The organism is Devosia rhizoryzae (assembly GCF_016698665.1).
GTDB lineage: Bacteria > Pseudomonadota > Alphaproteobacteria > Rhizobiales > Devosiaceae > Devosia > Devosia rhizoryzae.
Map to the genome: position 1 here is coordinate 1,961,940 of NZ_CP068046.1, position 225,644 is coordinate 2,187,583.

Here is a 225,644-nt window from a genome sequence, read left to right on the forward strand (position 1 = left end):
ACTACGCTCGCCTGCCCCATCAGCTTTCGGGCGGACAACGCCAGCGCGTCTCGATCGCCCGCGCACTGATCCTCAAGCCGCGCATGCTTGTTTGCGACGAGCCCGTTTCCGCCCTCGATGTCTCGGTGCAGGCACAGGTGCTCAACCTCCTGCTCGATCTGCAAGAGCAGATGAACCTCACCATGGTGTTCATCAGCCACGACATCCGGGTCGTCGGCCACATGTCCCACGCCATCGCAGTCATGCAGGCGGGCCGTATCGTCGAGCAGGGCGCTGCCGAAACCGTTCTGGCCAACCCGCGCCACGAGTATAGCCGAACACTTTTCGCCGCCGTGCCGGGGCGCGTAACCGTCGCAAAGCCTGCCCGGCTTCTGGAGTCCGCATTGTGATCCGCACCCTTTTCGCCAATCTGGCCCGCGGCCTCCTCGCTATTATTCTCACCGTGACCTTCGTCTTCGTCATCCTGCGCGTCGCTGGTGATCCGATGACCATGATCCTGCCGCTCGAGGCCAGTCCCGAGCAGATAGAGGCCACCCGCATCGAGTGGGGATTGGATCAGCCGCTCCATGTCCAATACGGCAACTACGTCGCCAAGCTCCTGCAAGGCGATTTCGGGCGCTCCAATGCCGATGGCCGCCCCGCCCTTGCCGTTGTCATGGAAAAAGCTCCGGCCACCATGCTGCTGATGTTGACGGGGATGAGCCTCGCCTTGGTCCTGGGCATCAGCATGGGCATTCTTGCCGCTTTCTTTCGCGGCGGCATCGTGGATCGGGCGGTGATGGGTGGCGCGGTGCTCGTGCATGCCATGCCAGGATTTTTGCTCTGCATCTTCGCCGTGCTGCTGTTTGCGGTGCAACTGGGCTGGTTGCCGAGCGGCGGCGGCAGTTCGCCGCTGCATCTGATCATGCCATCGCTGGTCATCGGCCTGTCCGCCGCCGGCGTCATCGCGCGCTTCGTTCGCTCCAGCGCGCTCGAAGTCCTGGGGCAGAACTACATCCGAGTTGCTTCCATCAAGCCCTTGCCGCGCTGGTATCTGTTCGCCTTTCACGTCATGCCCAACGCTTCCCTGCCCTTGCTGACGCTGGTGGGCTTTCTGCTCGGCGGCATGATCGGTGGCGCCGCAATCGTTGAATCGGTCTTTGCCTGGCCCGGCATCGGCCGCTTCCTTGTCACCGCCGTGACCAAGCGGGATCTGGCGACTGTCCAGGCCATCGTGATCCTGGTTTCGGTGACAATGGTCACCGCGAACCTCCTCGCCGACATCCTTTACACCGTCGTCGATCCACGCCTGCGCAACCGCCGGGAGGCTTGAGTCATGACCATTCTTGCGCCCCCTGCCCTTCCCGTCCGCAGCCGCCCCGGCTGGATCGCCCGGCAAGGCTGGCCGGTCGTCCTCGCCATGGCCGTGATCGCCCTCTACATCGTGGTCGCCATTGGTGCGCCATGGCTAGCGCCCTATGATTTCGCGGGCATCGACCTGGTCGCGCGCAATGCGCCGCCGGTTGGCTTCGGCGGCACCTGGGCACACCCCATGGGCACCGACGATCTGGGCCGCGATGTGCTCAGCCGCACCATGAGTTCGGTGCGCACCAGCCTGTCGGTGGCGCTGATCGCCAGCATGGTGAGCCTGGTGATCGGCGTTGGCCTCGGGCTCCTGTCCGCCCGCCGCCGCGGCTTTGCCGATGGTGCCATTCGCGTTGCCGTCGACGTCAATGCCGCCCTGCCCTTCATGATCCTTGCGCTCTCGGTTCTGGCCTTTTTCGGCAAAAACATGGTGCTGTTCGTCTGCCTTCTCGGCCTTTACGGCTTGGAGCGATACACCCGCCTCGTGCGGGCAGTCGCCATGGCGGAATACGAGAAGGGCTATGTCGCAGCGCTTCGCCGGATCGGAGCGTCCGAGCGCCGCATCGCCCTCAGCCATGTGCTGCGCAATGTGTTGCCGGTGGTCATCGTCAACTGGACGATATCGCTCCCCGAAGTGATCCTGCTCGAATCGAGCCTCAGCTTTCTCGGTCTCGGCATCCAGCCGCCCAATGCCAGCCTTGGCAATATGGTGGGGCTGGGACGAGACTCGGTGGTCACCGCCTGGTGGATCGCTACCATGCCCGGCATCACCATTTTCATCCTCACCTTTGCCGTCAGCGTCCTCGGGGACTGGCTGCGCGACTATACCGATCCCAGCCTTTCCAAAGGAAATTGACCATGACCCCTCCCCAAATCGTTGCTCACCGCGGCAGCGCGACCGATCGTCCCGAGAATGCGCTCTCCTCGTTTATTGCTGCGGCAGGAAGTGGCGTGGAGCAGATCGAGCTCGACGTGCATATGAGTTCGGATGGCCAGCTCGTGGTCATGCATGACGCCATGCTGGAGCAGACCAGTCTCGGCCATGGCGCGATCGCTTCTCACACCCTGGCCGAACTGCAGCAGATTAAGCTGCGCGGCATGGACGAGACCATTCCCACGCTCGCCCAGGTGCTCGACGCCGTTGGCCAATCGATCCACACCCGCATCGAGATCAAGAAGGGCCCGGTCGAATATGCCGGACTGACGGAAGCGATCATGGAGGCCGTCGAAAGCCGCTCGCTCAAGGACCGCGTCACCATCATGTGCTTCCAGCTCGCCTCGATCCAGCCATTTGCCAAGGCCGGATACGAGACCAGTCTCTCCTTTTCCAAGAGCTTTGGGTCCGAACGAGACCTATCAACCCTCGTCAAGCGCCTAGCCGACGATGGCGTCGCCGATATCGGCTATTTCTTTCACGAGCTCGACGCGGAAGCGATCGAGACGATCACGGCTGCAGGCCTCACCGTCGGCGCCTGGACCGTCAATGGAATGCCGCGGCTCGATTACTGGCTGCGCCAGCCGATCAGCTACATCCTCACCGATCAGGCTGACCTCGCCCTCTCTATCCGCGCCGGCCTCTGACGCCAAGAAAAGCCCTTCATGACCGAGACCACATCCAGCGCCGTGGCGGAACGTGCCACGGTGGCAACCCGAATTATCCGCGATGCCGGCCAGCTCGCCCTGGCCTACTTCCGGCGCTATCGGAGCCTTGCCGTCGAGACCAAATCGGGTCAGCAGGACATAGTCAGCGAGGCCGACCGGCAGGTCGAGACGCTGATCCGGGAAGCCCTGATCACCAGTTTCCCCGAGGACGGGCTCGTCGGCGAAGAGCACGGCGTCCAGAAGGGCACTTCCGGTTTCACCTGGCTGATCGATCCGATCGATGGCACTTCGCCCTTTCTTCACGGCCTTCGGACCTGGTGCGTGGTGCTCGCCTTGATTGAGAAGAATCGCCCCGTCGCCGGATTGATCTATGATCCGTCCGCAGACGAGCTCTTTGTCGCCGTACTGGGGCAAGGCGCTACCATGAATGGAGCTCCGATCACGGTCGACCAAAGCTCCACGCTGCAGCAGGGGCTGACGGCGATCAGCGCTGTGGTGGAGGTGCCGGGGGCACAGATCGCCGGCATGATCGAACGCCTGCACGATCTTGGTGGCGCCTATATTCGCCTGGGATCCGCCGCTCTCACCCTCGCCTATGTCGCGGCCGGGCGCCTTGTCGGCTATTTCGAGCGCCAACTGCATTCCTGGGATTGCGTTGCCGGCCTGCTTATCGTCAAGGAGGCTGGGGGCACCGTCTCGGTGTTCCCGCTCGCCGATGGTCCCCTGGAGATCGGCCCAGCCTATGCCGCCAGTCCCACTGTTCACAATCCCCTGGCCAATTTGATCCAGGCACAAGTGTTCGAACTGGCCCCTTTGGAGGTTAGCTCAAGCGGGTATTAATCGGCGTGAAGCGGGAGAGTTGAACAATCTGGCGCGCCAGTGTTCTTGGGGCGAATGGATTTCATGCTATTCGCCTTTGCCGTCGACCTCGCGCTCTGGACGTTTGCCGGTTACGGCGCCTTTCGCCTTGCCCGGCGGCTCTGGCCCAACCGCGCCTTTGATCCGCAACTCATCATGCTGGGCTTTTTCATCGTGGGCGCCCTGGTCATCATGGCGACCTTCACCCACTGGCTGATCTACAAGTAAGAAAAGTCCAGCCGATCGAAATGACCGGCTGGACTTTGCGCTCTAGCGAAGGACGTAGACGATCTGGCGGGTGCCTGGGTCGACAAGAACCGGCTGACCGTTGATGTAGACGTACTGGTATTGATAATCGGGAATGGCCTGGAGCGTCACGTTGTCGGGCACACCGGCGCCGATCACCACTTCCCCGTCGAGGTAAACGGGGTCGATCGGGTTGGCTGTGACATAGGTGCGGGCCACTTCAGGCGGATCGATCACGGCGCCCGTGGTGGCGCCCGTGCCAGCACCGATAGCGCCGCCGACGACAGCGCCGATCGGCCCGCCGACCAGGGCACCCACGACCGCCCCGGTGGCAGCACCGGCTGCGCCGCCCGCAGCAGCGCCGCTCTCATCATAGGTCACGGTGGCGAGGCCAACATCGGGGTAGCGTTCGGTCAAGACCACCACCTCGCCGGAAAGGTCGGCAGTGAGGTAGTCGGAATAGGCCCAGCCGCTGACACCGTTATACTCGACGCGGCACCACTTGCTGCCCTGAAGGCAACCGTCCACATCGGCGGAATCGCCCACGGCGATGAAGCCGATCGAGGAATATTGCGGGCCCGGGCCGGAACGGATGTTGAGATCGGCAGTGGCCGTAGCCGAGGCGCTCTGGGCAAAAGCCGAGCCCACAAGAGCGGTGGATGCCAGTGCGGCAACAGCGGTGAAAGTCAGAAGCTTGTTCATGATGGTCTCCTGGTGAAGGCGTTCGGCTATGCCGGAGGCGCTACCCTGTCTGGTGTTCTTGGGATCAGTCGGTGACGGTGACAGCCGGCAGATCGACATTGACCGCATCGCCGTTGCTGGTGATGCCGCCGTTCACGACCCACATGATAAGAAGCACGGCGACGATCACGGCGATGATCACGCCGATGATGCCGAATGGGCTGCCACCGCTCACCACGGTGGTTTCCGAGGGGGCCGGGCGTTCGATAATGGTTTCTCGCTCGATTGGCATTCTCGCCTCCAGATTGTGTGATGGAAAGAACGCGCTGCCCGGCGATTGTTTCCCCTAACTATCTGATTTTATTATTATATTTAGCTTACGTGAGCCGTAAGCTTTGCGTCAGTCGGCGTGTGTTACCGAACACTGCTTCGGAGCCCGCTGATGCGCCTAGACACCAGAACCAGCCTTATCTTTTCGACTCTTGCCGCAGCTTTCGTGACTGCGGTGCCGCAGTCGCTTGCTCAGGAAGCGCCGGATCAAAGCGTCTTTTTCTTTGGCGGGCGCTACAGCAGCGACTACTTCGAGTTCGCGCTGAACCCGTTCACCACTACGTACGAAAACAATTTCGTGGGCGGGGTGGGCTATCAAAGCTTCTTCTGGGGAGAGGACGGGGGCTTCAAGCTCGGTGCCGAAGCCGGTGCGGCCTTTCGCACTGGCAACCAGTCATCGGCCGAGCTTTGGGGTGGCGCCGTGGCGCGGGCCGATCGCTTCATCCAAACCGACCAATTCGCCGTTTCGGCCAGTCTGACCCTGGGCCTGTCGGTCACCACCGACACGATCGGCATCGAGGCACAGCGCGAACGGGACGAAGGCGGCAACAGCACCCTTCTCTACTACTTGGGCCCGGAGATCAGCCTATCCTTGCCCGGCGCATCGAACACTGAAGTGTTCTGGCGTCTCCACCACCGCTCCGGCGGGTGGAAGACTCTTGGCAATATGCGCGATGGAGCCAACGCAACAGCGATCGGCATTCGCTGGTCGTTCTGAGCGCGTCTCGAAAAGACCCCGGCGCAGAGCCGGGGCAAGTTTCTCAGTCCCTGCCGCTTAGCAGGGACCGCCATAGCGCGCGTTGCCGCGTGATGAGTCAACTCCCCTCTTGCCGGACGCGGCACGGGGCCAAGGTATAGGTCGCGAGGATCAGAGGCTGGGCTGCGCAGTGAGCGTGGCAACAAAGCGCTTGGTGCGCTCGTCCCGCGGCGTGCGAAACACTTCGCTTGCCGGCCCGGACTCGACCACGTGGCCGCCTTCCAAAAACACCACGTTGGTGGCGATGGTCGCGGCAAGACGCAGGTCGTGCGTGGCCATCAGCATGGTCGTGCCTTCGCGGGCGAGCTGGGCCAGAACCTCCACCACTTCGATTGCGAGTTGTGGATCGAGCGCCGAAGTCGGCTCGTCGCAGAGCAGCACCTTTGGCGCCGGCGCCAGCGCCCGCGCGATGGCCACGCGTTGCTGCTGGCCGCCGGAAAGGCTCGAGGGCCAGGCATCGGCCTTTTCGCGCATGCCGACCTTGTCGAGCAGTTCGAGCGCCCTGCCCCGAGCCCGCTCGCGATCCCATCCAAGGACCGTCACGAGGCCTTCCATGACGTTCTCCAGCGCCGTCTGGTGCGGAAAAAGCTGGAAGTTCTGGAACACCATGCCAGTCTTGCGGCGCAGCGCCAGCACCGCGTCCTGCCGCGGCTTGCTGCCGGGTGAAAGATGCACATGGGCATCGTCGATGCGCACATCGCCCGATTGCGGTGTTTCGAGCAGGTTGACGCAGCGCAACAGCGTGCTCTTGCCGCTGCCCGAAGCCCCGATCAGCGCGGTGACGCCGCCCTCCGGCACCTCGATGCTGACGCCCCTCAGCACATGGTTGGCGCCGAAACTCTTCTCGATCTTGTCCAGCCGGATCATGACGCGGCCTCGATGCTGCCGCCGTAGCGGGACAGGCGTTTTTCGAGGCGCCCCTGCAGGCTCGACAGGACGGAGCTCAGCACCAGGTAAATCAGCGCCACCTCGACATAAAGGATCAGCGGCTCATAGCTCGTGGCAACGATGCGCTGCCCCGCACGGAAGAGCTCCGGCACCGTGATGGCGGCGGCAAGCGAAGTGTCCTTCACGAGCGAAATGAAGGTGTTGGAGAGCGGCGGCACGGCGATGCGGGTGGCCTGCGGCAGGATGGTGCGGCGCATGGCTTGCGACCAGGTCATGCCGATCGAAAATGCCGCCTCCCACTGGCCCTTGGGTACGGCGAGCAAAACGGCCCGGATGATTTCGGACGTATAGGCGCCGACATTGAGGGTGAAGCCGATCAGCGCGGCGGGGAAAGCATCAAGCGTGACGCCGACGCTGGGCAAGCCGTAAAAGATCAAAAAGAGCTGCACCAGAAGCGGCGTGCCGCGGATGATCCAGACATAGAAACGAACGATCCAGGCGATCGGCGCCGGGGCGAAAAGGCGGAGCACCGCCGCAAAGAAGCCGACCGTCAAACCGAACACGAAGCTCAGCAAGGTCAGCGGCACGGTGAACAACACGCCAGCCCACAAGAGCGAGGGCAGCGAGTCGAGCATCAGGGACAGCCAATGCGGCATGGGCACTTTCCACGAAAAAAGGGACCGGCCGATTCTCAGCCGATCCCCAAGGATGTTATCCGGTTAAGCCGCTTACTGCGACACGTTCTCGCCGAAGTACTTTTCGGAGATCTCGGCATAGGTGCCGTCGGCCTTGATGGCTTCCAGCGCTTCGTTGATCGCCGCCAGGAGTTCCGGCTTGTTCTTGGCAAGGATAACGCCCGAATAGTCGGCGTCCTCGGCCGTGGCCACGACCTTGACCGGCGCATCGGGCTGCTGCGTCTTGAAGTCGAAAAAGGAGAGGCTGTCGTTGATTGTGGCGTCGGCGCGGCCCTGGATCACCAGGGCGATCGACTGGTCGAAGCCTTCGGTGCCGACGAGTTCGGCACCATAGCTCTGGGCGAGCTTGCCGAAGTTGGAGGTCAGCGACTGGGCCGAGGTCTTGCCGGACAGCGATTCAAAGCTCGTGATGTCGGTATTGTCGTCCTTGACCACGAGCGCAGCCTTGGAGGCGATATAGGGCTCGGAGAAATCGTACTTGGCTTGGCGCTCTTCATTGATGCCGACCTGGTTGATGACGACGTCATAGCGGTTGGCGTCGATGCCGGCGATCAAGCCGTCCCATGGCCCTTCGACGAACTGGGCTTCGACGCCCAGCTGTTCGGCGATAGCACGGCCGATCTCGACGTCGAAGCCGACCAGTTCACCGCTGGCATCATGGAAGGTGAAGGGCGCATAGGTGCCTTCGGTGCCGATGCGCAGGGCGCCGGCGGACTGAACCTGTTCAAGCGCGGTCTGAGCGAATGCGGGAGTCGAGAGGGCCATCAAACCGACGGCAAAAAGCACTTTCGAAAGTTTCATTTTCAATTCTCCAGGAGCCGGATCATCGCTGAGGGCCGGCGCTTCTGGCGGGAAGATGCCCCCGCCAGCAGGCGGTTTCAACAGGTTGGACGGATGTTTTTCTTCTGCACTCGCACGTAAAGAGACATGCTCACAAGAACGACAGTCGGAGCCGATTGTTGCGCGTTTGTGCAACGCAGGAGTTGATCAACCGGGATCACCCCGACACCGCCTTCAGCATCTTTGCCGTAAGCTTTTGCTTGAGCTTGAAATAGTCGGGCCAGGCATTGTCGCCCTGCGCCCGTTCGGCAGCGGCTTCGAGCGAAAAGATGTTGGCGCCCTTGAGCCTTGGCACCTCGTCCCAGGTCACCGGCACGGCCACCGGCGCGCCTTCGCGGGAGCGTACCGACCAGGGCGCGATGGCGGTCGAGCCGCGCTCGTTGCGCAGATAGTCGATGAACAGCCGTCCCTTGCGCTTGGCTTTGCTGAGGTTAGCTGTGAACCGATCGGGTTCATCACTTTCGAGCTTCTTTGCAAAGTCGCGGCAGAAGGTCTTGGCCTCGGCCCAATCCATTTCCGGCTTGAGCGGCACGATGACGTGCACACCCTTGCCGCCCGACACCATGGGCACGCTCTTGAGGCCCAGATCGGCGAGCCGGTCGCGAATGTCTGTTGCGGCGCTGATGATGTGGGAGAAGTCGAGCCCTTCATCGGGGTCGATATCGAAAACCAGGCGATCTGGCTTGTCGACGTCGTCGAAATGGCTGCCCCAGATATGCCATTCGAGCACGTTCATCTGCGTGCCCGCAACGAGGCCGGCCAAGTCCTTGATGAAGAAGTAGTTCTGCCTGTCGCCGTCTTTTTCGGTGATGGTCTGCGAATAAATCTGCTCGGGGAAGCTGCCGGTATCGTGCTTCTGGAAGAAGCAGTGCTTGGCCCTGCCCTGCGGACACCGCACCAGGCTCAGCGGCCTATTGGCGATGTGGGGCAGCATGGCTTCGGCGACTTCGGAATAATAGTCGACCAGCTGCGCCTTGGTCGTGCCCTGGTCGGGGTAGACGACGCGATGCGGCGAGGTCAGCCGAACGCCAAGCCGCTCGGCGACTTCCTCGCCCTCTTCGTCCTTGAGCTCGATGCCCTGGGGTGGCTCGAAGGCGTCGAGAGCCTGCGCCTTTTCCATATGCACTTCCTCCGCTGCCTTATCGCCGCGCAGGGCAATAAAGCTCGGGTGGCGCAGGATGTCTTCGCTGGTCAGTTCGGTATAGGCGATCTCGGCCACGAGCTGCGGCTCGACCCAGTGAACGCCGCGGGCACGCTCGCGCGGCACAGCCTCAAAGGGATTGTCCTTGCGCGCCAGCTTGGCCAGTTTCTCATCCATTTGCCCCAGGAGCTCCTGGCTGAAGCCCGTGCCGACTCGCCCGCGATAGAGCAGCTTGCCGTTTTCCCAGGTGCCCAGCAGCAGCGAAGCAAAACCCTTGCGCTTGGTGGAAGGCGACCAGCCGCCGATGACGAATTCCTGGCGCTTGAGACATTTGATTTTGAGCCAGGATTTGGTGCGGTCGCCGCGATAGGGCGCCTTGGCGCTTTTGGCGATGACGCCTTCATGGCCATCTCGGCACAGCGCATCGAGGACCTTTTGCCCGTGTCCGGCGACATGCGACGAATATTGGATCGGCGAGCCCTTGGCCAATTTGCCCAACATCTTTTCCAGACGTTCCTTGCGCTCGATCAGCGGTAGCTTGGTGACGTCTTCACCATCTGCCTCCAGCAGGTCGAAGGCGAAGAACTCGAGCCGTCTGCCTTCGGACAGCACCTTCTGCAGCGTCGAAAAGTCGGTGCGGCCCTTGTCGTCGAAGGCGCAGATTTCTCCGTCGATCAGCGCCGAGCCGATCTTAAGCTTCTGCAACGGCTCAACGAGAGCCGCAAACTTGTCAGTCCAGTCGAGCCCAGAGCGGGTGTAAAGCTGCACGCTGTTGCCAGCCACCGCGGCGAGGCACCGGTAGCCGTCATATTTCATCTCGAAGAGCCAGTCCTCGCCGGACGGCACGGTATCCACCAGGGTTGCGAGCTGCACCGGGCGGAAGCCGGGCCCCTCGCCCTTTTTGGCACTGGCCAGAATGCGCGTGGTCTGGTCCGCCTGCTCGGCCTCGTCGGCATCGGAATGCCAGACGGCGTCGGCCTTGACCTTGCTGGTCTTGATCGGCTTGGCGCCCGCCGCGATCTGTTTGAGATCACGCCCGGTGTCGACCGAGCGGGTGAAGCGGGTGGTCAGCGTGTCCTTGTCGCGCGCGTAAGCATCCTTATGCTTGATCAGCAGCCAATTTTCACGCGGCGGGCCGGACTTCCGCTTTGTGTCGCGGCCCTTCATGTGGACCAGCACCCACTCGCCCTTGAGCCGTTCGCCATAAAGGCGGAATTTGAGGTCACCCTTTTCCAGGCCCTCATGCGGATCGCCCACCGGCTCCCAGGTGCCGCGGTCCCACAGCATCACCGTGCCGCCGCCATACTCGCCTTCTGGGATGGTGCCCTCGAAGCCGCCATATTCGAGCGGGTGATCTTCCACATGGACGGCCAGCCGCTTGTCACCGGGGAAATTGGATGGCCCCTTTGCCACCGCCCAGCTTAACAGCACACCATCGAGCTCGAGGCGGAAGTCATAGTGGAGACGAGTCGCATCGTGCTTTTGCACCACGAACGAGCCCCTGCCCTCCTTGCTGACCGGCTCGGCGCCGGCCGGCTCCTGGGTTTTGGCGAAGTCGCGCTTGGCCTTATACTCCTTGAGGAGATCGGCCCCCGATGCTCGAGCCATGGCCTAGCTCGCTTTCTTTCGCGTTGTGGCGGTCGATTTCGCTGCCGTCTTCGAAGGCGCCTTGGCAGCCGTCGTCTTAGCGGCAGCTGTCTTGGCCGCCGGCTTGCGTGCCGTGCTGCGGCGAGCGGGCGGCGCTTCGTCATTGGCCGCTGCAGGCTTTTTGGCAGATGGAGTCGGCTTCTTGCTGCTGCCGCCTTCGAGGCTTTCCTTGAGCGCTGCCATCAGGTCGACGACGTTGGCCCCGCTCGGGCGCGCCGGACCGTCATCCTTGTCCGCCGTGATCTTCTTGCCCTTGGACTTGACCTTGCGCGCGATCAGCTCGTGCAGTGCATTCTGGTAATGATCCTTGAAGACCCCGGCATCGAATGGCGCGGTCTTTTTCTCGATCAGCGCCGTGGCGACCTCGAGCAGGTCAGGCTCGGCCTTTTTGCTCGAAATGGTCGAAAAGAAGCTGTCCGATTTGCGGATCTCGTCTTCATAATGGAGCGTCTCGAGCATCAGCCCGGTGCCGCTCGGCTTGATGGCCGCAAGGTATTCCTTGCCGCGCATCGAGAGCTGGCCCAGCCCCACTTTTTGGCTGTTGCGCAACGCGTCACGGATGACGCGGAAAGCGTCTTCCGCCAGCTCGTCGGTTGGCACGACGAAATAGGATTTGTCGAAATAGATCGGGTCGATCTCGCAGGCGCCAACGAACTGCGTCAGCTCCATGGTCTTGCGCGTTTCGAGCCGCACGGCGTCGATTTCGTCATCGGTAAGAAGGACGTACTCGCCCTTTTCATATTCGAACCCCTTGATGATCTCGTCGGCATCGACCGGACCGACGCCTTCGACCACTTTCTCATAGTGGACGCGCTTGCCGGTCGGCTCGTGGATCTGGTTGAAGCTCGGCTTGGCGCCGGTTTTGGCAGCGCTGAACAACTCGACGGGGATGGACACCAGCGACAGGCGGAGCTGGCCTTTCCAGATGGGACGCGAAGCAGGCATGGCCGATCCTCAGGGGTGCGGAATTTGCGACTCAACGCCGGATGTTCGCCCGCGTTCCGAGTCACGTTTTCGAGGTTGAGGAACGCTTGGCGCCGCCAATCATTCTGCGCCCGAATGAGGCTCATGCCATGAGATTTGCGCACCAGGTGTTTGATCGTATGCGGGCCGACGAAATTGGTCCTGCCCCAACCCTTGCCTTTTCCTCCGACGACAGCCCCGGCTGGCATCGGGTCAAGCGCGGCAAAGGGGTGAGCTATGTCGATGAAGACGGCAACAAGCCCGAAGAGCATGATCTTGCCCGCATCCGGGCCCTCGCCATTCCCCCCGCCTGGTCCGACGTCTGGATCTGCAAGGATCAGTGCGGGCATATCCAGGCCACCGGCCGCGATGAAAAAGGCCGCAAGCAGTACCGCTACCATGCCGAATGGACGCAGCTGCGCTCGACCAACAAGTTCGAGACGCTGCCCGCCTTCGCCAAGGTGCTGCCGAGCCTCCGCGCCCAGGTCGAGAGCGACCTCCGCCGCCGCAGCCTCTGCTTCGAACGCGTCGTCGCCTCGGTGGTCTGGCTGCTCGATCATAGCTTGATCCGCGTCGGCAACGCCGCCTATGCCCGGCAGAACAAGAGCTTTGGCCTAACGACCCTGCGCACCAAGCATGTCGACATCACCGGCCACAAGCTGCACTTCCAGTTCAAGGGCAAGTCGGGCAAGCAGTGGAACCTCCATCTTGCCGATCGCCGCATTGCCAATACGCTGAAGTCGCTGCAGGACATTCCGGGCCAGCACCTTTTCACCTACGAATGCGACACCGGCTACTCGACGATCTCTTCGCGCGACGTCAACGACTACCTTGCCGCCTTTGCCGGCCCCGACTTTACGGCCAAGCATTTCCGCACCTGGGCGGGCACGGTGCGCGCCTTCGGGCTTTTTGCCGATACCGGGGTGCCGGAGACCAAGACGGCGCAGAACCGCGCGATGAACGCCATCATCGACCAGGTGGCGGCGCGGCTTGGCAATACGAGAGCAGTGTGCCGCTCGGCCTATATTCACCCGGCGCTTGGCGAGACCTGGCTCAAGGGCGAGCTGCACCGATCCGGCCGGTTGAAGCCGATCGAGGGTCTCGACGAAGACGAAGTCGAAACCGCCGCCTTCCTGCGCAAGCTCGACAAATAGGCAAAAGAAAAAGGCCGGTGTTTCCACCGGCCTTTGTTTGTTAGCGAGGCGAAGCTTAGCGCTTCAGCGCAGCCCAGAGACCGGTCACGGTCAGCGTGGCGAACGCCATCTTGAGCGCATCCCAGACCAGGAATGGCTGCACGGCTTTGGAGAAGGCGGAGGCGACGATATTGGTCTGGTCGACCCATGCGGCCTGGCCGGCCATGGCCACGAGCCAGGCAAAGCCGAAGGCGTAAAGCACGGCGGTCGCAACCAGCATGGCGCCGAACAGAGTAAATGGACGCCCCAGCGCGCCGCGATCGGCGGCATAGCCGGTGATGGCGGCCTGGGCGAGGAAGCCGAGGAGGAAGCCACCGGTCGGGCCGACAAGGTAGGCCGCGCCGCCACCCGCTGCAAAGACCGGCAGGCCCATCGCGCCTTCAAGAAGATAAGCGGCAACAGTCGCCACAGCCATGCGCATGCCGAAGGCCGCGGCAATCGCCGCAATGGCAAAGCTCTGCAGCGTGACAGGGACCGGCCATACCGGCACGTTGATCTTGGCGGCAGCGGTGATGAGCAGCGTGCCCAGCAAAACGGTTGCGGCATTGATCGCCAGCTTGGCGGCGTCGCCCTTGGGCTGGAACACGCCGAGCAGCGTGTTGGGCGTGGTCAAAGTGACGGCCATTTCATAACCTTCCATGCGAAAGATGCTCCGGCTCCCATCGGCGCCGGTTCGGTTCATCACGTTCATACTTTCTCGTTATCGTCGGCGCAATGGCAAGCACTCTCCAGTTCAACACGAGCTTCGATCCGCAAACTGGAACCCCGGTCCCCGTCGCGCCAGGCCTCGTCCGCATCACCGCCCCCAACGCGTCGCCCTATACTTTCACCGGCACCAACAGTTTCCTCCTCGGCCACGAGCGCCTGGCTCTGCTCGATCCGGGGCCCTCGGACCCTGCGCACATGTCGGCCCTTCTCGCCGCAATCGGCGGACGTGACGTTGCCGCCGTGATCCTCACCCACACCCATCGCGACCACTCGGCATCCGCCGCGGCGTGGAGCAAGGCGCTCAAGGCCCCGCTCTGGTTCGGCGGCCAGCATCGCCTCTCGCGACCCTTGCGCCGATTCGAAATCAACCCGATCCGCAGGTCCTGCGAGTGGGATCTGATCCCCGATCGCGTGCTGCTCGACGGTGAAACCTTTAAGGCTGGCGACCTCACCCTCACCGCCCACACGACGCCCGGCCACTGTGCCAATCACCTCGCCTTCGGCCTCACCGGCACCGATTTGTTGCTCACTGGCGACCATGTCATGGGCTGGAACTCCACGCTTGTTCCGGTGCCGGACGGCTCGATGGCCGATTACCTTGCCTCCCTGGACAAAGTCATCGCCCTCCCCTACCGCCGCTACGTGCCCGCACATGGAGGCGAGATCGAAGACGGGGTGGACTATGCCCAGGCGCTCAAGGCGCATCGGGAGTTGCGAAACCGGCAAGTGGTGGAAGCCGTAAGGGGCGGCGCCCGAACCATCGGCGCCGTGGTCAAGGCGATCTATCCGACGCAACCGCCGAAGGTCAGGATGGCAGCGCGCATGACCATCGCCGCGCATGTCGAGTATTTGGAAGAGCTGGGTAGTCTGCGGGTAAAGCGCGGTCTCCTGGGCACGCGACTGGAGCTCGTGTGATGCACCCACCTCTCCCTCTGGGGGAGAGGTCGACGCGCAGCGGCGGGTGAGGGGGCCTACCTGCACTACGGGGCTTCTAAAGGCCCCCTCACCCGTCTTGCTGCGCAAGCCGACCTCTCCCCCGAGGGAGAGGTGAAGAACTCAGTTCCGCTGGAACCCCACCCCACCCTCGCGCCCCGTCTGCCCTCTATGCCGCAGCATATGATCCGCCAAAACCAGCGCCATCATCGCCTCGCCAACCGGCACGGCCCTGATCCCAACGCACGGATCATGCCGTCCCTTGGTGATGATATCGGTATCCTCGTTGGCGCTGGTGACAGTCTGCCGCGAGGTCAGGATCGAGCTCGTCGGCTTGACCGCAAAGCGGCAAACGATGGGGTCGCCATTGGACACCCCGCCCAGAATACCGCCCGCATGGTTGGAGAGGAAATACGGCCGCTCCCCCCCCGCCCGCATCTGGTCGGCATTTTCGACGCCGGTGAGGCTCGCCGCTTCGAAACCCGTGCCAATCTCGACGCCCTTGACCGCATTGATGCTCATCATCGCCGAAGCCAAATCGGCGCTGAGCTTGCCATAGATCGGTGCGCCCCAGCCTGCCGGCACCCCTTCCGCCACCACCTCGATCACCGCGCCGACCGAATTGCCGTCTTTGCGCAGACCATCCAGATAATCGGCCCAAAGCTCGGCCGCCTTCGGGTCGGCGCAGAACATCGGGTTCTGGTCGACCTGGTCCCAGTCGAAATTATTGTAGTCGATCTTGTGCGGCCCCATCTGCACGAGGCTGGCGCGGATGTTCACGCCGGCCAGCACCTGCCGCGCCACAGCCCCCGCCGCCACGCGTGCCGCCGTTTCGCGCGCCGAGGTGCGGCCGCCGCCGCGATAATCGCGAATGCCGTATTTCTGGTCATAGGTGTAGTCGGCATGGCCGGGGCGATACTTGTCGCGAATATCGCCATAGTCTTTGGAGCGCTGATCGGTGTTCTCGATCATCAGCGAGATCGGCGTACCCGTCGTGCGCGGCCCGCCGGTGCGCTCGTCCTCGAAGACGCCGGAAAGAATCTTGACCTCGTCGGCCTCGCGGCGCTGCGTCGTATATCTGCTCTGGCCCGGCTTGCGGCGATCGAGGTCGCGCTGGATCATTTCGGGCGTCAGCAGGAGGCCCGGCGGGCAACCATCGACGACGACGCCCAGCGCGGGCCCATGACTTTCGCCCCAGGTGGTGAAGCGGAAAAGATGCCCGAACGTATTGAAAGACATGGCGCGGCCCCAGTTATGCGGCGGTTTTAGGGGGCCCGCCAATCGGGGTCAATGTTCCCTCACATTGATGTTTGGCAGGCGGCGCAACCTGACTAGGCCAATTCCATTAGCCGCAGCAGGAGGAACGCCATGACCGTCCAAATCGCCCTGCCGGACAGCGCTCTGGCATCGAGCCACGAAGGTGGCGGAGCAGCGCACGAAGTCACCCCCGACCTTGCCTACTTGCGCACCATGCTCGTCAACGTCGTCTTTCTAGGCGTGCGCAATGCCGGCCCCGGTGCCTGGGTGCTGATCGATGCCGGCATTATCGGCTCAGCCGGCGCCATCCGCAGCGCTGCGGAAGCGCGCTTCGGCAAGCATGCACCACCCGCTGCTATCTTCATGACGCATGGGCACTTCGATCATGTCGGCGCCTTGGAAGAGCTCAGCGACTATTGGGACGTACCGATCTACGCCCATGCCCTCGAGGCGCCTTATCTTACCGGCAAGGCCTCATACCCGCCCCCGGACACCAAGGCCGATGGCGGCATCATGCCAAAGCTTGCGCCGCTCTTTCCGCGCACGCCGATCGACGTTTCCGCGCGCCTGCGCGAACTGCCGCTGGACCACAGCCTGCCCTATGTGTCGGATTGGAAGTGGGTGCACACGCCGGGTCACACGCCGGGCCATGTGTCCTTCTGGAACGAGCGAACGCGCTGCATGATCGTGGGCGATGCCTTCATCACCACCGGCCAGGAATCGGCCTATGAAGTGGCGCGGCAGACGCTCGAAATGCACGGTCCCCCGCGCTATTTCACGCCCAACTGGCAGGCGGCAGCCCTGTCGGTGCGAACGCTCGCCGCTCTGCAGCCGGATCTCGTGATCACCGGCCATGGGCGTCCCGCGGCTGGGCCGCAGATGCGGACCGCACTTGAGCAGCTCGCAACCGAGTTCGAGACGATCGCGCTGCCCGAGCATCTGCAAGCTACCGAGTAGACCTCATCCTGAGCCCGTCGAAGCACGAGGTCGTGGCACGAATTAGGTGCCCGACCTCGTGGCACCACCAGTTCTCTAAAGTAGCTCGTCCCAAGTATTGGTCGCCGAGTGCAGCGTCATGCGGCCGCGGGTGAAATGCGCGATCACGCCCTGCGGCGGCGGCCAGTTGAGGACGTCGCCGCGCGGCGCGCCTTCCACCAGGTGCCGCAAGACGCGCAACACGCCGCCATGCGCGACAACCACGGAGTGGAGGGTGAGGACGCGCGCAAAGTCGATCAGGCGCTCTGACACATCCTCGTAATTCTCGCCGCCATCCGGGCGAAAACCCCAATAGCTCTCGTCGCGCTGACCCGGTGCCAGAGCCTGCGCATGCACCTCGGAATGGAGCTTGCCTTCGAGCGCGCCGAACGAAATCTCGATCAGCCGCTTGTCATGGATCACCGGCGGCAGTTCGACATCGAAGGCGGCCCGCATGCGATCCATGGTTTCGCTTGCGCGGCTCAGAGGCGACGCAAACCAGTTCAGCGAGCGGGGATCGACGCCATCGCGCTCCAGCAGATCGCGCAGCAGCACGCCGTTCGCATCGGCTTGCAGCTGCCCGGTGCGGTTGAGCGGAATGTCGCGGCTGCCCTGGTAGCGCTGTTCGCGGTTCCAGTCGGTCTCGCCGTGCCGGGCGAAATAGAAGTCCGGCCACTCGATGGCAGTCATATGCTCTAAAACCTTATTCGGAGGCGTCGCCGGTGTTGTCGAGCAGCTTCATGCCGACGACGTTGAAGCCGGCGTCGACATAGTGGATTTCGCCGGTCACCCCGCCCGCTAAGGGCGAGAGCAGGTAAGTGGCGGCGCCGCCGACATCGTCGATATCGACATTCTTGCGCATGGCCGAATTGGCTTCCTGCCAATGGAGCATGTCACGCAGGCCGGAAATGCCCGACGCGGCCAGCGTCTTGATGGCGCCGGCGGAGATGGCGTTGACGCGGATGCCCTTCTTGCCGAGGTCGACGGCGAGATAGCGCACCGACGCTTCGAGCGCGGCCTTGGCGACGCCCATGACATTGTAGTTCGGCACGTATTTGACGGCGCCATAATAGGTCAGCGTCAGGAGCGCCCCGCCTTCGTTCATCAGCGGCTCGGCGCGCTTGGCGACGGCGGTGAAGGAATAAACGGAGATATCCATGGTCAGCGCGAAGTTGTCGCGGCTGGTGTCGAGGTAGCGGCCTTCGAGCTCGTCCTTGTTGGAGAAGCCGATGGCGTGGACTACGAAATCGAGCGAGCCCCACTTGTCCTTGATCTGGCGGAAGGTTTCATCCATCGCCGCTTCGTCGGACACGTCGCATTCGACCAGGAAGTCGGAGCCGACTTCGGCCGCCAGCGGTTCGACGCGGCGCTTCAGCGCTTCGCCCTGATAGGAGAAGGCCAGCTCGGCGCCCTGCTCGCGCAATTGCTTGGCAATGCCCCAGGCGATCGAACGATTGTTGGCGAGGCCCATGATCAGCCCGCGCTTGCCTTGCATCAATCCAGTGGCCATTCTTCTTATCCGTTGCTGGAGTCGTTTCGCCGGTTGTGGCATATGGCGGGCCTGTCGGGCAAGTTCGCCGCCCCGTAAGAGGCAGCCAAACTCTGGTTTTCCCATGACCCTTTCCGCCGCCGAGATCGTCACCCAGCTTTCGAGCCTCGTCGGCGCCAATGCCGTCATCGGCGAGCCAAGCCGCATGACCACCTATCTCAGCGAACCACGCAAGCGCTTCACCACGGGCGCCGCCGCCATCGTCACCCCCGGCTCGGTAGCCGAGGTGCAGGCCGTGCTGCGCTGGGCCAATACCAACGATGTCGGGATCATTCCGCAGGGCGGCAATACCGGTCTCGTCGGCGGCCAGGTGCCCCGCCGTGGCGACGAGGTCATCCTCAGCCTCGCCCGCCTCGATAAGATCCGCGGCATTGACACCGCATCGGGCACTATGACCGTCGAGTCGGGCGTCATCCTCTCCAAGGCCCATGATGCGGCCGAAGCCGAGGGCGTGATCCTGCCGCTCTGGCTCGCCTCGCAGGGCTCGGCCCGCATCGGCGGCGTTCTTTCCACCAATGCCGGCGGCGTCAACGTCCTCGCCTATGGCAATGCCCGCGACCTCACCATGGGCATCGAGGCGGTGCTCGCCGACGGGCGGCTGTACCAGGGCCTCAATTCACTTAAGAAAGACAATACCGGCTACGACCTTAAAAACCTGCTGGTCGGCGCCGAAGGCACGCTCGGGATCATCACCGCGGCAACGCTCAAGGTCTTCCCCAAGCCCGAGGACTACGAAACCGCCATCGTCAGCCTCCGCGATCTCGATTGCGCCCTCGCCTTTTTCGATCTGCTGCGCTCCCGCGCCCGCCGCCGCCTCAGCGCCTATGAAATCGTGCCCCAGCTTGGCCTAGACCTCCAGCTCAAGCACGGCATGCTCGATCGCGACCCCACGCCCGGCCCCTCCCCCTGGTATGCGCTGGTCGAGGTCTCGCGCCTCTCCAAAGGCGCCTCAGACACGCTTATCCGCGCCGTCGAAGCGGCCTTCGGCGAAGGCCTCCTCGACAATGCCGTCTTTGCCGAGTCCCTCGCCGACCGCACCCGCATGTGGGCCTTCCGCGAACAGATGAGCGAAGTGCAGTCGCGCGAAGGCGCCTCGATCAAGCACGACGTTTCCGTGCCGATCCACGCCGTGCCGCAACTCATCACCGAAGGCATTGCCGCGGCCGAACGCGTCGCCCCCGGTATCCGCGCTGTGCCCTTCGGCCATCTCGGCGACGGCAACATTCACTTCAACTTCAGCCAGCCCGTCGGCGCCGATCCCAAGAGCTTCATGGCCGATTACGAAGACAAGGTGCACGAAGCGATCTACGAGGTCGTCCTGCGCCTTGGGGGCTCCGTTTCCGCCGAACACGGCATCGGCCAGCTCAAGGTCGACCTCCTGCGCCAGGTCAAGGACCCGATCGCGCTTGAAATGATGCGCGCCATCAAAACCGCCCTCGATCCCAAGGGCATCCTCAACCCGGGCAAGATGCTGGGCTGATCGACACGGCGGCAAGAAGGTCACCCCCATGTGCCTTCTTGATCCTCGCACGCCCCCAACCCATCTACCGCCCATGCTGCTCAAAGACATTCAGTTCTTCGACGACGCCACGCGTCCGCCGATCCCCGCCCTGCCCGGTATCACCGAAAGGCAGAAGCTGCCTGGTCAGCACCTCAAGATGATCCACGATCATCTGCGCGACAACATGGTGACGCTTGGCCGCCTGATCGAACGGGCCGCCGAGGGCAAGGCCAGTGCGGAAGAGGTCAAGGCCGAGACCGCCGACCTCGTCATGGTCACCAATTACCGCCGCTTCGGCACGCTCTGCGGGCAATATTGCCAGTTTGTCCACGGCCATCATTCGATCGAAGACCAGGCGCTGTTTCCCTCCATTCGCGCGCAAAGCCCGGCCTTCAAGGCCATTGCCGACCGGCTTGAGGCCGAACACGTGGTCGTGCATCAGCTGCTCGAACGGCTGATCGACACGCTGATCGCGCTTGCCGACGCGCCCTCGCGCCCAAAGTTCGACGATGCGGTGGAAGTCTATCGCGCCCTCGAGCGCGTGCTTCTCAGTCACCTCGGCTATGAAGAAGAAGCCATCGGCGACGCGCTCGGATACTTTGACATTGGAGTCTAGCTCCAAAGTTGATGTGTTAACCTTAGCAACCGGTGCAATACTTGCTCGTTGGCTCCCCTGGGCAGATGCCCGTGAGAAGAGGAGTCTCAGATGAACGCGAAAATTTTGGCCACGTCGCTGGCCGCCCTTGGCCTGGCGATCGCCAGCCCGAGCTTTGCCCAGGACTATACGCTGAACGGCACCGCCGTGCCGGAGGACCAGGTTGCCCGTATCCAGGCCCATTGCGATACGCTGGGCGGTTCCGATAGCGACATGAACGCCAATGCCGAACCGGGCGCACCGACCGCCGACGCCACCGGAACGGAAGAAGCAGCGCAAGCAGAAGCCAATATGGAAGCGGCCGGTGCGGCCACCACCGAAGCCGGCGCGGCTGCTGGCGGTGACGCCGGCAACATGGCTGCCGGTGCTGGCGCTGCCGCTGGCGCAGAAGCCGCGGCAACTGGCACGGACATGTCGACCGACAGCACCGCAGGTGCAGGCGCAACGGGTGGCGCTGCCGGCACCATCGATTTCGCGACGCTGGACGTCAACAACATCGATCAAGCAGCCTGCGCGGCGGGCGGCTTCATGGTTGATGGCGCGGTTGGTGCCGGAGCGAACGGCGCCGCCACGACGGGTACCGACGCTGGTGCAACGACCGGCACCGACGCCGGCGCAACCACTGGCACGGATGCCGGTGCCGGGGCGACCAGCACCACCACGACCACAACCACGAACTAATGCGCCTCGGCATCCGCCTTTCCGGGCGGATGCCGGCTCATCTCAAAACAAGTCCAGTTGTCCGCCGCCGCCAGCGGCCTTTTTCATTTTGACCGGCACTGGCTCGGACGGCTCCAGCGCCACCGGCTCGATCAGCCCCTCGTCATCGTCTCGCGCCGAATTGACCCGCATCGAGACGGGGTGAAATTTCAGCACGCCATCCTCGAGCGGCAGCGCCATCTGCGCCGCTTCCTTTGCCCGAACCTCGCGCACATTCAGCCAATTGTCCTGCGCCTCTTCATCCATCAGGATCGCCGGCATGCGGTCATGGATCACCGATAGCTGCGGATTGGCCGCCACGGTAATGGTGGCAAGGCTATCGACTTCTTCCCCGTTCGGCCCCGACCAGGTGGCATAAAGCCCCGCCAGCGCCATCGGCTTTTCGTCGGCGCGGGTAATATAATAGGGCTGCTTCCGCTTGTCCGGTCCGGTGTGCCATTCGTAATAGCCACTTGCCGGAACGATGCAGCGCCCGTGCTTGAGAGCGTCGCGAAAAGCCGGTTTGCTTTCCATGCCCTCGGCGCGCGCATTGACCAGAAGCGGGAACTCGCGCGGATCCTTGACCCAGCCGGGCACCAGGCCCCAGCGCGCAAAATGCGGTTCGCGCCTGCCCTCGGATTCCCATATGCCGACCACCGGCTGCGTTGGCGCAATGTTGAAGCGCGGCACGACGTCGATGCTCTTCAAGAGCTTGAAGAGCTCAACCATCATTTCGGGCGGCAATGTCGAGGCGTAGCGGCCGCACATGGCATGTCTCCTTCACTCTTGGACAGGTAATGTCTTGAGACACGAATCGCAAATCGGCGCCCCAATGACCGACCTCCCCAATGCTGCCAGCGTCGGCCTCGTCCGCGAGGGCAAGATCCTGCTGATCAAGCGGGCCTTTGCGCCCTACCAGAACCTCTGGACATTTCCGGGCGGGCGGCTGGAGCCGGGCGAAACCATCGAGCAATGCGCCACGCGCGAACTCCAGGAAGAGCTCGCGATCACGATCCGCAATCCAAAGCTCGTCATGCAGCAGGCGCTCGGCCGAGACGGCGAATACCGCCTCGCCGTCTTCGTCAGCACCGATTTTTCCGGCGTCATGCGTCCATCCGAGGAGATCTCCGCCCATATGTGGGCCGATCCGGGCATGGTCCACGCCCTGCGCACCACCTCCCGCCTCGACGACGTGATCAGAGAATGCTTCAAGGTTCTGGGCCAAAGCTGGTAGAGAGCGGGTCATGAAATTTCCTCGACCCCTCTTGCCCAAAGACTTGATTCTCGGCTCCTGCGCCTCCCTCCCCCTTGAGGGGAGGGACCGAGGGTGGGGGTCCCTCGGCGATACACCGGACTACCCCCCACCCCAACCCTCCCCCTCAAGGGGGGAGGGAGCAAAAAGAGCGCACGGCTGGAAACAGTCCTTCACCGCTCTTGCCGTAGCGCTCTCCCTCACAGCCCCCACCCTTGCCATCGACCCGCCCTACCAGCGGCAGATGGAGCGGCTCGCCGAGATTATGGGCAGCCTTTATTACCTGCAGCCGCTTTGCGAAGCGGGCGACGAGGACTGGCGCGAACAGATGAGCGAACTCATTGCCCTCGACGAGCCCGACGACGATCGCCGTCAACGCCTGGCCGGAGCTTTCAACGGCGGCTATACGGCCTTTGCCCGCTTTCACAAGCAGTGCACCCCAGCTTCGCGCGAAGCGCTAACCCGTCTTTTGGGCGAAGCACAAAAGTTGGCGCGGGACATCCACACCCGTTTCGCAGAATAGCCGCAATTGCTGATGCGGCATTAACCTTCGGGTTACTTCTCGCGCGCGGCGGCCATTATCCCATGTTATGCCCTTCCCATGAGCACGACCAAATCCCTCTTCTCGCCAGCCTCCGGGCAAGGACCGCTTGATCTCGGCCAGGCCGAGCGCCAGCTAGCGCTCGAATACCTCGCCGAAGCCTGGAACGAAGCCGAAGAAGACGGCGTCGAAACCGCAGCGCTCGCCCACGCCTCGCTTTTTGTCGCCCTCGCCACCTTCGTGCGCCAGCACGGCGACGAAGCAACGGCCGACCTCGTCGCCCAACTCCCCGACCGCATCCGCAGCGGGGAATACAACCTCGACCGGATTTTGCAGTAGGCCCCCTCATCCGCCCTTCGGGCACCTTCTCCCGCGAAGGGGAGAAGGGGGCAGGGCGTTCGTTTAGCCACCGCACCTACCCTTCTCCCCTCGCGGGAGAAGGTGGCTCGCGCAACGCGCGAGACGGATGAGGGGTCTTCCTAAGCCAATGCCTCCAAAAACCGCATCGGCTGCCCCTGCCCCGCCGTCACCAACTCCCCCTGCCACATCACCGTCTTGCCACGCACCACCGTGCCCACCGGCCAGCCGGTAACCGTCACCCCATCATAGGGCGTCCACCCTGCCCGGCTCTTGATCCACTCAGTGGTGATCGTCTCCCGGCGTTTTAGATCCACCACCGTCAAATCAGCATCATAGCCCACTGCGATCCGCCCCTTGCCGGCAATGCCGAACAGCCGGTTGGGCCCCGCACTGGTCATATCCACGAACCGCTGCAGCGACAGCCGCCCGGCGTTGACGTGGTCCAGCATGGTCGGCACCAGCGTCTGCACGCCCGTCATGCCCGAATGGCTCTGCGGATAGGGATGGTCCTTTTCCTCGCGCGTATGCGGCGCGTGGTCGGACCCCAGAATGTCGGCAACGCCATTGGCGACGCCCTTCCAGATGCCTTCGCGATGCGCCTTGTCGCGCACCGGCGGGTTCATCTGCGCATAGGTGCCGAGCCGCGTATATGCCGTTTCGTCGAGCGTCAGATGGTGCGGCGTCACCTCGACGCTCGCCACATCCTTGTGGTCGGCGAGGTAGACCATCTCTTCCTTGGTCGAGATATGGAGCACATGGATGCGCTTGCCGGTCTTGCGGGCAAGGTTGACGAGCCGAGTCGTGCAACTCATCGCCACTTCCGGCGAGCGCCAGACCGGATGGCTGGACGGATCGCCCGGCACGCGCAGTCCTTTACGTTCCTCCAGCATATACTCGTCTTCCGAGTGGAAGGCGGCGCGGCGGGAGATCGCGCGCAGGATGGCTTCCACCCCTTCATCGTCCTGCACCAGGAGCGACCCGGTGGACGAGCCCATGAACACCTTAACCCCGGCACAGCCCGGTAGCTTTTCAAGCGTCGCCAGTTCGCCGACATTTTCATGCGTGCCGCCGATATAGAAGGCGAAGTCGCAATGCATGCGGTTGGTGCCTGCCGCGATCTTGGCCTCGAACGTCTCGCGCGTCGTGGTCAGAGGATTGGTGTTGGGCATCTCGAAGACACCGGTCACCCCGCCCATCACCGCGCCGAGTGAACCAGACTCGAGGTCTTCCTTGTGCGTCAGCCCCGGTTCGCGAAAATGCACCTGCGTGTCGATGACGCCAGGCAGGATATGCAGCCCCTTGCAGTCCACCACCTCGGCGGCCGAACCCTCGATCGTGCCCAGCGCCGCAATCTTGCCGCCACGTACGGCGATGTCCGCCAGCCCCTCGCCGTCCTGGTTGACCACGGTGGCGTTCTTGAAAATGGTGTCGTACTGCGCCATGTCTCGTGACCCTGTTGCGTGATGTAGCGTTTTGTAGTGTGCCGCACGCAACAAACGCAACAAGGGCATTGAGGCAAGCCATGACCACCTATCTTCGCGCCGACCGCGCCGTGTTCCGCTTCTCCGGCGAGGACGCGCACCGCCTCATCAACGATGTTGTCACGGGCCAGATCCCCACCGAGGCCGGCACTGCCGCGTGGTGGGCGCTGCTGTCGCCGCAGGGCAAGATCCTTGCCGAAGGTCTCGCCAGCTTTGCCGACGGCGCGCTCTGGCTCGACGTCCACCAATCCGTCGCCGACGACTTCTTCAAGCGCATGCGCATGTACAAGCTTCGCGCCAAAGTCGAGATCGAAGACCTCCGCGCCACCCACCGCGTCGGCTTCTCGACCGATGCCGGGGACCGCGATCGTGATCTCGGCTTCCGTGTCATCGCTCCGGTCGAGCAAACAGCCGATTGGGTCGCCGACGACACGCCCTATCAAAAGGCCCGCATCGCCGCCGGCATCCTCCATCAGGGCAATGACTTCCCGGCCAACGACACTTTCGCCCACGATATCGGCATGGACATCCTGGGCGGCATCGACTTCGCCAAGGGCTGCTATGTCGGCCAGGAAGTCGTGTCCCGCATGAAGCATCGCGGCACTGCGCGGCGGCGCCCGGTGATGGTCAGCAGCATCGATGCTCCAGCCGGCTCGCCTGTCTTGGCCAACGGACGTGAGGCCGGCACGGTGGGTCAGGTCGTCGATGGTGGCGCCGTTGCGATCATCCGCCTCGACCGCATCACTGGCCCGAGTACCGTCACTGTCGACGGCAAACCCGTCAAAATCGCCCTCCCGGCCTGGGCGACCTACCACTTCGGCGACACTGTCGCAGAAGAATAGCACCTCGTTCCAGAATCGACCGCATTTGCTAATGTCGGCGCTCACGGCGATCTGGCACATCTGGCTCACATGACACGTCAAAGCTCCCGTGCCTGGCAGCGCATGCTGTCGGGCCGCCGCCTCGATATCCTGAACCCCTCGCCGGTCGATGTGGAGCTCTCCGACATCGCCCACGGCCTGGCCCGCGTCGCCCGCTGGAACGGCCAGACCTCGGGCGATTATCCCTTTTCCGTCGCCCAGCACTCCGTCCTCGTGCTCGAACTCTTCCGCGCCGCCAACCCGGAAGCCGGCCCAGAGGCGCAACTGCAATGCCTCCTCCACGACGCGCCGGAATATGTCGTCGGCGACATGATCTCGCCCTTCAAGGCGGTGATCGGCGGCAGCTACAAGGAGGTCGAAAAAGGTTTGCTGGCGGCCATTTACCTCCGGTTTTCGCTTCCCGCGACGATGCCGGGTCCTGTCAGCAAACTCGTCAAGAAAGCTGATCAGGAAGCCGCCTTCTTCGAGGCCACCAACCTTGCCGGCTTTGAAGCCCCCGAGGCCCGTCGGCTCTTCGGCACCCCGGCCCAGGAAGCCTTCGAGGTCGATGATTTCGACCGGCTGATCCGCCCCTGGCCAACCCGTCAGGCTCATGACTGCTTTATCGAAGCCTTCGATGGGATTGGCGCCCTGATCCCTGCCTCTTAAGCCGGTGCACATTAACCTTGCGCTAACTTAATCGTCGCCTGTCCCAAACTTGATGGTTACTGATCCGTTAAGGCCGCGTGCCGAAGTGGAACAGTTTGGGGACACCGCGATGAACCTGCCGACCCGCCACATGCTCTTGGGAATGACGCTGGGCGCCGCTTGCGCCACGGCGTTGGCTGCCTTTGGGCCAGGCTATGTTCTTGAAACTTTCGCCGACGAAATGCCGGCGGGGTTCGACACCGACAAGCTGGTCAAGTTCGACGACCGTTATTACGAAGTCGACTATGACCCCTCCGTCTCGACCGATCCGATTTCCACCGTCACGGTCAAGAAGATCGAGGCCGGACGTGTCAGCCATGTGCAGATTTCATCAACCGCAACGGGCACTTACTCGACCGACGCCTTGACCTCGCCGCATGTCCAATATCCGGGCATCGAGGTCGAACCCGCCGCCAAGACGGCGTTCTTTTTCTCGTCCTACTCACGCGGCAAGTGGACCGCCTTTGGCTCCTACAACGGCAATTCCTTTGTCAGCATCGGCCGCTGGCGCTAGCCGAACAGCCAGCCGGTCTTGAACTTGTAGAAGACGTGCAGCCCGACCTGCGTGACCTTGGTCATGCGCCGCGCCCATGGTGGCGACACGTAGGTGGCGTGGTAGTGCGTCGCTTCGCCGACCTCGGTGAGATAGAGCTCGCCACTCGTCACCTTCTGCGCGATTTCTTCGGCTTGGGCCCACGGGCCGCGTTCGGTGACGGCCTCGGGAATGCCGTCGCAGGCAAAGCTGAACTGGCAGGCATTGCGCTTGTTCTGGTTCTGGAACACCACGCCGCAGATCGTATTGGGGTAGCGGTGATCCTTGACACGGTTGAGCACCACCTGTGCCACGGCCACCTGGCCGCGATAGGTTTCGCCGCGCGCTTCAAAATAGATCGCCGTTGCGAGGCACCACATTTCCTTGTCGGAAAGGTTGGCCATCGGCTCACCCTGCAGCTCGAACACCGTCGCGGGCGCGGTGGCGCGAGCATAGGCAAGCTGTTCGGGCATCGATTGCGGCATGGTGACGTCGGAGGTGATGCTGCCGGTTGTCGGAGCGATGCCGGCAATGGCGTCGAGCGCTGCCGCCGCACCCGGATGCAGCGCCGCGGACGACATGCGCGGTCCCTCTTCTGCCTGTCCGTCGGCAGCGGCAAAGCCGGATTGCCCGAACACTGCCGGATCGGCAGGTCCACGCAGGGCTGCGAGCTTGGTGCGGATTTCGGAAAAGCTGCGCGAAATGGCGAGAGGGTCGGCGGCAGGCCGGATGCGGTCGGTTTTTTCCGCACGGTTCGGGCCGGTAAAGCTGGCGCTGGCAAAAAGGTGGTCGACGGAGCCGTTTATGGTCGGGGCCGCGCCGGAGAAGTTGATGGTCGCTTTGGCAACAACCGGTTCGGCTGTCAGCTTGGCAACGGCGGCACTGTCCGAGCCTGGGCCAAAGGCGCCGCTAGCGAGGCCGAGATAGGCGAGGGAGACTGCAACACTCGCCGTCAGGGTTCTGACGGCCAGAAGTCTCCAGCTAACCGCTCTGACCGGGCGCGACGGCACCGGCCGGTGGGAAAGGGCCATAAGTTCTACTCAACGCTACGCTACACAACACAAGCCGGGCAAAAGTGTCACAATTGCCGACGAGGTTGATCATCTGCGATTAGGGTTAGCGCGAGGTAAATGGCGTTGCAGGCAGCGAAAGGGCGCTGATGTGGCAGCGATGCGGCAAACGAATTTGTCGCAGCCGACACCTGGAACTATTGGGCGCAAGACTCAACCACAGGCGCGACGACCTGATCGAAGTCGGCCACGTTGAAGCGGACATTAAGCGAGCGGGTCGACGCCGGCGTCACCCGGACCGTCAGGTTGGTTGCGCCTTCCAGCGCATTGAGGAAGGCAACCGCATCGCTGTTGTTGTTGAGCAGGATCGCCGTGTTCTCGGCATTGACGGGAAGCGTGCTCGAGCGGGCGCGCTGCAGGTCATACTGCAAGGTCAGGCCCGTATCATTGCCCTGGATCGACATGGTGTTGCCGGCAAAGCCGAACGCCACCTGTAAACCACTGGCTTCACAGGAAACGGTGATCGTCGCCGGGGCCCGGCCACTCGGCCGAGCCGGGATCAACTGCTCGGATTCAAGCGTCACCGCAGCACCCGCCGCAGCAACTTCGGTGTTGCGAAAGAGCCCGTCATAGCAAGCCAGCCGTTCCGTATCCTCTTCAAGAACGGCGCATTGCGCCCCACCCGTCTGTGCAAAAACGGGCATCGGAAACGACATCAGCATTGGCAATGCCAAAACGGTTAGAACTCTCTTCACAGGCAACTTGCCCCTTTCCTCCATGCCGGCCGTTTGCCGGTCGTGCCTTTTATATAGGTGCGTTCAGTCGAATTTTTAGGTCGAGGTTTGCGCCAAGGTCAGTCTCGCCACTGGAACACGATAGGGTGAACAGCTGACATAATCGACGCCAAGCCCTGAAAAGAACTGCAGCGAAGCCGGATCGCCGGCATGCTCGCCGCAGATGCCGATCTTGAGCTTTGGGTTGGCGGCCCTGCCCCGCTGAATGGCGATCTGGATCAACTCGCCCACCCCTTTTACGTCCAGCGAAACGAATGGATCACGCTCGTAAACGCCCTTGCGCTGGTAGGCGGCCAGGAAGGCTGGCGCATCGTCGCGCGAAATGCCGAAGGTCGTTTGCGTCAGATCGTTGGTGCCGAAGGAAATGAAATCGACCATGTGAGCGATGTCGCCGGTACGCAGGCACGCCCGCGGCAGCTCGATCATGGTGCCGAAGGAAAATTTAACCCGCTCCGATCGGCTGAGCCCGGCATTTTCCACAATGGCCATCGCCCGCTCGCGCACCCAGGAGACTTCGGTCGCGGTCGACACAAACGGCACCATCATTTCGACAATGACGGGCTCGTTCTGCGTCTCACTCGCTGCCCGTGCGCCCGCCAGCATGGCCTGCATCTGCATTTGCAGGATTTCGGGATAGGTGATCGCGAGGCGAACACCGCGATGCCCGAGCATCGGGTTGATCTCGGCAATGCGCTCCAGCCGCAGCCGCAGCGCGCGCACCGCGACGCCCAGAGACGCTGCGGTTTCCTCGATTTCTTCGTCGGTGCGCGGCAAAAATTCATGCAGCGGCGGATCGAAAAGGCGCACCGTCACCGGCAGGCCCTTCATCGCCGAAAACAGCGCCGAATAGTCTCCGGTCTGGTAGTCGACGAGCCCCGCCAAGGCGCGGGAGCGTGCGTCCTCGTCTTCCGAAAGGATCATGCGGCGCAGCGCCACCATGCGCTCGGTTGAAAAAAACATGTGCTCGGACCGCGCCAGGCCAATGCCCTCGGCCCCAAAGCTCAGCGCCGTCCTCGCAGAATCCACCGTCTCCACATTGGTGCGCACCGAGATGGAGCGGCTGGCGTCCGACCAGCCCAGAAGCTTGCCGATCGAGCCCCCGATCTGGGGCTGGGTTAGTGGCAGCGAACCGAGATAGACCGAGCCGTCAGTTCCATCGATGGTTAGCCTTTCTCCGGCTCGGAATTCGCGATCGCCGATGCGGCAGACCATTTCGACGGCATCGACCGACAAGGTGCGCACGCCCGCGACACAAGGCTTGCCAGTGATGCGGGCGATGACGCCGGCATGGCTCGACATGCCGCCGCGGGCGGTCAGGATGCCAGTCGCGGCGCGCATGCCCTCGATATCGGCCGGGCCGGTCTCGTTGACCACCAGAATGCAGTGCTGCCCCCGCGCCCGTAGCCGTGCCGCGTCTTCGGGGTTGAACACGATGATGCCGGTCGCGGCACCCGGCGACACGCCGAGCCCTACCGCGATCGGCGCCACCCCTTCCGGAGACTTCAACCGCGGATGCAGCATCAGCGCCAAACGATTGGCATCGACGCGGCTGACGGCGCTTTGCGGCGTCCACACCTTGCGATCGACCCGGTCTACCGCAGCATTGAGCTCTGCGCCCGGGGTCGCCTGCACAGGCCGCGCCGAGATAAAGCGCAACGTGCCTTTTTCAACGGAGACCAGGCAGGCCATGTGCCGCCCAGCCTTGGCGTCGAGGAGAGCGATCAGCGCATTGACGCTGTCGGGCATGCGCGGCAGCGGGCTGCCATCGAGCGGCGCCGGCCCCAGCGCGCCCGTCGTCGCATTGCGCGTCAGAAACTGCTCGTCATCGCCACCCGCCATGGCCTGGACCAGGACGATCTGGCGGCTGCGATCTTCTTCGCGCCCGGTCCAGGTGCGATCCGAAAAGCCATAGCTTTCAAATGCCTGCTTGATTGCCCGCGCCAGAGGCCGGTTCGGGTCCACCGCGTCTTCGGGCAGATCGGGTGCGGGAATGCCGATGCGCGCCGGCATCAACCCGCCATTGTGGGCCGAGGCCGAGGTGCGCACCACAAGCTTTGGCGGCACGCCGTCCTTGTCCACCAGCTTGAACAGGCAGGCGACCCAATGGGTGCGCAGCCTTTTGTCCTTGCGGCCGCGCTCGGCCTGCAGTTCGTCCCAGGCAGCACGGGTAATGGCGATGGTCGGGACCGTTGGGAAACCCGCATCGGCGACGCGGAAAATCCAGCGCGCTTTGCCCGTCAGAAGCTTGAGCTGACTGGCGCTGAGGTTCGCTTTCGCCATTGCCGGGGCAATCGCAAACATTTCCTGCGCCAAACTCACTGTGCGGCTTCCTTGCCCATCGACCTGCTCATATTGCCCATGCCCTCAGCGACCGCAACAGCACTTGACTTGCGGGCAGCACGAAAGCATCTGATCTGGCATGGAAAAAAGGCCGCACCTCGACATTCTGCTCTGTGCGCCGCGCGGATTTTGCGCTGGCGTCGATCGCGCCATCCAGATCGTGGAACTGGCGCTCGAAAAGTATGGCGCCCCGGTCTATGTGCGACACGCCATCGTTCACAACAAATATGTCGTCGACGGCCTCAAAGCCAAGGGCGCCGTGTTTGTCGAGGAACTTTCCGAGATCCCCGATAGCGCCGCACCAGTGGTTTTTTCCGCCCACGGCGTGCCCAAAAGCGTTCCTGCCGACGCCAGGACGCGCAACATGTTCTTCCTCGATGCCACCTGCCCGCTGGTCAGCAAGGTGCATGTGGAGGCGTCGCGCCATTTCGAGGAAGGTCACGAGATCGTCCTGATCGGCCACGCGGGTCACCCTGAAGTGATCGGCACGATGGGCCAGTTGCCCGAGGGCGCCGTGACGCTGATCGAGACCGTCGCGGATGCCAATGCCTTCACCCCGCGCGATCCGAACACCCTCGCCTTCGTCACGCAGACGACGCTTTCGGTCGACGACACGCGCGAGATCGTTGAAGCGCTCAAGGCGCGCTTTCCCGCCATCAACGGTCCGCACAAGGAAGATATCTGCTACGCGACCACCAATCGCCAGGAGGCCATCAAGGCCGTGGCGCCGCTGGTCGATGCCATGATCGTCGTGGGGTCCAAGAACTCGTCCAATTCGCTTCGCCTCGTCGAAGTGGCGCTGCGCTCCGGCTGCAAGGTTGCAACGCTTGTCGACCGCGCCGAAGACATCGACTGGTCGCTTTATTCGGGCCTTTCTTCGCTGGGCGTCAGCGCCGGCGCCTCGGCGCCCGAAAAGCTGGTTGAGGAGGTCATCGACGCCTTCGCCCTGCGCTACGACGTTCGGGTCGAAACCAAGGTCACGGCCGAAGAAAACATCGCCTTCAACATTCCCCGCGTGCTGCGTACCATGGAAGTGGCCGTCGGCCGATGAGCGATCGCGTGGTGATCCACACGGACGGGGCCTGTTCAGGCAATCCCGGCCCTGGCGGCTGGGGTGCGATCCTGCAGTTCGGCGCCCACCGCAAAGAGCTCAAGGGCGGCGAAGCTCTCACCACCAACAATCGCATGGAGCTCAAGGCCGCAATCGAAGCGCTTACGGCCCTCACAAGGCCCTGCAACATCGATCTTCATACCGATAGCCAATACGTCAAGAATGGCGTCCAGAGCTGGGTGCATGGCTGGAAGCGCAATGGCTGGCGCACCGCCGACAAGAAGCCGGTCAAAAATGTCGAGCTCTGGCAGGCGCTCGAAGAAGCGACGCAGCGCCACGAGATCGAGTGGCACTGGGTAAAGGGTCACGCTGGCGACGAGCTCAACGAACGCGCCGACGAACTCGCCCGCGAAGGCATGGCGCCGTTCAAGCAGAAAAAAGCCGTCCCGCTTACGCCGCCGGTTTAGGGAAACCCCTCACCCGTCTCGGCCTTTGGCCGATCCACCCTCTCCCGCAAGGGGAGAGGGGAAGTTGGAGTGTAGCGCGCTCCCCTTCTCCCCTCGCGGGAGAAGGTGCCCGAAGGGCGGATGAGGGGGCTAATGCTAAGCCGTGGCCCGCTTCGGCAGCATGCCCTTTACCGCCCGCCAGGCCGGCGCAATGACATAGCCGGCCACCGGGATCAGAAGCGCGCCGATCAGAATGCCGAAGACGAAGTCAACCGCAGCCGTCGCCAGCCACCCCGCAAAGCCAGCAATGGCCGGGAACGTCGCCTCTGCCCAATGGGCTGCAGTTTCGATGATGTGCTCGGGCCAGGCCAGGCCAAACTCATAAAGCCCATGCACGACGATGCTGCCGCCGACCCAGGTCATGGCGGCGGTGCCGATGATGCTGAGGATGCGCATGAAGTGCGGCATGGCCACCACGATGCCGCGGCCAATCGCGCGGCCGCCGCCGGTGCGGCCGTTCTTGGCCAGAAACAGGCCGAAATCGTCGCCCTTCACAATGAGCGCCACGACGCCATAGACGGCAAAGGTAATGCCGATCCCGGCCACGGCCAGGATGGCCGCGCGCGTCCAGAAGTCCGGCGTTTCGATCGCGGCGAGGATGATGGTCATGATCTCGGCCGATAGAATGAAATCGGTCTTGATCGCGCCGCCGACCTTCTGGTCTTCAAGCGTCTGCGGGTCGATCGCCGCCGGCTCGAGCGACGCCTCATGATGCTCGGCCTCGTGCGGCATCAGCGCGTGGAAGATCTTTTCGGCGCCTTCATAGCAAAGATAGGCGCCACCGATCATGAGCAGCGGCGTGATCAGCCAGGGCGCGAAAAGGCTCAGCAGCAGCGCCGCGGGCAACAGGAACAAAAGCTTGTTCTTGATCGAACCCCAGGCGATCTTGCCGACGATGGGCAATTCGCGATCGGCCTTGAACCCCTGCACATAGTTGGGGGTCACCGCGGCGTCGTCGATCACCGCGCCGGCGGCTTTTACGCCTGCCTTGGCAGCTTGCCCGGCAATGTCATCCAGCGAGGCGGCAGCGATCTTGACGATGCCCGCAATGTCGTCGAGCAGAGCTAAAAGACCGACTGCCATCAAGAATCTCCGTTAGCCAGCGACCTTCGAAAAGTCCGCCACAAGGTGCATGGTAACGCGAAGGCGAGCCAAGAGGTTCAAGCGATTAATGCGCACGGCCGGATCGGCGTCGTTGACCAGAACGGCCGTGAAGAATGCGTCGACCGGCGCCCGCAACGTCGCAAGTTCCGCCATGGCGCCCTTGTAGTCGTCCTTGGCGACATGCCCGGCCACGGCGGCGTGCACGCCATCAACGGCAAAAGCGAGCGCTTCTTCCTCGGGCAAGCGGAACGCAGCCTGGTCCACCGGACCATCATAGCGCGTGCCGTCCTTCTTTTCCTCGGCCGCAAGAATATTCGCGGCGCGCTTATAACCGGCCAGCAGGTTTGCACCATCATCAGTCGCCAGCAGCGTCGACAGCGCCTCGGCGCGCGGGGTGATCTGCAGGATGTCGTTGCTGTCCGAAGACAGAACCGCATCGACCAGGTCATGCCGTGCCCCGGCATCGCGCAGCGTGACCTTGAGCCGATCATGGAAGAAGGCGAGGAGATCGGCGTCGACCTTGAGCGGAAATCGCAGGTTGTTCTCGGAAATGATGCGGATGACGCCCAGCGCTGCTCGGCGCAGCGCGAAGGGGTCGCGTGAGCCGGTCGGCTTTTCATCGATCGACCAGAAGCTCGTCAGTACATTGAGCTTGTCGGCCAGCGCCACGGCGATCGACACCGGTTCGGTCGGCACGCGATCGGAGGGGCCAACGGGCTTGTAGTGCATTTCGACAGCGTTCGCGATTTCCGCCGGCTCGCCTTGCGCGGTCGCGTAGTAGCGCCCCATCAGGCCCTGCAGCTCCGGAAATTCTCCCACCATGCCGGTGACCAGATCGGCCTTGGCGAGCATCGCCGCACGCTTGGTCTTTTCCACATCGGCACCGACCTGCGGCGAGATCTCCGCCGCCAGCGCCACCAGCTTTTCCACCATGGCGAACTGCGTGCCGAGCTTGGCGTGGAACACCATGTCCTCGAGCTTCGGCAGCCCGTGCTCGAGCGGAATTGCAAGGTCGCCCTGATAGAAGAAGGCCGCGTCTGAGAGGCGGGCGCGAATGACGCGCTCATTTCCCGCCACGACGATCGCGCCGCCATCGGCGGGAATGGTGTTGCTGGTGATGATAAAATTCGGCGCCAGCTTGCCGGACGCATCGCGCAGGCAGAAGCATTTCTGGTTTGCGCGGATGGTGGCGATGATCACCTCTTCGGGAAGTTTGAGGAAGTCCGGATCAAACGAGCCCATCATCACATTGGGCCATTCGACGAGGCCCGCGACTTCCTCGAGCAGGCCTTCATCCTGAATAACCGTCAGCCCCTGCGCAAAGGCCAGGTGATCGGCATCGGTGCGAATGATTTCCTTGCGCCGATCGGCATCCAGCACCACCTTGGCGCGCTCCAGCGCCACCACATAGTCGTCGAAGCGCTTGACGCGGATGGCGTCCGGCGAAAGGAAGCGATGGCCGAAGGTCGTCTGCCCCGACTGCAGGGTAAAGGCGGTGAACGGCACCACGACCGGCTCGTCATTCTCGGTGCCAAAGGTTGCCGTCACGGCGCGTAGCGGCCGAACCCAGGTGGCCGTGCCCGAGCCCCAGCGCATGGATTTCGGCCACGGAAAGTCAGCCAGGATTTTGGGCAGGATTCCCGAAAGCAGGTCGACGGCATCGGCGCCGGGCTTGTCGATCCGGGCAACATAGAAATCGCCCTTCTTGGGATCGCTCTCGACCTTGGCCTCTTCGATCGAGCTCAAGCCAGAAGCGCGTAGAAAACCATCGATCGCCGGCTGCGGCGCCCCAACCTTGGGGCCCTTCTTTTCCTCGCGCGTCTCGGGCGAGCGCACCGGCAAGCCCGACACTGCCAGCGCCAGCCGCCGCGGCGTCGCAAAAGCCTTGGCGCCCTCATAAACCAGACCTGCATCGACCAGGGCATTGGTCACGGCCTTCTTCAGGTCCTCCGCCGCGCGACGCTGAAAGCGGGCGGGAATTTCCTCGGAAAAAAGTTCAAGCAGCAGTTCAGGCATGGCGGCAACCGGGTAGGTGAAGGCACAGGGTGCTTAGCGCGAGGGCGCGGTTCTGTCGATGGCCTACCAACCGCCCCCGCCGCCACCGCCCCCGCCTCCGCCGGAGAAACCGCCGCCGCTTGAGCCGGAGGAACTTGCCTGTACCGGTTGGGCGGCGACCATGGCTGCGGCCATGCCGGAGCTTGCGGCGGCGACGCCGCGCGACAGGCCGCCATTGCTCCAGCCGCCGTTGCGGCCCGAATACCAGAGTGGAGAATAGCTGCCTTGCGGCTGGGCGTTGCGGGCGAGTTCGGCCTCAAAGTGGTAGGACCAGGGCTTTTCGACATCCAGCGCGATGGCATAAGGCAGGATGCGCTCGAAGCGCTCCACCGTCAAAGGCGGCTCGTTGTTGATGTTGAGCCGGTTCTTTTCGGCCGTGTCGAGATAAAGCCGGAAGCCTTCGATCTCGTCCATGATCTTGCGGCCCTGCACCGTCGGCGCACGCATCAGCACGGCAAAGATCACCGTCATCACCACGATCGACCCCGCGGCTATCGCTGCGGTGTTGATGGTCACGGTGGTAAGAACAGCAAGCGCCGCACTGGCAAAGTTGAATAGGAAGATGCCCACGAAGACGATCAGGATGATGCGCTGCACCACGTGGCCGGATTTCATGACGTTAAAGAGAACGCTGCCGATCACGCCGACGAAGATGCCGCCGAAAACCGCAGCGACCAGCCAGACCGGATCGAGCGCGTCGAGCGCCACCATGCCGACCAGAGCCAGGATGGCGAGAACGACGCTGAGGACGGCAAAGCCCCAATTGTTGTTGAACCAGATCTTGCGGTTTTCCGCTTCGATGGCGCCGGTAAACTCGCTGCGCTTGGTGCCCAGTTCAACGCCATTGGTCTTGTCGAAGCTGACCGAACCGCGCTTGGAAAAATAGTCGAACAGCACCTTTTCGCCCGTCGGCAGCTTTTCCCCTGGCTGCTTGCCGGTGGCGGAAACCGTCAGCGTCTTGGCGGTGTTGTCGATGGTCACCAGCCCCTTGACCCCGAGGTCGAAAATCGCTGCCGTCATCGCTGTCCAGCCGGAGTTTGCAAAACCCCATTTGTGCACATAGTGCACCAGCGCCGGCGAAAAGCCCTTTGGCGGGTGAAAGAGCGGGATCACCGTGCCCTTGGGCGGGTCGCGGCCGATGCGGGACCAGGTGGTGAAATTGAAGGCGAAGAGTGCAATGACCGCCAGGATCGGCAGCCAGATTTCGCGGGTGTCGGAAGCCGTTTGGAGCAGGGCATCGGCACCTTTAGGGTAGGCGACGATGCCCGCCGGAAAAGAAACGGCAAAACTCATCCCTTCCCCGGGTCCGAGTTCCCGCTCGGTACGGAATATGGCCGTCGTGTCGCTCTCGCGCGTGATGGCGACTGCGGTTTCGGTCGACCCGGCCGCGCCGGTATATGCAGCCAGGTTCTGGATGGTCGCGCCCTCGGGCAGGGTCACCCGAGCGACGGACTGGATTATCGGAAAGTCCCAATAATTGCCCGTGGCATTCCAATAGAGCTCGTCGCCATCGGCGCTGGGCCGTGCCATGCGGTCCATGCTGTAGCGGATCGTGTAGCGGTGCATGCCATCGCTCAGCAACGCATCAGGATTGCCGATCCAGATGCGCTGGAAATCGCCCATGCGCTCGACCCGGAACAGTTCGGGGCGCCCCGCGCGCGATACCGCCTCCACATCGAGATCGATGCGGATCTTGGTGCCCGATGCGCTGAGCATCGTCACCGGGATATCGCGATAGATACCACGCCTTATGTCGATGCCCTCGGCATTGACGTCGATCGTCTCGAGCACCGCCACGGACCCGTCGGTGCGCAGCGTCACGTCGGATGCGAAGGAGCGGATCTCCTCGCGCGCCAAGGTCGGCAGCGTGAGCGCGAGGAGAACAGCCAGGGTGGCGAGTAGACGCGACAGCATGATCTTCATCCCGGGAGACATGCCACACTCGATGTCATCCCTGCGAAGGCGGGGATCCATCCTGAAATCTCAAGATGGGCCCCGGCTCGAGGCCGGGGTGACAGCCGGTGGGTGTGGCCATACAGGTCTAAAACTTCACCGATGGCACGGCGCGCTCGGCTTCGTTTTCGAGCTCGAAATATTCCGCCTGCCGGAAGCCAAAACTGTTGGCGATGATGTTGGACGGAACGCTCTCGACCTGGATGTTGAGGTTGCGCACGGCGCCATTGTAGTAGCGGCGCGAGAGCTGGATTTCGTCCTCGACACCTTGGAGCGCCGTCTGGAATTCCAGGAAGGTCGTATTTGCCTTGAGGTCCGGATAGGCCTCTGCCACGGCGATGAGACGGCCCAGCGCCGTCGACAGCTCGCCTTCCGCCTTGGCGCGGGTTTCCGGGCTTGCCGATTGCGCGCTGGTCGCCTTGGCGCGGGCGCTCACCACGGCGTCGAGCGTTTCGCGCTCATGGGCCATATAGCCCTTCACCGTTTCCATGAGGTTGGGAATAAGGTCGGTGCGGCGCTTGAGCTGGACATCGATGCCCGACCAGCCTTCCTTGACCATCTGCCGATTGGACACGAGGCTGTTGTAGATGACGATCGCGTAGCCGATGAGGCCGACCACGATCGCTAAGATGACCCATTCCATAGACGCTAGACTCCCCCAAGCAACGGACGGGACACTGGCAGTTTGGGCTTATGGATGCAACGCCCCTGAGACCTCATCCTGAGCTTGTCGAAGCCTCATCCTGAGCTTGTCGAAGGACGAGGTCGGGCACACGCAGGTCGGTGGCTGCGCCCTCGTGGTTCGGCAGGCTCACCATGAGGTCTCGGAGAGGTAGGCGCTATTCCGCGCCGCCGCCGGCGGTCTGCAGCCAGGCCTCGCCGCAGGCCTTGGCCAGCTCGCGAATGCGCAGGATATAGCTCTGCCGCTCGGTTACGGAAATGACGCCTCGCGCGTCCAGCATGTTGAAATTGTGCGAGGCCTTGACGACCTGCTCATAGGCCGGAATGGCCATGGTCTGCCGGTTGGCTTCGGCACCCTTGGCAAGGATGGCGCGGCATTCGCGCTCGGCATCCTCGAAGTGGCGGAACAGGATCTCGGTGTCCGAGGCTTCGAAATTGTACTTGGACTGCTCCTGCTCGTTCTGCAGGAACACGTCGCCATAGGTGACCTTATCGGCGCCGGTGCGCCCGTTGAAGTTGAGGTCGTAGACGTTTTCGACGCCCTGCACATACATGGCGAGGCGCTCGAGCCCATAGGTGATTTCACCGGGCACCGGCGAGCATTCAAAGCCCGCGACCTGCTGGAAATAGGTGAACTGGGAAACTTCCATGCCGTCGCACCAGCATTCCCAGCCGAGCCCCCAGGCACCGAGCGTGGGGCTTTCCCAATCGTCCTCGACGAAGCGGACGTCATGAACCGACTGGTCGAGCCCGATCGCAGCCAGCGAGTCGAGATAGAGCTGCTGAATGTTGTCCGGCGATGGCTTCAGGATCACCTGGAACTGGTAATAGTGCTGCAGCCGGTTGGGGTTCTCGCCATAGCGGCCGTCCTTGGGCCGGCGCGAAGGCTGCACATAGGCGGCTTTCCAGGGCTTTGGCCCCAGGGCGCGTAGCGTCGTTGCCGTGTGGAATGTACCGGCGCCCATCTGCATGTCATAGGGCTGGAGAATGACGCAGCCCTGCTCGGCCCAAAAATTCTGCAGGGTCAGAATCAGGCCCTGGAACGAGTTCCGTGGGTCCATATGGGCGGGGCGGTCGGTCATCACAAAGTCCCTTGATTGCGGGACAATGCTCTAGTTTGACGCCCCCGAGCGGTCAATGCCGCTTGTCGTCGTTGGGGCGATAGGTGCCATCGTCGTCGCGCTTGAGGTCAATGACATCGGGCCGCTGCCGCTCGGCTAGGTCGCGCTCGCGCCGCAGGCGCTTGGCTTCCGCCGCATCGGCGTTAAACTTGCCCGACCAATCCATCCAGATGCGCCGCACGCCGAGATAGATGACGACGGCGATGAAGACGAAGAGCAGGATGCGCAGCAGCATAGCGGTCCGATCTTGAAACGTGCACCCTGATGTAAGCGGAGCCTGCCGCGATTACCAGTCGAGCGCGGCCTCGCCACGAAAGATCGCGTCAAAATGCGGCACGAATCCATTGCCCTCCGGGCCATGGAGGGCGCGGCTCGCCAAAAGCGTCAGCGGCGCTCGCGAGCCCTTGCTGCCGCGCAGCAGGATGCGGGTCGCCGGAGCGTCCGGCCGGGGAGAAAGGGGCAAGACCGTCAGACCTCCGAAGCGGCCATCGAGGGCTCCAAGCAGAGCGCTCAGCACTTCCGCCGGATAGATGAAGATCGCCGTTCCTCCGGCTCGGGCACTGGCCGCGGCGCAGCGGCCCCACAGATCGAGCGCATCGGGCTCCATATGCCTCGCATCGGCGCGAGTCAGATCGGGGGCCAGCGTCCCCTGCCCCGCAGCAAAGAATGGCGGATTGGCGATCACGGCGTCATAGCCGTTGTCGGCCCACCCCGCCGCCCGCCGCGCATCTGCCATCGTCAGATCCGCCTCGATCACCTTGGCACGTGCTTCCAGCCCATTCCCCGCAACATTGTCCCGCGCCAGCGCCGCTGTCGCCGCATCGCGCTCCAGAAGATCGGCCCGTTCCGCTCGCCCCAGGCTCAGCGCAACGAGGCCCGCGGTCCCCACCCCAGCCCCCAGATCCAGCAGCCTGCCCGTTCCGACCGGCACTGCGGCGCCCAGCAAGACGCTGTCGAGCCCGGCGCGAAAGCCGTTGCGCGGCTGCGACAGAGTGAGCCGTCCGCCCAAAAAGGCGTCGCGCGTCACCGTTTGGTGTTTTACAAAATCTGTTGTCTGGTCTAGGGACATCGCATGCTTTAGGCGGGGTTTGGCGGGACCATATACGGGTCCGCCCGTTTGCCACCAGTGCCCGCATGGCAACAAGGACCTTTAGGCGGTGTCAGTTCTGCCCCAAATCAATCCAACGCCAGCAATGAACCCGGTGGAGCGCCTGATGGCCGCAACCGCCGCGGACATGACGCGCGTCAACGAACTGATCCTTGCGCGCGCCCATAGCCATGTCGACATGGTGCCCGAGCTTGCGCGCTACCTCATCGACAGCGGCGGCAAGCGCCTGCGCCCGATGCTGACCGTCGCCGCCGCCATCCTCTTCGGCCGTGGCACGGGCAATGCCGTCAATTTCGCGGCGGCCGTCGAATTCATGCACAATGCCACGCTGCTGCACGACGATGTCGTCGACGAAAGCGACATGCGCCGCGGCAAGCCCGCGGCCCGCATGGTCTGGGGCAACAAGGCCTCGATCCTTGTCGGCGATTTTCTTCTCGGCCAGGCCTTCATGATGATGGTCGAGACCGGCGACATCCGGTCCCTGGGCGTCCTCTCCGCCGCCTCGGCCGTCATGGCCGAGGGCGAAGTGTTCCAGCTCGCCAAGACCGGCGACCTCCAGACCTCGTCGGAGGATTATGCCGAGGTCATCCGCGCCAAGACCGCCGTTCTCTTCGAAGCCGCCTGTGAAGTGGGCGCCATCTCCGGCGGTGCCGACGAAGCCGGCTGCAAGGCGCTGGCGCTTTATGGGCTCGAACTCGGCAATGCCTTCCAGCTGGTCGATGACGCGCTCGACTATGGCGGGCAGTCCGGCACGCTGGGCAAGAATGTCGGCGATGACCTGCGCGAAGGCAAGATGACGCTGCCGGTGATCCTGGCGCTGCAATCGGCCAGCGACAGCGAGCGTGCCATCATCGCCAATGCCCTGGGCAATGCCGAGGCCAGCGATCTTGAAGTGCACCAGGTGGTTGCGATCTTCACGCGTTACGACACCCTCAAGCGCACCTTCAGCAGGGCTCAGGAGCATGCCGCCGCAGCGGTAGCCGCGCTCGACGGTCTTCCCGAGAGCGAAATGAAGTCGATCCTCATCGACGTCGTCGAGCACAGCGTCAGCCGCGCCAGCTAAGCCCTAGCGCCAAGGAGCGGCGCGGCGGCGACCCAATAGTCAGGATGAAGCTTGCGGATTTCGTTCGCCGCCTCATGCGCCGGGCCCTCGGCGCCGAAAAGCCCGAAGACCGTGGCCCCCGATCCCGACATGCGCGCCAGCATGCAGCCAGAGGTCTCCGACAGTTCCTCGATCAAAACGCCAATTTCCGGTACGAGCTTGACCGCTGGCGGCTGCAGATCATTGCGGGTTTCCCCGAGCCACAGACCCAGCTGCGCTGGCCGCGTCATGGGCGATGGCAGTGCCGGCAGCGGATAGTTGTCGTGTGCCCTGAGGCGACGAAACACATCGGGCGTCGAAACCGCGATCATCGGATTGATCAGCGTGATGTAGAGAGTGGGAAATTCCGGCAAAGGCGACAAGATCTCGCCCACCCCGCGCGCAACAAGCGGCCGGGACAGGAGGCAAGCGGGCACGTCGGCCCCCAGCTTTGCAGCCAGGTCTGATAGGTCTTGAACAGGCACCGGCTCCGCGGAAAGACTAGCCATGGTGCGGAGCGCCGCAGCAGCGTCCGCCGAACCGCCACCAATCCCGGCCGCAACCGGCAGGTTCTTGGTCAGGTGCATGCGCAAGCCACCCGGCGCCAGGTCGGGCCAGCGCTCGCGGAACGCCGCTGTCGCGCGCAACACCAGATTGTTCGGTCCCGTGCCCAGCGCCCGCCCGAACGGCCCGGAGATCGTGAGGCTGTCGGTCTCCGCCTCTTCCGCGCTCAGCTCATCCCCAAGATTGGCAAAGACGATCAGGCTCTCGAGGTCGTGATAGCCGTCCTCCCGCCGCCGCGTTACATGCAGCGCCAGGTTCACCTTGGCCGGTGCCGACTCCAGAACAGAAGCGGGCATCAAAGCCTATTCGGTTTCAGTCTGCGGCGTCAGACCATCGGCCAGCTTTGGTGCCGCACGAGCCGCGACCTTGCCTTCCTTGTCCACGGAGGTGGCAATGTTCCACTGGAAGCGAGCCTCGCGCTTGCGGCCGGCCTTCCAGTAAGCGTCGCCCAGATGATCGTTGATCTCGGGATCGTTGGGCAGGATCGATACCGCGCGCTCGAGCGTCTCGACCGCTTCATCGATCCGGTCGAGCTTATAAAAGGCCCAGCCCAGCGAATCGATGATGTAGGCGTCTTCCGGCTGTGCTTCGACGGCCTTCTCGATCATGCCCAGGGCCTGGTCCAGATGCATGTCCTGGTCGATCCAGCTATAGCCCAGATAGTTCAGCACCGCAGGTTGATCCGGGTTCAGCTCCAGCGCTTTCTTGAAATCCGCCTCGGCCTTCTCCCACTGGCCACCCCGCTCGTAGGCGATGCCCCGAACATAGTGAAGCCCCCAATCGGAGGCGGCTTCGCCGCCCGAAATTCGGAGAGCGTCGCTATAGGCCTCGGCTGCTTCAAGCCAGTTCTCATTGGCCGAAAGCATATCGCCCAGCGAAGACACCGCCTGCAGGTCGTCGGGGTTAAGGGCCACGATATTGCGCAGACGCCGAATGCCTTCTTCGCGATTGTCGCCGGCGTCGAGGTTTTGCGCGATGCGAATGACCGCTGTCGGCTTCATCGGAGAGGTCGCGGGGATCGCATCGTAAAGCGCATTAGCGCTTTCATGCTGACCGGCAAGGTCCAGCAATTCGCCCACCGACATCGGGATCACGTCGGCTTGCGGGTCGAGATACATGGCAAGGCGAAGGAAGACCAGCGCCAGGTCGGCACTGCCGTCGCGGGAGAGGGCAATGCCAACCCCATGGAACATTTCGGCTGCACCGACCTGAACACTGGCAGCAAACGCTTCCGGCCGCTTGCCCGCTTCGAGCGTCTCACGCAGTGCCGTCGTAGTCGGGTGCTTGATGCCCTGCGCTTCGAATTCGTCGATGACGTTGAGCGCCGCATCCTGCTGACCATCTGCGGCCAGCATCTTGGCATAGGCTTCGACGATGCGGGGCACATAGGGCTCGGCTTCAAAGGCACGTTCGGCATAGCGAAGCGCCCCTTTGGTATCGCCTGAAACCTGCGCCATCAGGGCACGGTGGAAGACCAGAAAATCTTCAAGGCCTTCGGCGCCCAGCTTGGCGATCAGCGCATCGGCTTCTTCGCCGCGCCCGTCACCCACGAGTGCCCAGCCGCGCAGAATGCCCGCCGTGATGCCGGCAAAGCTGTCCTGGCCCACATCGGCGAGTTGCCGTTCGACGGCACCATAGCGGCGCTGCTTGAGCGCTTCGGTGGCGACCACCAATTGCGCCAGTTCGGACACTGGCTGCAACTCGATCAGATGCTTGGCCGTGTTGGCCGCTTCGGCAACGCGCCCGTCAGCTGCGAGTGCCACGAAGGCGCGGTCCAGCAAGATCGGATTGTCCCAATCGGCCTGTGCTGCTGCATTGAAAGTGCGCGCCGCTTCATCGGTGCGCAGATCCTTCATGGCCTGCTGCCCGGCCAAAAAGCCGCCGGACACGCTGGGACGGAACATGCGCAAGAGGTCCTGCGCCGCAGTATTGATGTCGAAAATGCTGGTCTGGGCCGCAACAGGCGAGACCATCAGCGCCAGGAAACCGGCCGCTGCGACGCGCAGGGCACGACGGGAAAAGTTGAGATTCACGAGGCTTGGGTCTCCCTATGCCGTTGCCGGCAGCTTTCGGGGCAAAGATTGGCGGTTTTGGGACCGCGCCGCAAGGCTGGTCGCCAAATCGGCGGTCACATTCCGATGTAGTTGGGTCCGCTGCCGCCTTCGGGTGGCACCCAGGTGATGTTCTGGGCCGGATCCTTGATGTCGCAAGTCTTGCAATGAACGCAGTTGGCGGCATGGATGCGGAACACGGGCGCTCCACCCTCTTCCGCTACCTCATAGACCCCCGCAGGGCAGTAAAGCGGCGCCGGCTCGCCATAGCGCGGCAGGTTCTCGCGGATGGGGATGGCCGGATCGGCAAGCTTGAGATGCACCGGCTGGTCTTCGTCATGCGCCAGATTGGCGAGATAGACCGAAGCCCCGCGGTTAAAGGTCAGCTTGCCATCCGGCTTGGCATAGTTGCGCGGCGTGACATCCGCGATCGGCTTGAGCTTGGCATAGTCTTCGCCGCCATGCGATCGCAGATTAAGCGGCGAGAAGTTGAAGATTGCCCGCCACCAGAGCTCGGCGCCGATGGCCAGCGACCCCGCCATCGTGCCCAGCCGGGACCAAAGCGGCTTGGCATTGGCCACCTCCCGCAGCTCCTGGGCAATGCCGGTGCGCATGATCGACGGCCCGAAATCGGCAATGAGGTCGTGCTGACGGCCCTCGGCCAGCGCATCACCCACTGCATCGGCAGCGCCGATGCCGGAGAGGATCGCGTTGTGAATGGCCTTAAGCCGCGGCGCATTCATGAAGCCTGCGGCGCAACCGATCAGCCCACCGCCCGGAAAGGCCAGCGTCGGCACCGACTGCCAGCCACCGGCGGTCAGCGCCCGTGCGCCATAGCTGATGCAGGTGCCACCCTCCAGCAGCTTGGCCACCGACGGATGCGTCTTGAAGCGCTGGAATTCGTCGAAGGGCGAAAGCGTCGGATCGCGGTAATCGAGATAGGTGACGAGCCCGACATAGAGCTTGCGCTCCTCGGCATGATAAACGAAGCCGCCGCCCGCCGTGTCGTTGCCCAGCGGAAACCCAAGATAGTGGTCGACTTGGCCCGGATGGTGCCGATCTGCCGGCACTTCCCAGATTTCCTTGATGCCGAGCCCATATTTTTGCGGTTCGCGATCAAGGCTGAAGTCGCTCTTGATACGCTTTGCCAACGATCCCCGCGCGCCCTCGGCGATCAGCGTATACTTGGCCTCGAGCGCAATCCCCTCGGCAAAGCTCGACTTGGGATTGCCATCATGGTCGCGACCGAGGTCGCCGGTGATAATGCCGCGCACCGGTCCGTCGCCGGTCCTGAGCACATCCACCGCTGCCGTCATCGGGAAGACGTCGATGCCCAGCTCCATCGCCTGTTCGCCCAGCCACTGCACCAGCCGGCCAAGGCTGACGATAACGCCATTGGGCGTTTTCATCTGCGGCGGCACCAGGGCGTGAGGCAGCGCGAAGTCGCCCGTGGCCGTTAGGAAATGATACGTGTCCTTGGTGACATCCGGCCCCACCGGCGCGCCCTTCAGCCGCCAGTCCGGGATCAGCGCATCGAGCCCCACGGGGTCCATGACGGCGCCGCTCAAAATATGCCCGCCAATCTCGGCCGACTTTTCCACCACCGTCACCGCAAGTTCGGGATGGCGCTGTTTCAGCCGAATTGCCGCAGCCAGGCCCGATGGGCCGGCGCCGACGATCAGGACATCCGTATTCAGCGTTTCGCGAGTGCCGGCTTCTGCCATTGAACAAGTCTCTTCGAGGGCCAGGGCGCGACTGGTCGCACCGAACGCGGTGTGACATAAGGAGCCCGATGTCTCAAGATCGACCGCCGCTCAACAACGCCGAATTGCTTTCGGTGCTCGATTGGTATCGGGCCGCCGGGGTCGACATGGCCGTGGGCGAGGACCCGGTCGACCGCTTCGCCCAACGCGCCCCCGCCGCAACGCCGCAGGCAAAAGCTGTGCCCGCTGCTGCCGCGCCGCAACCCGCCGGCCCCGTCGGGGGCGACCCGACCCAAGCGCGACAGCTCGCCGCTTCGGCGCAATCGCTCGATCAGTTGCGCACCATCCTCGACGCCTATGACGGCTGCGGCCTCAAATTCCGCGCCACCCAGCTGGTCTTCGCCGACGGCAATCCGGACGCCGAGATCATGCTGATTGGCGAAGCGCCGGGCGCCGAAGAAGACCTCCAGGGCAAGCCCTTTGTCGGCCGCGCCGGCCAACTGCTCGATCGCATGCTTGGCGCCATTGGCCTCAACCGCACCAAGGTCTTTATCGTCAACACCGTCCCCTGGCGCCCCCCCGGCAATCGCGCCCCGACGCCTGAAGAAATCGAACTCTGCCTGCCCTTCCTCCAGCGTCAGGTTGAACTGGTCGCGCCCAAGCTTGTGCTGACGCTTGGCGGTCCGGCCATGCAGACCGTGTTCAAGAGCAAGAACGGTATCATCAAGATGCGCGGCAAGTGGGAAATGCTCTCCATTGGGAGCCATAAGGTCGACACTTTGCCGACACTCCACCCCGCCTATCTGCTCCGCAACCCACCCGCCAAGCAGCAAGCCTGGCGCGATCTTCTGGCGCTTAAGACAAAAATGGTGGAGCTAGGGCTGGCTTGAACGCAGCGCACTGCGGGACTAGATTGAGGCTTGGAGAAAGCCATGTCCCAAGTCGCCAAGCGCTACACCAAGGCCGAAGAGGCCGCTATGAGAGCCGCAGGCCTGCGTCCGGTTACCATCTGGGTGCCTGATGTCACCCGCCCCGGCTTTGCGGAAGAATCCGCGCGACAGTCCCGCTTAGCTGCCGAGGCTGACCGGCAAGATCCCACAATAGACAGCTTCCTTGAGGCTGCATGGCGCGAAATGGATGAGGAAATCAGCAGGTCTGAGACTTGAGGCGTGGCGACCTTGTTGTTGTGGTACTGTCCGGTAATCTCGGCAAACCACGTCCAGCCCTCGTGATTCAATCTGATCTTTATGCCGAAACGGCCGGCGTAATGGTTGTTCCTTTCACATCGCATATTGATGCCGAAATTGCATTCAGGATCATCATTGAACCCAGCGCTTCCAATGGTCTTCGCGAGAGGTCCCAACTCATGGTGGACAAGGTGACTACTCTGCCCAGGGACAAGGTCGGTAAGATAATCGGCATCCTCGACAACGCTGCTATCCAGCAAACAAGCGCGCAACTGTCCTTGTTGCTTGGTCTGGTGAGTTAGGCGCTTCCCTTCCGGAACAGCCTTGCTATCGTCACGTTCAGGTGATTTGAGGCCACAACCCTCCAACGAAGGCCGATAGCGTCATGGCTTCCGTCATCAAAATCTATGCCCTCTTCCTTGGCTCCGCGCTTCTAATGTTCGGCGGCGGCCTGCAGGGTCTGTTGCTCTCCGTGCGCGGTGCCGAAGAAAACTTTTCCCTGCTGGCGCTGGGCCTTATCGGCACCGGCTGGTCCGTCGGCTTCGTCGCCGGGTCGCTGCTGGTGCCGCAGATCGTGCGCAATGTCGGCCATATCCGCGCCTTTTCGGTGATGGCGGCGATCGGCACGATCACGATCCTCCTCAACCTCCTGTGGATCAACGATATCGGCTGGATTCTTCTCCGCGCGCTGTCCGGCTTCTGCTTTGCGGGTGCGGCGATGATCGTTGAAAGCTGGCTCAACGAGGTCGCCGATAACAAGAGCCGCGGCACGATCTTTTCAGTCTATGTCACCATCAACATGGCCGCTTCGACGCTAGGGCAGATCGCCATGTCGATCACCGGTACCGCCGGCTACATTCCCTTCGTCATCGGCGCCATCAGCTTCATCTGCGCCGTGCTGCCGACCGCTCTTACCTCGAGCCCGCAGCCGAAGCCCCTAAGCAATGCCCGCATCGACGTGCGGCTGCTTTACAAAACCTCGCCCGTCGCCGCCATCGCCGCCTTCTCGGTCGGCATGGCCAATGGCGCCTTCGGCACGCTGGCACCGGTCTATGGCTATGAACGGGGGCTCGACGCCAGCGGCATCGCCCTTCTTTTTGCCGTCGCCGCAATCCTCGGCGCCATCGCGCAGGTGCCCTTTGGGCGCCTCTCCGACCGTATCGATCGTCGTCTCGTCCTGATCGGATTGTCGAGCTTTGCAGCGCTTGCCGGCGCGCTCACCGTCATCATCAATCCCGAGGCGGGCTGGGGCATGTATCTGCTTTTTGCCGCCTACGGCTTTGCCGCCAACCCGATCTATGCCGTCGCTGTCGCTCATGCCAACGACTTCGCCAAGGACGGCGATTTCGCCAAGATCGCCGGCGGCATGCTCCTTATCTTGGGCATCGGCTTGGCAATCGGCCCTGCCGTGGCCTCGATGTTCATGGGCGCCTGGAGCCCGGTTGGCCTCTTCGTGGTGACAGCCGTGTTCCATGCGGCCCTGGCCCTGGCAGCATACCTCCGCATGCGCGTCCGCCGCAGCGTCGATGCGGCCGATCGCGCGCCGTTCCAGCCGATGAGCGATCGCAATGCGACGCCGGAAAGTTTTGTGCTGGACCCGCGCACCGATAATGATACGGACGTTTCTCCCATGCATCGCGAAGCCGCGGTGCCCGAAGAGCTGATCGAAACAATGGAGCCCGGAAGCGATGTTCAAGACGGCAAAGTTTGAGGATCGCGCCTTCAAGCCCCTCCGGATCGCCGTCATTGCCGTTTCCGATACGCGCACGCTCGAGACCGATACCGGGGGCGCACTGCTGAAGTCGCTGCTCGAGGCGGATGGCCACGAATGCTTCGGGCGGCAAGTGGTGCGCGACGACATTCAGCTGATCCGAGCCGCCGTCCAGGCCCTTGTGGCCAACCCTGATGTGGACGTGATCCTCACCACGGGCGGCACGGGCTTTACCGGTCGCGACATCACGCCCGAAGCCATCGAGCCGCTGTTCGACAAGCGCATGGAAGGCTTTTCCGTGCTGTTCCACCAGTATTCGGCGACCACCGTCGGCACATCGTCGCTGCAATCGCGCGCCACGGCAGGCCTGATCGGCGAGACCTTCGTCTTTTGCCTGCCCGGCTCACGCGGCGCCTGCCGCGATGCCTGGGAAGGCATCCTGAGCCACCAACTCGATTACCGTCACGCGCCCTGCAATTTCGTCGAGATCATCCCGCGGCTCAGCGAGCGCTAGTCGCGGGGACGACCCGCAGGCTAGCAACATAGCTTTCACCTGCGTCGATCATCACGCGGTTGCGGCCATTCGCCTTGGCAGAGTAGAGCGCCCGGTCCGCACGGGCCAAGGCATCGTGCAACGACGCGTCCTCCGGGTTCACCCCGGCGAGGCCAATGCAGAGCGTTATCTGCCGGTCGACGCCTGCGGGACGCCAGTCGCGTGCAGAAAAATCCGCGCGGATCGATTGTGCCAGGGCGCCGCTGCTCGCCAGCGGAACATCGCGCAGCAAAACCACGAACTCTTCGCCGCCGAAGCGCGCGACCAGCGAACCGGCTGGCATGCGCGAAACCAGGAGATCGGCCAAGCCGCTGAGCACCGCGTCGCCCGCGGCGTGACCAAAGCTGTCATTGACCGTCTTGAAGTGGTCGATGTCGCAGGTCATCACCACGCCGCGCTGCCGGTCGGCTGGCGAAAGCAAGGCGGCCGCCACGTCGAAGCCGCGACGGTTTAAAAGACCGGTCAGCGGGTCGCGTTCAGCGGCATCACGATAGCCCGCGAGCATCCGGTCCACCACCGATGCCATGGCGGCCAGTGCAAAGCTGACGCTCAACACGCCAACGCTTGCCTGCATATAGAAGGTGTAGGTCGAGCCAGCGAAATCGGCCAGCGCGGGGCTGAGACCGACAAGCACGCTGAAGATGAAAAGGCGCGCCACGATGTCCACGACGACGACCGTTGCAACCGCCACCAGCGCTCGCTCCGCCAGCGTCTGCGCCCGCCAGAAGACGAGACACACGGGCACGCCGAGCAGCACCGCGGATGCCAGATCGGCAATCGTGAGCTCCATCGGCAGGCTCTCGAAGCCTTCCACGGCAACGATGATCGCGGCATAAACCAAAAGGGCGAAGACTATGCGGACGGTGACGAGACGAGGCGCCCTGAAGTGGGTCAGGAGCGCTTCGCCGTAATAGAAGAACGACACCAGAAACACGGCATTGGCCAGAAGCGACTGCAGCTTGATCGGCAGCGGCAGGATCGGCGCTGTAAAGCCGATGGCGCCGAAGGCGAAGGCCAGACCCCAGGCGAACGCAACCCGCTGGCCGGTAGCGCCAACGATCAGGAAGGTGACGCCGAACAGCGCCATGGTCACCGGAAGCAGGAAGGCGAAGTTGTCCATGGCAGCGCGTCTCTCACGCCGACACTCGTGTTCGGCCCTAAAGCTTTAGAGAGCGCCCGTTAACAAAGCTTCGCGGCGGTTTGCCAATTTGCCCAAACAAGAACGGCGCCCCTTGAGGCGCCGTTCTGTTTTCAGTGGCCGTGGCTCATGCCGCTGGGCGCGTTTGGTGGCCGGCGCACGAAAAACGCTGCGGCCACCATCCCGAGCGAGATCACTGCGCCGCAAAGGAACCCTGCCCGGATACCGGCCGCCAATGCATCGACGCCCGACAGCCCCTCTGCCGCGCGCGCTGCCGTGGTGAGGCTCATCACTGCAACAAACAAGGCGATACCGGCAGCACCGGCCACCTGCTGCACCGAGCCAAGGATGGCACTGGCATGGGAATAAAGCGGCATTGGCACCGAGCCCATGGACGAGGTGAAGAGTGGCGTAAAAGTCAGCGCCAAGCCAAAGCTCAGCGTCATGTGACCCACGACCACCGCCCAGACCGGCGTCGTCTGGCTGACCATGGTCAGCGCCCACATCACCGACGAAACCAGGATCACGCCCGGCACCAGCAAAGGCCGCGGACCGACGCGGTCATAAAGCCGGCCAACGATTGGGCCCATGAAGCCCATCAGCAACCCACCGGGCAGCAGCAACATGCCGGTCTGAAGCGTATCGAGCCCGAGCACGCTTTGCGTATAGATCGGCAGGAGGATCGAGGAGCCGAGCAGGGCAACCATGGCGATGGCCATGGTGATCAGCGCCATCGAATAGTTGCGGTGCTGCAGCGTGCGCAGGTCGAGCAAAGCCTTGTTCTCGCCCGCCAGCCGCATTTGCCGCCAGATGAACACGGCCATCGCGACAAGGCCAACCGCGATCGGTGTCCAGGCGGGGATCGGCGAAGGATGGTTGGCGCCTTCGCCAAGGCTCGACAGACCATAGACGAGGCCACCGAAAGCCAGAGCCGACAGGATGACCGAGACCACATCGAGCGGCGAATAGCGCGGCGTCGAGACATTACGGATGCGGGTCACGCCGAGGACTAGAGCACCCAGCGCGATCGGCAGGGTGAAATAGAACATGAAGCGCCAGTCGAAGTGGCCGAGGATGAAACCGCCAATAGTGGGGCCAATCGCCGGCGCCACCGACATGACGATCGAAATATTGCCCATGGTCTTGCCGCGCCCTTCGGGCGGCACCAGGGTCATCACCGTCGTCATCAACAACGGCATCATGATCGCCGTGCCCACGGCCTGAACGACGCGGCCGACGATCAGCAGCTCAATCCCTGCAGCCAGAGCGCAGATCAGGGTTCCAGCTGAAAACACCGACATGGCCAGCATGAACATTGGGCGCGTGTTGATGCGCTGAAGCAGGAAACCCGTGATCGGGATCACCACCGCCATGGTCAAAAGGAAGGCCGTGGTCAGCCACTGTGCGGCGCCGGCGGTCACGCCGAGATCGGTCATCAGGTGCGGAATGGCGACGCTCATGATGGTTTCGTTCAAAAACACCACGAAGGTCGAGACCAGCAGGATGGCGATGACCAGCCGGTTCCGTGCTGCATTGTCGGGATGGTGAGGCGCGCTTTGCGGCAGCGCATCCATGGTCGCGTCCATAGTCATCTCGTGTCCCTTTCAAGGATCGTGTCGCCCTCACGACGGAGGAGGCCATCAGCCTTCGACATCTTTTCCAAACTTCCGTGACAAGCCTTGTCAGCAAAGCCGCACGCGCCGCGCGAGCGGACGAGTGGCGAGCGGTTGATGGGCCTGGCGGAGCGCGGTTGTCTACGCTCACGAAGTCGCGACGTCCAGTCTTGTAATGCATGAGCGCTATGCCGATATGACAGTCAGGCGAGCACGCTCACATTGTAGTGTTCTTGTTTTGTTCTCAGAAAGCTGATAGCCATATCGGTGTCGCCCGTAGATGATTCATCGTCTTGGTGCGCTAGTCTGGAGAACCGAAAATGGCCCTCTATCAGGCCCCCTCTTTCGAAGCCCTGGAACGTCTGAGCCTCAGCCGCGATGCCGACCTCGCACGGCGTGAGCTACTGCAGCCCGAGCGTATTCGTGGTCGAGGCGCACAGACCAATCGCGTCGGCCGGTTCGAGACGCATCAGCGCGACAGCTTCGATGACGGCTGGGGCACGGTCGAGCCGCTGCCCATGTTCGAGACGGTGGAACATACCGAGCGCGCCAAGACCATCATTACCTCCAATGATAGCCCAGACATTGCATTCGAGCGCTCGATCAACGCTTATCGCGGGTGCGAGCATGGTTGTTCCTATTGCTTTGCCCGCCCGACCCACGCCTATCTCGGCCACTCCGCCGGGATCGACTTCGAGCGCGACATCTATGTTAAATCCAATGCCGTCGAAGCCCTGCGCGCTGAAATTGGGGCCAAGAACTATAAGCCGAAGCCCATTGCCATGGGCACCAACACCGACCCCTACCAACCAGCCGAGCGCAAGCACAAGCTGACACGGGGCATTCTGGAAGTGATGCTCGAAACCAAGCATCCGGTCATGATCGTCACCAAGTCGGCGCTAATCATCCGCGACCTCGACCTGCTGACCGAACTGGCCAAGCAGGGTCTCGTCAAGGTCGCGATTTCAGTCACCTCCATGGACCACAAGCTTTCCCGCAAGATGGAGCCGCGCGCGTCCTCCCCGGCCCGTCGCCTCGAAGCCATCCGGCTCTTGAGCGAAGCCGGCGTGCCGACCGCCATCTTTGCCTCGCCAATGATCCCGGCCATCAACGACATGGAGCTCGAACGCATCCTCGATGCCGGCAAGGCGCAAGGCGCCGTCAGCGCCTCGATGGTGCTGCTGCGCCTTCCCGGCGAAGTGCGCGACGTGTTCCGCGAATGGTTGTTGCGCCACTTCCCCGATCGCGTACGCCACGTTCTTTCGCTCGTCCGCGATACCCGCAGCGGCAAGGACTACGACGCGCGCTGGGGCACCCGCATGACCGGCGAAGGTCCCTATGCCGTCCTGCTGCGCCAGCGCTTCGAAAAGGCATGCGAACGCTACGGCCTCAACACCAAGCATCCCAGCCTGCGCACCGATCTCTTCGAAGCCCCAAGGCTGGAAAGCAAGCAGATGAGCTTGTTTTAAGGCACCCCCACCCAACCTCCCCCTTTAGGAGGGGGATGAGTTGGTTCGGCGTTCAGTCGAAGTTGCCTCCCCAAGCTCGGCGCCACTCCTCCCCCGCCTTATGGGGGAGGCCGGGTGGGGGTCTCTTCGCCTACGCAAACAGCCTCGACCGAACCAACCCCAAAACACCCGCCTCCTGGTAATCCCGCACCCCGATCACCGCCCCAGCGTCGACCAGCTGCGCCGGCGTCAATCCCGTCGCCATCCCCACCGTCGCGATTCCCGCTCCGGTCGCCGATGCAATCCCTGTCCGCGAATCCTCAAACGCCACGCTGTGCGCCGCCTCCGCTCCCAGCAGTCGCAGTCCTTCGAGATACGGCAGCGGATGCGGCTTGCCATGGGCCAGCTCATCGCCGATCACCACATGCTTGAACCGGCTTCGCACGCCGATCGCATCCAGCAACAGATCGGCATTGAGCCGCGGTGCATTGGTCACCGCAACCATCGGCACGCCGTTTTCGTCGGCCCAGTCCAGCAGGTCGAAAAGGCCGTGCACCGGTTCGATGCCGGTGGCTGCCAGTTCGCGAAAGCGCGCTTCCTTGCCCATCATCACATCGCGTCGGCGCTCCATCGTCTCCCCCGGCAGAAACCGCTCCGCGATCGCCTCATTGGCAAAGCCCTGCAATTCGCGCCCGAACCGTTCGCGATCGAATTCGTGCCCCCAGGGCGCAAAGGTGTCATTGAAGGCCCGCAGGTGAAGCGGGTCACTTTCAACCAGCGTGCCATCGATATCGAACAGCAGCGCGGCGCCGGGCTTGAGAGGCATGGATTGTCCGTCAGGTCGTCAGTACTGCGCGACCTTGCGGGCATAGGTGGACATAAAGTCAAGGGAGGCCAGCACGCCCTGCAGCGACAGCCGCACCTCGGCCGGCTTTTCCACACCGATCAGGGGCACCAGAAGCGTCACCGAGGTGCGCTCTTTCATTTTGTCGATCAGTGCCTCGGCGCGCGCTGCGTCCACCACAAAATACTGGTTGATGGTGTTGTAGCGCGTCTCGAGTTCGTCGCCGACGCCGAGCTCGATATCCGGCTGACCGCCAAATCGCAGCACCATAGGACGGCTCTCGTCATAGCCACCCTCGTCCAGCGCGACGGTGATCGCCAGATCCAGCGCACCATCAAGGCGATTCCGCATCAGCGTCAGCTTGTAGGCCGGCAGGTTGGCGCCATTGAGCTGCTGGCTGCCGGTCGAGGCAAAGCAGGAAAAGCCGTAGAAGTCGGCCGCATCTTCGTTGATGGCGTCGGGACAGGCTGCCAGCCAATCACGATTATACTCCCGCCACTCGCCATAGGGATGATGAAAAGGCTCGGCGCTGGCCGGTGTTGCAAGGGCCAGCACGAGGGCACGGCAGGGCGCAAAGCGCATGTGATCGTCTCCCGGCTTTGCCCCCCGGCTCGACTCTAGTATCAGCAGGGAAATGCATCGCAAACATGACATGGTCATGCCCACGGAAACGCACAACGGTCTCACCATCTTTTTCGCCGACGCCACTGGTCCGACTCTTGGCAGCGAACAGGATGCGCTCGACCTGATCGGCGAGACCTATGGCACCGAGACCGACATGATCGCCGTGCCCGTCGCGCGCTTCGGGCCAAGCTTTTTCGACCTTTCAAGCAAGCAGGCCGGCCACTTCTTCCAGAAGATGCAGAACTACGGCATGCGCCTCGCCATCCTCGGCGACATCGGCGAGCATACCAGCCGAAGCAAGGCCCTTACCAACTTTGTCGGCGAGACCAACCGCATCGGCCACCACCGCTTCGCCGCGACTCGCGAAGACCTGATCGGAGGCCGCCCATGAAGATCGTCGTCGCCGAGCTTGTCGCCGCCGAGCCGACAGTCCCCGACTTCAGCCACGAGAAGAAGTTGCTGAAAGCCGGCGCCCGCCTTGTGGCTGGTGTCGACGAGGCCGGTCGTGGCCCGCTGGCCGGACCCGTTGTCGTCGCTGCCGTGCGGCTTGATCCGCGTCGCATCCCCGATGGCCTCAACGATTCCAAGAAGCTCACGGCCGAACAGCGCGAAGCGCTTTACGAAGAGATCGTCGCGACGGCCGATGTCGCCATCGTCAGCGCCCCGCCCAGCGACATCCTCACCCTCAACATTCGCGGCGCCACGCTTGCCGCCATGACGCGGGCCGTACGCGCCCTGCCCCGCCCCGTGGATCGCGTCCTCGTCGATGGGCGTGACATCCCGCCTGGCCTGCCCTGCGAGGGGATTGCGCTGATCGGCGGCGACGGGCGCAGCGTCTCGATCGCTGCCGCATCGATCGTCGCCAAGGTCACGCGGGATCGCATGTGCAAGATCATGGATTGCGACGCGCCCCATTTCGGCTTTGCCGGGCACAAGGGCTACTCGACCGCGGCTCACTTGACGGCCCTCAACGCCCATGGCCCCTGCCGCCACCACCGCGAGGAATTTGCTCCGGTGGCGGCGCTGCTCGTTACGCAAACGACCATCCTGGCCGCCGGTTAACCCCGCGCTAACCCCTTGCGAACGCCCTATTAACTCCATCGCGCTATAACGAGATAGTTAGTCCTTTGTTAGGGTTAAGTGTATGTTGCGTACCGCGCGTACGGCCCGTTTGGCCGATGCGGAAATGGAAGGCACGCGCCTTCCGATCGATACTATTCTTGTGGGCGATTGCATCGAGCACATGAATAGCTTGCCGGCCGGCTCCGTCGATCTGATTTTCGCCGATCCACCCTATAACCTGCAGCTCGAGCAGGCGCTGACCCGTCCTGACCAATCCAAGGTCGATGCGGTCGATGACGAGTGGGACAAGTTCGATAGCTTTGCCCATTACGACGCCTTCACCAAGGCCTGGATGACGGCAGCCCGCCGCGTCCTCAAGCCCGACGGCGCCATGTGGGTCATCGGCTCCTACCACAATATCTTCCGCGTCGGCACGGCGCTCCAGGACCTCGGCTTCTGGATGCTCAACGACGTGGTCTGGCGCAAAGCCAACCCGATGCCCAATTTCCGCGGCACGCGCTTCACCAATGCGCATGAAACGCTGATCTGGGCGGCCAAGTCGCAAAAAAGCCGCTTCACCTTCAACTACGAAGCGATGAAGCTCGCCAATGACGACACGCAGATGCGGTCCGACTGGCTCTTCCCGCTTTGCACCGGCGCCGAGCGATTAAAGAACGAAGACGACGACAAGCTTCATCCGACGCAAAAGCCCGAAGCCTTGTTGTTCCGCATTCTCAATGCCACGACCAAGCCGGGCGACATCGTGCTCGACCCGTTCTTCGGCACCGGCACCACCGGCGCCGTCGCGCGCAAGCTTGGCCGCCACTTCATCGGCATCGAGCGCGAGCAGGCCTATATCGATGGCGCGCGCACCCGCATCGCAACCATCCGTCCGGGCGTCTTCGAGGCCCTCCAATCGGTCACGCCCAAGCGCAAGGAAGCCCGCATTCCCTTTGGTTCGCTCGTTGAACAAGGTGTGATCGAACCAGGTGCGCAACTTTTCGACTTAACGAAACGTTACTTCGCCATGGTTCGTGCAGACGGCTCGCTCGTCTCCGGTCCGCACCAGGGTTCGATCCACAAGGTCGGCGCTTTGGTCCAGGGCTCGGAGGCATGCAACGGGTGGACTTTCTGGCACCACGAACAGTCTGGCCTTGTCGAGCCGATCGATAGTCTTCGGAGCGACATCCGCCAACGCCTTGAATCGCTTTCTGCCTGATCCTGACCTCCAATCATTCAGGCCTTACTAAACAACCGCCGGTTTGCCCCGGCGGTCTTTTTCTTTGTGCGCCTAGATCTGCGATAGCGCTAACGCGATCAAAAAGCCCAGCCCGATCGATAGCCCGGCCGACTGCTGGAATTGCTTTTCCTCCGCCTCGGGCAGCAATTGCGTGGTGGAAAGATAAAGCATGGCCCCAGCGCCCACGGCGAGAAGGAAGGCCAGCACTTCCTCCGGCAGGTCGCGCAGGAAAAAATAGCCGAGCAGTGCCGAGGCGATCAGCGACACGCCGACGATAATGGTCCACAACAACGTGCGACGGTTGGCGGTGTCGTCATCCTCGTCGCGGGCCAGCGCACCTAAACTCAGCGCTTCGGCAATATTGTCCACGGTGATGGCGATACCGACGACAATGGCCGTCGACAGGCTGATCGCCAAGCCGACGCCGATCGACAGACCCTCGATCAGTTCCTCGGACGCCGTCGCCGCCGCCAAGACCGTCACCTGCGTGCCCCAGGGCTTGTGGCGCCGATGATAGCGATCAACTGCGGGCTTCTGGTCGGCCTTGTCTCCCGCCATCCGCCCGCGGTTGACCGCAAAATCAAGCCCGTAGGTCGCCGCAATACCGATGATGACGGCGACGATGACCAGCCACGCGTCAAGATCCTCCAGCGCCGTCGGGATCATTTCCAAGGACAGCGTGCCGAGCAGAATGCCGGCCGCCAGCCCGGCGACCAGGGACAGCCACAGCGACGAGGCCTTGATGCGGGTTGCGAGAAAGCCCCCAAGGGGCGAAGACAGGCCTGCCGTTAGCGCGACACCCAAAACAATCCAGAAATCGGCGTCCATCCGGCACCTCGTTGCACCGGCTCGTGAACGGAGCAAAGTAAGCCGGGTTCCGGCCTTGCTTTTGGTTTAGCCCATCCCCGCCTGGGCCAGAACCTTGCGGAACAGGGTCGGCAGCGCCTCCCCCTTGAGCGCGGCAGGCTCCGACCACCAGCCCCCGTCCAGCGCCTCAGGCGAAACCGTCACGGACCAGATCTCGAGCTCGAGCCGGAAATGGGTAAAGACATGCACGACCTGCCCGCGATGGCGCCATTCTCCCGTCGCCGGATAGATCGGTTCGCCCGCATCCTCCGCCCAGATGCTGGTCGGTACCTCCGTCATGCCGCCAAGGAGGCCCTTGCCCGGCCGCGACTGCAGATACACATCGCCCGACGCATCGGTCATGACGAAGGCATGGCCGCGTCGCACCGGCTTCTCCGCCTTTTCCGGCTTGATCGGATAGCGCTCGGGCGCACCTTCCCTGGTGGCCACACAGCCCGGCTGGATCGGGCAGACGAGGCAATAGGCCGTGCGCGGCGCGCAGATCGTTGCGCCCAGATCCATCATCGCCTGGGCAAAGTCCCCGGCCCGCTCCGGCACGGCAATTTGCAGCGCACCGCGCAAGGCATCCTTGGCATCGCGCACCGGCACCGGGAGCGCATAATAGCGCGCCAGCACGCGGTCGAGATTGCCATCGAGCACGGCGATGCGCTCGTCAAAGCAGATCGCGGCGATGGCCGCGCTGGTATAAGCCCCTACTCCGGGCAGCGTCTGCAGCCCCGCCGCCGTGTCCGGAAACACCCCGCCATGATCGCGCACCACCGCCTGGGCGCAGGCATGAAGATTGCGCGCCCGTGCATAATAGCCGAGCCCCGCCCATTCCCGCAGCACCGCATCGAGCGGCGCCGCTGCCAGATCCTCGACCCGTGGCCAAAGGCTCGTGAAGCGCAGAAAATATTTCTGCACTGCAGCCACCGTCGTCTGCTGCAGCATGACTTCGCTGAGCCAGACTCGATAAGGATCGGGCCGATTGCGAGCTTTTCGGTTTTGCGGCGAAACGCGCCAGGGCAGATCGCGTGCATGGCGATCATACCATTCGAGCACAGCCTCGGCATCGAGCGGATGGGGATTGGTCAGGAGCATGGCCGAGCCTATACTTGCCCGCCTCAACCCTGTCATTCCCGCGCTTGCGGGACCCTCTCACATCCGAGCGAGAATGGCCGACGACCTGCCCACGCCCAAGCGCCGCAACAAGACCCTCTCGGTCGCCGATGCTTTGGCCGGCGCGCTCGATCCGGTGCTCAAGAAGCGCGGCTTTGCCAGCCGAGACATCATCACCCATTGGCGCTCGATCGCACCGAAACCCTTCGACAGCACGACGCAGCCCGATAAGCTCAGCTGGCCGCGCAGTGCCGATGGGGCAGAAGGCGCGGTGCTTTATTTGCGCTGCGCTCCGGGCACCGCCGTCTTCGCCCAGCATGAAGCCCCCGCCATCGCCAAAGCCGTCAACCGCTATTTCGGCTATGTGCTCGTGGGCGAAGTGCGGCTTTCGGCCGAGCCATTCACTCCCAGTTCAGCCGGCCGGGCGCAAAAAACCCAGCAGCCGAGCCAAAGCACGGTTGCCAAGGTCGACGCTTTGACGGCCCAGGTCGAGGACGATGCCTTGCGACAGTCTCTTCAGGCTCTGGGCCTTGCGCTTTCGAGCCGAAACAAGCGCTGATATTCACCCTCAAGTGATGCTTGTGCCCACTTGCCGACACCTTCGGCCCGTGTAGTGTCCCCGCATCTTAAAAAGGAGCGTCTCCAAGTGAAGTTCAATCGCCGCGAAACCATTCTTCTAGCTGCTGCCGCCTCGGCGCTGAGCCTTGCCGGCGCTGCGACCGCGCAGGCGGCCGAAGGCGATATGATCGACATTGCCAAGCTGATGGCCCCCGCCGGTGGCCTCGAAGACAAGTTCGAGGGCAGCGCCGACGCCCCCGTGACCGTCATCGAATACGCCTCGCCCACCTGCCCCCATTGCGCGACATTCCACAACACGGTCTATGAGCCGTTCAAGGAAGAGTACATCAATACGGGCAAGGTCAAGTTCGTCCTCCGCCCCTTCGCCCGCAATGCCATTGATGCGGCGATCTTCCTTCTCGCCGAAGCTGCCGGCCCGGTCGCATACCACAACGTCATCGCCACCTATTTCAAGACGCAGAACGAATGGGGCATGTCCGACAAGCCCCGCGACGCCCTCTTCACAGTGGCGCAGCAGCTTGGCTTTACTGAGGAAACCTTCAACGCCGCCTTGACGAATCAGGACGGCTTCACCGCGATTGAAGCGCAGAAAAACCAGGCTCTGGACGAGTTTGGTCTGACGGGAACGCCGACATTCTATGTCAACGGCAAGACGCTTTCGGGAGGCAAGACGCTCGAGCAGCTCGCTGCCGAGATCGACCCGCTCGTGCCCGCCGACTTCGTCCCCACCACCCCCGACGCAGCCGCAGCGGCACCCGCCGCAACCACCGAAGCTGCACCGACCAACACCATGGCTCCGGCAAACGAAACTGCTCCCGCCAACACTATGGCGCCAGCCACCGAAACGCCCGTCGCTCCTGCACAGTAAGCAATTAAGCCCCCACCCAACCTCCCCCGTAAGTCGGGGGAGGAGCCCAATCGAGCCGAGCCCACCAGCAGAGCTCCTCCCCCTCCTCAAGGGGGAGGCCGGGTGGGGGTGCTCTCCGGCACACGGATGCCGGTTATGAAATTCTCCCGCCTCCGCCTCCACGGCTTCAAGTCCTTCTCCGACGAAACCGTGCTTGTCATGGAGCCGGGCCTCACCGGCATTGTCGGGCCCAATGGCTGCGGCAAATCCAATCTGGTCGAAGCCATGCGCTGGGTCATGGGCGAAAGCTCATACAAGGCCATGCGCGCCTCGGGCATGGATGACGTCATCTTTTCCGGCTCCGGCAACCGCCCGGCCCGCAACACCGCCGAAGTCACCCTCGTCCTCGACAACGCCGATCGCACTGCCCCGGCAGCGCTCAACAGTGCCGACATCCTCGAAGTCACGCGCCGCATCGAGCGCGAAGCCGGCTCTGTCTACCGCGTCAACGGTCGCGAGGTCCGCGCCCGCGATGTGCAATTGCTGTTTGCCGATGCCTCGACCGGTGCGCATTCGCCCGCCATGGTGCGGCAGGGCCAGATCGGCGAACTGATCGCCGCCAGGCCCACCGCTCGCCGTGCCCTTCTCGAAGAAGCCGCCGGCATTTCGGGGCTTCACTCCCGCCGCCACGAGGCCGAACTGCGCCTTCGCGCTGCCGAAAGCAATCTCGAGCGCGTCGACGACATCATCGCCCAGGTGCAAACCCAGCTCGAACAGCTCAAGCGCCAGGCACGCCTTGCCACCCGCTACCGGGCCTTGTCCGGCGACATCCGCCGCGCCGAAGCCACTCTGTTTCACATCCGCTGGGTCGCCACCCGCGTCGCCGAAAAGGAAAATGAAGCGGCGCAGGCCGTCCTGATCCGCCAGCTCGCCGACGCCAACCACGCCCAGCTCACCGCGCAACGCCGTGCCGAGATCGCCGAAGCCGCGCTTGCTCCATTGCGCGAGCGCGAGGCCGTCACGGGCGCCGTGCTGCAGCGCTATACGATCCTTGCCGAGCAGCTTGCCGAAGAAACGCGGCGCCTTGCCCAGCGTCGCGCCGAACTCGAAGATCGCCTGCGCCAGATTGCCGGCGATGGTGCGCGCGAGCGCGAGCTTGTCGCCGAAAGCGAGACCACGCTGGCCTCTTACCAAGAAGAGCAGGACCGGCTCGCCGCCGAGCAAGCTGCCGCAAAGGCCGACCAGGAAAAGGCACGTGGCGACGCCCAGGCCGCTCATTCCCTCGTTGCCGACGCCGAGACTGCATTGCGCACCGCTTCGGACGCGCTCGCCCAGAACCGGGCGCGCCGCAGCCAGGCGCAGCGCAATGTGCAGGATGCCACGGCTCGCCACAGCCGCACCGCCGCCCAGCTTGCAGAAGTCGAGCGCGACATTGCCCGCGTCCTTGCAACTCTCGAAGCCGACGAAACCGTCACCCTGCGTCGCGCCGCCCTCGACGCGGCGCAAGCCACCATGGCCCATGCCGAAGCCGAAGCCCTCCAGGCCGAAGACCATGCCGCCGCAGCGCAGGCCAAGCTCGACGCCGCCCGCCCGCGTCTCGCGCAGCTCGATGCCCTGGTCGCGCGCCTCGAAGCCGAGGCATCGACACTTGCCAAGATGCTGGCGACCGGCGGGACGCTGTTCCCCGCCGTGGTCGATGAGCTTAAAGTCACGTCCGGCTATGAGACCGCCCTTGGCGCGGCTTTGGGCGATGACCTCGAAGCCAGCGGCGACGCCGGCGCACCGGTCCATTGGTCCGCTGCGCTAGACGGTCGCGACGACCCTGCCCTGCCGCAGGCGGCAGAGCCGCTTTCCCGCTATGTCAGCGGCAGCACCCTGCTCAAGCGCCGCCTCGACCAGATCGGCTTGATCGATGCGGCCGACGGCCCGGCCTTGATGCGAGCGCTGCGTCCCGGCCAGCGCCTCGTCACCCTCGACGGCGCGCTTTGGCGCTGGGACGGCTTCGTTGCCGCCGCCGATGCGCCCAGTGCTGCGGCACAGCGGCTGGCGCAGCGCAATCGCCTCGCCGAACTGGACGAGGAAATCCTCCAGGCCAAAGGCGAACGCAACAGCTGGCGCCGCGATGTCGACGCTCTCGCTTCAACTCTCGAAGCCGCCCGCCAGTCCGAACGCACTCGCCGGGACGCGTGGCGCGGTGCCCAGCACGCGATCGGCCTTGCGCAAGCCGACCTCGACAAGGCGCAGCGCGCGTTGGGCGACCTCGCGACCCGCCGCGCCGGGCTCGACGAAGCCCAATCCCGCCTCACCGCCTCGCTTCGCGAAGCCGAAACGGCGCTAAACGCCGCCCGCCAGTCCCTTGCCGAGACCGCCGACGAGGCGGCCCTTTCGGCTGAAGCGGCGACGCGTCAATCGCAGCTCGCCACCGTTCGCGACCGCGCCGATCAGGCGCGTCTTCGTCTCAGCACGATCGATTCAGCCGCAACCATGCGCGCAACCCGCCGCGATCAGCTGGCCCGCGACACCCAGTCCTGGCAGAGGCGCAGTGCGGGGGCGCGTGACCAGCTCGCAACCCTCGACCAGCGCACCGCAGAAGTGGAGGCACAGCTTGCAAGCCTCGTCGCGTCTCCCGAGGCTTTCTCGTCTCGACAGGCGCAGCTCGACGAGCAGATCGACATTGCCCGCGCCGACCACCAGACGGCCGGAGACCGCCTCAGTGCCGCGCAGACCACCTGGCGCGAAGCCGATCGCGCAATGAAATCGGCAGGCGACGCCCTTAATGCCGTGCGCATCGAGCTCACCCGCATCGAAGAGCGCGTCAAAGGCTCGATCGCCCAGCGACAGCAGATCGAACGGCAAATCGAAGAGTCCCTCGGCATCCCGGCTGCCAGGACGCTCGAAGCCTCCGGCATCCGCCCCGAAGAAGCGCTGCCCAACGAACACGCGACCGAACAAAAGCTGGAGCGCCTCAAATCCGAGCGCGAGCGCCTGGGCGGCGTCAATCTTTCCGCCGAACAGGAAGCCGTCGAAGTTCAGCAAAAACTGGACACCATGATCGCCGACCGCGACGACATCATCGATGCCATCGCCAAGCTTCGCAGCGCCATCGGCCAGCTCAACCGCGAAGGCCGCGCCCGCCTCAACGAGGCTTTTGGGCGCGTCAACGCCTTCTTCCAGGAGCTCTTCACCACCCTCTTTAGCGGAGGCACGGCGGAACTGAGCTTTGTCGAAAGCGATGACCCGCTCGAAGCAGGCCTTGAAATCATCGCCCGCCCGCCCGGCAAGAAGCCGCAGACCATGACGCTGCTCTCGGGCGGCGAACAGGCGCTCACCGCCATGTCGCTGATCTTTGCCGTCTTCCTCACCAATCCGGCGCCCATTTGCGTCCTCGACGAGGTCGACGCGCCGCTCGACGATGCCAATGTCGAACGCTTCTGCAACCTCCTCGACTCGATGCGCCAGCGCACCGACACGCGTTTCATGGTCATCACCCACAATCCCATCACCATGGCCCGCATGGATCGCCTCTTCGGCGTCACCATGGCGGAGCGCGGCGTTTCGCAGCTCGTGTCGGTCGATCTCACCACCGCCGAGAGTTTTCGCGAGGCCGTCTAGCGACAGAATCCCCCGGCCTCGCCACGACTCCGCCACGATCAAAGTGTGGACAGCATGCCGCACCCCTGCACCGCGTCGAAAACACTATACAAAACAGTATGTTACGCCGCCACAGCTCGCCTTGACACCGAAAACCCCCACCACTATGTTGCGCGCGACTTAAAAGGCGTCCCGGAAAGCCCGGGAAATGGCCGGCCACGAGGAAGCTGCGGATGACAACACCGCCGGGTGACCAAGGCCGACCGGACAGCGCCAAGGGGGTGACGAGCGATCTTGCATCGCGCATCGCCTCTGCCAAGCGGGAGCGTATCCAGGAGGACAACAGAGCCTCGCGGGAAGCTTCCCCGGAAATGAGCGGGATGGCGCGCGGTTTGCGCATCGGTACCGAATTCATCTCCGCGGTTCTGGTGGGTGCCGGCATCGGCTATCTCATCGATCTTGGCCTGGGGACCAGCCCCTGGGGCTTGCTCATCTTGTTGCTGATGGGCTTTGCCGCTGGAATCCTGAACGTCATCCGAGTGGTGGCGGAAATGAATGCCGCATCGCCTGCCCCGCCGGGGTCCGATCTTGGACCCGACGCGGACGACGAAGAGCGGAACGTATAGTGATGGCGAATAGAGGGCTTCATGGCCGGTACTGACCCGATCCACCAGTTTGTCATCTATGACATCTTCAAGCTCTTCACCGTTGGCGGTGATGCAGCCGAAGGCACCGGTACAACCCTCGCCTTCACCAATTCCTCACTGTTCATGGTGCTGACCGTCGCCGCGATCGTCGGATTCATGCTGTTCGCCACATCGGGCTCCAAGCTCGTGCCGAACCGCCTCCAGCTTTCCGCCGAGCTCCTATACGAGTTCGTGGCGGGCATGATCCGAAGCGCCGCCGGCACTGCCGGCATGAAGTTCTTCCCGCTGGTCTTCTCGCTCTTCACCTTTATCTTCGTGGCCAATATGTGGGGCATGGTTCCCTACTTCTTCACGGTCACCAGCCACATCATCGTCACCTTCGCGCTGTCGATGCTCGTGTTCCTCACCGTCATCGTCTACGGCTTCGTCAAGAACGGGCCGAAGTTCCTCAAGCTCTTCGTGCCGTCGGGCGTGCCCGGCTACATCCTTCCCATCGTGGCGCCGATCGAGGTCATCTCCTTCCTCTCGCGTCCGATCAGCCTTTCGGTCCGTTTGTTCGGCAACATTCTTGCCGGCCATATCACGCTCAAGGTCTTCACCGGCTTTGCCGTGATGATGATCGGTGGCCTTGGTGCCCTGGGCTGGGGCGCTGCCATCCTGCCCATGCTGATGGCCATCGCCCTGACCGGTCTCGAGTTTCTCGTCGGTGCAATTCAGGCTTACGTCTTCGCGCTCCTGACCTGCATGTATCTCAACGACGCGATCCACCCGTCCCACTAATCCCCATTCCCGGCGGGTGGCCCGCCGGAAACCCAAGTCGCTTGAAAGGACTACAAAATGGAAGCTGAAGCCGCAAAGTTCATCGGTGCCGGTATTGCTTGTTTCGGTATGGCTGGCGCCGCCATTGGCGTGGCCAACATTTTCGGCAACTTCCTGTCGGGTGCTCTGCGCAACCCGTCGGCTGCTCCGAGCCAGTTCGGTAACCTGATTTTCGGTTTCGCCGTGACCGAAGCTCTGGGCATCTTCTCGTTCCTGGTTGCCCTGATCCTGCTGTTCGTCGCCTAATTTCGCGACCGACGCCGATCCCGCGGCCGGGCCTCACGTCCGGCTGCGCTTCTTCCTCCGACCGCCCTGGTCGGATGAACTGCATTTAACGGGACCTCGACCAGATGGTAACGCAAGTCTTCGCTCAGGAAGCGGAAACGCCGACCGAGCAGAACCTCGATCAGGCGGTTGACGCCTCCCATGGCGAGCCGGTTCCCGGCGCAACGGGCCATGATCCCACGGCCGATACCCAGTCGACCGCGGAAGTTCATGCCGACGAGTCGCATGGCGTGTTCCCGCCCTTCGATCCGGCAACCTTCCCCAGCCAGCTGCTCTGGCTCGCCATTACCTTTGGCGCGCTTTACGTGGTGATGAGCCGGGTGGCGCTGCCGCGCCTCGGCGGGATCCTGGAAAACCGCAAGGCCCTGATCGATGCCGATCTGGCAGCGGCCGATGCCGATCGCGCCAAGACCGATGCGGCAATCGCTTCCTATGAGACCGCGCTGGCTGCCGCCAAGAGCAATGCTCAGGCGATCGCCACGCAGACCCGCGAAGCCATTAATGCGGATCTCGCCGCCAAGCGCGCTGCGGCTGAAACCGATCTTGCCAGCAAGGTCAGCGCTGCCGAAGCCCGCATTGCCGGGACCAAGGCGGAAGCCCTTACCCATGTGGACGAGATCGCGGCGGAAACGGCCCAGGCCGTGGTCGCCCAGCTCGTCGGCGATGTCTCGCCCGAGAGCGTTCGCGCGGCCGTAGCGAAGGTGAAAGGATAATGGTTATGCCAGAATGGTTGGATAACAGCTTCTTTGCCACCGTTGCCCTGGTCATCTTCCTCGGCATGATGGTCGCCTTCGGCGTGCCGCGCATTATCGGCAAGATGCTCGATGGCCGCATCCGCCAGATCGAGGACGATATCGCCGAAGCCAAGCGCCTGCGCTCGGAAGCGGCGGCCCTGCTGGTCGAATACGAACAGAAGCGTCTGTCGGCCGAGAAGGAAGCCGAAGGCATCGTCGCCGCTGCCCGCGAAGAGGCTTCCCGCCTCACCGCTGAAGCCCAGGCTTCGCTGGCCGATCTCGTCACCCGCCGCACCAAGGCCGTTGAAGACAAGATCGCCCAGGCCGAAGCCCAGGCCATCGCCGAAGTTCGCGCCCGCTCCGCAGACCTCGCCATCGAGGCCGCCCGCACCGTCCTGTCAGACGAGATGAACCGCAACGGCAACCGCGTCGTCGACGCCGCTATCGCCGATGTCGGCAATCGCTTGAACTAAACGGTTTTACATTTCGATCTTCAAAGGCGGGCAGCAATGCCCGCCTTTTTTATTGCGGGCTTTGCACAGTAGCCCTCATCCTGAGGTGCGAAACGCAGCGCAGCCTCGAAGGACCAGGGCGCAGCCCCTTCCCTTCTCCCCTTGCGGGAGAAGGTGGATCGCGCGCAGCGCGAGACGGATGAGGGGTGCCGACCCATGCCTATGCGTGCTCTTCTAGCCCCCCCACCCCTCATCCGCCCTTTCGGGCACCTTCTCCCGCAAGGGGAGAAGGAAGAGACGAGATATCCCAGTCGGGTCCTTCTCCCCTGGTGGGAGAAGGAAGTGGGAGTCTGCCAGCAATCGACCAGTAGCCCTCATCCTGAGGTGCGAAGCGCCAGCACAGCCTCGAAGGGCGAGGGCGTGGCACCCTTCCTTCTCCCCTTGCGGGAGAAGGTGGATTGCGCGCAGCGCGAGACGGATGAAGGGTGCCGGCCAATGCCTACGTCCGATCTCGTGGCTCCACACCCCTCATCCGCCCTGCGGGCACCTTCTCCCGCAAGGGGAGAAGGAAGACACGGGCGTTGACCCCGCCCTAAATCTCCCGCATGGTCCCGTCGACTGCGGGAGAGACTGGCCATCAGCGCCGGCGCCGAAGGAGCAACCGCCCCGGAAACTCTCAGGCAAACGGACCGCAGTCGGGTCAAACACTCTGGAAAGCAGGCTTAACCGCCTCTCCGAAGGAGCAACCGGCGCTCAGCTGGGAAATCTCTCAGGGCAAGGACAGAGGGGGCACGAACATTCCGCTTGATCGCGGGATTCTGTCGTGTCACCCGAACCCCGAGTTGCCCATGGCCGATAACAGCGCCGACAATCTCAAGCAGACCCCGCTCTTTGAACGACACGTTGCCGCCCTCGGCCGCATGGTGCCGTTCGGCGGCTATGCCCTGCCCGTTCAATACCCCACCGGCATCATGGCCGAGCATAAATGGACGCGCGAGCAGGCGGGCCTCTTCGACGTCAGCCATATGGGCCCCGCCTTCCTTGTGCTTGCCGATCCCAGCGGTGACACCAACGCAGACCACGCCACCCTATCGGCGATCATCGAGCCCCTGATCTGTGCCGACATTGCCGGCCTCCACCCCGGCCAGGTCCGCTACACCCTGCTCTTGAACGAGAGCGGCGGCGTCATCGACGACCTCATGGTCGCTCGGTCCCCCGCAACGCCAGGCGGGCTCTACCTTGTGGTCAATGCTGGCACCAAGGAGCACGACTTCGCTCTCATCGAACAGGCCGCGGGCGAGCGCGCGAGGCTGATCCGTGCCGACGAGGACCATGCCCTCCTTGCCCTCCAAGGTCCCGAGGCCGTCAACGTCCTCTCCGCCCTTGTGCCACAAGCCGCTGACCTCGGCTTCATGACCCACGGCGCCTTCGCCTGGGGCCAAGAAGAACTCCTCATCTCGCGCTCCGGCTATACCGGTGAGGATGGCTTTGAAATCCTGGTCAACAACAGCGGGGCCAGCGAACTCTGGGACGCGCTTCTTGCCGATGCGCGCGTACGCCCTATCGGCCTTGGCGCCCGCGACAGTCTTCGCCTCGAAGCCGGCCTGCCGCTCTATGGCCATGACCTCGACGAAACTATCTCGCCCATCGAAGCCGATCTCGGCTTTGCGGTTTCCAAGCGCCGCCGCGAGGCCGCCGACTTTCCGGGCGCCACGCGCATTCTCGCCGAACGCGAGGGCCAGCTTTCGCGCAAGCGCGTCGGCCTCCTGGTGGAGGGTGCGCCCGCGCGAGAAGGCGCCGAAATCCTTGATGGAAATGGTCAACCCGTTGGCGTCGTCACCAGCGGCGGCTTTGCGCCGTCGCTGGGCAAGGCAATCGCCCTCGGTTTCCTTCCCCCTGCCCTAGCCGCCCCCGGCACCAGGCTTCAGGTTTCCGTCCGCGGCCGCGCTCAGCCGGCCGAGGTCACCTCAACCCCCTTCGTTCCCCACCGCTATTTCCGCAAATCGCTCTGAGGCTCCCATGACCACCAAGTTCACCCAAGACCACGAATATATCCGCATCGAAGGCTCGACCGGCATCGTCGGCATCACCAACTACGCGCAGGAGCAGTTGGGCGACATCGTCTTCGTCGAATTGCCCGCCGTCGGCACCGTCCTCAAGAAGGGTGACGAGGCTGCGGTCGTGGAATCGGTCAAGGCTGCTTCCGAGATCTATGCGCCGGTCTCCGGAGAGGTTGTCGAGGTTAACAGTCTGCTAACCGATGCGCCTGGAACGCTGAATTCCGACGCCGAAAACACGGGCTGGATGTTCAAGATTGCGATTTCGGAAGCCTCCGAAATCGAGAAACTGCTCGATGCCGATGGCTATGCGGAGCTGACGCTCTAACCATGCGCTATCTCCCCCACTCCGCTGCCGAACGTGCCGAAATGCTCGGCGTTATCGGCGCGACCGATATCGACGCCCTGTTCAGCGCAGTTCCCAAATCCGCGTTGCGCGGTTTCGACCTCGACCTTCCGGCCCACAGCCCGGAATTCCTGGTCGAACGCCACATGCGGGCCCTCGCCGCCAAGAATCATGCGGCCGGCGATGGCCCCTTTTTTGTGGGCGCCGGCGCTTATCGCCACCATGTGCCTGCGACGGTCGACCACCTGATCCAGCGTTCGGAATGGCTCACCGCCTATACGCCCTACCAGCCGGAAATCTCGCAGGGCACCCTGCAGATGCTGTTCGAGTTCCAGACCCAGGTCGCCAAGATCACCGGCATGGACGTTGCCAATGCCTCGCTCTACGACGGCTCGACTGCGACGGCCGAAGCCGTGCTGATGGCGCGCCGCATCACCAAGAAGAACAAGGTCGTTCTTTCCGGCGGTCTCCATCCCCATTACCGCGACGTCGTCAAAGCCTACCTTAAGGATGATCCGGACCTTGTCTGCCTGTCCCCCTCGCCGGAAGGCCAGGGCGATATACTCAGCCAGGTGGACAACAAGACCGCGGCCATCGTCATCCAGACGCCAGACTTTTACGGCCACCTGCGCGACCTCAAAGGCGCGGCAGAGGCCGCCCATGCCCAGGGCGCCCTTCTGATCGTCGTCATCACCGAGGTGATTTCGCTTGGCCTCCTCGAAGCGCCGGGCGCCCTGGGTGCCGACATCGTCGTTGCCGAGGGCCAAAGCATCGGCAATGCGCTCAATTTCGGCGGGCCCTATCTTGGCCTCATGGCCACGCGCAAGGAGTTCATCCGGCAGATGCCGGGCCGACTGTGTGGCGAAACCGTCGATGCCGAGGGCAATCGCGGCTTCGTTCTCACGCTCTCGACCCGCGAGCAGCATATCCGCCGCGAAAAGGCGACATCCAACATCTGCACCAATTCCGGTCTCTGCGCGCTGGCTTTTTCGATCCACATGGCGCTCCTGGGGGAAGCAGGCTTCGTGCGCCTGGCGCGACTCAACCACGCCGGCGCCATCAAGCTGGCCGACGCGCTGACGGCAGTGGCCGGTGTCGAGGTTCTCAACGACACCTTCTTCAACGAGCTGACCATTCGCGTGAGCGAACCCGCGGCCCCTCTCGTCGAACGCCTCGCCCGGCGCGGCATCCTTGCCGGCGTGCCAGCCAGCCGGCTGCTGCCGGGCGACCCGGGAGTCGAAAACCTCCTGATCCTCGCCGCAACCGAACTGACCACGGACCTTGATATTGAGGCACTGACCACCGCGCTTGCGGAGGAACTGGCATGAGCATGAACACACAAGGCCGTCCCACCGGTATTGGCACCCTGGGCACCTCGGCATCCGGCTCGGCGCTCCTGCCCGACGAACCGCTGCTGTTCGAGATCGGCGACACCGAGCATTCCGGCGTCGACCTGCCCGAGGTCGACCTCGCCACCGATCGCCTTGGCGGCTTCGGTCGCAAGAGCAAGCTCGATCTGGCCGGCCTCACCGAGCCGGAAGCCATGCGCCACTATGTGCGGCTCAGCCGGCTCAATCACTCGATCGATTCGGGCATGTATCCGCTCGGCTCCTGCACGATGAAGCACAATCCGCGTCTCAACGAGAAAATGGCACGGCTCCCCGGCTTCAGCGACATTCACCCGCTGCAGCCGGTCTCGACGGTGCAAGGCGCGCTCGAACTCATGAACGAGCTCAGCCACTGGCTTCTTACTTTGACCAACACCGCTGCTGTGGCTCTCTCGCCAAAGGCCGGCGCGCATGGCGAGCTGCTCGGCATGATGGCGATCAAGGCCGCGCAGGAAGCAAAGGGCGAAGCGCATCGCACGATCGTCCTGGTTCCCGAAAGCGCTCACGGCACCAACCCGGCCACCGCAGCCTTCCTCGGCTACACGGTCACGCCGGTGCCCGCCCGCGCCGATGGCACGGTGGACGTGGAAGCGGTCAAGGCTGCGCTATCGCCCGATGTCGCTGCCATCATGCTGACCAATCCCAACACCTGTGGTCTGTTCGAACCGCAGGTCATCGAGATCGCCAAGGCAGTGCACGATGCCGGTGCCTTCTTCTACTGCGACGGCGCCAATTTCAACGCCATCATGGGCGTGGTGCGTCCGGGCGATCTGGGCATCGACGCCATGCACATCAACCTGCATAAAACCTTCTCGACCCCGCATGGCGGTGGCGGTCCGGGTGCAGGTCCGGTGGTGCTGTCGGCGGCCCTCGCGCCATTTGCTCCAGTTCCGTTCATCAAAGGGGTCCAGGACCGCTTTGAACTGATCGAGCACATCGAGGCAAATGCCCTCGGTCGCGTCACCGCCTTCCACGGCCAAATGGGCATGTATGTCCGCGCCCTCACCTATATGCTGAGCCACGGCGCCGATGGTCTGGCCCAAGCAGCGCAGGATGCGGTGCTCAACGCCAACTACATCAAGTCACGGCTGGAACACGCTTTTTCGGTGCCGTTCCCGGACTATCCGACCATGCATGAAGCCCTTTTCGACGACAGCTTCCTCAAGGACAGCGGCGTTTCCACCCTCGATTTTGCCAAGGCCATGATCGACGAAGGCTTCCATCCGATGACCATGTATTTCCCGCTGGTCGTCCACGGCGCCATGCTGGTCGAACCGACAGAAAGCGAGAGCAAACAAACACTTGATCGCTTCTGCGACGTGATGCTGGAGCTGGCCAAGGACGCCAGGGATGGCAATTCGGCGCGCTTCACCTCCGCCCCCACCAAGGCCCCACGCCGGCGGCTCGACGAAACAAGAGCCGCCCGCCAGCCGATCCTCAAGTGGGAACGGCCGGTCGATCTGCCCAAAGCTGCCGAATAAAGACAGGCCCGGAAAACCGGGCCTTTTTGTTATTTGGTGTCGAACCCGACCCAGATGGTGATGGCCTCGCCGCCGAGATAGGGGATGGTGACGTTCTCCACCACCTTGACGAACTCGGCCGTCTGCGCCGGCGGTGTGATGGGCACGGCCAGGGTGTACTTTTCCGAGAAGATCGCCTGTCCGTCGCGCTCAACTGCGAAACGGATCGGCGCATTGACGGAACTCTGAGCCCCGGCCGGTCCAAGCAGCACGCGGCCGGTCACGCCCATATTCACGGTGATCTTGCCGTTGGATACGACGCAGTTGCGCGATGTCTCGTCGATCACGCCCTGATACTGCAGCGCACGTGCATCGCCCACTCGACCGCCGCCATAGTAATACATTGCCTCGCCGCCGAGCCGAACCTTGATGGGGGGACACTCGGTGGCGATCACCGGCAGTGCACTGGTCTGTGCCTGCGCAACCGCTTGCGGACTGGCCGTGGCGTTCTGGAGGTTTGCATTGGCGGCAGAACCGCCGCCCATCATGCCGCCCATGGAGCAGCCGGCCATCAAAGCCGCCAGAGCACCAAGAGCGGAGAAGCGGAGCGCGGAGGTCAGGGTCGATGTCATGTTTAAGCGGGCTCCTGGCGATTAGGCAGCGGCTTCAAGAGCCATGAGGATGGCGGGCGCACCGGTAGCGGTAATGCCGGGCGCATCCTCGACGAAGACGGCATCGACAACGCCGTTCTTGATGATCATTGCCGCACGCGCATAGCGGACGCCCATGCCGAACTTTGCAAAGTCCTTGTCGAGGCCCAGTGCGCGCGCCAAATCGGCATTTCCGTCGGCGATGAAGTCCACGGTGTCGAGCGCATCGGAGGCCTCGGCCCAGGCCTTCATCACGTGGTGATCATTGGTCGCGACGCAGACGATGCGGCTAACACCGGCAGCCTCAAGCTTTGCCGCGTTGGAAACAAAGCTGGGCAGATGATTGACGTGGCAGGTGGGCGTAAAGGCACCAGGCACCGAAAACAGCACGACGGTCCCTTGTCCGAGAACTGCATCGCTGGTCGTGTCCTCGATCCCGGAGGCTGTGACCAGCTTGATCCCGACCGAAGGGATCGCATCGCCGCGTTCAATCATAGATGGAAATGCCCCATATACCGGCAGCACGTGCTGCCAAGCTTCGTTTCGTCCCGGCTCGTCAGCGACCGGGCTCGCCCTCGTCGTCGATCCGAACCGTATCCACCCCGTCGCCAGCCTCGATCGACCGGCTCACCATATAGGCGCCCCTGTCGGTCATGAAGGTGAGTTCCACATCCATGCCATCGAGGGCACTATTGTCGGTTTTGCCCAGGATGGGAAGGAGCACTAGATCGGCTTGCGGACTTTTTTGCGGCGCGCCGAAAAGGGTTTCGCCATTGTCCGTGGCCGCAATCAGGCTTTGGGAATCCAGCAGATCCGGCGCGACTTCTACCGCAAGTTGCTCGCCGACCATTTCGACGTCACCAACAGGCTCGCCGCTCCCGTCCCAAGCCAATGGCACCTCGGCCAGCGCCTGCCGGATGCGCAACGCGCTCGGTCGATCCGGCTTCTTGTCGAGGATAGATAACGCAAATTGGGCTTGCGCTGGGATGCAGATATCGGAGCAAACACCAAGGGTGACCGCGATGTTCAGTCTCGCCGCCGGATCGGTCACATCAATGGCGAGCGGCAGGACCGTGTGGCCGTAGTAGACGTAGTCGAGATAGCCGTTCTTGTCCTCGCGCAGCGGGTAAGGCCACAGCACCCTATGGGAGCCGATGCCCGTGGACGCGGTAAAATCGAGATCCAGGGGAAGACCGGTCTCCCCGGGCACGCGCCAATAGGTCTTGGTGTCCTCGGGCATGTCGAGCTCAAGCGCGACCAGGGTTTCGCCGCCTTCGTTGATCTCGCCGGTGCTGATGAGGCGCATCGCGACGCCCGGCGCCACTTCCTGCCACGGCGTTTCTGCGGCGCCCGCAGGGGCGACGAGAGCAAGCACGGCAATGGCAAGGACGGGTAAACGCATAGCGCGGAATTAACGCAGGAAAAGGTGAACGAACACCCACCGCAGCTTCATGCCTTCGTGAAGCCTGAGGTGCGGCCACCAAGCTTGGCACAGGGCGGCGCGGCGCCTACATTGGCAGCATGAATTCACTTGAAGGCCAATTTCTCGTCGCCATGCCGGACATGGAGGACGAGCGTTTCGCGGAAAGCGTCATCCTCGTCGTCGGGCACGGCGCCGAGGGCGCCATGGGGCTCGTGGTCAATCACGAGCTCGCCAATCTTACCTTTGCCGATATCATCGACGAGCTCGACCTCGGCGACCCGGACGCAGTCATCCGGCTCCCCGAAAACATTCGCCAGCGCGCTGTGATGCGTGGCGGTCCGGTGGAAAAAGGCCGCGGCTTTGTGCTGCACAGTGGTGATTACCACAGCGGCAACACCTATAAAGTCACCGAGGAAGTGGGGCTGACGGCAACGCTTGACGTGCTCAAGGCCATGACATTCGGTCCTGCGCCCAAGCGTTCGCTCTTTGCCTTGGGCTGCTGCGGCTGGAGCGCCGGCCAGCTCGAAAGCGAGATCACCGCCAATGGCTGGCTGACGGTGCCGTTCAACCGGGAGCTGATCTTCGACGTGCCGGTCGAGGACCGCTACGATCATGCCCTGGCCAGCCTTCACATCACTCGCGCGACGCTGAGTTCAGAAGCCGGCCACGGCTGAACATCACTTCGCGAGTTGCGCTGCCAGGTGCTTGCCGAATTCCGGTGCGGTCATGGCCGCGCCGAAGGCGAAGCCCTGCCCCAAGCGGCAATTGAGCCCCTTCAGCAGCTCGATGTCGCCCGGCGTTTCGACGCCCTCGGCAATAACCATGAGATCGAGGTCCTGCGCCAGCGTCACGATGGACTTGATGATCGGCGCCTGCGTATGCCCGAGCGATTTGTTGTCGCCCATCGAGACGAAATCGGCCGGAATCTTGATGGTGTCGAACGGGAAGCGGTGGAGGTAGCTCAGCGACGAGTGGCCGTTGCCGAAGTCGTCGAGCGCCAATCCCAGGCCCATGCCGCGCAGGGCCTCCAGCATGAAGGCGGAATGCTCGGGATTGGTCATGACCTGCGACTCGGTGAGCTCGAGCTTGAGGTGGTTGGCGATGCCAGGATTGTCGCCGATTACCGCCCTGATGTCGTTGAGGAGGCTTCGATCCGCCAGCTGGCCGGGTGAAAGGTTCACCGAAACAAAGAAGTCTTCGGGCAGGCTCTGGATCGTCGTCATCCAGTCGCGCATCTGGAATGCGGCCTGCTCGAAGGCAATGCGTCCCAGGCGCTCGATCTGGCCGGAGCGCTCGGCCAAGGTGATGAATTCACTGGGCGGGACGATGCCGCGCGTCGGGTGCAGCCAGCGCATCAGCGCCTCGGCGCCGGCGATCTTGCGGGTCGTGATATCCATCACCGGCTGGAACTGCACCTGCAACTCGCCCTGCGTCATGCCGCGCTCGAGATCTTCCTCGCTTGCCTTGTTGTAGGAGGCGATCGATCGTGCCGAGGCGCGATAGGCCTCGATGCGGTCGCCGCCAAGGCGCTTGGCGTAATACATGGCGAGTTCGGCATCACGCAGCACATCGGGCGCGCCCACCGGGTTGCTGTCATAGATGGTGACGCCGATCGATGCGGTGAGCGTCAGGTCGCGGTCGCCGAAGTTGAACGGAGCCTTCAGCGCCTTGCGGATCTGCTCGGCGGTTTCGGCGATCTTGGCGGCAGCCTGTTCGGAGGCGAGGATGACGGCGAACTGGTCGCCGGTGATCCGCGCCACAGTATCGAGCGGGCGCATGATGCGGGAAATGCGACGGGCGATCGCAAGGAGCACCGAGTCGGCCGCCGAATGACCGATCCGCTCTTCAAGCTCCATGAACCGATCGATGTCGATCAAGAACACGGCCGGCTTGGTGCCGCCCGGGGTCTTGGCGCGCACGAGGGCGCGTTCCAGCCGGTCGAGGAAGAGCTGGCGATTGGGCAGGCCGGTGAGGCTGTCATGAACCGCGTCGTGCAACAGGCGCTCGCGCGACGCCCGATCTTCGGTCACGTCTTGCAGAGTGCCGACGATGCGGTTGACCTGTCCGTCGCCACCAAGCACCGGCTTCACGCGCATGCGGAAAGAGCGATAATTGCCGTCGTGACCGGCAACGCGGATGTCGGACGAGACCTTGCCGCGTCGCAGTTCCACCAGCGTGTCGAAGGCGGTGCGGAAGCGATCTCGATCGTCGGGATGGACACGATCGAGCCAGCGCTTGATGGCGCCGCGCATGGCGCCACGTTTTTCCCCGAGGCGCGTGGTCAGCTCGTCACTGACTGTGACGCGGTCGCGCTCGATGTTCCAGTCGAAGACGAAATCGCCGGAACCGGTCAGCGCCAGAGCGCGGCGCTCGACTTCGCTCAGCGTACCGATCGTCACCTGCCCTTCCGAAAAGGCATGCTGCACCGACGTGAAGCCGAGCAACATGACGATCAGCACCAGGCCACCTGCCACCGCGGGCTGCGCCACGTCATTGGTGACCTGACCGGAAATCACGAGCCAGGCATAGAACAGAAGCGCAATATAGATGATCCAGGTCGGCACGAGGAGCACGGCGCGATCATAGCCGCGCAATGCCAGGAGCAGGATCAGGAAGAAGCCGGAAATGCCGAGCAAGGCCATGACCAGGCGGGAGATCGTCGCCGCAATGGATGGGTCGAAGAAGGCGAAGGCAAAAAGCGCTAAAAACAGCGCTCCAAGCCCAAGCGCCAGATGGATGAAGCGCAGGTGCCAGCGGTGAAGATTGAGGTAGATGAACAAGAAGCCCGCAAGCGTCGTCGCCAATCCCGCTTCGGCCGCGGCACGCAACGGCTGCATGCCGGAGGCGGATAGACCAAGGAGGCGGCCCAGCAGTCCGAAATCGATCAGCAGGTAAGCTAACACTGCCCAGGCAAAGGCCGCCGTCGCCGGGAACACGCCGCGGCCCTTGACCACGAACATGATGGTCAAGAACACGGCAGCCAGCGAAGCAACGCCCAGCACCACGCCGCGGAACAGGGTGAAGGAGTTGACATAGTCGCGATAAGCGCCTGGCTCCCAGAGATAGAGCTCGGGCAGGCGTGAGGAGGAGAGTTCGGCCACCACGGTCATGGTGGCGCCAGGGTCGAGCGTTACCTCGAAGACGTCGCTTTCGGGATCCGCGATGCGCTCCGGCCGGATGCCTGCGCTCGGGGTCACCGCAGCGATACGAACAGCGCCCAGATCGGGCTGAAAAACCCCCGAGCCCGGCAGCCGGAAAAAGGGCGCCACCAGCAGTCGCTGGATCTGCTGGTCGCTGTCATTGCGCAACGCGATCAAGGCAAAGAACGGATTGGTGTTCGGGTTTCCGGCCACTACCTCGATGCGGCGAATAATGCCATCGGCATCGGGCGCGGTCGAAAGCTGAATGCGCCCACCCTGCCCAGGCACCACTTCGATGACGTCGGAAAGATTGACGGCGTTTACATCCTCGGGGACCGAAATGACCTCGAAACCCCGGGCTGGGGCAAGGCAGAACAGCGCGAAAGCGAGGAGAAACGCGAAGACAGACAGATGACGCATCAGGTGCAGCTAATTCCTGCGCTAGGCTTCTTTGTGGCGGCGATCCCGGAAAGTGCAGCAAGCCCAAAGAGGCAAGTGGTGGCGACCTCCAGCGGCGCTAACTTGGTACGGGAGATTGTTCTGCGCCACAAGCGCCGAGCCATGTTGCGCAATGGCAACACAGGCTAGGCGACCCAACCTTGGCGCTGTGCGAAACGCCCGTTTTCCCAGCGTTCGCGATTGAGGCCCATCAGCACATGATCCTCCCAGCGGCCGTTGATCTGCAGGTAGGACTTGGCGAAGCCCTCCTCGACGAAGCCGTTCTTTTCCAGCACGCGCCGCGACGCCGTATTGGTGGGCAAAAATGCCGCATGGATGCGGTGGAGATCGAGCGTCTCGAACACAAAGGGCACGACGATCGCCACGCCCTCGGTCATCATGCCCTTGCCCGCATAGTTCTGGCCCATCCAATAGCCAAGGCTAACGAACTGGGCAGCGCGCCGGCGAATATTGGAAAGCGTGATGCCGCCGACCAGAGTATCCCCGCCATTTTCTCCGCTGAACAGGAAGAACGTATAGTCCGTCCCCTCCTCCGCCTCCTCGCGAGCGCGGCGCACGCGCATGGCAAAGACGCGGCGCTGCAAATCGAGTTCGGTCCAGCGTGGCTCAAAGGGACGAAGGAAATCCTGGCTCGCGCGGCGCAAGGCATACCATTGCGCATAGTCATGCATCTGCGGCAGCCGCAGCGACAGGCGCGGACCACGTAGGGTGATAAACGGCGCCGGGGATGACCAGGGCCACAGCATCGGAAATCAGCCGCGCAGCATTTCGCCGATGCTTTCCACATCGGCAAGGCCGCTGATCGGTCCAATCCCGGCCACGGTCGGCGATGGCGCTGAAAAGATCTGCTCGGCGACTTCGCGAACGCGGTTGGCCGTGATGCGGTTGATGCGCTCGACCGTTTCCGCCATCTGGATGGGACGGCCCCAAAGGATCTGCTGGCGCGCAAGCTGGCCGGCACGGGCCGATGGGCTTTCCAGCGACATCAAGAGACCAGCGCGAATCTGGTTTCGGACTCGGACCACTTCCTCGTCGCTGATGCTTTCAGTAGCGCGCTTCAGCTCATCGAGGATCACCGGTACCAATTCCCCAACCTCGTCTTCGCCCGTCGCCGCGGCCACGCCGAAAACACCGCTATCGGCAAAGGCCCAGTGGAAGGAATAGACCGAATAACAAAGGCCGCGCTTTTCGCGCACTTCCTGGAACAGCCGCGAGCTCATGCCGCCGCCGAGGATGGAGGCCAGAACCTGAGCGGCGTAGAACCCGTCCGAGTTGTAAGCCCTGCCCTCAAAGCCCAAAACGATGTGGGCCTGCTCGTGGTCTGAAATCAGTCGCTCCTGGCCGCCCTTGTATTCGGCGCGCTGGGGATCGGGCGCACCATTGGGCAGGAGATCGGCGTAGCGCGCACGAGCAACATCCACGAGACCCTCGTGATCGACATTGCCGGCCGCCGCGATGACCATGTGATCGCCCACATAATTGCGGCGCATATATTTGCGGATGGTCTCGGGCGAAAAGTCACGCACCGAATCCACGGTGCCCAGGATCGTGCGTCCGATCGGCTGGCTGGGATAGGCGGCCTGCTGAAACAGGTCGAAAACATGATCATCGGGATTGTCGCGCGCCGCACCGATTTCCTGGACGATCACCTGCTGTTCGCGCGCCAGTTCTTCCTCATCGAAGACCGAGTTCTGGAGAATGTCGGACAGAATGTCGGCGGCCAGCACCACATCGTCCTTGAGGACGCGGGCAAAGTAGCCGGTATGTTCGATCGAGGTCGCGGCATTGAGGTCGCCGCCGACATTCTCGATGGTTTCGGCAATCTGCAGCGCCGAGCGCGTCTTGGTGCCCTTGAAGGCCATGTGCTCGAGGAGATGGGAAATGCCGTGTTCGGCCTTGCGCTCGGAGCGGGCGCCGGCCTTCACCCAAACGCCCAGTGAAGCGCTTTCCAGATGCGGCATGTCATCGGTGAGCACCACCATGCCGTTTTCCAGGGTCGTCGATTGTACGCTCACACCAGTCCTCCTGAGCCTTCGACGCTAGCGGCCGCGGCTCGTCTATTCGTTCACGCGCGGCTGCGGGCCGCGATGAAATCTTCAATCTGGCGCTGCTCGTTGGGCAGAACCGTAAGCCGTTCGGGCCGGCCGAAAAGATCGCTCATCCAGGCGGGCAGAACCGGGTCGATGCCCGATGCTTCCTTGACCGCCGCCGGAAATTTGGCCGGATGCGCAGTGCCAAGGGTCACCATCGGCGTCCCCGAATGCGGCAGAGCCAGAGCAACGCCGAGGCCCACCGCCGTGTGCGGATCGAGCAGGTAGCCGCTCCGCTGCTGCGTTTCGGCGATTACCCGGCGCGTCGCCGTTTCGTCGGTTGTGCCGGCATCGAAATCGCGACGGATGGCGGCAATTGAATTCTCCGGCAAATCGAAGCCTCGCGACTGCTTGAGCGCAGCCATCATCTGGTTGACGGCCTGCTCATCGCGGCCGGCGCTTTCAAACAGCAGCCGTTCGAAGTTAGACGAAATCTGAATATCCATGGACGGGCTGATGGTTGGCGCAACGCCCTCCATTTCGTAGCGTCCCGATGCCAAAGTGCGGCGCAGAATGTCATTGGCATTGGTGGCGATCACCAGGCGCTCGATCGGCAGACCCATCTGCTTGGCGCAGTAGCCGGCAAAGATGTCGCCAAAATTGCCGGTCGGCACGCAAAAGCTCACCTTGCGCTTCGGTGCGCCAAGCGACACCGCCGCCGTAAAATAGTAGACGATCTGCGCAACGATCCGGCCCCAGTTGATGGAGTTGACGCCGGACAAACGCATGCGGTCGCGGAAGGCGTGATGATTGAACATCGCCTTTACTGCATCCTGGCAGTCGTCGAAGGTGCCTTCGATGGCGATGTTGTGGACGTTGTCGTCGAGCACCGTCGTCATCTGCCGGCGCTGCACTTCCGAGGTGCGGCCGCGCGGATGAAGGATGAAGATGTCGGTGGTCTGCCGGCCGCGGAAGGCTTCGATCGCCGCGGAGCCCGTGTCGCCGGACGTCGCGCCAACGATGGTCGCATGCTGCCCGCGCTCAGCCAGGATATGATCCATGATGCGGCTCAGGAACTGCATCGCCACATCCTTGAAGGCCAGGGTGGGACCGTGGAACAGCTCCAGCACAAAGTGCCCGGGCTCTAGCTCGACAAGGGGCGCGATCGAGGGATGGCGGAAGGTGGCGTAGGCGCCGTCGATGATTTCCTTGAGCTTGTCGGCCGCGATCTCGCCTTCTGTGAAGCGCGAGATGATGGCGTAGGCGACCTCAGCATAGGGTTTGCCGGCAAAGCTGGCGATCTCGTCCGAGCTGATCTGCGGCCAGCTTGCCGGCACGTAGAGCCCGCCATCGGTGGCAAGACCGGCCAGGACGGCGTCGGAGAAACCGAGCGCTGGCGCCTGGCCGCGCGTAGAAACAAACTGCATAGGGGAAAAGGGCCCTTTTAGAATTGGTGCAACCTAGTCAAAGCGGCGCGTAGCCGCAAGCTCAGGGTGCCTGCGGCGCCGGGCGACTGCGTTGCCAGAGCCAGGCCCCGACCATGACGACTGCAATAATGGCAAAGCCATACCAGGTGAGCGCATAGCCGAAATGGCTATTGGGGAAGGCGATCACGGTTTCGCCGCCCTGCGGCAGGTCGCCCTCGCCGCCGGCCAGAAGGTCGACATAAAACGGGGCAAAGGGCGCCAGCTGCGGGTCGACCATGGCGGCCAGCCGCTCGGGGTTGCGCACCCATTCGATGCGATTGGACATGTCGGCTTCAGGCGCCATCATGCCGATGGCTTCCCCGGGCCGGAACAGCCCCACAACAGTCACCGATCCGGGATCGTCGCCGTGCAGGTCTCCGAGCGCCGCCTGCTCCTGGTAGTCCTGCGGAACGAAGCCGCGATTGACGAAGACCGTGCCGCCGCCGTCGAGCTCGAAGGGCGTCACCACCCAATAGCCGGGCCCCGAGAAGCGGCCGCGCGGGGTGGAGAGGCTGGTAAAAACCGTCACCGTCTGCGTGTAGCGGTAGGTGCCGGTGAGCGTCACGGGCTGGAAGTTCCAGTCGTCCATGACGAGGTCGCCCCACTGTTCGGCTGCGGGCGCCGGGATGGGCTCGGCGGCGAGGCGGCTGTCGACGGCGGCGATCAACGCTTCCTTTTCGCCAAGCCGCTGCATCTGCCAGTTGCCCAGGAAAGCACAGACTACCGCCAGCGTCAGCATGACCACGGCAAAGAGCCAATCGGACCAGCGGAGGTTGCGCAGGGCTGTGGACGAGGACGGTGTTGACACTCTTAAAACTCCAAAGAAAAAGGGCGCAGCCTTGCCGCGCCCTCTCCGAATTTTTGTCTTGCGCTAGTGGTTTAGCGCCACGCCCCAGCTGCCCCACACATAGATGGAGGCAAAGAGGAAGAGCCAGACGACGTCCACGAAGTGCCAGTACCAGGCCGCGAATTCAAAGCCCAGGTGACGCTCGGTGGTGAACTGTCCCATTTCGGCGCGAACGAGGCACACCAGGAGGAAGATGGTACCGATCAGGACGTGGAAGCCATGGAGGCCCGTCGCCATGACGAAGGTCGAGCCATACATGTTGCCGGTGAAGGAGAAGCCGGCATGGCTGTATTCGAGGTACTGAACGCAAGTGAAGAGCGCGCCCAGAGCAACGGTCAGCACCAGGCCCCAACGCAGCCCCTGGCGGTCGCCTTCGAGGAGGGCGTGGTGCGCCCAGGTTACGGTGGTGCCGGATGTCAGAAGGATCAGCGTGTTGAAGAGCGGCAGGTGGAAGGGGTCGAAAACTTCGACGCCGGTCGGCGGCCAATGTCCGCCGGTCGCTGCGACACGGGCATATTGCTCGACGTCGTCAAGGCGGAAGAAGCCGTCAAAATAGGCCCAGAAGAAAGCCACGAACAGCATGACTTCCGAGGCGATGAACAGCATCATGCCGTAGCGATGATGCATCTGTACTACTGGCGTGTGGTCAACGCCGTTCTCGGCTTCCTTGACCACATCGGACCACCAGGCGAACATGACGTACAGGACGCCAAGGAAGCCTGCGGCAAAGAGAAGCCAAGTATCGAAGTGCAGCCAGGAGATCAGGCCGAGCATCATCACGAAGACGGCGACGGAGATCCAGAATGGCCACGGACTGGGCTCAACCATATGATAATCATGGTTTTTTTCGATGGTGGCCATGTTCAGCTTCCCTCGTTGTCTGAAGCGTAGAAGGTGTAAGAGAGCGTAATCTCTTTGACGGTTGCCAGTTCGTGGTTCTTGTCGAGATCGGGATCGACAAAGAAGACGATGGGCATTTCGACGGTTTCGCCAGGCTGAAGCGTCTGCTCGGTAAAGCAAAAGCATTCGATCTTGTTGAAGTAGACGCCGGCCTTTTCGGGAACGACGTTGAAAATTGCCTGGCCGGTGACCGGTTTGTCGGAATTGTTTGTGGCGATGTAGTTGACGGTGTCGACGCGGCCGATCTGGTCCTTGATCGGTTTAGCAGCCTGAACCGTCCATGACAGATCGGTGTCGACGTTTACGTCGAAACGTGTGGTCATTTCCCGTGCGATAACGCCTTTGGGGTTATCGGATGCGACCTGAGTGGTGCCGCCATAGCCGGTGACCTGGCAGAAGAGCTGGTAAAGCGGCACGGATGCGAAGGCGAGACCGACCATGCCGAACGCAAGGCCGCCCAGCATGATGCCGACGCGCTTGTTCTTGCGCCCACGTTCTTCGTGCATGGCGAGAAGTGCGTCCGTCATCAGAGCGACCGATCAAACAGCGCCGGGCCCATCTTGACGATGGTCAGGACGTAAAAGGTCAACGCGAAAAGCGCGAGGGCGACGGCAAGCGCCAGGGAGCGGCGGCGGCGCTGCTTGCGGAAGGCAGCGTCCTGCTCGGGGGTCAGGCCATTGGGGACAAGCTTGGCGCCGGTTTCGCTGGACATCAGATCACTCCGAGCCGAAGGGCGATGGTATCGGTGAGCAGTGCGAGGAACAGCACGAAGAGGTAGCTCAACGAATAGGTGAAAAGGGTACGCGCAGTCTTGCGCATGGTGATGCTGTCCGGTGCGCGCAGGAGACGCAGCGCCAGCCAGACAAAGCTCAGGCCCGTGACCACGGCAACGGCGCCATAGATCCAGCCGGCAAAGCCGAGCACCAGCGGCAGCATGCCGGCGGCCGCGAGGATGACCGAATAAACGAATATCTGGACCTTGGTAGACTCTTCGCCGGCGACGTTGGGCATCATCGGGATGCCGGCAGCGCCATAGTCGCCCTGCTTATAGAGCGCGAGCGCCCAGAAGTGCGGCGGCGTCCAGAGGAAGACGATCAGGAAGAGGATGACGCTTTCCCAGCCAATCGTGCCGGTAACCGCGGCCCAGCCAACCATGGGCGGGAAGGCGCCTGCTGCGCCGCCGATGACGATGTTCTGCGGGGTCGAGCGCTTGAGCCACATCGTATAGATAACGACGTAAAAGAAGATGGTGAAGGCCAGGAGCCCACCGGCCACCCAGTTGGTGGCAAGACCCAGAAGGGTCACCGAGAAAACCGAGAGGATGATGCCGAAGGCCAGAGCTTCGCCACGGGTTGCCCGGCCAGAGGGGATAGGCCGGTTCTGCGTGCGGCTCATGATGGCGTCGATGTCGGCATCATACCACATGTTGAGCGCGCCCGAGGCGCCGCCACCGATGGCGATGCAGGCAATGGCGATCAAGCCGACGATCGGGTTGATGCCGCCCGGCGCCACAAGCATGGCAACAAGAGCGGTGAAGACCACCAGCGACATGACACGGGGCTTCAGCAGCGCGAGGTAGTCCTCCACGCGTGCCCCGCCGGTCATGGCGGCAAAATCCCTGTTGTCGTCGATGGAGGTCAATGCTCTTTCCTTATCTTGCGGACCGCACTTGAGCGCGGTCCGCTAACGTACTGCTAACGTTTAGTGGGCGTCCTTGCTGTCCATCTTGGGCAGCGTCGAGAACTGGTGGAACGGCGGAGGCGAGCTCAGGGTCCATTCCAGAGTGGTCGCACCATCGCCCCACGGATTGTCACCGGCCAGGCGCTTCTTCCGAACGGCTTCCCAGGTTGCGTAGAAGAAGATGATCATCGCAACGAAGGTGATGTAGTAGCCGATCGAGGAGACGCGGTTCCAGAGAGCAAAGGCATCCGGGTAGTCGACATAGCGGCGCGGCATGCCGGCGAGGCCGAGGAAGTGCTGCGGGAAGAAGATCAGGTTCACGCCGATAAACATGACCCAGAAGTGCAGCTTGCCGAGGAACTCGTTGTACATGTAGCCGAAAATCTTCGGGAACCAGTAGTACCAGCCGGCAAAGATCGAGAACACGGCACCGAGCGAAAGCACATAGTGGAAGTGTGCGACCACATAATAGGTGTCGTGCAGGGCACGGTCCGCACCGGCATTGGCAAGCACCACACCGGTCACACCGCCGACGGTGAACAGGAAGATGAAGCCGATGGCCCAGAGCATAGGAATGCGGAAGGTGATGGAGCCGCCCCACATGGTGGCGATCCAGGAGAAGATCTTCACGCCTGTCGGCACCGCGATCACCATGGTGGCGGCAACGAAGTAGCGCTGGACGTCGAGGCTGAGGCCGGTCGTGTACATGTGGTGAGCCCACACGACGAAGCCGACGAAGCCGATGGCGACCATTGCGTAAGCCATGGCCATGTAGCCAAAGACCGGCTTGCGCGAGAAGGTTGCCACGATGTGGCTGACGATGCCGAAGCCCGGCAAGATCATGATGTACACTTCAGGGTGGCCGAAGAACCAGAACAGGTGCTGGTAAAGGACCGGATCACCGCCGCCTTCTGGGTTGAAGAAGGTGGTGCCGAAGTTGCGGTCGGTCAGCATCATGGTGATGGCGCCAGCCAGGACCGGCAGAGCTAGCAGAAGCAGGAAGGCGGTCACGAGGACGGACCAGGCAAAGAGCGGCATCTTGTGCAGCGTCATGCCCGGAGCGCGCATGTTGAGAATGGTAGTGATGAGGTTGATGGCACCAAGGATGGAGCTCACGCCGGCGACGTGCAGCGAGAAGATCACGAAGTCGGTTGCCGGGCCTGGATGACCGGAGGTCGAGAGCGGCGGATAAGCGGTCCAGCCGCCACCAAAGCCCAGGGCACCGGAGGGGCCTTCAAAGAACATGGACAGCACGGTCAGCAGCAGCGCTGGCGGCAGGAGCCAGAAAGCGACGTTGTTGATGCGCGGGAAGGCCGTGTCCGGAGCGCCGATCATCAGCGGTGCGAAATAGTTGGCAAAGCCACCCATGGTCGCGGGCATCACGGTGAAGAACACCATGATCAGCGCGTGGGCGGAAACAAACACGTTGAACATGTGCTTGCCGGCGTCGACGGCGCTGTCGCCTTCAAGGCCATAGGCCATGGCGGCCAGACCGTGGAAGATCTGGATGCCGGGTTCCTGCAGTTCCATGCGCATAGCGCCGGAGAGGAGGCCGCCGATCACGCCGGCGACGATGGAGAACACCAGGTACATGATCCCGATGTCTTTGTGGTTGGTCGAATAGACCCAACGACGCCAGCCGGTGGGGGTGTGATGATCATGCGCGTGGCTGGCATGGTCATGCCCGGTGGCATGGGCCTCGAGGTGAGCGGTATCGGTCATGTTGCTGTTCCCCTGACCCTATTATTGCAGCGGCGGCAGCGTGGCGGCTGCGGTCGCATAGTCACGGCTTTCGGTGAAAGCGGTGATGAAGGCTTGAAATTGTTCCGCACTGACGACACGGACGCCGATCGGCATGAAGGCATGGTCCTTGCCGCACAGTTCAGAGCACTGGCCATAATACATGCCTTCTTCGCGGGCATTAAACCAAGTTTCGTTGAGGCGGCCAGGCACGGCATCGATCTTGATGCCAAAGGACGGCACGGCAAAGGCGTGGATCACGCCCGAGGGACTTGCCGTAACCTGCATACGCACGGTGGTGTCGACCGGAACGATCAATTCGTTGTTCACAGCCAGAAGGCGCGGCTGGCTCGGCTTGAGCTCGGCAATTTCGGCTTCTGAGAGGATGTTGCTGTCGAAGGCAACGCCCTGGTCGACATATTCGTAGTTCCAGTACCACTGCTCGCCGGAGGCCTTGACGGTAAGCGAGGCGGCGGGAACTTCGACATCGCCGAAGGAGAAGATGTTGGCGCCAAGATACTTGCGCTCACCATCGGGAACGGTGAGCTGATCGGAGAGCACGCCGAAGGACGGAATGGCGATTACCACAAGGACCAGGATGGGAACCACGGTCCAGATGATCTCGATTGCCGTGTTGTGGGTGAAGCGCGCCGGGACCGGATTGGCCCTGGCGTTGAAGCGCACCATGATCACGACCAGGAGCACCAGGACCAGCAGCACGATCAGCGAGATGGTCCAGAGCAGCGGGCCATCATGGAACGCCACGATGGAGTCCATGATCGGGGTCACGGACTGCTGCATGTGAATCTGGCCCGGCTCAGGATGACCCCGACCGATTTCCTGGGCACCGGCGAGTGCCGGCATCAGCGCCATTGCGGCCGCCGAAAAGGCACCCATATTCTTCAAGAACTGCCCGGTCACCATATACCCCCTATCAGCATGTTCTGGCGGCGTGCACCAAAGAGGGTCAAAAAAGCGGCATAGGGAAACGCCGCTCCGACTCAACTTCGGAGCGCAAAACTCTGGTTGAGCTAAATCACATCGGCGGAGCCAAGTCTATTGCGGCCATGGCTTGTGTGACTGCGGCAAATTGCGACCGTTGCACCCTGCCCTTGCCTCACCGGCGCCGTAAATTTCTCCCAGAAGCGGCGGGAAACCGGGCTTTGGTTGACAGGCCGTGCCCCTTGCCCGAAACAAATCGGGCTATTCGAAGCGCGCCGATTCGCGGGAGATTTGATAGAGTGATGATCTGGGCAAAGCGGCTTGGTGCGCTCGGCGCGGTGGTGGCAACGCTTCTGGCGGTGCCAGCAATGGCACAGGGCACGGTTCGCGCCGAATATGGCGACTGGCAGATGAGTTGCGACACGCCCCCCGGCGCAAGCTCGGAACAATGCGCCATCATTCAGAACGTTCTGGCCGAAGATCAGCCCAATGTCGGCCTCTCGGTGATCGTTTTGCGCACTGCCGATCGCGAGGCGCGGCTGCTGCGCGTCCTCGCGCCGCTTGGCGTGCTGTTGCCGAACGGCCTGGGCCTTAATGTCGATGGCACGGATATGGGCCGCGTCGCCTTTGTGCGCTGCCTCCCCAATGGCTGCATCGCCGAAGTCGAACTCGACGACGAGATCATCGGCGTCCTGTCCGAGGGCGAAAGCGCGATCTTTGTCGTGTTCAAGACGCCCGAGGAAGGCGTGGGCATTCCCGTATCGCTTGAAGGCTTCTCTGAAGGCTTCGCGGCGCTGCCGTAATGAACGAGGATACGCGCAGCAGCCAGCGGCACCGCACGCTCAAGGGCGGCAAGATCGTGGTCAATGATGGGTTTTCGACGTTTAGCTGCACGGTGCGGAACATGTCGGAGACCGGGGCCAAGCTCCTCGTGCCCAGCGTGATCGGCATTCCGGAGCGCTTTTCGCTGGCGCTCGACGATGGCCGCAGCTTTGCCTGCGAAGTGGCGTGGAGGACCGAGACCGAACTGGGTGTCCGCTTCTCGTGAGTGGCTTATTGTAGGGCTACCCACCGGCTGTCATCCCGGCGAAGGCCGGGATCTATCTTGAGGTCTCAGGATGGGCCCCGGGTCAAGCCCGGGGTGACAATCGAGCTCTTGGCGACTCCCGCGGTCTTTATGAACCTAGAAAAAAGCCGGACGCGTGCGGGCACGGTCCGGCAAGTCTTCAGGAAACAAGGCCGGCGGCAAAACCGGCCCGGAGATGGCACGAGCACTCGTGATGTCCGTACCAACAGCGTGCGCGACCTTGCGGGCCGCGAAAGGGTTAGAACCGGGCGCTGCGGGCGCGCGCGGCGTTCAGCACCATAGAAGGGGTCCGGCCGTTGCCGACCTGCATGGCGTCGGCGATATCGCCGCGGCTGATGCCGAGGTCGCGGAGTTGGGCGGGGTCCATGTCGAGCAGACGCTGCAAGGCCAGGCGGCGGGTACGCGCGGCCTTCTGCCCGGCGAACCAGGCAGGGATCATGCGCAGGATATTGGCTGGCGAGGCGGCCGCAACTGACCGCTCGCCGGGAAGCGAGAGAGCCATTTCGAGAACTCCAAATCTTGGATGACGCCGGGGGAGACCGGCGGCGCGGTGCGCTGTTGCACCGATGCTGGCGAGATAACGCGCTAGACTTCTATTCGTCTAACAAATAGATATCATGTTCGTGATCAATTCGGGTGATGAACGATGACCGCCCCGCTCGACCTCGACCAGCTGCAGAGTTTTTGCGCCATCGCCGATTGCGGCAGCTTCACGGAAGCCGCGCGCCGGGTCAACAAGACGCAGTCGGCGGTCTCGATGCAGATCAAGCGGCTCGAGGAGCGGCTCGGCCATCCTCTTCTGTCGCGCGAAGGTCGGACGGTGACGCTGACGCATCATGGCGAGGTGCTTTACGAACGCGCCCGCAAGATGCTGCGCACCAATGCCGAAATCCTCGACCATTTCAACGATGGCGACCTCGCCGGGTCGATTCGTTTCGGCGTGCCGGACGATTATGCGGTCCGCCTCCTGCCGGTAATCCTTTCAAGCTTCCAGCGCACGCATCCGCGCATTGCCGTGGACGTGACCTGCATGCCGTCCGAGCAATTGCTGGAAGGCATGAAGGTGGGGCGCTACGACCTCATCGTCTTTACCCAGGGGACCGACCAGAATTTTGGCGAGTTGTTCCGCACCGAACGCATGTTCTGGGTCGCGAGCCATGGCGGGCGGGCGCTCGCCAATGAGCCGCTGGCCATTGCCTGCGGCCCGCAATGCTGCATCTGGCGCAAGGACGCCATGGATGCACTGGAGCGATCGAGCCTCGACTACCGGATTGCCTATACGTCCTCGAACGCCACCGCGATCAGCTCGGCGGTGCTTTCCGACCTCGCCATCGGCTTTTTGCCGGAAAGCGCGCTGCAGCCGGGAATGCGGGTGGTGGCCGAAGAGCACAAGCTGCCGCGGCTGGCCGATGCGCAGATCGCCTTGATGCGCGGCAGCCATGCCTATGGCGGAATCTACGATGCCCTGGCCACCCATATCGTACAATCCATGGGCAATCTCGAACCGCAAAGCCAGGCTGCGGCGGCCGAGTAACTTGACCCGACTCCTGGTTTGGCGCACGACGGAAGCATGTCGCAGCTCCTGACCAACGCCACTGAATTTACCGTTTCCGAGATCGCCCAGGCGGTGAAGCGCACCGTGGAGGACGAGTTCGGGCATGTGCGGGTGCGTGGCGAAATCTCGGGATTTCGCGGGCAGCATTCGTCGGGCCACTGTTATTTCACGCTCAAGGACGATGCAGCGGCGATGGACGCCGTGGTGTGGAAGGGCAGCTATGCCCGGCTGAGCTTCAAGCCGCAGGAAGGGCTCGAAGTCATCGCCACCGGGCGGCTGACGACGTTTCCGCGTTCCAGCAAATACCAGATCGTCATCGACAATATCGAGCCGGCCGGCGCCGGAGCGCTGATGGCGCTGCTCGAGGAGCGGCGCAAGAAGCTGCTTGCGGAGGGCCTCTTTGCCAAGGAGCGCAAGCGCGCCCTGCCCTATCTGCCGCGGGTGATCGGGGTGATCACCTCCCCGACCGGGGCGGTGATCCGCGATATCCTCCATCGGCTGGATGATCGTTTTCCGAGCCATGTGCTCGTCTGGCCGGTGCGGGTGCAGGGCGAGACCTGTGCGCCCGAAGTGGTCAACGCCATCGAGGGTTTTAACGCCATGCAGCCGGGCGGGCGCATTCCGCGGCCTGACCTCCTGATCGTGGCGCGCGGCGGCGGCTCCATTGAGGATCTTTGGGGGTTCAACGAGGAGGCCGTGGTGCGCGCCGTGGCCGCGTCGGGCATTCCGGTGATCTCTGCGGTCGGTCACGAGACCGATACGACGCTGGTCGATTACGCCTCCGACATGCGCGCGCCGACGCCGACAGCTGCGGCGGAAGCGGCAGTGCCGGTGCGGGCGGAGCTGATCGCCTATGTCGAGGATCAGGGCGGGCGGCAGCGGCAGGCGGCGAGGCGGGCGCTGTCTAGCCTCAAGGATCGCTTGCGCGCGGCGTCTGCCGGGCTGCCGCGGGCCACGGACCTGGTCGCAACGCAGAGACAAAGTCTCGATTACTTTTCGAGCCATCTCTCGACGGCGCTACGACATTCCGTGCAACTGCGCTCTCAAACCCTCACCAAGGTTTCGGCAAAGCTCGAACCTCGTCTCATGCAACAGCGTCACAAGGAGCTGTCGGAACGGCTCAAGACCTTGGGCAACCAGGGTTACCGCGGTCTAAGGACTAAAGTCGAGCGGGCGCGGCTGACCTTTGATCCGTGCTCCAAGAAATTGCCGCAGGCGGTGGGAACGTCCTTGGAGCGCAAGCAGAGCGCGCTGCACCGGATCGCGCCGCGGCTCAATAGAGGACCGCTTCTGGCCGAGTTGCGGCAGGCGCGCAGCGAACTGGCGCCGGTGATAGACCGCTATCTGCGATCGGGGCCGGTGATCACGGCCGGACGCACTCAAAAGCTGGAACAGCTCGGCAAGCTCATGGAAACGCTTGGCTATCGCAATGTTTTGGCGCGCGGCTATGCCATCGTCCAGGACGGCGCCGGCGCCTTGGTCAGCAGTGCCGGCCAGCTCAAACCGGGCGATGCGATCCATGTCATGCTGGCCGAGGGCGAGGTCGATGCCACCGTCAATGGCGCGCCAGCGCGGCGCAAAAGCGCGAAGCCGATACCCGACAGCGATGTGCAGGATAGCCTCTTTTGAGCTGAGCCCGCTTGGACTATATCGGGTCAATCGCCAAGGAGATGGGCATGAACATTTTCGACAAGGGCTTTGCGCCCGCCGAAGCCAGCTTGCGCTATCTCGATGGCGATTATGTCGTGCTCAAGCCCGGCACTTTCGTGCGCTGCGCCATTTCCGGCAAGCCGATCCCGCTCGATGAGCTCTTCTACTGGAGTGTCGACCGGCAGGAGGCCTATGCCGACGCCGTCACCGCAAACCTGGCCTTCGAGCGCTTCGGCCGGGGCAAGTAGGGATGAACGAGGCAGCGACGCGTCAGCGCTTCCTCATCATTTCCAACGGCCACGGCGAAGATGCGATCGCCGCACAGCTGATCGCGCAGATGCCGCCGACCGTTTCGGTGGAAGCCTATCCGATGATCGGCAGCGGCAAGGCCTATGACGGCATATGCCGCGTCGTCGGTCCCCGCGCGACGCTGGCCTCGGAGGGCTGGCGCAATGTCAAAGGCTCGCTGCGGCGCGATGTGGTCAATGGCGGCCTTGGCACTGTGCCCCCTGCCCTCCAGTTTCTGCGCTCGATCCGGGGCCGCTACGACCGGCTGATCGTGATCGGCGACATGGTTGGCGTTCTGGCCTGCCTTCTTACCGGCAATCGCGAGCTGGTTTACCTCGATGTCTACAAGACCGGTGCGGCGCGGCTCTATTCCGGGCTGGAACGCTGGGCCATCCGGCGGACCTGCGACCTCGTGTTTTGTCGCGCCGACAACCTAGCAGCGCTCTTGAGGCAAGACGGCGTCGACGCAAGGGCGCCTGGCAATCTGATGATGGATACGATCCCGCGCGGGCAGTTCGATGCGGCGTCGCGGCGGCAAAAGCCTTTAGGGGTCACGCTGTTGCCAGGGAGCCGTGCGCTAACTGGGGAAAGCTTTGCGCTCCAGATTGCGGCGCTACGGACGGTGCCGGAAGACCTGCGGCCCGATGTGTTCCTGGCGGTCGCCGGAAGCGTCCAGGTGGACGAGCTGGCAAAGGCCGCCGGCTTGCAGCGGGAAGCCATGCTCAGCAGCGAGCCGGATGATCTCGGCATACTCAGCGACAGCACCATCACCGTCCACATGGCGCGCGGCCGGGCGATGGGAAATCTGCTCGATGCCTCGGACGTGGTGCTGAGCCAGGCCGGCACGGCGAGCATCCAGTCGCTGGGCCTCGGCAAGCCGGTCATCACCTTCATCAACCCACGCGACCGCCGCTCCCGCTTTGAAGACGAGCAAAACCTCTTCGGCGCGGCGCGGGTGGTGGTCGATGCCGAAGCCGAGGCCGTCGGCGCAGCCCTCACCAGGCTCTTGCGCGATGGCGACGAGCGGGCGCGACTGGGAGATATCGGCCGCGAACGTATTGGCGGTCCGGGGGCAATGAAGGCGGTGTTTGAGGCGCTGGCGCTGGGCTGAGGCATCGTCCACCCCCTTCCGAGCGCCGCTAAGGTGCGGCGCACCTAAGCTCTGCTTGCCTTCCCCTCAAGGGGGAAGGTGAAGCCGGTGTATCTGGCCAGGATCTTGCCACGTCCCCGATGCTACCCTCCCCCTCTGAGGGGAGGGTACCGGAGCTTGGCCGAGGGCTTAGCGAAGGTAGGGAGGGGGTGCCTTGCTAAGGCTTTACGCCGCCGGCGTTTCGGGGTTCAGCAGGCGGTGCAGGTGGACGATGAAATAGCGCGTCTGGGCGCTGTCCACCGTTTGCTGCGCCTTTTGGCGCCACACGGCATAGGCAGAAGCATAGTTGGGGTAGACGCCGACGATATCGACCTGGTCGAGATCGGCAAAGGTGACGCCGTCGAGACCTGAAAGCTCGCCGCCGATGACGAGGTGGAGAAGCTGCTTTTCCGCTTGTTCAGCCATGTTTCATCCGTTCGATCTGGATTGGTCACTGACGTCGCCTGGGCAGCCGTAAACCTTGAGCAGGGCTGCGTGGACGGTGGGTTTTAGGCTCATGTCGCTGATGGCGGCAAGCGCCCCGTGGCGCACATCTCGTTTGTTGAATTGTGGGAACCCAACGCAGACATCGGCAAAGTCGAGCCCGCATTCGCTGAGGATCACGGCGGCGCCGGCAATATCCCAATCCTGCGCGCCGCGGCGGGCGACGGCGGCATCGAGCCGGCCGGTGGCGACCTGCACCATACGATAGGCCAGTGAGCCATAGGCGGGACCGCGCTCGTAATCGAGCCCGGCTGCCTGCATTTCCTGATGCACTGCCCCGGGTGCCGGGATCAGCGGCGAGGCGCCTGCGCGCCGGGAGCGCACCATGGGCTCACCATTATACTTGGCGCCACCGCCCTTGGAGGCTTCATAAAACTCGTTGCGCGCCGGGGCATAGACGACACCGGCTACGGCAACGCCATTTTCGACCACGGCGAGTGAGACCGTCCAGTAATCCTCGCCGCGCAAAAATGCCCGCGTGCCATCGATCGGATCGACGACGAAGACCCGTTCGCAATCGAGGCGGCTCGGATTGTCGGCGGTCTCTTCGCTCAGCCAGCCATAATGGGGCCGCGCCTTGAGGAGGTTTGCCGCGAGAAAACGGTCAACAAGAATATCGGCCTCGCTGACGGGCGAGTCATTTTCCTTGGACCAGGACTTTACCGGCTGGCGAAAAAAGCCCGAGGCGATGATGCCCGCCGCAACCGCGGAGGAGCGGAGCAGTTCGAGATCTTCAGCATAGGGGGGAGCAAAAGCCGGCATATTGCCTGGCCTTTTAGGCCGGGCGCCGGGCTTGGGCAAGGGAGCGCACGACCAGCTGCGGTCACAGCACGGTAAACGGGTCTGCAAGCGACGCGGTTAAGAGCCTATGACTAGGTGCAACACACCGCTAACCCTCCGGGAAAACAACATAAATTTAACCGAGCCGATTAAGGCGGCAGGTAAGGGGGCGGGGTAGATTGGCCTCACAAACGAAGAGCAAAAAAAGACGCTCTCGAAGTTACAGGAAGGCTTTGGAAATGATGCATGGCGTTGCGATGGAAGGATCGTCGGTAGTCTTGGCGTTCGGCCGCTCGGCTCTGGCTGAGCGCCGGTTTGTAGCTGCCAACGACAACGGCCCCAAGGATCCGGTGAAGACCGTGACGGTGCGCAAGCAGCTCGAACAGAGCGGCGTGGCCATCAAGATCAAGGTGCCGGTGACCGAGTTCATCGGTGTCGCCGTGGCGACCAGCATTTCGGAAGAAGGCGTTCTTACAAGCGCGATTGAGTTGGTGCATTCCGACTTCGAGCTCAACTACAAGGTCTTCGAAGAAGAGGGCAATCACAACGTCGTCGCCGAATGGCAGAACTGGGGCAAGAAACTCCGCCTGCCGCTCTTCATCAAGGCCGGCGACGGCTCCTACCTGCCCTATTCGCAGCAGGTCGATGGCGTCATGCTCGGCCAGCCCGCGCCACGCCGCAAGCTCGCCGCCGAAGCCGCCCGCCGTCCCAGGTTTCTAAACCGCCGTCAGCCTGGGCAGGCTGACACGCTCTAACTTTTTCTGCTGCCTCCAAAGCAAGTTGAAGGGGTCGACCGGTGGTGCGGTCGGCCCTTTTGGCTTTTGGTAGGATGCAACCCCCACCCCGCCTCCCCCTGCAGAAGGGGGAGGAGTTCCATTGTGCCTAAACCACCGGTCGAGCTCCTCCCCCGTCTTCCGGGGGAGGTTGGGTGGGGGTCTAGCTTACCAAACCCACTCCGCCAGCATTGCCAGCGTCAGCGCGATCCCGACATAATGGTTGTTCTTGAACCTCAGCAACGGATTGCCAGGAGCTGCCGCGTTCAGCGCCCATAATTGCCAGGCGAGCAGTCCGGCGGAGACCAGCGAAAGGGTCGAGAAAACCAACCCGCCACTGGCCATGAGCACGGCGATATTCCACAGGAGAAACGCCCCGGCATAGAGCACGGCGACGGCGGGGCGAACATTGGCGCCGAACAGGCGGGCCGTGGATTTGACGCCGACCAGGGCATCGTCCTCGACGTCCTGAAGCGCATAGATGGTGTCGTAGCCTATGACCCACAGAATGGTGCCAGCGTAAAGCAGCACCGGCGCCCAGCCCAGGCCGCCGGTCTGGCTCGACCAGCCGACCAGGGCGCCGAAGGAGAAGGCAAGGCCCAGAAAAAGCTGCGGCCACCAGGTGATGCGCTTCATGAAGGGGTAGATCGCGACCAGCACCAGCGAGGCGATAGAGGCGTAAACGGTGAAGCGGTTGAACTGGAAGAGAATGGCCGAAGCGAGGAGCGCCTGCGCCACGAGGAAATAGAGCGCCTCCATGGTGGTGACCTGGCCGGAGGGGATTGGCCGCGAGCGGGTGCGGGCCACCTGCATATCGATGTCGCGATCGACGATGTCGTTAAAGGTGCAGCCGGCGCCACGCATCAATACCGCACCGAAAAACATCAGGATCGCGGCCCACCAGCCAAATCCCAGGTCCGGAAAGGCGACGGCCGCCAAGCCTATGCCCCAGGCGCAGGGCCAGAACAGGAGCCAAAAGCCGATCGGCCGATCCCAGCGGGCGAGGCGCCCATAGGGTTTGACGCGTTCGGGGGCGTAGCGATCGAGCCAGTTGGTGGGCCGGGCGTCGGCGACGGTGGTGGTTTGCTCGGGCATGGTTGCTCTGGTGCAAGCGACCTCGTCCTTCGACAAGCTCAGGATGAGGTCTCACGAAACATCAGAGTCACGTCTACTCTAAACGCGGCAGACACAGTAGACCTCATGGTGAGCCTGTCGAACCACGAGGTCGTGGCAGTTTGCCACGGATGAAGATGCCCCGCTCCCACGCCACCCTGCCTCGCCTTTATGTGCAGCCTGATCTTTCTGCCGGCGCCGCGTTGACGCTTGAAAAGGAGCAGTCGCTCTACCTTGCCGCAGTGCTGCGAAAAAGCGTGGGCGATGAGGTGGTGCTGTTCAACGGCCGCGATGGGGCTTGGCTGTGCCGGCTGACAAGCGATGCCAAGAAGTCGGTGACGTTGGAAACGGTCGAGCAGATCGCCGCGCAGACGCCGCCATCGGACCTTTGGTATGGCTTTGCGCCGCTCAAGAACGAGCGGCTCGATTACGTGATCCAGAAAGCGGTGGAGATGGGCGCCGGCACGATCCAGCCGGTGATGACGCAGTTTACTCAGGTGCATCGGCTGAAAATCGAGCGGCTTTCGGCCAACGCCATCGAGGCGGCAGAGCAGTGCGAAGTGTTGAGCGTGCCAACCATTGCGCCGGAAGTGACGCTCGAGCGGTTGCTAGATGGCTGGGATCCAGCGCGCAAGCTGATCTTTGCCGACGAAGGCGAGGCTTCCTCATCGCCGGTTGTGGCGCTGGAAAAGCTGCGGGGCACTCCAATCGGCCTGCTGGTCGGCCCGGAGGGTGGATTTTCGGACGCGGAGCGCGCGAAACTTCATGCCTTGCCCTTCGTTGTGCCCATTAGTCTCGGACCGCGAATTTTGCGCGCCGATACGGCGGCAGTAGCTGCGTTAGCGGTGATTCAAGCCACCATCGGCGACTGGCGATAAAGGCGATTGCTTTCCGGCCCGCCCTCGCTATTTTCGCGCCAAGTTTTTCGAAGCCTGAACCAAGAGGGCCCCATGGCCGGCGCCGACACCTTTTCGCCTCCAATCGAATCGCGGGCCGACCTGATCGAGGCGATGGAGCGCGGCAGCAAGCCGGCCGAACAGTGGCGCATCGGCACTGAGCACGAAAAGCACGTGTTCCATACCAATCCGCTGCGCCCCGTGGCCTATGAAGGTCCACAGGGCATTCGTGCGCTGCTCGATGGCGTCGAGCGCGAAACCGGCTGGGTGCCGTTCTACGATCGCGAGAACCCAATCGGGCTGCGCAACAACGAGGTCGCGGGCGGGATCTCGCTCGAGCCCGGCGGGCAGTTTGAGCTCTCCGGCGCACCGATGGCCGACCTTCATGGCACCGCCGCAGAGCTCGACGAGCATTTGCGCGTGGTCAAGAAAGTCGCCGAGCCGCTCGATATCCATTTTCTGGGACTTGGTGTGACGCCGCTTTGGTCCGTGGATCAAATAGAAGCCATGCCCAAGTCGCGCTATGCGATCATGACCAAATATATGGGCGAAACGGGAACGCTCGGCACGTCGATGATGTACCGCTCCTGCACGGTGCAGACCAATCTCGACTTCTCCGACGAAGCCGACATGGTCAAGAAGCTGCGCGTTTCGGTGGCGCTGCAGCCGATCGCCACGGCGCTTTTTGCCAACTCGCCCTTTGTCGACGGGCGCGACAGCGGCTTTTTGAGCTTCCGAAGCGAAATCTGGCGCAATACCGATGCCGATCGCACCGGCATGTTGCCCTTTGCCTTCGAAAGCGGCTTCGGCTTTGAGCAATATGCAGATTATGCGCTCGACGTGCCGATGTATTTTGTTATCCGCGACGGGAAGTATGTGAACGTCGCGGGCGAGAGTTTTCGCGACTTTTTGGACGGTAAGTTGCCCCAGTTGCCGGGCGACAAGCCCACGATCAAGGATTGGGAGGATCACCTTTCGACCCTGTTCCCGGAAGTGCGGCTCAAGCAGTTCCTTGAAATGCGCGGCGCCGACATGGGCGATCGCGATCATGTCGTGGCGCTCTCGGCCTTCTGGACCGGGCTTCTCTACGACGACATCTCGCTCGAAGCGGCTTGGGAACTGGTCAAGGACTGGACCGACGAAGATCGCGATTACTTGCGCCGCGAAGTGCCGCGGCTGGGTCTGGCGACGCCGTTCGATCGCTCCACCATTTTCGACGTGGCCGCGCAGGCGGTTGGGATTTCGGAAGCAGGCCTCGTTCGCCGCAACCGGCTCGATACGCAAGGGCGCGACGAGTCGATCTTCATGAAGCCGCTTGAAGAAACGATCCGCAGCGGCAAGACCCCGGCCGAGCGTTGGCTCGAAAAGTTCAACGGATCCTGGGCGGGCGACGTGACGCCGGTGTTCCGCGAAGCGGAGATGTAGCGACGGCTTGCCACCCTGCTCGCACTGGTGCATCACGCATTGGGCAGCAGGGAGGCGACAATGCGCGTTTTGATCATCGGTTCTGGTGGGCGCGAGCATGCGCTGGCCTGGAAGATCGCGCAATCGCCGCTGGTCGAGGCCTTGTTCGTCGCGCCTGGAAATGGCGGGACCGAGAAGGTCGCGACCAACCTCCCCATCGACATCAATGACCATCAGGCGGTGATCGCTGCGGCACGCGACAACAACGTGGATTTCGTCGTCGTTGGGCCCGATGCGCAGGTGGTTGCCGGGCTTGGCGATGATGTACGGGCAGCGGGGATCGACTGTTTCTGCCCAAGCGCTGCCGCCGGGCAGCTCGAAGGCTCCAAGAGTTTCACCAAGGCCCTTTGCGACGAATACGACATCCCGACGGCGCGCTATCGGCGGTTCGAGGATGAGGCTTCGGCGCTGGCCTATATCTATGCCGAGGGCGCGCCGATCGTCATCAAGGCCGATGGCCTTGCGGCAGGCAAGGGTGTCACCGTGGCGATGAGCGTCGAAGAGGCCGAGGAAGCCGTGATCGACTGCTTTTCGGGCGCGTTCGGCACGTCCGGTGCAGCCGTCGTCATCGAGGAGTTCATGGAAGGCGAGGAAGTCTCGCTGTTCGTGCTCTGCGATGGCGAGACCATTCTGCCGCTGACCACGGCACAGGATCATAAGCGCGCCTTCGATGGCGATGTCGGGCCAAATACCGGCGGCATGGGCGCCTATTCGCCGGCACCGGTGATGCGCCGGACCGAGTTCGACGAAACGATAGCGCGGATCATAGAGCCGACGGTGCGCGGCATGGCAAAGCGCGGGACGCCGTTCCAGGGCGTGCTCTTTGCCGGTCTGATGCTGACCGACGAGGGGCCAAAGCTCGTCGAATACAATGCTCGTTTCGGCGATCCGGAATGCCAGGTGATGATGATGCGGATGGAAAGCGACGTCGTGCCGCTGCTTCACGCCGTGGCGACCGGCACGCTCAAGGGGCACGACGTCCAGTGGAAAGACGCCTTCGCCTTAACCGTGGTCATGGCCACCAAGGGCTACCCCGGCGACTACGGCAAGGGCAGCGAAATTCTGTTCCCAGATCAGTTAGATGACGAAATGCTGACAGTGTTTCATGCCGGAACAAAGCGAGACGGAAACCGTTTGATTGCCAATGGCGGACGCGTGCTCAACGTCACCGCCTTAGGGGGTTCGGTTTCCGAGGCGCAGCAGCGTGCTTACGCAGGCGTGGACAAGATTGTTTGGCCAGAAGGCTTTTGCCGCCGAGACATCGGCTGGCGGGAGCGCGCGCGGGAACAGGCCTGAACCTTTCCTCAATCTCCCTGGCCTAGGCTCGCATCAAACCGTCTTTGACTACACGCAGCCGCAACGCCCGCTAACGCCTCTGCAATTCCGCGGTAAAGCGCTCGCAGACCGGCTGCGCTCCAAGGGAACGGAGCGAGGCAGGATGAGCGTGACTGGTGGACCCAGGATCGGTGTCGCCTTGGGCGGTGGCTCAGCGCGCGGGCTGACGCACATTCCCTATATCGAAGCCATGGACGAGCTGGGGCTCAAGCCGTCGGTGATCGCCGGCACCTCGATCGGAGCGCTGATCGGGGCAGGCTGGGCCGCTGGCATGACCGGCAAAGAGCTGCGCGAATATAGTTTCGAAGTGCTGGGGACCCTGCGCACCATCGCCGGCAGGCTCTGGGCCTCGCATATGCGCCTGGGTGCCCTCCTCAAGAACGGCATTTCGATGCAGCTCGACGCCACGCATATCGTCGATGCGTTCACCCCACCGAGCTTTCCCAAGGAGTTCAGGGACCTCAAGATCCCGCTTCATGTGGTGGCGACTGACTTTCAGAGCTGGCACCAGGTGGTGTTCAATTCCGGCCTGTTGCGGCCCGCGATCGCCGGATCGATCGCCATCCCCAGCCTGTTCAAGCCCGTCGTGCACAAGAACCATGTTCTGGTGGATGGCGGCGTGGTCAATCCATTGCCGCTCGACCAGGCGGATATCGACACCGATTTTCTGATCGGCATCGACGTCGTGGGCGACCCGTCCGTGGGGCTGAACCGTACCGATCACAAGGCGCTTGATCTCTGGTTCGGCTCGGCTGCGATCATGATGCATTCGCTCACCGCCCATATGATGGCCGCCTATCCGCCCGACATCTACGTGCGGCCACATGTGGCCAATTTCGGCGCCATGGAGTTCTGGCGCGTCAAAGAAATGCTGAGCCAGTCGGAAAGCGAGAAGGATCGCTTCAAGCATCTGGTGACGCACAGGATTGAAGCATATCTGCAAAACCAGGTCAGGCCGGTGGACAGCAAGGGCCTGTGATCGCCCCCATGGTTGCCTCGCCCGCGCTCGCGTGATTCAAAGACAGCGTGGAAGCCATTGAGTCTTACGATCTGTTTTCGCCCCAGCGCCAGGAGCGGCCGACGCCGCTTGCCGTGCTGCGCGACATCTTTGGGCACAAGGAATTCCGCGGGCAGCAGCACGAGGTGATCGACCATGTCGCCGGTGGCGGCGATGCCGTGGTGCTGTTTCCGACCGGCGCCGGCAAGTCGATGTGCTACCAGATCCCGGCTATCTGCCGGCGCGGTGTCGGCATCGTCGTTTCGCCGCTGATCGCCTTGATGCGGGACCAGGTCGAGGCGCTGAAACAAGCTGGCGTCGCCGCGGCGGCGCTCAATTCCTCGCTGTCGCAGGAAGAATCGGCCGAAGTGCGAGGCAAATTGCGGCGCGGCGAGCTCGATCTTCTTTATGTCGCGCCCGAGCGGGTGGCGACGCCGGGCTTTGCCAATATGCTCTCGGGCGCCGACATTTCGCTGTTCGCCATCGACGAGGCCCATTGCGTGTCGCAATGGGGGCACGATTTCCGGCCCGAATATCGCGAGCTGATCCACCTGGTCGAGCTCTTTCCGGGGGTGCCGCGCGTTGCGCTGACGGCGACGGCCGATCCCACGACGCGCGAAGACATTATCGAGCGGCTGGGGCTCGAGCAGGCAAAGGTCTTTACCACCAGCTTTGACCGGCCCAACATTTCCTATTCCATCGTCGAGCGCGACAAGCCGCGCGAGCAGTTGCTCGACTTTCTTTCCGGCCATAAGGGCGAAAGCGGCATCGTTTATTGTCTCTCGCGCGCCAAGGTCGAGGACACGGCCGAGTGGCTTTCGGCCAAGGGTATTCCCGCCCTGCCCTACCATGCCGGCCTTCCCGCCCATGTCCGCAGCGCCAACCAGGACGCATTTCTAAAGGACGACAATATCTGCATGGTCGCGACCGTGGCCTTCGGCATGGGCATAGACAAGCCGGACGTGCGCTATGTCGCCCATATGGACCTGCCGGCCTCGATCGAAAGCTATTACCAGGAGACCGGCCGCGCCGGCCGCGACGGGCTGCCGTCGGATGCCTGGATGAGCTATGGCATGGCCGATGTCGTGCAACGCCGCCGCATGATCGACGAGGGCAATGCGCCTGATGAGGTCAAGCGCCTCGAACACGGTAAGCTCAATGCGCTGCTCGGCGTCTGCGAAACCGCTTCCTGCCGCCGCCAGGCCATACTCAGCCATTTCGGCGAGGCCTATGCCGGGGCTTGCGGCAATTGCGACACCTGCCGCTCGCCCGTGGAATCGTGGGACGGCACGGAAGCCGCGATCAAGGCCCTGGCCGCAATCTACCGGACTGGCCAGCGCTTCGGCGCGGCGCATGTGATCGATGTCCTGGTCGGCAAGGAAACCGAAAAAGTCACCCGCTTCGGGCACCAGAACCAGCCGGTCTTCGGCCAGGGCCGCGAACTCGATGCAAAAGCCTGGCAATCGGTTGTCCGGCAGATCACGGCCATGGGTCTGGTCGTCGTCGATCATGCCAATCACGGCGCGCTGACCCTGGGGGCGGATGCCCGGGCGGTGTTCAAGCGCGAGCGGCTCGTGACCTTGCGCAAGGATCGGCCGAAGAAAAGCGTCGAGGTCCGGCGATCGCTCGCCAATGCCGTCGTCGTGCCGGAGCATGCGCGGCCCTTGTTCGAAGCGCTGCGCGGCGAGCGCACCCGCATCGCCAAGGCACAGGGCGTGCCGCCCTACGTGATCTTTCACGACGCGACCCTGCGCGCCATGGCGCTGGCGGAACCGACGTATCCCCATGATATGCTGAACCTGCCCGGCGTCGGGCAAGGCAAGCTCGACCGCTATGGCGATGAATTTCTGGCCGTGGTGCGGCGGCATTTGGCGGAGGGCGCATGAGCAGGGCGACACCCCCACCCGGCCTCCCCCTGCAGAAGGGGGAGGAGTCAGAACGGTGGTGTGTCACTGATTTTTGGCTATAACTGACGTGCTCCTCCCCCTTCTTCAGGGGGAGGTTGGGTGGGGGTCTGTCGCACAGAGCCGCCAGACGAGGGGCGAAGTTTGACCGAGACCACCAATTCGAAGCGCCCGCGCCTCCTCATTGTCGACATCGCCCGCGGCGTTGCCATCATCGCCATGGCGATCTACCACCTTTCCTGGGACGTATCCTTTTACCGCTTCATCCCGGTGGATGTCGGCTTCGACCCGGGCTGGGTCCTCTTCGCGCGGACCATCCTGTCCGCCTTCATGTTCCTGGTCGGCGTTGGGCTGGTGCTGGGGCATGGCGATGGCGTGCGCTGGCCTTCCTTCTGGAAGCGCTGGGCTTTCGTGGTCGGCGGCGCGCTGATCATCACGGTTTCGACCTGGTTCACCTTCACCGAAAGCTTTGTTTATTTTGGCGTGCTGCATGCGATTGCAGCGACGAGCCTCCTCGCGCTGCCATTCCTTGTCACGCCGCTTTGGCTGACGGGGCTGGTGGCGGCCGTGATCATCGCCCTGCCCTTCTTTCTTACAGACCCGCTCTTTAACGAGCGCATCTTTTCCTGGCTCGGCTTCTGGGTCGTGCCGCCGCCCACCAACGACCTCGTGCCGCTTTTCCCCTGGCTTGGCGTCGTGCTGCTGGGCGTGCTTGCCATGCGGATTGTTCGGCAAACCGCATGGCTCGGAAAACTCGCAGCCATCCAGCCGCGCAACCGCTTGGCGGGAACCCTCGCCTGGATGGGGCGGTGGAGCCTCGTCATCTACCTTGTGCACCAGCCGCTGCTGCTCGCGATCATCATGCCGCTGTCGATGGCCATGGGCACGCAGGAGGCGGGCCGCGAGATCGACTTCCTCCGCTCCTGCCAATCGAGCTGCGAAGCCTCGGGCACGACGGCTGCGCTTTGCGCCACCTATTGCCAGTGCGGGCTTGAAGGCATCGAGCGTGACGATCTCTGGGAGCAGGTGTTTACCGGGATCGTTACGGCCGAAGATCAGGCGACGCTCGATCGCAATAATCGGCAGTGCTCACAGCTAATCTACCCCGACCTAACCGCCGACTAATCTGCGAAATAAGTCATGGCCTCCGGCGTCAGCAGGTCGCCCAGCTCGGCGAGGGGCATTGAGAAGAGGTCGCCGTTGCAGACGCCGATGACGTGCGGAAAGCCGCTGCCGGTGAAAACAACGTTTGGGCCCTCTTCGAAGCGGAAATCGAGCTGGCCGCGGATGGCGTCTTCGCTGTAGCAGGCTTCGTCGAGCTCGGGATCGTCGGTGGCGAGCTCCGGCGGCAGGTGCTCGCGCACGAAGGCGATCAGCGCGTCATCGGGCTGCCAGATGATCTCGTCGGGATTGGCGCGGGCGGTTTCGAGATCGACGACGTTGTCTTCGAAATCGACGGGGACCCAGCCCAAAAAAATGCGCGAGAAGTCGAGCAGACCGCCGGTTTGGGCATCGAAGGTGTAGCTGTCGATGTGATTGTAGGGATGGGCGCCGCCGCAAAAAAGGCTTCCCGCCTGATACCAGCTAACAAGGCGCGGGCTGGCATAGGTGAGGACGACGTTTTCTTCGTTATAGCCGCCGAGCGAAGCCTGATCGAGGCTCCATTCGTTGGCGCCGAAGCCGACATAGCCCGACGAGAGGCAATCGAGCGCCGAGATGGATAGGCCCGCATGCTCGTTACCAAGAATAGCCTCGATCGGGGCGGCATCGGCCCGGGTGACGAAGCTGAGGACATGGGGAAAGGCAAACTCGGTGCGCGGATCGATCTTCATCGAGACGACGGCATCGCCGAGCACGAAACGCCTGTCCTCGACCAAAGGTCCATCAGCCACCGCAAGTTCATATGGGACCTTGGCCGGGTCCAACGGGCCGACATCGGCAAAAAGGCTATCGTAGATGTTTTCGCGCAGGGCGATGGTTGTCGCCTCGCCGGATAAGGAACGGCGGCCGATTTCCTCCGCGGCGATGGCCTGCTCCTTGCTCTTGCCGGTGCCGCTCCGCGTGCCGGTGAGGGTCGAGCCGTCCAGCGTCAGCTGCCACTCGGCGACGGTGGGCACGCCGGTGACGGTGCCGTCGTCTGCAAAGGTGCAGATGTCAGGGGTGCAGAGCCCTTCTTCGCTTAAGAGAAAGCTCGTGTCGGTGTTCGCCTCGGACCGGAGCGGCACGGATTTGCCTTCATCCATGAAGGCGAAGCGACCAACGACGGGGCCGTCGCTCGGCTCGGTCAGTTCGATGACGACGTCGCGGCTGCCGACGGTGCCGCGATAGGTGACGGCATCGGCAAGGGCGGGCGTGGCGAGGAGGGGCAGGAGAGCAAGGGCGAGGCGCATGGATGGCTCCGGAGGACGGGCCACCCTAGCATGCCTTTGTGCGTACAATCAGAGATTGCGTCCCACCCACGATGTCATCCCCGCGCAGGCGGGGATCCATCCTGAGATCTCAAGATGGGCCCCGGCCTTCGCCGGGGTGACAGCCGGTGGTTGCGGCAAGCTAAGTGCTCGCTGCCCTGGCATTTGCCTGCGTTACGAGCTCATCGGGAATGTCGTCGAAGCTGGCGTAATTCATGTTGTAGAGGCGCGAATAAAGGCCGCCCAGTTCCATGAGCTGGTCGTGGTTACCTTCCTCGATCTTCTCGCCATTCTGCAGCACGATAATGCGGTCGGCGCCGCGAATGGTGGCAAGACGGTGGGCGATCACCATGCCGGTGCGGCCTTCGAGCAGGATTTCGAGCGCCTTCTGGATCTGCCGCTCGGTATAGCTGTCGATATTGGCGGTGGCTTCGTCGAGAACGAGGATCTTGGCGTCGGCGACGAGGGCGCGCGCAAAGCTCAGGAGCTGGCGCTGGCCGAGCGACAGGTTGGAGCCGCGCTGTTCGAGGATTGTGTCGTAGCCATTGCGGAAGCGGGAGATGAAGTCGTGCGCGCCAACCGCCTTGGCGGCGGCGATGACGTCGTCGAGCGTGGCGGACTGCTTGTTGTAGCGGATGTTCTCATAGATTGTGCCGGTGAAAAGGAACGGCTCCTGCAGCACCATGGCGACCTGTTCGCCCAGCGATTCCTGGGTGACGTTGCGCACATCGTGGCCGCCGACAAGGACGGCCCCGCCCTGCACTTCGTAGAAGCGGTGGACCAGGGACATGGCGCTGGTCTTGCCCGATCCGGTCGGACCCACCAGGGCGACGGTTTCGCCCGGATTGACGCGGAAGGACACGTTTTTCAGCACCGGGCGCGCCGGGTCATAGCCGAAGGTCACGTCGTTGAAGGCGACCGAGCCGTCCATGTCGGAGGTGAGGACAACGGCGCCGGGCTTGTCGTCGATCACCACGGGCAGGTCGAGCACTTCGGTGATGCGGCGACCCGAGGTCATCGCGCGCTGCATGATCGAATATTGCATGGTCAGCGAGCGGATCGGGTCGAAGAAACGCTGGATGTAGAAGAGGAAGGCGACGATGACGCCGACCTGCAGCGATCCATTGAGCACCAGCGAGCCGCCCACCACGATGACCGTGGCCATGGAGATGCCGGTGAGAGAGTCGACGATCGGCACCATGACCTGGGCGAACTTCGAGCCGGTCAGCTGGGTGCGGAGGTTGTCATAAGCCTTGTCGTCGTAGAGGTCGAAATTGACCTTCTGGCGATCAAGGTTCTGCACGGTGCGAACGCCATTGATGCCTTCGGCCATGGCGCCGGCGGTCAGCGAATTGGTTTCATGCGCCGCCCAGAAGGCGCGCTTGGCCGGCGGCAGCCAGAAGATGCGGATGATAAAAAGGATCGGCATGGTGATCAGCGTCAGGAGGCCAAGCCAGGGGTCGAGGCTGAGCAAGACCATGATGATGCCGAAGAGAAGGACGATGTCGCCGACCGAAACCACCGAGGTTTCGAGAAATTCCTGCATAGAATTGACGTCGCCCTGAAGCCGGCTCATCAGGCGGCCGACTTCGGTCTTGTCCATGAAGCTTAGCGAGACGCGCTGCAGCTGCGCGAACATGGCGCGGCGCATGTCGAAGAGGACGTTCTCGGCCACTTGACCAACTTGCGATTCCTGGATCCAGGATGCGGCGAAGTTGACGGTGATAACGACCGCAAAGGCGATGATGGCACGCAGCAGATTTGTGGTGTCGCCGCCCGCCACAAGAGCCGTGTCGATGGCATTGCCGATGATCAGCGGGATGGCGAGCTGGGTGGCGGTAAAGATCAGGACGGCAGCAACCGACAGGTAGATCTTATGCCGGTAGGGGTGGACGTAGGCCCAGATGCGGCGCACCGTTTGCGGATCATAGGCCTTGCCGAAGACCTCTTCCTCGATGCGGTGCGAGCCGACCGAGGCGCGCGGCGGGCGCTGACCGGGAAAGGCTGCGGCCTCGCGTTCGTCTTCTTCCATAACGCTCATTCCGCAGCCTCCAGGTCGTCGGCCGGCCGGGTCTGGAGATCGTAAAGTGCGCGGTACTTGCCGCCGCGTTCCAGAAGTTCGGCATGCGAGCCCTGTTCAACGATACGGCCGTCTTCGAGGAAGAGAATGAAATCGGCATGCATCAACGAAGAGAGGCGGTGGGCGATCACAAGCGTGACGCGGTCCTTGGCATAGCGGCGGATGGCGGAGCGGATGCGGTGCTCGGTGCCCGCGTCGATGGCAGCCGTGGAATCATCGAACACCATCACCGCCGGCTTCAGAACCAAGGAGCGGGCGATGGACAGGCGCTGGCGCTGGCCGCCGGAAAGGGAGACGCCGCGCTCGCCGACAACGGTGCTGTAATCGGCCGGCAGGCCCATGATGTAGTTATGGAGCTGGGCGCTTTCGGCAGCGCGCTCGATCTTGCGTTCCTTGGCCCAGGGGTCACCATAGGCGATGTTGTTTTCGATAGTGGTGGTGAAAAGAAACGTGTCCTGCTGCACCACGGCAACCGAGCGGCGGAGCGACTGCAGCGTGACGTCCCGCACGTCCTGCCCGTCGATGAGGATGCGCCCGGCGGTCACGTCGTAAAAGCGCGGGATCAGGTGGGCGAGGGTCGATTTGCCTGAACCCGGCGCGCCGACGATGCCGATGGTCTGGCCGGCATGGGCTTCGAAGCTGATGCCGTTGAGCGTGGGGTGCGAAGCGCCAGGATAGGTGAAGTGAACGTCTTCGAAGCGCAGCGTGCCCTCCTTGACCTTGAGTGGTGCCGCTTCCGGCTTGCTTTCGATGTCAATGGGCGCATCGAGGAAAGCGAAGAAACGGGTGCCGCAAGTGGAGGCGCGAGCGAAGGAATTGACCATGAGGCCGAGCTGGCGCACCGGCATCTGCAGGATGGTCATGAAGGTCAGGAAAGAAGCGAGCGTGCCGACGCTCATTTCACCGGCGATGACCTTGACCCCACCGAACCAGAGCACGAGGCCCATGGCGGCGAAGAAGGAGAAGGTCATCATCGAGGTGTTCTTGACGCGAACCAGCACGCGCTGATGCGCAAGTTCAAGCGCCGACTTGGAGGCCGTTTCGAATTTTTCGAGCTCATGCTTCTGGCCGGAGAAGGCACGGACGACGCGAATGCCGCCGAGATTTTCTTCCATGACGCGGGTGAGAACGGAGAGGCGTTCCTGCAGCACCAGCCAGGTCTTGCGCAGGGTCAACTGAGCGACAGAAGAGCGCCAGGCGACGAAAGGCACGAAGCTCAGGGCCAGGAGGCCGAGCAGGACATCGGTGCTCAAGAGCATATAGGCGCCAACCCCGATCAGCACCGTCAGCAGAATGGTGCGGATGAAGCCGGTCGAAAAGAACATGCGCAGGCCATCGAGATCGAGGAGGCCCAGGGTGATCAGATCGCCCGAATGCATGCGGTCGTGGTAGGAATAGGAGAGACGCTGGACCTTGTCGTAGAAGGCGAGGCGCAGTTCGTAGCCGACATGGTGGCCCACCGCTTCCGAGTAAAAGTTCTGCACCAGGGTGAAAAGACCGCGCGCGACGGAGACAATCAGCAGCGTCAGGGCGGTCCAGATCAGCGCCTGTTGTGCACCTTCTCCCGCCACGGTCAGCGTTGTCTGCGCCTGATCGACAGCGTGCCCGAGCAGGCGCGGGATCATCAGCTGCAGACCCGAGGCGATGATCGTGGCGCCGATGGCCAAGCTCGCCTGCCAGTAGTGGCGCAGCGAATAGGCGGTGATACGCCTGAGCGGGCTTTGTCCCCTGCCCCGATGGGCGGCGGCGACATGGGCAAGTGCATCGCCGCGTGAACGATCGCGGCCAGCCTTGAGCGTGATCAAGGAACTATCCAGACATAAATTGTGGAGCCCGAGGGGAAGGCGGGAGAACCGTCGGCCGGCGATCGGGCAAATCAAAACTCGCAACTGTCATAAAAGAGCGATTGCGTCTGCCATTCAAGATGAAAAGTGGGGAAAGATCGGCCTCGGCGCGTGCAACCTTTTCGGCTGTGGTGCGCCGCTCCCAGCATGGCCCCTTGCTTAAGTCGCGGTAGCGCTTTGCCCTGGCAAGGCGCATGGGAGGTCCATGATTGGTTTTGTTGTTCCGGCGCTGGTCGCCCTTGCGGTCTTCCTCACGTCCACGCTTTCCGGCGTTTTCGGCATGGCGGGAGGATTGATCCTCTTGGCGATCCTGTTGACGATTCTGCCCGTCGCGACGGCGATTGCCGTTCAGGGAGCGATCCAGATCGTCGCCAATGGATCGCGCGCGTGGTTCTCGCGCGAATTCATCGATTGGCCTGCGCTGGGCTTTATCTGCATCGGCTTGGCAGCTGCCGCGATCGCTCTGTTTATCCTGCGTTATACGCCTGATCTTGCCACGGTGTGCATCGCCATCGGGCTGATGCCGATCCTGGTCTGGATCCCCAAGCATTGGCTGTCGCTCGACGCCACCAAGCCGGTGCACGCCTTCTTCTGCGGCTTTCTCGCGGGCGGCCTCAACCTGGCGGTCGGCGTCTCGGGCCCCACGGTCGACATCTTTTTCATCCGCACCGAAATGGACCGGCGCAAGGTGATCGCCACCAAGGCTGCGACGCAGGTGATCTCGCACGGGGTCAAGGTCGTGTTCTACTCCACCCTCGCCACCGCCATGGCCTGGGGCGACTGGGTGATGGTGCTGATAGCAGCGCCCTTTGCGGTCGCTGGCACCAATCTTGGCTATCACCTCTTGCAGCGGCTGACCGATGTCGGCTTCCGCAAATGGACGCGCTGGATCGTTACGGTGATCGGCGCCTATTATCTCCTGCGCGGCTTGAGCTTGCTCGCGGGCATGCAATGAGTATGGTGCCCGAATGGCACCGTTCGACAGCGTTACTGCACGCCTGATTTTGCTTTTGGCCGAGACCGGATCGATCGGGCGGGCGGCGGAGCGTGAGGGCATCGCCTCCTCCGCGGTCAGTCGCCGCGTGTCCGACCTCGAAGCGCGTCTGGGCGTCGTTCTGTTCGACCGCTCGGCTCACGGCGTGAGATTGACAACGGCTGGCGAGGCCTATGCCGGCGGTTGCCGCACCGTGTTGCGCTCGATCGCCGATCTTGATGCCATCATGGACGATTTCGGCTCCGGGCAGCGCGGAAGCCTGCGCCTTGCCTGCACCAGTTCTGCCCTTACCGGGCGCCTGCCGGAGCTTCTGGCCAAGTTCGCCGGCAAGCATCACGGCATCGACATTGCCATCAGCGAAATGGGGGCGGCAAAGGCGCTTCTGGCGCTGGACGAAGGCCAGGCGGATGTCGCCATCGTTTCCGACAATTACGATTTCTCCCGCTTCGATATCCGCCCCTTCGAGGACGAGCGGGTATGGGTACTGGTGCCGCCCGAACATCCTTTGGCGGCTCAAATCGAGCCGCGCAAATCGTTGCCCTTCGATGCGGTGCTGCCCCATGCGATCGTGGGCATCCACCACGCCGGCTCGCTCAACCGCCTCCTCGTGGAAGCGGCGGAAAAAAGCGGCGTCGCCTTGACGGAAAGCCTGCGCGTCGAGAGCTTCCCTGCTCTGGTGCGCATGGTGGAAGCCGGGTTCGGCATCGGCTTTCTCAGGTCGACGAGTCTTCATCTCCTCGCTGGCACGGACCTTGTCTGCGCTCCCCTGGCCGAGCCCTGGGCCATGCGGCAATTGCTGGTGGCGCGCCGCAAATCGAGCCCGCTTTCGGCCGCGATGAAAAGTTTCATGGCGCTCGCCAGCGAAACTTATCTTCCGAGCGTGTAGATAACAGGACAATAGGTCTCAGCTTTTCTTTTTGACAGCCGCGTGAACGCACGGCTAGGAAAACGGACACGCGCTGTCACCATTTCGGCGCCTCCCGCAATTTCCTTAGGAGCACTCGCTTGAGCGCGCTTTTCCGCACCACCGCCCTCCTCGCCACCCTTGTCGGCGCCTTGTCTCTGACCCCGGCTTTTGCCCAGGACAAGGTGATTTCCACCCCCCAGGGTGACGTGACGATCGCCCGCGTGCCCGAAAAAGTGCTGGTCCAGGATTGGGCCGTCTTCGATGACCTCAGCGCCATGGGCGTCGCGGTCGCCGGCGTGCCCTCCTCCAATGCGCCGACTTATCTCGCCGACCAGATCCCGGCCGACGCCATCCAGATCGGCTCGCTGTTCGAGCCCGATTTCGAAGGCATCGCCGCGGCGGAAGCCGACGTCTATTTCGTTGCCGCCCGTTCGGCAGCGGCCTTCGAAACCTCCAAGGACATCGTCCCCACCATCGACCTTTCGGTCGATAACACCGATATCGTCGCCGGCGTCAAAGCCAATATGGTTAAGCTCGGCGACATCTTCGACATGGCCGACCACGCGACGGCGCTCAATGACGAACTCGATGCCAAGCTGGCCGAAGTCAAAGCCGCGGCCGAAGGTAAGGGCACTGCGCTGGTGCTGGTCACCAATGCCGGCAAGCTCGGCGTTTATGGCCCCGATTCGCGCGTCAGCTGGATCTACAACAATGTCGGCATGGCGTCGGCGCTGGCCGACGTGGCCGATGGCGACCATGGCGGCGATGCCGTCTCGTTCGAATTCCTGCTCGAAGTGAACCCGGACTGGGTCTTCGTGGTCGATCGCGACGCCGGCACCGGCGAGAATGCCGGCTCGGCCGAAGCGCTGCTCGACAACGAGCTCTTCAACCAGACCACGGCAGCCAAGGAAGGCCAGATCGTTTATCTCGATCCGCAGGCCAGCTACATTTCCATGCACGGCTACCAGGGCGTCATGCTGCTGCTGGACCAGGTTCTGGAAGGTCTGAACGGCTGATTTACAACTGCCCGCTTGCCGGGACGATTGGTCTTGCGCCTCCCTCCCCCTTGAGGGGAGGGATCGAGGGAGGGGGTCGTGTAGTGGATTACAGAACCACCCCCTCCCCACCTCCGCTACGGCCTTGGCCTAGCTTCGGTACTCTCCCCTCAAGGGGGAGGGTGGGCACGAGCCGATAGTCTGTCGGACGAGCAGGTCTATTAGGCCCCTACTTTGCCGCTTCTTCTCGCCATCCTCGTCACGGCCCTCCTCGCCCTTGTCAGCCTCTTCGTCGGCGTCAGCGATGTGTCGCTGCCTGCTCTTCTGGCGGGAACGGCGGAGCCGCGGGCGGTCGAGGTTTTTATCGTCAGCCGGGTGCCGCGGACGCTGGCATTGGTTTTGGCCGGGGCGTCGATGGCGATTGGCGGATTGGTGATGCAGATGGTCGTCCGTAATCGCTTCGTCGAGCCCTCCACCACCGGCACCAGCGAATCGGCCGCTCTTGGCTTTCTCACCGTGACGCTGCTTGCGCCGGGCTGGCCGCTGATGGCCAAAATGGCCGTTTCGGCCCTTTTCGCGCTGGGCGGCACGGCGCTTTTCTTGCGCATCCTCAAAGCTGTGCCGTTACGCGACGTGCTCCTCGTGCCGCTGGTCGGCATCATGCTGGGCGGGGTGATCGGCGCGCTGACGGCCTTTATCGCCTATCGCGTCAACCTCATGGCGTCGCTCCTTGCCTGGAACATGGGCGACTTTTCCGGCGTCATCCGCGGGCGCTACGAGCTCTTGTGGATCGGGCTCGTCTGCTGCGTCCTCGCCTATGTGGCTGCTGATCGCTTCACCGTTGCCGGCATGGGCAAGGATTTCACCACCAATCTGGGCCTCAACTACAAGCGCGTCATGACACTGGGGCTGGTGATCGTCTCGCTGGTCAGCGCCGTAGTGCTGGTTTCGGTCGGCTCGATCCCATTTCTTGGACTGATCGTGCCCAATATCGTCAGCCTCATGGTCGGCGACAACATGCGGCGCACCGTGCCCTGGGTGACCGTCGGCGGCGCGGCCATGGTCCTGGCTTGCGACATCGTCGGAAGGCTGATCCGCTTCCCCTATGAGATCCCGATCGCCGTCGTCATGGGTGTCGTGGGCGCGGCCGTTTTCCTTTATCTGCTGCTGCGGACGCCGCGCCATGCAGCATAAGTTTTCCAGTAGACCTCATCCTGAGCTTGTCGAAGGACAAGGTCGTGGCACCAAAGCCTCCACTCGCTCGACCTCGTGGTTCGACAAGCTCACCATGAGGTCTTCAAGGCCGGTGATCGTCCTCTTGGCGCTGGCCCTGTTGGCTCTCCTGTCCATCACGCTCTTTATGACCCTGGGCGCCAAAGGCAACTGGAGCTTCGTGCTCGGTTTCCGCGGCAAGAAGCTGCTCTCGCTCCTGCTCGTCGCCTATTCAGTCGCCGTGTCGACGGTGCTGTTCCAGACCGTCACCAACAACCGCATCCTGACGCCCTCGATCATGGGCTTCGATGCGCTTTATGTCCTGATCAAGACTTCGGTCGTGTTCTTCCTTGGCGTCGGCGCTCTCACCTCCATCGATAGCCAGTTGCAATTCGTGGTCGAAGTGCTGGCCATGGTCACTTTATCGGGCCTGCTTTTCCGCTGGCTGTTTCTGGGCGAAGAGCGAAGTCTCCATCTCCTCGTGCTCGTCGGCATCATCTTCGGCATCCTGTTCCGCTCGCTAAGCGCCCTGATGCAGCGCATGCTCGATCCCGGCGCCTTCAACGTCTTGCAGGACACGATGTTTGCCAGCTTTGCGACCACCGATCCGACGCTGCTAGGCATCTCCACGGTGATCGTTCTCGCCGTCAGTGTCGTGGGCTTTCGGCTGATGCACAGCTTTGACGTGCTCTCGCTCGGACGGGCGCATGCGATCAACCTCGGCGTCGACTACAAGCGCACCGTGGCCATCATTCTCGTCCTGGTGGCAATCCTTGTTTCCGTGTCGACGGCGCTGGTGGGCCCGGTCACCTTTTTCGGCCTTCTCGTCGCAACGCTGGCGCATGGCCTGATCGGACAGAGCAAGCACCGCTATGTGCTGCCTGCTGCCGTGCTGTTGGCCATCTTGGCATTGGTAGGCGGGCAGACGCTTTTGGAGCGGGTGTTCGCTTTCGACACGGCGCTGTCGATCATCATCGAGTTTTTGGGCGGCGCCGTCTTTATCTTCCTCGTCCTCAGAAGGTCCGCGCGATGATCGTCGCCAGCAATGTTTCGAAAAGCTATGGCGCCGCGTGCGTGGTCGACGGCGTGTCGCTGCAACTGCCCAAGGGCGGGATTACCTCGATCATCGGACCCAATGGCGCGGGCAAATCGACCCTCCTCTCCATGGTCAGCCGCCTCATGGCCATGGATGCGGGCACGGTGACGGTGGGCGGGCTCGATGTCAGCAAGGCGCCGAGCGACGAGCTGGCGCGGCGGCTGTCGATCCTGCGGCAGGACAATCACATGACCGCCCGGCTCACCGTGCGCGATCTCGTCTCCTTCGGGCGCTACCCCTATACCAAGGGCAGGCTGACGATCGACGACAAAAAACATATCGAGCGGGCGATTGAGTATCTCGACCTCCAAGCCCTGTCGGAGCGGTTCCTGGACGAGCTGTCCGGCGGGCAGCGGCAGCGCGCATTCGTCGCAATGGTGCTGGCGCAGGACACCGATTACGTGCTGCTCGACGAGCCGCTCAACAGCCTCGACATGAAGCATGCCAGCGCCATGATGAAGCTGATGAAGCGCGCCGCGGTGGAGCTGGGCAAAACCGTGGTTCTCGTGCTGCATGACATCAACTTTGCCGGCTGGTATTCGGACTATATCGTCGCGATGAAGGATGGACGCGTGGCGGCGCAGGGCCCGGCGGCGGAGATGATCCAGGCGCAGGTGCTTTCCGATATCTATGAAATGGAAATCGCCGTGCACGAGATCGGCGGCCAGCGGATCAGCGTTTATTACGGGTAAGCATGGAGGAGAAGGCGACGACCCGTCCCCTGCCCTCGGCCTTGGCCGCATAGCAGGCCGCGTCGGCCTCACCCATGAAACCCAGTGGTGACGCGGGGTCCCGACCGATCGTCGTAACGCCGGCGCTGGCGCCGACTCGATATTCCCGGCCAGCCCAGCTGAACAGCAAAGCCGCAATGCCGCGCGCGGCCTTCTCGGCCACGCGCATGCCATCGGCGAGGGATGTGCCCTCCAGCAAGAGCACAAATTCGTCCCCGCCGATGCGCGCGACCACGTCGTGGCTGCGGCACGTGTCGCGCAGAGTGCTCGCCACCTGCCGCAGCAGCGCGTCGCCTGCTGCATGACCCGCGGTATCGTTGACGGGCTTGAAGTGGTCGAGATCGATATAGACGAGGCAAGCCGTTCGATCCTGATGCCGACACGCGGCGATGACGCGTTCCAGCGATTGCTCGAACGATGCTCGGTTGGTCAGCCCGCTCAAGGCATCGTGGCTCGCCGAGTAGGCCAGCTGACGCTGCATCATGCGGCTCTGCGACACGTCCTGGAAGACGAGGACGGCGCCGGCCCGCGAACCGCCATCGGTGCGGACGGGAGCGGCCGTGCAGCGCACGTCCCGCACCGAACCATCGCGATTGGTAAGGATGGCGTCATCATCGACCCGCACCGGCTGATCATTCTCGAAGCACGACCAGACCGGGCAATCGATGACCTGGCCGGTCCGTTCGCTATGGATGCGGAAGACCTGGTTGACCGCCATACCGCGCGCTTGTCCAATCGTGAAGCCGGTCAGCTGCTCGGCGGCCGGGTTCATGAACTCGATATAGCCTCGCGAGTTCGCGGAGATCATGCCATCGGCAACGGATTGCAGCGTCAGGCGCAAGCGCTCTTTTTCAGCGGCAAGATCCTGCTCGACCGTCTTGAGGAGAGTAATATCGGTGTCAGTGCCGACGGTGCGCGTCGGATTGCCATGCTCGTCCCATTCGATCGGGCCGCCGCGGCTCAGGATCCAGATATAGCCGCCGTTGCGCGTTTGCTCGCGATATTCGAGCGCCTCAAAATTCTTGTCGCCCTGGTGCTGCCGGTCCGCTTCCATCACCAGACGATCGCGATCATCGGGATGCACCCGCGCCAGCCACGACGCGCGGTCGCCATCGACCTGTTCTTCGGGCGAAATGCCACGCATGATGCGCCACATGCGCGAGTAGAACATGGTATTGCGGCGAAGGTCGTGGTCCCACACACCCTGGCGCGCGCTTTCCAGCGCATTGTTCCAGCGGCTTTCCGAATAGGCGAGCGCTTCCTCGGCCCGTTTCTGGAGCTCGATGCTGGTGAGCTGCACGGTGATGTAGTCCGCACCGCTGGTCACGCCCGGGAAGCGGGAGGCGGCCAGCATCACCCAGATCGGATGCCCATCGGCATGGCAGAAGCGGTGCTCGCCCCGATAGGTCGTGACTTCGCCGCGCGCCAGGCGATCGAACTGGAGGCGGAGGCCGACTTGTTCTTCAAGAGGAACAAGGTCGATCAGTTTGCGCGGCTGCTCGGTCACCTTCTCGATCGCGAGAAGATCTTCAATTGCCCGATTGGAATAGATCAGCTCGCCCTTGGTCGTGGCGACGACCATGCCAACGGGTGCAGTGTCGAGCACGCGCGTCAGCGCCTCGACCGTGGAGGTCTGCTGCTGCTCGCCTGGTGCCGAAGATTTGGGGCGCGCCTTTGTCATGGCCGCCATCATCGGACGATCGGCCTTAATAGATCGCTTCCGCGGAGATCAAATCAGCTGATGCGGCTGCGTATAAAGTCGCGCTCTTCGGCCAATCCATGCCATTCGCTCGGGTGATCGGCGTCGAAGATCAGCGTGTACGGCCCCCTATAGCCTGCGTCTTCGGCAATCCCGACGCACTGGCCGTAGTCGGCTTCATCCAGGGCCCCGGCGGGGAAATCGGTCTTGGCGTGGCAAAGTTCGGCGCGCGGGAAGATCGAGGCGAGGCCCGCATATTTGTCGGCGCCCTTCCAGTTGCCGAAATCGGCAAGCAGGCCGACCTGCCCCTCCAGCCGGTCGAGCAGCTCGTGCACGGCCGCCGGCGTCGACAGGAGGTCGAACCAATTCTCGGTGACGAGGCGCAATTTTGAGCCGGCATTGACGGCCAGCAATTCGCGAAATCCAGCGACGGACCGGGCCAGCGCCTCGGGCGAATAAGGCTGCTTGCCGGCGATGATCCGGGCATTCTCGGCGCCGAGCTGATGCGCGACCTCGAGCCAGCCGGCGATCCAACGCGTGTCGCGCTGGCCATTGACCGGATCGGTCATATCGCCCGCGTCGATCAGCAGCGTCTGCAGCGTGACCTTCGCTGTATCGAGCTGGTTGCGCAGTTCGGCAAGGTAGACGGGATCGCGGCTGCGCAGGTGAAAGGAAACGATCTCGAGCCGGTGGTAGCCGTGGTTCGCCAGCACCGAGGGCAGGCCCAAGAGCGACTCGTCGCCCTCGCCATAGGTGTCCTCGCCATCGCTCACCGCATCGGTCGAAAGATCATGCGGATAGGTGGTGCCGAGGAGGCGGTGCAGCGACCAGGTGGAGACGGCGATGCGATTGTCGGCGGCCATTTGGTTCTCCTTGGGTCAGACCCAGTAGATGCGCTCGGCATTGCGATGAAAAAGTGCGGCCTGTTCGTCGTCGCTGGCCTTCGCCACGACCGCCCGGGCCGCATTGACCCAGTCGGTCAGCGTGCCGCCCGTCGTCGTCGCGACCGGATGGTCGGAGCCCCAGACGACGCGGTCCCAGCCAAAGCTTTCGATCATGTGCTCGATATAGGGGCGCAGCGTTTCGGCGTCCCAGCCGGGCGCGCAATGGTTGACGAGGCCCGAGACCTTACCGGCGACATTTGGCAGCGCCGCGACCTCGGCCAGCGCCGTGCGCCAGGGGTCGAGCCCCTCTCCCGCAATGTCGGGATTGCCACAATGATCGAGCACGAACTGCAACTCCGGCAAAAGCTTCGCCAGCCGCACGCCCAGATGAAGCTGGTCGGCACGGAGGCATAGATCGAAGGTCAGGTTCAGCGGAATAAGGCGCTTGAGGTTGTCGGCAAAGATCGGCGCCAGGCTAACATCGTCCGGCACTTCATGAAGAATGCGCCGCAAGCCCTTTACCTTGCCGCCCCCTGCATCGAGCGTGCGATCCAGCAGTGCGGCAAAATTCTCGCCTTCCGGGCGGCAGGCCGCGACGGCGCCGACGATGCCGGGAAGGCCTACGACAAAGGCCGTTTCTCGCTCGATATCGGCTTCGGCAACATCGACTTCCATATGGAGCGCCGATTCGATGCCCAGCGCCCTGGCCTCGGCGAAATAGGCTTCGGCGGTCCAGGGCTTGTTGAGCTTGTGGCCCGGCCCGATCCACTCATAGCTTAGCCGGTCGGGATAGATCAGGTGCAGGTGGGTATCGAGGATGCGCATCCCCTATGGCTAGTCCACCCTGCCCCGCGCCGCAACGGGGACCGTTTCGACCAGCGCGCCATCGCGGATGAGATGAACGTGGTCGAAAAGGTTGGTCACCGGGCAGCAGTGATTGGGGATGATGCGGATGACATCGCCGATCCTGGGCTTTTGCGCGCAGGCGGAAACGTCGATCGTGCCGTGTTCTTCGCTGAGACCGACAACCCTGGCGTCGGGATATTCGACGACATGGCCATGGCCGACGAGACCGAGCAGGTCGCTGGTCAGTGCCTTGGAGCCCGCATCGATGATGGCGCGGTTTTCGGTCGGCCGCGAGACGATTGTGGCGAGCACGGTCAGCGCGCAATCCTCGAAGGTGGCGGCGCCGGCGGCCACTTGCGAGCGATCCATATAGATATAGGTGCCCGGCCGGTATTCGGTGGCGGGACCGGCCTCGGCCATATGGCCGATATCCGGCGTGCCGCCCGTGGTGATGGCGGGGAGGTCGACGCCCGCCGCCTCGAACAAGGCCTTGGCGTCTGCCAACCACGCGGCCGCCTCGCGATATTTACCCGCGGCGGGATAGGTCATCAGCCCGGCAAAGTGGAGGCCGGGGTGGCTCGCTATGATGCGCGCCAGATCGAATGCCGCCTGCGCCGACTGCACACCGCAGCGCCCCATGCCGGTGTCGCATTCCACGAACACGCCCAGCTTGTGGCCGGGATCAGCGAAGGTTTCCGTCAGACCCGCAACCGTTTCGGCGCTGTCGGCAACGGTGCGGATGGTGACGCGGTCATGCAGCGCCTTGAGGCGCGCGCGCTTGGCGGCGCCGATGATGTTGAAGGTGAGAAGCAGATCGTTGAGACCGGCATCGGCCATGACCTCGGCTTCGCCCAGCTTTTGCACGGTGATGCCGACGGCGCCCAGTTCGACCTGGCGCTTGGCAAAAAGGGGAAGCTTGTGCGTCTTGATATGCGGGCGCAAGGCAATCCCTGCCGCATCGGCCGCCGCCTGTGCCTTTTTGAGATTAGCCTCGGAGCGATCGAGATCGATGAGGACGGCGGGCGTGTCTATATCGGTAAACTGGGTCATTGCGCTCTGAGCACTTCATCGACGAAGCGGAGGTTGCCGGCAAGGAGCCCGGCATCGACAGGCACGGTGACGCCGGTAATGCCGGAGGCGGCGTCGGAAGCAAGGAACAGCGTCGTATTGGCGACTTCCTCGGGGCTGACCATGCGGCCTAGGGGATAGTGCGGCAACACCTTGTCGAGGAGGCGCGGATCGCCTTCGAGCCGATGGTCCCAGGCCGGGGTGCGAACCGAGCCGGGCGCGACCACATTGGCGCGCACGCCGCGGCCGCCCAACTCCACGGCGATGGCCTTGGCATAGGCCACGAGGCCCGCCTTGGCGGCGGAATAGGCCGGATTGCCGAAATGCTGGAAGGCATTGACCGAGGAAATGAAAACGACAGTGCCGGAGCCGCGCTCGGCCATGGCCTTGCTGATCGGATCGACTAGGGCATAAGCCCCGTTGAGATTGATCGCCATTTCGCTTTGCCAAACCGCATCATCGAGCTGGCCCAGATGTTCGGCGCGGGTGAAGCCGGCATTGGCGATGACCACGTCGGGGGCGCCATGCGTCGCGATATCGGCAAGCACCGCGGCGCGCGTCGCCTCGGCATCGGACTGGTCGAAGACTAGCTCGCGGGAGGCCGATAGCTCGATGATCGGCTCGCGATCGGCCGCGATGATCCTGGCGCCAGCGGCATGAAATGCCTGCACCAGCGCGCGGCCGATGCCGCCGCCAGCGCCAGTGATCAGAACGCTTTTGCCTTCCAGCCCCAAATGCATTTACGGACCCTTATAGGCGACGCAGTCGATCTCGACCTTGCAATCGACCATCATATGGCTCTGCACGCAGGCGCGGGCCGGCGGGTGCTCGCCGAAATAGCTCTTGTAGACGGCGTTGAAGCTCCAGAAGTCGCGCGGATCGTCGAGCCAGACGCCGCAGCGGACGACATGCTCGAGGCCAAAACCGGCTTCTTCGAGAATGGCGATGACGTTTTTGATGGTGAGATGGGTCTGCTCGATAATGCCGGTGCCGACGATCTCGCCGTCCTTCATTGGCACCTGGCCTGAAACATAAAGCCAGCCACCCGCTTCGACGGCACGCGCAAAGGGAAGGTTCTGGCCACCGGCCCCGGACTTTTCTGCGCCATAGCGGATGATCGGCATGCCTGCTCCTGAAAGTAAATTTCGTTTGTTGAGCCATTGTAGAGCGAAAAGGCGTATATCTGGCAAGTGGGCATGCAAAACATGAAAATTTCTTACGTGATCGTGGCGCCGGGGTCGTGTAGCGTGCGGGCACAAGAAAAAGGTGCCCCTTGCGCATTTTCACTGCCGCCCTCGCCACTGAGACCAATACGTTTTCCCCCATTGCCGTCGACAAGCGCGCCTTCGAGGCATCGCTTCATGCCAAGCCGGGCCAGCATCCGGCGACGCCGACACTCTGCACGGCGCCGATTACGGTGGGTCGCGAAGTCTGCGCCCGAGAAGGCTGGACCTTGATCGAGGGAACAGCCAGCTGGGCCGATCCGGCGGGGCTGGTGGCGCGGGCAACCTATGAAGAGCTGCGCGACGAAATCCTGGGCCAGCTCGAAGCGGCGATGCCGGTCGATGCCGTGGTCCTCGGGCTTCATGGCGCGATGGTGGCGCAGGGCTATGACGATGCGGAGGGAGACATCCTGACACGCGTGCGCGCCCTCGTCGGGCCAGACGTGCTGGTCTGCGCGGAACTCGATCCGCATAGCCACCTTACCGGGAAGCGTGCGGCGGCCGCCGACTTCTTTGTCTACTTCAAGGAATTTCCCCATACTGATTTCGTCGATCGGGCGCGCGATCTTTGGAATATTGCGGCACGGACGCTAAGGGGCGAGGTGCGGCCGGTGATGAGCGTCTTCGATTGCCGCATGATCGATGTATTCCCGACCTCAAAGCAACCGATGCGCGGCTTTGTCGACCGGCTTTTCGCGCTCGAGCAAAGCGAGCCGGGCCTGTTGTCGCTCTCGGTCGTGCACGGTTTCATGGCCGGCGACGTGCCGGAAATGGGCACCAAGGTCATCGCCGTGACCGACAATCAGCCCGAACTTGGCGGGGCGCTCGCCGAGCGCCTCGGCCGCGAGCTTTTTGCCATGCGCGGCACGTTCATGGTCAGCCAAGTCGACGAGCAGACCGCGGTGGACGCCGCCATCGCAGCGCCGCGCGGGCCGGTGGTGATCGCCGATGTATGGGACAATCCGGGCGGTGGCACGGCGGGGGACGCGACGGTTATCCTCGGCGAGCTGATCCGGCGCGGCGTCCAGGATGTGGCGGTGGGAACGATCTGGGACCCGATCGCCGTGCAGATCTGTTTTGCGGCCGGCGTCGGCGCGCAGATCCCGTTGCGCTTCGGCGCTAAATCGGCGCCGATGACGGGCAATTCGATTGACGCCGTGGTGACGGTCAAAGCGCTGCGCAACAACGCCGAAATGCGCTTTGGCGAAAGCTTTGCGCCCTTCGGCGACGCCGCCTGGGTAAGCTTTGACGGCATCGACGTCATCCTCAATTCGACCCGGGCGCAAAGCTTCGACCCAAGCCTTTTTTCAGTGATGGGAATCGATCCCACTTTGCGCAAGGTGCTGCTGATCAAGTCGACCAATCACTTCTACGATTCGTTTTCGAGGATCGCGTCGGAGATCGTTTATTGCTCGGCTGGAAAGCCTTATCCGAACCGGCCGGCCGAAACGGATTATCGCAAAGCGCCAAGGAACATATGGCCGATGGTGGAGGATCCTTGGGCTCATTGAAGGCCCCCTCACCCGGCCTTCGGCCGACCTCTCCCCCATGGGGAGAGGTGTCGCTGCGCGACCGTTGAGCACCCACCCCTCCCTTCGGGGGAGAGGTCGCCGCGAAGCGGCGGGTGAGGGGGCCTTAGCGCAGCTTCCTGAAAAACGCCGTCAGCATCGCCTCTGCCCTGCCCGCCGAAACCCCGCCGATCACCTCCGGATGGTGGTGACAGGTCGGCTGATCAAACAGGCGGATGCCGTTCTCGACGGCGCCGGCCTTGATGTCCTCGGCGGCAAAGTAAACACGGCGCAGGCGGGCGTGGGCTATGGCTCCGGCGCACATGGCGCAGGGCTCGAGCGTCACGTAGAGGTCGCAGCCATCGAGGCGGCCGGTATTGCGTGTCGCCAAGGCAGCGCGGATCGCCAGCATTTCGGCATGCGCCGTCGGATCGCGCAGCGCCTGCATGCGGTTGCGGTCAGCGGCCAGGATGCGCGTGCCGTCCATGATCACGGCGCCGATCGGCGCCTCGCCGACATCGGCGGCCTCCTGGGCAAGGCGCAGGGCAAGGTCCATCGGGCTTTCGGTCATGGCTCACCCGCAGCATAACGTTCGGTGCCTATAGCAGCTTTCAAGGCCCCAATTTCCGCTGCCGTCCAACCCTGAGGCTGGGTCACTTCCATCCAGGCATCGATATAGTGCTCGGGCGCATAATTGTGCCCGTAGCCGAGCGGCGCGGTCTGCGCCAGCGCCGTATCGAGCGCCAGTTGCAGGAAGGTGATGAGCGGATACCAGTTGAGCGCCGGGGAGACGTCGGGCCCGCGCGGCCAATCGAGCCAGGCCGGCTTTTGCCAATCGGCGGCAAAGGAAAAAAAGACGATGGGGTCGCTGGCATATTGGAGAAACACGATACGCATCGGCCCCCACGCCACCGCGTCCCAGCCTTCGGCGCCGGATTGGTTCATGAAGCGGATGGACGACGAATTGCCGAAGCGCGGCAGCCAATAGGGCGTGCCGGGCTGGCGTCCCTCCGTCATCCGGCTCCAGACCGGACTGGAAAATGGCGGGCCTGCCCAAAGCGCACCCTGGAACGGATCGGCTAGGACATTGTAGACCGTGGTCGAGTTCTGCGACGCGAGCGCGCCGAGGCTCAAGCCATAAAGATAGAGGCGCGGGCGCGCATCGCGCGGCAGTTGCGTCCAGAAATTATAGACGGCGTTGAACAGCGCCTGCCCGGTTTCGGCGCCATATTCGGGCTCGACCAGCAGCGACAGCGCGCTGGTGAGATAGGAATATTGCACGGCAACGCTGGCGACATCGCCGCCATGCAGCAGTTCGAGCGTGTCGATGCCCGCTGGATCGACCCAGCCCGTGCCCACCGGCATGATGAGGACTAGGACGGAGCGCTCGAAGGCGCCGATGCGCTGCAGCTCCGCCAGCGCCAGCGCCGCCCGGGCTTCCGGCGTTTCGGCGGAGCGCAGGCCGACATAGGTGCGGAGCGGTTCGATCGCAGGCTTGCCCGTTAGCGCGGATATAGCCTCTGCGGTTTGGCGGGTGCGAAGGTAGGGTCGCGCGTCGCTGCCGATGGTTTCCCAATCGATCAGCGATTGGCTGCTGCCGCTTTCATACCAGAGCGAAGGCGGCTCCTGGTCGGTCGAGACCAGTTCATCGAGGCCCTGGTAAAAGGCATCGGCGGCCCGTAGGGCATTGCGCCAGAAAAGATTGTTGACCAGCGATCCGACCACGATCGCCACCAGAACCGTGGCGAGGACCGCAGCGGCACGCGGCGGCAACAATGGCGCAAGCCAGCGCCAAACCAGGCGGATCAGCGTCACCAGGAGCTTGCCCAAGACCATCAAGGCCGCAGCGATCGGCAGCGCCACGGCAGCGATCACCAAAGGCTGGAAACCATCGACCGGCGGCAGGCCCATGACGGCGCGCACGGAGTTCTGCCAAAGGCTCGAATAGCTCAATCCGAGCAGCACGAGGCCAAGCGCGAGGAGCGCAACCAGCGCCCCGAGGATGCGGGTGACCCGCCCCGGTGGCACTTTGAGGCCCAAAAAGCCCCAGAGCCAGTGGCCGAGATTGCCCGCGCCATAACCCACGGCAAAGCAGCAGCCGGACAGAATGCCTTGGACGCTTTCGGTGCGCGGCAGGAGCGAAGGCGTAAGCGACAGCGTGAATGCCACGGCGCCAAGCAAGAGACCGGGCATGGAGAAATGATGCGCCGTCACATCCCAAAGGGCATTGGCGCGGCTGGTCCAGCTCGCCTTGTGGGATGGATGGGTGACGCTCATGATTTAGCTCAAGCGGGAATCCGGGCGTGGGTCAACCACCGGAGTGGGAAGAGCGCCGCCCCTGCCCTATATTGGTGACCCAGGAGAGTCGCCCTTGCCGATACGCCAACTACCCGAGGACCTGATCAACCGCATCGCCGCCGGCGAAGTGGTGGAGCGGCCCGCCAGCGTCGTCAAGGAGCTGGTCGAGAACTCAATCGATGCCGGCGCGCGGCGCATCGTCGTCACCACCGCCAATGGCGGCATGGACCTGATCCGCATCAGCGATGACGGCCACGGCATGGATCGGCAGGATCTTTTGCTGTCGGTTGAACGGCACGCCACCTCCAAGCTCAGCATGGACGACCTCGACGATATCCGCACCCTTGGCTTCCGCGGCGAGGCGCTGGCCTCGATCGGGTCGGTCGCGCGGCTCTCGGTGGCCTCGCGAACCGCCGATGCCGAGAGCGGGTTGGTGCTGGTCGTCGACAATGGGCGCCGCTCCGGCCCCATGCCGCAGGCGATGAACCGTGGCACGGTGATCGAAGTACGCGACCTCTTCGCGCAGGTGCCGGCGCGGCGCAAATTTCTCAAATCCGCCCGGGCGGAAGGCGCCGCGATCACCGACGTGGTCAAGCGCCTCGCCATGGCCAATCCGCAGGTGCATTTCGTGCTCGAGGGCACGGACCGCACGGCGAGCAACTGGCCTTCCGTCGGCGAAGGCGCGCTACAGGCCCGGCTCGGCCAGGTCATGGGCGCCGATTTTGTCGAAAACGCCGTCGTGCTCGCAACGCAGCGGCATGGCATCGTCGTTGCCGGCATGGCGGGGCTGCCGACCTATACTCGCGCCAATTCGCTGTCGCAGTTCTATTTCGTCAACGGCCGCTCGGTCCGTGACAAGGTGCTGGTCGGCGCCGTGCGCGCGGCCTATGCCGACTACACTTTCCGCGACCGCTTTCCGGTCGTCTCGCTCTATGTCGCCATCGACCCGGCCGAGGTCGACGTCAACGTCCATCCAGCCAAGGCCGAACTGCGCTTCCGCGACCAGGGCGCCCTGCGCGGCGCGGTGATCACCGCGATCGGACAGGCCCTCGCCGCAGCAGGGTTCAAAGCTTCGACCACGGTCGCCGAAGACATAATTGAAGCCTTCAAGGCGCCGGAAATGGCCGAAACACCGGCGCGCAGCGGCTGGGAGCCACAAGCGACACCGATCGCCCGCCTGGCGCCAGGCGAACAGCTGCAGGGTTTCGCCGAACCCAGCGCCCGCGTCGAGCGCTTCGAACCAGTGGGCGACGTCCCCGACTATCCGCTCGGCACGGCCCGGGCGCAGATGTTCGACAACTACATCATCGCGCAAAATGGCGGCGGGCTCCTCCTCGTCGACCAGCACGCCGCGCATGAACGGCTGGTCTATGAGCGCTTCAAGGCCCAGATGGCGTCCGGCCCCGTCGCGAGCCAAAGGCAGCTGATCCCGGTGATCGTCGAGCTGCCCGAAGAGGATTGCGGGCGCCTCGAGGAAGCCGCGCCCGAACTCGAGCGCTTCGGGCTTTACCTCGATCGCTTCGGCCCCCGCGCCATCGCCGTGCGCGAGACACCGGCCCTCCTTGGCACGACCGACATTGCCGGCCTCGTCCGCGATCTTGCCGATGGCCTTGCCGAATGGGACAGCACCGCGGCCCTCTCCGACCGCATGGAGGCCATTATCGCCCGCATGGCCTGCCACGGCTCGGTGCGCTCGGGCCGGCGGCTTCGCGTCGACGAGATGAACGCGTTGCTCCGCGACATGGAAGCCACGCCCCATTCGGGCCAGTGCATCCACGGCCGCCCGACCTATGTCGAGCTCAAGAAGGGCGACATCGAGCGGCTGTTCGGGCGCAGCCGATGACTCTCTGGTTCACCAGCGACACGCATTTTGCCGATTCCCGTGTTCTCAAGATCGACCGCCGCCCCTTTGCCAACATGGCGGAACACGATGGGGCCCTGATCGCGAACTGGAACGCGCTCGTCGCACCCGAAGACGAGATCTGGCACCTGGGCGATTTCGCGCGCGGCACGACCGAGGAGGTCGAGGCGGTCCTGGCGCAGCTCCACGGCACCAAGCACTTGGTCATCGGCAACAACGATCCGGAGCCGACGCTTTCCGCTAAAGGCTGGGCCAGCCTGCAGCACTACCGGGAAATGCGTATCGACGGGCAACTCTTTATCCTCTGCCACTACCCATTCCGAACCTGGAACCAGATTGGCAAAAAGTCGATCAACCTCCACGGCCATTCACACGGCAAGCTGACCCCGGTCACGCGTCAATTCGACGTCGGCGTCGACCCGCAGGGACTAAGGCCGCGGCGGATCGAGGAGATCGTCGTGTCACGGAGAAAGACCAAGGCTGGCTAGCCCAGGCGAAATCCTTTGGGTAATTAGTCAAACGCCGCAAATCCTCTTGCGATGACCAGTTCCGCTACTAACCATACGTACTGGTACCCACGTATCAATTCGTGATACGTATATCACCCAATGGCCTGCGGGTTGACCGTGATCGCATCTTTCAAAGGCAAATTCGCGCAAGCCGTATCGGCGGGAGAGTGTCCGAAGGGCTTTCCTTGCGAGGTCCTTCGATCGGCTCAGCGCAAGCTGGCGGCGTTAGCGTCAGCCACTGTTTTGGCTGATCTCCGCGTACCTCCGGGTAATCGTCTGGAAGCGTTAACCGGCGACCGCTCAGGTCAACACTCCATCCGTGTAAACGACCAATGGCGCATCTGTTTCCGGTGGGCGGACGGGCGCGCGGAAGATGTCGAGATCGTGGATTATCATTGAGAGGATGTATCGATGACCATCAGGATCACACCACCAGTTCATCCCGGTGAGTATCTGCGCGAGGAACTTCTGGAGCCGCTGGGCCTGACTTCCTACGCCCTCGCTGCCCGTCTTGGTGTGCCGCGCACCCGTATCGAACGACTTGTCCGCGAAGAAACCGGCGTCACACCGGATACAGCGTTGCGGCTGGGACGGTTCTTTTCCATGACACCGGAATTCTGGATCAACATGCAGGGGCTCTACGACTTGACCGTCGCCGAGGCCGCTGCTGCAGAGGCTTTGCGTGCTATCGAGCCGATTGTCCTGCCGGCTGCTTGAAACGAACGAGACGGAAAGTCCCCCTCATCAGCCCTCCGGGCACCTTCTCCCGCGAGGGGAGAAGGGAGGTCGAGAGTGCGGGACGCTCAGTTAAAAACACTCGCCCCTCTGTCCGCAACGCCCACCAGGCTTCTGAAGCCCGCAAAGAGGTCGCGGCCCATGCCAAAGTGTTGGCTGCGGAGGTCTTCGGTGGCGGGGGTGCGGCTGAAGAATTCCTTTTCGTCGCCGAGGAAGGTCAGCGTGCCTTCATTGGCATCGAGGCGGATCAGGTCGCCGTCGCGGATCTTGCTGATCGGGCCGCCGTCGACTGCTTCGGGGGTCATGTGGATGGCGGCCGGTACCTTGCCCGAAGCGCCGGACATGCGGCCGTCGGTCAAGAGAGCCACCTTGTGGCCGCGGTCTTGGAGGACGCCGAGCGCGGGGGTCAGTTTATGCAGCTCCGGCATACCGAGCGCCTTGGGGCCGGAGAATCGGACCACGGCAATGACGTCGCCGGTCAACTCGCCTGCCTTGAACGCAGCCTGCAACCCTTCCTGGCCGTGGAACACACGGGCGCGAGCTTCGACCACGCGGTGCTCGGGCTTGACGGCCGAGACCTTGATGACCGAGCGGCCGAGATTACCGGTGAGGAGTTTGAGGCCACCGCTGGGCTGGAACGGGGTCTTGGTCGAGGTCAGGACCTTGGGCAGCGCCGACTCTGCCGGGGCCTGTTCGAAGCTCAGCTTGTCATCGAGCAGCTTGGCTTCGACCGTGTAGTTGGACAAGCCATCGCCCCAGACGGTCTTGACGTCTTCATGGAGGTGTCCGCTTTCGAGCAGCTCTTTGATCAGGAAGCCCATGCCGCCGGCGGCGTGGAAGTGGTTCACGTCGGCAACGCCATTGGGATAAACGCGGGCCAAGAGCGGCGTTGCGTCCGACAGATCGCTCATGTCATCCCAGGTGACCTGAATGCCGGCAGCGGCGGCCATGGCGATGATATGCATGGTGTGGTTGGTGGAGCCGCCGGTGGCGTGAAGCCCGACAAGGCCGTTGACGATGGCCTTTTCGTCGAGCACATGCCCGATCGGCGTATAATTGTTGCCAAGGCTGGTCAGCGACAATGCGCGCTTGGTGGCCTCGCGGGTCAGCGCATCGCGCAGCGGGGTGCCTGGATTGACGAAGCTTGCGCCAGGCAGATGGAGACCCATGATCTCCATCAGCATCTGGTTGGAATTGGCGGTGCCGTAGAAGGTGCAGGTGCCGGCCGAATGATAGGACTTCGATTCGGCTTCCAGCAGTTCGGCGCGGCCGACCTTGCCTTCCATATAGAGCTGGCGGACGCGGGACTTCTCATCATTGGGCAGGCCCGAGGGCATGGGCCCGGCGGGCACGAAGACGGCCGGCAGGTGACCGAAGGCTAGGGCGCCGATGACCAGGCCGGGCACGATCTTGTCGCAAATGCCGAGGTAAACCGCGGCGTCGAACATGTTGTGCGACAGAGCAATGGCGGTCGACATGGCAATGACGTCGCGGCTGAACAGCGACAGGTCCATGCCCGGCTGGCCTTGCGTCACGCCATCGCACATGGCCGGCACACCGCCGGCAACCTGGGCCGTGGCGCCGATCTCGCGCGCCGCTTCCTTGATGATATCGGGATAAAATTGATAGGGCTGATGAGCCGAGAGCATGTCGTTGTAGCTCGTGACGATGCCGAGGTTCAGCGTCTTGTTGCCGGCCAGCGCTGCCTTTTCGGAAGGCGAGCAGGCGGCAAATCCGTGGGCGAGGTTGCCGCAGGAGAGTGCTGCGCGATAAACGCCCTGCTCCTTGGCGATGTCGAGGCGGGTAAGGTAGTCGCGGCGCGTGTCGCGGCTGCGCGCCGCGATACGATCGGTCACGTCCTGGATGGCCTGACGGACGGTCATGGGTCACTTCTCCATAAAGGCAAGGCGCGCCAGAAGGGGGCCGCTGGCGCGGTAATCCTTGCGTCGATTGGGTGCCCAGTCAGCGGCCGGTGCGGTCGATTGGGGACCGCACCAGGAGTCTCATGGGCACCAGTAAACTGTCACCGGCGCATTTGAGCGCAGGACGGCGCGGATCGGCATGTCCGCCACCGGACCATCGCCGAGCGCGGCGTCGAGTACAGAGGCTTTTTCGTCGCCTTCGATGTGGAGGTAGAGGCCGTCGGTCTCGAGCAGCCGCGGCAGGGTGAAGGTGATGCGCGGTTCGCCGGCGCCGGGGGCCCGGATAGCAAGGGTCGGGCCCTCGGCCGTCAGCGCCTGATGAAGCGTGTCGCCGCCGGGGAAGAAGCTGGCCGTATGGCCGTCATTGCCCATGCCGAGAATGACCGCAGCAAAGGGCTTTGGCAGTTCGGCCATCAAGGCATTGGTCTTGGCGACCGCAGCGTCGGTGGGTTCATCGCCACCGGAATAGAGCGGAAAGAAGCGCGCCGTGGCGGCGGGACCCTGCAGCATCTTTTCATTGACGAGAAGGGCGTTGGACCGGTCCGAGGTCTCGTCCACCCAGCGCTCGTCGACCAGCGTGACGATGACCTTGTCCCAGTCGATGTCCTTGGTCTTGCCAAGCACCGAGAAGAACTTGCCCGGCGTCGAACCGCCGCTGACGGCGATGGCCGCGGTGCCGCGTTCGGCGATGGCGGCGCGGATGCGGTCGGCGACCGATGCAGCCAGTTCCTTGGCGAGGGTGGCCTTGTCGGCGAAGGAGCGGCGGTCGATGGTCACGTCAGACGTCCCCCTCGTACCAGGTGCGGCCGTCGCGTTCGATCAGGGCGACGGCGCCACTGGGTCCCCAGGTGCCCGCGGTATAGGTCTGCGGGGCGTCGGTCGAGCGGTCCCATGCTTCGCGGATCGGATCGACCCAGCGCCAGGCGGCTTCGAGTTCGTCGCGGCGCATGAAGAGGGTCTGCGAGCCACGGATCACGTCCATGAGGAGCCGCTCATAGGCCTCAGGCGTGCGATCGTGGAAGGTTTCTGCGAAGCTCAGGTTCAGCGGCACTTCGCGCAGGCGCATGCCGCCGGGGCCCGGGTCCTTGATCATCATCATGAGCTTGACGCCCTCGTCGGGCTGCAGGCGGATGATCAGCTTGTTGGGCTTGGGCGCGCCTTCGGCATGGTCGAAAATCGAATGCGGAATGGGCTTGAACTGGATGCAGATTTCCGAGACGCGCTCGGCCATGCGCTTGCCGGTGCGCAGGTAAAACGGCACGCCGGACCAGCGCCAGTTCTCGATTTCGGCCTTCATGGCCACAAAAGTCTCGGTGCGGCTACCCTTCTTGTCGTCGGGCAATTCGTCCTGGTAGCTGGCAACCGATGCGGTTTCAGCTTTGACGCCACGATACTGGCCCCGCACCGTCTTGCCGACCACGTCGCCATTGGTGATCGGGCGCAGCGCGCGCAGAACCTTGAGCTTTTCATCGCGCAGGGCATTGGCATCGTCCGACGCGGGCGGCTCCATGGCCACAAGGCAGAGCAGCTGCAGCATGTGGTTCTGGATCATGTCACGGAGAGCGCCGCTCTCGTCGTAATAGCCGCGCGTGCCGGCGCCGACGGACTCCGCCACAGTCAGCTGCACGTGGTCGATATGGGCCGAGTTCCAGACCGGCTCGAAGAGCGTATTGGCAAACCGAAGCGCCAGGAGGTTCTGGACCGTTTCTTTGCCCAGGTAGTGATCGATGCGGTAGACCTGATCTTCCTTGAAGATCTTGGCGACGCCGTCATTGATCTCCATCGAGGACAAGAGGTCGTGGCCAAGCGGCTTTTCGATGACGACGCGCGCGTCGCGGCGATAAAGATTGTTGGCGGCCAGGTATTCGGCGATGGGCTCGAACAGGTCGGGCGCGACGGCAAGATAAAAGGCGCGAATGATCTTGGCATCGTCGCGCAGGGCAGCGCCGAGATCGCCAGAGCCTTCGGGCTTGGAAGCATCCACCGGCACATAGGTGCAGATGCCGACGAAGCGGTCGATGGTGCCGCCGTCCTGGTAGTCCTTTTCGACGAACTGGGTCAGCGCCTCGCGCACCAGCGTCTGGAACTCGGCTTCGCTGAGCTTGGAGCGGGAGGCGCCGATAATGCGGCTCTGCTCGTCAAACTGCCCGTCCTTGAAGCGGTGATAAAGCGCCGGAATAAGCTTGCGCTTGGTCAGGTCACCGGTGGCACCGAACACCACATAGTCGAAGGGCTGGACGGGAATGATACGGCTGGACAAAAGCTAAGTCCCTAGTTCGAGGCGAAGTTCTGCCGGGCGAGGATCACCGCGCCATGCAGGGGTTCGAATTGCGGCAGGGCGACGAACTGGCCGTAGCGGTCCTGCAGTCGCGGGAAGAGGCGCTGGCCGAGGCCCCCGACGATGGCCATGACCTCGGCGCCGTGGCCTTTGAACCAGCGCACATAGGTGTCGATATAGCCCATCTGCGTTTCGAGCAGCTTTTCGGCGACCGGATCGCCCTGTTCGAGATAGTCGAACCAGAGCGGCATGAGCTTGCCGAATTCGCCCGGAGCCCGGCCGATCAGCGCATCGTCGCAGCCTTCCGTGCCGTCGCGGCTCAGAATGGTGAGGTCCATGGCGGTCGCGAAAGACCAGGTCATTACCGCCTGATTATCGCCGCCAAGCGCCGCAACCACCGCTTCGGTCAGCGGCGAGGCCTGGACCAGGCCATCGGCTGCTTCGACCGAATAACGGACCAGTTCACGGCCGAGAATGGCGCCCGACATCTGGTCGCCTATGTGAAAACCCCAGCCGCCGGCCTGGTGGCGCGTGCCGTTAACGATCGACATGGCGGCAGAGCCGGTGCCGATGATGACGACGCCCCCTTCACCACCGCCCAGCGCGCCGGCATGGGCTATGTCAATATCGTCATAGACCTTGACCCCTGCGAAAGGCCATGGACGCGCGGCAAAACTGGCACGCGCCGTATCCATGCGGCCGCCGGCCATGCCGAAGCAGGCATAGGTATTGGCAGTTTGCGCATAATCGACGCCGGCCGCGGCGAAGACATCACGCGTGCCGTCGGAGATCGCTTCATAGGCGGGTTCGCCGGCATCGATCTGCAGGTTGGAGCGGCCGTTCTTGACTTCGGCCAGCGTTTGCAGATTCTCGTCGGCGAGCCGAACCCGGCAATTGGTGCCGCCACCATCGACGCCCAGGTAATATCGCGGCACGAAAGCATTCTCCGAGGTTTTTGCGGGAAAGCAGAGCGGGCCGGAGCCGGCACTCTGCAGTGCCCACACTAGGGGGTGATTTCGGCGCGGACCATAATGCGAAAGCCGCTAAGACGAAAGTAGCATGCACGAGTTTTTGCGCCTGCCAAGAGATCGCCATGCATGCCATGTCTGCTTCAGACAAAGAGGAGGCCGATGATGACGCGACATTGTCTGGTTCTGGGCGGTGCCCGATCGGGAAAAACCGCTTTCGCCGAGCGGCTGGCGCTTCATTCCGGCTCCCGTCCCGCCTATCTCGCCACCGCCACGGTTTTGGACGTGGAAATGGCCGATCGCATCGCGAGCCACAAGTCGGGGCGCGGTGCACGCTTTGCGACTATCGAGGAGCCGATCGAACTTTCACACGCCATCATCAAGGCGGGGCAGGAGCATGACGTCGTGCTGGTCGATTGCCTGACGCTCTGGCTTACCAATCTCCTCATGGCCAACGAGGATATTTCCACCGCCGTAAGCGAGCTGTGCGCGACATTGGTGGAGTTCCGGCAGGCCAAGGTGGTGCTGGTCAGCAACGAGGTCGGCCTCGGCATCGTGCCCGACAATGCCATGGCCCGCACTTTTCGCGATCTGGCCGGCTCGACCCACCAGCGCGTCGCAGCGGTGTGCGACGACGTTTATTTCATCGCTGCCGGCTTGGCCTTGACGATGAAGGGCGAGCAGCCGGTCAGCTGACGAGCACGATCACGGCGACAAAGGTGCTCAGCGCCAGGAGCACATTCAGCGTCTGGCGATACAAACCCAATGCGCGCTCGATATCGGCAGCATTGAGCTCCGCCCTCCCCGCACCAAACGCTGGAAGATCGACCACTTCGCCATCATAGGCCCGCGGGCCGCCCAGCTTGAAGCCCAGTGCGCCCGCGAAAGCCGCCTCGGGCCAACCGGCATTGGGTGAGTCGTGCTTGCGCGCATCGCAACGCGCCGTGGCCCAGGCGGATGAGGGGCTGGCGTTCGGGGTCAAAAAGCAGGCGGCGGTGATCAGCACCGCGGACAGCCGCGCCGGGATCCAGTTCAGCACATCGTCGAGCCTGGCGGCGGCCCAGCCATAATCGCGATAGCGCGCGTTAAGATGCCCGATCATTGAATCCGCGGTGTTAACGGCCTTGTAGAGCGCGATGCCGGGAAGCCCGAAGAGTACGAGAAAGAACCAGGGCGCAACGACCCCGTCGGAAGTCGATTCGGCGAGCGTCTCCACGGCGGCCCGCGCGACCCCCGCCTCGTCCAGGACTTCTGGGTCGCGGCCGACTATATGGCTCACAGCCTCGCGGCCGGCAGCAAGCGACTGGCGCATGGCTTGAGCCACCGCGCCCACGGCCCTCCCAAGTTCCTTTTGCGCCAAAAGGCTTGTGGCGAGCAGCATTTCCACGATCCAGCCGAATGGCAGCCACGAGAGCACGGTGCGAATGCCGACGCTGACGATCAACACGGCCAGTAGCACCAGGATCAGCGCGACCACGCCCGCAAGCTTGCGCTGGGCCGGGCTTCGCGTCTCCGTATTGAGCCGCGTCTCCAAGAATCCGATCAGCGCGCCGAACCACATGACCGGATGGCCGATGCTGGCGGTGAGCCGGTCGGAATAGCCGAAGCGGCGTTCCACAAGCAGCGCCAGCGGCGCAATGAGCACGTCCATCTAGATCTCCGCAGCCAAGGCAAGCAGCGCATCGATATCGAGGTGCCGTTCAAGATGCGCCGCCAAGGCGTCGAGCGTCGTTTCGATCCCAGTCTCATAGCTGAGGTCCGGGCTCGCGGCATTGCCGAGAAACGCCCGGCGGAAGCCATCGGCGGCAAAAAGGCCATGCAGATAAGTGCCCATCACAAGTCCATCGCCGCTGACGGTGCCCTCCGGCTCGGCCCCGATCCGCGCGAACGGACGCGCGCGTCCCGCCCCGGAGGTGATGCCCATATGCATGTGGTAGCCCAACAGCTCCTGCCCTGTATTGAGGTGGATGCCACGTTCGAGTCGCAACTGCTTGGTCGGCGCCAACACCGTATCGACGTTGAGCAGTCCTAGACCCTCCGAAGTGCCAGGCGCGCCCTCTATGCCATGCGGATCGGCAATGGTCTTGCCCAGCATTTGGTAGCCGCCGCAGACGCCGAGCACGAGACCGCCGGCGCGATGGTGGGCGGCGATGTCGATATCCCAACCATTCTGGCGCAAGGCTCGGAGGTCGGCGCGGGTGGATTTGGACCCCGGCAGCAGCACCAGATCGGCGTCGCGCGGCAGCGGCGTGCCAGGCTGCACCAGTGTCACGGTAACACCCGTCTCCGCGCGCAGCGGGTCGAGATCGTCGAAATTGGCGATGCGCGGCAAGCGCGGCACGGCGATGTGGAAGCTCCCCTGCCCGGCCGAATACGCTTCTAACGCCAGGGCGTCTTCGGCTGGAAGCCGATAAGCATCGGCAAAGTGCGGCACCGGCCCGAGGCACGGCAGCCCGGTACGTTCGACAAGGAAAGCCTTGCCGCTTTCGAACAGCGCCGGATCCCCGAAGAACTTGTTGATGAGGCTGGCGCGGACAAGAGCCGCATCTTCCCTATCGATCACGGCCAGGGTGCCGACGATGGAGGCGATGACGCCGCCGCGATGGATGTCGCCGATCAGCACGACGGGCACCTGTGCGGCTTGGGCGAAACCGAAATTGGCGATGTCGCCCCGACGCAGATTAACCTCGGAAGCGCTGCCGGCGCCTTCTACCAGGATGATGTCGGAAGTGGCGGACAATTCCTCAAACGCGTTCAACACTTCGGGCAGCAATTGCGCCCGGTCGGACCAATATTGCCGGGCTGAAAGACTGGCGCGGCGCTGGCCTCGCACCACGACCTGCGAGCCGGTCTCGCCTTCGGGCTTTAACAAGACCGGGTTCATGGCAGTGACCGGCGCGCGTCGCGCCGCCCGCGCCTGCAGCGCCTGGGCGCGGCCGATCTCGCCGCCGTCTTCGGTCACGGCAGCGTTGTTGCTCATGTTCTGCGGCTTGAACGGCGCGACGCTGAGGCCCCGGTTCGCCAACGCGCGGCAGAGACCGGCGACGATCAGCGATTTGCCGACATCGGAGCCGGTGCCCATGAACATGAGAGCTTTTGTCATGGCCGCCTTATGCCGAAGCAATGACATGGGCGTAAGAGCCCATGACGCGGCCAAGCTGGGCGCCCATCGGCGGCTGGCGAATGGCTTCGGCATCGAGCGCTTCGAAGAGCGGCGGCAGGCCGGACTGTTTCGCCGAAGAATAGTGGAATTCATGCCCGTTCAACCCGGCAGGCCATGGCAAGGCGCTCTCATGCAGCAGGCGCCGATAGCCGAGGACGCGTTTGGGCCGGTCGATGCGGGTGACGGTGGGCAGGAGGCCGGACATGGCGTAACTCGCGCCCGTCTTGTCGATCAGCGCTTCGCCCAGGACCATGAGACCCCCGCACTCGCCATAGATCAGGGCATCGCGGTCTCGGGCCGCGCGCAGGCCGGCATGGAAACTGTGGGCAGAAGCAAGCTTGGCACCATGCAGTTCCGGATAGCCGCCGGGAAGAAAAACGGCGTCGGCGTCGGGCGACGGCGCCTCGTTGGCGAGCGGCGAAAAAAAGCTCAGCGCGGCGCCTTGGGCCCGCCAGCCATCAAGCAAGTGCGAATAAAGGAAAGCAAAAGCGGCATCCTGCGCGATGGCAATGTGCTGGCCCAAGGGCGGCAAGCTCGTCGGCAGCTCTGCCTGCGGTATCGGTGCAGCAAGGCTTTGCAGGGCTTCGAGGTCGATGAAGTCGCCGATGGTTTCCGCGGCCAGCTCGAGAAAGGTGTCGAACCCTGCGAGGTCGCCGGGAAGCACAAGACCGAGATGGCGCTCCGGAACCACAAGTTCAGCGCGGCGCGGGATGGCGCCGAGCAAGGGGATGCCGGTGGCCTTCAGAGCCGTCGTCAGCATGCGTTCATGCCGTGCGCTGGCAACGCGATTGAGAACGAGCCCGGCAATGCGAACGCCTGGGCGCCAGCGCGCAAAGCCGGACACGAGCGGCGCCACCGACTGGGACTGGCGATCGGCATCGACAACGAAGATCACCGGCAGCCCAAGCGCTTCGGCAAGATCGGCGGTCGAGCCCTGGCCATTGGCACTGGCGTCGAAAAGGCCCATCACCCCTTCCACCAAGAGAAGGTCCGCTCCCGTTGCCTGTTGCGCGGCAAGCGCTCGAAGCTGCTGCGGTCGCATGGCCCAAGGATCGAGATTGACCGCCTCGCGCCCGGCGGCCTGGCCGAGAAAGGCGGGGTCGATGTAGTCGGGTCCCGTCTTGGCCGGGGCAACGACTTGGCCCCGCCGGCGCAAGGCAGCGAGCAGGCCGAGCGTAACGAGGGTCTTCCCGGAGCCCGACCGCGGGGCGGCAATGACGAGACCCTTGGGTGCGACGGCATTCATCGTGTCGTGCCCCCTTGAGCCGCAAGGAGGTCGCGGGCACAGTCGGGCCCGGAGGTCGCGCGATGAAAATCTTGATCCTGGGTGGCACGGCGGAAGCGCGGCAGCTTGCCAACCAGCTGATGCAAGCGGGCCATGAGGTGATCACCTCGCTTGCCGGCCGCACGCAGGATCCGACCCTGCCCAAGGGCGGCATCCGCATGGGCGGATTTGGCGGCGTGCCGGGGCTTAGCGCTTATCTTCGTGCCGCCCATATCGAGCTTCTGGTGGATGCAACCCATCCCTATGCCGGCCTCATCTCGGTCAATGCCGTTGCCGCGGCCGAAACGAGCGGCATAACGCTGATCCGGCTCATGCGACCACCGTGGACGCCCGAGGCCGGAGAGGATTGGATCATTCTCGATTCTGCGCAAGCCGCGGCCGACGCCTTGCCCAGCGACGCGCGCGTGCTGCTGACCACCGGTCATGCCGGGCTTTCCACCTATCTCGAGCGCTATGACTGCCAGTTCTTTGTGCGGCTGATCGAGACGCCCGACTTCGCCCTGCCGCGACACGCCGAGCTCTTGCAGATGCGGCCGCCCTATACGCTGGCAAGTGAATTGGCGCTGATGCGGCGTCACGAAATTTCGCATCTGATCAGCAAGAATTCGGGCGGAGGGCAGACGTCGGCCAAGCTCGAAGCCGCACGGCAGTTGGGCGTCAAAGTGTTCATGCTGGCGCGACCGATCTACGGACCGGCACGGGAAGTGGACAGCGTCGAGGCAGCGCTGGCCGCCATCGGCAACTGACGTGACAGAGCACAGGTGACATTGGCCGAGCTTCGTTTTTCCGCGATCAGCGGCCCGGCCGTCAGCGCGGCCGCCTCGGCCACCGAAGGCAGGGCAATATGCTTGAGCACGATCGCCGAAGGCGTCGGCACTGCGTGGGCGAGTTCGTCCTCCTCGACGCCGAGCAGCGGCACGCCAAGCCGCTTGGCTGCCTCGATCAAGGCAGGATGCGTACACTTGCGGCGAAGGGTAATGCAGGCAGCGATCTGATTACGGTGGAGGTCATGCTCTGCCAGAACAGCGTCGATCAGCGCCAAGACGTCGTCCGTTGTCGCCTGCGCCCGGGCCCCGAGCCCCACGACAATGTCGGCCGTGTGAACCGGCCATAGGAGACCGGGAAAGACGTCGCTCATTCTGCCTCGCTCAGCCCCGGATCTGGTCCCCTTTCAGGTCGACCGCACCGAGCTCTGTTTCAGTTCCTCGTGGGGAACGCTGTGCTCTCTTTCGTTCTATGCGCGGCAAAGCACGTGGTCAATCAATGGCTTGCGCGAGGCTCGCACCAGCTCGGAATGCTTCTGAAAATCGTTTGCAAATACAAGGGGTTGTAGGCCGCAAAGGACGGGGCTATGGCAGGGCTCGTTCCCCGGAGGCCTCCATGACCACGACCGAAAAAACCGTTGCAATCGCAACGGCGAGCTTGGCTATCGGCCTTCTGGTGCTGGGTCTCAAGACCTGGGCCTGGTGGCTCACCGGGTCCGTAGCGCTCTATTCGGACGCACTTGAATCCATCGTCAACGTGGTGACCGCGATCGTGGCGCTGGTCGCCGTGCGCCTGGCGCAGCGCCCGGCCGACGCCGCCCTCCAATATGGCTACCACAAGGCCGAGTATTTCTCGGCCGTGGTGGTCGGCGTCATGATCATTGTCGCCGCCATCCTCATCCTGCGCGAAGCCGTGCTCGGCTTTCTCAATCCCGAATTGCCGGAGGCAGCGCTTCCGGGCCTCTTGATCAGCATGGGCGCTACCGCCATCAACGTGGTCTGGGCGCTGGTCCTGATCCGTGAGGGTCGCAAGGCACGTTCGCCGGCGCTCGAAGCCGATGGCAAGCATCTGCTGACCGATGTGATTTCCACCATCGGCGTCCTCGTCGGCCTGGTGCTTGTCTACGCCACCGGCATAGCCCAGCTCGACGCGGTTCTGGCCGCCCTCGTGGCGCTCAACATCCTATGGTCTGGCTGGGGCGTGATCCGCGACAGCGTGGGCGGTCTAATGGATGTGGCGGTGCCGCCCGACACGCAAAAGACCATTCGCGAGGTCATCGCCGCCAATGCCGACGGCGCCATCGAGGCCCATGACATCCGCACCCGCACGGCTGGCAAGCTGACCTTTATCGACTTCCACCTCGTCGTGCCCGGCGCCATGAGCGTCGAGCTTGCGCACACCATTTGCGATCAGATCGAAGGCAAGTTGCGCCAAGCGGTGGAAGACGCGCAGATCACCATCCATGTCGAGCCGGAAAACAAGGCCAAGCATTCCGGCATCGTGGTGCTCTAGCTAGAACTCGATGCCCTTCTGCGCCTTCACGCCGGCGCGGAAGTGATGCTTGATCTCCGTCATCTCGGTGACCAGATCGGCGATCTCGATCAGCTCGTCCTTGGCATTGCGGCCGGTGACGATGACATGCTTGTCGTGCGGCTTGTTGCGGAGGGTCTCTACCACTTCCTCGATGGGCAGGTAGTCGTAGCGCAGGCAGATGTTGAGTTCGTCCAACAACACCATGTCATAGCTTGGATCGGCAATCAGCGCCTTGGCCTGGTCCCAGGCTTTTCGCGCCGCAGCCAGATCGCGCTGCCGGTCGGCGACGTCCCAGGTAAAACCCTCGCCCATGGCATTGATGGTGACTTGGTCGGGAAACTTGTCGAGCACTGTGCGCTCGCCGGTGTTCCAGACGCCCTTGACGAACTGCACGACCCCGACGCGCATGCCGTTGCCCAAAGCACGGAACACCATTCCGAACGCCGCGGTCGACTTGCCCTTGCCCTTGCCGGTGTGGACGACGAGCAGTCCCTTCTCCTCCGTCTTGGTCGAGAGAATCTTGTCGCGCGCAACCTTTTTCTTGCGCATCTTTTCGGCGTGATAGGCGTCCCGCTCGGCCTCGCTCATGAGGTCCGTCTTTTTTGGTTGTTTATCGTTCATCGAAGGGGTCCAGGAGGTCATAAGCAGAATTCGACCGAGGCGACCAAAGGCCACGCTTGCGCGCCTCATCAAACTTGGCCAGCAGTTCGTCGTAACCGGCTAGGTTGTTGGTAAGGATAAAGTTTCTAACCGTCTTGTCTTCGATGAAGGCTTCAAAAGCGAGGTCGAAATGATGGGTTTTCACCGCACCTGTGGTGGCCGCGAAAGCGAACATGAAGTCTACGGTCGCAATAATCTCAAACGCCCCCCGATAGCCGTGACGCATGACGCCGGTGAGCCATTTCGGGTTCACCACGCGCGAGCGCATGACGTGGCTAACCTCTTGTTCCAGCGTGCGAATTCTCGGGGTTTCGGGACGGGAATGATCGTTGTGATAGGCCGTTGGCTTGGTGCCGGAGACAGCCTCGGCAGCGACTGAAAGCCCGCCTTCGAACTGATAATAATTGTCCGAATCCAGCAAATCGTGCTCGCGATTATCCTGGTTGTGCACGACTGCATCGATCTGCCCAAGCCTCGCGCGGAAGCGATCGCCGAGCGGGGTGCCGTGCGCCTTGGCGCCATAGGCATATTGGCCCCAGGCGAGGAATTGCTCGGCAAGATCGGCCTTGTTTTCCCAGCGTCCATTGTCGATCAGCGGCCCTAGCCCAGCGCCATAAGCCTTTGGTTTCGAACCGAAAATCCGCGCGCCAGCCTCAAGCGAAGCTTCGGTTTCCGACTTCCCTGCAGCCATCAAACCCAGTGCTTCAGACCGCATGCGGGCGGCGATGGGATTGTCGTCTTCGGGTTCATCCAAGGCACCGATGGCGCGGATGGCGCGGTCGAAGAAGGTGATCTGGGCAGGGAAGGCGTCGCGGAAGAAACCGGAAATGCGAAGGGTCACGTCGACGCGGGGGCGACCGAGCCTGGCAAGCGGAATTATCTCGTAGCCAGAGACCCTTAGCGAGCCCGGATCCCAAGTGGGACAAGCGCCGATCAGGGCCATGGCCTGGGCAATATCGTCGCCGCCGGTGCGCATGTTGGCGGTGCCCCAGACGGAAAGGGCGACGGATCGGAGGTAGTGGCCATGGTCCTGGAGGTGCCGGATGAACAGGTTTTCGGCGGATTTGCGCCCAAGCTCCCAGGCGCTCGGCGTTGGGACGGCGCGGATGTCGACGGAATAGAAGTTGCGGCCCGTGGGGAGGACGTCGAGACGGCCGCGGGAGGGCGCACCGGAGGGGCCGGGGGCGATGAACTTTCCGTCCAACGCGTCAAGGAACGCGGTCATTTCGGCGGGGCCCGAGGCGGCGAGGCGGGGCTCGATGATGGTGCGGATCGTGTCGAGGACCGCGTTGGTTGCGGGCCAGTTTTCGGGCACCGGCTCGCCCTCGACAAGGCGTGCGGCGACGGTTTCAAGGTGTTCGACGACGTCGCCGAGATTGCGCAGCGAAGCGGTCCCGGCGATGGCCGGGCCGGTCCAAGGGTCGCTCAGGGTCGCGGTGAGCGGGTCGAAGCCGAGTTTGAGGTCATCGGCCAGCGCCCGGATGATCGAATTTTCACCCGGCGCTTCGCCGCGCGGGACGCGGGCAAGGGCGACCGAAAGGTCGCGCGCCATATCTCCTTCGGGCGAGGTGCCGAAGACGTGGAGCCCGTCGCGGATCTGGGCTTCCTTGAGGTCGCAAAGGAAATTGTCGATCTTGATCAGTGCCGCCGTTTCGTCTTCGGGCAGGCCGATGTCCCGATCGAGGCGGCTGTCGCGGGTAAAGTCGAGAATGCGGCGCTTGAGATCCGCCAGACGGCGGCGGTCCATGCCGGAGGCGGCGTAATATTCGTCGAGCAGTGCTTCGAGATCTTTGAGGGGGCCATAGGTCTCGGCTCGGATCAGTGGCGGAACGAGGTGATCGATGATCACAGCCCCCGTGCGGCGCTTGGCCTGCGTGCCCTCGCCCGGATCGTTGACGATGAACGGGTAAAGGTGCGGCAGCTGCCCCCAAAGCGCATCGGGATAGCAATCGGCATCGAGCGCAGCGGACTTGCCGGGCAGCCATTCCAGCGTGCCGTGCTTGCCGTTGTGGACCATGGCGTGAGCGCCCCATTCGTAACGCAGCCAGAGGTAGGCGGCGATATAGGCGTGGGGCGGGAAGAGGGCCGGGTCGTGATAGCTGGCGGTTTCGTCGAGCTGATAGCCGCGGGCGGGCTGGAGCAGCAGGACGATGTTGCCGAAACGGTGCGCGGGGAGCTGGAATGCGTCGCCGCGGACGAAGGGGTCGGTAGCCGGCTCGCCCCAGCGCATGGCAACGGCGGTGCGGATGGCTTCGGGGAGAGCGGCGAAAAGCTCAACGTATCGGGTTAGCGAGAGGACGGCGGCGGAGGTACCGCGCTGGGGATGGGCGTTGGTGGGGCCGGCGGTGAGGAGCGTGATGAGTTCGGCGGAGGTTCTCGGATATTTTTCGGCAGAACCCGATGGCCCCCCACCCTCGGTCCCTCCCCTCAAGGGGGAGGGATGCGCTGGAGCCGAGAGGTCGTCGAGCGCGTCCGAAATCGATTGCCAAATGCCATCCAGATTGATGGCTATCTCCGAATTGGTAAAGCGCAGGACCTTGTAGCCAATGCTTTCGAGGAAGGCTGTGCGCTGCTGGTCGCGTAACGGCGCATCGCCGGTGAAGTGCGTATCGCCGTCTGCCTCGATAATGAGCTTGGGATGATGGCTCGCAAAATCAGCCACGTATTGCCCAAGCGGTACCTGGCGCCTAAATTTCACACCGCGTTCTTTGAAGCTTTTCAGCAGCGGCCAAAGGGTGCGCTCAGGCATGGTTTGGTGAGTTCGAAGCTTGCGCGCTTGTGCAACGCTCTTGGCTTGAACCATTCGCGCATTGCCGAACGCCAACAGGGTGGGCTCCCTCCCCCCTTGAGGGGGAGGGTTGGGGTGGGGGGTGGTGTCGTGGTCCACTGATGGACCCCCACCCCCAACCCCTCCCCTCAAGGGGGAGGGGAACTGACCGAGATCGTACCCCGCCCTTTCCAGTTGCATCAGCATCCTGACCGTGGACTCGGGGGCATCGTAGCCGACGCCGTTGGCGAGGCGGCCGTCGCGGATGGGGTAGTTGGCCAGGATGATCGCGATTTTTCGGTCAGCTCGGGGCGTGTGGCGGAGGCGGGTCCAGTTTTGTGCGAGGTCGACGGCGCGGCTTATGCCGCCGTGGTCCGGAGCGTAGGCGGTCAGGGGGACCTGGCAGCGTTCGTGCCAAACCCCATCGGCTTTGTGGCCGACGAGGAGGCCGGCGAGGCGGCCGTCGAGTTCGGGCATGACGAGGTACATGGCCATGTCCTTGGCGGAGAGGCCCTGCGGATCGGCTGCCCATTGCGCTTCGGAGCGACCGGACTGGATCAGCTGAATGATTGGCGCATCGGTGTGGGCGAAGGGGTTTTGCGCTGGCGGGAGGTCGGCGATGCCGAGGGCGAAGGCGGTGAGATTGAGGATGGCGGAGGGGGGGAACTGGGCAAGGTTGGCTTGAACGAAGCGGACGCTTTCGGCGTCTTTAAGGGAGGAGACGACGATGGGGACGGGGTTGAGGTCGCGGGATTCAAGTTCGGCGATCAGGGCTTCGAGCGTGGCGGTTCCGGCGCCTTCAATGGCGGCGCGGTAGAAGAGGATGGGGATGTTGGGGCGTTCGAGTGCCCGACCTCGTGGTTCGACAGGCTCACCATGAGGTCTCTCTAAGAGACCAGTCTTGGGGTGCCAGAGGCCGAAGCGGGGGAAGTGTTGAGGCTTGAAGGAACCGAGCAAGGCCCCCTCACCCGGCTGCTGCGCAGCCGACCTCTCCCCGGAGGGGCGAGGTGAAGAGGCGGCCAGTCGACGGAATGACTGGAGAATCGCGTCGGCGTTTTGGGGGCCGCCTTGGATGAAGAGCTGGTGGAGGCGGGTCCAGTCTTTGGGGTGGATGGTGGAGCGGGATTGGAGGATGGGGTCGGGGTTGCTGTCGCCGGGGAGGAGAATGAGGGGGATGCGACCGTTGGCGCAAAGGGCGGTGAGTTCGTCGACGCCATATTGCCAATAAGCCGCGCCGCCGATGAGGCGGAGGCAGACAAGGCGGGCATGGCGGACGGTCTGGTCCAGCCACATATCGACGGACAAGTTGTTCGAGAGGCGCAGCGTATTGGCGAGGCGCAGTTCGGTTTCGCGGGCGCGATCGGCGGCAGCGGCCAAGGTGGCGAGTTCGCTATCGGCGGAAGAGGCGAAGATGAAGGCGCCGGGGGTTTGGGCGAGGTGGATGGCCTCGCCTTCCTGCTGGATGGTGGCGGCCTGGGCGGAGAGGAGGTGCATCAGGACTGCTGCTCCGCATTCCCCGAAAGACCCACACCCGGCCTCCCCCTTGAGGAGGGGGAGGAGCAGGATCGCGTTTGTGGAAAGGCTGGCACGCTAGGCTGCCGCCTCAAGGCTTTGGGTGATCGCATCCCGATTAAGCGGGCTTTCACCGATGACGACGAGCGCGGTTTCGCGGGGTTCGCCGGCTTTCCAGGGGCGGTCGAAGTAGGCGGTGACGCGGGGACCGACGGCCTGGATGGCGAGGCGGGCCTGGGCGCCCGGAATGGCGGCGAAGCCTTTTAGGCGCAGCACGTCGTGGTTGCGGATGGTCTCTTCGATGGTGGCGAGCAAGTGGTCCTTGTTCTGCACGGAGGCAAGTTTGAGCGAAAAGCTGTCGAAATCGTCGTGCTCGTGGGTTTCGCCGCCGTGTTCGAGTTCGTGATGGCTTGGGCGGTTGGCGATATCGGCCTCCGAGCCGATGCCCATGCCTAAGAGCGCAGCGATATCGACATGGCCATTGGCAGCGCGAACGATGCCGACGCCGGGGCGCAGCTCGGCGCGGATGTTCTGCTCGACTTTTTCGAGCAGGGGCGCATCGACGAGATCGGTCTTGTTGAGGATGATCATGTCAGCGGCGGAGAGTTGATCTTCGAAAAGTTCGCCCAGCGGGGTTTCGTGGTCGAGCATTTCGTCCTGGCGGCGCTGCGCGTCGACGGCGGCTTCATCGGAGGCGAAACGGCCTTCGGCCAGCGCGGCGGCGTCGGCGACGGTGACGACGCCGTCAATGGTGACCTGCGCCTTGATCTCGGGCCAGTTGAAGGCGCGGATCAGGGGCTGCGGCAAGGCAAGGCCAGAGGTTTCGATGACGATGTGATCGAACTTTTCCTCGCGGGCGAGCAAGGCCTGCATGGTGGGAATGAACTCGTCGGCCACGGTGCAGCAGATGCAGCCATTGGAGAGTTCGACCATGTCCTCCTCGCGGCAGGTTTCGTCGCCACAACCGGCAAGGATGTCCTTGTCGACGCCCAGATCACCAAACTCGTTGATGATCAGCGCGATGCGCTTGCCCTTGGGGGCATGGGCGAGGAGATGGCGGACAAGCGTTGTCTTGCCGGCGCCGAGAAAGCCGGTGATCACGGTCGTTGGAATTTTGGTCATGGCAAATCCTTGAGCCCGGCGCCCGAAGGCGCCGGGGTTTGATCAGGCATAAAGGCGCGAGGTGACGAGGCCGGTCTTGCCCAGGCCACGCACCAGCTTGGCGCCGGCAAGGACAAGGAGATCGACCAGCGGCTCGAGCAGCACGACCAACATGTAGGCACCGCCGAAACTGGCGACGCTGGCGAGGTTTTCCGCGCCGAAACCTTGGCCATAGAGCGCCCAGAAGGCGACCCAGAGGACGACGCCGCCCTGATAGGTGGCGGAGAGTGCAAGCGCCTGGCTGTAGCGCAGGTCGACATAGGCGGTATCCGGGCGGATGATCCGGTCGGCCACGAATTTAATTGCAACTAGCGGGGCGACCAGCGTCGTGACATTGGCAAAATATTGCGGAAGGTCGAAAGGCGCGAAGAATAGGCCCTGCACCATAAGGCCAAGCGCGAGACCAAAGGCAGCCGGGGCGGCGCCGAACAGCAGCAGCAGGGTCGAACCCAGGATCAGGTGCACCTCGCTGACACCCACGGCATAATGGGGGAAGACTTCGAAGAAAACGAAGACCGCGGCCGTGGCGATCGCGGTGCGAGCGAGCAGCGACAGGGCGCCGCGGGTGCGCACGGTGTCAACGGCAAATTTGACGGCCATGGCACCGGCAGCAGCGGCGGTGGCGTAGGCAAGAAGCATTTTTTCGGGCGAAACGAGATCGGGTTCGATATGCATGGACATGTTCCTGAAGGGCGAAATGAAGGGTGTGCCGCGCAAGCGCGGGTATGCTATGGGGCCCTGCCCCACACGGCATCAGCCTGATGGCCTAATCATCTCGCCCCCTCCCTGTCCCACCGACAGTTGAGTGTTCCATACGGAGGCTGGCAGGTCTCCTGGCTCACGGCTCGAACGCGCTTTTCCCTCTTCCCGGCACAAGCCAGTGAGCCTTGGAAAGCACTCGCCGCTTACAGTTGCGGGGGCAGCCACGGAATCAGTCCCTAATGGGTACGCTTCACCGTGTTCCCTATTATTTCCCTTGTTCACCTGAACGCCGGAAACCAGTCTCGAGGCAGAGGGTACGCCCGCTGCCTCGACGGGTCAATCAGGGGTCTTAGTATTCGGGCTGAGGCAAGTCTTCGGGCCAGGCATAGCCCAGCGTCAGGACTTGGAGGCGCGTGTCGAGAATTTCGAGCAGGCCCTCGTCGGAGGGAACCTCCACCTCGCCGGACACCGGCGTCACGTCGATGGCGGGCGAATATTCGTCCGCAGGCGAGAAGCGCAGGGAAAGGAAGCAAGTGGCATCGTCGGCATTGGCGAGCTTGCCCTTTTCGATCTGCGCATAGCCGCCATAGTCCCACCAGAAGCCGCCGATGATGAAAGGCGTGTCGTTGAGTTTTTCGACTTCGGCCGGGGTCATGCCGATGCGGACGCCGCCGGGTGCGGTCTGGCTGGGCGAGAGCTCGACATAGGAGAGGTGAGTTAGGTTTTCCTCGTCGAACCAGCCGAATTCCATTTTGCGGTCTGGATCATCGCCAAAGACCGTGGTGGCCAGCATTTCGGTGCCCTCGGGGCCTGGAACCATGCCGGTAATCACGTTTTCGGCGCCGAAGGTTTCCTTGACCAGCTTTTCGGAACTGTCCGGACCAAAAACGCCGTCACAGGTGACCTGTTCGGGTTGGGCTGCTGGCTTGGTCTTCGCGAAGGTGGGCGTGGCGAGCGCCGCGAAGGCGATGAGAGCGACAAGGCTTAGGCGGGCAAGCATGGCGAAAACTCCCTTGAGCGGCGTCATAATGACCCAAGCGCAGCCAGGCGACAAGGAACGACTCAGCGTATGAACCCCCCAGTTTTAGCGAGGTGCGCCATGAAGCCGATCAAGTTCGACCGCGACGAGACAAAGGCGATCGTCGGGGAGATCCAGGACTATTTTCGCGAGGAGCTGGACCAGTCGATCGGGGCCATGCCGGCGGAAATGCTGATGCAGTTTTTTGCCGAGCGGATGGGCGCTTATTTCTATAATCGCGGGCTGCACGATGCACAGGCGCTGGTGCGCAAGAAGCTCGACGATGTCAGCGACGAAATCTTTGGCCTCGAGCAGCCAACCAAGGCGCGGTGATCCCCCTTTTCTGCAGCGAGGCGGCGGCGTAAGGAGAGCCGCCTTGTTCCCCAGGAGGAAGCCTTGGGCTTCAATTTCCCTTCGCTGGCGCCGATCGGCCTGTTGATCGCGTCCAACCTCTTCATGACCTTTGCCTGGTATTGGCATCTTAAATTTCACAGCCTGGCACTGTGGATGGTGGTGCTGATCAGCTGGGGCGTGGCGTTCTTCGAATACTGGCTGGCGATCCCCGCCAACAGGATCGGCAGCGCGATGTATTCGGCTGCCGAACTCAAGACTATTCAGGAGGTCATTTCTCTTAGCGTCTTCGCGCTGTTTGCAGTGACCTATCTGGGGGAAAAGCTGACCTGGAACCACGCGGCGGGTTTTGGCTTCATCGGGCTTGGGGCATTCTTTATTTTCAAGGGGCCGTTTCGGTAACGGCCCCTCGCGACACGTCTAGTGGACGGCGCCGGAACCGCCGGCGGCGACAATGGTATAGGGCGTGCCATCGACCGGGAGGTCACGGCTCGGCGTGAAGCTTTCGGCATCAATCAGGTGCACGACGCCGGCGAGTGGATCGGTGACGGCAATGTCGTTGCCGGCAACGGCTAGGCGCGGTCGCGGCAAGCTCCACTCGCCATCCATCGAATAGGGCTCGGTAACCTTTAGCGTCTTGGTAATTTCGCCCTTGACCACGTCAAGCTGATGCAGGTTGCCGTCTTCGGTGAAGATATAGGCCAGTTTTGGCCGCAGGTTATCGACCACGAAGTGGACGCGGCGGGTGGGCAGGTCGATGAGGCGGTAGGGTTCGGCTTCACTGGGATCAATCAGCACCACCTTGTCGGCCCCGTAATTGCCGAGGAAATATTGAAGGCCAATGCCGCCGATCAGCGCCGTGACCTTGCCTTCGGGCAGGCCGGCATAATCGAGTTTTTCGATCTGCGGCACGCCGGAGTTGGTGACGACGAGGAGACCATCGCCGCAACCGACGATGACGGTGTTTCCGGAGCTTGCTTCGCCATGCAGGTCCGGGCAGGCATGGGTGTCGCCGACTTTTTCGCCGGATGCGTCGAGGACGTCGAGGCCGAGGCGGGGCTTCTTTTCGTCGTCTGCATTGGCGGCGGAGACGAGCGTGAAGTCGCCCCATGGCACGGCGACGCCATGATGGGCGGTGCCACTGTTGAATTCTGTGGTGTCGAGCGTGCCGCTGGCCCAGGCGGTCGGATCGAAGCGGGTGACGAGGCCGGAGCCGTCGAAGAACATGGCGGCTTGGCCACCGTGTTCGACGAAGTGGGCGGGCTTGGCGCCGCCAAGGGTTGCTTCGATAGCGGTGGGGTCGGTGATGGCGATGTCGCCGTGGTCGCCATGGTCGTCAATGGAAATGCCGGTGGTGAAGGCGGAGACCTGGTTGCCGGCACCCTGGATGGCGAAAACGGCGTCGCCGGTGGTGTAAAGGGTGGCGGGGCTTTTGAGCTGGAAGGTGGCGACGGCGTCACCGGTCGTCCAATCGAGAGCAGTGAGCTTGGGTTCGGTGTGGTCGCCGATGAAGAGGCGATAGGCGGTGGTTTCGTCAGCGAGGGCTGGCGTGATGAAAGCCGTGGTGAGGAGCAGAGGCACGAGTTTATGCATGAAGTTTCCGATATGTTAGAACGTTACGTTTTAAGGCGGGAGTGACCCCCGCCCAAGTTTCACTGGGCGAGGAGCAAAGCACACAAGTCGTAAGGCGCTGCTCCACCCCACCCTAATTCCCTTCCCTAAGGGGAGGCAGGCAAGGGTGGAGCGGCTCGGTGGTGGCTAGCTCAGGCAGTCGACGAGGCCGGTAGCGAGATTGCGGAGCAGCTGGGAGTAAAGGTCGGGGCCTTCAGCGAGGGCGGAGCCTTCGGGGTCCAGGGTGCCGGCCTTGGCGCTGGTGCCTTCGACGATGGTCTGGACGATGGCCGGCTCGAAATTTGGTTCGGCGAAGACGCAGGTGGCGCCCAGTTCGGAGACCTTTGTGCGCAACTGATCGATGCGGGCGGCGCCTGGCATGGCCTCGGGGGAGACGGTGACGGTACCGGCCACGGCGAGGTCGAAGCGGGCTTCGAAATATTGGTAGGCATCGTGAAAGACGATGAACGGCCTGTCAGCCAAAGGCGCCAGGGTCGCGGTGAGCTCGGTTTCGAGGTCCGTCAGGGTCGCCAGTTCGGCTTCGGCATTGGCCGCGTAGGTTTCGGCATTTTCCGGATCGGCTTCCATCAGCACGCGGGCGATTTCTCCGACCATAGCCTGGGCATTGCTCGGATCGAGCCAGAAATGCATGTCGCTGTCGCCTTCGTCGTGGTCATGATCGTGGTCGTGATCATGGCCCTCGTGATCGTGGTCATGATCCTCATGTTCATGCGCTTCGAAGGCACCGCCTTCGCGGATGGGCAGGAGCGAGATGCCGGGCGCTTCGGAGAGTTCGACGACTTCGGCATTGGTGCTGAGCGTCTCGAGCGCATCGGCGAGAAAGAGCTCCATGCCATGACCGGTCCAGAAGACGATGTCGGCTGATTCGAGCGATGCGGCGTCGGATGGGCGGAGCGAATAGGTGTGTGGGGAGGCGGCGCCTTTGACGATGAGCGCTGGCCCGGCGACACCGGCCATGACGGCGGACACGAGGGAGTGGATGGGCTTGGTGGAGGCCACCACTTGCGGTGCGGCGGTGGCGAGGCTGGTGGATGCCAGGAGCGCCAGGGCGGCAAGGGTGAAGGTTTTCATGGGTCGCCTCGATCGGTGATATGTTATGTTATTACGCTTGCGGCGGTGTTATGCTATAACGTATTTGGAGACGTCAAGGAGCTTTAGGTCCGATGCTCGAAAAGCCATCGAAGGAAACGCTGATCACGCTGTCCGGTGCGGGAGTGCGCAGCGGCGGACGAACGCTTGTCGAGGGCGTGGACCTGACGATTGGTCGGGGCGAGATCGTGACGCTGATCGGGCCAAATGGATCGGGCAAGTCCACGACGGCGAAGATGGTGACGGGCGTGCTGAAGCCGAGCATGGGGACCGTTTGGCGCAAGGCCGGGCTCACCATCGGCTATGTGCCGCAAAAGCTTTCGATCGACTGGACGCTGCCGCTCACCGTGGAGCGGCTGATGACGCTGACGGGACGGCATGAAGACCGCGAGATCGGCATGGCGCTCGAGGCGGTGGGTGCGACGCGTCTGCGGCGGGCGGCGGTGCAGGAACTTTCCGGGGGCGAGTTCCAGCGCGTGCTGTTTGCGCGGGCAATGATCCGCAAGCCCGATCTTCTGGTTCTGGACGAGCCCGTGCAGGGCGTCGACTTTTCCGGGGAAGAAGCGCTCTACGCGCTGATCCGGCAGATCCGCGACACGACCCAGGCCGGCATCCTGATGATTTCCCATGACCTTCATGTGGTGATGGCGGAGACCGACACGGTGCTGTGCCTCAATGGCCATGTATGCTGCCGCGGCACGCCGGGCATGGTGAAGCAAAGCCCGGAATATCTGCGGCTGTTCGGCGCGCGGAATGGGCTCGCGATCTATGAGCATCATCACGATCACGAACATCATGCGGATGGATGCGTGGTGGGGGACGAGCATCATCGCCATAAGCATGAAGAGCACTCCCATGTTCGGTGATTTCTTTTCCCGCGCGCTGATCGCTGGCGTGGGTCTTGCGGGCGTGACGGGGCCGCTTGGCTGTTTCGTCGTCTGGCGGCGCATGGCCTATTTTGGGGATACGATGGCGCATTCGGCGCTTTTGGGCGTGGCGCTTTCGATTCTGCTGTCGGTCAACATGACGCTCGGTGTCTTTGCCGTGGCGGCGCTGGTGGCGGGGGCGCTGTTCTTGCTGCAGCGGCAGAATACGCTTTCCACCGATGCGCTGCTCGGCATTTTGAGCCATTCGAGCCTTGCCGTCGGGCTGGTCATTGTCGGCTTCCTGACGCAGGTGCGCATCGACCTCCTGGGCTTTCTGTTCGGCGACCTCCTTGCCGTGTCGGCCGAGGATATCTTTGTGATCTATGGGGGGGGGATCGCCATAATCCTGATCCTGTTCCTCAATTGGCGACCGCTGCTGGCGGCGACGGTGAGCCCGGAACTGGCGGAGGCCGAGGGGCTGAAGCCCGAAGTGAGCCGCATCATCCTCATGCTGCTGATGGCCTCGGTCATCGCCATCGCGATGAAGCTCGTCGGCGTTTTGCTGATTACGTCTCTCCTGATCATTCCGGCGGCCACGGCGCGCCGCCTGAGTGCGACGCCGGAAATGATGGCGTTGGTCGCGGCCGTGCTGGGGGCAGTGGCGGTGATCGGTGGCCTTTTCGGGTCGCTGACCTGGGACACTGCATCCGGCCCTTCGATCGTGGTGATGGCGCTGGCTGTGTTCCTGGTGTCGCTGGCGGTGCCGACGGAACGACTTTTTGGCAGGAGAGAAATCAATGGCGCATGAGCACACGATCCCTGCAGACCTGACGCGCAATCAGGGCCTGGTGCTCGCGGCGCTCAATCATGCCCCTGCCCCGCTTTCCGCCTACGACATTTTGGACCGGTTGCGCGGCGACGGCTTGCGGGCACCATTACAGGTCTATCGCGCTTTGGAGAAGTTGGTTGAGCGTGGGCTGGCGCATCGGCTGGAGTCGCTCAATGCCTTTGTCGCCTGTGCGGACGTCCATTGCCACCGCAAGGGCCTGATCGCCTTCGCCATCTGCGAAAGCTGCGGGAAGGTCGACGAGTTTGCCGATGCGGTGATCGAGGAGCGCGTCGGCGGCTGGGCGAAAGGCACCGGATTCAAGGTCGAGCAGACCACGATGGAAATCCGCGGACGGTGTGCGGAGTGCCTTAAGGCGGCCGCCTGAACCCCTCACCCGGCGCTGCGCGCCGACCTCTCCCCGGAGGGGCGAGGTAAGTCAGTCACGGATCTCTGGGAAACATCGGCACGCTGGGGATGACCGGGAGCCAGGGTTCGCGGCGGATGGCCCAGCCTTCGATTTCGGGCCTGATCTTGTTGGGTGCCTCGTCGAGCGTGCCGAGATGGATCTCGACCTGATCGTCGCTGAGATTGAATGTGTGCGACCCGCAGGTGGGGCAGAACGAGCGCCCTGCAAAGGTCTTGTACTCGCCAGTGCTGGTGAACTGATGCGGGCGCCAGTCGGCATAATGTAAGAAGGCCGAGCCTGTGACTTTGCGGCAATCGGCGCAGTGGCAGAGACCGCTTTTATAGGGTTCGCCACGCACTTCGTAGCGCAGCGCGCCGCAGAGGCAGCCGCCGGATCGTGTGATTTCTGACATGAAATTCTCCTTACAGAGGAGAACACGAGCGGGGCCGGGATGGTTCGAACACAGCGTCGTGGCCAAACGCCCCCTCATCCGTCTCGCTGCGCGAGCCACCTTCTCCCGCGAGGGGAGAAGGGAGAGCCGGTGGTTGGTCGCGCAAGGTGCCCCCTTCTCCCCTTGCGGGAGAAGGTGCCCGAAGGGCGGATGAGGGGAGCTTAACCGAAGCGCAGAAAGCGCACCGAGGCGGCACCATATTCTCGGGTGTCGTCCAGGGTGAAGCCCGGCGGCACCTCGACTTCTGCCGTGGCGGCTTCTTCCCAAACGATCGTTGCCCCGGGAGCAAGCCAGCCATTGTTCGCGAGTTCGACGAGGGCCTTTTCACCGAGCGACTGTCTGTAGGGGGGATCGAGGAAGACGAGGTCGAACTGGCCAAAGGTGCCGGGCACGCCGAGCGCGGTGGCGTCGCGGCGGAGGAGCTTGGTAATGCCGGCAGCACCAAAGGCTTCGATGTGGTCGCGGATGAGGCCCCGTGCTTCAACGCCGGTATCGACGAAGGTGACGTGCGCAGCGCCGCGAGAGAGCGCTTCGAGCCCGAGCGCACCCGTGCCGGCGAAAAGGTCGAGGACGCGGAGGCCGTCGAGATTGGGACCGAGCCGGGAGCCCAGGATGTTGAAGATGGATTCGCGGGCGCGGTCGGAGGTGGGGCGGATGCTGTCGTCCGACGGCGAGATCAGGGTCTTGCCGCGAAACTTGCCGGCGACGATGCGCATTTGTTGATCCTTCAGAGACAAGGGTCTGCTGCGGCTAACCCCACCCTAGTTTCGCTATGGCCTGCGGCCTAGCTGCACTACCCTCCCCCTTCGGGGGGAGGGAACGCACACTATTGGCTCAGCGACCGGTTGGACGGCGTGGACCCGAGGACGGGCGACCGCCTGTCGGGCGTCCACCGGGTGGACGGCCACCCTCAGGACGACCGCCGGTCGGACGACCACCTTGCGGACGCTGGCCTGTGGGGCGTGAGCCACTCGGCTTGCCGCCGAAGGGCTTGCTGCCCGGACGACCGCCAAAGGATTTGGCGCCGGGAGCGCCGTCGCGGCGCTGGGGACGATCACCATAAGGCTTGTCGGTCGGACGCGGACCGGTTCTCGGCTTGTCACCAAAGGACCGCTGCGGACGATCGCCGAAGTCGCGCTTGGGCCGATCGTTAAGACCGCCTTCGGGACGGGGACCGCGGTTGGGCCGGTCGCCGGACGGGCGCTGCGGGCGATCACCGAAGTCGCGCTTCGGGCGATCAGAAAAACCACCCTCGGGACGGGGACCACGGTTCGGTTTGTCGCCATAGGGCCGCTGCGGACGATCGCCAAAATTACCGCGCGCCGACTTGTCGCCATAGGGGCGTTGCTGGCGATCGCCATATGGGCGCTGCGGCTTGTCGCCATACGAACGCTGCGGCCGATCGCCGGTCGGACGCTGCGAACGGTCACCGAAACTGCGCTGTGGCTTATCGCCAAAGTCGCGCTTGGGCTTGTCACCAAAATCGCGTTTGGGGCGATCACCAAATCCACCGCGGGCTGGTTTGTCGCCGAAGCTGCCGCGCTCAGGACGATCGCCGCCCGGCTTACCGAAGCTGCTTGCTGGCTGATCGTCGCGATCGGTGCGGCCGCGGCTCTGCGGCTTGGGCGTATAGGCTTCGGGCGCGCGGCCATCGTCCTCGAAGTGGACACGGCGCGGACGGCTGCTCGAGCGCTCTTCCTCGCCGCGGCCAGGAGCCGTGCGGGTGGCGCCACGGGCGGGGTTGGGCCGCGAACTGTCGCGATCGCGTGGCGAGCGAACGCGGAAGCCTTCTTCGCGCGGCTGCTGGGCGAAGGGATCGGGCATTTCGCTTTCGAAATCGACGCCGGCCTCGGCAGCGAGCTTCTTGCCGAGCTGATCGCGCAGCATGCGAGCCTTGACCATTTCGACGCCGTTTTCGGGCAGATCGCCAAGCTGGAACGGACCATAGGAAACGCGGATCAGGCGATTGACCTCCAGACCGAGCGAGCCGAGGACATTCTTGACTTCGCGGTTCTTGCCTTCGCGCAGGCCAAGCACGAGCCAGACATTGGCGCCCTGCTCGCGCTCCAGCGTCGCCGTGATCGGGCCATACTGGATGCCCTCGACGGTGATGCCATCCTTGAGGCCATCGAGCTGCGCCTGGGTCACCGAGCCATGGGCGCGGACACGATAACGGCGCAGCCAGCCGGTGGAGGGCAGTTCGAGGACGCGCTTGAGGCCGCCATCATTGGTGAGCAGCAGCAGGCCTTCGGTGTTGATATCGAGGCGGCCGACGGTGAGGACGCGCGGCAGGCCCTTCTTCTCGAATTCCTCGAAGATGGTCGGGCGGCCTTCGGGGTCGCGCTCGGTCACAACGAGGCCGGCCGGCTTGTGGTAGAGCCAGACGCGGGTGCCCTGACGCGCGGCCAGCGGCATGCCGTCGACTTCAATCTTGTCCTTGTCGGTAACGTTGAAGGCCGGGGTGATGACCTTCTTGCCGTTGACGCTGATGCGGCCATCGGTGATCCAGCCTTCGGCATCGCGGCGCGAGCAGAGGCCGGCGCGGGCAATGACCTTGGCAAGGCGGTCGATGGTTTCAGGCTGTTTATCGTCGCTCATGGGCGAGGCTTTCTGTCATGCGGGACCCTTCTTTGCTGGTCGCGCTTCCGAAGCGGAAAACCGGTTTCCACTTTTCGTCGAAGCGCTCCGTCGGGCGGCGCGGTAAATGGAAAGCGGCCGGATGGCTCCGGCCGCTGGAATGCTTGGGAGGCGCCAGAGCCTAGCGGCTGAGCCGCGTTTCCTGCCGGGTCAGGCCAGCGCCGGCGCCGGAGCTGATCGAGTTCGATGGCTGCAATGCGGTGCCGGAGCCGCGCTGGATGGCAGCACGGACATCGGCCGGGCAGCGCTCGTCGCGCAAGGAAACGAACTCGCCGGAAGCCGAGCGGCAGACCAGCTGGGCGTCGCCGACCTGGGTGAAGTATTCGGCCGGAGGCAGGTAAAGCGGGCGCTGGCTGTTGGCGGTAACCGGCATATTGGCGCGCTGCATCTGTGCGGTGAGCTGACGGGCCTCGGTCTCGGTCAGCGGACGGCCACCAAGGGTGCGCATATCGACAACCCGCGCCCGGCGCATGATCTCGATATCGTTGGCGCTGAGGCCGGTCGTGTCGATCTGAACCGTGTCGCTGTTGACCGGCAGGGAAGCGGCGGCGACCTGGGTGGTCGGAGCCGGCAGGGCATTGGTTCCACCGCGCGGCAGAACCAGCGGCGCACGGGCGGCGGTCAGGTCTTCCTTGGGCGCTGCGCCGGGGATGAGGCCAACGCCACGGGCGGTGTCGTTGAGAACTTCGCGCTCGAAGGTGCCAAAATCGGTGAACGCATTATTGCCTTCGACGGTGGTGCAGGCGCCCAGCGCGAGCGTCGCAAGCAGTCCCAGCGCCATGAGCCCCGAGCGGGCGGCGGTCGACAATGCAATGTGCATGCACTCATCCCTTAAGATAACGGCGCTTCTATAGCGCATTGTGTGCGCTAAGACCAGATTCTGGCAGCAAGGTGATTATGCCGGCTTTTTTTCTTTCCTGCGGCCAAGGCCGAGAAGATCGGCGAAGAGCAGGATGACGCCCAGGGTAATCGCCATGTCGGCGATGTTGAAGATGTAGAACGACCAGCTTCCCCAGTGGAAGTGGAAGAAATCGGCCACTGCGCCATAGATCAGCCGGTCGAGGGCATTGGAGAGAGCACCACCGATGCAGAAGGCAAGGCCGAGCCGGACCAGGAAGACACTAGTCCGCCACCACCAGACCGATAGGGCGACGATGGCAACCAGCATGACGGCGCCGAGGGTCCAGACGGGAAGACCATCGAGCAGGCCATAGGAAATGCCGGTATTCCAGACGAGGACGTAGTCGAAGAATGGCGTGACGCTGATCACCTCGCCGCCGCGCCAGCCGGTGAGCGTCAAGGGATTATAGGCATAAGGGATCTGGACGCAGAGCGCCTGGCCGAAGGCATAGCATTCGGCGGCGATGTGGAAGCCTTTTTGCGCGCGATCGATCCCGAAGGCGATGATTGCCGCCATTAGGGAGGCGATGATGGTCGGGTTGCGAAGGGAGTGAGCCGGAATTGTCACCGAAATCTTCTCCGTCTTCCTTCTCCCCTCGCGGGAGAAGGTGGCGCGCAGCGCCGGATGAGGGGTCTATGGACGTTGAGGACCACCCCTCACCCGCCCTTCGGGCACCCTCTCCCGCAAGGGGAGAGGGGAAGTGCTAGAGACCAGCCGCGGCGCGTTCGCGGAGGGCTTGGGCGTCGCGCAGGGTGACGTCCGGGTAGTCCTTGTCGGTGCCGACTTCGGGCAGGACTTTCCAGGAGCGGGCGCAGCGGTTGCCGGTGGCGAGGGCGGGCACGACCGAGATGCCGGGCACGTCGTCGAGGCGGAAGGCTTCGTGGGGGCCTTCGTTCTGCTTGAGTGCGACAGCCGAGGTGATGGCGATTTCGGCAAGGTCCTGACCTTCGAGCGCCACGAGGTAGCGGGCGTCGGCGACAAAGACTTGCGGTGCAGCCTCGAGCGAGGAGCCGATGCGCTTTTCGCGGCGCTCGATTTCGAGAGCACCGGTGACGACGCGGCGGACGGCGCGGATGAGCTGCCACTTTTGCGCCAGGTCATCATCGAGCCAGTCGGCGGGGATCTCGGGGAAGAGACGCAGGTGGACGGACTCGGTTTCGCCGGGGTGCCGTTCGAGCCAGCATTCCTCCATGGTGAAGACCAGGATCGGGGCGAGCCAGGCGGTCAGCGCATTGAAGAGGTAATCGAGCACGGTGAGCGCAGAGCGGCGGCGGATCGAGCTGATCGGGTCGCAATAAAGCGCGTCCTTGCGAATATCGAAGTAGAAGGCCGAAAGCTCGATATTCATGAAGTTGGTGAGGAGGGTCACCACCTTGCGGTAGTCGTATTCCTTGTAGGCGTTGCGCACACCGGCATCGAGCTGGGCAAGGCGATGCAGCATCAGCCGCTCCAGCTCGGGCATGTCCCTGGCGTCGACCACATCCTCGGCCTTGAAGTGGGCGAGGTTGCCGAGGAGCCAGCGCAGGGTGTTGCGCAGCTTGCGGTAGCTGTCGACGGTGGTCTGGATGATTTCCTTGCCGAGGCGGAGGTCTTCCGAATAGTCGGAGGAGGCGACCCAGAGGCGGAGGATATCGGCGCCGTATTGCTTGATGATGTCCTGTGGGGCGACGGTGTTGCCCAGGGACTTGCTCATCTTCTTGCCATCGCCATCCATGGTGAAGCCATGGGTCAGCACGCTGTCATAGGGCGCGTAGCCGTTGGTGGCGCAGCTTTCGAGCAGCGAAGAGTGGAACCAGCCGCGGTGCTGATCCGAGCCTTCGAGATACATCGAGGCCGGGAATTTCAGGTGCGGCCACTTCTGCTTGTTGCGGAGCACGAAGGCGTGGGTGGAGCCACTATCGAACCAGACGTCAAGGACGTCCTTGATCATCTCGTAGTCGGAAGCGGCATAGTCCGAGCTGAGGTAGCGCTCGGCCGCGCCGGGCTTGTACCAGGCGTCGGCGCCTTCTTCCTCAAAACTTTGCGCAATGCGGTGATTGACCGCTTCGTCGCGGAGGATTTCGCCGCTTTCCCGGTGCACGAAAACGGTGATCGGCACGCCCCAGGCGCGCTGGCGTGAGAGGACCCAATCGGGGCGATCGGCGATCATGGCACGCAGACGGTTCTGGCCGGCAGCGGGGTAGAATTTGGTCGCGTCGATGGCGTTGAGCGCGCGGTGGCGCAGGGTGTCGCCCTCGGCGCCTTCGGTGGCTTTGTCCATGTAGACGAACCATTGCGGCGTGTTGCGGTAGATTACCGGCTTCTTGGAGCGCCATGAGTGCGGGTATGAATGCTTGACGCGGCCGCGGGCGACCATGGCGCCGCGCTCGGCAAGGGCGGTGATGACGCGCTGGTTGGCGTCGCCCTTCTTGCCGTTGTCGTCGATGACGCGGGCGCCGTCGAAGCCGGGCGCATCCTTGGTGTAGAAACCGTCGTCGCCGACCGGGAAGGGGATGGTCGGATCGATGCCGCGATCCTGCAGCAGGCGGGTCGAGGTCATCCAGATGTCGAAGTCGTCGAGGCCGTGCGAGGGCGCGGTATGGACGAAGCCGGTGCCGGCATCGTCGGTAACATGTTCGCCATCGAGAAGCGGGACGTCAAATTGGTAGCCATCGGCGAAACCGCGAAGCGGATGGGCCGTGGTGATGCCGTCGAGCTCGTCGGCGGTGACGCTTGCGCGCTTTTCATAGCCGCTGACCTTGGCCTTGGCGAAGACTTCGGCAGCGAGCTTGTCGGCGATGATGTACTTTTCACCGACCTTGGCCCAGTTTTCGGCCGGGGCCTCGGTGACCTCGTAGAGGCCATAGCTGATGCGGCTCGAAAACGAGATCGCGCGGTTGGCCGGAATGGTCCAGGGCGTCGTGGTCCAGATCAAGACGGAAGCGCCGGCGAATTGCTGTTCGCCGCCCGCCGTATAGGAGACGGACGGGCCTGCGATGGGCGTATAGGTGCCCGAGCGCTGGGGGGCGGCGGAGGTCAGGATCGGGAATTTGACCCAGATCGTGTCGCTCTCGTAGTCGGCATATTCGATTTCGGCTTCGGCGAGCGCGGTGCGCTCAACCACCGACCACATGACGGGCTTGGAGCCGCGATAAAGCTGTCCCGACATCGAGACCTTCATCAGCTCGCGCGCGATCTGGGCTTCGGCATCAAAGCTCATGGTGAGGTAGGGGTTGTCCCACTCGCCCAGAATGCCGAGGCGCTTGAATTCCTCGCGCTGGATGTCGACCCATTGTTCGGCGAAGCTACGGCATTCCTGGCGGAATTCGACCACCGGGACGTCGTTCTTGTCCTTGCCCTTGGCGCGGTACTGCTCTTCGATCTTCCATTCGATCGGCAGACCGTGACAATCCCAGCCGGGAACATAGGCGGCGTTGTGGCCCAGCATCTGCATGGACCGGCTGACCATGTCCTTGAGCGTCTTGTTGAGCGCGTGGCCGATATGGATATTGCCATTGGCGTAGGGCGGGCCGTCATGGAGCGTAAAAAGCGGGCGATCCTTGGCCTGCTCGCGCTGCATTGCGTAAATGTCCATGTCCGCCCAGCGCTTGAGCCAGATGGGCTCGCGATCCGGCAGGCCGGCGCGCATCGGGAATTCGGTTTCCGGCAGGAAGAGCGTCGACGAGTAATCGGTTTCGGTCGCGCCGGTTGCGGTGTCGTTCATGGAAGAAAAGGCTTTCGGGGAAGATTTGCGGCGGGTTGTAGCAAGGGAGGCGGATCGGGGCAAAGAAAATTGGGCGCATGGCAGGCTGGCTTGCCCCTGCCGCTGCGGATCGAAAGCTTCGGCAAAGCATTTCTCCTGTCGAACACAGGAGCTCTTCCATGCAATTGTCCGACCAGGCGCTCTCCATCCTCGCTTTTGCCGCCTACCATCAGCTGGAAAGCGGCGACGCCGTCAGCGAGGTGGCTCTCGATGACGGTCAAGGTCACAAGGCGAGCGCAAAAGGCGTCGAAGAGCTACAAGAGGCCGGCTTGCTGACGGTCAATGGCAGCCGCGGCACGTTCACCGATGAAGGCGCGGCAAAGCTCAAGGCCGTGGTGGATTCCCTCCGCCACTAAAGCCTGGTTCAGCGTGCGAAAAAGCCCAGCCGCTCGTCCAGAGTGCTAAGCGGCTCTGCTGCAGCGATCATCTCGCGGGCCTTCTTGCCGTCGCGATCCATGGCGGCGATCAGTTCGTCCAGCCCATTGAATACTTCCTGCCCGCGAATGTGCCCGACCAGCGCCACCTGGATGGTCTGGCCATAAATATCTTCGTCGAAGTCGAAGAGGTGGGTTTCAAAGGGCGGCAGCTGATTGTCGAACATGGGCTTGCCGTAGGCGGCGACGCCGTCGAGCAGGCGATCCCCGAGGCGAGCGCGGACGGCGTAGACGCCCTGCGCGAGCTGGAAGCCGTTGGCCGTCTGAGTATTGGCCGTCGGATAGCCAAGCTCGCGGCCGCGCTGGTCGCCTTTCACCACGCAGCCATCGAAGAACCAGTGATAGCCAAGCAGCCTATTGGCAGCAGTGACGGCGCCTTCGCTCAGCGCAGCACGGATGCGCGAGGAGGAAATCGGCTCGTCGCCCTCGTCCATTAGGTCCAACGTTTCGACGGCAAAGCCAAGGCGCTCGCCTTCGGCGCGGAGGAATGCCGGTGTGCCACGGCGCTGGCGACCGAAGTGGAAGTCGGAGCCGGTGATGACGCCGCGCACGCCGAGCTGGTCGACGAGAATGGTCTGAACGAAGTCCTCGGCCTCGGTCTGCGAGAAGGCGCGATCGAAAGGAAGGACAATGATGCCATCGAGACCCAAGGCTTCGGCCAGCCGGACCTTGGCGTCGGCATGGGTCAGCCGGAACATAAAGGGCGCAGGCGCAAAAACGTCGCGCGGATGGGGCTCGAAGGTCAAAAGGAGCGCCGGGGCGTTGGCGGCGCGGGCGCGTTCGCGGAGGGCCGCAATGATGGATTGATGACCGCGATGAAGACCGTCGAAATTGCCGATGGCGACATGGGCGCCGCGGAGGTGGGCGGGCAGGTCGGCGGTGGTGGAGAGGCGGGTGAAGGTCACGGCAGGCTCGGGGTTTGGTTGAAGTACCCCCACCCGGCCTCCCCCTGCAGAAGGGGGAGGAGAAGGTCAGTGCGAGCCCACGATCCAGCGTTGAGCACAACGCCGCTCCTCCCCCGCCTTACGGGGGAGGTTGGGTGGGGGTCTTCCGAGACGAAAAGCACTGGAGCTACCACGTCAGCCGCGGCAGGTAGCCGGCGGTGCGGGCGCGGCTGGGGGCGATGAGGTCGGCAATGGCGCGGGGATCGGGTTTGCCGAAGGCGTCGAGCTCGGCGGCGTGGATCGAGCCGGTGACGAAAAGGAGATCGATGCCGAACTGGGCGGCGCCGGCCGCGTCGGTGCGGACGCTGTCGCCGATGGCCAGAACGCGGGACTTTGTCAGCCCCTGCCCTGCGGCGCGTTCAGCCAGGCGGAAAGCTTCTTCGTAGATCGGCTGGTAGGGCTTGCCGGCCATGTGGACCATGCCGCCCATGGCCGAATAAAGGTCGCCCAAGGCACCGCCGCAATAGATGATCTTGTCGCCATGCTCGACGACGCGATCGGGATTGGCGCAGATCATCGGCAGCTTGCGGCTGAGCCACTGGCGCGCCCGATCGCGATACATTTCCGGCGTATCGTCGTCGGTGTCGAGATCGGTGACGACCACGACTTCGGCCTCGTCGGCGCCGGTACGGCGAAGGTCAAAACCTTCGTAAAGGGCATCGTCCTCGGTGGGCGGACCGACGTGGTGGATGGCCCGGCCCTGATACTTGGCGATCATGTTGCGGGTGACGTCACCGGACGACACGATGGCGTCATATGTGTCGCGCGGGACGTCGAGGCGATCGAGCATGGCGATGATCGGGCCGGAGGGGCGCGGTGCATTGGTGATCAGCACCACCCTGCCCCCGTCGCGTCGAAAATTGCGCAGCGCCTCGACGGCTTCGGGAAAGGCATGGACGCCATTGTGGATGACGCCCCAAACGTCGCTCAGGACTGCGTCGTAGCGGCCGGAAAGATCGGAAAGGCCGGCAATGGTGGGCAGGGGCGAGGGCATGGCGGCATCTCTCCTAGGCGAGGGTCCTGCCCTATGTGGCACTTTGCGCCGATCGATCAAGCGAAAAGCTATTCGGCGCGGCGCAGCGGCTGCGTCACCGGGCGGCCGGACTCGAGCACGAGGTCCTGGCGAACGGGCCCGGGCGCCGCGATATAATTGCCCTGGACCAGGATGATGTCGTTGTCGAGCAGTTCGACGATCTGCCGCTCGGTGGCAACGCCGGTGGCCAGCAGCGAGACTTCGAAGCGCGCCAGATAATTGGCGATGTCCGAGATGTGGAAATCGGTGAAGACCTCGGGCGTGTCGAGGAAGCGGGTGGCATCAACCCGCAGCGAGCGGACGCCGAGGGCGGCCAATTCGGCAATGTCGAGGCGAAGGGAGCGAAGGTTGGAGATCGAAAAACCGGCGCCCTTGCGCGCCACGGCTTCCACCACGGCGCGCTCGCGCGTGGTGAGGCTCTGCCAGTCGCTTTCCGGAACAAGAAAGGTCAGGCCCGAGGCAATGGCGCGGTTGGCATCGAGCGTTACCAGCAGCTGTTCGGCGGAAAATTCATCGCCCAGAGTGGCTCGCGTCAGAGGAATATGGAGCACGACGGGCTGGCCGCCGGTTCTCGAGCGACGGGCGATGGCCACGGCTTCGACAAGGCCGACGCCTTCGATCTGGCGGATCAGGTCCTGTCCGCCGCGGCGCGGCATGAAATCGGGTGCCCCGGCGAGTTCGCCATCTTCAAGCATCAGGCGCGGCAGCATGTCGTATGCGGCGGCGCGGCGTTGCGGCAGGCGGGCTATGGGCTGGATATGGTGGACGAGGCGATTGTCGAGCAGCGCCTGGCGCAGCATTTCGAGCGGGATTATCGGCTCGGGCTCGCTGATCACCGTGATCTGGGTGGCAGCGCGCGGTGGCGGTGCGGCAATGATGCGCTCATTGGCATAAGGGCTGGGGCGAACTTGATCGGCCTTGGCAACCTTGTCCTCCATTTCGGCAACCGCTTCGGCGACCTGGCGGATGACGGTGCCGAGGACGGAAATGTCCGCTTCGACGGTTTCAAGGCGCTGGCCCGGATTGGTGTCGGCGATGGCATTGATGCGCTGGCCGAGCACGGCGCCCGCCTGGGCATCGGTGGCAAGAAGACGGGACAGGTCTTCGATGGCGCGTTCGAGCCGGTTTTCGGCGCGCTGGCGCAGGGAGCGTTCGAGAAAGACGATGCAGACACAGCCGAACACGGCCGCGAGCAGGATGGCATTGGCGGGGGTGAAGGTCAGCCCGAAATAGGCCAGTGCGCCCAGACTTGCCGCCGACAGCGTGATGAACGAATAAACCAAAGCCTGCACGGGCGGACCTGCATCCCTCTCGAGCGCCGGGATTCGGCCTTTCCCCTGTAGCATCTGGGCCGGAGCGGCAAAAGCTCGGCCGGCAAACTCTCCCGGTCTATTTAGACGGAATATTTACCCTAATCGGAAAACAATCGCAGCCAACCAGAACAACGGTCCGGCTGCGGACGAACCAGGGTGCATTTCTTGATGACGATGACGGCAGGCAGCGAAACGGCGTTAAGCGGTCAGCTTCTGTTGATCGACAGCGATGCCGATTGCGCGCGCCGTGTCGGCGAAGCGCTGAGCGAAGCGCTGCTGGTTTCGCCTGAAGTCACCATTGCCGAGAGCGGACGCGGCGGCATCGAAAAGCTACGACAGACGCGCTTCGACATCATCATTGCCGATCTGACGAGCCTTGTTGACCTCGCGCCGGGCATCGAAGACGCCATGGGTCGGCTGGTGCGTCTGGCAGATGGGGCATTGGTGCTCGCGATGGCCGATAGCGGTTCGGTCAGCGCCGCGCTTGGCGCAATGCGGGCCGGGGCGCATGATTATGTGGCAAAGCCGGTCAGCGGAGCAGCCCTGGCTTCCCGCATCGGCGAATTGGCGCAGCGGCATGGGCGGCCGCGGTCGCTGGGCTGCGAATCGGGTCCGGAAGCCGTGGTCGCCGACTTTGCCGGCTTTGTGGGCGCATCGAGCGCCATGCAGTTCCTTTATGAACAGATCGGGCGGGTGGCGACATCTTCGGCGCCGGTGTTCATTACCGGCGAAAGCGGCACCGGCAAGGATGTGTGCGCCGAGGCGCTGCACGAAAAGGGGCCGCGCAGCGCCGGGCGATTCGTGGCCATCAATTGCGCGGCGATCCCGCGCGACCTCATGGAAAGCGAGTTGTTCGGCGTGGTGCGCGGCGCCTTGACCGGTGCGCATGAGGATCGCAAGGGCGCGGCGGAACTGGCGGATGGCGGCACGCTATTCCTCGATGAAGTGGGGGAAATGGACCTCTCGCTCCAGAGCAAGCTTTTGCGCTTTCTGCAGACCGGGACGATCTCGCGCGTCGGCGAGACCAGCGTGCGCAAGGTTGATGTGCGGGTGATCTGCGCCACCAATCGCAACCCGATGCAGATGATTGCGGAGCGCAAGTTCCGCGAGGATCTGTTCTACCGGCTGCACGTCTTGCCGGTGCATTTGCCGCCGCTGCGGCAGCGGCCGAGCGACATCATGGTGCTGGCCCGACATTTCCTTCATCGCTATGCGCGCGAAGAGCATAAGAGCTTTGCCGGTTTCAGCCCGGAGGCCAGCCAGCAGCTGACGGCGGCCGATTGGCCGGGCAATGTGCGGCAGTTGCAGAACCTCATCCGCCGCCTGGTGGTGATGTTCGATGGCGGCGAGATCAGCGCGCACATGCTTGCGGCAGCCGATATCGAGGCGAAAACGGCAGCGCCGTCGGGCGTCGAAGCGCCCCGAAGCGAAGGCCGGCGATCGGTGCTGCCGATGTGGCGGCAGGAACAGCGGATCATCGAGGATGCGGTCGCGGCGTTCGGCGGCAATATTTCGATGGCGGCAGCCGCGCTCGAGATCAGCCCGTCGACGATTTACCGCAAGCGCCAGAGCTGGGCGGAGATGCAGGCTGCCAGCTAAGGCGTATTGGCCTCGCGCGCGCGGCGGCGATCGAGGCCGAGCCAGCGCTCGCGCAGGATCACGGCGATGCCGGAGCCGACGATGATGATGGCGCCGACGACCATCGGAATGGTCGGCACATCGGCGAAGATGACCATGCCGATGATGATGGTGAGAATCAGCGACACATATTCGAAGGGCGCGATGACCGACATGTCGGCATAGCGATAGCAGGAGGTCAGCAGCAGCTGGCCGATGCCGCCGAAAAAACCGGCGCCGATTAGAAGCGCCGCCTGTGCCGGCGTGGGCCAAACCCAGCCGAAGGGCAACGTCAGCAGGCTCAGAATGCTGGCGCTGATGAAGAAGTAGGTGACGATGGCTTCCGTGCGTTCGGTCTGCACCAGGGTGCGGACCTGCAGCATGGCAAAAGCGGACAGGATGGCGCCGCCCAAAGCCGTTAGCGCGCCTACCGCTTCTGCGCCGCCCAGCGCTTCGCCGCTGGAAAACACGGTAAGCCTGGGCCAGAGGATGATGCAGACGCCAAGGAGGCCCACCAGCACCGTGGTCCAGCGGAAGATCTGTACGCGCTCATGGAGAAGGAGCGCCGAAAGCATCACGATGATCAGCGGCGAAGCATAGCCGAGAGCTGTGGCTTCAGGCAGTGGCAGCCGGGTCAGGGCAAAAAAGCCCAGGCTCATCGAGGACACGCCGATAAGGCCGCGCAGAATGTGTCCCAGCGGACGGTCTGTTTGGAAAGCGCGGTTAAGCCGTCCCCGCCACGCCAGGAAAGCAAGAACCGGAAGCAGCGCAAAGAAGGAGCGGAAGAAGACCATCTGCCCCGAGGGGATGGTTTCGGTGGCCTTGAGCAGGGTCGCCATGACCACGAAGCACCCGACCGACAAAACCTTGAGCAGGATGCCCCGCATCGGCGATGGCGGGGCTGCTAACTCGACTTCGGTCTCGGCGGCGCTGGCCACGGCAATCCTAACGGCGGTTACTTGCCGGCTTCGAGCTTTTCCTTGGCGATGCGCGCAGTGGCGAATGCCTTATGCTCTTCGCCCACGGCGCTGCCGGTCTTCACGGCCTTGCCGGTCGAGTCCTGGACTTCCCAGTGCCAGTTGGTGTTGGCGCCCATGCCGCCCTTGCGGGTCAGCTTGATTTCGTAGGTTGGTTGTTCGCTCATGAGAGGCCTTATGGACCAGAGTGGGTGGAGGGGAAAGAGATAAGTTGCTCGTCGAGTTACATGCGAGTCGTCGTCGAGACCTCATGGTGAGCCTGTCGAAGCACGAGGTCGGTCACGCAGTTGGTGCCACGACCTCGTCCTTCGACAGGCTCAGGATGAGGTCTACTGGTTGATAGTTTTAGACCTCGGTGGTGCTGATCTTGATCCGGTCGCCGCCGAAGGTCAGGAGGTCACGGAGCGGCTCGTACCGGCCTTCGGCATAGGGGTGGTACCAGGCTTCGTCGACGCCGTCGGCGGTCAGCGTCTTGATGGTGTAGTAATGCGCAGCACCGAGGCCCTCGTCCTCGCTCGTCGTGTCCGAGGCTTCAAGGATTTGCGGATGCACGTCTTCGAGCGGCAGGTAGACGCGGGGTTCGCGGCCGGGGCGTTCGAGGCGCATGGCCCGGATGGAGCTCGCAATTTCGCCATCGTCGAAATAGATATGCACGCGACCGTCGACAGGCGTGATAGTGGCGGTTTCGAACATCGAAGTCTCCTTTGACGCAGTCATCTTTGCGTCTTCAACGCGTGAGAAAAAACTTCGGTTCACGCTTCTTGACTCTTCTCCGCCCTGCTCCCTATATCCGGCCAGCCTGTTAGCACTCCTTCGATTTGAGTGCTAAACGGTCCGAGATTGCATTCAGAAATGATGCCAAGAGGAAATTTATCATGGGCTTCCGTCCCCTGCATGACCGCGTGGTCGTCCGTCGCGTCGACAGTGAAGAAAAGACCAAAGGCGGGATCATCATCCCCGACACCGCCAAGGAAAAGCCCTCCGAGGGCGTGATCGTTTCCGTGGGCCCTGGCGCCCGTGACGAACAGGGCAAGATCAACGCGCTCGACGTCAAGGCCGGCGACCGCGTGCTGTTCGGCAAGTGGAGCGGCACCGAAGTCAAGCTCAACGGCGAAGACCTCATCATCATGAAAGAGTCCGACATCATGGGCATCGTCGAAGCCTAAGCTTCGCTGCCCATCCTGGTCGTCCTCATCCCACTCTTTAAGGAGCGCCTCACATGGCTGCCAAAGAAGTAAAGTTCTCCACCGACGCACGCGACAAGATGCTGCGCGGCGTCAACATCCTGGCCAACGCGGTCAAGGTAACGCTGGGTCCCAAGGGCCGTAACGTCGTTATCGAAAAGTCGTTCGGTGCTCCGCGCATCACCAAGGACGGCGTCTCGGTCGCCAAGGAAATCGAACTCGAAGACAAGTTCGAGAACCTGGGCGCACAGCTGCTCCGTTCGGTCGCTTCCAAGACCAACGACGTTGCCGGTGACGGCACCACCACGGCGACCGTTCTGGGCCAGGCCATCGTCGTCGAAGGCGTCAAGGCTGTTGCCGCAGGCTTCAACCCGATGGATCTCAAGCGCGGTATCGACCTCGCTGTCGAAGAAGTCGTCAAGTCGCTCCAGTCTTCGGCCAAGGGCATCACCTCCTCCTCCGAAGTTTCCCAGGTCGGCACCATTTCGGCCAATGGCGAAACCTCGATCGGCGAAATGATCGCCGAAGCGATGCAGAAGGTCGGCAACGAGGGTGTCATCACCGTCGAAGAAGCCAAGACTGCCGAAACCGAACTCGATGTCGTTGAAGGCATGCAGTTCGACCGCGGCTACCTCTCGCCTTACTTCGTCACCAATGCAGAAAAGATGACTGCGGTCCTCGAAGACCCCTACATCCTCCTGCACGAAAAGAAGCTTTCGAACCTGCAGGCGATCCTGCCGATCCTCGAAGCCGTGGTTCAGTCCCAGCGTCCGCTGCTGATCATCGCCGAAGACGTCGATGGCGAAGCGCTGCCGACCCTGGTCGTCAACCGTCTGCGCGCCGGCCTCAAGGTCGCTGCCGTGAAGGCGCCGGGCTTTGGTGACCGCCGCAAGGCAATGCTGGAAGACATCGCCATCCTCACCGGTGGCCAGGTGATCTCCGAAGACCTCGGCATCAAGCTCGAGAACGTGACCCTCGACATGCTCGGCACTGCCAAGCGCGTTGAAATCACCAAGGAAAACACCACGATCGTCGATGGCGCCGGTACCCAGGAAGACATCCAGGGCCGCGTTGGCCAGATCAAGGCGCAGATCGAGGAAACCACCTCGGACTACGACAAGGAAAAGCTGCAGGAACGCCTCGCCAAGCTTGCCGGTGGCGTTGCCGTGATCCGCGTCGGTGGTTCCACCGAAGTGGAAGTCAAGGAACGCAAGGATCGCGTCGACGACGCGCTCAACGCTACCCGCGCTGCCGTTGAAGAAGGCATCGTTCCCGGTGGTGGCGTCGCCCTCCTCCGCGCTTCGAACGCCCTCACCATCAAGGGTGCAAACGCCGACCAGGACGCCGGCATCGCCATCGTTCGCCGCGCTCTCCAGGAGCCGGTGCGCACGATTGCCAACAATGCCGGTGCCGAAGGCTCCGTCGTCGTCGGCAAGATCCTTGAGAACAGCTCGCCGACCTTCGGCTACAACGCTGCAACCGGTGAATATGGCGACCTCGTTGCGCTCGGCGTCATCGACCCGGTCAAGGTCGTGCGTCACGCTCTCCAGGACGCAGCTTCGGTTGCATCGCTCCTGATCACCACCGAAGCGCTGATCGTCGAGGCCCCCAAGGACGCAGCACCGGCAATGCCGGGCGGCGGCGGCATGGGCGGCATGGGCGGCATGGATTTCTAATCCACGCCCAGCACGCAAAGCTTCAAAGATCGTTTCTTCCCAGTCACGATCTTTGTGGAAGGCCTCGGTGGAAACGCCGGGGCCTTTTTCTTGGACCCTAGCAGAGCTAGTCTGAGACACTTAACGCACGAGGATAATATGCGCAGACCTGGACGCGGAAATGCCTTTGACGAAGCGGAGGCGGTGTTTAAGAGCGCTGCGCCTAAGCCAGCCTTTGCGGCGCCGGCAAAGTCGGCCAGCCCGCCGGAGGGGAAGGAGCTGGTTTCGATCAGGCTCGACCGCGCCGTGCTCGAGCATTTCCAGGACGATGGACCGGGTTGGCAGGAGCGGATCAATGCGGCGCTGCGCCAAGCCGCGGGGCTGGATCCCGCCTAAGGGAAGAAGATCAGTTTCAGCGCCAGGGCGATGGAGACGACAACCACCAGCGGGCGGATGATGGTGGCGCCGTAGCGAATGCCGGTGCGGGCGCCGATATAGGCGCCGATGATCTGGCCACTGGCCATGGCGGCGGCGACGGGCCAGACGACCTGCCCCTGCGGGATGAAGATTGCAAGGGCCGCCAGGTTTGAGGTGAAGTTCAACGCCTTGGTGCTGCCGGTGGCGCGGGTAAGCCCGAGACCAAAAAGCACCACGAAGCCGACGGTGAAGAACGAGCCGGTGCCCGGGCCGAAGATGCCGTCGTAAAAGCCGATTGCGAAACCCAGGACCGGCACGAAGGGGCCGAAGGGCAACCGCGCGGCGCGGTCGGCATCGCTGAGTTTTGGCGCGAAGAGGAAGTAGAGCGCGATTGCAATCAGCGCCACCGGGACGGCGACGTTGAGGAGCGAGATGTCGATGCGGCTGACCGTCAAGGCGCCGAGGAAGCTGCCCGCAAAGGTTGCAGCGATGGCGGGCAAGAGGCGGCGGAGATCGACGAAGCCGCGGCGCCAATAGGTTGTTACCGCCATGGCCGTGCCGACGATGGACTGCATCTTGTTGGTGGCGAGCGCTGCGACCGGCGGCAGGCCGGCGGACAGCAATGCGGGAAGCGACAGCATGCCTCCGCCCCCGGCTATGGCGTCGACAAATCCGGCAAGCAGGCCAACGAAGCCGAGCGCCAGGAGAATGAGGGGATCGACGATCATGTGTTTGTCAGGTCCGAATGGCGCCGCTGGCGATCAACCGGCTCGGTGTCGGCGACGCGGCGTTCGTAGATGGGAATGTTGATCATCGAGGACATGAAGCCGCTCATCATCAGCTGGAATCCGGTGACCAATGCGGTCATCGAGAGAATGACAGCGCGCAGGGTCGCATGAGAGGTCAACGGGCCAAAGTCGCGGGCGGCCCACTGGATTAATCCCCAGACCAGGGCGGAAAGACCGGCAAGCATCAGGAGGATGGCGATCAGGAGGATGCGTTCGAGCGTCAGCCATTCAAGCAGGCGATCATAGGTGCCGGAACGCGGGATGAAGCCATAGCGGGAGGCGAAACGCCGGCCGATGATGGCGAAGGCGATGGACTGGACACCCGTAATAACGCAAAGGGCGGCGACGAGCAGGGTGTGCACGTCGAACGTGATGGCGCCAATGGTGACTGGGCCGCGGACCAGCTGAGAGCCGACGACGATGCCGGTCCAGACCAGCGCGACGCCGGGATAAAGAAAGAGCCAGCGGGGCGAGAACAGCAGCAGGAAGCGCAGGTGGCGCCAGCCGTCTCGGAAGGAGCGCAGATGCGGCGGGCGGGAGCGACCGTCCTTCTTGAGCGTCGTCGGCACTTCGCGCACGTCGAGCTGGCTGAGCGTCGCCTTGACCACCATTTCGGAGGCGAATTCCATACCAGTGGTGCGCAGGTTTAGATCTCGGATGGCGTCGCGGGAAAACCCGCGCAGGCCGCAATGGAAATCGCGGATGGGGGTGCGGAAGAACAGCCGGCCGAGGAAGCTCAGCACCGGATTGCCGATGTAGCGGTGGTGCCAGGGCATGGCGCCAGGAGCGACGCCGCCGGCGAAACGGTTGCCCATGACGAGATCGGCGCCATTGCGTAGCGCGGCGACGAAGAGGTCGAGATTGGCAAAATCATAGCTATCGTCGGCGTCACCCATGATGACGAAGCGGCCGCGGGCATTGACGATACCGGTGGCAAGCGCTGCGCCATAACCCCGTTGATCGGCATGGACGACGCGGGCGCCGTGGGCGGCGGCTATTGCCTGTGAGCCGTCGGTCGAGCCATTGTCGGCGATCAGCACTTCGCCGGCGATGCCAGTGCGAGCGAGGAAGCTTTGCGCCTTGTCGATGCAGGTGGCGAGTGTTTCCGCCTCGTTGAGGCAGGGCATCAGGATGGTCAGTTCGAGCGTATCAGCCACATGCGCCCCCAGGCGGACATAAAGTCTTGTGCCGTGATTTGGCCGCAAGAGGCAATGGCGGCTCAGTCGCCGCCGCCGCCCCCGTCGCCACCGCCGTCGGAAGTGTCTGTCGCGCTTTGATCGCGGTCGAAGGCAACGGAGGATCCGCCGTCGCTGCCGTCGGATGGACGCCTGGTCTTCGGATTGTGCATGCCGGCATAAGCGATGACGCCGACACCGACCACTACCACTAGAAAGATGAAAGCCAGTTCCATCTTATAACACGAGGCGCGAGAGCAGATCGTCCAGCGCAGCCTTGCGGGGAGAGGACCAGCCGGCCGTTTTGCTGACGATCAGATTGGCTTCGCTCTTTAGCATTACGCCATCTTCGAGGACACGAAGGCCGTTGGCGGCGAGGGTCGAGCCGGTTGAAGTAATGTCGACCACGATATCTGCCACGCCGGAGGCGGGCGCGGCTTCAGTAGCACCGAGGCTTTCGACAATGCGGTATTCGGCAATGCCGGCGCGGGCAAAATGCTGGCGGGTGATGGTGATGTATTTGGTTGCGATGCGCAGCCAGCGGCCATGGCGGGAGCGAAAATCGGAGGCGACATCGGCCAGGTCATGCATGTGCGTGACGTCGATCCAGGCATCGGGCACGGCCACGACGACATCGGCGTGGCCGAACTGGAGGTCGCGCGCGAAGTCGACAGAGGCGGGGCCGGTTTCGCTGGTTTCATGGATCAAATCGCGGCCGGTGACGCCGAGATCGATATTGCCGCGGATCAGTTCGCGGGCGATTTCGGATGCAGGGTAGAAGCGGACGGTCACGTCCGGCAGGCCTTCAATGGCGCCGAGATAGGACCGGGCGCCGCCGGGGCGGGTGATGGTGAGACCGCGTTCGGCGAACCAGGCGCGAGTCAGCTCTTCAAGGCGGCCCTTGGAGGGAACGGCGAGGGTCAGGTTCATCGCGTCCACTCCGCTTCGAGGCGATCGACCCAGAGGGCGCAGCCGGAGGCGGCGATTGGCGCTGTTGCACCCAAGCGCTCCAAAAGGCGATCATATTGGCCCCCGGAGGCGAGCACGGTGCCGCCCTGCCCGCGCATTTCGAAGACGATGCCGGTGTAGTAATCGAGGCGCGGCGAAAAGCTGGCGTCGAAGGTCACACGCGCTTCGCCCAGGCTTTCGAGATGCCTGCGGATGGTGCGAAGCGGGGCGCCGAGAAAGAGCCGGTGCTGCTCGCCAAGCGTTTCAAGCTGGCGCAAAGCAGAGAGGGCATCGCCCTTGATGGCGAGATAGGCGCGCAGGAGTTTCAGTGTTGCGGCCGGAACGTGAGCGGCATCAAGGGCTTGCTGCTCGAGGAAACGGTCGGCGATCTCGGCGGGGGTGCGGCCTTCGGACAGGCTGAGGCCAGCAGAGACCATGCGGGCGGTGACGTCCTCTACCAGATCGTCACGGCTCGGCTGCTCGCTGCGCGGCAGATCGGGCGCAGCTTCGAGGCGCGTCAGAAGACGATCCATGGCCTCGGTGTGACCGAAGCGATGGCGAATGCGGGAGCGCCAGGCATCGGGCATATTGGCCTGCTGCAGCAGCGCTTCGAAGAGGCCGACGCCGCCGAGGTGAACGTTGGGTGCTACCCCATAAAGCGAAAGCGCCGCGCGGGCGAAGGTCAGCACCTGATCGAGGGCGAGGTCACCATCGGGCTGGGCGAGAAGCTCGATGCCGGCCTGATCGAACTCGGCTGGGCCGGTGTCGCGCTGGCGGAAGATCGGTCCAAGATAGGAGAATGCCGCGGCGTCGCGGGTTCCAGCGGCAATGTAATCGGCGACGATGGGCAGGGTGAAATCGGGGCGCAGGCAGTATTCGGCGCCGGTCTGGTCGGTGGTGAGCAGGAGGCGGCGCCCGAACTCTTCGCCGGCGAGATCGAAATAGGGATCGGCGGAAAGCAGCAGGGGCGGCTTGGCGCGATAGCCGCCCTGGGCCTCGACCAGCGTCTCGAGCTGCGCGCGGCGCATCGCGGCGTTGGTCATTGCTCGCTCAGCAACTTCTTGACCGCGTCCACAAGCTCACTGCGCTTGATCTCGAACTGACCGGGACGAGCAGCCTTCCATTCGGCGTTGTCGGTTATGGCTTGCGCCGCAAGCTTGCCGGCGATGAGATCCTTGACCTGCAGCACGCCCTGTTCGCGCTCCTGCGATCCTTCGATAATGGCGATCGGCGAGTTGCGCTTGTCGGCGTAAGCGACCTGCTTGCCGAAGTTCTTGGTGTTACCCAGAAACATTTCGGCCCGGATGCCGGCACTGCGGAGTTCGGAGACCATGGCCTGGTAGCCGGCCATCTGCTCCTTGTCCATGACGAGGACTACGACCGGGCCAAGGGGCTCGGTGGCACCGAGATTGCCGGTGAGTTTAAGGGCGTTGGCAAGGCGCGAAACGCCGATGGAAAAACCGGTAGCGGGCACCGGTTCGCGGCGGAAGCGGGAGACGAGGCCGTCATAGCGGCCACCGCCACCGACGGAGCCGAAGACGACGTCCTGGCCCTTTTCGTTCTGGACCTTGAAGGTGAGTTCGATTTCGAAGACCGGGCCGGTGTAATATTCGAGGCCGCGGACGACGGAGGGGTCGAGAATGACGCGACCGCCAAAGCCTGCGGCGCTGACGAGACCGAAGATGGAGGCGAGTTCCTGGACGCCCTGGAGGCCGGTCTCGGAGCCACCGATCAGGCCAGCCAGCGTATTGATGGTCGCGACAACATGAGCATTGCTGCCCTTTTCGATGCCGTCGGCGGGAAGGCCGCTATCGACATAGGCGAGGATCGGCTCGATCTGCTCCGGCGGTAGACCGGCGCCCTTGGTGAAGTCGCCGCTTTCGTCCTTGCGGCCGGCGCCGAGCAGCAGGCGAACGCCCTCGGGACCAAACTTGTCGAGCTTGTCGATGGCGCGAAGGACGGTGAGCTTCTGCTCGTCAGTGCTGACACCCGCGGTCGCAAGAACACCGTCGAGCACCTTGCGGTTGTTGACGCGGACGACGTACTGGCCCTCCAGGCCCAGTGCATCCATGACGTCGGCCATCATCATGCACATTTCGGCGTCGGCTTCCGGGCCGCCTGCCCCGACGGTGTCGGCGTCGAATTGCATGAACTGGCGGAAGCGGCCGGGGCCGGGCTTTTCGTTGCGGAAGACATAGCCCTGGCGGTAGGAGCGATAGGGCTTTGGCAGGCTCTCGAGATTTTCAGCGAAAAAGCGAGCGAGCGGCGCGGTGAGATCGTAGCGCAAGCTCATCCACTGTTCGTCATCGTCCTGCAGCGAGAAAACGCCGGCATTGGGCCGGTCGGTGTCAGGCAGGAATTTGCCAAGGGTCTCGGTGTATTCAAAAAGCGGCGTTTCGACGGGATCGAAGCCATAGCGCTCATAGACCGTGCGGATCTTGTTGATCATGGCGCCCACAGCGGCGATTTCGCCGGGGGTGCGATCTTCAAAACCACGCGGCAGACGCGGCGTGATGAGCTTGGTCTTTTCGGACATTTTTGGGCCTTCGGTGATCGCGCCGTTCCTAGACGATTGGCTTGAGGGAGACAACAGCGAAGGCCCCCACCCGGCCTCCCCCGTTAGACGGGGGAGGAGAAGAGAGGCGGCTCACATGGAGACTGGAGAAAGTCGGCGGCCGGGTGGTGCCCGGCCGCTATCCTATCTCAAGGCGATCTCCGGCCCGGCGGTTGGAGCCTGAAGGTGTGGAGATCGACGCCGGTCCAATGTGCCGGCACTGCTGCCGGGTCTAAGCCGACATCGGCCCGCAGACTTGCCGGCACTTCGCTATAGCGGGCAGGCTTCTGGGCCCACCAGGCGCCGATTGCGGCAAACATAACGGGCACAAGGCCGCGCTGGCGCACGGCGTCGGCGATGGAGAATTCGAGGCGCAGCACGACGCTGGCTTCGCTGAGCACGTTTGAAGACATTGCGATATCCGGCGGGCACAACGCCAGCCGGCCTCCTGTTGAGACGGTTGGAGAACATGCGGATTCCGGACGCAGTGCGACCCGGTTTCAGCAGATGGGCGTTGGGGGTTTAAAGAAGTTCGCGGGCCGGTCAGGGCCGCGGGCACATCAGGCGCGAGCGTTAGGCTCGGACGGTATGATGGCGTGTGGGACCCGAGCGGCGGAACATCACATTAGTCATTGAGTGCCTCCCTCGGGTTGGCAGTTGCGAACGAGGACTGGATACATCACGCCGGCGTGAGCCGCAAGCAGGACATGTGGCAGCGTGTCGCAGAGTGTAGTTGTTGTTGCAGCATTGCAACGCTCGCAATTGCCGCGCTCAGCGCATGCGAGACGCTACGGGGATAGGTAATGCGGTTTTCCTCCAGCGCCCGCGTCACCGTTTCTTAACCTACCTTGATTGCGTGGGATTAACCACGCGGCTTGACCTCTCCTTGGTGCTTCTGCGGCACATTGCCCGGCAAGCATTTTGGGGATGCAGAAGCATGAGCATACGTTTCACCCGCAGTCTTGTTGCCGCGCTTGCGGCACTGCCCGTTGTTTTCTCCACGCTACCTGCCAACGCGCAGACTTTTTACCCCGGCTGGCGCTTCGCTCCGCCTCCGGGTGTCACCATTGTCCAGGGCCGCCCGCGCCATGCCCTGGCCATGCAGGCTAATACGCAAGTGTCGTCGGTCTACCTGCGCCAGGTCGTTGCCTACCAGACCAGCGAGAGCAGCGGCACGATCGTGGTCGATAGCCAGGCGCACTTCCTTTATTTCGTGCTCGGCGGCGGCCAGGCTCTGCGTTACGGCATTGGCGTTGCCCGCGATGGTTTTGAATGGAGTGGCACGCATCGCGTGACGCGCAAGGCCGAGTGGCCGAGCTGGACGCCACCGGCCGAGATGCGCCGCCGCCAGCCGGGGCTTCCCACCTTCATGGAAGGCGGACGCGCGGACAATCCGATGGGCGCTCGCGCGCTTTACCTCGGCTCGACGCTTTACCGCATTCACGGCACGATTGAGCCCTGGACCATCGGCACCAATGTGTCATCGGGCTGCATCCGCATGGTCAATGAAGATGTCATCGACCTTTACGAGCGCGTGCAACTTAATACCAAAGTGGTCGTCCTTTAATAAGGACTTTGCGCCAGACTTGCCCCGATGCCCCGCAAGGGGCCTTCGGGGTTGCGCGTCCTATGTCCCAGTTCACAAGACTTCTCCGCCGTTTTGGTCGGGACGAAAGCGGCGTCTTTGCCGTCATCTTCGGGCTCATGGCCATTGTGCTCATCGCGCTGGGTGGCGCGGTGGTCGATTATGTGTCGTTGGAGCAGACGCGGGCGCGGGCGCAGACAGCGCTCGATGCTGCGGCACTGGCGCTGCAGCGCGATATCGACAGGGTGGGCGTTACCAAAGAAGACATCCGCCTTCGCGCCGAAAACATCGTCAAAGAACGGATCGGCGACACGCGGGTATCGGTCAAGGTGGACCGCATAAGCATCGAGCCAGAATCGGGCCGGCTGCTGCTGGGCGGCGATTTCACGCTACCAACGATGTTCGTGAGCCTCGTCGGCGTCAATCAGCTTGGCGCCAGCTTCACCTCGGAAGCGATGCAGGGTGCGGTGAACATGGAGGTGGCCATTGCGCTCGACATCACCGGTTCGATGGAGGGCAGCCGCATCACCGACCTTCAAAATGCAAGCTACGAACTGATTGAAACGATCCTTGCCAATAACGGCGGCGACACAACCGCCAGGGTTGCGCTTGTTCCCTATGCGCAGTCCGTCAACGCCGGAATCTATGCCGATGCGCTGCGTGGGCCGATCCGCCTGCCGCGCACGATCCAGAACATCACCTGGAGCAGCGGATCCGCCAAGACTATCTCAAGCATCGACAAGAACAATCCAGCCAAGGTAAACGTCACCAACCACGGCTTTCTGGTCAATGACTGGGTTTATATCACCGGCGTCAGCAGCATGACGCAGGTGAACAACAAACCTTTCAGAGTTTCGACAATCGGCAACGGGTTTTTCACGCTGGCTGGGGTTGATGCGCGCAATTACAGCAAGGGTACCGGCGGCTCGGTCATCAAGTGTCTCGCGGCCAATTGCGACCCGGTGATCACCTCTCCCGGCCATGGCTATGCGGAAGGCGAGCAGATCATCATCACCGGTGCCCGCGGCATCACAGATTTCAACAACATTGCGTTCAACATCTCAACGGTGACGGCAAACTCGTTCGTGCTGCCTGGCGCCAGCTTCTCGCGCACCAGCACCTATTCAACCAATAGCGGACGATTTTATTGCAACTGGCAGAGCGCGACAGTGGGGTGCTCGGAATATCAATTCCGCAATATCTGGAATCAGACCCGCACCAATGCGTACACGACCTGCGTAACGGACCGGGTTGCCCCGATTAACGACCGGGCGCCCAGCACAACCTTTGCCAGCCGCAATTATCCTGAGCCGAAAAATGGCTGCATCAGCAACAGCATCGTGCCGCTGACTACCGATGAGGGGGCGCTTGACAACGCGATCAAGGCGTTCGAGGCATCCGGTTCTACAGCGGGCAGTCTGGGCATCTTGTGGAGCTGGTATATGCTGGCGCCCAACTTCGGCAATGTCTGGCCCGACAACCGGCCGGCGCCCTACAATGAGGACGACCTGCTCAAGGCCGTTATCATCATGACGGACGGTGCCTTCAACACGGTGCATTGCAACGGCGTCGTTGCCAAGAACTCGGGACCTGGCAGCTCGATCTATTCCTACGGTGATTTTGACTACATCAACTGCGATGCCGCCAATGGAGATGCGGAAAAGCAGGCCAAAGCCTACTGCGCCGCGATGAAGAATGGCACCGGGATCGTGGTTTACACCGTTGGCTTCGGGATCACCAAAGGCAGCGATGCGGCCAAGCTCCTGGAAGGCTGCGCCACCTCCACCAGCAACGCTTTTCTTGCAGAAAACGGGGACGCCCTTATCGGTGCCTTCCGCCAGATCGCGCGCAACATCTCGGCCTTACGCCTGACGCTATGATCCGTTGTCTGAGGGAAGTGGTACCGCCTCCCCGGATTGAACGGGGGACCTCTAGATCCACAATCTAGCGCTCTAACCAACTGAGCTAAGGCGGCAAAGGGTTTTGAGGGCGGCAAAAGCTCTGCCCGAAAACGCGCGGAACATAGGTCGAGTTGATCGGGATGACAAGCAGTGATTTTGCGTCCTGTGGACAGCCCAGCCACGCAAGGCAGTTGCGTGACCAAACGTTAGGGAAAGCAGCTTAACCATGGGGAGCGATGCTCGCACCGCCGGTCCAGGCCGCTCTGGATTCGAGGGCACGCGCACTATATTGAAGAACACTTAAGGAACCTTGGGCGTTTGTGCCGTTATGGAACAAACACCGCGTCGACCCTTCAAAGGCTGTCTATGAATGAGCGCTGGAGCACATTGCCGGATGCACGCCGCGTTCTGCCTTTGGCGGAAGACGCGCGCCCGGCTTGGCTTTGGTCGCAGGACGGGCAGAGGCTGATCTGGTCCAACCGGGCCGCAGAGCTGTTTGCTGCCAAGATCAAGAAGGGCGCGCTCAAGCTGGCGCCAGCGGCGGTGCCGATCAAGGGACAGATCAACCGGATCATGCGGCTCGGCACGACGGGCCGCAGCAGCCTGGCACGTATCCAGTTCCTGACCGGCGAGCGGCCGGTTTCCGCCACGTGTTCGACAACGCCGTTGGTTTGGGAAGAAAGCGAGCCGGTCCTCCTGATCACGGCAGTCGATCCGATCGCCGACGACATTTTGGCTTTGGCGCGCGGGGAAGCCGAGCCAGAGCTGGTGCAGCCCATCGAAGAGCCGGTACGCGACGAGCCCGCACCCGACGCGGCCTATGAGCATGAGCTTGAAAGCTGGCGCGACGCCGATGCCGAGACCGTCTATGAGCCGGCGCCGGCAATGGAGCCCGACCCTGAGGCAGATGCGCCGGAGCAGTGGAGCGCGGCGCTGGCCGAAGATGAGCCCGTTGCTCCCGTTATCGAGCCCGTAGAGCCAGTCGTCGCCGCTGTCGAAGACAGTCAGGGCTCCAACCGGCTCAGCAGCCTGATCGATCGCCTGGCGGCAGACGACGCGCTGTTTTCGCCTTTGACCGAGGCGGATGACGTGGCACCTGCCCTGGCGACCGAAGTTCCGGAGCCGGCGCCGCTGCTGTTCAAGGTCACGGGGCGAGGCTTTACGCCAAACGTCGTCGAATCAGCCGAGCCCGTCGTGGAAGAGGCCGCAGTGCCCCCGCCACCCGATGCCGAAACTGTGGAGCGGGTGTCGCGCTACAATTTCGACGAGCTTTCCCGCATTTTGTCCGATCGCGTCGGCAACCAGCCGCCGGCCACGACCAAGACGGAGACATCGACACCGGGCGCGCTGATCAATCTGGGCGGCGAAACGCTGGTGCTGAACCGGCTGCCGCTCGGCATCCTGGTGTTTCGAGACCAACAAATCCTTTTTGCAAACCGCGCCATCACCGAAATGGTGGGCTACGAGTCCGTCGAAAGCCTGCGCAAAGCGGGGCTTGCGGCCATGTTCCCCTCGGCAGGGGGCGATGACCAGAGTGCGGGACCGGTCAATCACCTGGTGCAGCGCGACGGTACGCTGGTGCCCGTGACGGCGCGGTTGCAGTCGATCTCCTGGCAGGGCCGCCCTGCCCTGATGTTGTCGGCGAGCACGACTGAAGTGCGCACCGGCCACGAAGATGCGGTCAAGGCCTTCGCACAAAGCTTTGCCGATATCCGCGGCGATGGTTTTATCGACGCCAATCGCGCCGGCGTCGTCAACTTCGGCAGTGAGCAGGCAGCGAACCTGCTGGCGGGCGGCAAGGTCTTGGCCGGAAGGCCGATTGCCGATCTTGTTGGCAGTGCCGATGTCGTCGCACTGCGCGCTTTTCTCGAGCGCCCGGCACGCTTTGCCGAAACGGCGCGGCCATGCCTCACCTTGCGCTCCGCCGATGGTCGCAGCGAGATTCTGCTCTTTGCGCTTGGTCAGGCTGGGGTCCTGTCCGGCTATTTCGGGCTGGTGCGCGGCCGCGAAGCGGCTCCCGCGCGGATCAGTGCCGCAAGCGACGTCGATCCGGCGCTGCTCGGACGCATCAGCCGCGGCGTGCGGCGGCCGCTCAACACCATTGTCGGCTTCTCCGACCTCATCCGCTCCAAGGCCTTCGGCGCTCTCAACAACGAGCGCTATGAAGGCTATGCCGACGACATCGCCCGCGCGGCGCAGGAGATTGCAGCGCTTGTCGACGAACTCGACGACTATGCGCGGCTGCGCGACGGACGCTATCTGCCGCAGCGGGCAAGCCTCGATCTCACCGCGCTTCTCGAAAGCTGCGTGCTGCGCATTCGCGACCAGGCCAATGCGAACCGCGTCATCGTCCGCAATGCGATTTCGGAAACCCTGCCCAGGATCACCGCCGATCGCGCGTCGCTGGCACAAGCGGTGCTGAACCTTCTTGCCAGCGCCATCGACCAGACGCCGGTCGGCGGCGCCGTGGTCATCTCGGCACAGCGGCACGACGATGGCGCCATCGTCATCCAGGTGCGCGACAGCTCGGCCGGCGCGGTCGACATGTCCGAGCGCTTCGTGGTCTTCCGCGACGGTGTCGGGCGGGACGGGCAGGCGCTGGCGCCGGTGCGGTCAAGCGTTGGCCTTGCGTTGACGCGCTCGCTCCTGGCGGTCAATACGGTGTCCTTGTCGGTCGATCCGGCGGGTGCGGAAGGGCTGTTGTTCAGCCTCAAGATCCCGGCCGACCTCGTCGACGAACGCTCGGCCGTTCGCGACAACTAAGGCAGTGGGCAAATATGCCCTAAGCGTCTCCGGCAAGGGAAAAGTTTGGCCCGCGCAAAGGGTGCACGCGGCGGCAGTTTTGCCTATAGCTACGCGCGCGAGCGACTGCCGACTCGGTTGGAGAAAAGCCATGAGCCTCAAGACCTCCCTCACCCTGGCCCTTGCCGGCCTCATGATGACCAGCGCGGCAGCCTTGGCTCAGCCGACCGAGATCAAGATCGGCGTTGCCTTCGAGCCGCCCGCACTCGATCCGACCGCCGGCGCGGCCGAAGCGATCGACGTCGTTGTCTACCAGAACATCTTCGAGGGCCTTGTCCGCATCGACAAGGACGGCGCCGTGCAGCCGGGGCTCGCCGAGAGCTGGACGGTGAGCGATGATGGGCTCAACTACAGATTCAAGCTCCATGACGGCGTCACCTTCCACGATGGCAGTGCCTTCGATGCCGAGGACGTAAAGTTCACCTTCGACCGCATCCTGGCCGAAGATAGCGTCAATGCGCAAAAGGCGCTTTATGCGCCGATCGCAGCGGTCGAGGTTGTCGATCCGCTGACCGTCGATATCACCCTATCGCGGCCCGATGGGCTGTTCTTGTTCAATATCGGGCGCGGCGATGCGGTGATCGTGGCGCCGGAAAGCGCCGACAACAATGCCACCGATCCGATCGGCACCGGGCCGTTTGCCTTCGTGCAGTGGGACCGCGGCAGCCGCGTGATCCTTGAGCAATATGGTCCCTATTGGGGTGACAAGCCGGCGCTGACCCGCGCCAGCTTCGTCTTTATCGGCGATACCGGGGCGATGACCAATGCGCTCCTGGCCGGCGACATCGACGGCACCAACAATTTTGCCGCCGAAGCGCTGCCGGTATTCGAGGGCAATCCGCAGTTCAAGGTCCTGGTGGGCCTGACCGAGGGTGAAACCATCCTTGCGACCAACAACAGGAAAGCGCCCTTCGACAACCTGCTGGTGCGGCAGGCCATGGCGCATGCGCTCGATCGCGAGGAGATCATCGAAGGCGCGACCTATGGATATGGCGCGCCGATCGGCACGCATTTTGCGCCGCAAAACCCCGACTATCTCGACCTCACCGGCACCTATCCCCATGACGTCGAAAAGGCAAAGGCGCTGCTCGCCGAAGCTGGCTATCCCGACGGCTTTTCGGCAACGCTGAAGCTGCCGCCCGTGGCCTATGCGCGGCTTTCCGGGCAGATCATCGCCAGCCAGTTCGCCGAGGTCGGCATCAAGCTCGAACTGGTCAACTCCGAATTCGCCCAGTGGCTCGAAGATGTGTTTGCCAACAAGGACTTCGACCTCACCATCATCGCCCATGTCGAGCCGTTCGATATTGGCATCTATGCCAACCCCGACTACTACTTCGGCTATGACAATCCCGAGTTCCAGGCGCTCAACGAGACCCTCACCGCGACCCTGGACGCGGCCGAGCGCACCAGGCTCGTGCAGCAAATGCAGACCATCATCGCCGAAGATGCGGTCAACGGCTACCTGTTCGAACTGGCGCAGACCGGCGTCTGGAACGCCAAGCTTGAGGGCATGTGGCCGAACTCGCCCGTCGAAGGCGTGGTTCTGCGCGATATCCACTGGACGGAATAGTCTGGACCCGGGCAGGAGGGAGGCGTGCTAGCCTTTCTCCTGCGCCGCTTTGCCGGCTTCGTGCTGATGCTTCTGGCATCGGCAGCGGTGATCTTCCTGCTGCTCGACCTTTTGCCGGGCGACCCCGCCCGGTTCATCCTCGGCATCAATGCCAGCCCCGATGCGGTAGCTGCGCTGCGCCTGCAGATGGGGCTCGATGCGCCTGCCCTGGAGCGGTTCTTGCAGTGGCTGGGCGGCATGCTTGGGGGCGACTTCGGCACCTCCGTCACACAGCGTTTGCCGGTGGCGCAGCTGATCGTCGAGCGGCTCGCGGTGACCTTGCCGCTGACCATTCTTGCCATGCTGATTTCCATGATCGTGGGCCTGCCGCTCGGCATTTTGGCGGCCAGGCGGCGGGGAAAGCCGGCGGATACGGCGCTGATGATCTTGGCGCAGACCGGGGTGGCCGTGCCGAATTTCTGGTTTGGCATGCTGCTGACGCTGGTATTTGCGGTGACGCTGCGCTGGCTGCCGACCGGCGGCTTCGTGCCCTGGCATGAGGATTGGGTGGGGTCCTTGCGCAGTCTCATCCTTCCCAGCCTGGCGCTGGCGCTGCCGCAGGCATCGATCCTGGCCCGGGTGATGCGCACGGCTCTGGTCGACGTCATGGGCCAGGATTTCATCCGCACGGCGCGGGCCAAGGGCATGACCATGGATGAGGCGATCTGGCGGCATGGGGTCCGCAATGCGCTCTTGCCGGTGCTGACGATCTTGGGCCTGCAGTTCGCTTTTCTTGTTGCCGGGACGATCATCGTCGAAAACGTCTTCTTCCTGCCCGGACTGGGCCGGCTGATCTTCAACGCGGTTACCGAGCGCGACCTGATCCTGGTGCGCGGCGCCACGATGGTGCTGGTTGTCGTGGTAACGGCGACCATGCTGATCACCGACTTGACCTATGCCTGGGTCGACCCGCGCCTCAGAGTGCGCGCATGAGCTGGCGGCACAATCCCGGCCTCGTCGGCGGGCTGATCGCGATCTTGATTCTTGCAGCTCTTGGGCTCACCTCGCTATGGTGGACCCCCCACCCCATCGAAGCGATCAGCGTCGCCGATCGTTTTCAGTCACTTGGGCCGGAACACTGGCTCGGCACCGACCATTTGGGGCGGGACCTCCTGTCCATGGTGATGCACGGCATCCTCACGAGCCTAATCGTCGCCGCGTCTGGCGTCGTCATCGGCATCGGCGTCGGGGTGCCGATGGGACTTGCGGCAGTGGCCTGGGGCGGCTGGGTCGAATGGCTGGTGCTGCGCCTTTCGGACCTGGCTTTCGCTTTTCCCGCATTGATCGTCGCCATTCTGATCGCGACGCTTCTCGGACCGGGCGAGCTCAACGCCATCATTGCCATCGGCATCTTCAACATCCCGGTCTTCGCTCGGGTCGCGCGCGGCGGGGCGCTGGCGATAGCAACCCAGGACTATGTCGCAGCGGCGCGGCTGGCGGGCCTCGGCAATGCAGCAATCGCGGCGCGACATTTGCTGCCGAACATCGCAAGCCTCATCATCGTCCAGGGCACGATCCAGCTGTCGCTCGGCATCCTGGCGGAGGCGGCGCTTTCCTATGTTGGCATCGGCACGCAGGCTCCGGAAACAAGCCTTGGCCTGATGCTGCGCGACGTGCAGGGCGTGTTCCTGATCCACCCATGGCTCAGCGTGCTGCCGGGGCTGACGATCGTTTTTCTGGTCATAGCGCTCAACATTGCAGGGGACGGCTTGCGCGATGCCATCGATCCGCGCCTTCGTCGCCAGGGGATGAACCATGGCGCTGGTTGAGATCGAGAACCTTTCGATCAGCTTTGGCGGCCGGCCGGCGGTGCGGGAGCTCTCTCTAAACATCGAGCGTGGCGATCGCTTCGGGATTATCGGCGAAAGCGGTTCGGGCAAGTCGCTGACCGCTTTGGCGATCACCGGGCTGTTGCCGGAGACCGCGAAGGTCTCGGGACAAGTGCGCTTCGATGGCGACCCATTGCCGCCAAACGAACGGGAAATGGCGCGCCTGCGTGGCAAGCGCATCGGCATGGTGTTCCAGGAGCCGATGACGGCGCTCAACCCGTTGATGACCATTGGTGACCAGATCGGCGAAGCGGGCACCCTCGCCGATGTATCCACGGACATTGATGGCCTCCTGCGGGAGGTCGGGCTGCTGCCGCTCCATGCCGCTCGATTTCCGCATGAGCTTTCCGGCGGGCAGCGGCAGCGGGCTATGATTGCCATGGCATTGGCGAGCCAGCCGGAGCTGATGATCGCAGACGAGCCGACATCGGCGCTCGATGCCATCACCCAGCGCAAGGTGCTCGACCTTATCGGCGACATCTGCGAGCGGCGGCAGATGACGCTGATCTTTATCAGCCATGACATTCGCGCCGTCGCCGCGCTTTGCACCAAGGTCGCGGTGATGCGCGCGGGCGAAATCGTGGAGCAGGGTTCGATCGACGCGGTGCTTCAATCCCCGAAGGCGGAGTACACGCAGCGTTTGCTGGCCGCGAGCCGCGTGGAGCGGCGGCACCGGAGCCCCCAAGCCCGCGAGGCTTTGCTGACGGTCGATGCCGTCAGCCGCGATTATGGTAATGGGGGCTTCTGGCTCTGGCGCCAAAAACCAGTGCGCGCCGTGGATCGCGTTAGTTTCAGCCTGGGACGAGGCGAAAGTGTTGCACTGGTGGGACCGTCCGGCTGCGGCAAGAGCACGCTGGCGCGCATGATCGTAGGCCTCGACAGCACGACCGAAGGCCAGTTTAGACTGGACGGCACGCTCTATCATGGGCGCAACCTTCCGCCTTTGTTGCGCGGGGGCGTATCGCTGGTGTTCCAGGACCCGTTCAGCAGCTTTGACCCCCTCATGACGGTGGGCACTTCGCTCGGCGAACCGCTCCGTTTGCTGCGACAAATGACGCGCGAAGAACGGGGGCGTCGCCTGGTGGAAGCGATTACATCCGTTGGCCTCGACCCCGCCATGCTCTCGCGGTATCCGCATGAATTTTCAGGCGGGCAGCGGCAGCGGCTGGCCATTGCCCGCGCCATGGTGACCAAGCCACGGCTTCTGGTGCTGGATGAACCGGTGTCAGCGCTTGATGTGTCGGTGCGCGGCGATGTGCTCAACCTGCTTGGGCGCCTGCAGGAAGAGCACGGCCTTACCTACCTCATCATCAGCCACGACCTCGACATGGTCGCCGCAATGGCCGACCGGGTGCTGGTGATGGAAGCGGGCAGGATCGTCGAACAGGGACGGCCGGACGATCTTTTCGCCCGGCCGCAACATGAGCTGACGCGCGCCCTCATGGCCGCGCGCCTGCCGGATGTCGTTTAGTTATCGAGGCCAACTTCGCCGCGGAGGGCGTCGATGCGTTTGGAGGCTTCGGCTTTGCTGAGGTCTTCGGCGAACTGTTCGGGCTGGTGAGCCTGCTCGGACAGGGTCTTGAGGTAGGAGGCCTGGGCATCGGTCATCGGGTCGTCGCCGGTGGTCCAGGTGTCGGGATCCTTCTCAAGATTGGAATGCTCGCTCGGTTCGATCTTCTGCGTGGGGGTGGACATGAGAGAACTCCTTGTTGTTCTCTAAATGTTCGCAAGCCCCTTCCGTTCCCGAAGGGGCCGGACTTTCACCCGGCCGTGATGCTATTGGATGGAGACACCGGCTTCCTTGATGACCGGAGCCCAGCGGGCGACTTCGCTTTGAACATGGGCGGCCAAGTCTTCGGCGCTGGAGCCAACGACGACGGCACCGGCTTCGGCGAGCCGCGCCTTGACGGCAGGATCGTTGACGGCAGCGACGGCGGCTTCATTGAGCTTGGCGATCACTTCGGGCGGCGTGCCGGCGGGTGCGAAGAGGGCGTTCCAGGTGTTGGTTTCGTAGCCCGGCACCCCGGCTTCATCCATGGTCGGCAGATCGGGGAAGCTGGCGCTGCGTTCGAGCGTCGTCACAGCCAGGGGCTTGAGCGTTCCGGCCTTCATGTGTTCGCTGGCGGAAGGAAGGTTGTCGAAGATGATCGGCACGGCGCCGGAGAGCGCATCGACCAGAGCCGGGCCTGAGCCCTGATAGGGCACATGGACCATGTCGGTGCCGGTCATCGACTTGAAAAGTTCGCCGGAAAGATGAAGCGGCGTGCCGTTGCCGGACGAGGCATAGGCGTGCTGCTCGGGCTCCGCCTTGAGCTTGGCGATCAGTTCTTCGACTGAATTGGCCGGAAATGCGGGATTGACCAGCAGGACGTTGGGGACAGTCACCAGCAAGGAAATGGGCTCGAAGTCGGCGCTCGGATCAAAGGGCGGCGTGGCGTAAAGGGAGGCGCTGAGGGCATGGGTCGCAATGGTGCCCATGAGGATCGTATAGCCGTCAGGCGCTGCGTCGGACACGGCCGTAGCGCCAACGACGCCGCCGGCACCCGCCTGATTCACCACGAGAACATTCTGGCCCAGCTGCGCGGTCATGGCTTCGGCGACGATGCGGCCGACAAGATCGGTCGAGCCGCCGGCAGCAAAGGGCACAACGAGATTGATCGGCTGGGTGGGGAAATCCGACTGCGCAGCAGCGGGCGCGGCAAGTGACAGCGCTCCCGCGATGAAGGCGGGCACAACAAAAGCGAGCTTCATGACAATGTTCTCCTCCTGTGGCGCATTTTCGCGCCCGGCCGAATTGAGACGGCTCGGGCACGAGGCTATCTGCGCGGGGAGATCAGAACAAGCGGACTACTTGGTGTTGTGCAAGAGGCCCTGGAAGGAGCGATAGCTGGCCTTGGGCGTGCGCTTTTGCGTGGCGTAGTCGACATGGACGAGGCCGAAGCGCTTGTTGTAGCCCTCGGCCCATTCGTAGTTGTCGAGCAGCGACCAGGCGAAATAGCCGCGCACATCCGCGCCTGCCGCGCGCGCCGCGAGAACGGCCTTGAGGTGATCGTCGTAATATTTGACGCGGCGCGGATCGTCATTGCCTTCGGCTTCGGCCATGCCGTTCTCAGTCACATAGACCGGGATCTTGGTGTATTCGTTGGAGACCCGGATCAGCAGGTCCTTCAGACCCTGAGGATAGATTTCCCAGCCGATGTCGGTCTTTTCCAGCGGACCCTTGACCTGGTCAACCGGACGGCCGGGCTCGGTCGAAGCCTTGTAGAGGCCGCGGGTATAGTAGTTGATGCCCAGCCAGTCGAGCGGGCGCGACACTGTCTCCATGTCGGCCTGGTAGTTGGCGGGCAGATAGGGCTCGAGCCATTGGGTGAGCACTTCGGGATATTGTCCCTTGAAGACACCGCCGAGATACCAGCGGTTGAAGAGCGCATCGCCGAAATCGACGGCCTGTCTGTCTTCCTCGCTCTCGGTCGCCGGCTCGGACTTTTCGAGGTTGAGGACGATGCCTAGGTTCTTGGCGCCGCCGGCACGCAGGGCATCGATGGCGGTGCCATGAGCGAAGAGCACATGGTGCATGGCGCGGGCTGCTGCACGGAGGTCGCGATAGCCGGGCGCGTGGATGCCCAGATAATGGCTGAGGAAGGCAACGCACCAGGGTTCGTTGATGGTGGCGGTGGCCTGGAGGCGATCGCCGAACTTGTCGGCGACGAGGCTCGCATAGTCGGCGAACCAGTTGGCAATGTCGCGGTTCATCCAGCCGCCGCGATCCTGGAGGGCTGAGGGGAGATCCCAGTGGTAGAGCGTGGCATAGGGCTTGATGCCGCGCTCGAGCATGCCATCGATCAGGCGATCGTAAAAATCGATACCTTCCTGGTTGGTCGCGCCGGTGCCTTCAGGAATGAGCCGCGGCCAGGCGAAGGAGAAGCGATAGGCATCGAAACCGCCGTCGCGGATGAGATCGAGATCCTGCGGCCAGAGTTCGTAGTGATTGCAGGCGTTGAGGCCGGTATCGCCGTTGTGGACGTTGCCGGGAGTGGCCGAAAAAGTGTCCCAGATCGACTGGCCGCGACCGTGGCTCTGCGTAGCGCCCTCGATCTGGTAGGCGGCCGTGGCGACACCAAAGGTGAATTCAGGACCGAAATCCTTGCGATCGAACGTGAACATATGCCCTCCCAACCGGCGCCTTTGCCGCTTGTCTAAGGCGGATAGCACCGGCAGGATCGCGGTTGCAATCGATTTAAGGGGCTCTATGTCAAGGTTGCGATCAGGCGCTGAGCGATGGCGCGGTAGGCGGCGGCTTCGGGGCCGGTGGGGGCGGCGATGACCGGGGGCGTGCCGGCGTCGGAGTTTTCGCGGATGGACATGACCAGCGGGACCGGGCCGAGGAAGGGGATGGCGAGGTCTGCGGCGGCTTGTTCGGCGCCGCCGGTGCCGAAAATGTCGTAGCGGTTGCCAGTGTCTGGGGCGATGAAATAGCTCATGTTTTCGATGAGGCCGAGCACGGGCACGGACATGCGGCGAAGCATGTCGATGGCTTTCTGCGCGTCGATCAGGGCGAGGTCCTGCGGGGTCGAGACGATGACGACGCCGTCGACCACGGTCTGCTGGAAGAGGGCGATATGGATGTCGCCGGTGCCGGGCGGCAGGTCGATGACGAGGACGTCGAGTTCGCCCCAGGCGGTTTCGCGCAGCAGCTGGCGGAGGCCGGAGGTGGCCATGGGACCGCGCCAGACCACGGCCTGGCCGGGGACCAGCATGGAGCCGATGGAAATGGCTTTGAGACCGAAGGCTGCATGCGGCGTGAAGATGCCGTCGTCGCGAATGGCGGGCTTTCCTTCGAGGCCGAGGAGCTTGGGCAGGGAGGGGCCGTAGAGGTCGGCGTCGAGGAGACCAACTTTGAGGCCTTCGGCGGCGAGCGAGAGCGCGAGATTGACGGCGGTGGTGGACTTGCCGACGCCGCCCTTGCCGGAGCCGACGGCGACGATGCGGCGTACGCCCTTGACCGGGGTTTTGCCGGCAGGGACCGGCGCGCCATGGGAGAATTTTGGAGAATTGCCCTTTTCGGCAGTGATGGAGACCATCACCTTGCGGGCACCTCCGAGCGCTTGCGCGGCTTTTTGCGCTTCGTCCCGGGCGGGGCCGAAGGCGGCTTCCATGCCGGTGGCGACAGCTATGGCAAAGGCGATGGCGCCGGGTGTGACGATGATTTCGGAAAGGCCGGCATAGGTCGCAAGGTCCCCGCCTCCGGGGATTTCAACCCTGGCGAGGGCGGTTCTTATTTGAGCTGCGAGATCAGTGTCGGCCATGGTTGTTGGGCACAAGCGTGCCGCAACTCCGCTGTCATGCCGGCGCAGGCCGGCATCCATCCTGAGGACGATCCCCGCACATGCATCTCAGGATGGACCCCGGCCTGCGCCGGGTGACATCGCGTATGCGGGAATATGTGCGTGCTAGAGAATGCTCTGCCCGGTGCCGGCCCAGTCCTTGACGAAGCCGTCGATGCCCGAATTGGTCAGCGGGTGGTTAACGAGCTTCTTGATTACGTCGGGCGGGATGGTGGCGACGTCGGCGCCGGCGAGGGCGGCTTCGGTTACGTGGTTGGGGGAGCGGATCGAAGCAGCCAGGATCTGGGTCTCGAACTGGTAGTTGTCGTAGATGGTGCGGATGTTTTCGATCAGCTCCATGCCATCGAGATTGATGTCATCGAGGCGGCCGATGAAGGGCGAGATGTAGGTGGCGCCAGCCTTTGCGGCGAGCAAAGCCTGGTTGGCCGAGAAGCAGAGGGTGACGTTGGTCTGGATGCCGGCGTCCTTGAAGTGCTTGGTGGCCTTGAGGCCATTGAGCGTCAGGGGAAGCTTGATGACGACGTTCTTGGCGATCTTGGCGAGGTGCTCGCCTTCGGCGACCATGCCGTCATATTCAAGGCTCGCGACTTCGGCGGAGACCGGGCCGGGGGTGATGCCGGCGATTTCCTTGATGACTTCCTTGAAGTCACGGCCGGACTTGGCGATCAGCGACGGATTGGTGGTGACGCCATCGACGAGGCCGGCTTCATGAAGTTCCTTGATGGCGGCGGTATCAGCAGTATCGACAAAGAACTTCATCGTTCCCTCCTAAAAGACGTTTCACTCCGGCCAGTTAGCCTGAATGTAATCATGGTGGCAGAGCGCCGCAAGCTTGCGCTCAGCGGACGGCGCCCAGGAATGCATCGGCGAGATCGCCGACGCGATCTTCCGGGATGCCTGCAACATTGATGCGACTATCTCCAGTCATATAGACGCCATTGGTGGCCTTAAGATGTTCGACGGCGTCATTTGTCAGCCCGAGCAGCGAAAACATGCCGCGGTGGTCGGCGACAAAGTCGAAATCGGTGGAGTTGGAGCGATCGCGGATTGCGTCAGCCAACTTTTTCCGCAGCGAGATCATGCGGTTGCGCATGAGGGCCAGCTCTTCCTCCCATTCGGCGCGCAGGGAGGCGTCTTCGAGAATGGTGCGGATGATTTCGGCGCCATGATCGGGCGGCTGCGAGTAGGCGCCGCGAATGATGTTGAGCAGTTGCGAGTTGGTGGTTTCCGCCTGCTCGGCGTTACGCGCGACGAGAATGGCCGCGCCGACGCGTTCGCGGTAGAGGCCGAAATTCTTGGAGCCCGAGAAAGCTATCAGAGCTTCGGGAACCGAGGATAGAATCTTGCGCGTGCCATAGGCGTCGGCCCCGATACCGTCACCGAAGCCGAGATAGGCCAGATCGACGAAGGGCAGCGCGCCGGTGCGAACAAGGCTTTCGGCGACCTGATCCCACTGCGCATCCGTGAGATTTGCGCCGGTCGGATTATGGCAGCAGCCATGGAGCAGGACGACGTCTTCCGCGCCCATTCGGTCAAGCGCCGCAAGCATTTGCTCGAATTTGACGCCGCGGGTTTCGGGGTCGAAATAGGGATAAGTCGCGACCTTGAGGCCGGAATTGGTGGCGATCGGGTTGTGATTGGCCCAGGTCGGATCGGAGACGTAAACCGTGGCGCCGGGGCGGGCGCGGTTGATCAGCTGCATTAACACCCAGAGCGAACCGGTGCCACCGGGCGCCTGGGCGATGCGGACGCGGGAACGATCGATGCTGTCGGCAAGGACCAGGTCGAGCACGGCTGCGCCATAGCCCATGTTGCCAGCAATGCCGAGGTAAGTCTTTGTTTTTTCGTTCGAAAGAATGCGCTCTTCGGCCTTGCGAACGGATCGCATGACCGGGGTCACGCCCTGTTCGTCCTTATAGACGCCGACACCGAGGTCGATCTTGGTCGAGCGGCTATCGGCCGCGTATTCGCCCATCAGCGCCAAAATCTTGTCGCCAGGAGCCTTGGTGAGGTTTTCGAACATGGTCGGAAAGTCCGGTCAGGGAAGCGGGTTGGTTATAGGCGGAAAGACGATTTTTGCAATTGGATGTTGGGCTTGATGCGACCCCAAACACCGGCGGTCATCCCCGCGCAGGCGGGGATCCATCCTGAGATCTCAGGATGGGCCCCGGCCTTCGCCGGGGTGACATTCAGTGGGTAGTTAAACTCATCTGCCCAGTTGCAGTTTTTCCAGTTCAGCAGTCAATCGTGGAAGGATTTCAAAGAGATCGCCGATGAGGACGACGTCGGCGATCTTGACGATGGGAGCTTCGGGGTCGCTGTTGATGGCGATGATCTTCTTGGCGCCCTGGATGCCGGCGAGGTGCTGGAGGGCGCCGGAGATGCCGACGGCGATGTAGAGGTCGGGGGCGATGATCTTGCCGGTCTGGCCAACCTGCCAATCGTTGGGGGCATAGCCGGCGTCGACGGCGGCGCGGGTGGCGCCTACTGCGGCGCCCAGGGTTTTGCCGAGTTTTTCGATCAGCGCAAAGCCTTCGGCGGAGCCGACGGAGACGCCACCACCGACGACGATCTGCGCGGTGGAAAGATCGGGTATGTCGCTTTCGCTGCGGTGCTGGGCGATCAGCTTGACGGCAGAAACAACAGTGTTTTCAATGTTTTCGACGGGGGCAGGACCACCCTGCCCGGCTGGCTGGAAGGCCGAGGCACGGAAGGTGAGGACGTGCTTTGGCTGATTGTCGGTCACCGTTTCAAGCGCGTTGCCGGCATAGATGGGGCGGGTGAAGCGGGTCGGTCCGTCGACGGCGACGATGTCGGTGACCGGTTGGATATCGAGCTTGGCGGCGAGGCGGGGCATGACGTCCTTGCCCAGCGTCGAGGCGCCGGCGACGAGATAATCGTAACGCGCGGACAGATCGAAGAGCGCGTTTGCGAAGCCATCTGCCAGATCGGCGATATCGCTGACGAGGATTTTGGTGACACCTGCGATAGCAGAAGCAGCCTCTGCTGCTGCGGAAGTGCTAACCAACACGTCCACGGGCCCGAGCTTGGCCGCAGCGGCAACGATGCGGGCGGTGGCGGGCGACAGCTTGTGGTTGTCGAGTTCGGCGAGGACCAGGACGCTCATCAAATCGCCTCCATCTCGTTGACGACCGTGACGATGACGCCAGCAAGGTCGGAGACCGAGCCGACGGTCTTGCCGGCGAGACGCTCGGCAGGCGGGGATATCTTTTCCACGGTTAGACGCGGGCTAAGGTCAACGCCGAACTCTGCCACGGGACGGACGGCGAGCGGCTTGGAACGCGCCTTCATCACCATGGGGAGGGCGGCGTTGCGGGGGGTGTTGAGGCGAAGGTCGGCTGTGATGATGGCGGGGAGCGGCAGGGCTATGGTCTCGCGGCCATAGTCGACTTCGCGGGTCACTTCGAGCTCGGTGCCGCTAAGCTTGATCTCGGAAGCAAAGGTGGCCTGGGGGCGATCGGTCAAGGCAGCGAGCATCTGGCCGACATGATTGCTGTCGTCGTCCACCGCCTGCTTGCCGAGAAGCACAAGGTCGGGCTGCTCTTCGGCCACGACCTTGGCCAGGAGCTTGGCGATGGCAAGGGTTTCGAGCGGCTGATCGGTTTCCACCAGGATGCCGCGATGCGCACCCATGGCGAGGGCGGTGAGGATCACGTCGTTGGAGGTCTTGGGGCCGATGGACACGACGACGATTTCGTCGGCCTGACCCTTCTCGGCGAGCTGAACCGCGGCTTCCACCGCATGCTTGCAGAAAGGGTTCATCGACATGCGGACGCCGGTGGTTTCGACGCCGGTGCCATCGGGGCGGACGCGGATGCGGACGTTGTGATCGACCACGCGCTTGACCGCGACGAGGATTTTCATGAGCTGCTCCACGAAGTTGGGGCTTCCATCGCAAAAAGGGGTGGGTGGGGCAAGGGAGCGAGGGGGAAAAAGGGTGCGGTTGGGGAGGAAATATTGGTTCTTCCTTCTCCCCTTGTGGGAGAAGGTGCCCGAAGGGCGGATGAGGGGGCCTCGATAACCCCTCACCCGTCTCGGCCTTTCGGCCGATCCACCCTCTCCCGCAAGGGGAGAGGGAAAGGTGGGTTCGCGCTCTTGACCCTGCCACGCGCGGCAGTGACACTGTAGGGGTCTTTGTCTTTCTGGTAGAGTTTATGCCTGTTCTTAACCGCGTCGCCGAGTTTCAAGCCGAGGTCGCCGAATGGCGGCAGGATTTGCATCGGCATCCGGAGGTGCTGTTCGAGGTGCATCGGACGGCCGGCGTGGTGGCGGAGAAGCTTCGGGCGTTCGGCTGCGACGAGGTCGTGACCGGCATCGGACGGACGGGAGTGGTCGGGATCATCAACGGAAGGGGCGGCGCCGGTGGGCGCACGATTGCGCTGCGGGCCGACATGGACGCGCTGCCGATGACGGAAAAGTCGGGCGCCCTCTATGCCTCGGTCAATCCGGGCAAGATGCATGCCTGCGGACATGACGGGCATACGGCCATGCTTTTGGGCGCAGCCAAGTATCTGAGCGAAACGCGCAACTTCAATGGCAAGGTCGTGCTGGTGTTCCAGCCGGCTGAAGAAGGCGGCGGCGGCGGCAAGGTGATGCTCGAGGACGGGCTGGTCGAGCGCTTCGGCATCGACGAGTTCTATGGCATGCACAATTGGCCGGGCATTCCGGTCGGACAATTCGGGATACGCGCCGGCGGCATCATGGCGGCGACGGATCGCTTTTATATCGACGTCGAGGGTGTCGGCGGGCATGCGGCACGGCCGCAGACGACGGTGGACCCGATCATCGTCTCGGCGCAGCTGGTGACGGCTTTGCAGACGATCGTCTCGCGTAATCTCGATCCGCTGGAAAGCGCCGTGCTCAGCGTCACCATGGTGGAAGCGGGCGAAGCAGACAATGTGATTTCGCGCACGGCCAAGATCACGGGCACGGTGCGCACGCTCGATGGCGCGGTGCAGGATTTCATCGAGGCACGGCTTGGCGAGTTCGTGCCTCAGTTTGCCCAAAGCTTTGGGGCCAAGGCGTCGATCCGCTATGCACGTGGTTATCCGGTGACGGTCAATTCGCCGGAGCAGACCGCATTTGCCGCGGACGTGGCGCGCGATGTGGTCGGCGCAAGCAATGTCGATGACGACGCGGCGCCGTCGATGGGCGGGGAGGACTTTTCCTTCATGCTCAACGAGAAGCCAGGCGCTTATATTTTTATCGGCAATGGCCCGACGTCGGAGCTGCATACGGATACGTATGATTTCAACGACGAGGCGATCCCGGTGGGGGTGAGCTATTGGGTCAGGCTGGTAGAACGGGCTTTGCCAGTTCGCTGAGCGAAGAAGACACCCCCTCCCTACCTTCGCTACAGCTCTTCGAGCTTAGCTTCGGTACCCTCCCCTCTGAGGGGGAGGGTCGGTGCGGTGGTTGGGCAGGATATTGCAACAAACTGGATGCCCCACCTTCCCCCTTGAGGGGAAGGCAAGCGGAGCTTAGCCGACAGGCTTAGCGCAGCTCGGAAGGGGGTCGCGTTGTGTGGGCACCCTCTTGCGCATGGGGCATTGCCCGGCTAGCGCCTGTTCGATCGCGGCGTAGGGGCGTAAGAGGCTCCTATGGCTTCGATGTTTTCCCTCCCCTCACCCCGCATGCTGTTTGCGGTTTTCCTGACCATTGCCATTTCCGCTGCGGGTGGGGGTGCGGCCAGCGCGCTTGGCCTGCCTGCCGCGTGGTTGATGGGTGGTGCCTTGGCGGTGACCGTTGCGGCGATGTTGGGCGTGCCGGTCAGCATGCCGGATGGGCTGCGCAATGTCGTGTTCGTTCTGATCGGCATGTCGATGGGCGCCAGCGTTGCGCCGGACAGTCTGACGCTGCTGGCAAGTTGGCCGATCAGCCTTGCCGCTCTGGCGCTGGAACTGGTGATCATTGTCGCAATCACGGGCTGGATGCTGACGAAAGTGTTCAAGCTCGATCCGGGCACCGCTTATCTGAGCTCGTTTCCGGGGCACCTCTCCTTCGTGATGGGGATTGCCGCGACGGGTGTCGGCAATGCACGGCAGATCGTTATCATCCAGGTCATTCGCATTCTTATGCTGACGATTGCGGTGCCTGTCGGGGCGGTGTTTCTGCCGATCGAGCATTTCGATCCACCGGTGGCGACGGCGTTTTTGAACCCGTTGCAGCTTGCGCTACTGGCGGTCGGCTGTGTGGTGACGGGGCTGCTGTTTATCCGGCTCAAAGTGCCCGCCGGCATGGTCCTGGGTGCCATGGCCGCGGCGACGGCAGCCAAGCTTGGCGGCTTTTATACGGAGGCCATGCCCGGGCCCCTGGTGATCATCACCTTCATTTTGACCGGCGCGATGATCGGGTCGCGCTTCGTCGGGATCACGCGATCGGAGTTCGTGGCGGCGGCCAAGGGCGGGTTGATCGCGACGGGAATGACGGTGGGGATCGTGACGCTGGTGACGCTTGGCGTGTCCCAGCTGGTGGACATGCCGTTCGGGCAGCTGTGGCTGGGCCTGTCGCCGGGTGCGCTCGAGGGCATGGGGGCACTGGGGATCGCGCTGGGTTATGACACGGCGTTCATCGCAGCGCATCATGTGGTGCGCTTGCTGATGCTGAGCTTTGCGATACCGGTGGTGGTGTGGTGGGTAAAGCGCAGGGAGCGGCTACCCCCACCTTAGTTTCGCTACGGCCTCTGGCCTAGCTTCACTATCCTCCCCCTGAGGAGGGGGAGGATACGCATGAGCGGCTAAGCCGAGTAGCTCACTTTGCCCTCGCCTGCTGGCGCCGGGACGACGGCCGAGCCGTTGGGGCCGAGGACTAACGAGGAGCCGTCGAGCGCCGCGTTGTGGCTGACGGGTTCGAGGGTGAGCTCGATGTCATTGAGCGCAACCGTGCGCTCTTCGGCGGAGAGGTTGAAGACGCAGATGAGGTCCTTGTTGCCGGCGGAGCGGCGGTAGGCGAGGACGGGTTCGTCGGTGTCGAAGAATTGGATGTCACCGGTGACGAGGGCCGGGTGGGATTTTCGCCAGCTCAGGATTTGGCGGTAATAGTTGAGGGTCGAGTTCGGATCGGCATTCTGGGTTTCGACGCTGAGCGCGGCGGCGGCGTGCTTGACCGGGAGCCATGGGGTGCCGGTGGTGAAGCCGGCATGGAGCATGCCGTGCTCCCAGGGCATGGGCGTGCGGCAGCCGTCACGACCCTTGTCTTCGGGCCAGAAGCGTTTGCCGCGCGGATCGGTCAGTTCCTCATACAAGATATCGGCTTCGGGCAGGCCCAGTTCCTCGCCCTGGTAGAGGCCGACCGAGCCCTTTAGCGTCATGATCAGCGCGGCGGCCTGGCGGGCGAGATCGTGGGCGGAAACGCTGTGGGGCGCCCAGCGCGTCATGTGGCGGATGACGTCGTGGTTGGAAAAGCTCCAGCAGGGCCAGCCAGTTTCGCCGCCCGCAAAGAAGGCTTCGACCTTGCCGCGGAAATGGGCGGCGGTGAATTTGGGTCCGAGGAAATCGAAGGAATAGCACATGTGCAGCAGGTCGCTGCCGGACGTGTATTGGCGCATCAGCTCGACGCCGCGCTCGTCATCGCCGACTTCGCCGACCGTGGTGGTGCCGGGATAGTCGTTGAGGAGTGCGCGAACCTTGCGGAGCCAATCGACGTTTTCGGGCTGGCTCTTGGAGAAGCGGTGGCTCTGCATGTCGTAGGGGTTGACCGCCGGCTTGCCGTTGAGCGCCGCCAGCGGCGGGTTGGAGCGCAGCTTGGCGTCGTGAAAATAGTAGTTGACGGTGTCGAGGCGAAAGCCGTCGAGGCCACGATCGAGCCAGAAGCGCATGACGTCGAGCACGGCGTCCTGGACCTTGGGATTGTGGAAGTTAAGGTCGGGCTGCGAGGTCAGGAAATTGTGGAGGTAGTATTGCTTGCGCGCCGTATGCCATTCCCAGGCCGAGCCGCCGAAGACCGAGAGCCAGTTGTTGGGCGGGGTGCCGTCGGGATTGGCATCGGCCCAGACATACCAGTCGGCTTTGGTGTTTTCGCGGGAGAAGCTCGATTCGGCGAACCAGGGATGCTGGTCGGAGGTGTGGCTGACGACCTGGTCCATGATGACCTTGATGCCAAGCGCATGGGCGCGTTCGATCAGGACGTCGAAATCGCGCAGGGAGCCGAAGAGCGGATCGACCTGCATGTAATCGGAAACGTCATAGCCCATGTCGGCCTGGGGCGACTGGGTAATAGGCGAGAGCCAGATGCAGTCGACGCCGAGGCTCGCAATGTGGTCCAGGCGATCGATGATGCCGGCCAGATCGCCGACGCCGTCGCCGTTGCTGTCCTGAAAGGAGCGTGGATAGACTTGGTAGATTACGCCGCCGCGCCACCATTCAGTCATGGGGAATGCTCCGGGAGAGGGTGAGTTGGGGAGGGTTTAGCGGGTTTGGGGGTCGATGGGAATCTGCGGGTGGTGCATGGGTGCTAGGAAGAAAGGCCCCTCACCCGGCGCTGCGCGCCGACCTCTCCCCAGAGGGGCGAGGTGAAGACCCCCTCATCCGCCCTTCGGGCACCTTCTCCCGCGAGGGGAGAAGGAGGCATCGGTGCACTAGACCACCGCGCTGATCAGGGGTTCGCCTGCAAAGTGTTTTTCGAGGTTCTTCACCACCAGAGCGCCCATGGCGTCGCGGGTGGTTTGGGTGGCGCTGGCGTAGTGGGGGGTGAGGACGACGTTGTCGAGGTCGCGCAGCGACTGGGGCACACGTGGCTCATCGGCGAAGACGTCGAGGCCGGCGCCGCCGAGCTGGCCGGATTGGAGGAGGTCGATCATGGCGGGTTCGTCGACCAGCGAGCCGCGGCCGACATTGACGAGGTAGCCATCTGGTCCAAGTGCTTCGAGCACGGCGCGGGAGACGATGCCCTCGGTTTCCTTGCCGCCGGGGGCCACCAAGACCAGCCAATCGCTGTAGCGCGCCATGTCCTCAAGGCTTTCGTAGTAGACATGCGGCTCGGTCGGCTGGCGGTGGCGTCCATGGTAGACGACGCGCATCTTGAAGGCCTGAGCCCGGGCGGCGATTTCCTTGCCGATGCGGCCAAGGCCTAAGATTCCGACGGTCTTGCCGCGCAGTTCCTGGACGAAGGGGAAGTTGCCCCCCTCCCACTTACCTTCGCGAATGTAACGGTCGGCGTGGGGGAGTTTACGGGCAAGGCCGATCATCAGCGCCAGGGCGGTTTCGGCGACGGCGTCGTTGAGGACGTCCGGCGTGTTGGTGACTCGGACATTGCGGGCCTTGGCGGCCTTGGTATCGATCGTGTCGTAGCCGACGCCAAAATTGGCGATGATTTCGAGCTTGGGGAGCTTGTCGAGCAGCGCCGCATCGACATTGCCGCCGGCCACGGCGCGGATGCGTGTGCCGCTTTCGGCGAGCCAGGCGGCTTTGTCGGATTGCTCATGCAGCTTGTGGACGGTGTAGCGCTCGGCCAGCGCCTTTTCGCAGGTGTCGAGCAGCTTGTGGGTTTGAAGGATTTCGATGGTCATAGGCGCTCCGTATCTGCGTCGCGAAGCTTAAGCACATGATCCTGCTGCACAAGTGTTTATTCCGTCAAAGCCGTTCGGCGGGATGGCTGGACGGGATTGGATAAACGTGTAGCAATAAGAAGGCGATGGGACAGCCGTATGACAAAAGCGGAGCGTAATGGGCGACACAACGCCGTTTGACGAAATGTACAACCCGGACGGGTCGGTCCGTGAACCTTACCGCGCTCTGGCGGGCTGGCTCAGCGAGCAGCCGGATAAGGCGCTGGGGCTGATGCAGGCCGATGCCGAAGCGATCTTTCGCCGGCTGGGCATTACCTTTGCGGTTTATGGTTCGGACGAGGGCACCGAAAAGGTCATCCCGTTTGATGTCATCCCCCGCATCATCGCGGCGCAGGAATGGCGCAAGCTTTCGAAGGGCATCGAGCAGCGGGTCAAGGCACTCAACGCTTTCCTTTATGACGTCTACCACCGCCAGGAGATTCTGCGCGCCGGGCGCGTGCCGGAAAAGCTGATCCTCAACAATGCAGCCTTCTGCCCGCAAATGATGGGGCTGGAGCCGGCCAAGGGCGTCTATGCCCACATCATCGGGGTCGACCTCGTGCGGGTCGGGGCCGATGGCTATTACGTGCTCGAGGACAATCTGCGGACGCCGTCGGGGGTCAGCTATATGCTGGAGGACCGCGAGGCGATGATGATCCTTGCGCCGGACCTGTTCCAGCGCTCAAAGGTCGCGCCGGTCGAGAATTATCCGGAAAACCTGCGGCGGACGCTCGAGAGCGTGGCGCCGGTCAATTCGCGCGGCACGCCAGTGATCGCAGTGTTGACGCCGGGCATCTACAATTCGGCCTATTTCGAGCACTCGTTCCTTGCCGACCAGATGGGCGCGCAGCTTTGCGAGGGGCATGATCTCTTTGTCGATGGCGGCAAGGTCTATATGCGGACGACCACGGGGCCCGAGCGGGTGGATGTCGTTTATCGGCGCATCGACGATGATTATCTCGATCCCTTGACGTTCCGGCCCGATTCCATGCTGGGCGTGCCGGGGATTTTCGATGCCTATCGGGCGGGGAACGTGACGCTGGTCAATGCACCCGGCACCGGGATCGCCGACGACAAGGCGGTTTATACCTATGTACCGGAGATCATCGAATTCTACCTCGGCGAAAAATCGCTGCTGCAGAACGTGCCGACCTATAACTGCACCGATGAAGACGAGCGCGAATGGGTGCTGAAAAACATCGGCGATCTCGTGGTCAAGGAGGTTCACGGCTCGGGCGGCTACGGCATGATGGTGGGGCCGACGGCGACCGAGGAAATGCACGAGGAGTTCAAGCGCAAGATTTTGGCGCGGCCGGACAATTACATCGTGCAGCCGACCTTGGCGCTTTCCACCTGCCCCACACACATCAATGGCGACGTGGCGCCGCGGCATGTCGATTTGCGGCCCTATGTGCTGGTGGGCGACGAAGTGCGGATCACGCCCGGCGGGCTGACGCGCGTGGCGCTGAAGCAGGGCTCGCTGGTGGTCAATTCGTCCCAGGGCGGCGGGACGAAGGATACGTGGGTGCTGGAAGATTGATGATGCAGCACAAGCGGAAGGACGACACCCCCTCCCTACCTTTGCTACGGCCCTTTGGACCTAGCGTCGGTACCCTCCCCTCAAGGGGGAGGGTAAAATCGGGGGTGTTGATCGAATTTGCCAAGCGCACCGGCTTCACCCTCCCCCTAGAGGGGAGGGTAGCGGAGCTTAGCCGAAGGCTTAGCGGCGCTAGGGAGGGGGGAGTTTCCCTTTCTTCTACATGAGGATGCTTGGACGCACGGCGCAGAACCTGTTTTGGTTGTCCCGCTATGTGGAGCGGGCAGAGAATATGGCGCGGCTGCTCGAGGTCGGGTATCGCATGAGCCTGACGTCGCGGCGTGAGGGTGGGGCGAGCGAGCATCTGGTGTCGATGATGCAGGCGGCGGAGGTTGATGAGGGCTTTGCCGAAAAGCACGACGTGGCCGATGTGGATACCGTCGCCCATTACATGATGTTCGACCCGGACAATCCGAACTCGGTTTACTCGTGTTTGCAGGCGGCGCGCACCAATGCGCGGTCGGTGCGCACGGCTATCACCACCGATATGTGGGAGAGCATGAACGAGGCCTGGCTCGAATATAGCCAGATCAGGCCTCGCGACGTGCGGGGCGCCAAGCTTTTGGAACTCTTGCAATGGGTCAAGCAGCGCAGCCATGAGTTCCGCGGCGCGCTGCTCGGCACCATCCTCCGCGATGACGGGTTTTCGTTTCTGCAGATGGGTAATTTCGTCGAGCGGGCCGACAATACGGCGCGCATTCTCGACATGAAATATTATGTGCTCTTGCCGCGAGCGACGCTGGTGGGCGGGGATCTCGACATCCAGCAATGGACGCTGATCCTGCGCGCGGCTTCGGCACACCGGGCTTATCGGCACGTTTATCATGACCGCTACAAGGCCCATAACATTGCCGATTTCCTGATGCTGCGCCCCGAAATGCCGCGTTCGCTAGTCTATTGCGCGCGCTTTGTACAGCAGAACATGGATACCTTGACGACGCTTTATGGGCGTAAGGAGGCGTGCCACGAGGTGGCGCAGGGCATGGTCGACATGGTGGCGAATACCGACATGGACGCGATCTTTGCCCATGGCCTGCATGAATTTTTGACCGAGTTCATCGCGCGCAACAACCGCGTCACCGACGCCCTTTCCGAGAGCTATAACTTTTACTGATGCGCATCGAGATCGAGCATAATCTGAGCCTTTCTCTTTCGCCCGGCAGCGGGCAATTGCTGCTGCATCTCTTGCTGACGCCGGGCTCGGGGCCAACGCAGACGGTGGAAAGCTGGAGCGTCGAGGCGCAGGGAATCGGCAATGCCGGACGCTTCACCGATGCCTATGGCAATGGCGTGCATCTGGTGAACCAGGGTCGCATCGAGGGCGATGTAACGGTTGCGGCGCGTGGCGTGGTGGTGACGCGGGATACCCATGGCGTGCTGGGACGGCCCGAGGGCGAACCGGTGGTGGCGCTCTACAAGCGGGTGACGCCGCTGACACCGCCACCGGCCGAGCTGCTTGCCGGCTTCGAAGCCGGGGGCAATAGGCTCGATATGTTGCACCGGTTGATGGCACTGGTCGGCGAGCCCCGCTCGGCGGCGCAGCAGACGCAGATGCAGGCCGATGGTGGGCAATCGCAGTCACAGTCACAGGGCGAGGACCCGGCGACGGCCGAGAACCTGGCGCACCGGTTTATCGGCGCGGCGCGCAGCCTCGACATTCCGGCGCGGTTCGTCGCGGGATATCTCGTCGGCGATGACGAGCATGAGGGTGGGCTCCACGCCTGGGCCGAAGCGTTCGACGACCGGCTCGGCTGGATCGGCTTCGACCCGGTGCTGCAGCTTTGTGCGACCGAGCGGCATGTGCGGCTAGCGGTAGGGCTCAATGGAGCGGCAGCCGTGTCGCTGCGGACGGTGCCCGTGGGCGAGATCAGCCAGAGCGCCGTGGTGACGGGCACGTAGGTTGTTGAGCGTGGATCCGGGAGATCACTAACACCCCTCCCGACTTTCGCTAAGGCCTTGCAGGCCTAGCTACAGTACCCTCCCCTCAAGGGGGAAGTGTTCAGATTGGACGCTTCTTGGCGAGCGAAGCCATCATTTCCAGCCCTCCCTCCCCTTGAGGGGGCGGGTAGCGAAGCTTGGCCGGCAGGCATTAGCGAAGCTGGGTGGGGTGGGGTGAGGCAAAGCACACAAGTTAAGGGCGCGGCCCCACCCCACCCTCATTCCCTCCCCATCAAGGGGAGGGAGGCGATGAACACTTACGTCGCGCATCTTTTTTGAACAGTGTCCCTCAAGGGGGAGGGTGGGCAGGAGCTGAAAGTCTGCACTTGTCTTAAAGCGAGAGCACGTAGAGCCAGAAGGTGATCGTCAGGGCCGAAATGACGGTGCTGATCAGCAGGGTGTTGGCGGCGACGCTGACGCCGCGGTCATAATAGGTGGCAAAAACGTAGATATTGATGCCGGCGGGCATGGCCGAAAGGAGGATGCCGTAGCGGGCGATCTCCATCGGAACGTGGAGCACCCAGATCATCAAGGCATAGGCGATGGCAGGATGGATCAACAGCTTGATCAGCGAGGCGCAGAGGGCCTGTTTCCAGTTTTCGCTGAGCTTGAATTCGGTGAGCGCACCGCCGATGCCGAAAAGCGCTACCGGGACCACGGCGCTGCTCATCATGATGAAAAAGGCCTCGGCGGGCTCGATGAACTGGAGGCCGATGGTCGAGCCGATGAGGCCCGCGGCAATGCCCCAGATCAGGGGATTGGAAATGACGCGGCGGATGGCGACGACCAGCGTCTTGCCCAGGCTTTGGCCGTCGCGGCGGACGATCTCCATGGTGACCATGCCGATGGTGAGGAGAATGGCGCCGTGAAGACCGACAATGGAAAGGACGACCGGCAGGGCGCCATCGCCATAGGCGCGCGCCATGACGGGGAGGCCCACCAGAACGGTATTGGTGAAGGTGCCCGAAAAGCCGACCGAGACACTTTCGCCGGGACGGTTCTTGAACACCTTGCGGGCGACCACGATGCCGACCACGAAACAGACGATCGCCCCGATGTAATAGGGAGCGATAATGCCGATGTTGAAGGCGGCGCGAAAATCGCTGGTGGTGATGGAATAAAACAGAAGGCAGGGCGTGGCGAAATTGTTGACGAAACCGATCAGCGACTTGATGCCGTCGGCCGGAAACATCCGGAAATGCACCGCCAGATATCCCAGGCAGATGAGGGCGAAGATCGGCGCGATGACGGCGAGAATGGACAGCATGAGCCGCGGGCCTGGGATAGGTGACCCCTGCCCTAGCCGCTTGGCGGGGCCGGGTCAACTCGCACTTGTATGGAAGATCAACACGAAGCCTTGCGTGTTTGGTTTTCCCGATCTCTGCGTATAAACACAGGACTGAATATGGAGCGCGGCATGCTGGACGTTTTCGTCATTGGCGGTGGGATTAACGGCGCGAGCGTGGCCCGGGACGCGGTGGGCCGCGGCTTCAAGGTTGGCCTCGCCGAGATGAACGATCTTGCCTCCGGCACGAGTTCCGCGGCGACAAAGCTCGTCCATGGCGGCTTGCGTTATCTTGAGCATTACGAGTTCCGGCTGGTGCATGAAGCCCTGGCGGAACGCGAAGTGCTGTGGGCCTCGGCGCCCCATATCATCTGGCCGCTGCGCTTCGTGTTGCCGCATCACAAGGGGCTGCGCCCGGCCATGGTGCTGCGGGCGGGGCTAGCCATGTACGACTATATGGGTGGCAGGCGCCTCCTGCCGCCGACCAAGACGCTGGATTTGAGCAAGGACGAGGCGGGCAAGCCGCTGAAGCCGGGTTACAAGCTCGCCTTCGAGTACTCGGACTGCTGGGTCAACGATGCGCGTTTCGTGGTGCTCAATGCCCGCGACGCGGCAGACCGGGGGGCGCAGATCCACGTTCGAACCAAGGTCATGTCGGCGCGGCGCGAGGATGGCGGCTGGACGGTGGAACTCGACGGCGAGGAAGGCCGCCAGAGCGTGCGGGCGCGCATGCTGGTCAATGCGGCGGGGCCGTGGGTCGACACTGTCATCAACGGCGTCATGGGCAAGAATGGGCCGGCCAATGTGCGGCTAGTCCAGGGCAGCCATATCGTCACCAAGAAACTTTTCGATCACGACCGCTGCTATTTCTTCCAGAACAGCGACGGGCGCATTTTCTTTGCCATTCCCTATGAGGAGGATTTCACGCTGATCGGCACCACGGATCGCGATTACCATGGCGACCCCAAGGACGTGCGGATCAGCGAGGAAGAAACCGATTACCTCCTCAAGGGCGCCAGCGAATATTTCCGCCGGCCGGTGATGCGCGACGATATCGTCTGGACCTATTCGGGCGTGCGGCCGCTGTTTGACGATGGGGCATCGGCGGCGCAGGAAGCGACGCGCGACTATGTGCTCAAGGTCGAGGGCGATGCCGCGAGCGGCGCGGTTGTCAACGTTTTTGGCGGGAAGCTCACGACGTCTCGGCGGCTGGCGGAGTCGGTACTCGAAAAGATCGAAGAGGTCTTGGGCAAGAAGGGCGCGGCCTGGACCAAGGACGGCACGCTGCCGGGCGGCGATTTCGGGGTGAAGAGTTTCGATGCCGAAGTGCGGCGGCTAGGCCTGGATTATCCGGGCTTCGAGCAGCGCTTCCTCAAGCGGCTGATGCGGCTTTATGGGACGCGGGCGCGGGCGATCCTGGGCGATGCGCGGAGCGTTGCCGATCTCGGGCAGCATTTCGGGTCCAATCTTTACGCGGCAGAGGTCGTCTATCTGGTCGAGGTCGAGTGGGCGCGGACGGCGGAGGATGTGTTGTGGCGCCGGACCAAGCAGGGGTTGCGGGTGGGCGCCGAGGATGTGGCGCGGTTGGAGGCTTATATCAGGAGCCGGAAGTAGGGAGACCCCCACTCGGCCTCCCCCATAAGAAGGGGGAGGAGTCAGGCCGGTGGGCGGTCGCAAGATAAAGCCACAAGCAAGATGTGGCTCCTCCCCCGTCTTCCGGGGGAGGTTGGGTGGGGGCTTGGAGGAACGATGACGAAATACATTCTGGCGATCGATCAGGGGACGACGTCCAGCCGGGCCATCGTGTTCGATGCGGAGCGCAGGATTGCCGGGGTGGGGCAGCGGGAGTTCACGCAGCATTTTCCGCAGGATGGCTGGGTGGAGCATGATCCCGAGGAGATCTGGGAAAGCGTCGTCTGGTCGGTGAAGACCGCGCTCGGGGAAGCGGGGATCGGGGCCGGGGATGTGGCCGGGATCGGGATCACCAACCAGCGCGAGACTGCGATCATCTGGGATCGGGCGACGGGCAAGGCGATCCACAATGCCATCGTGTGGCAGGACCGGCGGACGGCAGGCTATTGCGCCGAGCTCAAGCGCGACGGCCACGAGGAAATGGTGACACGCAAGACCGGGCTGCTGCTCGACCCCTATTTTTCCGGCACCAAGGTCAAATGGTTGCTGGACCATGTCGAGGGTGCGCGGGCCAAGGCCGAGGCAGGCGAGCTGGCCTTCGGGACGGTGGATGCCTTTCTGATCTGGCGGCTGACGGGCGGCAAGGTGCATGCGACCGACGCTACCAATGCCGGGCGGACGCTGCTGTTCGAGATCGGCGCGAACCGCTGGGACGAGGAGCTCCTGGCGCTGTTTAATGTGCCGGCGGCGATCCTGCCCGAGGTCAAGGACTGCGCCGACGATTTCGGCGTGACGGAAGAATTCGGCGCAGCGATCCCGATCCTGGGCGTTGCCGGCGACCAGCATGCGGCAACGATCGGACAGGCGTGCTTTGAGCCCGGCATGGTCAAATCGACCTATGGCACGGGGTGTTTTGCGCTGCTCAATACCGGCAAGGACATGGTGCGCAGCGACAACCGGCTGCTGACGACCATCGCCTACCGGCTGGATGGCGAAACGGTTTATGCGCTCGAGGGCGCGATCTTTATCGCTGGCGCCGCCGTGCAGTGGATCCGCGATGGGCTCAAGCTCGTCAAGCATGCCAGCGAAACCGGGCCTTTGGCCGAGTCGGCGGACCCCAGCCAGAACGTTTACATGGTGCCGGCCTTTGTGGGGCTCGGCGCGCCATGGTGGGATGCCGAGGCGCGGGGCGCCATCTATGGGCTGACGCGTAATTCGGGGCCGGCGGAGATCGCCAAGGCCGCGCTCGAGGCGGTTTGCTACCAGACGCGCGACCTGCTGACGGCCATGCGCAAGGACTGGAAGACCGAGAGCGGCGACACGGTGCTGCGGGTCGATGGCGGCATGGTGGCGTCGGACTGGACCATGCAGTTTTTGGCCGATGTGCTGGACGCGCCGGTGGATCGCCCGGTTATCCTCGAGACCACGGCGCTGGGGGCGGCGTGGCTGGCAGGGATGAAGGCGGGGATCTGGCCCCCTATGGCGGAGTTTGCCGAGAGTTGGGCGCGGGATCGGCGGTTCGAGCCGGAGATGGCGGACGAGGTGCGGGCGCGCAAGGTCAAGGGGTGGGATGAGGCGGTGAGAAGGACGCTCAGCGCCTGAGTGCGCTGAAACTCCACACCCCCTCCCTAGCTCTGCTACGGCCTGCCGGCCTAGCGACGCTACCCTCCCCTCAAGGGGGAGGGTGAAGAAAGTGGTTACTCTTCGGCGGGGCCGGTTTCGACGTCGGGGGCGGCGTCTTCCTGGGTGACGACGGGGCCGGAAATGGTGGGGTTGTCGCGCAGGAATGCGGTGACTTCGTTGTCGAGGGCGACCAGGAAGTCGCTGATGCGATTGCCATTGGAGCCGAAATCGTGCGGCGCACCGATGGAAGCGGAGCGCATGTCGACGGCGGCGCCTTCGGCCGTGGGCGTGACGCGGAGCACGGCTTCTTCGCGCCAGCCCGGAATGGTGACGATGCGCGCATTGATGCGGCCGATCTCACCCAGTTCGATCGGCTCGCGGCGCTGCCGGACATCCCAGCCCTGAGCGGTGACCAGGCGATCGACCAGGGCAAAAAGCTGGATGATATCGAGCGGGTAATCGCGGGTCGTGGCGTTGGGGAAAAGCCGCTGCTGCTCGGCCGGGGTCAGGAGGCTGGGCGGCGGAATGGTGGGCGTATCGGGCTCAAAGACCAACGGGAGTTCGCCGCGGGCGACGGTGGCGATATCGGTGACCGGCGGGTATTCGAGCCCCAGGCTGCCGTAATAGGCGAAGGGGAAAAGACAGAGCGTGCCGATGAGGAGGCCGGAGAGCGCCCTGCCCCAGCCCTGGTCGCCCGTGTACCAGAGGCGCACGAGCGCAATGACCGAGACGATGACGGTCAGTGCAGCAACGGCGCCGGCAAAGAGGATGACGGCGAGGAATGCTGGCGAATCCAGAAGGCGCTCGCGATGCATGATCACGGGCAGGATCAGAAGCGGCAGCGCCAGGCTCGCCAGGCGGCGCGCCCAGATGGCCATTTTCGATGTTCTGATGACTATCCGCACGGAAAGCGTGATCCTCGTTCGGCGGGAAGTTTAGGCTGGAGAAGTGAAGAACCCCTCATCCGCTCTTTAGGCACCGGTTAGGGATAAAGCCGTGTGCTGGTCCAGCTGTCGCCATCGCGGGTGAAGCGGACGCGGTCATGGAGGCGGTATTGGCCGTCTTTCCAGAACTCGATCTGGGTGGGGATGATGCGGTAGCCGGACCAATGGGCAGGACGGGGGGCGCCGGCATCGCCGACCATTTGAGTCAAGGCCTCGACTTCTTCGACCAGTTGCTGGCGACTGGCGAGGGGGCGCGATTGTTTCGATGTCGCGGAAGCCGTGCGGCTGCCCGGCGAGCGGGTGGCGAAATAGTCGTCGGCTTCCGCGTCGGTGACGACTTCCACCGGGCCGCGCATGCGGATCTGGCGGCGCAGCGACTTCCAGTGCATGACCATGGCCGCTTGAGGATTGACGGCAAGCTGGCGGCCCTTGGCGCTTTCGAAATTGGTGAAAAAGCAGAAGCCGCGCTCGTCACGCCGGTTAAGCAGAACCATGCGCACGTCCGGCAGGCCGGTCTCATCGGCGGTTGCCAGCGCCATGGCGTGAGGATCGTTGGGCTCGCTATCCTCGGCCAAAGCGAACCATTCTTCGAAGAGGGCGAAGGGATCGAGATCGGACCGATCGCCATCGTCGAACAAGCGCTCCGTCAGGGTCTGCAGCATGATGATTTTTCCTGCGACTGGACAAGGCCAAGGGGCGTCGCCATATAGGGCTGGAATAGTGGCGTCGGCAACGCCTAACCCATTGATTGGAACCGAATGCGCGATCCTTACACCGTACTTGGGGTGTCGCGGACCGCAAGCGAGAAGGACGTCAAGTCCGCTTATCGCAAGCTGGCCAAGAAGTACCACCCCGACCAGAACCCCGATGACCCGTCGGCTCACGGCAAATTCGCCGAGGCGACGCATGCCTATGACCTGTTGAACGATGCCGAAAAGCGGGCGCAATTCGACCGTGGCGAAATCGACGCCGGCGGCAATCCGCGCTTTGCCGGCTTCGGTGGCGGCCAGCGCGGCGCGCGGCCGGGCGCCGGCGCGGGAGGGGGCGGCTTTTCGGCCGAGGACATCCTCAAGGAGTTCATGAGCGGTTTTGGCGGGCAACCGCGGGGCGGAGCACGGCCGGGCGCTGGCGGCGCACAATGGGATCCGTTTACCGGCGCGGCCGGTGGCGGAGCCGGCGCGCGGATGGCGCAAAAAGGCGACGACATCGTCGTCAATGTGGCGGTGTCGCTCGAAGACGCGCATAAGGCCGCCTCGGTGCCGGTGCGGATGCCGACGGGCAAGGTGCTCAACGTCAAGCTGCCCGAAAAGGTGGACGAAGGCCAGCAGATTCGGCTGAAGGGCCAAGGTTCGCCCGGACCGCTCGGAGAGCCCGGCGATGCCCTGGTGACGGTCAAGTTCGAGAAGTCGAAGGTTTTCCGCCGCGACGGGCAGGATATCCGCACCGATGTGGCGGTGACGCTTTATGAAGCGGTGCTCGGCGCCAAGGTGCGGGTGCCGACGCTCGATGGCTCCGTGGAACTGAACCTGCCGCCCGGTGTGGATACATCCAAGGCGCTTCGGCTCAAGGGCAAGGGGCTTTATGGCGACGGCGATCTTTATGTGAACGTGCGCGTGGTCTTGCCGCCCGGCGGCGACGCGGATCTTGAGGCGCTGGCACGATTCATGCGGGACCAGAAGCCGTATTCGGTGCGGGAAGGGTAAGCCGAGGGCGCTGAGGGGACGACACCCCCTCCCTAGCTTCGCTAAGCCTTGCGGCTAAGCTGCGCTACCCTCCCCTCTGAGGGGGAGGGTGAAGAGTGGGTGGCCCACACTGGGTGTCACCCTCCCCCTTGAGGGGAGGGCAAGCAGAGCTTGGCGAGGTACGAGCCTAGCGGCGCTCGGGAGGGGGTATTCTTGGTGCGGCTGCCCGGCGCAGGCGGTCGTTGATGGCTTCGCCGAGGCCGGTTTCGGGGATGGGCGAGACGGCGATCATCCCTGCGCCTGTCGCGTCCAGTTCATGCAGCATCGAGAACAGGTTGCGGGCGGCTTCGTGGAGGTCGGCGCTGGGCGAGAGGTTACGCGTGGGGCCGTCGTGGGTTTGCGCGGGGCCGAAGGCGAGCCAGGCTTCGCCGGGATTCGGCGCGGTCTCCAGGCGCATGTGGGCGTTGGGGGCGTAGTGGCTGAGGAGCATGCCGGGAGCGGCGATTTCGGCGCCTTCTGCGGCCTGCTCGACCGGAAGGCCGATGAAAGCTTCGATGGTTTCGCGCGGCAGGGCGCCGGCGCGGAGCTGGATCAGGCGGTTGCCGTCGACGGCAAGGATGGTCGACTCGACGCCTGCCGTGCAGGGTCCGCCATCGAGGACCTCGACCTTGCCGTCAAAACCGCGGCGGACCTGGTCGGCTGTCGTGGGCGAGAGCTTGCCGGAGGGATTGGCGGAGGGCGCGGCGAGCGGGCGCGCGGTGGCGCGAAGAAGGTCGAGCGCGACGGGGTGGTCGGGGACGCGCAGGGCTACAGTGTCGAGCCCTGCCGTGGCGACGTCAGCCAAGCCGTGACCGGGGCTGAGGGGAACCACAAGGCTTAGCGGGCCGGGCCAGAAGTTTTCGGCCAATTGGCGCGCCAGCGGCGGAAAGGTACCCAGCGTTTCGGCCATGGCGAGATCGGCAACGTGGACGATCAACGGATTGAAGCGCGGCCGGCCCTTGGTCTCGTAGATCCACAGCACCGCATCGGCATTGGTGGCGTCGGCGCCGAGGCCGTAGACGGTTTCGGTCGGGAAGGCGACGAGTGCGCCGGCACGAAGGCGGGCGGCAGCTTGCTGGATCGCTTGGGCGTCTGGGGCGTTCATGGACGTGGTTTGACAACAGCTCTCCTGCGCGTCAAGACGAGAGCGGACCTTGCGGGAGAGCGCATGTGACGACGCTTCTGGTCAGCCAGCCCAATTTTGCCGATCACCAGACGCCGCAGGGGCATCCCGAGCGGGCGGATCGCATTCGCGCCGTGGACGAGACGCTGCAGGCGCCAGAGTTTGGCAAGCTCTTGCGGCGCGTGGCGCCCTATGGCGACATTACCCTGGCCGAGCTCGTGCATGATGCGGGCTATCTCGGCCGCCTGCGCACGGCTCGTCCGGCAGAGGGCATCGGGCAGATCGATGCCGACACGTTTATCTCGGGCGGCTCGCTCGATGTGGTGGCGACAGGCCTGGGCGGGGCGCTCGCCGGGCTCGATGCGGTGCTGTTGGGCGAGGCCGAAAATGCCTTCTGCGCCATCCGGCCGCCGGGACATCACGCCGAGATTTCGACGCCGATGGGCTTTTGCCTGATCAACACCGTGGCGGTGGTGGCGCGGGAAGCGCAGCGCAAATATGGGGCCGAGCGGGTTGCGATCGTCGATTTCGACGTCCATCACGGCAATGGCACGCAGGACATTTTCAAGGACGATCCCAGCGTCTTTTACGCGTCGAGCCACCAATTGCCGCTTTATCCCGGCACCGGGCATCCGAGCGAGACAGGCGTCGGCAATATCGTCAATGCGGCGCTGGCGCCCCATTCCGGTGGCGAGGCGATGCGCGAGGCCTATCGCGAGCAGATCCTGCCGGCGTTGGAAAATTTTGCGCCCGACCTGCTGCTGCTTTCCGCTGGCTTCGACGCGCATGAGCGCGATCCGCTGGCGCAGCTGGAATGGATCGATACGGACTTCGCCTGGGTGACGGGCAAGCTGATGGAGGTGGCCGGGCGGCGCTGTTCCAACCGCATTGTGTCGCTGCTCGAAGGTGGTTATGACCTCAAGGGCCTGAGCGGCGGCGTGCGGCAGCACGTGCTGACGCTGCTCAATGGCTGAATCTTAGACGGGATTTCCGATGGCCGACACTGCACATGACGACGTGAAAACGCTGAACTTCGAGGCGGCGCTGGAACAGCTCGAAGGCATCGTGCAGAAGCTCGAGAGCGGCCGCGCGCCGCTGGCGGAATCGATTGCGATCTATGAGCGCGGCGAAGCGCTGAAGGCGCATTGCGAGATGCTGCTCAAGACGGCGGAAGCGCGGATCGAAAAGATCACGCTCAGCCGCGAGGGCAAGGCGATCGGGACCGAGCCGCTTGACGCTCAGTAATCAAGAGACCCCCACCCGGCCTCCCCCTGCAGAAGGGGGAGGAGTTCGGCTGGTGGCTGCGGGACGATCATGACCAACAACATCTTGCGCAATTTTCGGGTCGTGCTCTGGGTGCTGGTGGCCGTGGTGGCGATCGGGGCGACGGCGCTTTTTGTGTTTCGGCCACCGCAGCGGCCGCTGGGCGTAACGGGACAGGAATTTGCGCTGGCCTCGACCAAGGGCGGTGAATTCACGCAGGCCTCGCTCGCCGGAACGCCGAGCCTTGTATTCTTCGGCTATACGCACTGCCCCGAAGTCTGCCCGACGACGCTGGCGGAGACCACCGCGTGGCGCAACCAGTTGGGGCTGAGCGAAGAGGACCTGCGCATCATCTTCGTCACGGTCGATCCCGAGCGGGATACGGCCGAGATGGTCAAGACCTATGTGGAAGGCTTCGATCCGAGCGTCATCGGGCTGGTGGGGACGCCGGACGAAACCGAGAAGGCCAAGGCGGCGTTCGGGGTGTTTTCTGAGAAGGCCGGCGATGTCGCAAGCGACTATTATACCGTTAACCACACGGCGCTGACCTTTCTGATCGATGACGATGGCAGCTTCGAGGGCACCATTGCCTACGAAGAAGCCAGCGACACCGCGCTGGCCAAGATCGAGCGGCTGGTTCGCGGTTGAGCCGCATCCGGCTCGACCTGATGCTGGAGCAGCGCGGGCTGATGCCGAGCCGGGCGCGCGCTCGTGACGCGATCTTGCGCGGCACCGTGACGGTGAATGGCGCAGCGGCGAAGAAGCCTAACCAGATGGTGGACGATGGAGACGTGATCGCGATCAGCGATCCCGCATCTGGCTATGTGTCGCGTGCGGCGCTGAAGCTGATTGCGGGTCTCGATGCGGGCGGTGTCGCGGTCGAAGGCAAGGTGTGCCTCGATGTGGGATCGTCGACGGGCGGCTTTACCCAGGTGCTGCTCGAGCGCGGGGCGGCGCGGGTTTATGCGGTGGATGTGGGCCACGACCAGTTGCATGCCAGCCTACGGGAGGACACGCGAGTGGTGAGCCTTGAGGGCACCAATGCGCGGGAGCTCGGTCGCGAGACGATCCCGGACGTGGTGGACCTCCTTGTTTCCGACGTGAGCTTTGTGTCGGTGACCAAGGTGCTGGCCGCGCCCTTGGGGCTTTGTGGGCCGGAGGCGCAAGCCGTGGTGCTGTTCAAGCCGCAGTTCGAGGTGGGGCGGGAATTCGTCGGGTCAGGCGGCGTGGTGCGGGACGCAGAGGCCAGCGCCCGAGCGATGGCCGAGGTGGTGCGGTTCGTCGAGGGGCATGGGTTTGGGCTCATGACCGCGGTGGTGTCGCCGATTGCCGGTGGGGATGGGAATTTGGAAACGGTGCTGGTGTTTGAAAGAACACCCCCTTCCGAGCGCCGCTAAGGTCCTTTGGACCTAAGCTTTGCTTGCCTTCCCCTCTGAGGGGGAAGGTGGGCGTCGAGAATGTGGCACCTCTTCACCTTCCCCCTTGAGGGGAAGGCAAGCGAAGCTTAGCCGTCAGGCTTAGCGTAGCTCGGAAGGGGGTTGTTATTTACGAATACCAGGCCTCGAACGGCCCACCCGCAATCAGCGCCCAGTAGAGCTTGCCGGAGCCGGTGCGGGCGAAGGCGAGGCCGAACTCGACGAATTTGGGGGATAGGAGCGTGGCGCGGTGGCCGCTGGAGGCGAGCCAGCCGTCGATGGTGGCCGGCAGGGTCTGGTAGCCCTTGGCCACGTTTTCACCCACAGCCGTCTGATAACCGGCGGCGCTGACGCGCTGGCGGAGCGTGGTGCCCAGATTGTGGCTGAGCGTGTCCTTGCTGGCCATGAGGCGGGCCTGGGATCGCGCGGCGGTTTCGAGGGCCGGATTGTAGCTCCAGGGAGCGGCGCCGTGCTTGCGGCGAGTGGCGTTGATGGCGGCGACGATCTGCTCGCGCGTCAGGTCCTCGGGGCGATCGGACGTGGGCGCCGTTGCGGGCCGCGGCGTGATGGGGGCGGTGCTGGCGCAGGCGGACAGGATGGCAGCGCTGCCGAGGACGAGAACGGAGCGGCGGGTAAGCTGGGTCATGACGTCAGGCCTGGTCATAGGCGGCAAGAAGGTGAGGCAGGCAGGCGAGCTGGTTGGTGATGGCGATGCCCTCGGCTAGGTCCCAGGAGGCTGAGAGGGCCGCGTGGGCGCAGGCCCAGCCCAGAATGCGCTTGCGAGGGTAACCGAGGCGCTGCGCCAGGATGTCGGCGCGGGCGGAGATGCGGCGCGGGTCGGCCGCGATCGCCGTGCCGCGCTCGGGATTGATGAAGACCGGGGCGGTTTCATAGGCCGGATCGCCAAACAGGCCCTTGGGATCGATGGCGAGCCAGCCGCGATCGGAGGAAAGAATATTGTCGTGGTGGAGATCGCCATGCAGCGGGATCTGGGCGCTCGGCCGATCGAAGAGTTTCAGCGCGATGCCGGAGGCGCGGGCATAAAGGTCGCGGGCGGTGTGGGGCCACGCGCGGGCCTCGCTGGCGAAAAGGGCGGCGAAGCGGTCGCGCAGAGGTTCAAGATTGTCGGGGGCAGCGGCGCGCTGGCGATGGAGGCTGGCAACGATGGTGGCGATGGCTATGGTGCCTTCGTCATCGTGACCGGCGCGGACGGGATCGCCCAGCGTGCCGCCATCGAGCCATTCCATGAAAATGGTGTCGTTGTGGGTGTCGAAGACAGTGGCTGCCCCATTGCCTTCGTACCACTGGAGAAGGCGAGACCCCCTGCCCTCTTCAGCGGCGGCGACAGCCTTGATGATCTTGAGCGCGGCAAAGTTGCGGCCGTTCTGCTCGACCCGGAAAATCCAGCTGCGCGGCGTTTCGGCCACTGGCGTGGACTTGGTCAGCGACCAGCGGATCATGGCGCGGCTGAGCGCCGTTTCGACGGGAGACTGATTCATGGGGCTTTTGTAGCAGAATCAGGACGCGGATTCGACTGGGGACGAGAGATGGTGGTGGACGAATGGCAACGCGTTTGCTGAGACACCCACACCCCCTTCCGAGCTACGCTAAGCCTAGCGGCTAAGCTTCGCTGGCCTTCCCTCAAGGGGGGAGGTGAATGCGGTGGGTGTGAGGTCTCAAGTCGTCAGGCGATCTTGTAGGCGTCCTTGGCGGCCTGGTAGCTAAGGTGAACGGCGATCTCTTCGGCGCTGGATTTGCTGATGCGGTTTTCGGCGATCCAAGTGCCCAGGAAATGGCAGACTTCGCGGCGCCAGACGTCGTGGCGGGCGGGGATGGAGAGCAGCGCGCGGGTGTCATCGTTGAAGCCGGCGAGATTGTAGAAGCCGGCGGTTTCGACGACCTGGTCGAGATAGCGGCGGATGCCCTGAGGGGAGTCGTGGAACCACCAGGGCGGGCCAATGAGCAGGGAGGGCCAATAGCCGGCCATGGGGGCGAGCTCGCGGGCGTAGGTGGTTTCGTCGAGGACGAACATGATGAGACGCAGGTTCGGCTCGTTGCCGCAGCGGGAGAGGAGCGCGCGCAGGCCGCCGACATAATCGGTGGGGCCGGGTATGTCGGCGCCGAGATCTGTGCCGCGTTCGCTCATCAAGAGCGGATCGGTGTTGCGGCGCGAGCCGGCATGAAGCTGCATGACCATGCCGTCTTCGACCGAGAGCAGCGCCATCTCGGTCATCATCTGGGCGCGGAAGAGCTCGGCGTCCTGCGCGTCGTGGCGGCCGGCGAGGATCTTGTCGAGCAGCGCCTGCTTTTCCACCAGCGGCAGATCGGCGGTCATGGCGGTGGGCACGCCATGGTCGGTGGCGACGGCGCCGAAGCGGCGGAAATATTCGCGACGATTGCGGTGGGCGTTGATGAGGCCTGCCCAGGTGGCGGTGTTTTCGCCCGTCAGCTCGCCGAACTTCTGGAGATTCTCGACGATCGCGGCACGGCTCGGGTCGGTGACGTCATCGGGCCGATAGGTGGTCCGGACCCGGCCAATGTAGCCGTCCTTTTCCATCGCCTGGTGCTGGATCAGAAGGTCGAGCGCAAATTCGGTGGTGGCGATCACCTCGACGTTGAAGCGGTCGAGGATGGCGCGCGGCAAGAGGTCGGGTGAGGCCAGCTGGCGATCGATCTGGTCGTAAATGCTGTTGGCCGTGGCGCCGGACAGTTCTTCGGTAATAGCGAAGACGGCATGGAGGGAGTGGTCGATCCAGGTCTTGGACGGGGTGCCGGCGAAGAGATGGTAATTGTTGGCAAAGAGCTGCCAGGCCTTGCGGCCGTCGGCTTCGACCGGCTGGCCATCTTTGCGCGGAATTCCCAGCGCGTCGTAGGATATGCCGCGGCTCTTGAGCATGCGCAGCACGTAGTGGTCCGGCGTCAGGAACAGGGCCGTGGGGCTGGCGAAGCGGCCATTCTGCGCGAACCAGGACGGATCGGTATGGCCGTGCGGGCTGACGATCGGGAGGTCCTTGACCAAAGGATAAAGCTCACGCGCGTTGGAGCGGGCAGGCTCGGAGGCCGGGAAAAGGCGATCGGAATGAAGGTGGCTTGGCTGGGTCATGAGCGGGTTTTGCCATGTTCGCCAACCCCTTTCAACATCTGCCATACAAGACGGCCGTTGGCTTGCATTTTATGTAAATTAACCGCGTTGCAAGGCCTGTGTTCGAAGCGGGGCAAAGCGGGCGTATCGTTCGATCCTGAGGGTGAGAAGAGCTCAAGATGGCGGCGACCCAAACGTCCAACCGGCGCTAAAGCCGGCAGCGTGTTGCGGAGCGAGCCATGGCCAATCTCGAATTCGATGGCATTTCAGCAGACATTGAAAGCGTACGGCGCCGGGCGCGACACAGCACGCATGTGCAGCGAGCACAGGTGATGCTCTTGGCAGCGTGTCTGTCGACGCTGGGCGTGGTCGCGGTCGCCGGAACGCTTCTGACGCGCATATTCTAAAGCGCCGTCATCGCTATCGTCGATTTACGGAAGCGTGCCGGTAAGCTGGTACTCTGCTCGTCCATCGGTGCCTGAAGCGACGCGTTGGCTGAAATTGCGCAGCAGCTGTGTGACGTCACGACCCGACACCGGCCGGGAGAACAGGTAGCCCTGGCCCAGGGTACAACCGAGCTGGCGAAGTATATCGGACTGGCGCGGTGTCTCGATGCCTTCGGCCACAACCCGCATGTCGAGCCGCTGGGCAATGTCCAAGATGGCGCTCACCACCACTTCGCCAGGCTGATCCACGCCCAATCGCTCGACGAATGAGCGGTCAATCTTGATGATGTCGACCGGAAAACTCAAAAGGTGCGTCAGCGAGGCAAAGCCTGTCCCGAAATCGTCGAGGGCCACGAGGAGACCCTTGGCCCGAAGCTCTTCGACCGCCCAGGGCACGGCCTGATCATTGCCGCCCATGAAGACGGACTCGTTGACCTCGAGCACGACATGACGCAACGGCACCTTGTGATAGGTGAAGACGTCCGTGATGCGCTCGGCCAGATCGCCGCGCTGGAAATCGCCCGTGGTGACATTGATGCCCACATGCTGGAACGGGATCTCGGCATCGAGCCAGATGCGGATATCGCGGGCGATGTGGTCTATCATCTGCCCCGTCAGCTCGTAGGCGATGCGCGGATCGGAAAAGGCGGCGTGGAACTCGCCGGCCGAGGCGATCCGTCCTTCACTGGTTTGCATCCGCGCCAGCGCTTCAAGGCCGACGATCTCGCCGCTGTCGAGCCGGACGATGGGCTGGTAGAAGGGCAGGATGCGCTTTTCTGCCATGGCGGCATCGATGTCGCGGACCATGGCGATGCGCTGCACCATGGCGGTGCGCAGATCCTGGCGGAAACCGAAATAGCCACCGCGATGGGTTTGCTTGGCCTGGTACAGGGCAAAATCGGCGTTCTGGATGAGGATGTCGGCCGCCTCACCGTCTTCGCCGAACAGGGCGCCACCCAAGGTCACATGAGCGGCGATCGATTGGCTGCCGACCGTCACCATGCCCGATGTCGCATCGAGGATGCGCTGGGCGGCCAGCTCCAGCGCCGGATGATCGGCGCAGTCGGTCACAAGCACCGCCATCTCGTCGCCACCGAGCCTGCAGGCCAGAATATCGGCGCCGCAGGTCCCCAGGCGATTGGCCACCGCGCGCAGCAGCGCATCGCCCGCAGCATGACCCGCGCTGTCATTGACGAGCTTGAGGTGGTCGATATCGAGAAGGATAAGCCCGAAAGGCTGGCCGGCAGCGATGCGCTCATCGAGCACCATATTGAAATGAGCGCGATTGGGCAGGCCGGTCAGCACATCGTAATAGGCCAGTCGATGGCTGCGGGCGCGGACGCGTTCATGTTCGATCGCCAGGGCACAAAGATGGACGCAGGTCTCCACCATCTGCCGCTCGAAGGCGGTCGGGCCGCGAGCCTCGCCATAATAGAAGGCAAAGGTCGCAACGACCCGCCCGGCGCTGTTGCGCACCGGGCTCGACCAGCAAGCAAGCAGACCGAATGGCAAGGCCAGTTGCTTGTACTCGGCCCAGAGCGGATCGGTGGCAATGTCGGTGACCTCCACCGGCTCGTTGCGCCAGGCAGCCGTGCCGCAGGAACCGGCCACGGGAGCGGCCACAAGGCCATCGATAGCAGCGCAATAAGATTGCGGCAGGCTCGGCGCCGCGAGCGTTTGCAAGCGCATGGCCTCATCGACCAGGAGGATCGAACAGCGCACCCCGGGAGCATTGCGCTCGACCGCCCGGCACAAAATCGTGCCGACGTCGCGCAAGGCGTCCCCGCGCGCCACCGCTTCCAGCACTTCGGTCTGGAGGCGCAACAGCAGTTCGGTTTCACTGGCAGCCATGCGGGCTCTCGCGGATCAGCAGCAGACACTATAACGCGGACGTAAATAGCGCGTTCTCCTATTGATCACATTTGAAACAAGCCGCTCAACTGTTACGCCGCGGCGGACAGACTGAGCGCGCTCTAGAATTCTTGCTGGTTAGGGAAGAATTTACCATTTGGTCCATTGTCAGGCGCTGAGCTTCCGGCTTTGTTAGGCGGGAAGCAAGAGTAAAGATCGTGCTAAGCGAAACCCTGCTGGCCAGCATCTATGCCATCGCCACCGAGCAGCAGGCCTTTGGCGACATTAGCGGCGTGATTGCGTCCGAGTTGGGCTATGGGCATGGGCTGATCTCAATCAGTTCGGGCGGCGGGCCGGTTGAGCTGGCAATGACGCAGGCGCCCGAGGTGATGCAGGGCTACCTCGACTATTACCACAAGCTCGATCCCTGGGCCGGCGTAGCGGCTCGCACGCGCTATGGCGAAGCCATCGTCACCGACATCGAGCAACGGCAACAGTTCTACGACACTGAATTCTACGTCGATTTCGCTTTTCAGATCGGCATGGTCGATCCCCTCGGGGTGCGCATGCCCCTGGGCAAGGGCACCGAACTGCTGGTCGGGCTCAACCAGGCGCTCCGGTCGACCCATCCCACACCGGAAGACGAGCAGATCATGCTGGTGATCGGCCGGCATCTGCAGCGGGCGGTGCAGTTGCGTCAGCAGCTGAGTGGCGTCGTCGGGGACCGGGGCACGCTCCTTGCAGCGCTGGACCGGGTGGCGTTCGGCATGGCGATCACCACGGCGGATGGACGCGTGCAGGCGCTCAACAAGGCGGGGGAAGGCGCCATTGCCAGCGGCTGTGGATTGTTGGTCCGCAAGGGGTTCCTGACCGCACAAGACGGCAGCATGGCGGGGGCGCTGGCCCTCCTGATCCGCGACGCCAGCAATGGTGGTTCGGGCGGGGCCCTGCGCCTTCGCGCAGGCCTCGACAGCTTTGCCAATGTGCTGGTCGCCCCCCTGCCCCCGAACAGTGACTGGCCAGGCAGCGGCTCCCGAACGCTGGTCGCCTTCCGGCTCTCGGGCGCCCCGACACACCTTAACGCTCATCTCCTCATCTCCACCTTCGGCCTCAGCCGTGGCGAAGCCCAAGTGGCCGTAGCCCTGACGGAAGGCAAATCCGGCGAAGAAATTGCCCTGGCCCGCGGGGTGAAGACCACAACGATCAAGAGCCAGTTGCAGTCGATCTTCATAAAAACGGGAACAAGCTCGCAGCGGGAGCTGGTGGGCTTCCTGGCAGCTCTACCGGCGGTGGTGGTAGACTAAGAATAGAAGGCTTTGCGGCAGACAGCCTCGCAGCGCGCAACTCGCCTTGTGAGTCCGGCCTGGATCAGGCAGGAAAACGGCCGGCCACGTGGGCCGGCCAATCCGGGTTAAGCCGCCTGTTCGGTGATGTCGCCGCTGTGGCGGATTTCGGTGCCGAGGACCTTGAGGCATTCGCGGATGAAGGCGGCCAGCGCCGTCCAGCCCTTGGCCGATACCATGGTGCCGTCGACATAGGCGTCGGTGGGCGAAAGATCGATATAGGTGCCGCCCGCCAGGGTGACTTCCGGCTCGCAGGCAGCGAGGGCCGCAACTTTCTTGCCGCGCACCACGCCATCGACGGCGATCAGGATCTGCACGCCGTGGCAGATGGTGAAGATGGGCTTCTTGGTTTCGTGGAAGTGCCGGACCATGGCCTGCACGCGCTTGTCGGTGCGGATATATTCCGGACCACGGCCGCCGGCGGCATAGACCGCGTCGTATTCGTCGAGGCGCACTTCGCTGAAGGTTTTGTTGATCAGCGCGTAGTGGCCCATCTTTTCGGTATAGGTCTGGTGACCTTCAAAATCGTGGAGCGAGGTCGCGATCACCTCGCCGGCCTTCTTGTCCGGGCACACGACATGGACGGTGTGCCCCACCGCTTCCATGGCCTGCTGATAAACAAAGATTTCGTATTCTTCGGTGAATTCACCGCACAGCATCAGGATTTTCTTGCCGGGCATTTGACGGTCTCCAAACAAAGCAGGGGCGGACCGCGCTTTTAGGCGCGGCCCATGTGAGATCAGAACGGGCTATCGGGGAAGTAATATTCGTCGGCGTTGTCCTGCGTGATCAAGGGCGCGTCGAGCTTGACCGTTCCACGCACCGGCGCCTGGCCGTTGAACTGGGCGGCGGTCATGTAGATCGCGGTCTTGATCATGGACGGCGGATAGGGCGTTTCGATCGGGGTCATGGCGTCGCCGGCCTTCACCTTCTCGATAATTTCCTTCATTCCGTTGCCGCCCAGCGCATATTTGATCTCAGTGCGGCCGGACTGTTCGATGGCTTCGAGCACGCCCAGGAGCATGTCGTCGTCATTGGCCCAGACGGCGTCGATATGGGGATACTTGGCGAGGTAGTCCTGCATGAGGCTGAAGGCCTCGTCGCTGTTCCAGTTGGCATACTGGATGTCGAGGATCTTGATGTCGCTTCCTTCAAGGCCTTCTTCAAAGCCCTGGATGCGCTCGTCGTCGATCACGGTGGGGATGCCGCGCAGCACGACGACGTCGCCCTTGCCGCCAAGATTGTCGACCAGGAACTTGGCCGTGGTGGAGCCAACGGCGATGTTGTCGCCAGCGACATAAAGGTCCTGGATGGTCGGATCGGTGAGGCCGCGGTCAACCACGGTGATGAAGGTGCCGGCGTCCTTGACCGACTGGACGGGGCCGGTGAGTTCTTCGGACGAATGGGGCAGGATCACCAGGGCGTCTGGCTGGCGGGTGGCGGAAAGGTCTTCCAGCGCGCTGACCTGGGCCGTGGCAGAGGGCGAGGTCTTGACGATGACTTCGATGTTGGGGAAGGCAGCGTTGATTTCCTCTGCAGCCTTTTGCGCGTGGTAGACGACGCCGGCGGTCCAGCCATGGTCGGCAGCCGGGATCGAGACGGCAATGACCTTTTGTTCCTGTGCAAAGGCGGGCACTGCCGCGAGCAGGGTAGCCAAGCCGATGGCACCCAAGAGATTTCTTCTCAACATCAAATTTCCTCCCAGAAATGGACCAGTCGATTGTGCAGGGCGTGAGGTCCGGTCACGGCTGCTTGGAGAACCTTTGGACGAGCATGGCGATGATGATGATCACGCCCTGAACAGCGGCCACGAGGTATTCGGAAATGAAGTCGGACAGCACCATGAGGTTGGCGATCATCTCGAGGATGACGGCGCCAGCAATGGTGCCCCAGATGCGGCCCTTGCCACCGCGCAGAGCAGTGCCGCCGATCACCACGGCGGTGATCACCTGCAACTCCCAGAGAAGACCGGTGGTCGGCGTGGCGGCGCCCAGGCGCGGCACGTAGCAGATGGCGGCGATGGCGACGCAGATACCCTGGATAACGAAGGCAATGGTGCGGACGCGGCCGACCGAAATGCCGGAAAAGCGTGCAACTTCTTCGTTGGCGCCCACTGCAGCGCAGCGGCGGCCGAACTTGGTGCGGTAGAGGATGAAGGCACCGACGACGGCCACGGCCAAAGAGACCAGGATCGGGATCGGAATGCCGGCGAGGTTGCCGTAGTAAACCGGGCGGAACGGGTCGCGCAGGCTGCGGTCGATCGGGATCGTGCCGCCATCGGACATGAAAGTAATGAGCGCCCGGAAGATGCCCATCGTGCCAAGGGTCACGATAAAGGGCTCGATCTTGCCGACGGTGACGATCAGGCCGTTGAAAAGACCTGCCAGCGCCCCGACGCAGAGCACAAGTGCCATGCCGGCGATGATGGCATTGGCGCCCATGCTCGGCACCAGTGCATTCATGAACATGATCATGATGCCGGTGACGAAAGCTGCCATCGAACCGACGGAAAGGTCGAGACCGCCGGAAGAGATAACGAAGGTCGCGCCGACTGCGATGATGGCGATAAAGGCCGAGCGTGTGACTACGTTGGTGATGTTGGTGGCGGAAAGGAAATCGGGGTTGATCAGCATGCCGACCACGGCAAGCAGGACAAGCGCGATAAAGGGGCCAATTTCGACCCAGTTAATGCGCTGGACAAGCGGCTCGCGAACCGGCGGCGCGGTGATGTCGGTCATTGGATGGTTCCTCCTGCCGCAGCGGTTGGCCCGCCGCTTGTTGCCGCCAGCACAACGGCTTCTTCGGTGATCTCGTCACCGGCGAATTCTGCGACAATGCTGCCGGCCCGCATCACGAGTATGCGGTCGCACAGGCCCACCAGTTCCTGCAGTTCCGACGAGATCACGATGCAGGCCTTGCCCGCCCGGATCAGCGCGTCGATGAAGGAATAGATCTGGCTTTTGTTGCCGATATCGATGCCGCGGGTCGGCTCGTCGATGATGACGACCTTGGGGTCGAGCATCATGATCTTGGCGAGCAGAAGCTTTTGCTGATTGCCGCCCGAAAGCTGCCCAGCTTCGAGCTTTTTCGAACGCACGCGGATGTCGTATTCGCTGACGGCACGATCGAGTTCCTGCCGCTCGAGCTTTTGCTCCATATAGGGCTTGCGATAGAGCCTTGAGAGCGCCGTGAGCACCAGGTTTGGCGCTAGGCGCTCGCGCAGAAGCAGGCCCTTTCCCTTGCGGTCTTCGGTCAAGTAGCCGATGCCTGCATCGACCCCGTCAGCTACCGAGTGGATACGAACGGCTTTGCCGTCTACCCGCACCTGACCGACCTTGGATGGCCGCAAGCCAAGCAGCCCTTCGAAGAGTTCGGTGCGCCCTGCCCCGATCATGCCACCCAGGCCCAGCACTTCACCGGGCCGCGCGACGAGCGACGCTTCGGTGACAAAGCCTGGAACGGAGAGGTTCTCGATCTCGAGAATGGGCTGCTGTTGCGACACGCCGCGCT

General features: G+C 63.3%; 219 protein-coding genes, 1 tRNA gene, 1 pseudogene and 2 riboswitches (2 of these 223 cut by a window edge). Of the genes and pseudogenes, 103 read left to right on the forward strand and 118 right to left on the reverse strand.

Features of this window, described 5'->3' with window-relative positions:
* The 6 genes in view from JI748_RS09770 to JI748_RS09795 are tightly spaced (at most 54 nt apart) and all read left to right on the forward strand, a layout consistent with a single transcriptional unit that may run on beyond the window.
* Positions 1-389: the 3' end of an ATP-binding cassette domain-containing protein gene (locus JI748_RS09770; RefSeq protein WP_201629960.1), read on the forward strand. 451 nt of this gene lie to the left of the window's left edge; the window shows 389 of its 840 coding nt (coding positions 452-840); its start codon lies off the left edge, out of view; the stop codon is at positions 387-389.
* Positions 386-1,312: an ABC transporter permease gene (locus JI748_RS09775; RefSeq protein WP_233280484.1), complete on the forward strand. Its 927-nt coding sequence runs from the start codon at positions 386-388 to the stop codon at positions 1,310-1,312. Before JI748_RS09770 ends, JI748_RS09775 begins: the two co-directional genes overlap by 4 nt.
* 3 nt (positions 1,313-1,315) lie before the next feature.
* Complete coding sequence (locus tag JI748_RS09780) at positions 1,316-2,200, forward strand: ABC transporter permease (protein WP_201629961.1); 885 nt, start codon at positions 1,316-1,318, stop codon at positions 2,198-2,200.
* 2 nt (positions 2,201-2,202) lie between these two features.
* Positions 2,203-2,925, forward strand: a complete 723-nt coding sequence (locus JI748_RS09785; protein WP_201629963.1) for a glycerophosphodiester phosphodiesterase — start codon at positions 2,203-2,205, stop codon at positions 2,923-2,925.
* A gap of 18 nt (positions 2,926-2,943) precedes the next feature.
* On the forward strand, positions 2,944-3,786 hold the full coding sequence (locus tag JI748_RS09790; RefSeq protein WP_201629965.1) for an inositol monophosphatase family protein: 843 nt from the start codon (positions 2,944-2,946) through the stop codon (positions 3,784-3,786).
* Between the two features lie 54 nt (positions 3,787-3,840).
* Positions 3,841-4,032, forward strand: a complete 192-nt coding sequence (locus tag JI748_RS09795) for a hypothetical protein (protein ID WP_201629966.1) — start codon at positions 3,841-3,843, stop codon at positions 4,030-4,032.
* A 42-nt stretch (positions 4,033-4,074) separates the two neighbouring features.
* On the opposite strand, the gene JI748_RS09800 is transcribed toward JI748_RS09795, so the two are convergent.
* Entirely contained in the window at positions 4,075-4,752 is a 678-nt protein-coding gene (locus JI748_RS09800) for a DUF1236 domain-containing protein (protein WP_201629967.1), read from the reverse strand.
* A 64-nt stretch (positions 4,753-4,816) separates the two neighbouring features.
* A complete protein-coding gene (locus tag JI748_RS09805) occupies positions 4,817-5,023 on the reverse strand; it encodes a hypothetical protein (protein WP_201629968.1) in 207 nt (68 codons plus the stop codon).
* A 150-nt stretch (positions 5,024-5,173) separates the two neighbouring features.
* Between JI748_RS09805 and JI748_RS09810 the strand changes: the two genes are divergently transcribed.
* The gene (locus JI748_RS09810) at positions 5,174-5,779 is read left to right on the forward strand and encodes a hypothetical protein (RefSeq protein WP_201629969.1); all 606 of its coding nucleotides are present in this window, start codon (positions 5,174-5,176) and stop codon (positions 5,777-5,779) included.
* 150 nt (positions 5,780-5,929) lie between these two features.
* On the opposite strand, the gene JI748_RS09815 is transcribed toward JI748_RS09810, so the two are convergent.
* From JI748_RS09815 to ku, 5 genes are all read right to left on the reverse strand, one after another.
* Positions 5,930-6,685 carry an amino acid ABC transporter ATP-binding protein gene (locus JI748_RS09815; protein ID WP_201629970.1) on the reverse strand — a complete coding sequence of 252 codons (756 nt, stop codon included), beginning with the start codon at positions 6,683-6,685 and terminating at the stop codon, positions 5,930-5,932.
* Entirely contained in the window at positions 6,682-7,362 is a 681-nt protein-coding gene (locus tag JI748_RS09820) for an amino acid ABC transporter permease (protein ID WP_201629972.1), read from the reverse strand. The genes JI748_RS09815 and JI748_RS09820 overlap by 4 nt, the downstream gene beginning before the upstream one ends.
* Before the next feature lie 72 nt (positions 7,363-7,434).
* On the reverse strand, positions 7,435-8,202 hold the full coding sequence (locus JI748_RS09825) for an amino acid ABC transporter substrate-binding protein (protein WP_201629974.1): 768 nt from the start codon (positions 8,200-8,202) through the stop codon (positions 7,435-7,437).
* Positions 8,203-8,398: 196 nt separating this feature from the next.
* Entirely contained in the window at positions 8,399-10,990 is a 2,592-nt protein-coding gene (gene ligD / locus JI748_RS09830) for a DNA ligase D (protein ID WP_201629976.1), read from the reverse strand.
* A gap of 3 nt (positions 10,991-10,993) precedes the next feature.
* A complete protein-coding gene (gene ku / locus JI748_RS09835) occupies positions 10,994-11,974 on the reverse strand; it encodes a non-homologous end joining protein Ku (RefSeq protein WP_201629982.1) in 981 nt (326 codons plus the stop codon).
* Positions 11,975-12,102: 128 nt separating this feature from the next.
* Here ku and JI748_RS09840 point away from each other — a divergent pair, with 128 nt between their 5' ends.
* Complete coding sequence (locus tag JI748_RS09840) at positions 12,103-13,146, forward strand: DNA topoisomerase IB (RefSeq protein ID WP_233280485.1); 1,044 nt, start codon at positions 12,103-12,105, stop codon at positions 13,144-13,146.
* A 55-nt stretch (positions 13,147-13,201) separates the two neighbouring features.
* Here JI748_RS09840 and JI748_RS09845 read toward each other — a convergent pair whose 3' ends face one another.
* The gene (locus JI748_RS09845) at positions 13,202-13,810 is read right to left on the reverse strand and encodes a biotin transporter BioY (RefSeq protein WP_201629983.1); all 609 of its coding nucleotides are present in this window, start codon (positions 13,808-13,810) and stop codon (positions 13,202-13,204) included.
* Between the two features lie 89 nt (positions 13,811-13,899).
* On the opposite strand from JI748_RS09845, the gene JI748_RS09850 reads away from it, so the two are divergent.
* Entirely contained in the window at positions 13,900-14,808 is a 909-nt protein-coding gene (locus JI748_RS09850; RefSeq protein WP_201629984.1) for an MBL fold metallo-hydrolase, read from the forward strand.
* A 141-nt stretch (positions 14,809-14,949) separates the two neighbouring features.
* Here the strand turns inward: JI748_RS09850 and aroC are convergent, their stop codons facing one another.
* Positions 14,950-16,065 carry a chorismate synthase gene (aroC, locus tag JI748_RS09855; protein WP_201629991.1) on the reverse strand — a complete coding sequence of 372 codons (1,116 nt, stop codon included), beginning with the start codon at positions 16,063-16,065 and terminating at the stop codon, positions 14,950-14,952.
* 129 nt (positions 16,066-16,194) lie between these two features.
* On the opposite strand from aroC, the gene JI748_RS09860 reads away from it, so the two are divergent.
* Positions 16,195-17,040, forward strand: a complete 846-nt coding sequence (locus JI748_RS09860; protein ID WP_201629993.1) for an MBL fold metallo-hydrolase — start codon at positions 16,195-16,197, stop codon at positions 17,038-17,040.
* A 75-nt stretch (positions 17,041-17,115) separates the two neighbouring features.
* Here JI748_RS09860 and JI748_RS09865 read toward each other — a convergent pair whose 3' ends face one another.
* Both JI748_RS09865 and JI748_RS09870 read right to left on the reverse strand, forming a co-directional pair.
* Positions 17,116-17,748 carry a histidine phosphatase family protein gene (locus JI748_RS09865; RefSeq protein WP_201629995.1) on the reverse strand — a complete coding sequence of 211 codons (633 nt, stop codon included), beginning with the start codon at positions 17,746-17,748 and terminating at the stop codon, positions 17,116-17,118.
* Positions 17,749-17,761: 13 nt separating this feature from the next.
* Entirely contained in the window at positions 17,762-18,568 is an 807-nt protein-coding gene (locus JI748_RS09870) for an enoyl-ACP reductase FabI (protein ID WP_164533672.1), read from the reverse strand.
* A gap of 103 nt (positions 18,569-18,671) precedes the next feature.
* Here JI748_RS09870 and JI748_RS09875 point away from each other — a divergent pair, with 103 nt between their 5' ends.
* The 3 genes from JI748_RS09875 to JI748_RS09885 all read left to right on the forward strand — a co-directional run bounded on the left by JI748_RS09875 (position 18,672) and on the right by JI748_RS09885 (position 21,444).
* Positions 18,672-20,087: an FAD-binding oxidoreductase gene (locus JI748_RS09875; RefSeq protein WP_201629997.1), complete on the forward strand. Its 1,416-nt coding sequence runs from the start codon at positions 18,672-18,674 to the stop codon at positions 20,085-20,087.
* Positions 20,088-20,160: 73 nt separating this feature from the next.
* Positions 20,161-20,724, forward strand: coding sequence for a hemerythrin domain-containing protein (locus JI748_RS09880; protein ID WP_210338803.1), 564 nt, complete (start codon positions 20,161-20,163; stop codon positions 20,722-20,724).
* Between the two features lie 90 nt (positions 20,725-20,814).
* Positions 20,815-21,444: a hypothetical protein gene (locus JI748_RS09885; RefSeq protein ID WP_201630001.1), complete on the forward strand. Its 630-nt coding sequence runs from the start codon at positions 20,815-20,817 to the stop codon at positions 21,442-21,444.
* Positions 21,445-21,486: 42 nt separating this feature from the next.
* Here the strand turns inward: JI748_RS09885 and JI748_RS09890 are convergent, their stop codons facing one another.
* Positions 21,487-22,230, reverse strand: a complete 744-nt coding sequence (locus JI748_RS09890; protein ID WP_201630003.1) for an SOS response-associated peptidase — start codon at positions 22,228-22,230, stop codon at positions 21,487-21,489.
* A 64-nt stretch (positions 22,231-22,294) separates the two neighbouring features.
* Between JI748_RS09890 and JI748_RS09895 the strand changes: the two genes are divergently transcribed.
* From JI748_RS09895 to JI748_RS09905, 3 genes are all read left to right on the forward strand, one after another.
* Positions 22,295-22,696, forward strand: a complete 402-nt coding sequence (locus JI748_RS09895) for an NUDIX domain-containing protein (RefSeq protein WP_201630005.1) — start codon at positions 22,295-22,297, stop codon at positions 22,694-22,696.
* 10 nt (positions 22,697-22,706) lie between these two features.
* Positions 22,707-23,237, forward strand: a complete 531-nt coding sequence (locus JI748_RS09900) for a TIGR02301 family protein (protein WP_201630007.1) — start codon at positions 22,707-22,709, stop codon at positions 23,235-23,237.
* Positions 23,238-23,315: 78 nt separating this feature from the next.
* A complete protein-coding gene (locus JI748_RS09905; RefSeq protein ID WP_201630009.1) occupies positions 23,316-23,594 on the forward strand; it encodes a hypothetical protein in 279 nt (92 codons plus the stop codon).
* A 140-nt stretch (positions 23,595-23,734) separates the two neighbouring features.
* On the opposite strand, the gene JI748_RS09910 is transcribed toward JI748_RS09905, so the two are convergent.
* Positions 23,735-25,057 (reverse strand): dihydroorotase, encoded by a 1,323-nt coding sequence (locus JI748_RS09910; protein ID WP_201630011.1) that lies wholly within the window; start codon positions 25,055-25,057, stop codon positions 23,735-23,737.
* Between the two features lie 80 nt (positions 25,058-25,137).
* Between JI748_RS09910 and ygfZ the strand changes: the two genes are divergently transcribed.
* The 3 genes from ygfZ to JI748_RS09925 all read left to right on the forward strand — a co-directional run bounded on the left by ygfZ (position 25,138) and on the right by JI748_RS09925 (position 27,178).
* Entirely contained in the window at positions 25,138-25,938 is an 801-nt protein-coding gene (gene ygfZ, locus JI748_RS09915; protein WP_201630013.1) for a CAF17-like 4Fe-4S cluster assembly/insertion protein YgfZ, read from the forward strand.
* A 69-nt stretch (positions 25,939-26,007) separates the two neighbouring features.
* Entirely contained in the window at positions 26,008-26,625 is a 618-nt protein-coding gene (locus JI748_RS09920; protein WP_201630015.1) for an HD domain-containing protein, read from the forward strand.
* 109 nt (positions 26,626-26,734) lie between these two features.
* Complete coding sequence (locus JI748_RS09925) at positions 26,735-27,178, forward strand: hypothetical protein (RefSeq protein ID WP_201630021.1); 444 nt, start codon at positions 26,735-26,737, stop codon at positions 27,176-27,178.
* On the opposite strand, the gene JI748_RS09930 is transcribed toward JI748_RS09925, so the two are convergent.
* From JI748_RS09930 to JI748_RS09940, 3 genes are all read right to left on the reverse strand, one after another.
* The gene (locus JI748_RS09930) at positions 27,175-28,227 is read right to left on the reverse strand and encodes a cell wall hydrolase (RefSeq protein ID WP_201630022.1); all 1,053 of its coding nucleotides are present in this window, start codon (positions 28,225-28,227) and stop codon (positions 27,175-27,177) included. The two genes, JI748_RS09925 and JI748_RS09930, sit on opposite strands and share 4 nt — an antisense overlap.
* A gap of 176 nt (positions 28,228-28,403) precedes the next feature.
* The gene (locus tag JI748_RS09935) at positions 28,404-28,910 is read right to left on the reverse strand and encodes a hypothetical protein (RefSeq protein WP_201630024.1); all 507 of its coding nucleotides are present in this window, start codon (positions 28,908-28,910) and stop codon (positions 28,404-28,406) included.
* A 126-nt stretch (positions 28,911-29,036) separates the two neighbouring features.
* Positions 29,037-31,319: a putative PEP-binding protein gene (locus tag JI748_RS09940; RefSeq protein WP_201630025.1), complete on the reverse strand. Its 2,283-nt coding sequence runs from the start codon at positions 31,317-31,319 to the stop codon at positions 29,037-29,039.
* A 100-nt stretch (positions 31,320-31,419) separates the two neighbouring features.
* On the opposite strand from JI748_RS09940, the gene ispH reads away from it, so the two are divergent.
* The 3 genes and pseudogenes from ispH to JI748_RS17610 all read left to right on the forward strand — a co-directional run.
* Positions 31,420-32,391 (forward strand): 4-hydroxy-3-methylbut-2-enyl diphosphate reductase, encoded by a 972-nt coding sequence (gene ispH, locus JI748_RS09945; RefSeq protein ID WP_201630026.1) that lies wholly within the window; start codon positions 31,420-31,422, stop codon positions 32,389-32,391.
* A complete protein-coding gene (rnhA, locus tag JI748_RS09950) occupies positions 32,388-32,858 on the forward strand; it encodes a ribonuclease HI (protein ID WP_201630029.1) in 471 nt (156 codons plus the stop codon). The genes ispH and rnhA overlap by 4 nt, the downstream gene beginning before the upstream one ends.
* A 32-nt stretch (positions 32,859-32,890) precedes the next feature.
* Positions 32,891-32,989, forward strand: a pseudogene (locus JI748_RS17610) (endonuclease domain-containing protein); the annotation flags it as partial.
* A 4-nt stretch (positions 32,990-32,993) separates the two neighbouring features.
* Here the strand turns inward: JI748_RS17610 and JI748_RS09955 are convergent.
* The 7 genes from JI748_RS09955 to JI748_RS09985 all read right to left on the reverse strand — a co-directional run bounded on the left by JI748_RS09955 (position 32,994) and on the right by JI748_RS09985 (position 40,880).
* Entirely contained in the window at positions 32,994-33,980 is a 987-nt protein-coding gene (locus tag JI748_RS09955; protein ID WP_201630030.1) for a DUF808 domain-containing protein, read from the reverse strand.
* 12 nt (positions 33,981-33,992) lie between these two features.
* Complete coding sequence (gene glyS, locus JI748_RS09960; protein WP_201630031.1) at positions 33,993-36,017, reverse strand: glycine--tRNA ligase subunit beta; 2,025 nt, start codon at positions 36,015-36,017, stop codon at positions 33,993-33,995.
* 63 nt (positions 36,018-36,080) lie between these two features.
* On the reverse strand, positions 36,081-37,970 hold the full coding sequence (locus JI748_RS09965) for a DUF2207 domain-containing protein (protein ID WP_201630032.1): 1,890 nt from the start codon (positions 37,968-37,970) through the stop codon (positions 36,081-36,083).
* A 127-nt stretch (positions 37,971-38,097) separates the two neighbouring features.
* Entirely contained in the window at positions 38,098-38,652 is a 555-nt protein-coding gene (locus tag JI748_RS09970) for a LemA family protein (RefSeq protein WP_201630033.1), read from the reverse strand.
* Between the two features lie 196 nt (positions 38,653-38,848).
* A complete protein-coding gene (locus JI748_RS09975) occupies positions 38,849-39,772 on the reverse strand; it encodes a glycine--tRNA ligase subunit alpha (RefSeq protein ID WP_233280486.1) in 924 nt (307 codons plus the stop codon).
* Positions 39,773-39,824: 52 nt separating this feature from the next.
* Positions 39,825-40,046, reverse strand: a complete 222-nt coding sequence (locus JI748_RS09980) for a hypothetical protein (RefSeq protein WP_201630035.1) — start codon at positions 40,044-40,046, stop codon at positions 39,825-39,827.
* A gap of 51 nt (positions 40,047-40,097) precedes the next feature.
* A complete protein-coding gene (locus JI748_RS09985; protein ID WP_201630037.1) occupies positions 40,098-40,880 on the reverse strand; it encodes a tRNA1(Val) (adenine(37)-N6)-methyltransferase in 783 nt (260 codons plus the stop codon).
* A gap of 145 nt (positions 40,881-41,025) precedes the next feature.
* Between JI748_RS09985 and JI748_RS09990 the strand changes: the two genes are divergently transcribed.
* Entirely contained in the window at positions 41,026-41,982 is a 957-nt protein-coding gene (locus JI748_RS09990) for a polyprenyl synthetase family protein (RefSeq protein ID WP_233280487.1), read from the forward strand.
* On the opposite strand, the gene JI748_RS09995 is transcribed toward JI748_RS09990, so the two are convergent.
* The 3 genes from JI748_RS09995 to JI748_RS10005 all read right to left on the reverse strand — a co-directional run bounded on the left by JI748_RS09995 (position 41,979) and on the right by JI748_RS10005 (position 46,339).
* Entirely contained in the window at positions 41,979-42,860 is an 882-nt protein-coding gene (locus JI748_RS09995) for a 4-(cytidine 5'-diphospho)-2-C-methyl-D-erythritol kinase (protein ID WP_201630039.1), read from the reverse strand. The two genes, JI748_RS09990 and JI748_RS09995, sit on opposite strands and share 4 nt — an antisense overlap.
* 6 nt (positions 42,861-42,866) lie before the next feature.
* Complete coding sequence (locus tag JI748_RS10000; protein ID WP_201630042.1) at positions 42,867-44,597, reverse strand: tetratricopeptide repeat protein; 1,731 nt, start codon at positions 44,595-44,597, stop codon at positions 42,867-42,869.
* A 95-nt stretch (positions 44,598-44,692) separates the two neighbouring features.
* Positions 44,693-46,339, reverse strand: a complete 1,647-nt coding sequence (locus tag JI748_RS10005) for an electron transfer flavoprotein-ubiquinone oxidoreductase (protein WP_201630044.1) — start codon at positions 46,337-46,339, stop codon at positions 44,693-44,695.
* A 68-nt stretch (positions 46,340-46,407) separates the two neighbouring features.
* Between JI748_RS10005 and JI748_RS10010 the strand changes: the two genes are divergently transcribed.
* From JI748_RS10010 to moaB, 5 genes are all read left to right on the forward strand, one after another.
* Complete coding sequence (locus JI748_RS10010) at positions 46,408-47,208, forward strand: uracil-DNA glycosylase (RefSeq protein WP_201630046.1); 801 nt, start codon at positions 46,408-46,410, stop codon at positions 47,206-47,208.
* Between the two features lie 42 nt (positions 47,209-47,250).
* Positions 47,251-47,484, forward strand: a complete 234-nt coding sequence (locus JI748_RS10015) for an antitoxin MazE family protein (RefSeq protein WP_201630047.1) — start codon at positions 47,251-47,253, stop codon at positions 47,482-47,484.
* Positions 47,481-47,807, forward strand: coding sequence for a type II toxin-antitoxin system PemK/MazF family toxin (locus JI748_RS10020; protein WP_201630048.1), 327 nt, complete (start codon positions 47,481-47,483; stop codon positions 47,805-47,807). Before JI748_RS10015 ends, JI748_RS10020 begins: the two co-directional genes overlap by 4 nt.
* A gap of 83 nt (positions 47,808-47,890) precedes the next feature.
* The gene (locus JI748_RS10025) at positions 47,891-49,216 is read left to right on the forward strand and encodes an MFS transporter (protein ID WP_201630050.1); all 1,326 of its coding nucleotides are present in this window, start codon (positions 47,891-47,893) and stop codon (positions 49,214-49,216) included.
* Positions 49,194-49,730, forward strand: a complete 537-nt coding sequence (gene moaB, locus JI748_RS10030; RefSeq protein WP_201630052.1) for a molybdenum cofactor biosynthesis protein B — start codon at positions 49,194-49,196, stop codon at positions 49,728-49,730. The genes JI748_RS10025 and moaB overlap by 23 nt, the downstream gene beginning before the upstream one ends.
* On the opposite strand, the gene JI748_RS10035 is transcribed toward moaB, so the two are convergent.
* Together JI748_RS10035 and JI748_RS10040 are read right to left on the reverse strand one after the other, a co-directional pair.
* Positions 49,717-50,889, reverse strand: a complete 1,173-nt coding sequence (locus JI748_RS10035; protein ID WP_201630055.1) for a GGDEF domain-containing protein — start codon at positions 50,887-50,889, stop codon at positions 49,717-49,719. The two genes, moaB and JI748_RS10035, sit on opposite strands and share 14 nt — an antisense overlap.
* A 131-nt stretch (positions 50,890-51,020) precedes the next feature.
* Entirely contained in the window at positions 51,021-52,493 is a 1,473-nt protein-coding gene (locus JI748_RS10040; protein ID WP_233280488.1) for an MDR family MFS transporter, read from the reverse strand.
* A gap of 347 nt (positions 52,494-52,840) precedes the next feature.
* On the opposite strand from JI748_RS10040, the gene JI748_RS10045 reads away from it, so the two are divergent.
* Positions 52,841-53,989 carry a PA0069 family radical SAM protein gene (locus tag JI748_RS10045; protein ID WP_201630061.1) on the forward strand — a complete coding sequence of 383 codons (1,149 nt, stop codon included), beginning with the start codon at positions 52,841-52,843 and terminating at the stop codon, positions 53,987-53,989.
* 130 nt (positions 53,990-54,119) lie between these two features.
* On the opposite strand, the gene JI748_RS10050 is transcribed toward JI748_RS10045, so the two are convergent.
* Entirely contained in the window at positions 54,120-54,794 is a 675-nt protein-coding gene (locus JI748_RS10050; protein WP_201630063.1) for an HAD family hydrolase, read from the reverse strand.
* Between the two features lie 18 nt (positions 54,795-54,812).
* Positions 54,813-55,394, reverse strand: coding sequence for a hypothetical protein (locus tag JI748_RS10055; RefSeq protein ID WP_201630064.1), 582 nt, complete (start codon positions 55,392-55,394; stop codon positions 54,813-54,815).
* Positions 55,395-55,470: 76 nt separating this feature from the next.
* Between JI748_RS10055 and JI748_RS10060 the strand changes: the two genes are divergently transcribed.
* The 3 genes from JI748_RS10060 to JI748_RS10070 all read left to right on the forward strand — a co-directional run bounded on the left by JI748_RS10060 (position 55,471) and on the right by JI748_RS10070 (position 57,717).
* Positions 55,471-55,827, forward strand: coding sequence for a DUF4180 domain-containing protein (locus tag JI748_RS10060; protein ID WP_201630065.1), 357 nt, complete (start codon positions 55,471-55,473; stop codon positions 55,825-55,827).
* Positions 55,824-56,498, forward strand: coding sequence for a ribonuclease HII (locus tag JI748_RS10065; RefSeq protein WP_201630066.1), 675 nt, complete (start codon positions 55,824-55,826; stop codon positions 56,496-56,498). The genes JI748_RS10060 and JI748_RS10065 overlap by 4 nt, the downstream gene beginning before the upstream one ends.
* Positions 56,499-56,622: 124 nt before the next feature.
* Complete coding sequence (locus JI748_RS10070) at positions 56,623-57,717, forward strand: site-specific DNA-methyltransferase (protein WP_233280676.1); 1,095 nt, start codon at positions 56,623-56,625, stop codon at positions 57,715-57,717.
* Positions 57,718-57,789: 72 nt separating this feature from the next.
* Here the strand turns inward: JI748_RS10070 and JI748_RS10075 are convergent, their stop codons facing one another.
* Positions 57,790-58,566, reverse strand: coding sequence for a ZIP family metal transporter (locus JI748_RS10075; protein ID WP_201630068.1), 777 nt, complete (start codon positions 58,564-58,566; stop codon positions 57,790-57,792).
* Between the two features lie 66 nt (positions 58,567-58,632).
* Positions 58,633-59,685 carry an A/G-specific adenine glycosylase gene (mutY, locus tag JI748_RS10080; RefSeq protein ID WP_201630069.1) on the reverse strand — a complete coding sequence of 351 codons (1,053 nt, stop codon included), beginning with the start codon at positions 59,683-59,685 and terminating at the stop codon, positions 58,633-58,635.
* A 73-nt stretch (positions 59,686-59,758) separates the two neighbouring features.
* Between mutY and JI748_RS10085 the strand changes: the two genes are divergently transcribed.
* From JI748_RS10085 to gcvPB, 12 genes are all read left to right on the forward strand, one after another.
* Positions 59,759-60,262: a DUF721 domain-containing protein gene (locus JI748_RS10085; RefSeq protein WP_201630070.1), complete on the forward strand. Its 504-nt coding sequence runs from the start codon at positions 59,759-59,761 to the stop codon at positions 60,260-60,262.
* Between the two features lie 87 nt (positions 60,263-60,349).
* Positions 60,350-61,150, forward strand: coding sequence for a thioredoxin domain-containing protein (locus JI748_RS10090; RefSeq protein WP_201630071.1), 801 nt, complete (start codon positions 60,350-60,352; stop codon positions 61,148-61,150).
* A gap of 135 nt (positions 61,151-61,285) precedes the next feature.
* Positions 61,286-64,741: an AAA family ATPase gene (locus JI748_RS10095; RefSeq protein WP_201630072.1), complete on the forward strand. Its 3,456-nt coding sequence runs from the start codon at positions 61,286-61,288 to the stop codon at positions 64,739-64,741.
* A 212-nt stretch (positions 64,742-64,953) separates the two neighbouring features.
* On the forward strand, positions 64,954-65,346 hold the full coding sequence (locus JI748_RS17405; protein WP_233280489.1) for an AtpZ/AtpI family protein: 393 nt from the start codon (positions 64,954-64,956) through the stop codon (positions 65,344-65,346).
* A gap of 21 nt (positions 65,347-65,367) precedes the next feature.
* The gene (locus tag JI748_RS10105) at positions 65,368-66,147 is read left to right on the forward strand and encodes a F0F1 ATP synthase subunit A (protein WP_201630073.1); all 780 of its coding nucleotides are present in this window, start codon (positions 65,368-65,370) and stop codon (positions 66,145-66,147) included.
* Between the two features lie 57 nt (positions 66,148-66,204).
* Positions 66,205-66,432, forward strand: a complete 228-nt coding sequence (locus JI748_RS10110; RefSeq protein WP_046108093.1) for a F0F1 ATP synthase subunit C — start codon at positions 66,205-66,207, stop codon at positions 66,430-66,432.
* 104 nt (positions 66,433-66,536) lie between these two features.
* The gene (locus JI748_RS10115; RefSeq protein WP_201630074.1) at positions 66,537-67,184 is read left to right on the forward strand and encodes a F0F1 ATP synthase subunit B family protein; all 648 of its coding nucleotides are present in this window, start codon (positions 66,537-66,539) and stop codon (positions 67,182-67,184) included.
* Between the two features lie 5 nt (positions 67,185-67,189).
* Positions 67,190-67,678, forward strand: a complete 489-nt coding sequence (locus JI748_RS10120; RefSeq protein ID WP_164533633.1) for a F0F1 ATP synthase subunit B family protein — start codon at positions 67,190-67,192, stop codon at positions 67,676-67,678.
* A 590-nt stretch (positions 67,679-68,268) separates the two neighbouring features.
* Positions 68,269-68,359: riboswitch (glycine riboswitch) on the forward strand.
* Between the two features lie 146 nt (positions 68,360-68,505).
* Positions 68,506-69,669 carry a glycine cleavage system aminomethyltransferase GcvT gene (gene gcvT, locus JI748_RS10125; RefSeq protein WP_201630075.1) on the forward strand — a complete coding sequence of 388 codons (1,164 nt, stop codon included), beginning with the start codon at positions 68,506-68,508 and terminating at the stop codon, positions 69,667-69,669.
* A gap of 7 nt (positions 69,670-69,676) precedes the next feature.
* Positions 69,677-70,042, forward strand: a complete 366-nt coding sequence (gene gcvH, locus JI748_RS10130; protein WP_164533632.1) for a glycine cleavage system protein GcvH — start codon at positions 69,677-69,679, stop codon at positions 70,040-70,042.
* 2 nt (positions 70,043-70,044) lie between these two features.
* A complete protein-coding gene (gene gcvPA / locus JI748_RS10135; RefSeq protein ID WP_201630076.1) occupies positions 70,045-71,388 on the forward strand; it encodes an aminomethyl-transferring glycine dehydrogenase subunit GcvPA in 1,344 nt (447 codons plus the stop codon).
* Positions 71,385-72,929, forward strand: a complete 1,545-nt coding sequence (gene gcvPB / locus JI748_RS10140; protein ID WP_201630077.1) for an aminomethyl-transferring glycine dehydrogenase subunit GcvPB — start codon at positions 71,385-71,387, stop codon at positions 72,927-72,929. Before gcvPA ends, gcvPB begins: the two co-directional genes overlap by 4 nt.
* Positions 72,930-72,958: 29 nt before the next feature.
* Here gcvPB and JI748_RS10145 read toward each other — a convergent pair whose 3' ends face one another.
* The 3 genes from JI748_RS10145 to JI748_RS10155 all read right to left on the reverse strand — a co-directional run bounded on the left by JI748_RS10145 (position 72,959) and on the right by JI748_RS10155 (position 74,960).
* Entirely contained in the window at positions 72,959-73,540 is a 582-nt protein-coding gene (locus tag JI748_RS10145) for a hypothetical protein (RefSeq protein ID WP_201630078.1), read from the reverse strand.
* 21 nt (positions 73,541-73,561) lie between these two features.
* Positions 73,562-74,053 carry a peroxiredoxin gene (locus JI748_RS10150; protein ID WP_201630079.1) on the reverse strand — a complete coding sequence of 164 codons (492 nt, stop codon included), beginning with the start codon at positions 74,051-74,053 and terminating at the stop codon, positions 73,562-73,564.
* Between the two features lie 61 nt (positions 74,054-74,114).
* On the reverse strand, positions 74,115-74,960 hold the full coding sequence (locus JI748_RS10155) for a protein-disulfide reductase DsbD domain-containing protein (RefSeq protein WP_201630080.1): 846 nt from the start codon (positions 74,958-74,960) through the stop codon (positions 74,115-74,117).
* A 119-nt stretch (positions 74,961-75,079) separates the two neighbouring features.
* On the opposite strand from JI748_RS10155, the gene JI748_RS10160 reads away from it, so the two are divergent.
* On the forward strand, positions 75,080-75,655 hold the full coding sequence (locus JI748_RS10160; RefSeq protein WP_201630081.1) for a YqgE/AlgH family protein: 576 nt from the start codon (positions 75,080-75,082) through the stop codon (positions 75,653-75,655).
* Positions 75,656-75,658: 3 nt separating this feature from the next.
* On the opposite strand, the gene JI748_RS10165 is transcribed toward JI748_RS10160, so the two are convergent.
* The 11 genes from JI748_RS10165 to coxB all read right to left on the reverse strand — a co-directional run bounded on the left by JI748_RS10165 (position 75,659) and on the right by coxB (position 88,140).
* On the reverse strand, positions 75,659-78,541 hold the full coding sequence (locus JI748_RS10165) for an EAL domain-containing protein (RefSeq protein ID WP_201630082.1): 2,883 nt from the start codon (positions 78,539-78,541) through the stop codon (positions 75,659-75,661).
* 164 nt (positions 78,542-78,705) lie between these two features.
* Positions 78,706-79,326, reverse strand: a complete 621-nt coding sequence (locus JI748_RS10170) for a GNAT family N-acetyltransferase (protein WP_201630083.1) — start codon at positions 79,324-79,326, stop codon at positions 78,706-78,708.
* A gap of 6 nt (positions 79,327-79,332) precedes the next feature.
* On the reverse strand, positions 79,333-80,595 hold the full coding sequence (locus JI748_RS10175; RefSeq protein WP_164533623.1) for a M16 family metallopeptidase: 1,263 nt from the start codon (positions 80,593-80,595) through the stop codon (positions 79,333-79,335).
* Positions 80,596-80,645: 50 nt separating this feature from the next.
* Complete coding sequence (gene thrC, locus JI748_RS10180; RefSeq protein WP_201630084.1) at positions 80,646-82,037, reverse strand: threonine synthase; 1,392 nt, start codon at positions 82,035-82,037, stop codon at positions 80,646-80,648.
* Between the two features lie 61 nt (positions 82,038-82,098).
* Positions 82,099-82,884, reverse strand: a complete 786-nt coding sequence (locus JI748_RS10185; protein WP_201630085.1) for an SURF1 family protein — start codon at positions 82,882-82,884, stop codon at positions 82,099-82,101.
* 63 nt (positions 82,885-82,947) lie between these two features.
* Positions 82,948-83,784: a cytochrome c oxidase subunit 3 gene (locus JI748_RS10190; protein WP_201630086.1), complete on the reverse strand. Its 837-nt coding sequence runs from the start codon at positions 83,782-83,784 to the stop codon at positions 82,948-82,950.
* Positions 83,785-83,786: 2 nt separating this feature from the next.
* Complete coding sequence (locus tag JI748_RS10195) at positions 83,787-84,350, reverse strand: cytochrome c oxidase assembly protein (RefSeq protein WP_233280490.1); 564 nt, start codon at positions 84,348-84,350, stop codon at positions 83,787-83,789.
* Positions 84,350-84,535, reverse strand: coding sequence for a hypothetical protein (locus JI748_RS10200; RefSeq protein ID WP_201630087.1), 186 nt, complete (start codon positions 84,533-84,535; stop codon positions 84,350-84,352). Before JI748_RS10200 ends, JI748_RS10195 begins: the two co-directional genes overlap by 1 nt.
* On the reverse strand, positions 84,535-85,428 hold the full coding sequence (locus tag JI748_RS10205) for a heme o synthase (RefSeq protein WP_201637220.1): 894 nt from the start codon (positions 85,426-85,428) through the stop codon (positions 84,535-84,537). The genes JI748_RS10200 and JI748_RS10205 overlap by 1 nt, the downstream gene beginning before the upstream one ends.
* A 96-nt stretch (positions 85,429-85,524) precedes the next feature.
* Positions 85,525-87,225: a cytochrome c oxidase subunit I gene (gene ctaD, locus JI748_RS10210; RefSeq protein WP_201630088.1), complete on the reverse strand. Its 1,701-nt coding sequence runs from the start codon at positions 87,223-87,225 to the stop codon at positions 85,525-85,527.
* A gap of 21 nt (positions 87,226-87,246) precedes the next feature.
* Complete coding sequence (coxB, locus tag JI748_RS10215; protein WP_233280677.1) at positions 87,247-88,140, reverse strand: cytochrome c oxidase subunit II; 894 nt, start codon at positions 88,138-88,140, stop codon at positions 87,247-87,249.
* A gap of 347 nt (positions 88,141-88,487) precedes the next feature.
* Here coxB and JI748_RS10220 point away from each other — a divergent pair, with 347 nt between their 5' ends.
* Together JI748_RS10220 and JI748_RS10225 are read left to right on the forward strand one after the other, a co-directional pair.
* A complete protein-coding gene (locus tag JI748_RS10220) occupies positions 88,488-88,988 on the forward strand; it encodes an invasion associated locus B family protein (protein WP_201637224.1) in 501 nt (166 codons plus the stop codon).
* On the forward strand, positions 88,988-89,233 hold the full coding sequence (locus JI748_RS10225) for a PilZ domain-containing protein (protein WP_201630090.1): 246 nt from the start codon (positions 88,988-88,990) through the stop codon (positions 89,231-89,233). The genes JI748_RS10220 and JI748_RS10225 overlap by 1 nt, the downstream gene beginning before the upstream one ends.
* 277 nt (positions 89,234-89,510) lie before the next feature.
* Here JI748_RS10225 and JI748_RS10230 read toward each other — a convergent pair whose 3' ends face one another.
* Positions 89,511-89,774 (reverse strand): DUF1127 domain-containing protein, encoded by a 264-nt coding sequence (locus tag JI748_RS10230; RefSeq protein ID WP_201630091.1) that lies wholly within the window; start codon positions 89,772-89,774, stop codon positions 89,511-89,513.
* Positions 89,775-89,918: 144 nt separating this feature from the next.
* Here JI748_RS10230 and JI748_RS10235 point away from each other — a divergent pair, with 144 nt between their 5' ends.
* From JI748_RS10235 to JI748_RS10250, 4 genes are read left to right on the forward strand one after another with little or no spacing between them, the layout of a single operon-like run.
* Positions 89,919-90,806 (forward strand): LysR family transcriptional regulator, encoded by an 888-nt coding sequence (locus JI748_RS10235; RefSeq protein ID WP_164533615.1) that lies wholly within the window; start codon positions 89,919-89,921, stop codon positions 90,804-90,806.
* A gap of 36 nt (positions 90,807-90,842) precedes the next feature.
* Positions 90,843-92,456 carry an exodeoxyribonuclease VII large subunit gene (gene xseA, locus JI748_RS10240; RefSeq protein ID WP_201630092.1) on the forward strand — a complete coding sequence of 538 codons (1,614 nt, stop codon included), beginning with the start codon at positions 90,843-90,845 and terminating at the stop codon, positions 92,454-92,456.
* Positions 92,457-92,503: 47 nt separating this feature from the next.
* The gene (locus JI748_RS10245; RefSeq protein ID WP_201630093.1) at positions 92,504-92,725 is read left to right on the forward strand and encodes a DUF2093 domain-containing protein; all 222 of its coding nucleotides are present in this window, start codon (positions 92,504-92,506) and stop codon (positions 92,723-92,725) included.
* A gap of 2 nt (positions 92,726-92,727) precedes the next feature.
* On the forward strand, positions 92,728-93,876 hold the full coding sequence (locus JI748_RS10250) for a glycosyltransferase family protein (RefSeq protein ID WP_201630094.1): 1,149 nt from the start codon (positions 92,728-92,730) through the stop codon (positions 93,874-93,876).
* A 204-nt stretch (positions 93,877-94,080) separates the two neighbouring features.
* Here the strand turns inward: JI748_RS10250 and JI748_RS10255 are convergent, their stop codons facing one another.
* Positions 94,081-94,320 carry a DUF4170 domain-containing protein gene (locus JI748_RS10255; RefSeq protein WP_201630095.1) on the reverse strand — a complete coding sequence of 80 codons (240 nt, stop codon included), beginning with the start codon at positions 94,318-94,320 and terminating at the stop codon, positions 94,081-94,083.
* Positions 94,321-94,323: 3 nt separating this feature from the next.
* The gene (locus JI748_RS10260; protein WP_201630096.1) at positions 94,324-95,160 is read right to left on the reverse strand and encodes a 3'(2'),5'-bisphosphate nucleotidase CysQ; all 837 of its coding nucleotides are present in this window, start codon (positions 95,158-95,160) and stop codon (positions 94,324-94,326) included.
* 257 nt (positions 95,161-95,417) lie between these two features.
* On the opposite strand from JI748_RS10260, the gene JI748_RS10265 reads away from it, so the two are divergent.
* Complete coding sequence (locus tag JI748_RS10265; protein ID WP_201630097.1) at positions 95,418-95,933, forward strand: DUF6101 family protein; 516 nt, start codon at positions 95,418-95,420, stop codon at positions 95,931-95,933.
* Between the two features lie 186 nt (positions 95,934-96,119).
* Here JI748_RS10265 and ubiA read toward each other — a convergent pair whose 3' ends face one another.
* Positions 96,120-97,046, reverse strand: a complete 927-nt coding sequence (gene ubiA, locus JI748_RS10270) for a 4-hydroxybenzoate octaprenyltransferase (protein WP_201630098.1) — start codon at positions 97,044-97,046, stop codon at positions 96,120-96,122.
* Between the two features lie 155 nt (positions 97,047-97,201).
* Between ubiA and JI748_RS10275 the strand changes: the two genes are divergently transcribed.
* The 6 genes from JI748_RS10275 (at position 97,202) to JI748_RS10300 (ending at position 104,785) form a co-directional block, all read left to right on the forward strand.
* Positions 97,202-97,942, forward strand: coding sequence for a 16S rRNA (uracil(1498)-N(3))-methyltransferase (locus JI748_RS10275; protein ID WP_233280491.1), 741 nt, complete (start codon positions 97,202-97,204; stop codon positions 97,940-97,942).
* A gap of 72 nt (positions 97,943-98,014) precedes the next feature.
* Positions 98,015-99,385 carry a glutamate--cysteine ligase gene (locus JI748_RS10280; protein ID WP_201630099.1) on the forward strand — a complete coding sequence of 457 codons (1,371 nt, stop codon included), beginning with the start codon at positions 98,015-98,017 and terminating at the stop codon, positions 99,383-99,385.
* Between the two features lie 60 nt (positions 99,386-99,445).
* Positions 99,446-100,720 (forward strand): phosphoribosylamine--glycine ligase, encoded by a 1,275-nt coding sequence (gene purD, locus JI748_RS10285; RefSeq protein WP_201630100.1) that lies wholly within the window; start codon positions 99,446-99,448, stop codon positions 100,718-100,720.
* Between the two features lie 142 nt (positions 100,721-100,862).
* Positions 100,863-101,738 (forward strand): patatin-like phospholipase family protein, encoded by an 876-nt coding sequence (locus JI748_RS10290; protein ID WP_201630101.1) that lies wholly within the window; start codon positions 100,863-100,865, stop codon positions 101,736-101,738.
* A gap of 47 nt (positions 101,739-101,785) precedes the next feature.
* Entirely contained in the window at positions 101,786-103,642 is a 1,857-nt protein-coding gene (gene recQ, locus JI748_RS10295) for a DNA helicase RecQ (RefSeq protein WP_201630102.1), read from the forward strand.
* 162 nt (positions 103,643-103,804) lie between these two features.
* Positions 103,805-104,785, forward strand: coding sequence for a DUF1624 domain-containing protein (locus JI748_RS10300; RefSeq protein WP_201630103.1), 981 nt, complete (start codon positions 103,805-103,807; stop codon positions 104,783-104,785).
* Here JI748_RS10300 and JI748_RS10305 read toward each other — a convergent pair.
* The 3 genes from JI748_RS10305 to JI748_RS10315 all read right to left on the reverse strand — a co-directional run bounded on the left by JI748_RS10305 (position 104,782) and on the right by JI748_RS10315 (position 109,953).
* Complete coding sequence (locus JI748_RS10305; RefSeq protein ID WP_201630104.1) at positions 104,782-106,050, reverse strand: hypothetical protein; 1,269 nt, start codon at positions 106,048-106,050, stop codon at positions 104,782-104,784. The genes JI748_RS10300 and JI748_RS10305 overlap by 4 nt on opposite strands.
* Positions 106,051-106,210: 160 nt before the next feature.
* Positions 106,211-108,109, reverse strand: coding sequence for an ABC transporter ATP-binding protein (locus tag JI748_RS10310; protein ID WP_201630105.1), 1,899 nt, complete (start codon positions 108,107-108,109; stop codon positions 106,211-106,213).
* Positions 108,106-109,953, reverse strand: coding sequence for an ABC transporter ATP-binding protein (locus JI748_RS10315; RefSeq protein ID WP_201630106.1), 1,848 nt, complete (start codon positions 109,951-109,953; stop codon positions 108,106-108,108). The genes JI748_RS10310 and JI748_RS10315 overlap by 4 nt, the downstream gene beginning before the upstream one ends.
* 244 nt (positions 109,954-110,197) lie before the next feature.
* Between JI748_RS10315 and JI748_RS10320 the strand changes: the two genes are divergently transcribed.
* From JI748_RS10320 to JI748_RS10345, 6 genes are all read left to right on the forward strand, one after another.
* Positions 110,198-110,947, forward strand: a complete 750-nt coding sequence (locus JI748_RS10320; protein ID WP_201630107.1) for a sulfite exporter TauE/SafE family protein — start codon at positions 110,198-110,200, stop codon at positions 110,945-110,947.
* A gap of 13 nt (positions 110,948-110,960) precedes the next feature.
* Positions 110,961-111,872 (forward strand): LysR family transcriptional regulator, encoded by a 912-nt coding sequence (locus tag JI748_RS10325; protein ID WP_201630108.1) that lies wholly within the window; start codon positions 110,961-110,963, stop codon positions 111,870-111,872.
* 119 nt (positions 111,873-111,991) lie between these two features.
* Positions 111,992-112,909, forward strand: coding sequence for a siderophore ABC transporter substrate-binding protein (locus JI748_RS10330; protein ID WP_201630109.1), 918 nt, complete (start codon positions 111,992-111,994; stop codon positions 112,907-112,909).
* Between the two features lie 213 nt (positions 112,910-113,122).
* Positions 113,123-114,082 carry an ABC transporter permease gene (locus tag JI748_RS10335; RefSeq protein ID WP_201630110.1) on the forward strand — a complete coding sequence of 320 codons (960 nt, stop codon included), beginning with the start codon at positions 113,123-113,125 and terminating at the stop codon, positions 114,080-114,082.
* A gap of 94 nt (positions 114,083-114,176) precedes the next feature.
* Complete coding sequence (locus JI748_RS10340; protein WP_201630111.1) at positions 114,177-115,133, forward strand: iron chelate uptake ABC transporter family permease subunit; 957 nt, start codon at positions 114,177-114,179, stop codon at positions 115,131-115,133.
* A complete protein-coding gene (locus tag JI748_RS10345) occupies positions 115,130-115,888 on the forward strand; it encodes an iron ABC transporter ATP-binding protein (protein WP_201630112.1) in 759 nt (252 codons plus the stop codon). The genes JI748_RS10340 and JI748_RS10345 overlap by 4 nt, the downstream gene beginning before the upstream one ends.
* On the opposite strand, the gene JI748_RS10350 is transcribed toward JI748_RS10345, so the two are convergent.
* Genes JI748_RS10350 through JI748_RS10375 form a run of 6 tightly spaced genes read right to left on the reverse strand, consistent with a single transcriptional unit; the run spans position 115,869 to position 121,548 of the window.
* Entirely contained in the window at positions 115,869-117,608 is a 1,740-nt protein-coding gene (locus tag JI748_RS10350; protein ID WP_201630113.1) for a diguanylate cyclase, read from the reverse strand. The genes JI748_RS10345 and JI748_RS10350 overlap by 20 nt on opposite strands.
* A gap of 53 nt (positions 117,609-117,661) precedes the next feature.
* Positions 117,662-118,489: a sugar phosphate isomerase/epimerase family protein gene (locus JI748_RS10355; RefSeq protein ID WP_201630114.1), complete on the reverse strand. Its 828-nt coding sequence runs from the start codon at positions 118,487-118,489 to the stop codon at positions 117,662-117,664.
* A 15-nt stretch (positions 118,490-118,504) separates the two neighbouring features.
* Entirely contained in the window at positions 118,505-119,335 is an 831-nt protein-coding gene (locus JI748_RS10360; RefSeq protein WP_201630115.1) for an amidohydrolase family protein, read from the reverse strand.
* 9 nt (positions 119,336-119,344) lie between these two features.
* Positions 119,345-120,406: a D-TA family PLP-dependent enzyme gene (locus tag JI748_RS10365; RefSeq protein WP_201630116.1), complete on the reverse strand. Its 1,062-nt coding sequence runs from the start codon at positions 120,404-120,406 to the stop codon at positions 119,345-119,347.
* Positions 120,403-121,164, reverse strand: a complete 762-nt coding sequence (locus tag JI748_RS10370; protein WP_201630117.1) for an SDR family oxidoreductase — start codon at positions 121,162-121,164, stop codon at positions 120,403-120,405. The genes JI748_RS10365 and JI748_RS10370 overlap by 4 nt, the downstream gene beginning before the upstream one ends.
* Complete coding sequence (locus JI748_RS10375; RefSeq protein ID WP_164533593.1) at positions 121,165-121,548, reverse strand: RidA family protein; 384 nt, start codon at positions 121,546-121,548, stop codon at positions 121,165-121,167.
* A 149-nt stretch (positions 121,549-121,697) separates the two neighbouring features.
* On the opposite strand from JI748_RS10375, the gene JI748_RS10380 reads away from it, so the two are divergent.
* Entirely contained in the window at positions 121,698-123,158 is a 1,461-nt protein-coding gene (locus JI748_RS10380) for a M81 family metallopeptidase (RefSeq protein ID WP_201630118.1), read from the forward strand.
* A 124-nt stretch (positions 123,159-123,282) separates the two neighbouring features.
* Here JI748_RS10380 and JI748_RS10385 read toward each other — a convergent pair whose 3' ends face one another.
* Complete coding sequence (locus tag JI748_RS10385) at positions 123,283-123,726, reverse strand: nucleoside deaminase (RefSeq protein WP_201630119.1); 444 nt, start codon at positions 123,724-123,726, stop codon at positions 123,283-123,285.
* Entirely contained in the window at positions 123,723-125,432 is a 1,710-nt protein-coding gene (locus JI748_RS10390; RefSeq protein ID WP_201630125.1) for an alpha/beta hydrolase, read from the reverse strand. Before JI748_RS10390 ends, JI748_RS10385 begins: the two co-directional genes overlap by 4 nt.
* Positions 125,433-125,526: 94 nt before the next feature.
* Here JI748_RS10390 and mutL point away from each other — a divergent pair, with 94 nt between their 5' ends.
* The 4 genes from mutL to JI748_RS10410 all read left to right on the forward strand — a co-directional run bounded on the left by mutL (position 125,527) and on the right by JI748_RS10410 (position 128,540).
* Positions 125,527-127,296 carry a DNA mismatch repair endonuclease MutL gene (gene mutL, locus JI748_RS10395; protein ID WP_201630132.1) on the forward strand — a complete coding sequence of 590 codons (1,770 nt, stop codon included), beginning with the start codon at positions 125,527-125,529 and terminating at the stop codon, positions 127,294-127,296.
* Entirely contained in the window at positions 127,293-127,802 is a 510-nt protein-coding gene (locus JI748_RS10400) for a metallophosphoesterase family protein (RefSeq protein ID WP_201630134.1), read from the forward strand. Before mutL ends, JI748_RS10400 begins: the two co-directional genes overlap by 4 nt.
* A gap of 120 nt (positions 127,803-127,922) precedes the next feature.
* Positions 127,923-128,222 carry a type II toxin-antitoxin system RelE/ParE family toxin gene (locus JI748_RS10405; RefSeq protein ID WP_201630143.1) on the forward strand — a complete coding sequence of 100 codons (300 nt, stop codon included), beginning with the start codon at positions 127,923-127,925 and terminating at the stop codon, positions 128,220-128,222.
* A 12-nt stretch (positions 128,223-128,234) separates the two neighbouring features.
* Positions 128,235-128,540 carry a HigA family addiction module antitoxin gene (locus JI748_RS10410; protein WP_201630145.1) on the forward strand — a complete coding sequence of 102 codons (306 nt, stop codon included), beginning with the start codon at positions 128,235-128,237 and terminating at the stop codon, positions 128,538-128,540.
* An 86-nt stretch (positions 128,541-128,626) separates the two neighbouring features.
* Here JI748_RS10410 and edd read toward each other — a convergent pair whose 3' ends face one another.
* The 4 genes from edd to JI748_RS10430 form a co-directional block, all read right to left on the reverse strand.
* The gene (gene edd, locus JI748_RS10415; RefSeq protein WP_201630147.1) at positions 128,627-130,441 is read right to left on the reverse strand and encodes a phosphogluconate dehydratase; all 1,815 of its coding nucleotides are present in this window, start codon (positions 130,439-130,441) and stop codon (positions 128,627-128,629) included.
* A 120-nt stretch (positions 130,442-130,561) separates the two neighbouring features.
* The gene (gene pgl / locus JI748_RS10420; RefSeq protein ID WP_201630155.1) at positions 130,562-131,257 is read right to left on the reverse strand and encodes a 6-phosphogluconolactonase; all 696 of its coding nucleotides are present in this window, start codon (positions 131,255-131,257) and stop codon (positions 130,562-130,564) included.
* Position 131,258: 1 nt separating this feature from the next.
* The gene (gene zwf, locus JI748_RS10425; protein WP_201630157.1) at positions 131,259-132,740 is read right to left on the reverse strand and encodes a glucose-6-phosphate dehydrogenase; all 1,482 of its coding nucleotides are present in this window, start codon (positions 132,738-132,740) and stop codon (positions 131,259-131,261) included.
* Positions 132,741-132,751: 11 nt separating this feature from the next.
* A complete protein-coding gene (locus JI748_RS10430) occupies positions 132,752-133,693 on the reverse strand; it encodes a BadF/BadG/BcrA/BcrD ATPase family protein (protein ID WP_201630159.1) in 942 nt (313 codons plus the stop codon).
* A 198-nt stretch (positions 133,694-133,891) separates the two neighbouring features.
* Between JI748_RS10430 and cobU the strand changes: the two genes are divergently transcribed.
* Positions 133,892-134,422, forward strand: coding sequence for a bifunctional adenosylcobinamide kinase/adenosylcobinamide-phosphate guanylyltransferase (cobU, locus tag JI748_RS10435; protein ID WP_201637228.1), 531 nt, complete (start codon positions 133,892-133,894; stop codon positions 134,420-134,422).
* On the opposite strand, the gene cbiB is transcribed toward cobU, so the two are convergent.
* From cbiB to JI748_RS10450, 3 genes are read right to left on the reverse strand one after another with little or no spacing between them, the layout of a single operon-like run.
* Complete coding sequence (cbiB, locus tag JI748_RS10440; RefSeq protein ID WP_201630168.1) at positions 134,415-135,377, reverse strand: adenosylcobinamide-phosphate synthase CbiB; 963 nt, start codon at positions 135,375-135,377, stop codon at positions 134,415-134,417. The genes cobU and cbiB overlap by 8 nt on opposite strands.
* Complete coding sequence (locus tag JI748_RS10445) at positions 135,378-136,829, reverse strand: cobyric acid synthase (protein WP_201630170.1); 1,452 nt, start codon at positions 136,827-136,829, stop codon at positions 135,378-135,380.
* Positions 136,830-136,836: 7 nt separating this feature from the next.
* Entirely contained in the window at positions 136,837-138,135 is a 1,299-nt protein-coding gene (locus tag JI748_RS10450; RefSeq protein WP_201630172.1) for a cobyrinate a,c-diamide synthase, read from the reverse strand.
* Positions 138,136-138,197: 62 nt separating this feature from the next.
* Between JI748_RS10450 and JI748_RS10455 the strand changes: the two genes are divergently transcribed.
* Complete coding sequence (locus JI748_RS10455; protein WP_201630174.1) at positions 138,198-138,920, forward strand: cobalt-precorrin-6A reductase; 723 nt, start codon at positions 138,198-138,200, stop codon at positions 138,918-138,920.
* On the opposite strand, the gene JI748_RS10460 is transcribed toward JI748_RS10455, so the two are convergent.
* Positions 138,860-139,312 (reverse strand): cobalamin biosynthesis protein, encoded by a 453-nt coding sequence (locus JI748_RS10460; protein WP_201630176.1) that lies wholly within the window; start codon positions 139,310-139,312, stop codon positions 138,860-138,862. The genes JI748_RS10455 and JI748_RS10460 overlap by 61 nt on opposite strands.
* 242 nt (positions 139,313-139,554) lie before the next feature.
* Between JI748_RS10460 and JI748_RS10465 the strand changes: the two genes are divergently transcribed.
* A complete protein-coding gene (locus JI748_RS10465) occupies positions 139,555-140,451 on the forward strand; it encodes a cation diffusion facilitator family transporter (protein ID WP_201630178.1) in 897 nt (298 codons plus the stop codon).
* On the opposite strand, the gene cobO is transcribed toward JI748_RS10465, so the two are convergent.
* The 5 genes from cobO to JI748_RS10490 all read right to left on the reverse strand — a co-directional run bounded on the left by cobO (position 140,452) and on the right by JI748_RS10490 (position 148,274).
* Entirely contained in the window at positions 140,452-141,060 is a 609-nt protein-coding gene (cobO, locus tag JI748_RS10470; RefSeq protein ID WP_201637231.1) for a cob(I)yrinic acid a,c-diamide adenosyltransferase, read from the reverse strand.
* A 22-nt stretch (positions 141,061-141,082) separates the two neighbouring features.
* Positions 141,083-145,393, reverse strand: a complete 4,311-nt coding sequence (cobN, locus tag JI748_RS10475) for a cobaltochelatase subunit CobN (protein ID WP_201630180.1) — start codon at positions 145,391-145,393, stop codon at positions 141,083-141,085.
* Between the two features lie 96 nt (positions 145,394-145,489).
* Positions 145,490-146,533 carry a cobalamin biosynthesis protein CobW gene (cobW, locus tag JI748_RS10480; protein WP_201630182.1) on the reverse strand — a complete coding sequence of 348 codons (1,044 nt, stop codon included), beginning with the start codon at positions 146,531-146,533 and terminating at the stop codon, positions 145,490-145,492.
* 42 nt (positions 146,534-146,575) lie between these two features.
* Positions 146,576-147,247 carry an energy-coupling factor ABC transporter permease gene (locus tag JI748_RS10485; protein WP_201630190.1) on the reverse strand — a complete coding sequence of 224 codons (672 nt, stop codon included), beginning with the start codon at positions 147,245-147,247 and terminating at the stop codon, positions 146,576-146,578.
* A 131-nt stretch (positions 147,248-147,378) separates the two neighbouring features.
* Positions 147,379-147,590: riboswitch (cobalamin riboswitch) on the reverse strand.
* A gap of 33 nt (positions 147,591-147,623) precedes the next feature.
* Positions 147,624-148,274 (reverse strand): hypothetical protein, encoded by a 651-nt coding sequence (locus tag JI748_RS10490; RefSeq protein ID WP_201630199.1) that lies wholly within the window; start codon positions 148,272-148,274, stop codon positions 147,624-147,626.
* A 99-nt stretch (positions 148,275-148,373) separates the two neighbouring features.
* On the opposite strand from JI748_RS10490, the gene JI748_RS10495 reads away from it, so the two are divergent.
* Positions 148,374-148,625, forward strand: coding sequence for a DUF2164 domain-containing protein (locus tag JI748_RS10495; RefSeq protein ID WP_201630201.1), 252 nt, complete (start codon positions 148,374-148,376; stop codon positions 148,623-148,625).
* 63 nt (positions 148,626-148,688) lie between these two features.
* Entirely contained in the window at positions 148,689-149,045 is a 357-nt protein-coding gene (locus JI748_RS10500) for a DMT family protein (protein WP_201630209.1), read from the forward strand.
* An 18-nt stretch (positions 149,046-149,063) separates the two neighbouring features.
* On the opposite strand, the gene aztD is transcribed toward JI748_RS10500, so the two are convergent.
* Entirely contained in the window at positions 149,064-150,236 is a 1,173-nt protein-coding gene (gene aztD / locus JI748_RS10505) for a zinc metallochaperone AztD (RefSeq protein WP_201630217.1), read from the reverse strand.
* Between the two features lie 165 nt (positions 150,237-150,401).
* A complete protein-coding gene (locus JI748_RS10510) occupies positions 150,402-151,346 on the reverse strand; it encodes a zinc ABC transporter substrate-binding protein (RefSeq protein ID WP_201630224.1) in 945 nt (314 codons plus the stop codon).
* 92 nt (positions 151,347-151,438) lie between these two features.
* Between JI748_RS10510 and JI748_RS10515 the strand changes: the two genes are divergently transcribed.
* The 3 genes from JI748_RS10515 to JI748_RS10525 are packed head-to-tail and all read left to right on the forward strand — an operon-like array spanning position 151,439 to position 153,444.
* Positions 151,439-152,230 (forward strand): ATP-binding cassette domain-containing protein, encoded by a 792-nt coding sequence (locus JI748_RS10515; RefSeq protein ID WP_201630232.1) that lies wholly within the window; start codon positions 151,439-151,441, stop codon positions 152,228-152,230.
* A complete protein-coding gene (locus JI748_RS10520) occupies positions 152,220-153,038 on the forward strand; it encodes a metal ABC transporter permease (protein ID WP_201630234.1) in 819 nt (272 codons plus the stop codon). Before JI748_RS10515 ends, JI748_RS10520 begins: the two co-directional genes overlap by 11 nt.
* Positions 153,028-153,444: a Fur family transcriptional regulator gene (locus tag JI748_RS10525; protein ID WP_201630236.1), complete on the forward strand. Its 417-nt coding sequence runs from the start codon at positions 153,028-153,030 to the stop codon at positions 153,442-153,444. The genes JI748_RS10520 and JI748_RS10525 overlap by 11 nt, the downstream gene beginning before the upstream one ends.
* A 55-nt stretch (positions 153,445-153,499) precedes the next feature.
* On the opposite strand, the gene JI748_RS10530 is transcribed toward JI748_RS10525, so the two are convergent.
* From JI748_RS10530 to ileS, 6 genes are all read right to left on the reverse strand, one after another.
* Positions 153,500-153,877 (reverse strand): GFA family protein, encoded by a 378-nt coding sequence (locus tag JI748_RS10530; protein ID WP_201630238.1) that lies wholly within the window; start codon positions 153,875-153,877, stop codon positions 153,500-153,502.
* A gap of 200 nt (positions 153,878-154,077) precedes the next feature.
* A complete protein-coding gene (rsmD, locus tag JI748_RS10535) occupies positions 154,078-154,647 on the reverse strand; it encodes a 16S rRNA (guanine(966)-N(2))-methyltransferase RsmD (protein ID WP_267911615.1) in 570 nt (189 codons plus the stop codon).
* Positions 154,648-154,750: 103 nt separating this feature from the next.
* Entirely contained in the window at positions 154,751-156,514 is a 1,764-nt protein-coding gene (locus JI748_RS10540) for a pseudouridine synthase (RefSeq protein WP_201630249.1), read from the reverse strand.
* A gap of 160 nt (positions 156,515-156,674) precedes the next feature.
* Positions 156,675-157,373, reverse strand: a complete 699-nt coding sequence (locus JI748_RS10545; protein ID WP_201630251.1) for a hypothetical protein — start codon at positions 157,371-157,373, stop codon at positions 156,675-156,677.
* 75 nt (positions 157,374-157,448) lie between these two features.
* Positions 157,449-158,021 carry a signal peptidase II gene (gene lspA / locus JI748_RS10550; protein WP_233280493.1) on the reverse strand — a complete coding sequence of 191 codons (573 nt, stop codon included), beginning with the start codon at positions 158,019-158,021 and terminating at the stop codon, positions 157,449-157,451.
* Between the two features lie 136 nt (positions 158,022-158,157).
* Positions 158,158-161,157 carry an isoleucine--tRNA ligase gene (gene ileS / locus JI748_RS10555; RefSeq protein ID WP_201630253.1) on the reverse strand — a complete coding sequence of 1,000 codons (3,000 nt, stop codon included), beginning with the start codon at positions 161,155-161,157 and terminating at the stop codon, positions 158,158-158,160.
* A gap of 158 nt (positions 161,158-161,315) precedes the next feature.
* Between ileS and JI748_RS10560 the strand changes: the two genes are divergently transcribed.
* Positions 161,316-161,552 (forward strand): hypothetical protein, encoded by a 237-nt coding sequence (locus JI748_RS10560; RefSeq protein ID WP_201630255.1) that lies wholly within the window; start codon positions 161,316-161,318, stop codon positions 161,550-161,552.
* An 8-nt stretch (positions 161,553-161,560) separates the two neighbouring features.
* On the opposite strand, the gene JI748_RS10565 is transcribed toward JI748_RS10560, so the two are convergent.
* The 3 genes from JI748_RS10565 to JI748_RS10575 form a co-directional block, all read right to left on the reverse strand.
* Entirely contained in the window at positions 161,561-162,535 is a 975-nt protein-coding gene (locus tag JI748_RS10565) for a bifunctional riboflavin kinase/FAD synthetase (RefSeq protein WP_201630257.1), read from the reverse strand.
* A gap of 166 nt (positions 162,536-162,701) precedes the next feature.
* Positions 162,702-163,568: a TIGR01459 family HAD-type hydrolase gene (locus JI748_RS10570; protein WP_201630259.1), complete on the reverse strand. Its 867-nt coding sequence runs from the start codon at positions 163,566-163,568 to the stop codon at positions 162,702-162,704.
* A gap of 68 nt (positions 163,569-163,636) precedes the next feature.
* Entirely contained in the window at positions 163,637-164,899 is a 1,263-nt protein-coding gene (locus JI748_RS10575) for an EAL domain-containing protein (RefSeq protein WP_201630261.1), read from the reverse strand.
* A 189-nt stretch (positions 164,900-165,088) separates the two neighbouring features.
* Here JI748_RS10575 and JI748_RS10580 point away from each other — a divergent pair, with 189 nt between their 5' ends.
* Positions 165,089-166,519, forward strand: a complete 1,431-nt coding sequence (locus JI748_RS10580) for a sigma-54-dependent transcriptional regulator (RefSeq protein ID WP_233280494.1) — start codon at positions 165,089-165,091, stop codon at positions 166,517-166,519.
* On the opposite strand, the gene JI748_RS10585 is transcribed toward JI748_RS10580, so the two are convergent.
* From JI748_RS10585 to JI748_RS10595, 3 genes are all read right to left on the reverse strand, one after another.
* Positions 166,516-167,424, reverse strand: a complete 909-nt coding sequence (locus tag JI748_RS10585; RefSeq protein WP_201637243.1) for a DMT family transporter — start codon at positions 167,422-167,424, stop codon at positions 166,516-166,518. The genes JI748_RS10580 and JI748_RS10585 overlap by 4 nt on opposite strands.
* A 68-nt stretch (positions 167,425-167,492) precedes the next feature.
* Positions 167,493-167,681 (reverse strand): hypothetical protein, encoded by a 189-nt coding sequence (locus JI748_RS10590; protein ID WP_201630263.1) that lies wholly within the window; start codon positions 167,679-167,681, stop codon positions 167,493-167,495.
* 178 nt (positions 167,682-167,859) lie between these two features.
* The gene (locus JI748_RS10595; protein WP_201630265.1) at positions 167,860-168,207 is read right to left on the reverse strand and encodes a DUF427 domain-containing protein; all 348 of its coding nucleotides are present in this window, start codon (positions 168,205-168,207) and stop codon (positions 167,860-167,862) included.
* A 182-nt stretch (positions 168,208-168,389) separates the two neighbouring features.
* Here JI748_RS10595 and JI748_RS10600 point away from each other — a divergent pair, with 182 nt between their 5' ends.
* From JI748_RS10600 to JI748_RS10610, 3 genes are all read left to right on the forward strand, one after another.
* The gene (locus tag JI748_RS10600; RefSeq protein WP_164533562.1) at positions 168,390-168,680 is read left to right on the forward strand and encodes a co-chaperone GroES; all 291 of its coding nucleotides are present in this window, start codon (positions 168,390-168,392) and stop codon (positions 168,678-168,680) included.
* Positions 168,681-168,733: 53 nt separating this feature from the next.
* Positions 168,734-170,374, forward strand: a complete 1,641-nt coding sequence (groL, locus tag JI748_RS10605; RefSeq protein ID WP_201630267.1) for a chaperonin GroEL — start codon at positions 168,734-168,736, stop codon at positions 170,372-170,374.
* Positions 170,375-170,512: 138 nt separating this feature from the next.
* Positions 170,513-170,749, forward strand: coding sequence for a BrnA antitoxin family protein (locus JI748_RS10610; protein ID WP_201630269.1), 237 nt, complete (start codon positions 170,513-170,515; stop codon positions 170,747-170,749).
* On the opposite strand, the gene JI748_RS10615 is transcribed toward JI748_RS10610, so the two are convergent.
* The 7 genes from JI748_RS10615 to JI748_RS10645 all read right to left on the reverse strand — a co-directional run bounded on the left by JI748_RS10615 (position 170,746) and on the right by JI748_RS10645 (position 176,648).
* Positions 170,746-171,498: a TSUP family transporter gene (locus tag JI748_RS10615; RefSeq protein WP_201630283.1), complete on the reverse strand. Its 753-nt coding sequence runs from the start codon at positions 171,496-171,498 to the stop codon at positions 170,746-170,748. The two genes, JI748_RS10610 and JI748_RS10615, sit on opposite strands and share 4 nt — an antisense overlap.
* Positions 171,495-172,715, reverse strand: coding sequence for a glycosyltransferase family 2 protein (locus tag JI748_RS10620; RefSeq protein WP_233280496.1), 1,221 nt, complete (start codon positions 172,713-172,715; stop codon positions 171,495-171,497). The genes JI748_RS10615 and JI748_RS10620 overlap by 4 nt, the downstream gene beginning before the upstream one ends.
* A gap of 62 nt (positions 172,716-172,777) precedes the next feature.
* Complete coding sequence (locus JI748_RS10625) at positions 172,778-172,969, reverse strand: hypothetical protein (RefSeq protein WP_201630285.1); 192 nt, start codon at positions 172,967-172,969, stop codon at positions 172,778-172,780.
* 1 nt (position 172,970) lies between these two features.
* The gene (gene hisG / locus JI748_RS10630; RefSeq protein ID WP_201630287.1) at positions 172,971-173,663 is read right to left on the reverse strand and encodes an ATP phosphoribosyltransferase; all 693 of its coding nucleotides are present in this window, start codon (positions 173,661-173,663) and stop codon (positions 172,971-172,973) included.
* Positions 173,660-174,724 carry an ATP phosphoribosyltransferase regulatory subunit gene (locus tag JI748_RS10635; protein WP_201630289.1) on the reverse strand — a complete coding sequence of 355 codons (1,065 nt, stop codon included), beginning with the start codon at positions 174,722-174,724 and terminating at the stop codon, positions 173,660-173,662. Before JI748_RS10635 ends, hisG begins: the two co-directional genes overlap by 4 nt.
* Positions 174,721-176,217: a histidine--tRNA ligase gene (hisS, locus tag JI748_RS10640; RefSeq protein WP_201630291.1), complete on the reverse strand. Its 1,497-nt coding sequence runs from the start codon at positions 176,215-176,217 to the stop codon at positions 174,721-174,723. Before hisS ends, JI748_RS10635 begins: the two co-directional genes overlap by 4 nt.
* 167 nt (positions 176,218-176,384) lie before the next feature.
* Entirely contained in the window at positions 176,385-176,648 is a 264-nt protein-coding gene (locus JI748_RS10645; RefSeq protein ID WP_201630293.1) for a hypothetical protein, read from the reverse strand.
* Between the two features lie 524 nt (positions 176,649-177,172).
* Between JI748_RS10645 and JI748_RS10650 the strand changes: the two genes are divergently transcribed.
* Both JI748_RS10650 and JI748_RS10655 read left to right on the forward strand, forming a co-directional pair.
* Entirely contained in the window at positions 177,173-177,802 is a 630-nt protein-coding gene (locus JI748_RS10650) for a L,D-transpeptidase (protein WP_201630295.1), read from the forward strand.
* Between the two features lie 62 nt (positions 177,803-177,864).
* A complete protein-coding gene (locus JI748_RS10655) occupies positions 177,865-179,700 on the forward strand; it encodes a pilus assembly protein TadG-related protein (RefSeq protein WP_201630297.1) in 1,836 nt (611 codons plus the stop codon).
* A gap of 18 nt (positions 179,701-179,718) precedes the next feature.
* On the opposite strand, the gene JI748_RS10660 is transcribed toward JI748_RS10655, so the two are convergent.
* Positions 179,719-179,795: transfer RNA gene (locus JI748_RS10660), tRNA-His, on the reverse strand.
* A gap of 292 nt (positions 179,796-180,087) precedes the next feature.
* Between JI748_RS10660 and JI748_RS10665 the strand changes: the two genes are divergently transcribed.
* The 5 genes from JI748_RS10665 to JI748_RS10685 all read left to right on the forward strand — a co-directional run bounded on the left by JI748_RS10665 (position 180,088) and on the right by JI748_RS10685 (position 187,432).
* Complete coding sequence (locus JI748_RS10665) at positions 180,088-182,484, forward strand: sensor histidine kinase (RefSeq protein ID WP_201630299.1); 2,397 nt, start codon at positions 180,088-180,090, stop codon at positions 182,482-182,484.
* Positions 182,485-182,614: 130 nt separating this feature from the next.
* The gene (locus tag JI748_RS10670) at positions 182,615-184,093 is read left to right on the forward strand and encodes an ABC transporter substrate-binding protein (protein ID WP_201630301.1); all 1,479 of its coding nucleotides are present in this window, start codon (positions 182,615-182,617) and stop codon (positions 184,091-184,093) included.
* Positions 184,094-184,117: 24 nt separating this feature from the next.
* Entirely contained in the window at positions 184,118-185,065 is a 948-nt protein-coding gene (locus JI748_RS10675) for an ABC transporter permease (protein WP_201630303.1), read from the forward strand.
* Positions 185,062-185,901, forward strand: a complete 840-nt coding sequence (locus tag JI748_RS10680; RefSeq protein ID WP_201630305.1) for an ABC transporter permease — start codon at positions 185,062-185,064, stop codon at positions 185,899-185,901. Before JI748_RS10675 ends, JI748_RS10680 begins: the two co-directional genes overlap by 4 nt.
* Positions 185,888-187,432, forward strand: coding sequence for a dipeptide ABC transporter ATP-binding protein (locus JI748_RS10685; RefSeq protein WP_201630307.1), 1,545 nt, complete (start codon positions 185,888-185,890; stop codon positions 187,430-187,432). Before JI748_RS10680 ends, JI748_RS10685 begins: the two co-directional genes overlap by 14 nt.
* Here the strand turns inward: JI748_RS10685 and JI748_RS10690 are convergent.
* The 8 genes from JI748_RS10690 to JI748_RS10725 form a co-directional block, all read right to left on the reverse strand.
* Positions 187,429-187,656, reverse strand: a complete 228-nt coding sequence (locus JI748_RS10690) for a DUF3072 domain-containing protein (RefSeq protein ID WP_201630309.1) — start codon at positions 187,654-187,656, stop codon at positions 187,429-187,431. The genes JI748_RS10685 and JI748_RS10690 overlap by 4 nt on opposite strands.
* An 81-nt stretch (positions 187,657-187,737) precedes the next feature.
* A complete protein-coding gene (locus JI748_RS10695; protein ID WP_201630311.1) occupies positions 187,738-188,712 on the reverse strand; it encodes a Bug family tripartite tricarboxylate transporter substrate binding protein in 975 nt (324 codons plus the stop codon).
* A 96-nt stretch (positions 188,713-188,808) separates the two neighbouring features.
* Positions 188,809-190,125, reverse strand: a complete 1,317-nt coding sequence (locus JI748_RS10700) for a GH1 family beta-glucosidase (RefSeq protein ID WP_201630313.1) — start codon at positions 190,123-190,125, stop codon at positions 188,809-188,811.
* A gap of 83 nt (positions 190,126-190,208) precedes the next feature.
* The gene (locus tag JI748_RS10705; RefSeq protein WP_201630315.1) at positions 190,209-191,267 is read right to left on the reverse strand and encodes an Mrp/NBP35 family ATP-binding protein; all 1,059 of its coding nucleotides are present in this window, start codon (positions 191,265-191,267) and stop codon (positions 190,209-190,211) included.
* Between the two features lie 144 nt (positions 191,268-191,411).
* On the reverse strand, positions 191,412-192,065 hold the full coding sequence (gene fsa, locus JI748_RS10710) for a fructose-6-phosphate aldolase (RefSeq protein ID WP_164533531.1): 654 nt from the start codon (positions 192,063-192,065) through the stop codon (positions 191,412-191,414).
* Positions 192,066-192,144: 79 nt separating this feature from the next.
* Entirely contained in the window at positions 192,145-193,329 is a 1,185-nt protein-coding gene (locus JI748_RS10715; RefSeq protein ID WP_201630317.1) for an amino acid aminotransferase, read from the reverse strand.
* Positions 193,330-193,512: 183 nt separating this feature from the next.
* Positions 193,513-194,433, reverse strand: coding sequence for an electron transfer flavoprotein subunit alpha/FixB family protein (locus JI748_RS10720; RefSeq protein ID WP_201630319.1), 921 nt, complete (start codon positions 194,431-194,433; stop codon positions 193,513-193,515).
* Positions 194,433-195,191 carry an electron transfer flavoprotein subunit beta/FixA family protein gene (locus JI748_RS10725; protein ID WP_201630321.1) on the reverse strand — a complete coding sequence of 253 codons (759 nt, stop codon included), beginning with the start codon at positions 195,189-195,191 and terminating at the stop codon, positions 194,433-194,435. Before JI748_RS10725 ends, JI748_RS10720 begins: the two co-directional genes overlap by 1 nt.
* 290 nt (positions 195,192-195,481) lie before the next feature.
* Here JI748_RS10725 and JI748_RS10730 point away from each other — a divergent pair, with 290 nt between their 5' ends.
* Both JI748_RS10730 and JI748_RS10735 read left to right on the forward strand, forming a co-directional pair.
* Entirely contained in the window at positions 195,482-196,651 is a 1,170-nt protein-coding gene (locus JI748_RS10730; RefSeq protein WP_201630323.1) for a M20 aminoacylase family protein, read from the forward strand.
* Positions 196,652-196,927: 276 nt separating this feature from the next.
* Positions 196,928-197,995, forward strand: coding sequence for an AbrB family transcriptional regulator (locus tag JI748_RS10735; protein WP_201630325.1), 1,068 nt, complete (start codon positions 196,928-196,930; stop codon positions 197,993-197,995).
* Positions 197,996-198,063: 68 nt separating this feature from the next.
* On the opposite strand, the gene JI748_RS10740 is transcribed toward JI748_RS10735, so the two are convergent.
* Together JI748_RS10740 and JI748_RS10745 are read right to left on the reverse strand one after the other, a co-directional pair.
* Complete coding sequence (locus tag JI748_RS10740; RefSeq protein WP_201630327.1) at positions 198,064-199,695, reverse strand: alpha-glucosidase family protein; 1,632 nt, start codon at positions 199,693-199,695, stop codon at positions 198,064-198,066.
* Positions 199,696-199,902: 207 nt separating this feature from the next.
* Complete coding sequence (locus tag JI748_RS10745; RefSeq protein ID WP_201630329.1) at positions 199,903-200,832, reverse strand: 2-hydroxyacid dehydrogenase; 930 nt, start codon at positions 200,830-200,832, stop codon at positions 199,903-199,905.
* Between the two features lie 157 nt (positions 200,833-200,989).
* Here JI748_RS10745 and JI748_RS10750 point away from each other — a divergent pair, with 157 nt between their 5' ends.
* The 3 genes from JI748_RS10750 to JI748_RS10760 all read left to right on the forward strand — a co-directional run bounded on the left by JI748_RS10750 (position 200,990) and on the right by JI748_RS10760 (position 204,367).
* Positions 200,990-202,411, forward strand: coding sequence for a circularly permuted type 2 ATP-grasp protein (locus JI748_RS10750; RefSeq protein ID WP_201630331.1), 1,422 nt, complete (start codon positions 200,990-200,992; stop codon positions 202,409-202,411).
* A 259-nt stretch (positions 202,412-202,670) separates the two neighbouring features.
* Complete coding sequence (locus JI748_RS10755) at positions 202,671-203,582, forward strand: alpha-E domain-containing protein (protein ID WP_233280497.1); 912 nt, start codon at positions 202,671-202,673, stop codon at positions 203,580-203,582.
* Positions 203,582-204,367: a transglutaminase domain-containing protein gene (locus tag JI748_RS10760; protein ID WP_201630335.1), complete on the forward strand. Its 786-nt coding sequence runs from the start codon at positions 203,582-203,584 to the stop codon at positions 204,365-204,367. Before JI748_RS10755 ends, JI748_RS10760 begins: the two co-directional genes overlap by 1 nt.
* A gap of 370 nt (positions 204,368-204,737) precedes the next feature.
* Here the strand turns inward: JI748_RS10760 and JI748_RS10765 are convergent, their stop codons facing one another.
* A complete protein-coding gene (locus JI748_RS10765) occupies positions 204,738-205,673 on the reverse strand; it encodes an AEC family transporter (RefSeq protein WP_201630343.1) in 936 nt (311 codons plus the stop codon).
* A 150-nt stretch (positions 205,674-205,823) separates the two neighbouring features.
* Between JI748_RS10765 and glpD the strand changes: the two genes are divergently transcribed.
* Both glpD and glpK read left to right on the forward strand, forming a co-directional pair.
* A complete protein-coding gene (glpD, locus tag JI748_RS10770) occupies positions 205,824-207,305 on the forward strand; it encodes a glycerol-3-phosphate dehydrogenase (protein WP_233280498.1) in 1,482 nt (493 codons plus the stop codon).
* A 135-nt stretch (positions 207,306-207,440) separates the two neighbouring features.
* Complete coding sequence (gene glpK, locus JI748_RS10775; RefSeq protein ID WP_201630354.1) at positions 207,441-208,925, forward strand: glycerol kinase GlpK; 1,485 nt, start codon at positions 207,441-207,443, stop codon at positions 208,923-208,925.
* Positions 208,926-209,020: 95 nt separating this feature from the next.
* Here the strand turns inward: glpK and JI748_RS10780 are convergent, their stop codons facing one another.
* Positions 209,021-209,824 (reverse strand): DUF1499 domain-containing protein, encoded by an 804-nt coding sequence (locus JI748_RS10780; RefSeq protein WP_201630356.1) that lies wholly within the window; start codon positions 209,822-209,824, stop codon positions 209,021-209,023.
* Between the two features lie 104 nt (positions 209,825-209,928).
* Positions 209,929-210,552 carry a pyridoxamine 5'-phosphate oxidase gene (gene pdxH, locus JI748_RS10785; protein ID WP_201630358.1) on the reverse strand — a complete coding sequence of 208 codons (624 nt, stop codon included), beginning with the start codon at positions 210,550-210,552 and terminating at the stop codon, positions 209,929-209,931.
* Positions 210,553-210,648: 96 nt separating this feature from the next.
* On the opposite strand from pdxH, the gene JI748_RS10790 reads away from it, so the two are divergent.
* Positions 210,649-211,593, forward strand: a complete 945-nt coding sequence (locus tag JI748_RS10790; RefSeq protein WP_201630360.1) for a DnaJ C-terminal domain-containing protein — start codon at positions 210,649-210,651, stop codon at positions 211,591-211,593.
* Positions 211,594-211,759: 166 nt separating this feature from the next.
* Here JI748_RS10790 and JI748_RS10795 read toward each other — a convergent pair whose 3' ends face one another.
* Complete coding sequence (locus JI748_RS10795) at positions 211,760-212,716, reverse strand: L-threonylcarbamoyladenylate synthase (protein ID WP_201630369.1); 957 nt, start codon at positions 212,714-212,716, stop codon at positions 211,760-211,762.
* Between the two features lie 65 nt (positions 212,717-212,781).
* Between JI748_RS10795 and JI748_RS10800 the strand changes: the two genes are divergently transcribed.
* From JI748_RS10800 to JI748_RS10815, 4 genes are all read left to right on the forward strand, one after another.
* Positions 212,782-213,708, forward strand: coding sequence for a histone deacetylase family protein (locus tag JI748_RS10800; protein ID WP_201630371.1), 927 nt, complete (start codon positions 212,782-212,784; stop codon positions 213,706-213,708).
* A gap of 19 nt (positions 213,709-213,727) precedes the next feature.
* Positions 213,728-213,979, forward strand: a complete 252-nt coding sequence (locus JI748_RS10805) for an exodeoxyribonuclease VII small subunit (protein ID WP_201630373.1) — start codon at positions 213,728-213,730, stop codon at positions 213,977-213,979.
* Positions 213,980-214,048: 69 nt separating this feature from the next.
* A complete protein-coding gene (locus tag JI748_RS10810; protein ID WP_201630375.1) occupies positions 214,049-214,645 on the forward strand; it encodes an SCO family protein in 597 nt (198 codons plus the stop codon).
* A gap of 20 nt (positions 214,646-214,665) precedes the next feature.
* The gene (locus tag JI748_RS10815; protein ID WP_201637247.1) at positions 214,666-215,394 is read left to right on the forward strand and encodes a TlyA family RNA methyltransferase; all 729 of its coding nucleotides are present in this window, start codon (positions 214,666-214,668) and stop codon (positions 215,392-215,394) included.
* A 148-nt stretch (positions 215,395-215,542) separates the two neighbouring features.
* Here JI748_RS10815 and JI748_RS10820 read toward each other — a convergent pair whose 3' ends face one another.
* From JI748_RS10820 to uxaC, 3 genes are all read right to left on the reverse strand, one after another.
* Positions 215,543-216,058, reverse strand: coding sequence for a CAP domain-containing protein (locus tag JI748_RS10820; protein ID WP_201630377.1), 516 nt, complete (start codon positions 216,056-216,058; stop codon positions 215,543-215,545).
* Between the two features lie 4 nt (positions 216,059-216,062).
* Positions 216,063-216,911, reverse strand: coding sequence for an aminoglycoside phosphotransferase family protein (locus JI748_RS10825; protein ID WP_201630387.1), 849 nt, complete (start codon positions 216,909-216,911; stop codon positions 216,063-216,065).
* A 185-nt stretch (positions 216,912-217,096) separates the two neighbouring features.
* Positions 217,097-218,515, reverse strand: coding sequence for a glucuronate isomerase (uxaC, locus tag JI748_RS10830; RefSeq protein WP_201630394.1), 1,419 nt, complete (start codon positions 218,513-218,515; stop codon positions 217,097-217,099).
* Positions 218,516-218,733: 218 nt separating this feature from the next.
* On the opposite strand from uxaC, the gene JI748_RS10835 reads away from it, so the two are divergent.
* Positions 218,734-218,901, forward strand: a complete 168-nt coding sequence (locus tag JI748_RS10835; protein WP_201630402.1) for a hypothetical protein — start codon at positions 218,734-218,736, stop codon at positions 218,899-218,901.
* Between the two features lie 24 nt (positions 218,902-218,925).
* On the opposite strand, the gene JI748_RS10840 is transcribed toward JI748_RS10835, so the two are convergent.
* The gene (locus JI748_RS10840; RefSeq protein WP_201630411.1) at positions 218,926-220,791 is read right to left on the reverse strand and encodes a putative bifunctional diguanylate cyclase/phosphodiesterase; all 1,866 of its coding nucleotides are present in this window, start codon (positions 220,789-220,791) and stop codon (positions 218,926-218,928) included.
* A gap of 218 nt (positions 220,792-221,009) precedes the next feature.
* On the opposite strand from JI748_RS10840, the gene JI748_RS10845 reads away from it, so the two are divergent.
* Positions 221,010-222,095, forward strand: coding sequence for a helix-turn-helix transcriptional regulator (locus JI748_RS10845; RefSeq protein WP_201630413.1), 1,086 nt, complete (start codon positions 221,010-221,012; stop codon positions 222,093-222,095).
* Between the two features lie 107 nt (positions 222,096-222,202).
* Here the strand turns inward: JI748_RS10845 and JI748_RS10850 are convergent, their stop codons facing one another.
* The 4 genes in view from JI748_RS10850 to JI748_RS10865 are tightly spaced (at most 59 nt apart) and all read right to left on the reverse strand, a layout consistent with a single transcriptional unit that may run on beyond the window.
* Positions 222,203-222,814 carry a DJ-1/PfpI family protein gene (locus JI748_RS10850; RefSeq protein ID WP_201630415.1) on the reverse strand — a complete coding sequence of 204 codons (612 nt, stop codon included), beginning with the start codon at positions 222,812-222,814 and terminating at the stop codon, positions 222,203-222,205.
* A 59-nt stretch (positions 222,815-222,873) separates the two neighbouring features.
* Entirely contained in the window at positions 222,874-223,824 is a 951-nt protein-coding gene (locus JI748_RS10855; RefSeq protein WP_201630417.1) for a substrate-binding domain-containing protein, read from the reverse strand.
* A 52-nt stretch (positions 223,825-223,876) separates the two neighbouring features.
* Positions 223,877-224,872, reverse strand: a complete 996-nt coding sequence (locus tag JI748_RS10860; RefSeq protein ID WP_201630419.1) for an ABC transporter permease — start codon at positions 224,870-224,872, stop codon at positions 223,877-223,879.
* Positions 224,869-225,644: the 3' portion of a sugar ABC transporter ATP-binding protein gene (locus JI748_RS10865; protein ID WP_407644951.1), read on the reverse strand. 769 nt of this gene lie beyond the right edge of the window; 776 of the gene's 1,545 nt are visible here — the last part of the coding sequence; the start codon falls outside the window, past its right edge; its stop codon occupies positions 224,869-224,871. The genes JI748_RS10860 and JI748_RS10865 overlap by 4 nt, the downstream gene beginning before the upstream one ends.

Bases quoted from the DNA above. Each gene is read 5' to 3' on its own strand.
- JI748_RS10600 (WP_164533562.1), top strand. From the start codon at position 168,390: ATGGGCTTCCGTCCCCTGCATGACCGCGTGGTCGTCCGTCGCGTCGAC.
- JI748_RS09850 (WP_201629984.1), top strand. From the start codon at position 13,900: ATGGCAAGCACTCTCCAGTTCAACACGAGCTTCGATCCGCAAACTGGA.
- JI748_RS09820 (WP_201629972.1), bottom strand. From the start codon at position 7,362: ATGCCGCATTGGCTGTCCCTGATGCTCGACTCGCTGCCCTCGCTCTTG.
- gcvH (WP_164533632.1), top strand. From the start codon at position 69,677: ATGACCACCAAGTTCACCCAAGACCACGAATATATCCGCATCGAAGGC.
- JI748_RS09785 (WP_201629963.1), top strand. From the start codon at position 2,203: ATGACCCCTCCCCAAATCGTTGCTCACCGCGGCAGCGCGACCGATCGT.
- JI748_RS09845 (WP_201629983.1), bottom strand. From the start codon at position 13,810: ATGGCCGTCACTTTGACCACGCCCAACACGCTGCTCGGCGTGTTCCAG.
- JI748_RS10055 (WP_201630064.1), bottom strand. From the start codon at position 55,394: ATGCGCTTTGCGCCCTGCCGTGCCCTCGTGCTGGCCCTTGCAACACCG.
- rnhA (WP_201630029.1), top strand. From the start codon at position 32,388: ATGAGCGATCGCGTGGTGATCCACACGGACGGGGCCTGTTCAGGCAAT.
- JI748_RS10155 (WP_201630080.1), bottom strand. From the start codon at position 74,960: ATGCGTTTACCCGTCCTTGCCATTGCCGTGCTTGCTCTCGTCGCCCCT.
- JI748_RS09825 (WP_201629974.1), bottom strand. From the start codon at position 8,202: ATGAAACTTTCGAAAGTGCTTTTTGCCGTCGGTTTGATGGCCCTCTCG.
- JI748_RS10735 (WP_201630325.1), top strand. From the start codon at position 196,928: ATGGCTTCGATGTTTTCCCTCCCCTCACCCCGCATGCTGTTTGCGGTT.
- JI748_RS10610 (WP_201630269.1), top strand. From the start codon at position 170,513: ATGCGCAGACCTGGACGCGGAAATGCCTTTGACGAAGCGGAGGCGGTG.
- JI748_RS10740 (WP_201630327.1), bottom strand. From the start codon at position 199,695: ATGACTGAATGGTGGCGCGGCGGCGTAATCTACCAAGTCTATCCACGC.
- JI748_RS10715 (WP_201630317.1), bottom strand. From the start codon at position 193,329: ATGTTCGAAAACCTCACCAAGGCTCCTGGCGACAAGATTTTGGCGCTG.
- JI748_RS10195 (WP_233280490.1), bottom strand. From the start codon at position 84,350: ATGACGGACGCACTTCTCGCCATGCACGAAGAACGTGGGCGCAAGAAC.
- JI748_RS09815 (WP_201629970.1), bottom strand. From the start codon at position 6,685: ATGATCCGGCTGGACAAGATCGAGAAGAGTTTCGGCGCCAACCATGTG.
- JI748_RS10035 (WP_201630055.1), bottom strand. From the start codon at position 50,889: ATGGACAACTTCGCCTTCCTGCTTCCGGTGACCATGGCGCTGTTCGGC.
- JI748_RS10790 (WP_201630360.1), top strand. From the start codon at position 210,649: ATGCGCGATCCTTACACCGTACTTGGGGTGTCGCGGACCGCAAGCGAG.
- ctaD (WP_201630088.1), bottom strand. From the start codon at position 87,225: ATGACCGATACCGCTCACCTCGAGGCCCATGCCACCGGGCATGACCAT.
- JI748_RS10685 (WP_201630307.1), top strand. From the start codon at position 185,888: ATGGCGCTGGTTGAGATCGAGAACCTTTCGATCAGCTTTGGCGGCCGG.
- cobN (WP_201630180.1), bottom strand. From the start codon at position 145,393: ATGCACCTCCTCTCCGCCCAGGCCGCCACCATCCAGCAGGAAGGCGAG.
- JI748_RS10665 (WP_201630299.1), top strand. From the start codon at position 180,088: ATGAATGAGCGCTGGAGCACATTGCCGGATGCACGCCGCGTTCTGCCT.
- JI748_RS10760 (WP_201630335.1), top strand. From the start codon at position 203,582: ATGCGCATCGAGATCGAGCATAATCTGAGCCTTTCTCTTTCGCCCGGC.
- groL (WP_201630267.1), top strand. From the start codon at position 168,734: ATGGCTGCCAAAGAAGTAAAGTTCTCCACCGACGCACGCGACAAGATG.
- JI748_RS10705 (WP_201630315.1), bottom strand. From the start codon at position 191,267: ATGGCCGACACTGATCTCGCAGCTCAAATAAGAACCGCCCTCGCCAGG.
- JI748_RS10370 (WP_201630117.1), bottom strand. From the start codon at position 121,164: ATGCATTTGGGGCTGGAAGGCAAAAGCGTTCTGATCACTGGCGCTGGC.
- JI748_RS09870 (WP_164533672.1), bottom strand. From the start codon at position 18,568: ATGGCCACTGGATTGATGCAAGGCAAGCGCGGGCTGATCATGGGCCTC.
- aroC (WP_201629991.1), bottom strand. From the start codon at position 16,065: ATGTCTTTCAATACGTTCGGGCATCTTTTCCGCTTCACCACCTGGGGC.
- JI748_RS10580 (WP_233280494.1), top strand. From the start codon at position 165,089: ATGACGATGACGGCAGGCAGCGAAACGGCGTTAAGCGGTCAGCTTCTG.
- JI748_RS17405 (WP_233280489.1), top strand. From the start codon at position 64,954: ATGACAACACCGCCGGGTGACCAAGGCCGACCGGACAGCGCCAAGGGG.
- JI748_RS10460 (WP_201630176.1), bottom strand. From the start codon at position 139,312: ATGAGCGACGTCTTTCCCGGTCTCCTATGGCCGGTTCACACGGCCGAC.
- JI748_RS10235 (WP_164533615.1), top strand. From the start codon at position 89,919: ATGACCGCCCCGCTCGACCTCGACCAGCTGCAGAGTTTTTGCGCCATC.
- JI748_RS10350 (WP_201630113.1), bottom strand. From the start codon at position 117,608: ATGACAAAGGCGCGCCCCAAATCTTCGGCACCAGGCGAGCAGCAGCAG.
- JI748_RS10230 (WP_201630091.1), bottom strand. From the start codon at position 89,774: ATGGCTCTCTCGCTTCCCGGCGAGCGGTCAGTTGCGGCCGCCTCGCCA.
- JI748_RS09990 (WP_233280487.1), top strand. From the start codon at position 41,026: ATGGCCGCAACCGCCGCGGACATGACGCGCGTCAACGAACTGATCCTT.
- JI748_RS10840 (WP_201630411.1), bottom strand. From the start codon at position 220,791: ATGGCTGCCAGTGAAACCGAACTGCTGTTGCGCCTCCAGACCGAAGTG.
- JI748_RS09930 (WP_201630022.1), bottom strand. From the start codon at position 28,227: ATGGCCCTTTCCCACCGGCCGGTGCCGTCGCGCCCGGTCAGAGCGGTT.
- ku (WP_201629982.1), bottom strand. From the start codon at position 11,974: ATGCCTGCTTCGCGTCCCATCTGGAAAGGCCAGCTCCGCCTGTCGCTG.
- JI748_RS10670 (WP_201630301.1), top strand. From the start codon at position 182,615: ATGAGCCTCAAGACCTCCCTCACCCTGGCCCTTGCCGGCCTCATGATG.
- JI748_RS10260 (WP_201630096.1), bottom strand. From the start codon at position 95,160: ATGCCGGCTTTTGCTCCCCCCTATGCTGAAGATCTCGAACTGCTCCGC.
- purD (WP_201630100.1), top strand. From the start codon at position 99,446: ATGCGCGTTTTGATCATCGGTTCTGGTGGGCGCGAGCATGCGCTGGCC.
- JI748_RS10795 (WP_201630369.1), bottom strand. From the start codon at position 212,716: ATGAACGCCCCAGACGCCCAAGCGATCCAGCAAGCTGCCGCCCGCCTT.
- JI748_RS10805 (WP_201630373.1), top strand. From the start codon at position 213,728: ATGGCCGACACTGCACATGACGACGTGAAAACGCTGAACTTCGAGGCG.
- JI748_RS10725 (WP_201630321.1), bottom strand. From the start codon at position 195,191: ATGAAAATCCTCGTCGCGGTCAAGCGCGTGGTCGATCACAACGTCCGC.
- ygfZ (WP_201630013.1), top strand. From the start codon at position 25,138: ATGACCACCTATCTTCGCGCCGACCGCGCCGTGTTCCGCTTCTCCGGC.
- coxB (WP_233280677.1), bottom strand. From the start codon at position 88,140: ATGGGTGCCTTTTCGGCGGCCGCAATGGCGCTGATGCCGGCACTCGCC.
- JI748_RS09865 (WP_201629995.1), bottom strand. From the start codon at position 17,748: ATGACTGCCATCGAGTGGCCGGACTTCTATTTCGCCCGGCACGGCGAG.
- cobO (WP_201637231.1), bottom strand. From the start codon at position 141,060: ATGAGCGAGGCCGAGCGGGACGCCTATCACGCCGAAAAGATGCGCAAG.
- JI748_RS10695 (WP_201630311.1), bottom strand. From the start codon at position 188,712: ATGAAGCTCGCTTTTGTTGTGCCCGCCTTCATCGCGGGAGCGCTGTCA.
- cobU (WP_201637228.1), top strand. From the start codon at position 133,892: ATGACGCGACATTGTCTGGTTCTGGGCGGTGCCCGATCGGGAAAAACC.
- JI748_RS10120 (WP_164533633.1), top strand. From the start codon at position 67,190: ATGCCAGAATGGTTGGATAACAGCTTCTTTGCCACCGTTGCCCTGGTC.
- JI748_RS10220 (WP_201637224.1), top strand. From the start codon at position 88,488: ATGATCTGGGCAAAGCGGCTTGGTGCGCTCGGCGCGGTGGTGGCAACG.
- JI748_RS10690 (WP_201630309.1), bottom strand. From the start codon at position 187,656: ATGTCCACCCCCACGCAGAAGATCGAACCGAGCGAGCATTCCAATCTT.
- JI748_RS10495 (WP_201630201.1), top strand. From the start codon at position 148,374: ATGAAGCCGATCAAGTTCGACCGCGACGAGACAAAGGCGATCGTCGGG.
- JI748_RS10025 (WP_201630050.1), top strand. From the start codon at position 47,891: ATGGCTTCCGTCATCAAAATCTATGCCCTCTTCCTTGGCTCCGCGCTT.
- JI748_RS10750 (WP_201630331.1), top strand. From the start codon at position 200,990: ATGGGCGACACAACGCCGTTTGACGAAATGTACAACCCGGACGGGTCG.
- JI748_RS09885 (WP_201630001.1), top strand. From the start codon at position 20,815: ATGAACGCGAAAATTTTGGCCACGTCGCTGGCCGCCCTTGGCCTGGCG.
- JI748_RS10190 (WP_201630086.1), bottom strand. From the start codon at position 83,784: ATGGCCACCATCGAAAAAAACCATGATTATCATATGGTTGAGCCCAGT.
- cbiB (WP_201630168.1), bottom strand. From the start codon at position 135,377: ATGGACGTGCTCATTGCGCCGCTGGCGCTGCTTGTGGAACGCCGCTTC.
- JI748_RS10115 (WP_201630074.1), top strand. From the start codon at position 66,537: ATGGTAACGCAAGTCTTCGCTCAGGAAGCGGAAACGCCGACCGAGCAG.
- JI748_RS10150 (WP_201630079.1), bottom strand. From the start codon at position 74,053: ATGATTGAACGCGGCGATGCGATCCCTTCGGTCGGGATCAAGCTGGTC.
- JI748_RS10200 (WP_201630087.1), bottom strand. From the start codon at position 84,535: ATGTCCAGCGAAACCGGCGCCAAGCTTGTCCCCAATGGCCTGACCCCC.
- JI748_RS10645 (WP_201630293.1), bottom strand. From the start codon at position 176,648: ATGTCTTCAAACGTGCTCAGCGAAGCCAGCGTCGTGCTGCGCCTCGAA.
- JI748_RS09935 (WP_201630024.1), bottom strand. From the start codon at position 28,910: ATGCCCGTTTTTGCACAGACGGGTGGGGCGCAATGCGCCGTTCTTGAA.
- JI748_RS10545 (WP_201630251.1), bottom strand. From the start codon at position 157,373: ATGCACATTGCATTGTCGACCGCCGCCCGCTCGGGGCTCATGGCGCTG.
- aztD (WP_201630217.1), bottom strand. From the start codon at position 150,236: ATGCATAAACTCGTGCCTCTGCTCCTCACCACGGCTTTCATCACGCCA.
- JI748_RS10810 (WP_201630375.1), top strand. From the start codon at position 214,049: ATGACCAACAACATCTTGCGCAATTTTCGGGTCGTGCTCTGGGTGCTG.
- thrC (WP_201630084.1), bottom strand. From the start codon at position 82,037: ATGCAGTTTGTTTCTACGCGCGGCCAGGCGCCAGCGCTCGGTTTCTCC.
- JI748_RS10365 (WP_201630116.1), bottom strand. From the start codon at position 120,406: ATGACCCAGTTTACCGATATAGACACGCCCGCCGTCCTCATCGATCTC.
- JI748_RS10765 (WP_201630343.1), bottom strand. From the start codon at position 205,673: ATGCTGTCCATTCTCGCCGTCATCGCGCCGATCTTCGCCCTCATCTGC.
- JI748_RS10160 (WP_201630081.1), top strand. From the start codon at position 75,080: ATGAATTCACTTGAAGGCCAATTTCTCGTCGCCATGCCGGACATGGAG.
- JI748_RS10515 (WP_201630232.1), top strand. From the start codon at position 151,439: ATGCTCGAAAAGCCATCGAAGGAAACGCTGATCACGCTGTCCGGTGCG.
- JI748_RS09895 (WP_201630005.1), top strand. From the start codon at position 22,295: ATGACCGACCTCCCCAATGCTGCCAGCGTCGGCCTCGTCCGCGAGGGC.
- JI748_RS10855 (WP_201630417.1), bottom strand. From the start codon at position 223,824: ATGTTGAGAAGAAATCTCTTGGGTGCCATCGGCTTGGCTACCCTGCTC.
- JI748_RS10095 (WP_201630072.1), top strand. From the start codon at position 61,286: ATGAAATTCTCCCGCCTCCGCCTCCACGGCTTCAAGTCCTTCTCCGAC.
- JI748_RS10835 (WP_201630402.1), top strand. From the start codon at position 218,734: ATGGCCAATCTCGAATTCGATGGCATTTCAGCAGACATTGAAAGCGTA.
- JI748_RS10390 (WP_201630125.1), bottom strand. From the start codon at position 125,432: ATGAGCGTCACCCATCCATCCCACAAGGCGAGCTGGACCAGCCGCGCC.
- glyS (WP_201630031.1), bottom strand. From the start codon at position 36,017: ATGCCTGAACTGCTGCTTGAACTTTTTTCCGAGGAAATTCCCGCCCGC.
- JI748_RS09925 (WP_201630021.1), top strand. From the start codon at position 26,735: ATGAACCTGCCGACCCGCCACATGCTCTTGGGAATGACGCTGGGCGCC.
- JI748_RS10655 (WP_201630297.1), top strand. From the start codon at position 177,865: ATGTCCCAGTTCACAAGACTTCTCCGCCGTTTTGGTCGGGACGAAAGC.
- JI748_RS09975 (WP_233280486.1), bottom strand. From the start codon at position 39,772: ATGACCGACCGCCCCGCCCATATGGACCCACGGAACTCGTTCCAGGGC.
- JI748_RS10585 (WP_201637243.1), bottom strand. From the start codon at position 167,424: ATGCGGGGCATCCTGCTCAAGGTTTTGTCGGTCGGGTGCTTCGTGGTC.
- JI748_RS10005 (WP_201630044.1), bottom strand. From the start codon at position 46,339: ATGGCAGAAGCCGGCACTCGCGAAACGCTGAATACGGATGTCCTGATC.
- mutY (WP_201630069.1), bottom strand. From the start codon at position 59,685: ATGCTCCTGACCAATCCCCATCCGCTCGATGCCGAGGCTGTGCTCGAA.
- JI748_RS09905 (WP_201630009.1), top strand. From the start codon at position 23,316: ATGAGCACGACCAAATCCCTCTTCTCGCCAGCCTCCGGGCAAGGACCG.
- JI748_RS09980 (WP_201630035.1), bottom strand. From the start codon at position 40,046: ATGCTGCTGCGCATCCTGCTCTTCGTCTTCATCGCCGTCGTCATCTAT.
- JI748_RS09900 (WP_201630007.1), top strand. From the start codon at position 22,707: ATGAAATTTCCTCGACCCCTCTTGCCCAAAGACTTGATTCTCGGCTCC.
- JI748_RS10525 (WP_201630236.1), top strand. From the start codon at position 153,028: ATGGCGCATGAGCACACGATCCCTGCAGACCTGACGCGCAATCAGGGC.
- JI748_RS10540 (WP_201630249.1), bottom strand. From the start codon at position 156,514: ATGAGCGACGATAAACAGCCTGAAACCATCGACCGCCTTGCCAAGGTC.
- JI748_RS10590 (WP_201630263.1), bottom strand. From the start codon at position 167,681: ATGAGCGAACAACCAACCTACGAAATCAAGCTGACCCGCAAGGGCGGC.
- JI748_RS10635 (WP_201630289.1), bottom strand. From the start codon at position 174,724: ATGACCAACGCCGCGATGCGCCGCGCGCAGCTCGAGACGCTGGTCGAG.
- JI748_RS09985 (WP_201630037.1), bottom strand. From the start codon at position 40,880: ATGTCCCTAGACCAGACAACAGATTTTGTAAAACACCAAACGGTGACG.
- JI748_RS09995 (WP_201630039.1), bottom strand. From the start codon at position 42,860: ATGCCCGCTTCTGTTCTGGAGTCGGCACCGGCCAAGGTGAACCTGGCG.
- JI748_RS10450 (WP_201630172.1), bottom strand. From the start codon at position 138,135: ATGAATGCCGTCGCACCCAAGGGTCTCGTCATTGCCGCCCCGCGGTCG.
- JI748_RS09970 (WP_201630033.1), bottom strand. From the start codon at position 38,652: ATGGAATGGGTCATCTTAGCGATCGTGGTCGGCCTCATCGGCTACGCG.
- JI748_RS10045 (WP_201630061.1), top strand. From the start codon at position 52,841: ATGGCCCTCTATCAGGCCCCCTCTTTCGAAGCCCTGGAACGTCTGAGC.
- JI748_RS10410 (WP_201630145.1), top strand. From the start codon at position 128,235: ATGACCATCAGGATCACACCACCAGTTCATCCCGGTGAGTATCTGCGC.
- JI748_RS10780 (WP_201630356.1), bottom strand. From the start codon at position 209,824: ATGGCCATCTGGGCGCGCCGCCTGGCGAGCCTGGCGCTGCCGCTTCTG.
- JI748_RS10595 (WP_201630265.1), bottom strand. From the start codon at position 168,207: ATGTTCGAAACCGCCACTATCACGCCTGTCGACGGTCGCGTGCATATC.
- JI748_RS09795 (WP_201629966.1), top strand. From the start codon at position 3,841: ATGGATTTCATGCTATTCGCCTTTGCCGTCGACCTCGCGCTCTGGACG.
- JI748_RS10085 (WP_201630070.1), top strand. From the start codon at position 59,759: ATGGCCGACGACCTGCCCACGCCCAAGCGCCGCAACAAGACCCTCTCG.
- JI748_RS09860 (WP_201629993.1), top strand. From the start codon at position 16,195: ATGACCGTCCAAATCGCCCTGCCGGACAGCGCTCTGGCATCGAGCCAC.
- JI748_RS10320 (WP_201630107.1), top strand. From the start codon at position 110,198: ATGATTGGTTTTGTTGTTCCGGCGCTGGTCGCCCTTGCGGTCTTCCTC.
- JI748_RS10485 (WP_201630190.1), bottom strand. From the start codon at position 147,247: ATGCATATCGAACCCGATCTCGTTTCGCCCGAAAAAATGCTTCTTGCC.
- hisG (WP_201630287.1), bottom strand. From the start codon at position 173,663: ATGAACCTGACCCTCGCCGTTCCCTCCAAGGGCCGCCTTGAAGAGCTG.
- JI748_RS10375 (WP_164533593.1), bottom strand. From the start codon at position 121,548: ATGCCGATCATCCGCTATGGCGCAGAAAAGTCCGGGGCCGGTGGCCAG.
- JI748_RS10510 (WP_201630224.1), bottom strand. From the start codon at position 151,346: ATGAAAACCTTCACCCTTGCCGCCCTGGCGCTCCTGGCATCCACCAGC.
- JI748_RS10625 (WP_201630285.1), bottom strand. From the start codon at position 172,969: ATGGAACTGGCTTTCATCTTTCTAGTGGTAGTGGTCGGTGTCGGCGTC.
- JI748_RS10040 (WP_233280488.1), bottom strand. From the start codon at position 52,493: ATGGACGCGACCATGGATGCGCTGCCGCAAAGCGCGCCTCACCATCCC.
- pdxH (WP_201630358.1), bottom strand. From the start codon at position 210,552: ATGCTGCAGACCCTGACGGAGCGCTTGTTCGACGATGGCGATCGGTCC.
- JI748_RS10825 (WP_201630387.1), bottom strand. From the start codon at position 216,911: ATGAATCAGTCTCCCGTCGAAACGGCGCTCAGCCGCGCCATGATCCGC.
- JI748_RS10820 (WP_201630377.1), bottom strand. From the start codon at position 216,058: ATGACCCAGCTTACCCGCCGCTCCGTTCTCGTCCTCGGCAGCGCTGCC.
- JI748_RS10310 (WP_201630105.1), bottom strand. From the start codon at position 108,109: ATGAGCGTTATGGAAGAAGACGAACGCGAGGCCGCAGCCTTTCCCGGT.
- JI748_RS10265 (WP_201630097.1), top strand. From the start codon at position 95,418: ATGATGCATGGCGTTGCGATGGAAGGATCGTCGGTAGTCTTGGCGTTC.
- JI748_RS10445 (WP_201630170.1), bottom strand. From the start codon at position 136,829: ATGACAAAAGCTCTCATGTTCATGGGCACCGGCTCCGATGTCGGCAAA.
- JI748_RS10860 (WP_201630419.1), bottom strand. From the start codon at position 224,872: ATGACCGACATCACCGCGCCGCCGGTTCGCGAGCCGCTTGTCCAGCGC.
- ispH (WP_201630026.1), top strand. From the start codon at position 31,420: ATGGAAAAAAGGCCGCACCTCGACATTCTGCTCTGTGCGCCGCGCGGA.
- JI748_RS10225 (WP_201630090.1), top strand. From the start codon at position 88,988: ATGAACGAGGATACGCGCAGCAGCCAGCGGCACCGCACGCTCAAGGGC.
- JI748_RS09890 (WP_201630003.1), bottom strand. From the start codon at position 22,230: ATGTGCGGCCGCTACGCCTCGACATTGCCGCCCGAAATGATGGTTGAG.
- ligD (WP_201629976.1), bottom strand. From the start codon at position 10,990: ATGGCTCGAGCATCGGGGGCCGATCTCCTCAAGGAGTATAAGGCCAAG.
- JI748_RS10245 (WP_201630093.1), top strand. From the start codon at position 92,504: ATGAACATTTTCGACAAGGGCTTTGCGCCCGCCGAAGCCAGCTTGCGC.
- JI748_RS09880 (WP_210338803.1), top strand. From the start codon at position 20,161: ATGCTGCTCAAAGACATTCAGTTCTTCGACGACGCCACGCGTCCGCCG.
- JI748_RS09875 (WP_201629997.1), top strand. From the start codon at position 18,672: ATGACCCTTTCCGCCGCCGAGATCGTCACCCAGCTTTCGAGCCTCGTC.
- JI748_RS09910 (WP_201630011.1), bottom strand. From the start codon at position 25,057: ATGGCGCAGTACGACACCATTTTCAAGAACGCCACCGTGGTCAACCAG.
- JI748_RS09920 (WP_201630015.1), top strand. From the start codon at position 26,008: ATGACACGTCAAAGCTCCCGTGCCTGGCAGCGCATGCTGTCGGGCCGC.
- JI748_RS10850 (WP_201630415.1), bottom strand. From the start codon at position 222,814: ATGCCCGGCAAGAAAATCCTGATGCTGTGCGGTGAATTCACCGAAGAA.
- JI748_RS10305 (WP_201630104.1), bottom strand. From the start codon at position 106,050: ATGCGCCTCGCCCTTGCTCTCCTGCCCCTCCTCGCCACGCCCGCCCTT.
- glpD (WP_233280498.1), top strand. From the start codon at position 205,824: ATGCTGGACGTTTTCGTCATTGGCGGTGGGATTAACGGCGCGAGCGTG.
- JI748_RS10650 (WP_201630295.1), top strand. From the start codon at position 177,173: ATGAGCATACGTTTCACCCGCAGTCTTGTTGCCGCGCTTGCGGCACTG.
- JI748_RS10110 (WP_046108093.1), top strand. From the start codon at position 66,205: ATGGAAGCTGAAGCCGCAAAGTTCATCGGTGCCGGTATTGCTTGTTTC.
- gcvT (WP_201630075.1), top strand. From the start codon at position 68,506: ATGGCCGATAACAGCGCCGACAATCTCAAGCAGACCCCGCTCTTTGAA.
- JI748_RS10355 (WP_201630114.1), bottom strand. From the start codon at position 118,489: ATGGCCGCCGACAATCGCATCGCCGTCTCCACCTGGTCGCTGCACCGC.
- JI748_RS10050 (WP_201630063.1), bottom strand. From the start codon at position 54,794: ATGCCTCTCAAGCCCGGCGCCGCGCTGCTGTTCGATATCGATGGCACG.
- ileS (WP_201630253.1), bottom strand. From the start codon at position 161,157: ATGAACGACACCGCAACCGGCGCGACCGAAACCGATTACTCGTCGACG.
- JI748_RS09800 (WP_201629967.1), bottom strand. From the start codon at position 4,752: ATGAACAAGCTTCTGACTTTCACCGCTGTTGCCGCACTGGCATCCACC.
- JI748_RS10290 (WP_201630101.1), top strand. From the start codon at position 100,863: ATGAGCGTGACTGGTGGACCCAGGATCGGTGTCGCCTTGGGCGGTGGC.
- JI748_RS10520 (WP_201630234.1), top strand. From the start codon at position 152,220: ATGTTCGGTGATTTCTTTTCCCGCGCGCTGATCGCTGGCGTGGGTCTT.
- JI748_RS10010 (WP_201630046.1), top strand. From the start codon at position 46,408: ATGTCTCAAGATCGACCGCCGCTCAACAACGCCGAATTGCTTTCGGTG.
- JI748_RS10360 (WP_201630115.1), bottom strand. From the start codon at position 119,335: ATGCGCATCCTCGATACCCACCTGCACCTGATCTATCCCGACCGGCTA.
- JI748_RS10700 (WP_201630313.1), bottom strand. From the start codon at position 190,125: ATGTTCACGTTCGATCGCAAGGATTTCGGTCCTGAATTCACCTTTGGT.
- JI748_RS10530 (WP_201630238.1), bottom strand. From the start codon at position 153,877: ATGTCAGAAATCACACGATCCGGCGGCTGCCTCTGCGGCGCGCTGCGC.
- JI748_RS10170 (WP_201630083.1), bottom strand. From the start codon at position 79,326: ATGCTGTGGCCCTGGTCATCCCCGGCGCCGTTTATCACCCTACGTGGT.
- JI748_RS10815 (WP_201637247.1), top strand. From the start codon at position 214,666: ATGCTGGAGCAGCGCGGGCTGATGCCGAGCCGGGCGCGCGCTCGTGAC.
- JI748_RS10205 (WP_201637220.1), bottom strand. From the start codon at position 85,428: ATGACCGGCGGGGCACGCGTGGAGGACTACCTCGCGCTGCTGAAGCCC.
- glpK (WP_201630354.1), top strand. From the start codon at position 207,441: ATGACGAAATACATTCTGGCGATCGATCAGGGGACGACGTCCAGCCGG.
- moaB (WP_201630052.1), top strand. From the start codon at position 49,194: ATGTTCAAGACGGCAAAGTTTGAGGATCGCGCCTTCAAGCCCCTCCGG.
- JI748_RS10730 (WP_201630323.1), top strand. From the start codon at position 195,482: ATGCCTGTTCTTAACCGCGTCGCCGAGTTTCAAGCCGAGGTCGCCGAA.
- JI748_RS09965 (WP_201630032.1), bottom strand. From the start codon at position 37,970: ATGCTGTCGCGTCTACTCGCCACCCTGGCTGTTCTCCTCGCGCTCACG.
- JI748_RS10060 (WP_201630065.1), top strand. From the start codon at position 55,471: ATGCCCACGGAAACGCACAACGGTCTCACCATCTTTTTCGCCGACGCC.
- JI748_RS10465 (WP_201630178.1), top strand. From the start codon at position 139,555: ATGACCACGACCGAAAAAACCGTTGCAATCGCAACGGCGAGCTTGGCT.
- JI748_RS10280 (WP_201630099.1), top strand. From the start codon at position 98,015: ATGGCCGGCGCCGACACCTTTTCGCCTCCAATCGAATCGCGGGCCGAC.
- JI748_RS10065 (WP_201630066.1), top strand. From the start codon at position 55,824: ATGAAGATCGTCGTCGCCGAGCTTGTCGCCGCCGAGCCGACAGTCCCC.
- xseA (WP_201630092.1), top strand. From the start codon at position 90,843: ATGTCGCAGCTCCTGACCAACGCCACTGAATTTACCGTTTCCGAGATC.
- JI748_RS09780 (WP_201629961.1), top strand. From the start codon at position 1,316: ATGACCATTCTTGCGCCCCCTGCCCTTCCCGTCCGCAGCCGCCCCGGC.
- JI748_RS10015 (WP_201630047.1), top strand. From the start codon at position 47,251: ATGTCCCAAGTCGCCAAGCGCTACACCAAGGCCGAAGAGGCCGCTATG.
- JI748_RS10405 (WP_201630143.1), top strand. From the start codon at position 127,923: ATGGCCTGCGGGTTGACCGTGATCGCATCTTTCAAAGGCAAATTCGCG.
- JI748_RS10275 (WP_233280491.1), top strand. From the start codon at position 97,202: ATGCCCCGCTCCCACGCCACCCTGCCTCGCCTTTATGTGCAGCCTGAT.
- JI748_RS10075 (WP_201630068.1), bottom strand. From the start codon at position 58,566: ATGGACGCCGATTTCTGGATTGTTTTGGGTGTCGCGCTAACGGCAGGC.
- hisS (WP_201630291.1), bottom strand. From the start codon at position 176,217: ATGTCCGAAAAGACCAAGCTCATCACGCCGCGTCTGCCGCGTGGTTTT.
- uxaC (WP_201630394.1), bottom strand. From the start codon at position 218,515: ATGACCCAGCCAAGCCACCTTCATTCCGATCGCCTTTTCCCGGCCTCC.
- JI748_RS10255 (WP_201630095.1), bottom strand. From the start codon at position 94,320: ATGGCTGAACAAGCGGAAAAGCAGCTTCTCCACCTCGTCATCGGCGGC.
- JI748_RS09805 (WP_201629968.1), bottom strand. From the start codon at position 5,023: ATGCCAATCGAGCGAGAAACCATTATCGAACGCCCGGCCCCCTCGGAA.
- cobW (WP_201630182.1), bottom strand. From the start codon at position 146,533: ATGACCAAAATTCCAACGACCGTGATCACCGGCTTTCTCGGCGCCGGC.
- JI748_RS10400 (WP_201630134.1), top strand. From the start codon at position 127,293: ATGACTCTCTGGTTCACCAGCGACACGCATTTTGCCGATTCCCGTGTT.
- JI748_RS10745 (WP_201630329.1), bottom strand. From the start codon at position 200,832: ATGACCATCGAAATCCTTCAAACCCACAAGCTGCTCGACACCTGCGAA.
- JI748_RS10345 (WP_201630112.1), top strand. From the start codon at position 115,130: ATGATCGTCGCCAGCAATGTTTCGAAAAGCTATGGCGCCGCGTGCGTG.
- JI748_RS10455 (WP_201630174.1), top strand. From the start codon at position 138,198: ATGAAAATCTTGATCCTGGGTGGCACGGCGGAAGCGCGGCAGCTTGCC.
- JI748_RS10340 (WP_201630111.1), top strand. From the start codon at position 114,177: ATGAGGTCTTCAAGGCCGGTGATCGTCCTCTTGGCGCTGGCCCTGTTG.
- JI748_RS10385 (WP_201630119.1), bottom strand. From the start codon at position 123,726: ATGACCGAAAGCCCGATGGACCTTGCCCTGCGCCTTGCCCAGGAGGCC.
- ubiA (WP_201630098.1), bottom strand. From the start codon at position 97,046: ATGCCCGAGCAAACCACCACCGTCGCCGACGCCCGGCCCACCAACTGG.
- JI748_RS09840 (WP_233280485.1), top strand. From the start codon at position 12,103: ATGAGATTTGCGCACCAGGTGTTTGATCGTATGCGGGCCGACGAAATT.
- JI748_RS10070 (WP_233280676.1), top strand. From the start codon at position 56,623: ATGGAAGGCACGCGCCTTCCGATCGATACTATTCTTGTGGGCGATTGC.
- gcvPA (WP_201630076.1), top strand. From the start codon at position 70,045: ATGCGCTATCTCCCCCACTCCGCTGCCGAACGTGCCGAAATGCTCGGC.
- JI748_RS10105 (WP_201630073.1), top strand. From the start codon at position 65,368: ATGGCCGGTACTGACCCGATCCACCAGTTTGTCATCTATGACATCTTC.
- edd (WP_201630147.1), bottom strand. From the start codon at position 130,441: ATGACCGTCCGTCAGGCCATCCAGGACGTGACCGATCGTATCGCGGCG.
- JI748_RS10325 (WP_201630108.1), top strand. From the start codon at position 110,961: ATGGCACCGTTCGACAGCGTTACTGCACGCCTGATTTTGCTTTTGGCC.
- JI748_RS10720 (WP_201630319.1), bottom strand. From the start codon at position 194,433: ATGAGCGTCCTGGTCCTCGCCGAACTCGACAACCACAAGCTGTCGCCC.
- gcvPB (WP_201630077.1), top strand. From the start codon at position 71,385: ATGAGCATGAACACACAAGGCCGTCCCACCGGTATTGGCACCCTGGGC.
- JI748_RS09790 (WP_201629965.1), top strand. From the start codon at position 2,944: ATGACCGAGACCACATCCAGCGCCGTGGCGGAACGTGCCACGGTGGCA.
- JI748_RS10615 (WP_201630283.1), bottom strand. From the start codon at position 171,498: ATGATCGTCGATCCCCTCATTCTCCTGGCGCTCGGCTTCGTTGGCCTG.
- JI748_RS10490 (WP_201630199.1), bottom strand. From the start codon at position 148,274: ATGCTTGCCCGCCTAAGCCTTGTCGCTCTCATCGCCTTCGCGGCGCTC.
- JI748_RS10570 (WP_201630259.1), bottom strand. From the start codon at position 163,568: ATGCCCTCGCCCCTGCCCACCATTGCCGGCCTTTCCGATCTTTCCGGC.
- JI748_RS10165 (WP_201630082.1), bottom strand. From the start codon at position 78,541: ATGCGTCATCTGTCTGTCTTCGCGTTTCTCCTCGCTTTCGCGCTGTTC.
- JI748_RS10560 (WP_201630255.1), top strand. From the start codon at position 161,316: ATGCAATTGTCCGACCAGGCGCTCTCCATCCTCGCTTTTGCCGCCTAC.
- fsa (WP_164533531.1), bottom strand. From the start codon at position 192,065: ATGAAGTTCTTTGTCGATACTGCTGATACCGCCGCCATCAAGGAACTT.
- JI748_RS09955 (WP_201630030.1), bottom strand. From the start codon at position 33,980: ATGGCAGTCGGTCTTTTAGCTCTGCTCGACGACATTGCGGGCATCGTC.
- JI748_RS10145 (WP_201630078.1), bottom strand. From the start codon at position 73,540: ATGACATCGACCCTGACCTCCGCGCTCCGCTTCTCCGCTCTTGGTGCT.
- JI748_RS10680 (WP_201630305.1), top strand. From the start codon at position 185,062: ATGAGCTGGCGGCACAATCCCGGCCTCGTCGGCGGGCTGATCGCGATC.
- JI748_RS09810 (WP_201629969.1), top strand. From the start codon at position 5,174: ATGCGCCTAGACACCAGAACCAGCCTTATCTTTTCGACTCTTGCCGCA.
- JI748_RS10250 (WP_201630094.1), top strand. From the start codon at position 92,728: ATGAACGAGGCAGCGACGCGTCAGCGCTTCCTCATCATTTCCAACGGC.